General features: G+C 62.5%; 211 protein-coding genes and 1 pseudogene (1 of these 212 only partly in view). 127 read left to right on the top strand and 85 right to left on the bottom strand.

Going from position 1 to position 224,355, the window contains the following annotated elements; all coding sequences use genetic code 11:
• The 3 genes in view from C5J24_RS18720 to C5J24_RS18710 are tightly spaced (each overlapping or abutting the next) and all read right to left on the bottom strand, a layout consistent with a single transcriptional unit that may run on beyond the window.
• Window positions 1–424: the 5' portion of a flavin reductase family protein gene (locus C5J24_RS18720; protein ID WP_046666537.1), read on the bottom strand. Its footprint begins 110 nt before the window's first position; the window shows 424 of its 534 coding nt (coding positions 1–424); its start codon is at window positions 422–424; its stop codon lies off the left edge, out of view.
• Complete coding sequence (locus tag C5J24_RS18715; protein WP_105419950.1) at window positions 424–1,332, bottom strand: aldo/keto reductase family oxidoreductase; 909 nt, start codon at window positions 1,330–1,332, stop codon at window positions 424–426. The genes C5J24_RS18720 and C5J24_RS18715 overlap by 1 nt, the downstream gene beginning before the upstream one ends.
• Window positions 1,332–2,489 carry an LLM class flavin-dependent oxidoreductase gene (locus C5J24_RS18710; RefSeq protein ID WP_105419948.1) on the bottom strand — a complete coding sequence of 386 codons (1,158 nt, stop codon included), beginning with the start codon at window positions 2,487–2,489 and terminating at the stop codon, window positions 1,332–1,334. Before C5J24_RS18710 ends, C5J24_RS18715 begins: the two co-directional genes overlap by 1 nt.
• 104 nt (window positions 2,490–2,593) lie before the next feature.
• On the opposite strand from C5J24_RS18710, the gene C5J24_RS18705 reads away from it, so the two are divergent.
• Together C5J24_RS18705 and C5J24_RS18700 are read left to right on the top strand one after the other, a co-directional pair.
• Complete coding sequence (locus C5J24_RS18705) at window positions 2,594–3,298, top strand: GntR family transcriptional regulator (protein ID WP_038545893.1); 705 nt, start codon at window positions 2,594–2,596, stop codon at window positions 3,296–3,298.
• Between the two features lie 21 nt (window positions 3,299–3,319).
• Window positions 3,320–5,311 (top strand): alpha-glucosidase, encoded by a 1,992-nt coding sequence (locus tag C5J24_RS18700; protein ID WP_105419946.1) that lies wholly within the window; start codon window positions 3,320–3,322, stop codon window positions 5,309–5,311.
• Between the two features lie 176 nt (window positions 5,312–5,487).
• Here the strand turns inward: C5J24_RS18700 and C5J24_RS18695 are convergent, their stop codons facing one another.
• The 3 genes from C5J24_RS18695 to C5J24_RS18685 are packed head-to-tail and all read right to left on the bottom strand — an operon-like array spanning window position 5,488 to window position 8,485.
• Window positions 5,488–6,129 carry a ThuA domain-containing protein gene (locus tag C5J24_RS18695; protein WP_037077850.1) on the bottom strand — a complete coding sequence of 214 codons (642 nt, stop codon included), beginning with the start codon at window positions 6,127–6,129 and terminating at the stop codon, window positions 5,488–5,490.
• A gap of 18 nt (window positions 6,130–6,147) precedes the next feature.
• Window positions 6,148–7,251, bottom strand: coding sequence for a Gfo/Idh/MocA family protein (locus C5J24_RS18690; protein ID WP_105419944.1), 1,104 nt, complete (start codon window positions 7,249–7,251; stop codon window positions 6,148–6,150).
• A gap of 34 nt (window positions 7,252–7,285) precedes the next feature.
• Complete coding sequence (locus tag C5J24_RS18685) at window positions 7,286–8,485, bottom strand: ROK family transcriptional regulator (protein WP_105419943.1); 1,200 nt, start codon at window positions 8,483–8,485, stop codon at window positions 7,286–7,288.
• A 253-nt stretch (window positions 8,486–8,738) separates the two neighbouring features.
• Here C5J24_RS18685 and C5J24_RS18680 point away from each other — a divergent pair, with 253 nt between their 5' ends.
• From C5J24_RS18680 to C5J24_RS18665, 4 genes are all read left to right on the top strand, one after another.
• A complete protein-coding gene (locus C5J24_RS18680; RefSeq protein ID WP_245437370.1) occupies window positions 8,739–10,013 on the top strand; it encodes an ABC transporter substrate-binding protein in 1,275 nt (424 codons plus the stop codon).
• Between the two features lie 120 nt (window positions 10,014–10,133).
• On the top strand, window positions 10,134–11,060 hold the full coding sequence (locus C5J24_RS18675; protein ID WP_172724052.1) for a carbohydrate ABC transporter permease: 927 nt from the start codon (window positions 10,134–10,136) through the stop codon (window positions 11,058–11,060).
• Window positions 11,053–11,937 carry a carbohydrate ABC transporter permease gene (locus C5J24_RS18670; RefSeq protein ID WP_172724039.1) on the top strand — a complete coding sequence of 295 codons (885 nt, stop codon included), beginning with the start codon at window positions 11,053–11,055 and terminating at the stop codon, window positions 11,935–11,937. The genes C5J24_RS18675 and C5J24_RS18670 overlap by 8 nt, the downstream gene beginning before the upstream one ends.
• Before the next feature lie 22 nt (window positions 11,938–11,959).
• Window positions 11,960–13,030: an ABC transporter ATP-binding protein gene (locus tag C5J24_RS18665; RefSeq protein ID WP_105419941.1), complete on the top strand. Its 1,071-nt coding sequence runs from the start codon at window positions 11,960–11,962 to the stop codon at window positions 13,028–13,030.
• Between the two features lie 22 nt (window positions 13,031–13,052).
• On the opposite strand, the gene C5J24_RS18660 is transcribed toward C5J24_RS18665, so the two are convergent.
• The 4 genes from C5J24_RS18660 to C5J24_RS18645 all read right to left on the bottom strand — a co-directional run bounded on the left by C5J24_RS18660 (window position 13,053) and on the right by C5J24_RS18645 (window position 17,968).
• The gene (locus C5J24_RS18660) at window positions 13,053–13,673 is read right to left on the bottom strand and encodes a nucleoside triphosphate hydrolase (RefSeq protein ID WP_105419939.1); all 621 of its coding nucleotides are present in this window, start codon (window positions 13,671–13,673) and stop codon (window positions 13,053–13,055) included.
• A gap of 103 nt (window positions 13,674–13,776) precedes the next feature.
• Window positions 13,777–16,089 (bottom strand): xanthine dehydrogenase family protein molybdopterin-binding subunit, encoded by a 2,313-nt coding sequence (locus C5J24_RS18655; RefSeq protein ID WP_172724038.1) that lies wholly within the window; start codon window positions 16,087–16,089, stop codon window positions 13,777–13,779.
• Window positions 16,090–16,180: 91 nt separating this feature from the next.
• Window positions 16,181–17,176 (bottom strand): MDR family oxidoreductase, encoded by a 996-nt coding sequence (locus tag C5J24_RS18650; RefSeq protein WP_105419935.1) that lies wholly within the window; start codon window positions 17,174–17,176, stop codon window positions 16,181–16,183.
• 33 nt (window positions 17,177–17,209) lie between these two features.
• Window positions 17,210–17,968: a FadR/GntR family transcriptional regulator gene (locus tag C5J24_RS18645; RefSeq protein ID WP_105419933.1), complete on the bottom strand. Its 759-nt coding sequence runs from the start codon at window positions 17,966–17,968 to the stop codon at window positions 17,210–17,212.
• Window positions 17,969–18,170: 202 nt separating this feature from the next.
• Here C5J24_RS18645 and C5J24_RS18640 point away from each other — a divergent pair, with 202 nt between their 5' ends.
• From C5J24_RS18640 to C5J24_RS18630, 3 genes are read left to right on the top strand one after another with little or no spacing between them, the layout of a single operon-like run.
• The gene (locus C5J24_RS18640; RefSeq protein ID WP_105419931.1) at window positions 18,171–19,583 is read left to right on the top strand and encodes an FAD-binding oxidoreductase; all 1,413 of its coding nucleotides are present in this window, start codon (window positions 18,171–18,173) and stop codon (window positions 19,581–19,583) included.
• A complete protein-coding gene (locus C5J24_RS18635; protein ID WP_105419929.1) occupies window positions 19,584–23,060 on the top strand; it encodes an indolepyruvate ferredoxin oxidoreductase family protein in 3,477 nt (1,158 codons plus the stop codon).
• 27 nt (window positions 23,061–23,087) lie between these two features.
• A complete protein-coding gene (locus tag C5J24_RS18630) occupies window positions 23,088–24,065 on the top strand; it encodes a nucleoside hydrolase (protein WP_105419927.1) in 978 nt (325 codons plus the stop codon).
• Here the strand turns inward: C5J24_RS18630 and C5J24_RS18625 are convergent.
• Genes C5J24_RS18625 through C5J24_RS18610 form a run of 4 tightly spaced genes read right to left on the bottom strand, consistent with a single transcriptional unit; the run spans window position 24,012 to window position 29,107 of the window.
• Window positions 24,012–26,171: an acetate--CoA ligase family protein gene (locus C5J24_RS18625; protein ID WP_245446696.1), complete on the bottom strand. Its 2,160-nt coding sequence runs from the start codon at window positions 26,169–26,171 to the stop codon at window positions 24,012–24,014. The two genes, C5J24_RS18630 and C5J24_RS18625, sit on opposite strands and share 54 nt — an antisense overlap.
• A 10-nt stretch (window positions 26,172–26,181) precedes the next feature.
• A complete protein-coding gene (locus C5J24_RS18620; protein WP_105403069.1) occupies window positions 26,182–27,006 on the bottom strand; it encodes an enoyl-CoA hydratase/isomerase family protein in 825 nt (274 codons plus the stop codon).
• 23 nt (window positions 27,007–27,029) lie between these two features.
• Window positions 27,030–27,959 (bottom strand): pseudouridine-5'-phosphate glycosidase, encoded by a 930-nt coding sequence (locus tag C5J24_RS18615; protein WP_105419925.1) that lies wholly within the window; start codon window positions 27,957–27,959, stop codon window positions 27,030–27,032.
• A 38-nt stretch (window positions 27,960–27,997) separates the two neighbouring features.
• Complete coding sequence (locus C5J24_RS18610; RefSeq protein ID WP_105403067.1) at window positions 27,998–29,107, bottom strand: carbohydrate kinase; 1,110 nt, start codon at window positions 29,105–29,107, stop codon at window positions 27,998–28,000.
• A gap of 115 nt (window positions 29,108–29,222) precedes the next feature.
• Between C5J24_RS18610 and C5J24_RS18605 the strand changes: the two genes are divergently transcribed.
• The 5 genes from C5J24_RS18605 to C5J24_RS18585 all read left to right on the top strand — a co-directional run bounded on the left by C5J24_RS18605 (window position 29,223) and on the right by C5J24_RS18585 (window position 34,092).
• On the top strand, window positions 29,223–30,197 hold the full coding sequence (locus C5J24_RS18605) for an isopenicillin N synthase family oxygenase (protein WP_105419923.1): 975 nt from the start codon (window positions 29,223–29,225) through the stop codon (window positions 30,195–30,197).
• A gap of 81 nt (window positions 30,198–30,278) precedes the next feature.
• Window positions 30,279–31,316 (top strand): ABC transporter substrate-binding protein, encoded by a 1,038-nt coding sequence (locus C5J24_RS18600; protein WP_105419921.1) that lies wholly within the window; start codon window positions 30,279–30,281, stop codon window positions 31,314–31,316.
• A 91-nt stretch (window positions 31,317–31,407) separates the two neighbouring features.
• Entirely contained in the window at window positions 31,408–32,451 is a 1,044-nt protein-coding gene (locus C5J24_RS18595) for an ABC transporter ATP-binding protein (RefSeq protein ID WP_105419919.1), read from the top strand.
• The gene (locus tag C5J24_RS18590; RefSeq protein WP_038545833.1) at window positions 32,448–33,305 is read left to right on the top strand and encodes an ABC transporter permease; all 858 of its coding nucleotides are present in this window, start codon (window positions 32,448–32,450) and stop codon (window positions 33,303–33,305) included. The genes C5J24_RS18595 and C5J24_RS18590 overlap by 4 nt, the downstream gene beginning before the upstream one ends.
• 4 nt (window positions 33,306–33,309) lie before the next feature.
• A complete protein-coding gene (locus tag C5J24_RS18585; RefSeq protein WP_105403062.1) occupies window positions 33,310–34,092 on the top strand; it encodes an ABC transporter permease in 783 nt (260 codons plus the stop codon).
• On the opposite strand, the gene C5J24_RS18580 is transcribed toward C5J24_RS18585, so the two are convergent.
• On the bottom strand, window positions 34,089–35,234 hold the full coding sequence (locus C5J24_RS18580) for a DSD1 family PLP-dependent enzyme (RefSeq protein WP_205836956.1): 1,146 nt from the start codon (window positions 35,232–35,234) through the stop codon (window positions 34,089–34,091). The two genes, C5J24_RS18585 and C5J24_RS18580, sit on opposite strands and share 4 nt — an antisense overlap.
• Window positions 35,235–35,369: 135 nt before the next feature.
• Here C5J24_RS18580 and C5J24_RS18575 point away from each other — a divergent pair, with 135 nt between their 5' ends.
• The 3 genes and pseudogenes from C5J24_RS18575 to C5J24_RS18565 form a co-directional block, all read left to right on the top strand.
• Window positions 35,370–35,981, top strand: coding sequence for a LysE family translocator (locus C5J24_RS18575; protein WP_105419916.1), 612 nt, complete (start codon window positions 35,370–35,372; stop codon window positions 35,979–35,981).
• 90 nt (window positions 35,982–36,071) lie between these two features.
• Window positions 36,072–36,458, top strand: a complete 387-nt coding sequence (locus C5J24_RS18570; RefSeq protein WP_105419914.1) for a nuclear transport factor 2 family protein — start codon at window positions 36,072–36,074, stop codon at window positions 36,456–36,458.
• Window positions 36,428–36,979 (top strand): annotated as a pseudogene (locus C5J24_RS18565) (transcriptional regulator); the annotation flags it as partial. The gene C5J24_RS18570 and the pseudogene C5J24_RS18565, both read left to right, overlap by 31 nt.
• Before the next feature lie 21 nt (window positions 36,980–37,000).
• Here the strand turns inward: C5J24_RS18565 and C5J24_RS18560 are convergent.
• The gene (locus tag C5J24_RS18560) at window positions 37,001–38,959 is read right to left on the bottom strand and encodes a methyl-accepting chemotaxis protein (protein ID WP_105420134.1); all 1,959 of its coding nucleotides are present in this window, start codon (window positions 38,957–38,959) and stop codon (window positions 37,001–37,003) included.
• Window positions 38,960–39,343: 384 nt separating this feature from the next.
• Window positions 39,344–39,937 (bottom strand): TetR/AcrR family transcriptional regulator, encoded by a 594-nt coding sequence (locus C5J24_RS18555; RefSeq protein WP_046666423.1) that lies wholly within the window; start codon window positions 39,935–39,937, stop codon window positions 39,344–39,346.
• A gap of 237 nt (window positions 39,938–40,174) precedes the next feature.
• Between C5J24_RS18555 and C5J24_RS18550 the strand changes: the two genes are divergently transcribed.
• From C5J24_RS18550 to C5J24_RS18540, 3 genes are read left to right on the top strand one after another with little or no spacing between them, the layout of a single operon-like run.
• Complete coding sequence (locus tag C5J24_RS18550) at window positions 40,175–40,648, top strand: (2Fe-2S)-binding protein (protein WP_105419912.1); 474 nt, start codon at window positions 40,175–40,177, stop codon at window positions 40,646–40,648.
• Window positions 40,648–41,631, top strand: a complete 984-nt coding sequence (locus C5J24_RS18545) for a xanthine dehydrogenase family protein subunit M (RefSeq protein WP_105419910.1) — start codon at window positions 40,648–40,650, stop codon at window positions 41,629–41,631. Before C5J24_RS18550 ends, C5J24_RS18545 begins: the two co-directional genes overlap by 1 nt.
• A complete protein-coding gene (locus C5J24_RS18540; protein WP_105419908.1) occupies window positions 41,628–43,916 on the top strand; it encodes a xanthine dehydrogenase family protein molybdopterin-binding subunit in 2,289 nt (762 codons plus the stop codon). Before C5J24_RS18545 ends, C5J24_RS18540 begins: the two co-directional genes overlap by 4 nt.
• Before the next feature lie 34 nt (window positions 43,917–43,950).
• Here C5J24_RS18540 and C5J24_RS18535 read toward each other — a convergent pair whose 3' ends face one another.
• The gene (locus C5J24_RS18535) at window positions 43,951–44,904 is read right to left on the bottom strand and encodes a LysR family transcriptional regulator (RefSeq protein ID WP_105419906.1); all 954 of its coding nucleotides are present in this window, start codon (window positions 44,902–44,904) and stop codon (window positions 43,951–43,953) included.
• A 102-nt stretch (window positions 44,905–45,006) separates the two neighbouring features.
• Here C5J24_RS18535 and C5J24_RS18530 point away from each other — a divergent pair, with 102 nt between their 5' ends.
• A complete protein-coding gene (locus C5J24_RS18530) occupies window positions 45,007–45,615 on the top strand; it encodes an NADPH-dependent F420 reductase (protein ID WP_256427176.1) in 609 nt (202 codons plus the stop codon).
• 1 nt (window position 45,616) lies between these two features.
• Here the strand turns inward: C5J24_RS18530 and C5J24_RS18525 are convergent, their stop codons facing one another.
• Window positions 45,617–46,279: a sulfite oxidase-like oxidoreductase gene (locus C5J24_RS18525; RefSeq protein WP_105419902.1), complete on the bottom strand. Its 663-nt coding sequence runs from the start codon at window positions 46,277–46,279 to the stop codon at window positions 45,617–45,619.
• A 103-nt stretch (window positions 46,280–46,382) separates the two neighbouring features.
• On the opposite strand from C5J24_RS18525, the gene C5J24_RS18520 reads away from it, so the two are divergent.
• Complete coding sequence (locus C5J24_RS18520) at window positions 46,383–47,555, top strand: aminotransferase (RefSeq protein ID WP_105419900.1); 1,173 nt, start codon at window positions 46,383–46,385, stop codon at window positions 47,553–47,555.
• A gap of 27 nt (window positions 47,556–47,582) precedes the next feature.
• Window positions 47,583–48,863: a DUF763 domain-containing protein gene (locus C5J24_RS18515; protein WP_105419898.1), complete on the top strand. Its 1,281-nt coding sequence runs from the start codon at window positions 47,583–47,585 to the stop codon at window positions 48,861–48,863.
• Here the strand turns inward: C5J24_RS18515 and C5J24_RS18510 are convergent.
• The 3 genes from C5J24_RS18510 to C5J24_RS18500 form a co-directional block, all read right to left on the bottom strand.
• Window positions 48,845–49,078, bottom strand: coding sequence for a tautomerase family protein (locus tag C5J24_RS18510; RefSeq protein ID WP_038590168.1), 234 nt, complete (start codon window positions 49,076–49,078; stop codon window positions 48,845–48,847). The genes C5J24_RS18515 and C5J24_RS18510 overlap by 19 nt on opposite strands.
• Window positions 49,079–49,164: 86 nt before the next feature.
• On the bottom strand, window positions 49,165–50,373 hold the full coding sequence (locus C5J24_RS18505; protein WP_105419896.1) for a pyridoxal phosphate-dependent aminotransferase: 1,209 nt from the start codon (window positions 50,371–50,373) through the stop codon (window positions 49,165–49,167).
• Window positions 50,374–50,388: 15 nt separating this feature from the next.
• Window positions 50,389–51,030 carry a TetR family transcriptional regulator C-terminal domain-containing protein gene (locus C5J24_RS18500; RefSeq protein ID WP_038545783.1) on the bottom strand — a complete coding sequence of 214 codons (642 nt, stop codon included), beginning with the start codon at window positions 51,028–51,030 and terminating at the stop codon, window positions 50,389–50,391.
• A gap of 257 nt (window positions 51,031–51,287) precedes the next feature.
• Here C5J24_RS18500 and C5J24_RS18495 point away from each other — a divergent pair, with 257 nt between their 5' ends.
• On the top strand, window positions 51,288–52,811 hold the full coding sequence (locus C5J24_RS18495) for a globin-coupled sensor protein (protein ID WP_105419894.1): 1,524 nt from the start codon (window positions 51,288–51,290) through the stop codon (window positions 52,809–52,811).
• On the opposite strand, the gene C5J24_RS18490 is transcribed toward C5J24_RS18495, so the two are convergent.
• Both C5J24_RS18490 and C5J24_RS18485 read right to left on the bottom strand, forming a co-directional pair.
• A complete protein-coding gene (locus C5J24_RS18490; RefSeq protein WP_105419892.1) occupies window positions 52,812–54,047 on the bottom strand; it encodes a nitrate/nitrite transporter in 1,236 nt (411 codons plus the stop codon).
• A gap of 4 nt (window positions 54,048–54,051) precedes the next feature.
• A complete protein-coding gene (locus tag C5J24_RS18485) occupies window positions 54,052–55,413 on the bottom strand; it encodes an LLM class flavin-dependent oxidoreductase (RefSeq protein WP_105419890.1) in 1,362 nt (453 codons plus the stop codon).
• Between the two features lie 94 nt (window positions 55,414–55,507).
• Between C5J24_RS18485 and C5J24_RS18480 the strand changes: the two genes are divergently transcribed.
• Window positions 55,508–56,071 (top strand): XRE family transcriptional regulator, encoded by a 564-nt coding sequence (locus tag C5J24_RS18480; RefSeq protein ID WP_105419888.1) that lies wholly within the window; start codon window positions 55,508–55,510, stop codon window positions 56,069–56,071.
• Between the two features lie 109 nt (window positions 56,072–56,180).
• On the opposite strand, the gene cydB is transcribed toward C5J24_RS18480, so the two are convergent.
• Together cydB and C5J24_RS18470 are read right to left on the bottom strand one after the other, a co-directional pair.
• Window positions 56,181–57,185: a cytochrome d ubiquinol oxidase subunit II gene (cydB, locus tag C5J24_RS18475; RefSeq protein WP_105419887.1), complete on the bottom strand. Its 1,005-nt coding sequence runs from the start codon at window positions 57,183–57,185 to the stop codon at window positions 56,181–56,183.
• Window positions 57,175–58,593: a cytochrome ubiquinol oxidase subunit I gene (locus tag C5J24_RS18470; protein ID WP_105419885.1), complete on the bottom strand. Its 1,419-nt coding sequence runs from the start codon at window positions 58,591–58,593 to the stop codon at window positions 57,175–57,177. Before C5J24_RS18470 ends, cydB begins: the two co-directional genes overlap by 11 nt.
• Before the next feature lie 335 nt (window positions 58,594–58,928).
• Between C5J24_RS18470 and C5J24_RS18465 the strand changes: the two genes are divergently transcribed.
• The 4 genes from C5J24_RS18465 (at window position 58,929) to C5J24_RS18450 (ending at window position 60,528) form a co-directional block, all read left to right on the top strand.
• A complete protein-coding gene (locus tag C5J24_RS18465; RefSeq protein WP_046634288.1) occupies window positions 58,929–59,198 on the top strand; it encodes a hypothetical protein in 270 nt (89 codons plus the stop codon).
• 42 nt (window positions 59,199–59,240) lie between these two features.
• Window positions 59,241–59,447, top strand: coding sequence for a hypothetical protein (locus C5J24_RS18460; RefSeq protein ID WP_105403040.1), 207 nt, complete (start codon window positions 59,241–59,243; stop codon window positions 59,445–59,447).
• Between the two features lie 20 nt (window positions 59,448–59,467).
• Window positions 59,468–59,710, top strand: coding sequence for a hypothetical protein (locus C5J24_RS18455; protein ID WP_105419883.1), 243 nt, complete (start codon window positions 59,468–59,470; stop codon window positions 59,708–59,710).
• A gap of 134 nt (window positions 59,711–59,844) precedes the next feature.
• Window positions 59,845–60,528: a phosphoribosyltransferase gene (locus tag C5J24_RS18450; RefSeq protein WP_105403038.1), complete on the top strand. Its 684-nt coding sequence runs from the start codon at window positions 59,845–59,847 to the stop codon at window positions 60,526–60,528.
• A gap of 3 nt (window positions 60,529–60,531) precedes the next feature.
• Here the strand turns inward: C5J24_RS18450 and C5J24_RS18445 are convergent, their stop codons facing one another.
• Window positions 60,532–61,311 carry an endonuclease/exonuclease/phosphatase family protein gene (locus C5J24_RS18445; protein ID WP_105419881.1) on the bottom strand — a complete coding sequence of 260 codons (780 nt, stop codon included), beginning with the start codon at window positions 61,309–61,311 and terminating at the stop codon, window positions 60,532–60,534.
• Between the two features lie 65 nt (window positions 61,312–61,376).
• Between C5J24_RS18445 and C5J24_RS18440 the strand changes: the two genes are divergently transcribed.
• Window positions 61,377–62,318, top strand: coding sequence for a lysylphosphatidylglycerol synthase domain-containing protein (locus C5J24_RS18440; protein WP_105419879.1), 942 nt, complete (start codon window positions 61,377–61,379; stop codon window positions 62,316–62,318).
• Here the strand turns inward: C5J24_RS18440 and C5J24_RS18435 are convergent.
• The 3 genes from C5J24_RS18435 to C5J24_RS32395 form a co-directional block, all read right to left on the bottom strand.
• Complete coding sequence (locus C5J24_RS18435; protein WP_105419878.1) at window positions 62,298–63,803, bottom strand: phospholipase D-like domain-containing protein; 1,506 nt, start codon at window positions 63,801–63,803, stop codon at window positions 62,298–62,300. The two genes, C5J24_RS18440 and C5J24_RS18435, sit on opposite strands and share 21 nt — an antisense overlap.
• Before the next feature lie 115 nt (window positions 63,804–63,918).
• Window positions 63,919–64,122 (bottom strand): hypothetical protein, encoded by a 204-nt coding sequence (locus C5J24_RS18430; protein WP_105419876.1) that lies wholly within the window; start codon window positions 64,120–64,122, stop codon window positions 63,919–63,921.
• A gap of 35 nt (window positions 64,123–64,157) precedes the next feature.
• Window positions 64,158–64,340 (bottom strand): hypothetical protein, encoded by a 183-nt coding sequence (locus tag C5J24_RS32395; RefSeq protein ID WP_046608292.1) that lies wholly within the window; start codon window positions 64,338–64,340, stop codon window positions 64,158–64,160.
• Window positions 64,341–64,769: 429 nt separating this feature from the next.
• Between C5J24_RS32395 and C5J24_RS18420 the strand changes: the two genes are divergently transcribed.
• Window positions 64,770–65,282 carry a ferritin-like domain-containing protein gene (locus C5J24_RS18420; RefSeq protein ID WP_105403033.1) on the top strand — a complete coding sequence of 171 codons (513 nt, stop codon included), beginning with the start codon at window positions 64,770–64,772 and terminating at the stop codon, window positions 65,280–65,282.
• Window positions 65,283–65,337: 55 nt separating this feature from the next.
• Here the strand turns inward: C5J24_RS18420 and C5J24_RS18415 are convergent, their stop codons facing one another.
• Both C5J24_RS18415 and C5J24_RS18410 read right to left on the bottom strand, forming a co-directional pair.
• Window positions 65,338–65,553, bottom strand: a complete 216-nt coding sequence (locus C5J24_RS18415) for a hypothetical protein (RefSeq protein WP_046628810.1) — start codon at window positions 65,551–65,553, stop codon at window positions 65,338–65,340.
• Window positions 65,554–65,741: 188 nt separating this feature from the next.
• On the bottom strand, window positions 65,742–65,957 hold the full coding sequence (locus tag C5J24_RS18410) for a hypothetical protein (RefSeq protein ID WP_105420132.1): 216 nt from the start codon (window positions 65,955–65,957) through the stop codon (window positions 65,742–65,744).
• 242 nt (window positions 65,958–66,199) lie between these two features.
• Between C5J24_RS18410 and C5J24_RS18405 the strand changes: the two genes are divergently transcribed.
• Window positions 66,200–67,216, top strand: a complete 1,017-nt coding sequence (locus tag C5J24_RS18405) for a glycosyltransferase family 4 protein (protein ID WP_172724036.1) — start codon at window positions 66,200–66,202, stop codon at window positions 67,214–67,216.
• Here C5J24_RS18405 and C5J24_RS18400 read toward each other — a convergent pair.
• Entirely contained in the window at window positions 67,213–68,637 is a 1,425-nt protein-coding gene (locus C5J24_RS18400; RefSeq protein WP_172724035.1) for a lipopolysaccharide biosynthesis protein, read from the bottom strand. The genes C5J24_RS18405 and C5J24_RS18400 overlap by 4 nt on opposite strands.
• 131 nt (window positions 68,638–68,768) lie before the next feature.
• On the opposite strand from C5J24_RS18400, the gene C5J24_RS18395 reads away from it, so the two are divergent.
• Window positions 68,769–69,956: a glycosyltransferase gene (locus tag C5J24_RS18395; protein WP_172724034.1), complete on the top strand. Its 1,188-nt coding sequence runs from the start codon at window positions 68,769–68,771 to the stop codon at window positions 69,954–69,956.
• A gap of 49 nt (window positions 69,957–70,005) precedes the next feature.
• The gene (locus C5J24_RS18390; RefSeq protein ID WP_046634313.1) at window positions 70,006–70,779 is read left to right on the top strand and encodes a polysaccharide deacetylase family protein; all 774 of its coding nucleotides are present in this window, start codon (window positions 70,006–70,008) and stop codon (window positions 70,777–70,779) included.
• Here C5J24_RS18390 and C5J24_RS18385 read toward each other — a convergent pair.
• Both C5J24_RS18385 and C5J24_RS18380 read right to left on the bottom strand, forming a co-directional pair.
• Complete coding sequence (locus C5J24_RS18385) at window positions 70,776–71,594, bottom strand: WecB/TagA/CpsF family glycosyltransferase (protein WP_105419867.1); 819 nt, start codon at window positions 71,592–71,594, stop codon at window positions 70,776–70,778. The genes C5J24_RS18390 and C5J24_RS18385 overlap by 4 nt on opposite strands.
• Complete coding sequence (locus C5J24_RS18380) at window positions 71,575–72,882, bottom strand: O-antigen ligase (protein WP_172724033.1); 1,308 nt, start codon at window positions 72,880–72,882, stop codon at window positions 71,575–71,577. Before C5J24_RS18380 ends, C5J24_RS18385 begins: the two co-directional genes overlap by 20 nt.
• Before the next feature lie 270 nt (window positions 72,883–73,152).
• Between C5J24_RS18380 and C5J24_RS18375 the strand changes: the two genes are divergently transcribed.
• Window positions 73,153–74,250 (top strand): glycoside hydrolase family 5 protein, encoded by a 1,098-nt coding sequence (locus C5J24_RS18375; protein ID WP_105419863.1) that lies wholly within the window; start codon window positions 73,153–73,155, stop codon window positions 74,248–74,250.
• Window positions 74,251–74,255: 5 nt separating this feature from the next.
• On the opposite strand, the gene C5J24_RS18370 is transcribed toward C5J24_RS18375, so the two are convergent.
• The 4 genes from C5J24_RS18370 to C5J24_RS18355 all read right to left on the bottom strand — a co-directional run bounded on the left by C5J24_RS18370 (window position 74,256) and on the right by C5J24_RS18355 (window position 79,916).
• Window positions 74,256–75,896 carry a GumC family protein gene (locus tag C5J24_RS18370; RefSeq protein ID WP_245446694.1) on the bottom strand — a complete coding sequence of 547 codons (1,641 nt, stop codon included), beginning with the start codon at window positions 75,894–75,896 and terminating at the stop codon, window positions 74,256–74,258.
• A gap of 107 nt (window positions 75,897–76,003) precedes the next feature.
• Entirely contained in the window at window positions 76,004–77,962 is a 1,959-nt protein-coding gene (asnB, locus tag C5J24_RS18365; RefSeq protein WP_105419860.1) for an asparagine synthase (glutamine-hydrolyzing), read from the bottom strand.
• A gap of 107 nt (window positions 77,963–78,069) precedes the next feature.
• Window positions 78,070–79,443, bottom strand: coding sequence for an FAD-containing oxidoreductase (locus C5J24_RS18360; protein ID WP_105419858.1), 1,374 nt, complete (start codon window positions 79,441–79,443; stop codon window positions 78,070–78,072).
• On the bottom strand, window positions 79,440–79,916 hold the full coding sequence (locus tag C5J24_RS18355) for a DUF4126 family protein (RefSeq protein ID WP_105419856.1): 477 nt from the start codon (window positions 79,914–79,916) through the stop codon (window positions 79,440–79,442). The genes C5J24_RS18360 and C5J24_RS18355 overlap by 4 nt, the downstream gene beginning before the upstream one ends.
• Before the next feature lie 237 nt (window positions 79,917–80,153).
• Here C5J24_RS18355 and C5J24_RS18350 point away from each other — a divergent pair, with 237 nt between their 5' ends.
• The 5 genes from C5J24_RS18350 to C5J24_RS18330 all read left to right on the top strand — a co-directional run bounded on the left by C5J24_RS18350 (window position 80,154) and on the right by C5J24_RS18330 (window position 86,636).
• A complete protein-coding gene (locus tag C5J24_RS18350) occupies window positions 80,154–81,980 on the top strand; it encodes a sensor histidine kinase (protein ID WP_245446692.1) in 1,827 nt (608 codons plus the stop codon).
• Entirely contained in the window at window positions 81,977–83,347 is a 1,371-nt protein-coding gene (locus C5J24_RS18345) for a sigma-54 dependent transcriptional regulator (protein ID WP_046634323.1), read from the top strand. Before C5J24_RS18350 ends, C5J24_RS18345 begins: the two co-directional genes overlap by 4 nt.
• A gap of 209 nt (window positions 83,348–83,556) precedes the next feature.
• A complete protein-coding gene (locus C5J24_RS18340) occupies window positions 83,557–84,540 on the top strand; it encodes a tripartite tricarboxylate transporter substrate-binding protein (RefSeq protein WP_105399993.1) in 984 nt (327 codons plus the stop codon).
• Between the two features lie 118 nt (window positions 84,541–84,658).
• Window positions 84,659–85,120, top strand: a complete 462-nt coding sequence (locus C5J24_RS18335) for a tripartite tricarboxylate transporter TctB family protein (protein ID WP_105399994.1) — start codon at window positions 84,659–84,661, stop codon at window positions 85,118–85,120.
• Between the two features lie 10 nt (window positions 85,121–85,130).
• Window positions 85,131–86,636 carry a tripartite tricarboxylate transporter permease gene (locus C5J24_RS18330; protein WP_046666458.1) on the top strand — a complete coding sequence of 502 codons (1,506 nt, stop codon included), beginning with the start codon at window positions 85,131–85,133 and terminating at the stop codon, window positions 86,634–86,636.
• A gap of 26 nt (window positions 86,637–86,662) precedes the next feature.
• Here C5J24_RS18330 and C5J24_RS18325 read toward each other — a convergent pair whose 3' ends face one another.
• Window positions 86,663–87,715, bottom strand: a complete 1,053-nt coding sequence (locus C5J24_RS18325; protein ID WP_105419851.1) for a LacI family transcriptional regulator — start codon at window positions 87,713–87,715, stop codon at window positions 86,663–86,665.
• Between the two features lie 266 nt (window positions 87,716–87,981).
• On the opposite strand from C5J24_RS18325, the gene C5J24_RS18320 reads away from it, so the two are divergent.
• From C5J24_RS18320 to C5J24_RS18285, 8 genes are all read left to right on the top strand, one after another.
• Window positions 87,982–89,232, top strand: a complete 1,251-nt coding sequence (locus C5J24_RS18320) for an ABC transporter substrate-binding protein (protein WP_174479299.1) — start codon at window positions 87,982–87,984, stop codon at window positions 89,230–89,232.
• 107 nt (window positions 89,233–89,339) lie between these two features.
• On the top strand, window positions 89,340–90,269 hold the full coding sequence (locus C5J24_RS18315) for a carbohydrate ABC transporter permease (RefSeq protein ID WP_371674585.1): 930 nt from the start codon (window positions 89,340–89,342) through the stop codon (window positions 90,267–90,269).
• Window positions 90,266–91,147, top strand: a complete 882-nt coding sequence (locus tag C5J24_RS18310; protein WP_105419849.1) for a carbohydrate ABC transporter permease — start codon at window positions 90,266–90,268, stop codon at window positions 91,145–91,147. Before C5J24_RS18315 ends, C5J24_RS18310 begins: the two co-directional genes overlap by 4 nt.
• A gap of 6 nt (window positions 91,148–91,153) precedes the next feature.
• The gene (locus C5J24_RS18305; protein ID WP_105419847.1) at window positions 91,154–92,260 is read left to right on the top strand and encodes an ABC transporter ATP-binding protein; all 1,107 of its coding nucleotides are present in this window, start codon (window positions 91,154–91,156) and stop codon (window positions 92,258–92,260) included.
• Between the two features lie 115 nt (window positions 92,261–92,375).
• Window positions 92,376–93,176 carry a BON domain-containing protein gene (locus C5J24_RS18300; protein WP_245446690.1) on the top strand — a complete coding sequence of 267 codons (801 nt, stop codon included), beginning with the start codon at window positions 92,376–92,378 and terminating at the stop codon, window positions 93,174–93,176.
• Window positions 93,177–93,239: 63 nt separating this feature from the next.
• A complete protein-coding gene (locus C5J24_RS18295; RefSeq protein ID WP_105419843.1) occupies window positions 93,240–93,461 on the top strand; it encodes a hypothetical protein in 222 nt (73 codons plus the stop codon).
• Window positions 93,462–93,631: 170 nt separating this feature from the next.
• Window positions 93,632–95,332, top strand: a complete 1,701-nt coding sequence (locus C5J24_RS18290) for a sensor histidine kinase (protein WP_105419841.1) — start codon at window positions 93,632–93,634, stop codon at window positions 95,330–95,332.
• Window positions 95,333–95,413: 81 nt separating this feature from the next.
• Window positions 95,414–96,430, top strand: a complete 1,017-nt coding sequence (locus tag C5J24_RS18285; RefSeq protein WP_172724050.1) for a DNA topoisomerase IB — start codon at window positions 95,414–95,416, stop codon at window positions 96,428–96,430.
• A 58-nt stretch (window positions 96,431–96,488) separates the two neighbouring features.
• Here the strand turns inward: C5J24_RS18285 and C5J24_RS18280 are convergent, their stop codons facing one another.
• Both C5J24_RS18280 and C5J24_RS18275 read right to left on the bottom strand, forming a co-directional pair.
• A complete protein-coding gene (locus C5J24_RS18280; RefSeq protein ID WP_105419839.1) occupies window positions 96,489–97,049 on the bottom strand; it encodes a type 1 glutamine amidotransferase domain-containing protein in 561 nt (186 codons plus the stop codon).
• A gap of 52 nt (window positions 97,050–97,101) precedes the next feature.
• Window positions 97,102–97,299 (bottom strand): hypothetical protein, encoded by a 198-nt coding sequence (locus tag C5J24_RS18275; RefSeq protein WP_105419837.1) that lies wholly within the window; start codon window positions 97,297–97,299, stop codon window positions 97,102–97,104.
• Between the two features lie 339 nt (window positions 97,300–97,638).
• Here C5J24_RS18275 and C5J24_RS18270 point away from each other — a divergent pair, with 339 nt between their 5' ends.
• The gene (locus tag C5J24_RS18270) at window positions 97,639–98,703 is read left to right on the top strand and encodes a c-type cytochrome (protein WP_105419835.1); all 1,065 of its coding nucleotides are present in this window, start codon (window positions 97,639–97,641) and stop codon (window positions 98,701–98,703) included.
• A gap of 34 nt (window positions 98,704–98,737) precedes the next feature.
• On the opposite strand, the gene C5J24_RS32575 is transcribed toward C5J24_RS18270, so the two are convergent.
• Together C5J24_RS32575 and C5J24_RS18265 are read right to left on the bottom strand one after the other, a co-directional pair.
• On the bottom strand, window positions 98,738–98,860 hold the full coding sequence (locus C5J24_RS32575; protein WP_007751416.1) for a hypothetical protein: 123 nt from the start codon (window positions 98,858–98,860) through the stop codon (window positions 98,738–98,740).
• 71 nt (window positions 98,861–98,931) lie between these two features.
• On the bottom strand, window positions 98,932–99,198 hold the full coding sequence (locus C5J24_RS18265) for a hypothetical protein (protein ID WP_105400003.1): 267 nt from the start codon (window positions 99,196–99,198) through the stop codon (window positions 98,932–98,934).
• 114 nt (window positions 99,199–99,312) lie between these two features.
• On the opposite strand from C5J24_RS18265, the gene C5J24_RS18260 reads away from it, so the two are divergent.
• From C5J24_RS18260 to glgX, 3 genes are all read left to right on the top strand, one after another.
• The gene (locus tag C5J24_RS18260; RefSeq protein WP_105419833.1) at window positions 99,313–99,600 is read left to right on the top strand and encodes a hypothetical protein; all 288 of its coding nucleotides are present in this window, start codon (window positions 99,313–99,315) and stop codon (window positions 99,598–99,600) included.
• The gene (locus C5J24_RS18255; protein ID WP_105419831.1) at window positions 99,597–99,839 is read left to right on the top strand and encodes a hypothetical protein; all 243 of its coding nucleotides are present in this window, start codon (window positions 99,597–99,599) and stop codon (window positions 99,837–99,839) included. The genes C5J24_RS18260 and C5J24_RS18255 overlap by 4 nt, the downstream gene beginning before the upstream one ends.
• 72 nt (window positions 99,840–99,911) lie before the next feature.
• Complete coding sequence (gene glgX, locus C5J24_RS18250) at window positions 99,912–101,990, top strand: glycogen debranching protein GlgX (protein ID WP_105419829.1); 2,079 nt, start codon at window positions 99,912–99,914, stop codon at window positions 101,988–101,990.
• 75 nt (window positions 101,991–102,065) lie between these two features.
• Here the strand turns inward: glgX and glgA are convergent, their stop codons facing one another.
• Window positions 102,066–103,550: a glycogen synthase GlgA gene (glgA, locus tag C5J24_RS18245; protein WP_172724032.1), complete on the bottom strand. Its 1,485-nt coding sequence runs from the start codon at window positions 103,548–103,550 to the stop codon at window positions 102,066–102,068.
• 299 nt (window positions 103,551–103,849) lie between these two features.
• Window positions 103,850–104,200: a DUF2934 domain-containing protein gene (locus C5J24_RS18240; protein ID WP_105400007.1), complete on the bottom strand. Its 351-nt coding sequence runs from the start codon at window positions 104,198–104,200 to the stop codon at window positions 103,850–103,852.
• Window positions 104,201–104,376: 176 nt separating this feature from the next.
• Here C5J24_RS18240 and C5J24_RS18235 point away from each other — a divergent pair, with 176 nt between their 5' ends.
• Window positions 104,377–104,625: a hypothetical protein gene (locus C5J24_RS18235; protein WP_105419827.1), complete on the top strand. Its 249-nt coding sequence runs from the start codon at window positions 104,377–104,379 to the stop codon at window positions 104,623–104,625.
• 108 nt (window positions 104,626–104,733) lie between these two features.
• On the opposite strand, the gene C5J24_RS18230 is transcribed toward C5J24_RS18235, so the two are convergent.
• On the bottom strand, window positions 104,734–105,231 hold the full coding sequence (locus C5J24_RS18230; RefSeq protein WP_046666475.1) for a ferritin-like domain-containing protein: 498 nt from the start codon (window positions 105,229–105,231) through the stop codon (window positions 104,734–104,736).
• Window positions 105,232–105,316: 85 nt separating this feature from the next.
• Window positions 105,317–105,709, bottom strand: a complete 393-nt coding sequence (locus C5J24_RS18225; protein ID WP_052754694.1) for a BON domain-containing protein — start codon at window positions 105,707–105,709, stop codon at window positions 105,317–105,319.
• A 144-nt stretch (window positions 105,710–105,853) separates the two neighbouring features.
• On the opposite strand from C5J24_RS18225, the gene C5J24_RS18220 reads away from it, so the two are divergent.
• Entirely contained in the window at window positions 105,854–106,183 is a 330-nt protein-coding gene (locus C5J24_RS18220; RefSeq protein WP_046666476.1) for a hypothetical protein, read from the top strand.
• 34 nt (window positions 106,184–106,217) lie between these two features.
• On the opposite strand, the gene C5J24_RS18215 is transcribed toward C5J24_RS18220, so the two are convergent.
• Together C5J24_RS18215 and C5J24_RS18210 are read right to left on the bottom strand one after the other, a co-directional pair.
• Entirely contained in the window at window positions 106,218–106,397 is a 180-nt protein-coding gene (locus C5J24_RS18215) for a hypothetical protein (protein WP_172724027.1), read from the bottom strand.
• A gap of 192 nt (window positions 106,398–106,589) precedes the next feature.
• Window positions 106,590–106,790, bottom strand: a complete 201-nt coding sequence (locus tag C5J24_RS18210) for a hypothetical protein (RefSeq protein ID WP_105400012.1) — start codon at window positions 106,788–106,790, stop codon at window positions 106,590–106,592.
• A 106-nt stretch (window positions 106,791–106,896) separates the two neighbouring features.
• Here C5J24_RS18210 and C5J24_RS18205 point away from each other — a divergent pair, with 106 nt between their 5' ends.
• Window positions 106,897–107,703 (top strand): Ku protein, encoded by an 807-nt coding sequence (locus C5J24_RS18205; protein ID WP_105420124.1) that lies wholly within the window; start codon window positions 106,897–106,899, stop codon window positions 107,701–107,703.
• A gap of 16 nt (window positions 107,704–107,719) precedes the next feature.
• Here C5J24_RS18205 and ligD read toward each other — a convergent pair whose 3' ends face one another.
• Both ligD and C5J24_RS18195 read right to left on the bottom strand, forming a co-directional pair.
• The gene (gene ligD / locus C5J24_RS18200; RefSeq protein WP_105419823.1) at window positions 107,720–110,254 is read right to left on the bottom strand and encodes a DNA ligase D; all 2,535 of its coding nucleotides are present in this window, start codon (window positions 110,252–110,254) and stop codon (window positions 107,720–107,722) included.
• Window positions 110,255–110,256: 2 nt separating this feature from the next.
• A complete protein-coding gene (locus C5J24_RS18195) occupies window positions 110,257–111,108 on the bottom strand; it encodes a Ku protein (protein WP_105419821.1) in 852 nt (283 codons plus the stop codon).
• Between the two features lie 203 nt (window positions 111,109–111,311).
• On the opposite strand from C5J24_RS18195, the gene C5J24_RS18190 reads away from it, so the two are divergent.
• Window positions 111,312–111,803 (top strand): sigma-70 family RNA polymerase sigma factor, encoded by a 492-nt coding sequence (locus tag C5J24_RS18190; protein ID WP_245446710.1) that lies wholly within the window; start codon window positions 111,312–111,314, stop codon window positions 111,801–111,803.
• Window positions 111,804–111,914: 111 nt separating this feature from the next.
• Here the strand turns inward: C5J24_RS18190 and C5J24_RS18185 are convergent, their stop codons facing one another.
• Both C5J24_RS18185 and C5J24_RS18180 read right to left on the bottom strand, forming a co-directional pair.
• On the bottom strand, window positions 111,915–112,640 hold the full coding sequence (locus tag C5J24_RS18185) for a glutathione S-transferase (protein WP_105420122.1): 726 nt from the start codon (window positions 112,638–112,640) through the stop codon (window positions 111,915–111,917).
• Window positions 112,641–112,642: 2 nt separating this feature from the next.
• On the bottom strand, window positions 112,643–113,278 hold the full coding sequence (locus C5J24_RS18180) for a UdgX family uracil-DNA binding protein (protein ID WP_105400016.1): 636 nt from the start codon (window positions 113,276–113,278) through the stop codon (window positions 112,643–112,645).
• A 172-nt stretch (window positions 113,279–113,450) separates the two neighbouring features.
• On the opposite strand from C5J24_RS18180, the gene C5J24_RS18175 reads away from it, so the two are divergent.
• Window positions 113,451–115,793 carry a glucose/quinate/shikimate family membrane-bound PQQ-dependent dehydrogenase gene (locus C5J24_RS18175; RefSeq protein ID WP_105419816.1) on the top strand — a complete coding sequence of 781 codons (2,343 nt, stop codon included), beginning with the start codon at window positions 113,451–113,453 and terminating at the stop codon, window positions 115,791–115,793.
• Window positions 115,794–115,858: 65 nt separating this feature from the next.
• On the opposite strand, the gene C5J24_RS18170 is transcribed toward C5J24_RS18175, so the two are convergent.
• Window positions 115,859–116,134, bottom strand: coding sequence for a BON domain-containing protein (locus tag C5J24_RS18170; protein ID WP_105419814.1), 276 nt, complete (start codon window positions 116,132–116,134; stop codon window positions 115,859–115,861).
• A 52-nt stretch (window positions 116,135–116,186) separates the two neighbouring features.
• Complete coding sequence (locus tag C5J24_RS18165; protein ID WP_105419812.1) at window positions 116,187–118,130, bottom strand: PAS domain-containing sensor histidine kinase; 1,944 nt, start codon at window positions 118,128–118,130, stop codon at window positions 116,187–116,189.
• Between the two features lie 274 nt (window positions 118,131–118,404).
• On the opposite strand from C5J24_RS18165, the gene C5J24_RS18160 reads away from it, so the two are divergent.
• From C5J24_RS18160 to C5J24_RS18150, 3 genes are all read left to right on the top strand, one after another.
• Window positions 118,405–119,007: a TetR family transcriptional regulator gene (locus C5J24_RS18160; protein WP_105419810.1), complete on the top strand. Its 603-nt coding sequence runs from the start codon at window positions 118,405–118,407 to the stop codon at window positions 119,005–119,007.
• A 71-nt stretch (window positions 119,008–119,078) separates the two neighbouring features.
• Window positions 119,079–120,236 (top strand): efflux RND transporter periplasmic adaptor subunit, encoded by a 1,158-nt coding sequence (locus C5J24_RS18155; RefSeq protein WP_105419808.1) that lies wholly within the window; start codon window positions 119,079–119,081, stop codon window positions 120,234–120,236.
• A 26-nt stretch (window positions 120,237–120,262) separates the two neighbouring features.
• The gene (locus C5J24_RS18150; RefSeq protein ID WP_105419806.1) at window positions 120,263–123,418 is read left to right on the top strand and encodes an efflux RND transporter permease subunit; all 3,156 of its coding nucleotides are present in this window, start codon (window positions 120,263–120,265) and stop codon (window positions 123,416–123,418) included.
• Here C5J24_RS18150 and C5J24_RS18145 read toward each other — a convergent pair.
• On the bottom strand, window positions 123,367–124,353 hold the full coding sequence (locus C5J24_RS18145) for a LysR family transcriptional regulator (protein WP_105400023.1): 987 nt from the start codon (window positions 124,351–124,353) through the stop codon (window positions 123,367–123,369). The two genes, C5J24_RS18150 and C5J24_RS18145, sit on opposite strands and share 52 nt — an antisense overlap.
• Before the next feature lie 196 nt (window positions 124,354–124,549).
• Between C5J24_RS18145 and C5J24_RS18140 the strand changes: the two genes are divergently transcribed.
• From C5J24_RS18140 to C5J24_RS18080, 13 genes are all read left to right on the top strand, one after another.
• Complete coding sequence (locus C5J24_RS18140; protein ID WP_371674641.1) at window positions 124,550–125,749, top strand: ABC transporter substrate-binding protein; 1,200 nt, start codon at window positions 124,550–124,552, stop codon at window positions 125,747–125,749.
• Entirely contained in the window at window positions 125,749–126,531 is a 783-nt protein-coding gene (locus tag C5J24_RS18135) for an ABC transporter ATP-binding protein (protein WP_105419802.1), read from the top strand. Before C5J24_RS18140 ends, C5J24_RS18135 begins: the two co-directional genes overlap by 1 nt.
• Window positions 126,531–127,232: an ABC transporter ATP-binding protein gene (locus C5J24_RS18130; protein ID WP_046666491.1), complete on the top strand. Its 702-nt coding sequence runs from the start codon at window positions 126,531–126,533 to the stop codon at window positions 127,230–127,232. The genes C5J24_RS18135 and C5J24_RS18130 overlap by 1 nt, the downstream gene beginning before the upstream one ends.
• Window positions 127,233–127,236: 4 nt before the next feature.
• Window positions 127,237–128,124 carry a branched-chain amino acid ABC transporter permease gene (locus C5J24_RS18125; RefSeq protein ID WP_105419800.1) on the top strand — a complete coding sequence of 296 codons (888 nt, stop codon included), beginning with the start codon at window positions 127,237–127,239 and terminating at the stop codon, window positions 128,122–128,124.
• A 1-nt stretch (window position 128,125) separates the two neighbouring features.
• Window positions 128,126–129,124, top strand: coding sequence for a branched-chain amino acid ABC transporter permease (locus C5J24_RS18120; RefSeq protein ID WP_046666493.1), 999 nt, complete (start codon window positions 128,126–128,128; stop codon window positions 129,122–129,124).
• 69 nt (window positions 129,125–129,193) lie between these two features.
• Window positions 129,194–130,789 (top strand): GMC family oxidoreductase, encoded by a 1,596-nt coding sequence (locus C5J24_RS18115; RefSeq protein ID WP_105419798.1) that lies wholly within the window; start codon window positions 129,194–129,196, stop codon window positions 130,787–130,789.
• Window positions 130,790–130,802: 13 nt separating this feature from the next.
• A complete protein-coding gene (locus tag C5J24_RS18110; protein ID WP_105419796.1) occupies window positions 130,803–131,882 on the top strand; it encodes an enoyl-CoA hydratase/isomerase family protein in 1,080 nt (359 codons plus the stop codon).
• Window positions 131,883–131,908: 26 nt separating this feature from the next.
• Window positions 131,909–132,802, top strand: coding sequence for a 3-hydroxyisobutyrate dehydrogenase (mmsB, locus tag C5J24_RS18105; RefSeq protein WP_105419794.1), 894 nt, complete (start codon window positions 131,909–131,911; stop codon window positions 132,800–132,802).
• Between the two features lie 98 nt (window positions 132,803–132,900).
• Entirely contained in the window at window positions 132,901–133,104 is a 204-nt protein-coding gene (locus tag C5J24_RS18100; RefSeq protein WP_105419792.1) for a DUF1059 domain-containing protein, read from the top strand.
• Between the two features lie 209 nt (window positions 133,105–133,313).
• A complete protein-coding gene (gene cysP / locus C5J24_RS18095; protein WP_105419790.1) occupies window positions 133,314–134,312 on the top strand; it encodes a thiosulfate ABC transporter substrate-binding protein CysP in 999 nt (332 codons plus the stop codon).
• An 80-nt stretch (window positions 134,313–134,392) separates the two neighbouring features.
• Entirely contained in the window at window positions 134,393–135,214 is an 822-nt protein-coding gene (gene cysT / locus C5J24_RS18090) for a sulfate ABC transporter permease subunit CysT (protein ID WP_046666499.1), read from the top strand.
• Between the two features lie 2 nt (window positions 135,215–135,216).
• Window positions 135,217–136,104, top strand: coding sequence for a sulfate ABC transporter permease subunit CysW (cysW, locus tag C5J24_RS18085; protein WP_105419788.1), 888 nt, complete (start codon window positions 135,217–135,219; stop codon window positions 136,102–136,104).
• On the top strand, window positions 136,101–137,120 hold the full coding sequence (locus C5J24_RS18080) for a sulfate/molybdate ABC transporter ATP-binding protein (RefSeq protein WP_105419786.1): 1,020 nt from the start codon (window positions 136,101–136,103) through the stop codon (window positions 137,118–137,120). Before cysW ends, C5J24_RS18080 begins: the two co-directional genes overlap by 4 nt.
• Here the strand turns inward: C5J24_RS18080 and C5J24_RS18075 are convergent.
• The 3 genes from C5J24_RS18075 to C5J24_RS18065 all read right to left on the bottom strand — a co-directional run bounded on the left by C5J24_RS18075 (window position 137,117) and on the right by C5J24_RS18065 (window position 140,480).
• Complete coding sequence (locus C5J24_RS18075; RefSeq protein WP_105419784.1) at window positions 137,117–138,217, bottom strand: DNA alkylation repair protein; 1,101 nt, start codon at window positions 138,215–138,217, stop codon at window positions 137,117–137,119. The two genes, C5J24_RS18080 and C5J24_RS18075, sit on opposite strands and share 4 nt — an antisense overlap.
• A gap of 130 nt (window positions 138,218–138,347) precedes the next feature.
• Complete coding sequence (locus tag C5J24_RS18070) at window positions 138,348–139,784, bottom strand: NAD-dependent succinate-semialdehyde dehydrogenase (protein WP_105419782.1); 1,437 nt, start codon at window positions 139,782–139,784, stop codon at window positions 138,348–138,350.
• A 114-nt stretch (window positions 139,785–139,898) separates the two neighbouring features.
• Window positions 139,899–140,480 carry a cupin domain-containing protein gene (locus C5J24_RS18065; RefSeq protein ID WP_105400036.1) on the bottom strand — a complete coding sequence of 194 codons (582 nt, stop codon included), beginning with the start codon at window positions 140,478–140,480 and terminating at the stop codon, window positions 139,899–139,901.
• Window positions 140,481–140,698: 218 nt separating this feature from the next.
• Here C5J24_RS18065 and C5J24_RS18060 point away from each other — a divergent pair, with 218 nt between their 5' ends.
• Together C5J24_RS18060 and C5J24_RS18055 are read left to right on the top strand one after the other, a co-directional pair.
• Entirely contained in the window at window positions 140,699–141,172 is a 474-nt protein-coding gene (locus C5J24_RS18060) for a VOC family protein (RefSeq protein WP_105419780.1), read from the top strand.
• An 11-nt stretch (window positions 141,173–141,183) separates the two neighbouring features.
• The gene (locus tag C5J24_RS18055) at window positions 141,184–141,678 is read left to right on the top strand and encodes an SRPBCC family protein (RefSeq protein WP_105419778.1); all 495 of its coding nucleotides are present in this window, start codon (window positions 141,184–141,186) and stop codon (window positions 141,676–141,678) included.
• Between the two features lie 95 nt (window positions 141,679–141,773).
• Here C5J24_RS18055 and C5J24_RS18050 read toward each other — a convergent pair whose 3' ends face one another.
• A complete protein-coding gene (locus C5J24_RS18050; protein WP_046600012.1) occupies window positions 141,774–142,949 on the bottom strand; it encodes an acyl-CoA dehydrogenase in 1,176 nt (391 codons plus the stop codon).
• A 116-nt stretch (window positions 142,950–143,065) separates the two neighbouring features.
• Between C5J24_RS18050 and C5J24_RS18045 the strand changes: the two genes are divergently transcribed.
• A complete protein-coding gene (locus C5J24_RS18045; protein ID WP_105419776.1) occupies window positions 143,066–143,998 on the top strand; it encodes a LysR family transcriptional regulator in 933 nt (310 codons plus the stop codon).
• Between the two features lie 174 nt (window positions 143,999–144,172).
• Here the strand turns inward: C5J24_RS18045 and C5J24_RS18040 are convergent, their stop codons facing one another.
• Entirely contained in the window at window positions 144,173–145,600 is a 1,428-nt protein-coding gene (locus C5J24_RS18040; RefSeq protein ID WP_105419774.1) for an amidase, read from the bottom strand.
• A 151-nt stretch (window positions 145,601–145,751) separates the two neighbouring features.
• On the opposite strand from C5J24_RS18040, the gene C5J24_RS18035 reads away from it, so the two are divergent.
• The 22 genes from C5J24_RS18035 to C5J24_RS17930 all read left to right on the top strand — a co-directional run bounded on the left by C5J24_RS18035 (window position 145,752) and on the right by C5J24_RS17930 (window position 168,178).
• Window positions 145,752–146,849 (top strand): LacI family DNA-binding transcriptional regulator, encoded by a 1,098-nt coding sequence (locus C5J24_RS18035; RefSeq protein ID WP_105419772.1) that lies wholly within the window; start codon window positions 145,752–145,754, stop codon window positions 146,847–146,849.
• Window positions 146,846–147,880, top strand: coding sequence for a PotD/PotF family extracellular solute-binding protein (locus C5J24_RS18030; protein WP_105400044.1), 1,035 nt, complete (start codon window positions 146,846–146,848; stop codon window positions 147,878–147,880). Before C5J24_RS18035 ends, C5J24_RS18030 begins: the two co-directional genes overlap by 4 nt.
• A gap of 100 nt (window positions 147,881–147,980) precedes the next feature.
• Window positions 147,981–148,823, top strand: a complete 843-nt coding sequence (locus C5J24_RS18025) for an ABC transporter permease (RefSeq protein WP_105400045.1) — start codon at window positions 147,981–147,983, stop codon at window positions 148,821–148,823.
• On the top strand, window positions 148,820–149,602 hold the full coding sequence (locus C5J24_RS18020) for an ABC transporter permease (protein ID WP_105400046.1): 783 nt from the start codon (window positions 148,820–148,822) through the stop codon (window positions 149,600–149,602). The genes C5J24_RS18025 and C5J24_RS18020 overlap by 4 nt, the downstream gene beginning before the upstream one ends.
• On the top strand, window positions 149,595–150,632 hold the full coding sequence (locus tag C5J24_RS18015) for an ABC transporter ATP-binding protein (protein ID WP_105419770.1): 1,038 nt from the start codon (window positions 149,595–149,597) through the stop codon (window positions 150,630–150,632). Before C5J24_RS18020 ends, C5J24_RS18015 begins: the two co-directional genes overlap by 8 nt.
• A gap of 11 nt (window positions 150,633–150,643) precedes the next feature.
• A complete protein-coding gene (locus C5J24_RS18010) occupies window positions 150,644–151,585 on the top strand; it encodes a nucleoside hydrolase (RefSeq protein ID WP_105419768.1) in 942 nt (313 codons plus the stop codon).
• A complete protein-coding gene (locus tag C5J24_RS18005) occupies window positions 151,582–153,369 on the top strand; it encodes an adenine deaminase (RefSeq protein WP_245446688.1) in 1,788 nt (595 codons plus the stop codon). Before C5J24_RS18010 ends, C5J24_RS18005 begins: the two co-directional genes overlap by 4 nt.
• Before the next feature lie 9 nt (window positions 153,370–153,378).
• Window positions 153,379–154,056, top strand: a complete 678-nt coding sequence (locus C5J24_RS18000) for a phosphoribosyltransferase (RefSeq protein WP_105419766.1) — start codon at window positions 153,379–153,381, stop codon at window positions 154,054–154,056.
• Between the two features lie 92 nt (window positions 154,057–154,148).
• The gene (locus C5J24_RS17995; RefSeq protein ID WP_105420118.1) at window positions 154,149–155,198 is read left to right on the top strand and encodes a dipeptidase; all 1,050 of its coding nucleotides are present in this window, start codon (window positions 154,149–154,151) and stop codon (window positions 155,196–155,198) included.
• Window positions 155,199–155,244: 46 nt separating this feature from the next.
• Window positions 155,245–156,888 (top strand): ABC transporter substrate-binding protein, encoded by a 1,644-nt coding sequence (locus tag C5J24_RS17990; RefSeq protein WP_105419764.1) that lies wholly within the window; start codon window positions 155,245–155,247, stop codon window positions 156,886–156,888.
• Window positions 156,889–156,968: 80 nt separating this feature from the next.
• A complete protein-coding gene (locus C5J24_RS17985) occupies window positions 156,969–157,973 on the top strand; it encodes an ABC transporter permease (protein ID WP_371674639.1) in 1,005 nt (334 codons plus the stop codon).
• Entirely contained in the window at window positions 157,970–158,914 is a 945-nt protein-coding gene (locus C5J24_RS17980; protein ID WP_046634445.1) for an ABC transporter permease, read from the top strand. Before C5J24_RS17985 ends, C5J24_RS17980 begins: the two co-directional genes overlap by 4 nt.
• Complete coding sequence (locus C5J24_RS17975) at window positions 158,911–159,750, top strand: ABC transporter ATP-binding protein (RefSeq protein ID WP_105419760.1); 840 nt, start codon at window positions 158,911–158,913, stop codon at window positions 159,748–159,750. The genes C5J24_RS17980 and C5J24_RS17975 overlap by 4 nt, the downstream gene beginning before the upstream one ends.
• Window positions 159,747–160,496 (top strand): ABC transporter ATP-binding protein, encoded by a 750-nt coding sequence (locus C5J24_RS17970; RefSeq protein WP_105419758.1) that lies wholly within the window; start codon window positions 159,747–159,749, stop codon window positions 160,494–160,496. Before C5J24_RS17975 ends, C5J24_RS17970 begins: the two co-directional genes overlap by 4 nt.
• A gap of 81 nt (window positions 160,497–160,577) precedes the next feature.
• On the top strand, window positions 160,578–161,507 hold the full coding sequence (locus C5J24_RS17965) for a LysR family transcriptional regulator (RefSeq protein WP_105419756.1): 930 nt from the start codon (window positions 160,578–160,580) through the stop codon (window positions 161,505–161,507).
• Window positions 161,508–161,651: 144 nt separating this feature from the next.
• Window positions 161,652–163,181 (top strand): ABC transporter substrate-binding protein, encoded by a 1,530-nt coding sequence (locus C5J24_RS17960; protein ID WP_105419754.1) that lies wholly within the window; start codon window positions 161,652–161,654, stop codon window positions 163,179–163,181.
• Between the two features lie 232 nt (window positions 163,182–163,413).
• A complete protein-coding gene (locus C5J24_RS17955) occupies window positions 163,414–164,364 on the top strand; it encodes an ABC transporter permease (protein WP_105419752.1) in 951 nt (316 codons plus the stop codon).
• Window positions 164,361–165,179, top strand: coding sequence for an ABC transporter permease (locus C5J24_RS17950; RefSeq protein WP_105400056.1), 819 nt, complete (start codon window positions 164,361–164,363; stop codon window positions 165,177–165,179). The genes C5J24_RS17955 and C5J24_RS17950 overlap by 4 nt, the downstream gene beginning before the upstream one ends.
• 23 nt (window positions 165,180–165,202) lie before the next feature.
• Window positions 165,203–166,597, top strand: a complete 1,395-nt coding sequence (locus C5J24_RS17945; RefSeq protein WP_105419750.1) for an amidase — start codon at window positions 165,203–165,205, stop codon at window positions 166,595–166,597.
• A 222-nt stretch (window positions 166,598–166,819) separates the two neighbouring features.
• Window positions 166,820–167,167 (top strand): YqjD family protein, encoded by a 348-nt coding sequence (locus C5J24_RS17940; RefSeq protein ID WP_105400059.1) that lies wholly within the window; start codon window positions 166,820–166,822, stop codon window positions 167,165–167,167.
• Window positions 167,167–167,622 carry a hypothetical protein gene (locus C5J24_RS17935; RefSeq protein WP_172724030.1) on the top strand — a complete coding sequence of 152 codons (456 nt, stop codon included), beginning with the start codon at window positions 167,167–167,169 and terminating at the stop codon, window positions 167,620–167,622. The genes C5J24_RS17940 and C5J24_RS17935 overlap by 1 nt, the downstream gene beginning before the upstream one ends.
• A 244-nt stretch (window positions 167,623–167,866) precedes the next feature.
• Window positions 167,867–168,178, top strand: a complete 312-nt coding sequence (locus tag C5J24_RS17930) for a hypothetical protein (protein ID WP_172724029.1) — start codon at window positions 167,867–167,869, stop codon at window positions 168,176–168,178.
• A 25-nt stretch (window positions 168,179–168,203) separates the two neighbouring features.
• Here the strand turns inward: C5J24_RS17930 and C5J24_RS17925 are convergent, their stop codons facing one another.
• Window positions 168,204–168,770 (bottom strand): RNA polymerase sigma factor, encoded by a 567-nt coding sequence (locus C5J24_RS17925; protein ID WP_037077490.1) that lies wholly within the window; start codon window positions 168,768–168,770, stop codon window positions 168,204–168,206.
• On the bottom strand, window positions 168,767–168,949 hold the full coding sequence (locus C5J24_RS17920; protein WP_105400872.1) for a NepR family anti-sigma factor: 183 nt from the start codon (window positions 168,947–168,949) through the stop codon (window positions 168,767–168,769). Before C5J24_RS17920 ends, C5J24_RS17925 begins: the two co-directional genes overlap by 4 nt.
• A 171-nt stretch (window positions 168,950–169,120) precedes the next feature.
• Between C5J24_RS17920 and C5J24_RS17915 the strand changes: the two genes are divergently transcribed.
• The 3 genes from C5J24_RS17915 to C5J24_RS17905 all read left to right on the top strand — a co-directional run bounded on the left by C5J24_RS17915 (window position 169,121) and on the right by C5J24_RS17905 (window position 171,266).
• Window positions 169,121–169,915 carry a response regulator gene (locus C5J24_RS17915; protein WP_105400062.1) on the top strand — a complete coding sequence of 265 codons (795 nt, stop codon included), beginning with the start codon at window positions 169,121–169,123 and terminating at the stop codon, window positions 169,913–169,915.
• A gap of 81 nt (window positions 169,916–169,996) precedes the next feature.
• Window positions 169,997–170,161 (top strand): DUF1328 domain-containing protein, encoded by a 165-nt coding sequence (locus C5J24_RS17910; protein WP_105400063.1) that lies wholly within the window; start codon window positions 169,997–169,999, stop codon window positions 170,159–170,161.
• Between the two features lie 163 nt (window positions 170,162–170,324).
• On the top strand, window positions 170,325–171,266 hold the full coding sequence (locus C5J24_RS17905) for a sensor histidine kinase (RefSeq protein ID WP_245446686.1): 942 nt from the start codon (window positions 170,325–170,327) through the stop codon (window positions 171,264–171,266).
• A gap of 379 nt (window positions 171,267–171,645) precedes the next feature.
• Here C5J24_RS17905 and C5J24_RS17900 read toward each other — a convergent pair whose 3' ends face one another.
• From C5J24_RS17900 to C5J24_RS17890, 3 genes are all read right to left on the bottom strand, one after another.
• Window positions 171,646–172,572, bottom strand: a complete 927-nt coding sequence (locus C5J24_RS17900; RefSeq protein WP_046668344.1) for an ABC transporter permease — start codon at window positions 172,570–172,572, stop codon at window positions 171,646–171,648.
• The gene (locus C5J24_RS17895) at window positions 172,565–173,575 is read right to left on the bottom strand and encodes an ABC transporter permease (protein WP_046604447.1); all 1,011 of its coding nucleotides are present in this window, start codon (window positions 173,573–173,575) and stop codon (window positions 172,565–172,567) included. Before C5J24_RS17895 ends, C5J24_RS17900 begins: the two co-directional genes overlap by 8 nt.
• A 77-nt stretch (window positions 173,576–173,652) precedes the next feature.
• A complete protein-coding gene (locus C5J24_RS17890) occupies window positions 173,653–175,362 on the bottom strand; it encodes a peptide ABC transporter substrate-binding protein (RefSeq protein WP_105419742.1) in 1,710 nt (569 codons plus the stop codon).
• A gap of 325 nt (window positions 175,363–175,687) precedes the next feature.
• Here C5J24_RS17890 and C5J24_RS17885 point away from each other — a divergent pair, with 325 nt between their 5' ends.
• Entirely contained in the window at window positions 175,688–176,851 is a 1,164-nt protein-coding gene (locus tag C5J24_RS17885; RefSeq protein WP_105419740.1) for a M20 aminoacylase family protein, read from the top strand.
• Between the two features lie 16 nt (window positions 176,852–176,867).
• Complete coding sequence (locus C5J24_RS17880) at window positions 176,868–178,715, top strand: ABC transporter ATP-binding protein (protein ID WP_105400067.1); 1,848 nt, start codon at window positions 176,868–176,870, stop codon at window positions 178,713–178,715.
• Window positions 178,716–178,779: 64 nt separating this feature from the next.
• Here the strand turns inward: C5J24_RS17880 and C5J24_RS17875 are convergent, their stop codons facing one another.
• Complete coding sequence (locus C5J24_RS17875; RefSeq protein WP_245446684.1) at window positions 178,780–179,304, bottom strand: hypothetical protein; 525 nt, start codon at window positions 179,302–179,304, stop codon at window positions 178,780–178,782.
• A complete protein-coding gene (locus C5J24_RS17870; protein WP_105419738.1) occupies window positions 179,291–179,611 on the bottom strand; it encodes a nucleotidyltransferase domain-containing protein in 321 nt (106 codons plus the stop codon). The genes C5J24_RS17875 and C5J24_RS17870 overlap by 14 nt, the downstream gene beginning before the upstream one ends.
• Window positions 179,612–179,795: 184 nt before the next feature.
• Here C5J24_RS17870 and C5J24_RS17865 point away from each other — a divergent pair, with 184 nt between their 5' ends.
• The 8 genes from C5J24_RS17865 (at window position 179,796) to C5J24_RS17830 (ending at window position 189,029) form a co-directional block, all read left to right on the top strand.
• Window positions 179,796–180,749, top strand: a complete 954-nt coding sequence (locus tag C5J24_RS17865) for a sugar-binding transcriptional regulator (RefSeq protein WP_105419736.1) — start codon at window positions 179,796–179,798, stop codon at window positions 180,747–180,749.
• Window positions 180,750–180,895: 146 nt separating this feature from the next.
• Window positions 180,896–182,221 carry a sugar ABC transporter substrate-binding protein gene (locus tag C5J24_RS17860; RefSeq protein ID WP_046634479.1) on the top strand — a complete coding sequence of 442 codons (1,326 nt, stop codon included), beginning with the start codon at window positions 180,896–180,898 and terminating at the stop codon, window positions 182,219–182,221.
• A 216-nt stretch (window positions 182,222–182,437) separates the two neighbouring features.
• Window positions 182,438–183,310, top strand: a complete 873-nt coding sequence (locus tag C5J24_RS17855; protein ID WP_105400071.1) for a carbohydrate ABC transporter permease — start codon at window positions 182,438–182,440, stop codon at window positions 183,308–183,310.
• Between the two features lie 9 nt (window positions 183,311–183,319).
• A complete protein-coding gene (locus C5J24_RS17850; protein ID WP_105400072.1) occupies window positions 183,320–184,144 on the top strand; it encodes a carbohydrate ABC transporter permease in 825 nt (274 codons plus the stop codon).
• An 11-nt stretch (window positions 184,145–184,155) separates the two neighbouring features.
• Entirely contained in the window at window positions 184,156–185,160 is a 1,005-nt protein-coding gene (locus C5J24_RS17845) for an ABC transporter ATP-binding protein (RefSeq protein WP_046634483.1), read from the top strand.
• 23 nt (window positions 185,161–185,183) lie between these two features.
• A complete protein-coding gene (locus C5J24_RS17840) occupies window positions 185,184–186,665 on the top strand; it encodes a mannitol dehydrogenase family protein (RefSeq protein ID WP_105419734.1) in 1,482 nt (493 codons plus the stop codon).
• Between the two features lie 6 nt (window positions 186,666–186,671).
• The gene (locus C5J24_RS17835; RefSeq protein ID WP_105419732.1) at window positions 186,672–187,388 is read left to right on the top strand and encodes an HAD family phosphatase; all 717 of its coding nucleotides are present in this window, start codon (window positions 186,672–186,674) and stop codon (window positions 187,386–187,388) included.
• A 48-nt stretch (window positions 187,389–187,436) separates the two neighbouring features.
• Window positions 187,437–189,029, top strand: a complete 1,593-nt coding sequence (locus C5J24_RS17830) for an FGGY-family carbohydrate kinase (RefSeq protein WP_105419730.1) — start codon at window positions 187,437–187,439, stop codon at window positions 189,027–189,029.
• Window positions 189,030–189,103: 74 nt separating this feature from the next.
• On the opposite strand, the gene C5J24_RS17825 is transcribed toward C5J24_RS17830, so the two are convergent.
• The 3 genes from C5J24_RS17825 to C5J24_RS17815 all read right to left on the bottom strand — a co-directional run bounded on the left by C5J24_RS17825 (window position 189,104) and on the right by C5J24_RS17815 (window position 192,526).
• A complete protein-coding gene (locus tag C5J24_RS17825) occupies window positions 189,104–190,858 on the bottom strand; it encodes a penicillin-binding protein 2 (protein WP_105419728.1) in 1,755 nt (584 codons plus the stop codon).
• 343 nt (window positions 190,859–191,201) lie between these two features.
• Window positions 191,202–192,059, bottom strand: a complete 858-nt coding sequence (locus C5J24_RS17820) for a sigma-70 family RNA polymerase sigma factor (RefSeq protein WP_105419726.1) — start codon at window positions 192,057–192,059, stop codon at window positions 191,202–191,204.
• Window positions 192,059–192,526, bottom strand: a complete 468-nt coding sequence (locus C5J24_RS17815; RefSeq protein ID WP_105419724.1) for a carboxymuconolactone decarboxylase family protein — start codon at window positions 192,524–192,526, stop codon at window positions 192,059–192,061. The genes C5J24_RS17820 and C5J24_RS17815 overlap by 1 nt, the downstream gene beginning before the upstream one ends.
• 192 nt (window positions 192,527–192,718) lie before the next feature.
• Between C5J24_RS17815 and C5J24_RS17810 the strand changes: the two genes are divergently transcribed.
• Entirely contained in the window at window positions 192,719–193,432 is a 714-nt protein-coding gene (locus tag C5J24_RS17810; RefSeq protein WP_105419722.1) for a sulfate transporter family protein, read from the top strand.
• Window positions 193,433–193,466: 34 nt separating this feature from the next.
• On the opposite strand, the gene nth is transcribed toward C5J24_RS17810, so the two are convergent.
• Window positions 193,467–194,282, bottom strand: coding sequence for an endonuclease III (nth, locus tag C5J24_RS17805; protein ID WP_105419720.1), 816 nt, complete (start codon window positions 194,280–194,282; stop codon window positions 193,467–193,469).
• Between the two features lie 36 nt (window positions 194,283–194,318).
• Between nth and C5J24_RS17800 the strand changes: the two genes are divergently transcribed.
• The 3 genes from C5J24_RS17800 (at window position 194,319) to C5J24_RS17790 (ending at window position 196,240) form a co-directional block, all read left to right on the top strand.
• The gene (locus C5J24_RS17800) at window positions 194,319–194,801 is read left to right on the top strand and encodes a DUF2244 domain-containing protein (RefSeq protein ID WP_105419718.1); all 483 of its coding nucleotides are present in this window, start codon (window positions 194,319–194,321) and stop codon (window positions 194,799–194,801) included.
• 147 nt (window positions 194,802–194,948) lie between these two features.
• Window positions 194,949–195,830 carry a bifunctional helix-turn-helix domain-containing protein/methylated-DNA--[protein]-cysteine S-methyltransferase gene (locus C5J24_RS17795; protein ID WP_105419716.1) on the top strand — a complete coding sequence of 294 codons (882 nt, stop codon included), beginning with the start codon at window positions 194,949–194,951 and terminating at the stop codon, window positions 195,828–195,830.
• A gap of 161 nt (window positions 195,831–195,991) precedes the next feature.
• Entirely contained in the window at window positions 195,992–196,240 is a 249-nt protein-coding gene (locus tag C5J24_RS17790) for a PilZ domain-containing protein (RefSeq protein ID WP_105400081.1), read from the top strand.
• A 41-nt stretch (window positions 196,241–196,281) separates the two neighbouring features.
• Here C5J24_RS17790 and C5J24_RS17785 read toward each other — a convergent pair whose 3' ends face one another.
• On the bottom strand, window positions 196,282–197,235 hold the full coding sequence (locus C5J24_RS17785) for a sugar-binding transcriptional regulator (RefSeq protein ID WP_371674637.1): 954 nt from the start codon (window positions 197,233–197,235) through the stop codon (window positions 196,282–196,284).
• A 234-nt stretch (window positions 197,236–197,469) separates the two neighbouring features.
• Here C5J24_RS17785 and tal point away from each other — a divergent pair, with 234 nt between their 5' ends.
• A complete protein-coding gene (tal, locus tag C5J24_RS17780; protein ID WP_105419712.1) occupies window positions 197,470–198,435 on the top strand; it encodes a transaldolase in 966 nt (321 codons plus the stop codon).
• 86 nt (window positions 198,436–198,521) lie between these two features.
• On the opposite strand, the gene C5J24_RS17775 is transcribed toward tal, so the two are convergent.
• From C5J24_RS17775 to C5J24_RS17765, 3 genes are all read right to left on the bottom strand, one after another.
• Window positions 198,522–199,319, bottom strand: coding sequence for a class I SAM-dependent methyltransferase (locus C5J24_RS17775; RefSeq protein ID WP_105419710.1), 798 nt, complete (start codon window positions 199,317–199,319; stop codon window positions 198,522–198,524).
• A 124-nt stretch (window positions 199,320–199,443) separates the two neighbouring features.
• Window positions 199,444–200,739, bottom strand: a complete 1,296-nt coding sequence (locus tag C5J24_RS17770; RefSeq protein WP_105419708.1) for an MFS transporter — start codon at window positions 200,737–200,739, stop codon at window positions 199,444–199,446.
• 76 nt (window positions 200,740–200,815) lie between these two features.
• Window positions 200,816–201,217 (bottom strand): MarR family winged helix-turn-helix transcriptional regulator, encoded by a 402-nt coding sequence (locus C5J24_RS17765; protein ID WP_105419706.1) that lies wholly within the window; start codon window positions 201,215–201,217, stop codon window positions 200,816–200,818.
• Window positions 201,218–201,435: 218 nt separating this feature from the next.
• Between C5J24_RS17765 and C5J24_RS17760 the strand changes: the two genes are divergently transcribed.
• The gene (locus tag C5J24_RS17760) at window positions 201,436–202,815 is read left to right on the top strand and encodes a hypothetical protein (RefSeq protein ID WP_105419704.1); all 1,380 of its coding nucleotides are present in this window, start codon (window positions 201,436–201,438) and stop codon (window positions 202,813–202,815) included.
• Between the two features lie 131 nt (window positions 202,816–202,946).
• Here the strand turns inward: C5J24_RS17760 and lysS are convergent, their stop codons facing one another.
• The 3 genes from lysS to C5J24_RS17745 all read right to left on the bottom strand — a co-directional run bounded on the left by lysS (window position 202,947) and on the right by C5J24_RS17745 (window position 207,986).
• Window positions 202,947–204,446 carry a lysine--tRNA ligase gene (gene lysS / locus C5J24_RS17755; protein WP_105400087.1) on the bottom strand — a complete coding sequence of 500 codons (1,500 nt, stop codon included), beginning with the start codon at window positions 204,444–204,446 and terminating at the stop codon, window positions 202,947–202,949.
• Between the two features lie 180 nt (window positions 204,447–204,626).
• Window positions 204,627–206,084: a glutamate--tRNA ligase gene (gltX, locus tag C5J24_RS17750; RefSeq protein WP_105419702.1), complete on the bottom strand. Its 1,458-nt coding sequence runs from the start codon at window positions 206,082–206,084 to the stop codon at window positions 204,627–204,629.
• Window positions 206,085–206,213: 129 nt separating this feature from the next.
• Window positions 206,214–207,986, bottom strand: coding sequence for an SLC13 family permease (locus C5J24_RS17745; RefSeq protein WP_105419700.1), 1,773 nt, complete (start codon window positions 207,984–207,986; stop codon window positions 206,214–206,216).
• A gap of 206 nt (window positions 207,987–208,192) precedes the next feature.
• Here C5J24_RS17745 and C5J24_RS17740 point away from each other — a divergent pair, with 206 nt between their 5' ends.
• Window positions 208,193–208,735: a glutathione peroxidase gene (locus C5J24_RS17740; RefSeq protein WP_105419698.1), complete on the top strand. Its 543-nt coding sequence runs from the start codon at window positions 208,193–208,195 to the stop codon at window positions 208,733–208,735.
• A 38-nt stretch (window positions 208,736–208,773) separates the two neighbouring features.
• Here the strand turns inward: C5J24_RS17740 and C5J24_RS17735 are convergent, their stop codons facing one another.
• The 4 genes from C5J24_RS17735 to C5J24_RS17720 form a co-directional block, all read right to left on the bottom strand.
• Complete coding sequence (locus tag C5J24_RS17735; protein ID WP_172724028.1) at window positions 208,774–209,136, bottom strand: hypothetical protein; 363 nt, start codon at window positions 209,134–209,136, stop codon at window positions 208,774–208,776.
• Window positions 209,133–209,399 carry a DUF6516 family protein gene (locus C5J24_RS17730; protein WP_245446682.1) on the bottom strand — a complete coding sequence of 89 codons (267 nt, stop codon included), beginning with the start codon at window positions 209,397–209,399 and terminating at the stop codon, window positions 209,133–209,135. The genes C5J24_RS17735 and C5J24_RS17730 overlap by 4 nt, the downstream gene beginning before the upstream one ends.
• Before the next feature lie 95 nt (window positions 209,400–209,494).
• Window positions 209,495–210,259, bottom strand: coding sequence for a TerC family protein (locus tag C5J24_RS17725; protein ID WP_105420114.1), 765 nt, complete (start codon window positions 210,257–210,259; stop codon window positions 209,495–209,497).
• 98 nt (window positions 210,260–210,357) lie between these two features.
• The gene (locus C5J24_RS17720; RefSeq protein WP_105400092.1) at window positions 210,358–211,059 is read right to left on the bottom strand and encodes a TetR/AcrR family transcriptional regulator; all 702 of its coding nucleotides are present in this window, start codon (window positions 211,057–211,059) and stop codon (window positions 210,358–210,360) included.
• Window positions 211,060–211,194: 135 nt separating this feature from the next.
• Between C5J24_RS17720 and C5J24_RS17715 the strand changes: the two genes are divergently transcribed.
• From C5J24_RS17715 to C5J24_RS17675, 9 genes are all read left to right on the top strand, one after another.
• Window positions 211,195–212,409 carry an HlyD family secretion protein gene (locus C5J24_RS17715; RefSeq protein ID WP_105419692.1) on the top strand — a complete coding sequence of 405 codons (1,215 nt, stop codon included), beginning with the start codon at window positions 211,195–211,197 and terminating at the stop codon, window positions 212,407–212,409.
• 21 nt (window positions 212,410–212,430) lie between these two features.
• Complete coding sequence (locus tag C5J24_RS17710; protein WP_105419690.1) at window positions 212,431–214,023, top strand: DHA2 family efflux MFS transporter permease subunit; 1,593 nt, start codon at window positions 212,431–212,433, stop codon at window positions 214,021–214,023.
• 144 nt (window positions 214,024–214,167) lie between these two features.
• A complete protein-coding gene (locus C5J24_RS17705) occupies window positions 214,168–215,208 on the top strand; it encodes a LacI family DNA-binding transcriptional regulator (protein WP_105419688.1) in 1,041 nt (346 codons plus the stop codon).
• Between the two features lie 25 nt (window positions 215,209–215,233).
• A complete protein-coding gene (gene xylB, locus C5J24_RS17700) occupies window positions 215,234–216,688 on the top strand; it encodes a xylulokinase (RefSeq protein WP_105419686.1) in 1,455 nt (484 codons plus the stop codon).
• A gap of 170 nt (window positions 216,689–216,858) precedes the next feature.
• Entirely contained in the window at window positions 216,859–218,169 is a 1,311-nt protein-coding gene (gene xylA, locus C5J24_RS17695; protein ID WP_105419684.1) for a xylose isomerase, read from the top strand.
• Window positions 218,170–218,440: 271 nt separating this feature from the next.
• Window positions 218,441–219,964: a sugar ABC transporter ATP-binding protein gene (locus C5J24_RS17690; RefSeq protein ID WP_105419682.1), complete on the top strand. Its 1,524-nt coding sequence runs from the start codon at window positions 218,441–218,443 to the stop codon at window positions 219,962–219,964.
• Window positions 219,964–220,965: an ABC transporter permease gene (locus C5J24_RS17685; RefSeq protein ID WP_105419680.1), complete on the top strand. Its 1,002-nt coding sequence runs from the start codon at window positions 219,964–219,966 to the stop codon at window positions 220,963–220,965. The genes C5J24_RS17690 and C5J24_RS17685 overlap by 1 nt, the downstream gene beginning before the upstream one ends.
• 112 nt (window positions 220,966–221,077) lie before the next feature.
• The gene (locus C5J24_RS17680; RefSeq protein WP_046668310.1) at window positions 221,078–222,028 is read left to right on the top strand and encodes a substrate-binding domain-containing protein; all 951 of its coding nucleotides are present in this window, start codon (window positions 221,078–221,080) and stop codon (window positions 222,026–222,028) included.
• Window positions 222,029–222,167: 139 nt separating this feature from the next.
• Entirely contained in the window at window positions 222,168–223,220 is a 1,053-nt protein-coding gene (locus tag C5J24_RS17675; RefSeq protein WP_105419678.1) for a sugar phosphate isomerase/epimerase, read from the top strand.
• A gap of 238 nt (window positions 223,221–223,458) precedes the next feature.
• On the opposite strand, the gene C5J24_RS17670 is transcribed toward C5J24_RS17675, so the two are convergent.
• The gene (locus C5J24_RS17670; RefSeq protein WP_105419676.1) at window positions 223,459–224,091 is read right to left on the bottom strand and encodes a CatB-related O-acetyltransferase; all 633 of its coding nucleotides are present in this window, start codon (window positions 224,089–224,091) and stop codon (window positions 223,459–223,461) included.
• Window positions 224,092–224,355 lie beyond the last annotated feature (264 nt).

Genomic DNA, 224,355 nt, shown 5'->3' with positions numbered 1-224,355 from the left:
CGCCGGCATCGTGCATCGAGGAAAGTTCGCATTCGAAGCGAGCCAGCGTGCCGGGTATGACCGGCACGCCTTCGTGGTTGTGGTTCCAGAAAAGCTCCTCGAACCCGAGACCGCCGCGCGTGAAGCGGGCGCTCAACAGGTCCTGGTCGGCGCTCAGCACATGGATGGCGAAGTGGCCTGCCGCCGTGAAGGCGGCATGGCGTGACGAGCTCTTGGCCGGCGACCAGAGGACCAGCGGCGGATCGAGCGACACCGAGGTGAAGCTGTTGACCGTCATCCCGATCGGGCCATCCGGGGTTGTTGCCGTCACCACAGTCACACCGGTCGTGAACGCCCCTAGCGCATTGCGATAATGCCGCGCGGTCGATGCATCCGGAACGAAAATCTGTTCGCTGGTTATGCTTGCGGTGTCGGCAGTGATCATCATGGCACCTGCTTTCCGATTGCGGCCGTGTAGAGTTCGAACCAGGTCTGGCGATCGATCGTCACCTTGGCGGCGTCCGCGCTGGTGGCGATACGGGCGATATTGTTGGTGCCGATGATCGGAAGGATGTTCGCCGGGTGGTGCAGCAGCCAGGCCAGCGCCACGGCCGACGCGTCGACGCCTTGTTCTGCCGCGACCCGTTCAAGCACAGCCATCAGAGGCTGGTGTTCGGGTTTGAAAATGCCGCCGCGGGCGAGCGGTGACCAGGCCATCGGCGCGATGTTGCGTTCCTGCAGATAGGCGAGATCGCCATTGGTGAATGCCTCGGAGGCGAGGAGGCTGATCTCGATCTGGTTGGTGACGAGTTCGGCCTCCATGGAGGATTGCAGCAGCGAGAAATCCCAGGGGCGGAAATTCGAGACGCCGACGGCACCGACCTTGCCGGATGCGATCAGGGCGTCGAGCGCCGGGCCTGTTTCGTCCGGATCCATCAACGGATCGGGCCGGTGGATCAACAGCAGATCGATGTGGTCCGTCGCCATGTCGCGCAGCGAGGCCTCGACCGACGCGGTGACATGGGCCGCACTGGTATCGTAGTGCTTGCCACGGACAGCGGAATGGCGGCCGGCCTGCGCGACGATGCCGCATTTGGTGACGATCTCGATCTTGTCACGCAGCGAAGGCGAGGCCTTCAGCGCCGCTCCGAAGATCGCTTCCGCCGTATAGCCGCCATAGATGTCGGCCTGGTCCATGGTGGTGATGCCCTGCGCCAGGCAGGCTTCGATCTTCGCCTGCACATGTTTCGGCGAGGTATCGGCATCGTCGCCGATCCGCCACATGCCATAAACGAGGCGGCTGAGCTGGAGATCGGGCGAAAGTTGAATGCGATCTAGGTGATGAGGGGCCATCAGTGTCGTCTCCCGTTGCCGAGCGGCGTTGCGGGTGTCTCGGCCGGCACGCGGCCATAGGCATGCGGCAGCGAACAGGTCTTGAGCTCGGGCAGCACCTTCTGGCCGAAATGTTCCGCTTCGTCGAGATGCGGGTAACCCGAAAAGATGAAAGCCCGGATGCCCATCTTCTTGTAGGCCTCGATTTCCGAAAGCACCTGATCGGCGGAGCCGACAAGTGCCGCGCCGCAGCCGGAGCGAGCCCGGCCGATGCCGGTCCAGAGGTGAGGTTCGACGTAGCCGAACTTGTCGGCGAGTTCGCGGGCCTTCGCCTGGTGCGAGACACCGAGCGAGGTGCTGTCATGGGCGCGGCTGCGGATCAGCTGGCCGTATTCATCGTCCAGCTTGGAGACGAGATGCTCCGCATATTCGCGGGCCTCATTTTCGGTGTCGCGGACGATCATGTGGACACGCAGGCCGTAATCCAGTGTCCGGCCATGGGCTGCGGCGCGGGCATGGGCCGCCTTCATGCGCTCGGCCAGCTGGTCCCTGGTTTCCGGCCACATCAGGTAGACGTCGCATTGGGCGCCGCAGAGCTCCAGCGCATCCGGCGAATAACCGCCGAAATAGAGAAGCGGGCCGCCGTTCTGCTGGTAGGGCCTCGCCGGTTCGGTGGTGACGCCCTTGAAATTGTAGACTTCGCCCTCGTGGTCGATCGTGTCGCGAGTCCAGGCCTGGCGGAGGATCTGCACGACCTCATGGCTGCGGCGATACCGGAAGGCGCTGTCGGCGACTTCGCCAGGGAAATCGGAACTGATGACGTTGAGCGTCAGCCGGCCCTTCAGCATGTGGTCGAGGGTGGCGACCGTGCGGGCGAGCATGATCGGCTGCATCTCGCCGCAGCGGATCGCCGCCAATAGATTGATCCTGTTCGTAATTTGCGAGGCGGCCGCGGCGAAGCTCAGCGTGTCCTGGCCGACCTGGTAGGACGAAGGGCAGAGGATGTTGCGGAAGCCGAGCGTCTCGGCGCGCCTGACGATGTCGGAGCAATGTTCCCAACTCGATTTCAGCGCATCGTCGGGAACGCCGAGATAGGCGTAGTCGTCCGAACACAGGGCGGCGAACCAGGATACCTCGGCGGCATCGAGATCCGGTGATGTTATGGGCACGACGGTCATCAAAATTCTCCTCGACTCCTGGGACTTGAATATCATCCGCGTTCGTGTAAATCAATAGTGTATCAATTTGAGTGGGTCATTCCCTGGGGAGGGGGAAACGGCTTATGGACAGTTATCCCGGCAGTCTGCCGATCTACCTGCAAATCGCCGAACTGTTGGTTCGCGACATCGCGGCCGGCCGGCTCGTCGACGGCGAGAAGCTGGCGCCGGAGCGCGACATGGCGGTGCAGCTCGGCATTGCCGTCGGCACGCTGCGCAAGGCGCTGGCGGAACTGCAGAACCGCGGGCTGCTGGAACGGGTGCAGGGGTCCGGCAACTACGTCCGGGCGATCAGCGATCCGAAGAGCGTCTATGCGATGTTCCGGCTGGAACTGATCCAGGGCGGCGGCCTGCCGACCGCGGAATTGCTCGACGTGATGCGGCTCGACAAACCCAAGGACCTGCCGAGGTTCGGCTTTTCGCCGGAAGGGCATCGCATTCGCCGCATCCGTCGGCTGTCGGGCAAGGTCGCGGCACTCGAGGAGATCTGGCTCGACGGTTCCTATGTGGCGGCGATCACGCCGGAAGACCTGTCGGAATCGCTTTATCTCTACTACCGCACCCGGCTGGGTCTTTGGATCGTCCGGGCGGAAGACAAGATCGACCTCGACACCGTGCCCGACTGGGCACCGCCGGCATTCGGCCAGAAGCCGGGTGCGCCGATCCCCCATGTGCTGCGCATGAGCCAGGCGCAGGACGGCGCCCTGGCCGAGGTTTCCCGCACATGGTTCGACCATTCCGTGGCGCGATACGTATCGCGGCTGCGGTAGAAACAATCGAGTACCGACAAGATGAAATTCGAGACGACACAAGACGGTTTTTCCATTTCGCTGAACGGCCGCAGCATCCTGCGGCACAGCGCTGCCTCGCCCTGCATATTCGTCGGCCAGGGGCAGGAGCGGATGGACATGTACCGCGGCAATTTCGAGATCGAGGATTACATCGTCGAGCGCAGCGCGCTGCGCCATGCGGACGTCGACGGCAATGTGGTCAGCCTGTCGGAGGCGGAGGGCCGGGCGCCGCGGCTGGAGCTGACGGTCTCGGAAACCGCCGTGCATTTCCGCTCACTGGACGAGACGATCAACCGCTTCTGGATCCGAATTCACGCGGACAATGACGAGCATGTCTGGGGCGGCGGCGAGCAGATGTCCTATTTCGACATGCGCGGCCGCCGCTTTCCGCTCTGGACCTCGGAGCCCGGCGTCGGCCGCGACAAGACGAGTGAGATCACCTTCAAGTCCGACCTGAAGGACAAGGCGGGCGGCGACTATTACAACACAAACTACCCGCAGCCGACCTATATCTCCTCGGCGCGTTATGCCCTGCATGTGGAAACGACCGCCTATTCCGTTTTCGATTTCCGCCGCAAGACGTTTCACGAGATCGAAGCCTGGGCGGTGCCGGAGCGGATCGAGCTGTTTGCTGCCCCGAGTTTTGTCGAGCTGGTCGAGGCGCTGTCGCTGCGGTTCGGGCGGCAGCCGGAACTGCCGGACTGGGTCTACAGGGGTGCGATCATCGGCCTCAAGGACGGCGTCAATTCCTTCGAGCGGCTGGAAAAGATGCGCAATGCCGGGGTGCAGGTCTCCGGTCTCTGGTGCGAGGATTGGGTCGGCCTTCGCCAGACCTCGTTCGGCTCCCGCCTGTTCTGGGACTGGCAGGCGAATGACGACCGTTATCCGGACCTGCGCCAGCGTATCGCCGAGCTGAACGAGGAGGGCATCCGCTTCCTCGGTTACGTCAATCCCTATCTCTGTGTCGATGGCTCGCTTTTCCCCGAAGCGGAAGCGGCCGGTTATTTCGCCAAGGACCCGCTCGGCCGCACGGCGATCGTCGATTTCGGCGAGTTCGATTGCGGCGTCGTCGATTTTACCAATCGGCAAGCGGCCGATTGGTTTGCCGAGGAAGTCATCGGCCGCCGCATGCTCGATTTCGGGCTGACCGGCTGGATGGCCGATTTCGGCGAATACCTGCCGATCGATGTGGAACTTGCGAACGGCATCGATGCCAAGCTGATGCACAATGCCTGGCCAACCCTCTGGGCCGAAGTTAACGCCAAGGCGATTGCCAGCCGCGGCAAGACGGGCGAGGCGCTGTTCTTCATGCGAGCCGGCTTCACCGGCGTTCAGAAACATTGCCCGCTGCTGTGGGGCGGCGACCAGTCGGTGGACTTCTCGCGCCATGACGGGCTGGTCACGGTGATGTGCGCCGCGCTTTCGTCAGGCCTGCTGGGCAACGCCTATCACCATTCCGATATCGGCGGGTATACGAGCCTGTTCGGCAACGTCCGCACGCCGGAACTCTTGATGCGCTGGGCCGAGATGGCAGCCTTCACGCCAGTCATGCGCAGCCACGAGGGCAACCGGCCGCGCGACAATATCCAGATCGACCAGGACCCCGAGGTGCTGGAGCATTTCGCCCGGATGACGCGGATCTACGTGCATCTGGCGCCGTACCTGAAGACTCTCTCCAGCGAAGCCGCCGCCCGTGGCTTGCCGGTGCAGCGGCCGCTGTTCCTGCATCACGAGCATGACCCGAAGACCTATGCCATCCAGGATGCCTATCTTTACGGCTCGGAATTGCTGGTGGCACCGGTCTGGCATGCAGCGCAGGATGTGCGCAGCGTCTATCTGCCTGGTGGGGCGGACTGGGTGCATGTGTGGAGCGGGGTCGAATATACAGGTGGGGAAGAGGTGACGGTTGCGTCGCCGATCTGTTGTCCGCCGGTGTTTTATCGGACGGATGCGGCGTTTGCGGAGATGTTTGCGGCGTTGAGGGATATGTGAGGGTGCGACGCACTCCCAATCTCCCCCCTTGTGGGGGAGATGTCACCAGAGGTGACAGAGGGGGGTGGCGCCGCGAACTCAACTGGCGAAGAGTATGCCGCAGCACCCCCCTCTGCCCTGCCGGACATCTCCCCCTCAAGGGGGGAGATTGAAGGAGGCGCCGTCTCAGTCCAATCTCATCGTGCCGCCCAGTTGGCACCGCGGCGGAAGATCGTCTTCATTTGCGGCACGTCGAATTCCTTCGCCTGGTGGCCGAGCGAGGAATAGAAGACGCGACCCTCTCCGTATTTCCGCTTCCAGACCACCGGCATGACGACGCCGTCGATCCAGTAGGCGTGGTCGCCGGTAAACGTCGTCGTCGCCAGAACCTCGTTCGAGGGGTCGACGTGCATGTAATATTGCTCGGACGTGTAGGGGAAATCGGTGATCCCCTCCATCAGCGGGTCGTCCGGCCTCGTGATATTCACCGTGTAGTCGATGATATTGCCGGGATGGGCGACCCACTGGCCGCCGATGATGAACTGGTAGTCGACCGACTCTCGAAAGGCATCGCCCGCGCCGCCGTGATAACCGGCAATGCCGACACCGCTCTGAACGGCTGCCGCGAGGTTCTTCACCTCTTCCTTCTCGATTTTCGACATGGTCATGATCGGCACGATGAGGCTCAGATCATGGATCGAAGGATCGGCGAAGGCCTCGGTCGAATGCTCGAGATAGACCTTGAAACCATCTTCCTCCAGCATGTCCTTGATGATCTCGGCGCATTCCTGCGGTTCGTGGCCGCTCCAGCCGCCCCATACGATGAGTGCTTCACGCATTTTAGTCTTCCTCCAGAATTATTTCGCCAGCTGGCCGTCAACAAGCGATTCCGACAGCGGAGCGGGCCGCTCCGTCGCCGTGGTGATCTTGATCGTGCGCCCTTCGGCTGAGGCCGTGTGAAAGGCTTCCATGACCTCCAGCACATGCAGTGCCAGATCGCCGTTCGCCCGGTGCGGGCGGTTGGAACGGATCGCGTGGGCCAGGTCCGCGACGCCGATCGAGCGGTAGTTGCCGTCCGCATAGGGCAAGGTGGTGGGCTGGTCCTCGAATTGGCCGCCCTTCTTCAGATAACCGACAGGCCCCTCGAAACGGTTCGGGTCAGGCACGATCAGAGTGCCCTCGGTGCCGTAGACTTCGAGCGGCACATGCTTGTGACCGGCCACGTCGAAGCTCATGCCGATCTGCACGACAGCGCCGTTGGCAAAGGCCATGACGCCCGCCACATGGGTCGGAACGTGCACCGGAATGCGCTCGCCGTTGCGCGGCTCGCTGGTGATGATGCGCTCCTCGCGGGGGGTGATTGCAAAGCCCGCCACCTGCGACACCGGGCCGAGCAGGTTGACGAGATCGGTGATGTAATACGGACCCATGTCGAGCATCGGGCCGCCGCCGACCTCGTAATAGAAGGCGGGGTTCGGGTGCCAGCGCTCGTGGCCAGGGCACATGAAGGTGGCGGTGCCGCCGACCGGAATCCCGATGACGCCCCGGTCGATCAGTTCGCGGGCGGTCTGGTGGCCGCCGCCGAGGAAGGTGTCGGGGGCAGCGCCGATACGCAGGCCCTTGGCCTTTGCAGCCTCCGCCAATTTTTTCCCTTCCGCGAAATTAATCCCGAGAGGTTTTTCCGAATAGGTATGCTTGCCCGCATCGAGCGCCTGCAACCCGACGGCGGCATGCGCCTTGGGGATCGTCAGGTTGACGATGATCTCGATCTTCGGATCGGCGAGCAGCTCATCGACGGTACGGGCCTGGAGATTGAATTCGGAAGCTTTCGCCTCGGCCAGATCGCGGTTGAGATCGCCCAGCCCGCGGATATCGAGAATCGGAAAAGCGGATGTCATCGCCTTCAGGTAGGCGCCCGAAATATTGCCGCATCCGATGATGCCGATACCGACTTTGTCCATTGTTTCCTCCCGATGAATGCTGATGTTTGGCGCGTCAGAGCGCCGGCCCGGTGGTGCTCCAGGGCGATTCGTAAAGTTCGTAAAGTGCTACGGCCGCCGCTCCCTGCGCCCAGAAATCATCCGTCGAATCGTCGAAGACGAGCTCGCTGACACCCTTCAGAGACGGCGGAATGGCGAGTGCATAGGCATCGCGCAGGCTGTTCAGGAACGGTTCGCCGAGTGCCAGCGAGGAGCCGACGAGGATGACGCGCGGCGGCGCGAAAAGCGTGACGATGTTGGCGATCGTCAGCCCGACAGCCTCGCCGGCGCGAACGGCTGCGCCGATCAGCCGGTCGTCGTCGGCCTGGATGAGCGCCTGGACATGGGTCATGCCGCGGCCGAGCCGCACCGCTTCGGCAAAACGCCCGTCCGCCTGCTGTTCGCCGAGGATGGCGCTCTCACCCGCCTGGCTCGAAAGTCGCACGATGCCCTGCGGACCGGTGCCGAGCACGAGATCGCCGAGATTGTGGCTGAGGCCGCCGGCACCGCGGAAAAGCCGGTTGCCATGCAGCACGCCGAGGCCGAGCGTCTGTTCGAGCGAGATCAGGACCATATCCTGCAGATCGCGGGCCTTGCCGAACCAGTGATGGCCGAGCGTGATGGCATGAGCGTCGCTCTCGACGATGGTCGGCGTCGACAGGCGCGTCGACATTTCCGAAGCAAAATCAATGTTGATCTCGCGAAAGATCGGGCTCGAGCGGATGTGTCCGGTGCGGTGTTCGATGACGCCCGGAAGTCCGAGGCAGACGCTGTCGACATCCTCCAGCGACAGGCCGGCGTCGACGACACAGCGGCGCACGCCATCCTCGACGAGATCGGCGATCACCGCGATCGGCTGGCGATCGATCCGGATCGGCAGGGTGAGCTGGGAGAGCACGTCGCCGCGGAAATTGGTGACGACGAAGACCATGCGGCTTGCGGCGATCTTGGCGCCGACGACGCGGGCGGCATCCGGATTGACCTCGAGCATGACGCGCGGCCGGCCGCGCACCGCTTCGTTGCGGATATCGCCCTCATGGCGGGTCAGGATCAGCCCGTCGTCGAGCAGCGAACCGGTGATGGCCGAAACGGTGGTCGTCGAGAGCTCGGTGCGCTCGGAAATCTCCACGCGGGAGATAGGGCCGCGCCGCCGGATCGTGTCCAGCACGCTGAGACGATTCATCGCACGCATGAGTTCTGGATCGGCGGTTTTCATCTCTTGTGCGCACTCGTCGGCTTCTGCACCAAACCGCTATTTAATACGAGGTGCAAATTAAATTCGGTTTGTTCTAGATCTGAATTTATGCGGCATGCAATAGATAAAAGCAGCAAATGCCGCAAATTTTGCCAAAATCAGGCAATGTCGCACAGGGCTATTGACAGATGCGTTGGCCTTGCCGATTATTTAATTCGGATACAGGAATAAAGCTTTGGGAGGAGCGCCTTCAATGTCCAATAGATACTACAGGATGCGTTTGATTTCAGCGACCGCTGTTGCCCTCGCGGGTGGCATGTTCACGGCCGGCGCTGCTGCAGCGGACAGCGTTATTCGCTGGATGCATGTCGAGCAGGTGCCGGGGAACGTCGCGGTCTGGAACCAGATCGCCAGGGATTTCGAGGCCAAGCGCCCGGGCGTCAAGGTCGAGATGCAATTTCTGGAAAACCAGGCCTTCAAGGCTAAGCTGCCGACGCTTCTGCAATCGAAAGACGCGCCAAGCATCTTTTATACCTGGGGCGGCGGCGTCCTCAAGGCGCAGTCCGAGACCGGCACGTTGCGGCCGATCAATGCTGCGATCGACGCGAACGGAGGGGAATGGCGCAAGTCGATCAACGCCTCTGCCGTCGACGGCCTAACCTTCGACGGCAAGGTCTGGGCGTCGGCCGTCAGGACCGGCCTCGTTTCCTTTTATTACAACAAGGAAATGTTCAAGAAGGCGGGGGTCGATGCCTCGAAGATCGCGACTTGGGATGATTTCCTCGGTGCCGTCAAAACGCTGAAGCAGGCCGGCGTCACGCCGATTGCCGGCGGCGGGCGGGACAAGTGGCCCCTGCATTTCTACTGGAGCTATCTTTCGATGCGCGAGGCGGGGCAAAAGGGCTTTGCCGATGCCAAGGCCGGCAAGAACGACGGCTTTGCCGGCAAGCCTTTCGTCAAGGCCGGCGAGCGCCTGGCCGAGCTCGGTAAGCTTGAGCCGTTCCAGAATGGCTATCTGGGTGCGACCTGGAACGATGCGCTTGCCACGTTCGGCGATGGCCGTGCTGCGATCATCCTGAGTTTCGAGAATACACCCTCGACCCAGGCGTCGAATTCGACCAGCCGCAAAGGCCTTGCCGACGACAATATCGGCCGCTTCCCGTTCCCCGTCGTCAGCGGAGGGGCCGGTGTGACCACCGACAGTTTCGGCGGTCTCAACGGATGGGCGGTCACCAAGAACGCGCCGCCTGAAACCGAGGAATTCCTCCGCTACATGGCAAGCGCCGACGTGCAGAAGCTTCTCGCCAGGGATACGCAGATCATGCCCGTCGCCAAGGGTGCGAGCGAAGCGATCTCCAAGCCACTGCTGAAGGAAGTTGCCGAAGCTCTTGCCAAGGAAACCTGGCACCAGAACTTCCTCGACCAGGACCTCGGTCCCAATGTCGGTGCGATCGTCAACGACATCAGCGTAGAAGTGGTCTCCGGCAGCATGAAACCGGCTGCCGCGGCGCAGCAAATCGAGGACGCCTATTCCCTCGAGCGAAAGTAAGCGCAGCGCCGGCGCTCCCGCTCCCCTAAGGTTCCAGCAACCCTGGGAGCGCCGGTTCCCGTCCTCGCCTGACGGCGTCTCGCAGCCTGAAAGGCTCGAAAATCGATGAGCGATATGCTGATGTCTGCCAATGCCGTCCCGTCCGGGAATACACTTGCGGTATCGCGGCGCCGCAAGCGGTCCCTTGCCAACAGCAAGTGGCCGGTACTGATCCTGTTCCTGCCGCCGGCGCTTCTTCTGTTCACGGTGCTGGTCATTCTGCCCATGGGCGAGGCCGCCTGGTATTCCTTCTACAACTGGAACGGCTATGGCAGTCCGACGCAATGGGTCGGCTGGCGCAACTACCAGCTCATTTTCCGCAACAGCGCCTTCACCCAGGCATTGATCAACAACGGTCTGATCGTGCTTGCCTCGCTTTGCGTGCAGGTTCCGCTGGCGCTCTGGCTGGCGACGATGATCTCCAGCCGGATCAAGGGCGCGCTGTTCTTCCGGCTGATCTTCTTCCTGCCCTACGTGCTCGCGGATGTCGCGGCCGGCATGATCTGGCGTTTCGTCTACGATGGGGATTTCGGTCTCGTTGCCGGTATCTCGCAGATGCTCGGCGTCGAGCCGCCGTTCTGGCTGGCCGATCGGGACCTGGCGATCTACGCGATATTGGGCGTCGTGGTCTGGAAGTATTTCGGCTTTCACATGATGCTCTTCATCGCCGGCCTGCAGGCGATCGACAAGAGCGTGCTGGAAGCGGCTGACATCGACGGTGCGACCGGTTTCCAAAAATTCCGGCTTGTGACGTTGCCGCTGCTCGGTTCCACCGTGCGTCTTTCCGTCTTCTTTGCGGTCGTGGGCTCGCTGCAGCTTTTCGACATGATCATGCCGCTCACCGGCGGGGGGCCGTCGAACTCGACGCAGACGATGGTGACGTTCCTGTACAATTTCGGGGTGACCCGCATGCAGGTCGGGTTCGGCAGCGCCGTCGGCGTGGTGCTGTTCGTGATCTGCGTGACGCTCGCCTTCAGCTACAAGCGGGTGTTCATGCGCAATGACTGATATTTCGACAGCACAGCCCATCGATGCCGCCAGCGCGCCGACGTCCGGCCAGCGGATCCGCGCCGGCACGCAGGTCTATATGTACGTGTCGCTGATCATCGTGGCGGCAATCGTGGTGGTCCCGCTCATCAGCACAGCGCTCGGCGGCTTCAAGACCCTTGGCGAACTGCGCGGCAACCCCTTCGGCCTGCCGACGGAATGGCAGTGGTCGAACTACACGGATATCATCGTCAGCAAGCGCTACTGGCTGCAGATGAGCAATTCGCTGATCATCGCCCTGCTGACGGTGTTCCTGACGTTGACCTTCGGCGCCATGGCCGCCTTCTGCTTCGCGCATATCCGCTTCTTCGGCGCCGATTACCTGGTCAACTATTTCCTGATCGGGCTGATGTTCCCGGCAGCGACGGCCATCCTGCCGCTCTACATCCGCATCCGTGATCTGGGGCTCATCGATACATACTGGGGCGTGGTGCTGCCGCAGGTGGCGTTCGGCATGGGTATGAGCATCATGCTGTTCCGCAACTACTTCCGCAATTTGCCGTCCGAGCTCTTCGACGCGGCCTTCGTGGATGGCTGCGGCTACATGCGCTTCTTCTGGCACATCACGCTGCCGCTATCGCGGCCGATCATCGCCACCGTCGGCATCATCTCCTTCGTCGGCAGCTGGAACAGTTACATCGTGCCGCTGATCATGCTGAATTCCGAGAGCCGTTATCCCTGGCCGCTCGGCATCATGATCTATCGGGGCGAATTCAGCACCGAATGGCAGCTGGTGCTGGCCTTCATCACACTCACCATCCTGCCAACCATCATCGCCTTCTTCCTGGCCCAGAAGCACATCATCGCCGGTCTGACCGCCGGTGCGGTGAAGTCCTGAGCCCCGACCCGGAGTAATTCGCATGGCATCCGTCGAACTCAGACAAGTCCGCAAGGCCTATGGGGCGCTCTCGGTCATCCACGGCGTGTCGCTGGCGATCGAAGACGGCGAGTTCGTCGCGCTGGTTGGTCCGTCCGGCTGCGGAAAATCGACGCTGCTGCGGATGATTGCCGGGCTTGAGGAAATCACCGCCGGCGAGGTCATCATCGACAACGCTGTCGTCAACGAGCTTACGCCGCGCGAGCGCAACATCGCCATGGTGTTCCAGTCCTATGCGCTTTATCCGCACATGACGGTCGCCGAGAACATGGGCTTCAACCTGCGCCTTTCCGGAACCCCGAAGCCGGTGATTGCCGAACGCGTCGCCGAGGCGGCCCGCATGCTCGACCTGATGCCGCTTCTCGACCGCAAGCCGGCGCAGCTTTCCGGCGGCCAGCGCCAGCGCGTCGCCATGGGCCGGGCGATCGTCCGCAACCCGGCCGTCTTCCTGTTCGACGAACCGCTTTCAAACCTCGACGCGAAACTCCGCGTGCAGATGCGCTCGGAGATCAAGCAGCTGCATCAGAAGGTCGGGACGACCTCGATCTACGTCACCCACGACCAGATCGAGGCGATGACGCTGGCCGACCGGATCGTCGTCCTCAACCAGGGAAGGGTGGAGCAGGAGGGCACGCCGATGGAGCTTTATCGCAAGCCGGCCAACCTCTTTGTTGCCGCCTTCATCGGTTCTCCGGCGATGAACCTTCTCGATGGCACCGTCGATGGCGATGGCGGCGAGGCTGCCGCGCGTCTCGGCGACGGTACCTCGATCCGCATCGCGCCGGAGCGCAAGGTGAAGCGTGGACAGGCGATCAAGGTGGGCCTGCGTCCGGAACACCTCAGCCCTGGTGCGGGCGGGACGGCGCTTGCCGGCCAGACACTGCTGGTCGAGCCGACCGGCGCGCAGACCCACATCGTCTTCGATCTCGCCGGCCATCCGGTGGTCGCGATCGTCGACGGCGAATACCCGGCCCGCTACGGCGCACGGTTCGAAGCCAATATCCCGGCCGAACAGGTACATGTGTTCGACCGCGAAACAGGCGTGGCCCTCTAGTCCGGCATTGCCGCAACAGGCCTCAGAAGCTTTCGAGCCTGATGTCGGCCGGCCGCGAGTGGGTGAGGATGTAGCGGCCGTTCGGCAGGTCGTTGCCGTCGAGTTTCCGCGCGATCTGCGCCTCGTCGAGCCCGTAATGCACCCAGCGCGCCTTGAGCCGCTCGCGCAGCACCTCTTCCGAAGGGCCGACGAAGATCGTGAAGTCGAACATTTCGGCGAGCCGCGACCACGGCGCTTCGTCGATCAGCAGGTAGTTGCCTTCCGCCAGAACGATATGGGTATCGGGGGAGATGGGGCGGGCCGAGGCGATGGCAATCTCGCGCGATCGATCGAAGACCGGCACCAGCACTTCCTCGCCTCCCTGCCGCACCGCTTTGAGGATGTCGGCAAAACCGCGCACGTCGAAAGTCTGCGGCGCGCCCTTGCGGGGCAACAGGCCGCGGGCTTCGAGGAGGCCATTGTCGAGGTGGAAGCCGTCCATCGGTAGAACTTCGGCCAATTCCCCTCGCGCCAGCAAGGCTTCGTGCAGGGCATCGGCGAGCGTGGATTTTCCGCCGCCCGGCGGGCCGGCGACCGCAACGATGAAACGTCGCCTGTCGCTCGCCCGCTCGATGACGGTGTTGGTGATGTCGTCCAGTGTCATTGCGCCGACGCCTTGCGTTTCATTTTATCGAAATGAACTTCTAGCGTCCCGCAATACGTTCAGGCAATCCACGAAGGGATGGATGCGGCGCGGGGATGAGGTCCTATCGAGCGTTCTCCCTGGCCGCCTTCAGGGCGTCCCAAACCCTGTAAGGCGTCGCGGGCATGTCGAAATCCTCGACGCCGGCCGAGCGAAGCGCATCCAGGACGGCGTTCATCAGCGTCGGCAGCGCCCCGGTCGTGCCGGCCTCGCCGCCGCCCTTGACGCCGAGCACATTGGTGGGCGAGGGCGTCGGCAGGTCGAAGAAGCGCGGCGTTGGCATGAAGTCGGCGCGGGGCATGAAATAATCCATGAAGCTGGCAGTCAGCATCTGGCCGCTATCGCGATCATAAACGATATGCTCGCCGAAGACCTGGCCCGCGCCCTGGGCGAGGCCGCCGTGCATCTGGCCTTCGAGAAGGGTGTGATTGATGACGTGCCCGGCATCGTCGACGCCGATATAGGAGGTGACCTTGGTCTCGCCGGTATTCGGGTCGATCTCCACTTCGGCTACATGCACGCCGCCGGGGAAATTTCGCTCCGGCTGGATCGAGGCGAGCGTATCCAGTGCGTTGCCCTCCGGCGTGACGTTGCGGGCGGCGAGCTCCAGAAGCGAGACCGACATGTTGGTGCCGGCCACCTTGTAGTGGCCGTCATCGAATTCGATGTCGGTTTCCGAGGCTTCCAGCGCCTCGGCGGCGAGCTTCAGGCCCTTCTTCACCACCTCGCGGGAGGTGATGGTCAGGGAGGCGCCGTGCGAGGCCATGGTCCGCGACCCCATCGTGCCGGCACCCTTGAGCTTGCGAGGCGCATGAACGCTGTTGGCGCGCAGGTTGATCAGGTTCTCGTCGATGCCGAGTTCCTTTGCAACCAGCCGCGGCAGCACCGTCTCGTGGCCCTGACCGGCGGATCCGGACAGCGTGTAGAGCGTCAGCGTGCCGTCCGCCTCGAAGCGGATCTCGGTTTCTTCCGGCATATGGCCGCCGCCGGACGGCTCGATGAAGACGCCCATGCCGATGCCGCGCAGATGGCCGCGTTCCTCGGAGGCTTTCCGGCGGGCTTCGAAACCTCTCCAATCGGAGATCGATACCGCCTCTTCCAGCATCGCGACATAGCCGCCGCTGTCGTAGACCGTGGTCGGTGTCGTGTAGGGATAGGCGTCGTCGGGGATCAGGTTCTTCCGGCGGATTTCGATCCGGTCCATGCCGAGATCGGTGGCGGCCTGATCCACCAGCCGCTCGACGAAATAATTGATGTCCGGACGGCCTGCGCCGCGATAGGCGGCGATCGGCGAAGTATTGGTGAAGGCGAGGCGGTTGAGGCCGAATACCGCTGGGATGCGGTAACAGCCGGTGCCCGTCAGCATCGGGTTGAGCACATTGATCAGCGCGCCGGGCGGCGAATGATAAGCGCCGAGATCGCAAACGATATTCATCCGGATGGCGAGGAAGTCGCCGGTTTCGCTGAGAGCAAGCTCGCCGGTGAACCTGACAGCGCGGCCGTGATAATCGGCGAGGAAGCTTTCCGTGCGGCTGGCCGTCCAGCGCACCGGCCGACAGAGTTTCCTGGCTGCGAGCATGATCGCCGCATATTCCGGATAGGCCGCGCCACGGATGCCGAAGCTGCCGCCGACATCGCCCATGTGATGCCGCACCTTTTCCGGCGGATGGCCGGTGAAACGGGCAAGGCCATCGGCAAGGCCTGTGCCCTGACTGGCGGAATAGACGTCGAAGACCTCCGTCCCGGCGTCGTATGCCGCCATGAAGGATTTAAGTTCGAGCGGGTTGGCGGCGACGCGCTGCGACTCGACCGTCAGCGTCGAGATATGCGCGGCCTTGGCGAAGGCTTCATTGGCCGTCGCCCTGTCGCCGAAACTGTGCAGGAAAACCAGGTTGCCCGGCACCTCGTCGAAAAGCTGCGGCGCGCCGTCTTCCAGCGCGGTCTCCGGATCGATGATAGCCGGCAGGTCCTCGTAATCGACCGCGATCAGCTCGACCGCATCGGCAGCCGCCTCGGCGCTGTCGGCCACGACCATGGCAACCGGTTCGCCGACGAAACGGACGCGGTCGGTCGACAGCGCATAGCGGTGCGGTGCCTTGATCTTCATCCCATCGACGCCGGGGAAAGAGACCAGCGGGCCGGGAGCGATCAGGTTTGCTTCGAGCGCATCCTTGCCGGTCAGCACGATATGGACGCCCGGTGCGGCGAGCGCCGCCTCGACATCGATCGAAACGATGCGCGCATGCGGCTGGTCGGCTCTCAAGAATGCGGCGTGGAGCTGGTTATCCAGCACCTTGTCTGCGGTATATGCGCCCTGGCCGGTAACAAGTCTTATGTCTTCCCGGCGACCGGTGAAGACCTCGTGATCACTGCTCAAAACCACTCTCCCACGCCATGCAATTTTCTGCCGGAGATATCTCTACCGCCTCTGAGCCGCGAATGGAAAGCCGCCTCTGGTCTACCTTTTTCTACTTCGTCACATCGATCACCACACGCCCGCGAATTTTCCCCGCAATAATATCCTCGGCGAGTTGCGGCAGGTTGGACATCGGCTCCGTCGTGGTGATTTCCGAAAGCTTGGCGGGATCGAGATCGCGGGCCAGCCGCGCCCATGCCGACAGCCGCTGTTCTCGGGTGGCGATGACGCTGTCGACCCCGATCAGCGTCACGGCGCGCAGGATATGCGGCAGCACGGTGCCCGGAAGGTCGGCACCGCCGGCGAGGCCGCAGGCGGCGATGGCACAGCCGCGCATCGTCTGGGAAAGCGCGTTGACGAGCGTCGTCGAGCCGACGCTATCGACGCCGCCGGTCCAGCGTTCCTTTTGCAGCGGACCGCCCTTTTCGGCAAGCACGGCGCGATCGATGAAATTGGTGGCGCCGAGCGAGGCAAGGTAGTCGTGCGTTTCCGGACGACCGGTTGAGGCGGTGACGTTGTAGCCGCGGGCTGCCAGCAGCGCGATGGCGACCGAACCGACGCCGCCGGCAGCACCGGTGACCAGCACTTCGCCCTCACCGGGCTTGATCGAACCCCATTTCTCCAGCGCATCGACGCAGAGTGCCGCGGTATAACCCGCGGTGCCGATTGCCATCGCCTGTTCCATCGAAAAAGCGTCGGGCAGGCGGATCAGCCATTCCGGCTTGACGCGCTGGTAGCGGCCGAAGGCGCCCCATTCGGTTTCGGAAAGGCCCCAGCCGTTCAGCACGACCTTGTCGCCGGCCTTCCATTCCGGCGAGCGGGATTCGACGACGGTGCCGGAGAGGTCGATGCCGCCGATCATCGGCATCCGCCTGGCGATGCGGCCCTTGCCAGTGATCGCCAAGCCGTCCTTGTAGTTCAGCGTCGAATAGGCGATCTCGACCAGCACGTCATTGTCGGGAAGATCGGCAATCGAGATCTCCCTGAAGGCGCCTTTCGGCTTGCCGTCGACGGCGTCGATCACCATGGCGGTGAAGGTCTCGGTCATGTCTCTCTCCCGATGTCGTGGCGATGTTGGTTTTTAAGCGGAGGCCTGTGTGGCGGCATCGCGCCTGGCGCGCGCGTCGAGCACGGCGGAATAACTTTCGCGCACATAGGCCAGCAGCCGGGCCAGCGCATCGGCGGCCTTGGCATCCTCGCGGCTGCGCACCGCGTCGACGATTTCCTGGTGCAGCGAGGCGACGTGGCGCCGTTCGCGAACCCGGAAGACGATCATGTTGGTGATCGGAATGAAGGCCTCGATGACGGTGTACATCATCAGCTTCAACGGGCCGTTGCCGGTCGATTCCACCAGCGCCCTGTGGAAACGCACGTCCGAAGCGCAGAAATCCTCGTCGCTAACAGCCTCGTCGAGCTGCACCGCGATTTCCGCTTCCATCGCAGCGAGGTCGGTTTCGCTGCGATTTGCGGCGGCCAGCCGGCAGCAGACGGCTTCCGTCTCCAGCCTGGCGGTGATGATCTCTTCGATGTCGAAGGCGCCGATACCGACCAGCAGGGTGGCGGCGCCGGTGATTGCCTTGGAAAGACCTTCCGGATCCGGCCGCTTGACGAAATTGCCGCCGGTCGGGCCGCGTTTGGAATGGATGAGGTTCTGGGCGGCGAGGCGCTTCAGGGCCTCGCGCACCGTCGGGCGGGAAATGCCGAAGCTTCGGGCAAGTTCCTCCTCGGTCGGCAGGCGCTCGTCGATCTTCAGCCGGCCGTCCATGATCGCGGAACGGATATTGTCCGATACCTGTTTGGCGATGCCCGTGCGGACGACCTCGTCGTATTTGAGGATCATGTCACCCTTCCCATGGTTCCTGCCATACTGATGCCATGGGAGGGGCAAAAAGGCTACTGCTTTTTAAATATAGGTTTGACAAATAGGGGAATGGGAATAACTTCACCCCCAAGAAAAAAGGGGAACGAGAGAATGGGCGCAATCGCATTCGGCCGAGCCGGAGCGCAGGGCTGGGACGCAGGTTTTGCGGGGGAGGCGGGCTTTGTCCTCTGACCGCGTGAACCGTCTTGTCTCCAGTCTCCAAAACAGGCTGGATGCCGCTGCGATCCTCACCGGCGATGCGATTTCGGATGGTTATGCTGCGGATGCGACCGCTCGAGGCAGCCGGCCAGCCGCTGTCCTGCGTCCGCGCAATACCGAAGACGTTTCCGCCGTTCTTTCCACCGCCAACGAACTTCGCCAGCCGATCGTGGTGCAGGGGGGCCGCACCGGGCTTTCCGGTTCTTCCCGGCCCGTCGAGGGCGAAGTTTCCATCTCGCTCGAACGGATGAACGGCATCGAGTCGATCGACGTCGCGGCGCAGACGATGATCGTCAAGGCGGGCACCCCGCTGCAGATCGTCCAGCAGGCGGCGAGCGACGTCGGCCTCTTTTTCGGCGTCGATATCGGTGCGCGCGGCACGGCGACGATCGGCGGCAATATCGGCACCAATGCCGGCGGCATCCGGGTTCTGCGTTACGGCATGTACCGGGCGCAGGTCATGGGGCTGGAAGCGGTGCTGCCGGACGGCACGGTCCTCTCCTCGCTGAAGGGCCTGCCCAAGGACAATTCCGGCTACGACCTCAATCCGTTGTTCATCGGCACCGAAGGCACGATCGGGGTCGTGACACGCGCCTGCCTGAAACTGCATCCGAAACCGCAGATCGAGCGCAACGCCTTCATCGCCCTGCCATCGCTGAAGGCGGCGCAGGATCTGCTGGCGCGGCTGCGGGTGGAACTCTCCGGCCTCATCTCCGCGTTCGAGGCGATCTTTCCGAATGTCTACGAAGGCACCGTCGACCATATGGGAATCCGCCCGCCGGTCGAAAAAGGGGCCGGCATGTATGCGATGGTCGAGATCCAGGGGCAGGCGCCGGATCAGGACAACGAGCGTTTCGAGGCGGCCCTTGCTGCCGCGCTGGAGGATGGGCTTGCCATCGACGTGGTGCTCTCCAATTCGCTGCGCGAGTTCAACGGGCTCTGGGGCATTCGCGACGGCATCAACGACTACCTGTTCGGCAATGGAGTGACGATCGGCTTCGATATTTCCGTGCCGCTGTCCCGCATGCAGGAATTCCTCGACAGGGCAGCGCTCGCCGTCGACGAGATCGATCCGGAGGCGCGGACCTATATCTTCGGCCACCTGGGTGACGGCAACCTGCATTACTGCATGTTCAGCCATCACGAGAAAAAGGTCGCCGAGGCGATATTCTCGGGCATCGAGGCGGTCGGCGGCGGTGTTTCCGCCGAACACGGGATCGGCACCGACAAGGTGAAATACCTGAAATATGCCCGCAGCGAAGCCGAGATCGCCACGATGCGCCGGCTGAAAGCCGCGTTCGATCCGAACTACATTCTCAATCGTGGCCGGGTCTTCGAACCGCCGGTTGCGGTGCTGCAGGCGGAGCGCGCGTAGATGTCGATCCATACCGCACCGGATACGAGCCTCTCGAACAGCAAGGTCAGCCTCGACGACCGCTACACGCTGGAAAAAGGCCGCATCCTGGTGTCGGGCACGCAGGCATTGGTGCGCCTGCCGATAATCCAGCGCCAGCGAGACCTGGCGCGAGGCCTGAATACGGCCGGTTACGTGTCCGGCTATCGGGGCTCGCCGCTCGCCGGTTTCGACCGTGAGATGGCGCGCGCGAAAAAGTTTCTCGATGCCGCGCATGTGAAATTTCATCCGGGCCTCAACGAGGACATGGCGGCGACTGCCGTCTGGGGCACCCAGCAGACCGGCATGTTCCAGGGCTCGCGTTACGACGGCGTGTTCGGCATGTGGTACGGCAAGGGGCCGGGCGTCGACCGCAGCATGGATGTGATCCGCCACGCCAACGCGATCGGCACCAACCCGAACGGCGGGGTGCTGCTGCTGGTCGGCGACGACCACGGCGCCGTCTCCTCCACCCTGCCGCATCAGAGCGAGCACAACCTGATCTCGGCTATGGTGCCGCTGCTGTCGCCGGCCGGCGTCGGCGAATATATCGAATACGGCCTGCTCGGCATTGCGATGAGCCGCTATTCCGGCGCGTGGATCGGCTTCAAGTGCCAGACCGAGATTGTCGAATGCTCGGCGACGGTCGATCTCGATCCGGACAGACCGCAGATCGTCATTCCCGACGAGACCTTCGCGCTGGACGGCCTGTCGCTGCGCTGGCCGGACGGGCCGCATGCGATGGAACTTCGGCTGGAGCGCAAGATGCTGGCCGTTCAGGCCTTTGCCCGCGCCAACAGGCTGGACCGCGCTGTTTGGGGAAGTACCGACCGCGCCCGGCTCGGCATCGTCTCGACCGGCAAATCCTGGCTCGATCTTCTGGGCGCTCTGGCGCTGCTCGGCATCGACGAGACGCGCGCGGCGGAACTTGGCATCGCGCTCTACAAGGTCGGTTTGGTCTGGCCGCTGGAGCCGCAGGGGATCGCGGAGTTCGCTTCCCGCGTCGACGAACTGCTCGTGGTCGAGGAAAAACGCTCGATCCTCGAAGACCAAATCAAGACACAGCTCTTCAATCTTCCCACGGAACGGCGCCCGCGGGTTTTCGGCAAGGCCGGCGAGAACGGCGCGGCGCTGCTGCAGGCGATCGGCGAGATCGGCACGCTGTCGGTGGCGAAAGCCATCCTCTCCCGGCTCGATCATCTCGATGAGGCGCTGCAGGCCAAGGCGCGTTTCGTGGAGGAAATGTCGATCGCCATGGGCGTCGAGGCGACCGCGCTGAAACGCGAGGCCTATTTCTGCTCCGGCTGTCCGCACAGCGTCTCGACCCGCTTGCCGGAGGGAAGCCGTGCTTCCACCGGCATCGGCTGCCACATGATGATCATCGGCAACGAGGACCGCAATACCTCGACCTTTACCCAGATGGGCGGCGAGGGTGGCTCCTGGATCGGCCTGTCGCCCTTCACCGACGAGAAGCATATCTTCGTCAACATGGGCGACGGCACCTACTTCCATTCCGGCCTGCTCGCCATCCGCGCCGGGATCGCGGCCAAGGTCAACGCCACTTATAAGATCCTCTATAACGACGCGGTCGCCATGACTGGCGGTCAGAAACATGACGGCGATGTCACCGTGCCGGGCATTGTCGGGCAGATGCTGGCGGAAGGTGCTGCGCGCGTCGTGGTGGTCGCCGAGCGGCCGGAAGTCTGGCAAGGCAATCTTCCGCGCGAAGTCTCCATCCATCACCGCGACGAGCTCGATGCCGTGCAGCGCGAGCTGCGCGACATCCCCGGCGTCACGGTGCTGGTCTACGATCAGGTCTGCGCAGCCGAAAAACGCCGCCGCCGCAAGCGTGGCGCCTACCCGGTCTCGGACAAGCGCGCCTTCGTCAACGAACTGGTCTGCGAAGGCTGCGGCGACTGTTCCGCCGTTTCCAACTGCATCTCGATCGAGCCGCAGGAAACCGAATTCGGCCGCAAGCGCCGCATCAACCAGTCGAGCTGCAATACCGATCTCTCCTGCATCAAGGGCTTCTGTCCGAGCTTCGTCACCGTCGAAGGCGGCAGCATCCGCAAGCCGGCGGCGAAGTCGAAGGTGGTGAAGACCGACGACTTGCCGCTGCCCGCGTTCACCGCGACTTTCGAGACGCCCTACAGCATGCTGCTCGCCGGCATCGGCGGCACCGGCGTCATCACGGTCAGTGCCATTCTGGCTCAAGCGGCGCTTCTCGACGGGCTGGCCCTGGTGACGCTCGACCAGACCGGCCTTGCCCAGAAGAACGGCTCCGTCGTTTCGCATATCCGGCTGGCGAAGGACCCGGCGCAGATCAACGCCGTGCGCGTCGGCCCCGGCGAAAGCGACCTCGTGCTCGGCTTCGATATCGTCGTCGCCGCACAGAAGAATTCGCTGACTTCGTTTGCCAAAAACAAGACGCGCGCCGTCATCGACGACCATTTCGCGCCGACCGCGTCCTTCGTGAAGGACACGACGATCGATTTCCGGCAAGAGGCGACGCTGAAGTCTCTGCGCCGTGCCGCCGGAGACGAAGCTGTCGAGACGGTTGCCGCGACCGACATGGCAACCGCGCTGCTGGGGGATGCGATCGCCGCCAACATGTTCCTGCTCGGCCATGCCTGGCAGCGCGGGCTGGTGCCGATCAGCCTCGCGGCCATCGACAAGGCGATCGAGCTCAACGGCGCCGGCATCGCCATGAACCGCGCCGCCTTTGGCTGGGGCCGCCGCGCCGCCGTCGATCCGGAAGCCGTCGCCCGCGAGGCTGGCCTCGTGAAGCCGGAACTGACGGCCGAGACGCTGGAGGAGACGGTTGCCAAGCGTGTCACCTTCCTGATCGATTACCAGAATGCCGCCTATGCCGAGCGCTACAAGGGTTTGGTGGATGTCGCGAAATCGGCCGAGGCGCAGCTGCGCAGCGTGACCGGTTTTGCCGAGGCGGTGGCCAAAAACGCTTTCAAGCTGATGGCCTACAAGGACGAATACGAGGTCGCCCGGCTGCATCGGGACCGGAGCTTTGAGAAGAAGCTTGCCGAGCAGTTCGAAGGCGATTTCAAGATCAAGCATCACCTGGCACCGCCGATGATCTCGAAGATCGATCAGCGCACCGGCCATCCCGCCAAGATCGCATTTGGCGCATGGATCCGGCCGGCTTTCGGGGTGCTGGAAAAGCTGAAATTCCTGCGCGGCACGTCCTTCGACCCCTTTGGCCACACGGCCGAGCGGCGCATGGAGCGGCAGCTGATCGAGGACTATTTCAACCTCGTGGCAGAGCTTTCGGCCGGGCTCGATGCCGGCAATCATGCGCTTGCCGTCGAGCTCGCCGGCCTGCCGGACATGGTTCGTGGCTTCGGCCATGTGAAGCTCGCCTCCGTCGCGCGTTTCGAAAAGCGTAAAACCGATCTCGTTGCGAAATGGCGGGCGAGGGAGCCGCTCACCCATGTCGCGTAACCGTTCCCGTATCCGAGAGTGACCCGCATGGCAGAGAAGATCATCATCGATACCGACCCCGGCCAGGACGACGCGCTGGCCATCCTGCTGGCGCTAGCCAGCCCGGAAATCGAAGTGCTGGGGATCGTCGCTGCCGCAGGCAACGTCCCGTTGTCGCTGACGACGAAGAACATCCGCAAGATCTGCGAACTCGCCGGCCGTTCGGACATCAAGGTATTCGCCGGCTGCAGCCAGCCGATGACCGGGCCGCTCGTCACCGCCGAACATGTCCACGGCGCGACGGGTCTCGACGGCGCCGATCTGCCCGAGCCGACCATGCCTCTTCAGGAACAGCAGGGTATCGATTTCATCGTCGAGACGCTCGCAAGCGAACCGGCCGGTACCGTCACCGTCTGCACGCTCGGGCCGCTCACCAATCTCGGCAAGGCTTTGACCCGGGCGCCCGAAATCGCCGCTCGTATCAAACAGATCGTGCTGATGGGCGGCGGACTGTTCGAGGGCGGCAATATCACGCCGGCGGCGGAATTCAACATCTATGTCGACCCGCAGGCCGCGGCCGTCGTGTTCGGTTCGGGCGTGCCGATCGTGATGATGCCGCTCGACGTCACCCACAAGACGCTGACGACCCGCGCTCGCGTTGCCGCCATCCAGGCGATCGGCACGCCGCTTTCCGACGCCGTCGTCGGCTGGCTCGATTATTTCGAGCGCTTCGACGTGGCGAAATACGGCAGCGACGGCGGGCCGCTGCACGATCCGAACGTGATCGCCTATCTGGTAAAGCCGGAGCTTTATTCCGGCCGGCTCTGCAATGTGGAAATCGAGACGGAGTCGGAACTCACCAAGGGCATGACGGTCGCCGACTGGTGGGGCGTTTCCGGTCGGCCGAAGAACGCGATGTTCATGCGCGACGTCGATGCCGACGGTTTTTATACGCTGCTGACTGAGCGGCTCTCATGGTTCGGACGCGCGGAGAATGCGGCTCCGCCGAAGCTGCGGCTGGTCTGATCGGTCGCGCTTCCGCGGGATGATCAGCGCGTCGAGGATGCGCACGCCTTTGCCCTCGGGCAAGACCGCGACCGGATTGAGATCAACCGCCTCGATATCGTCGCCGTATTGCGCGGCGAACTCCGATATCTTGACCAGCAGCTCGGCGAGTGCCCTGCGATCCGCCTTCGGCGCGCCGCGATAACCTTCCAGCAGCGATGCCAGTTTCGTCTCGCCGATCATAGCCTCGGCGCGGGCAAGGTCGATCGGCAGGAGGTCGAAGGCGCTGTCCTTCACCAGTTCCACCAGCACTCCGCCGATGCCGACCACGAGGCCGAAGCCGAAGGGTTCGTGGCGCACGAGGCCGACCAGTGCCTCGACACCGCCCGTCACCATTTCCTGCACCGAAACGCCGCGCAGATCCGCATTCGGGGCGTAGGCACGGGCGCCCGCCATGATGGCGTCGAAGGCGGCGCGGGCTTCCGTTTCCGAAGCGACGCCGAGTTTCACGCCGCCCGCTTCCGTCTTGTGCAGGATATCCGGCGACTCGATCTTCATGACCACCGGGAAGCCGAGTTGTCTGGCTGCTTCGGTAGCGGCGTCCGCGCTGCTGACGAGTTGTTCCCTGGGGACCGGCAGTCCTTCGGCGGCGAGCAGTTGCTTGGCCTCGCGCTCGGTCAAAGCTCCGGCGGGGAGGTATTTCTTTGTCGTCGTTGTCTTGTCAGGCCAGGAGACGTGGCGGCTTTGAGTGATGAGGCTGCGGGCGGCTGTCAGCGCGCTTTTCGTGCCGCGCAGCACCGGCACATTCGAAAGCTTGGCCTCGACATCCGGGTGATGGCCGGAGGAGAGGTTGCTCATGAACACGACCGGCACCTTGCCCGTCCCTGCATAATCGGAAACCGCCTCGGCGATGCCGAGATATTCGGAGGCGCAGAAATCGTCGAGACCAGCGGGTGTATCCTGCGTTGCCACGATCAGGCCGATCGACGGATCGTCCGCGAGCGCGTGCAGGACATCGCGATAGATCCCGCTATCGGCAAAGACGACGCCCGTCGTGTCGAGCGGGTTCTGGGGTGTGGCAAAGGGCGGTAGCCGCGCCTTTACCCGGGCGACCGTTTCAGGCTGCAGGTCGGGTAGCGATAGGCCGATCTCATCGGCGATATCGGAGACATGTGCCACACCGCCGCCGGAAACGCCGACGATCGCGACGCCCGGCTTGGCGGGACGGTCCTTCAGGTCCAGGCAGAGCGTCGCCGTTTCCATGAAGCCGTCCATGTCCGAGACCTCGATAATGCCGGTCCGGCGGAAGAAGGCGCGATAGGCGTCGTTGCTGCCGGCGAGCGAACCGGTATGGGCGGCGGTCGCCTGGGCTCCGCGTTCGGAGCGGCCGGCGCGAAGGGCGATCACCGGCTTGTTGGCGGCGTGCATCTTCTCCATCGCGGCCGCCAGTCTTTCCGGCTCGCGGATAGCCTCGAGGACGATGCCGACGGCGCTGGTCTGATCATCCGCCGCGAGGAATTCGAGATAGTCGGGAATATCGGTCGCGGCGCTGTTGCCGGAGGAGACGATGTGACTCAGCCCGAATCTTCCCGTATTGCCGAGCGCAATGGCACTGGCGCCGGAGTGAGAAAGGATCGCGAAGCGGCCCTTTTCGAGATTGGTCGAGAGGCTGGAGGAATAGAGTGCGGCACCGGAGCTCAGGTTGAAGAGGCCGAGGCAGTTCGGGCCGCAGATCGCCATGCCATAGCGCTCAGCGATCTCGATCAGTTGCCGCTGGCGTTCACGACCGGCCTCGTCCAACTCGGCGAAACCGGAGGCCAGCACGACCGCCGCCTTGACGCCGGTGCTGCCGGCCTCTTCGAGGGCCGCGATCACCTTGTCGGCGGCGATGCCGATCACGGCCACATCGGGTGCATTGGTCAGTGCGGAGAGGGAGGGCGAGGCGGGAAGCCCGAAGATTGTCCCGCGCCTCGGATGCACCGGAATGATCTGTCCCTGATAGCCGAAGCGCATCAGGTTCTTCATCACATAGCTGGAGGAGGCGTCGGCGCGCTCGGTGGCGCCGACGACCGCGACGGAGCGCGGTGCCATCAGGGCTCGCATCGCTTCCGCGGTATTGGCCGCCATGGCCAAAACCTCAGTCGAGGCCCTTGAAGGGGTCGTCCCGGAAGGCGAGATATTCCTTCAGCGACATCTTGGCGAGGTTTGCCATCCACTCGCGGCCCTGGCGGGTGACGTGGAGGGCGGCAATCGCTTCGATATTGTACTGGAACGACGGCATCAGGCCGGCAACCATCTGCTGGTTGTTGATCGAAGCCTTGGTATATCTCAGCGCCGGCACCGGCATGCGGGCCAGCTTGCGGGCGAGGTTCTCGGTCTTTTCCTTGAGTTGGTCGGCCGGCACCACCTTGTTGATCAGGTGCATCCGCAGCGCCTCCTGGGCATCCACCATGTCTCCGGTGAACATCAGCCAGCGCACGTCGCGGGTGGCAAGCAGCCAGGGCATCATCAGCGCCGGCGGGCCGGAATTGTGGCGGACTTCCGGTTCGCCGAACTTGGCGTTGTCGGCAGCGATCGCCAGATCGCAGCACATCATCAGCTCGAGTGCGCCGGCGAGAGCGTAACCGTTGACCGAGGCGATGACGGGGATCGGCGCGCGCCAGATGTTGAGCAGGGCCTCGGCATTTTCCGACATATCCTCGCGCCAGAAATCGATGTCGACATCGAAATCGCCGCCCTGGAGGTCGTAGCCGGAAGAGAAGGCGCGACCGGTGCCGGTGATGACGAGCGCGTTGATGTCCGGATCGGCGACGGCTGCGGCAACCGCCGCGTCGATCTCGCGGATCACCGTCTTGTTCATCGCGTTCATCTTGTCGGGGCGATTGATGGTGATCGTCGCGAACTTGTCGGTCAAATCCTTCTCGTAAAGGATCGTCTCGTAGCTGTTCATTTGCGGGTTCATGGGCAGTTCCCCTTGTTCTTGAACTATTTGCCGACCTTCTTCAGCGCCGCGTAGGCGACGGCCATCTTCGCGGCGAGACGCGCGTTGTTCTTCACCAGCTCGATATTGGCCTTGAGGCTCTCGCCCTTGGAAAGCTCGTTGATGCGGGCGAGCAGGAAAGGCGTCAGTTCCTTGCGGCCGATGCCGCGCTCTTCCGCCTCGCGCACGGCGTCCGAGATCGTTCCGTCGATGAATTCCGGCGTCAGGGCTGCCGCTTCCGGGATCGGATTGGCGATCAAGAGACCGGTGCCGGTGCCGAGCTGGTGGTGCAGATACATGGCCTTGGCGATCTCTTCGGCCGTATCGAGCCGGTGGTCGGCCTTGAAACCGCTCTTGCGGGTGAAGAAGGCCGGGAAATCGTCGGTGCCGTAAGCAATGACCGGAACGCGCTGGGTTTCGAGATATTCCAGCGTCTTGGCGATATCGAGGATCGATTTAACGCCGGCGCAGACGACGGCGGTCCTGGTGCGGCCGAGTTCGGTCAGGTCGGCGGAAATGTCGAACGTCTGCTCGGCGCCGCGATGCACGCCGCCGACGCCGCCGGTCGCGAAAATCTCGATGCCGGCAAGATCGGCCATCAGCATGGTGGCTGAAACGGTAGTGCCGGCCGACTGGCCGCGGACCATGGCGACTGCGAGGTCGCGGCCGGATGCCTTCACGACGCCCTTGGCCTGGGCCAGTTCTTCCAGTTCGCTGTGTTCGAGGCCGACGCGCAGCTCGCCGTTGACGACGGCGATGGTCGCCGGGATCGCGCCGTTCTCGCGGATTACGGCCTCGACGCCGAGTGCGGTTTCGAGATTGGCGGGGTAGGGCATGCCATGGGTAATGATCGTCGATTCCAGCGCCACGACCGGGCCGCCGGCTGCGATCGTTTCGGCCACTTCGCGGCTCAGCTTCGGTTTGATGAGGGCCATTTCGGTATTCCTTAAATCGTTTTCGACCAGCCGATGGGTCAGCCGGCCAATCGGTGCATATTGGCTTCCAGGAAGCGTTCGGACAGGTCCGTATGGACGCTTGCGGTGCTTTCGGTGGTCAGCGTGCCGAGCAACGCGCCGGTGCGGGCCGCATTATAGGTGTCCTCGCCGTGCAGGATCCGGTGCAGCGTGCCCGCGATCATCGCATCACCTGCGCCAGTGATATCGACGGGCCGGGCATGGACTGCCGGGAAGGTGCGGGCGCCCTCGGTGCCGGCAACCGCAATGCCGCGCGGACCCATGGTGACGACCGCCTCGCGCGCGCCTGCAGCCTGCAGGGCAAGCGCCGCCTCCTTGGCGTCGTCGATCGTCTCGTGCGCGTTGCGTCCGAGGATCGCGTTCGCCTCATCGATGTTCATGAACAGCAGATCGACGCCGGTGAGATCTTTCGGCAGGCGGGCTGCCTTGGGTGTCGAGACCGCGTCGATCGCCAGCCGGAAACGGGCGCCCTGACGTTTGGCGATCAGAGCCGAAAGCGTCTCAGCCGGCAGGTTGCAGTCGGAAAACACCCAGCTTGCGGCGGCGAGATGCGGCCAGATGCGCTCGATATGGCTCGGCAGCAGCAGGTCGAAAATGCTCATGTCCGCAATGCCGAGCACGAGGTCGCCCTTGGTGTCGAGGATGGCGGCATATTCCGCCGTCGGGCGCTCGGTCGTGGTGATGATCTGGCTGACATCGATGCCGCGGTCGCGCATGTGCTTCACGACGGCGCGGCCGCCTTCGTCGTCACCGACGATCGAGACGAAACTGGTCGTGGTGCCGAGAAGGGCGAGGTTTTCAGCGACGTTGCGGGCAACGCCACCGAGGCTGCGCACGCCGTCGACCGGGTTCGAAGTCTCGAAGACGAATTCCTGCTTGGCGCGATATTTGCGGTCGAGCACGGCGCCGCCGATGCAGACGGCGCGGGTCTCGGCGGGCATTACATAGCCGCGGCCGAGGATATAACCTTTCTGCATCAGCTGCACGATATGGGCGGCGACCGTCGAGCGCGCCAGCCCGAGCATGGTGGCGATCTCCTGCTGGCCCGCGAACGGGTTGTCCTTGATGATTGCCAGGACGGCCGCTTCCTGTGGCGCAAGGTCATCCATGTTTCGTCGATCGTCCTTGGGTCGAAAACCGCATTGCAACTTCGTTCATTTTGATATGGACAACAACAGATGTTTTTGTCAACATCTGTTTGTCAGATGTGAATTGGAGGTAGGCATGTCCTTAACGAGCGCCAATCCTGCGTCATCCAATGATGCCGCTCCCGGCATTCCGGTGGTGGATGTCGGCCCCTTCATCCGCAACGAGGCAGGCGCCGCCGCCGTCGTGAAAACGATCGAAACCGCTTGCCGCGATACCGGTTTCTTCCTCGTCACCGGCCACGGTGTTTCGCCCGAGGTGACGTCGAGGCTCTACAATCTTGCCCGCGCCTTCTTCGATTATCCGCAGGACTGGAAGAAGACCCAGGGCCGCGGCACCGGCGTTTTGGGCGGCGTCGCGTTTTCGCCGATCGCCGAAGAGGCGCTCGCCGCCACGCTCGGGATCAAGACGCCCGGGGACTACAAGGAAAGCCTGAATTTCGGCGAGAACCTTCCCGGCGACACCTGGCCGGACAGGCCGGATGGCCTGGAACAGGCGTTCCGCGATTATTTCAAGGAGATGGAGACGCTCGCCAAGCACATGCGCCGCATCTTCTGCCAGGCAATCGGGCTCGATCAGGACTATTTCGAAGCTTCCTTCGAAAACCATCTCTCGGCGCTGCGCGTCATCAACTATCCGGAGCAGGAAGAATCGCCGCTGCCGGGCCAGATGCGTGCCGGCGTGCATACCGACTACGGGTTCATGACGATCCTGCGCTCGGAGGCCTCTGCCGGTGGGCTGCAGGTGCGCAACCGCAACGGCGACTGGCTGGACGCCCCGTCGATCGAGGGCGCCTATGTGATCAACATAGCCGACGCCTTCATGCGCTGGACGAATGACGAATGGGTCTCGACGCCGCACCGCGTCGCCAATCCACCGACCGGTTTCAAGGGCACGGCCCGCCGTCAGTCGATCCCGTTCTTCCTCAATCCGTCGAAGGATACGGTAATCGAGTGCCTGGCCCCGTTCGTAAAGGGCGGTGCCAAATATGAGCCGATCACCTACGGCGACTATATCGACCTGAAGACGAAGCAGGCCTTTTCGAAAGGCTGATCACCGACCAATTTCGTGCGCAGAAGCGGAGAACCGCCGGCACAGCAAGGTCTCGAAAGACCGCAACAAGGGGAACTGAACATGATGGATTTGACAAAGCGGCAAACGCTTGCCGGAATGGGTGCACTCGCCGCGGCCGGCCTTTTCGGCCTTCCGGCGCGGGCTCAAGGGAAGGCGCTGGTCGTGCCGACGCTCGGCGGGGTGTGGGAACAATACTGGCGTTCGACCATCGGGCCCGCCTTCACCAAGCAGACCGGCGCCGCCGTGACGCTCGACGTCGGCAACGGCCGCGTCTGGGGCGCCAACCTGCGTGCGGCGGGCGCCGCCAAGCCTCCCTATTCGATCGTGATGACCAATGAGGTTTTCGCGTCCGGCCTGCGCAAGGAGGGCTTTTTCGAAAAGCTGGATCTCACCAAGCTCTCGAACTACAACGATCTCTATCCGCTTGCCAAGAAGACCGATGGCTGGGGTGCGATCGGCGCCGTTTCGCCGATCGGCATCGGCTACCGCACGGACCTCGTGAAGACCAAGCCGAAGTCCTGGAAGGATCTCTGGAACAACCCGGAATTCAAGGGCAAGATCGGCCTCTACAACTTCGCCAACAGCGCCGGCAAGATGGAGCTGCTGCTGTTTTCGAAGATCTTCGGCAAGGACCAGTATGACGTCGATGCCGGTTTCGCGGCGCTTCAGAAGCTGGGCTCGGTGATCCAGGTGGACTTCAACATGTCGACCGGCCTTGCCTCTGGCGAAATTGTCGTCGCGCCTTTCGATTTCGGCGAGATCGCTCGCTTGCGCCGCCAGGGCCTGCCGGTCGACTGTATCATCCCGGAGGAAGGGATGTTCATGTTCGACCAGACCATCAACATCCTCGCCAACGCGCCGGAAAAGGAACTGGCCTACCAGTACGCCAACTTCCTGCTGTCGCCGGAAGTGCAGGGGATGATGATGAAGGAGTTCTTCATCTCGCCGACCAATTCCAAGGTGGTCGTGCCGGCCGAGCTCAAGGTCGACGTGCCGGTTTCCGGCGCCGACATGGACAAGATCCTCACCTGGGACTGGAACTTCGTCAACGAAAAGCAGGGCGAGCTCGCCGAACGCTGGGCGAAGACGATCAAGTGATTTCCCCCGCTGCGATCATGGTCTGCCTTCGAAAGCAGGCCATGATCGGCTTTTTTTCGGGTCAGGCTCTTCAATTGGAAAGTGAAATTTCATGACAGAGGTGAGCATCGAAAAGCTGACCAAGGACTACGGGCAGGGTCCTGCGGTCAACAGCATTTCGATACGGATCGCCGAGGGCGAGTTCATCTCGCTGCTCGGGCCGTCCGGTTGCGGCAAGACGACGACGCTGAAGATGATCGCCGGTTTCGAGGATGCGACCGCAGGGGCGATCCGCTTCGACGGCCGCGACGTGGTGCATGTGCCGGTCGAAAAGCGCGATATCGGCATGGTCTTCCAGAACTATGCGCTGTTTCCGCATATGACGGTCGAAAAGAACCTCGCCTTCGGGCTCGAGATGCGGAAGCTTCCAAAGGACGAGATCCGCACCCGCATCGCCAAGGTGCTGGATATGGTGCAGCTCGCCGGTTATTCGGAGCGTTATCCGCGCCAGCTTTCGGGCGGCCAGCAGCAGCGCGTGGCGCTTGCCCGCGCTCTGGTCATCGAGCCGAAGATCCTGCTGCTCGACGAACCGCTCGCCAATCTCGACGCCAAGCTGCGCGAGGAGATGCGTGTCTTCATCCGCGACCTGCAGCGTCGTGTCGGCATTACCACGGTCTACGTCACCCACGACCAGGCCGAGGCGATGACCATGTCCGACCGGGTGGTGGTGATGTTCGGCGGCCGTATCGCCCAGATCGGCACGCCCTCCGACATTTACGAGCGTCCCGCCAATCTGGAAGTCGCCGAGTTCGTCGGACAGGTGAACATCATCCGCGGCAAGGTCGGCAATAGGGTCGTTTCGACTGCCTTCGGCGACGTGCCGGTCAGCGGAGATTTCGCCGATGGTGCCGAACTGATGCTGGCTCTGCGTCCGGAAGCGGTCGAGCTGCTGCCGATCAGCTCAGGTTCTGCAGGGGCGCCGGCCAAGGTTCTGTCGAGCTATTATTCCGGCAGTCTCGTCGATTACCGGCTGGAGCTGGCGACCGGCGCCGTCGTCAACGTGCAGACGTTTCCACGCACGCGGTTTGCCGATGGCGACCAGGTGCTGGTGCATGCGCCGTCCGATCGCTTCTGGCCGCTAGGGACCGTGGCATGATTGTCCCGCCCAGAAAAAGGTTCGGACCGCTGCTGCTGATCGCGCCTGCCGCGATCCTGCTCGGCGTGTTCCTCGTGCTGCCCTATCTCAATATCGTCGTCATGAGCTTCCGTATGCCGGGGCAGGGCACGCCCTATGGGCCGGGCTTCACGCTTGGCAATTACGGCAAGTTCTTCTCGGACTTCTTCTATGTCCAACAGGTGATCAACACGCTGTGGATCGGCTTCCTGACGACCTTCATCTGCCTGGTTCTCGGTTATCCCGTCGCCTGGCAGCTGGCGCGCGGGGCCTCGACCTTCCGCGCGCTGGGTTATGCGCTGGTGCTCTCGCCTCTGCTCGTCGGCATCGTCATCCGCAGCTACGGCTGGACGATCCTGCTCGGCAATAACGGCATCATCAACCGCACCCTGACCGGCTGGGGGCTGATCGATGGGCCGCTGCCGCTGATGTACAACGCGCTCGGCATCATCATTGCGCTGGTGCATGTCTTCCTTCCTTTCATGATCCTGCCGATCATGAGCGCCATCCAGGGCATCGATCCGTCGCTCGAAGCGGCGGCCCGGTCGCTGGGCGCGTCTAAGGTCACCTCCTTCCGGCGCATCACCCTGCCGCTGTCGCTGCCGGGCATCCAGGCCGGCTGCATCCTCGTATTCGTCCTGTCGCTCAGCGCCTATGTGACGCCGTCGCTGATCGGCGGCTTGCGCGTGAAAACCATGGCGGTGACGGTGGTGGATGCGCTGATCGATACGTTCCAGTGGCCGTTCGGTTCGGCGCTGGCGCTGATGCTGTCGGTCACCGGTGCGATCTTCGTCGTCATCTTCGGACGGCTGACCGTCATGAAATGGAAGGCATAGAGACATGTCGAAACCGTTCTTCACCGTCTATTGCCTGCTCATCTACGCTTTCCTGCTGGCGCCGATCGCGGTCGTGGTAATCGCTTCCTTCAATGCCGGGGCCTTCCTTACCTTCCCGCCGCAGGGGCTTTCCTTCCGCTGGTATCTCGTCTTCTTCAACAACGAGGTGTTCATGCGGGCGATCCGCACCTCGCTGTGGATCGCGGCGCTGACCACGGTGATCTCCGGGATCATCGGCACGATGGCGGCGATGTTCTATGTGACCCATGCCGGCAAGCTCAAGGAGACGGTGCGGGTCGCCATGCTGGCGCCGCTCTTGCTGCCGGAAGTGCTGACGGCGATCTCGCTGCTGTTCTTCGTCTATTCGGCCGGCCTCGGCACGCAGAACCTGGTCGGCATGATCGTCGGGCATGTGCTGATCACGCTGCCCTTCGTGTTCATCAACGTGTCGGCCTCGATGGAAAGCTATGATCCGGCCTGGAGCCTTGCGGCGCAGAGCCTCGGGGCAGGTCGGTTCACCCGTTTCCGGCGGATCATGCTGCCGCTGATCAAGCCGGGCGTCATCGGCGGCTGCCTGTTCGCCTTCATCATCTCGTTCGACGTCTTCACCATCTCCTTCATGCTGAAGGGTGTGGGCATGTCGACGCTGCCGATCCAGCTGTTCGACTACCTGCGCACCAATTTCACGCCGGAAGCGGCGGCCGTCTCGACCTGCTCGATCGTGCTGACGATGGCGGTGGTGGTCATCTCGGAAAAGGTGCTGGGCCTGCGCATCCACCGTTTCTAATAGAGCTTGCCTCGGGCGGTGACAGGCCAGAGCGCCTCGACGCGGCCATTCCGGACGCAGACATACCAGTCGTAGAGATTGCAGGTCGGGTCGCAATGGCCGGGCACGAGGCGCAGCCGGTCGTTGAGTTTCAGCGTATCCTGCGGGTCCTCGATCTTGCCGTGCTCGTCCGAGGCGCTGACGAACTTGAGGTCCGGGCGTTCGAACACCGTCGGCAGGCCGCTGTCGATCGAGTGTGCCTTGAGGCCCGCATCGCAGATGGCGCGGCCGGAGGCAGGCTTGCTCATGATCGAGGTCAGCACGAACAGCGCATGTTCGAAACCGCCGACCGTGCCGTTGCCTTCAGTCGAGCGGACACGGGCGTAATCCGCATCCATGAAGATGTAGGAGCCGGGCTGGATCTCGTTGTAGACGCCGGAGGCGCCTTCGAGATTGTGTGTGCCGGTGCCCGCACCGGTAATGATTTCCGGATCCAGCCCCGCGTCGCGCAGCAGTTCCGCCGTCTCCCGCGCCATGCCGATCGCCTTGTCGATCGCGGCGCGGCGCTCCGCCGGATCGTAGATATGCTGGGCGCTGCCGTGATAGGCCTGGATGCCGGCGAAGGCGAGGTTCGGCGCGGCGGCGACCGTCTTTGCGAGTTCGACGGCCGGTGCGCCGGGTAGTACGCCGCAGCGGCGGGCCCCGCAATCGATCTCCACAAGCACGTCGAGCGTGACACCATGCCGGATGGCGGCATCCGAAAGTGCCGCAACGACAGCGGGATCGTCGACGCAGACGGAGACATGGGCGCTCTTTGCGAGCCTCGCAAGCCGGTCGATCTTCTTCGGATCGGCCACCTCGTTGGCGACGAGCACGTCGGTGACGCCGCCACGCACCAGCGCTTCCGCCTCGGATATTTTCTGGCAGCAGATGCCGACTGCGCCGCCGTTCTCGATCTGGTAGAGCGCGACATCCGCCGACTTGTGGGTCTTTGCATGCGGGCGAAGCCGCACGCCCATCGCCCCGGCGTGATCCTTCATCCGCGCGACATTCCGCTCGAAGGCATCGAGATCGATGATCAGCGCCGGCGTCTGGATGTCGGCGATCTTATCGCCGATGGCGGCCGGCACGTCGTAGCCGATGTCGATGTCGTCGTAGGTCATGAGGTCGGGTCCGCAATCAGATTGCGCGACGATAGGTTCGCCGCCGCATCCAGGCAATCGTCCGCCTGCAATTTCGTTCAAGATCGATGTGGCGCTCTCCGATAGCTGTGGGAAAACATCTCGAAAGGATCGCCCATGAGCCCGGAATTCCTGATCACCTCCTTCATCGTCGTCGCCTCGCCCGGTACCGGCGTGCTGATCACGCTCGCCGCCGGCCTGTCGCGCGGCGCGCGAGCAAGCCTCGTTGCCGCGCTCGGCTGCACGCTCGGCATCCTGCCGCACATGATCGCGGCGGTGTCGGGCCTTGCAGCGCTGCTGCATGCCAGCACCTTGGCCTTCGAGATCATCAAATATCTCGGCGTCGCCTATCTGCTGTTCATGGCCTGGCAGGTCCTGAAAGAAAGGGGGGCGCTGACCGTGGAGGCGGACAAGACGCCGAAATCCGTTGGCCAAGTCATCGTCTCGGCTATCCTTGCCAATCTGCTCAACCCGAAACTGTCGATCTTCTTCTTCGCCTTCCTGCCGCAATTCGTCCGCCAGGACGAGGTGGCGCCGGTTCTGCGAATGACGGAGCTCAGCCTCGTCTTCATGCTGATGACGTTCGGCGTCTTCGTTCTCTACGGCCTGTTTGCCGCCTCGGTGCGGAGCCACGTGATCTCGCGGCCGAATATCCTTGCCTGGATGCGCCGTATCTTCGCCGGCGCCTTCGTGATGCTCGGCGCGAGACTTGCGCTTTCGGCGCGATAGTTATTACCTGCCGCGTAATTGAGACGATGCAGCCGCTCCGGCATGTTCGCCCTGCCTGCAACGAGCAGGGCGATCTCAAGGAGAAAAGACATGACCGATGCGAACACCAATGCCGAACGTTATCTCGCCATCTGGAACGAAACGGATGCCGTTCGCCGCAAGGCGATGATCGCCGAGACCTGGGCGGAAGACGGGCTTTACGTCGATCCGCTGATGCGCGGCGAGGGCCATGAGGGCGTCGATCGCCTGGTTGAAGGCGTCCAGGCGCGGTTTCCGGGTTTCCGCTTCACGCTGATCGGCGCGGCCGACGGTTATGACGACAATCTGCGCTTTTCCTGGGAGCTCGGCCCCGTGGATGGCGAGGCGCTGATCAAGGGCACGGATTTCGCCGTCCTGGAAAACGGCCGGCTGAAGTGCCGGATCGTCGAGTTTGCGCTCGGCAAAGACCGGCGCGCCGCGCGATCGATATGGTGCTGAAGGGCCACGAGCCCTTCCCTGCACTCGCGGTCGACCGGCACTGGACCCTGGTGGCCGCCAATGCCGCGGTGGCGCCGCTGCTTGCGGATGTCGCCGACCCATCGCTGATCGAGGGGCAGGTGAACGTGCTACGGCTCAGCCTGCATCCGCAGGGCCTTGCGCCTCACATCGCCAATCTTTTCGAATGGCGCAATCACCTGCTCGAACGGCTGCACCAGCAGATCGCCGCGACCGGCGACCGTATTCTTCAGAAACTGCTGGAAGAGCTCTCGGGCTATCCGATCCCGGACGGGGCGTCGAAATCCGCGCCAAAGCACGATTATGCGGGCATCGCCGTGCCGATGGAACTGCGGACGGAGGCGGGGCTTTTGTCCTTCATCTCGACGACGACGGTCTTCGGAACCCCGGTGGATGTGACGCTGTCGGAACTGGCGGTCGAATCCTTCTTTCCCGCCAATGACGAAACGGCCCGGCTTCTGCGCCAGATGGCAGAGGCCGGGCCGTCGAAGAGCGACGGTTAGAGAGTTAGGATCGCGGGCGGATCAGAATTCGGTCCACTGCGATTCCGCGGTTGCAGCAGCCGAGGCACCGCCGAAGGACTTGCTGACGCGCTGCGCAAGGCGACGGGCCGGCGATTCCTGCGGAGCCGCATTGCGGCCGGCGGGCGCCGGGCCGGAGCCGTAGGCCGGCCGCTGCTGCATGCCGGGACGCTGGCCGCCGTCGGAAAGCTTGAAGCGGGTGAGGAGATCACGCAGCTTCGTGCTTTCCGATGCGAGATTGGCGCCGGCGGCATTGGTCTCCTCGACCATCGCGGCGTTCTGCTGGGTCACCTGGTCCATTTGGTTGACGGCAGTATTGACTTCGGCGAGACCGAGCGACTGTTCGCGGGCTGCGATAGCGATCGCATTGATATGCTCGTTGATGGTGACGACGTGGCTCTCGATCGTCTTCAGCGCATCGCCGGTCTCGCGGACGAGCTTCACGCCGTTCTGGACCTCGGCACCCGACTTGCGGATGAGATCCTTGATCTCCTTGGCCGCATTCGCGGAACGCTGGGCGAGTTCGCGGACTTCCTGTGCGACGACCGCAAAACCCTTGCCAGCTTCACCGGCGCGGGCCGCTTCAACGCCGGCATTCAGCGCCAGCAGGTTGGTCTGGAAGGCGATCTCATCAATGACGCCGATGATGTTGGAGATCTGGCTGGACGACTGTTCGATGCGCTGCATCGCATCGACGGCGTTGGCGACGACGGCGCCCGACTGGGCGGCGCTCGAATTTGCCTGCAGGGCGATGGACTTCGCCTCGTCCGCACGCTTGGAAGAGTTCGAGACGTTGGCGGTGATTTCGTCGAGGGCCGCGGCGGTCTCTTCGAGCGAAGCGGCCTGCTGTTCGGTCCGCTTGGAAAGGTCGTCGGCGCTCTGGCTGACTTCACGCGAACCGCTGTCGATCGAATGGGCCGAGCCGGCGACTTCCGAGAGTGCCGCGCCGAGGCCGGACACGGCCGAGTTCAGGTCTTCGCGCAGTGCTTCGAAGTCCGGAGCGAAGGGCTCGTTGAGCTGGAAAGCGAGATCGCCGGAGGCAAGACGGCGCAGGCCGGCGGCGAGGCCGGAGGTCGCCTGCTGAAGGCGGGCCTGAGCGGAGGCTTCCGCCTCTTCCTGCACGCGGATACGGTCGGCTTCGGCTTGGGCGCGGGCTTCTTCGGCCTGTTCCTGAAGCTGCCTGTTGGAGATCGCGGCCTGACGGAAGACTTCCACGGCACCGGCCATCGCCCCGATTTCGTCCTTGCGTCCTGCAAAGGGGATCTCGGTAGCTGTGTCGCCTGCGGCAAGGCCGCTCATCGAGGCGGTGATGCGTTGGATGGGTCGGGCAATGCCGGACAGCACGTAGACGGCAGCACCGACGATCAGCAGGAAGACGACGCCGAGGATGATTTCCATCGTGGTGAGCGCGGTGGAATAGGTCGTCTCCGCCTTGGCGGTTTCGAGGGCCGCCTCGTCCGTGTTCGACTTGACCAGCTTGGTCACGGCTTCCATGACCGGCTGGATGGTGATCCGCATCTTTTCCATCTCGACGCGGGCGCGGGCGTCGGAGGCCTTGCGGGAGAAGTCCAGCATCTTCTGCCCGCTGAGGACGTATTTGTCGATGCCGGTCTGGATCTGGTCGATGATCTGCTTTTCCTGATCGCTGGAGATCAGCGGCCTGTAGGTCTGGAGAGCAGCCTTGAGCGCGTCGGACTGCTGGGCGATCAGCTTTTCCGCAGTCTCCATGCCGAAGTCCGACGTCGTCGTCAGATGGCCCATATAGGCGACCGTCATTCCGAGGATGGCCGTCTCTATATTCTTCGAGGCCTGAACGCTCGGCATCGAGTTTTGCGAAATCGTGGTGAGATTTCCAGCAACATTGGAGAGCGAGGAAATGGCCGCCCAGGCGAGAACGGCGACGAGCGCCGCAATCGCGCCGAAGACGGCGATAAGCGAACTGCGAATGGAGAGACGGGACATGAGGTTCGGCTCCGGATTGGTGAAGCCTCGAAAGAGGCAACGCGTTTTCACGCGCAGATCTGATATCTGGCGGTGTGGGAAAAGAACCGGTCTCATACCAGCTCTTGCGCTACACCTGACGGCGGTCGCGCGGTAGCCGGGAGCTTAGGGTCAAACTCTTTAACGACAGATTGAATTTTGATAATGTACAACGTTTTTTGACGGATTTCGGAGCGAAAAATTCGAAATTGCGTCCAGGCTATCCGTTTATTTTATAACAATAATATTGAAACCGGATCTTCTGAGTAACAGGTTGCCTGTCAATCTGAGATTGCTTGATTTTCCGTTCAAGCGGGATGCGAAATCTAGCCTATCCGGCCGGTCGATACGGGCCGGATACGAGGGTTATCTGCGGGTTCGCAGGCCGTCCATCAGCAGGCCGATCAGGCGATGCGACCGCTCGCGCCATTCCGGCGATTCCGGCATGGAATAGATGCTTGACAGCGCGTGCAGGAGATCGGTCGTTTCGATGTCGCGACGGATATATCCTCCATCGCCGGCAGTCTTCAAAAGACTTTCCAGCGCGCCACGGATGAGGCCGGAGCCTTCGGAAAAAAGGGAGGAGTTGGAGGTCATGAGGATACGCAGGCTGTTGGCCATGCCGCGCTTGGTGGCGATATAACCGACGAAGCGCCGCATCCATTCCTCGAGCGCCATGTCCGGCGAATGGAGCCGGGCAAGCTCGGTGGCGGCGCTCGCCAGGCCTTCGAGCTCGCGGCGATAGACCACCTCGACGAGATGCTCACGGCTTGGGAAATGGCGGTAAAGCGTGCCGATGCCGACGCCGGCCTGCCGTGCTATATCTTCGAGCGAAGTCTCGACGCCCTTTTCCGCAAAGGCTGCGGCCGCCACCTCGACCAGCTTTTCGCGGTTGCGGCGGGCATCGGCGCGAAGCCTGGTCTGTGCGGGCGATGTCGTCTTCGGCTCGGCCGAGGCCAAAATACTGCTCCAGGCAAATGGGGGCTTGACGAAAATCCGTAAGCCACTAGTTTAAACGGAGGCGCCTCCGATTATCCGGAGTGCCTTCCACTTCTTATTCCAGAGGGGGACGGATGTCATGCCGAAATGTGCCGGTGCTTGTCTCGCCGAACATCATCTAGGGCATCACAGCCAGTTGGCCAGTCCGCCCCGGGCTTTAAAGTTCTCATTATCGTGACAATGGCAGGAGCTTGATCCATGACACGAACCATCCATCTTTCGCTCGATATCAACGGGAGGCGGTACGACCTCGACGTCGAACCGCGCGTCACCTTGCTCGATGCCCTGCGCGAACATCTGGCGCTGACCGGCACCAAGAAGGGTTGCGACCAGGGCCAGTGCGGCGCCTGCACCTGTCATATCGACGGCAGCCGTGTGCTTTCCTGTCTGACGCTCGCAGCCCAGGTCGAAGGCCGGCAGATCACCACGATCGAAGGGATCGCCACTGAGAACGGCGAACTGCACCCCGTCCAGGCAGCTTTCGTCGAGCATGACGCGTTCCAATGCGGCTATTGCACGCCGGGCCAGATCATGTCGGCAGTCGCTTGCATCCGTGAGGGCCATGCAGGATCCGACGAGGAAATCCGCGAATACATGTCCGGCAATCTCTGTCGCTGCGGAGCCTATAACAGCATCGTCGCGGCGGTGCGCGAAGCGGCGGAGATGGCGTGATGAGAGACTTTTCCTATCTCCGCGCCACGTCTGCCGATGAAGCCCGGCAGGCGGCGCTCCAGGCCGGTTCAGTGCTGCTTGCCGGCGGCACGACGCTGCTCGATCTCGCAAAATGCGGCGTGATGGAGCCGGAAACGGTCATCGACATCACCCACCTCTCAGGCCTCGGCGAAATCATCGTCGATGCCGGCGGCGCCACGATCGGTGCGCTTGCCAAGATGGGGGAGGTTGCCGACCACGCAGGCATCCGTGCCGCTTTCCCGGCTATTTCGGAATCGCTGTCGCTGGCGGCCTCCGCCCAGCTGCGCAACATGGCGACGATCGGCGGCAACCTCATGCAGCGGACGCGCTGTTCGTATTTCCGCGAGCCGGACGTGTTTCCAGCCTGCCACAAGCGCAATCCCGGCTCCGGCTGTTCGGCGCTCGGCGGCGTTACCCGCAACCATGCCGTCCTCGGCACGAGCGATGCTTGCATCGCCAGTTATCCGGGTGACCTCGCGGTTGCCCTCGTCGCCTTCGACGCCCTGGTCGATCTCGGAGGCCGGACGGTGTCGGTCGACGACTTTTTCCTGACGCCGGGCAATACGCCGGAGCGGGAAACCGTGCTGGAACGCGGCGAGATGATCACCGCGATCACCGTCCCGGCCTCGGCGGCTGCAAAGAACTCGACCTATCTCAAAGTCCGCGACCGTCAGTCCTATGAATTCGCGGCAGCGAGTGCCGCAGTCGGGCTGGAATTCGAAGCGGACGGCAAGACGGTGCGCGATATCCGCGTCGCTCTCGGCGGCGTCGCCACCAAGCCGTGGCGGGCTCGCAACGTTGAACAGGCGCTGGTCGGCAAGGTGCTCAGCCCCGAAACCGTCGAGGCGGCGAGCCGTCTCGCCATGGAAGGTGCCGTTTCGCATGGCGCCAATCACTACAAGATCGAACTTGCGCCGCGCGTCGTCGCCCGCGCCATCCTGAAAGTTGGAGGTCTCGCATGACCATCATGGAACCCCGCAAACACGGCGATGCCTCCGACGGGACCGTCGGCGGCCGTCAAACGCGTTTCGAAGGCAATCTGAAGGTTACCGGTGGCGCGACCTACGCGCTGGAATATCCGCTCGACGGCCTTGCCTACGCCATTCTCGTCCAGAGCACGATTCCGGCCGGCCGCGTCGTTAAGGTCGATGCGGAAAAGGCGCTTGCGGCCCCCGGCGTGCTGATGGTGCTGACGCCGGATGACGATATGGGTCTCCTGGTCGCCTCCGACTGGGGTGGCAATCGCCCGGAAAACCAGCCGTATTATCCGCTGCCGCGGCAGGTACAGTACAATGGCCAGTCGATCGCCGCCGTCGTCGCGGAAAGCCGCGAACAGGCGGTCGAGGCGGCAAGGCTGATCTGCATCACCTATGAGAAGGCACCGCATGTCGCAAGCTTCGACGATGCGGCTGCCGGCGAAGGCAAGGTGATGGACAATCTCACCGCCGGATGGGGCGATGCCGAGGCCGCTCTTGCGGCCGCGCCGGTTCAGATCGAAGGCGAATATTCGACGCCGCGCGAATATCACGTGGCCATGGAGCCGCATGGGCTGACCGTGAAGTGGGATGGCGACCGGATCACTGTCTGGGAGCCGAGCCAGTGGTCGCATGGCATGGCGCGCAGCTATTCCGAATGGTTCGGCATTCCTTACGAAGATGTCCGCCTGGTCTCGCCGTTCATCGGCGGCGGGTTCGGTTCGAAAGGGGCGGCCCTTGCCCACGGCGCGGTGGCCGCTTTCGCGTCCAGGAAGCTCGGCCGGCCGGTCAAGCTTGCGCTCACGCGACCGCAGAATTTCACCAACTATGGCGGTCGCGCCGCGACACGCCAGCGGATCAAGATTGGCGCGACGGAAGACGGCATCCTGCAGGCGATCGTTCATCGTGGCGCCAGCGAGACCTCCACCTATGCGGACTGGCCCGAACAGACGGGTGCTGCAACGCCGATCCTCTACAGGATAGAGAATTTCTCGTCGCAGCATCGGGTCGTGCCGGTCAACGCCGTCACACCGGGTGCGTTGCGCGGACCGGGCAAGAACCCCAGTGCCTTCGGCATCGAAAGCGCGATGGAGGAACTCGCCTACAAGCTCGGCATCGACCCGCTCGAACTGCGGCTGAAGAACTACGCCGACCACGACTACCAGTCGGGCAAACCCTGGTCGACCCGCCGGCTGCGCGAAGCGCTGACCGAAGGTGCCGAGGCCTTCGGCTGGTCGAAACGCAGCCATGAGCCACGTTCGATGCGCGATGGCAAAACCCTGATCGGCTGGGGCATCGGCTGCGGCACGTTCCCGGTCATCCAGGCGCCGAGCGAGGCGATGATCCGCATCCTGCGCAATGGCCGTGTCGAGGTCGTCAGCGGTGCGATCGACATGGGGCAGGGGACCTATACGATCCTTGCCCAGACGGCAGCCGAAGTGTTCGGCATTCCCGTCGACCAGGTCGAGGTCCATCTCGGCGATTCCCGGCTGCCGGGCTCGGCGATCGCCGGCGGCTCGATGCTGGCGGGATCGATCCTCGGTGCCGTGCACAAGGCGGCGACGGCGGCCCGCGACGAACTGATCGGACTGGCGCTCAACGACGAGAAATCGCCGCTGCGCGATACCGGCGCCAATACGCTGACCTTCGGCGGCGGCCGCATTGCCGTTCCCCGCGACCAGGGTCCGTCGCTCACGCTTTCGGAACTGATGGCGGCGCTCGGTCGCGACGAGATCGAGATCCTGAGGAATACGCTGCCGGAAGGTGCTACTGCCCAGGAGCAACATCAGGCCTGGACGAGCATGGCAAAGGTCCAAGGGCCGACCATGGGAGAATATTCCATGCATAGCTGGTGCGCCCATTTCGCCGAAGTGCGGGTGGACGAGGATTTTGGGACGGTTCGGGTGTCCCGCATGGTCTCGGCCTTCGATTGCGGCCGGCTCTACAATCCGCGGCTGGTGGAAAGCCAGTGGCGGGGCGGCATCATCATGGGCATCGGCCAGGCTCTCCTGGAAGAAGGTCTCGTCGACCAGCGCAACGGCCGCACCGTCAACAGCAACATGGGCGACTATCTGGTGCCGACCAATGCGGACGTGCCACATATCGAGGTGATCTCGGTCGGCATTCCCGACTACGGCGCCTCGGCGCTGGGCGGCAAGGGCGTCGGCGAAGTCGGCATCGTCGGCGTCGCGCCGGCAATCGCCAACGCGGTCTTCCACGCGACCGGCAAACGCGTCCGCGACCTGCCGATCACGCTCGAAAAGCTGATCTGATCGATCCCGCGCATCCGGCGTCAGTCGGGTGCGCCTATCTTCGCTTCGGCATGTTCGATGCCCCGAGGCTGCCGGCAAAACGTTCGGCCAGACGTTCCCTCCGGAAATGCTCTATCACGAAGTCGATAAAGACGCGGGTCTTTGCGGGCAGCAGCGTCTTGCTCGCGTAGTAGATCGAGATCGGCCCGATATCCGCATACCAGTCGGGCAGCAGGCGGACGAGCGTACCGTTCTCCATATACGATAAGGCATCGGGCATCGCGATCATCGCGACGCCGAGGCCGAGGCTTGCGGCGTGGGCAATGGCGGCCGGGTCGTTGAGCACCATCTTTTCCCTCAGTGCCACCGGTACTTCGTCGCCGCCGGCATTTCGCATCACCCATTGGCGGATACGGCCGGTATTGGAAGAACGCATATGGATGCCGTCGAGGTTCGCAAGGTCCGCGGGGTGAGCCGGCATGGGCCTGTCCCTCATGTAGGCGGGTGAGACGACCAGTACGATATGGGCCGGCGCCAGCACCCGGGCGACTGCGCCGGGCGTCAACTCGAACCCGCCGCCGATCGCTGCGTCATATCCCTCGCCGATCAGATCGACCTGCCGGTTTTCGAACGCCCAGTCCGGACGGATCAGCGGGTAACGCGCCATGAACTCGGGCAGCAGCGGCAGGATATAGCCCGTTCCGAAATGCGGGCTCATGCTGACCTTGAGCACGCCGGCCGGTTCCGCGCCTTCCGAAGAGACATCGGCGATCGCGGTCTGCAGTGCCTCGACGTGGTCGCGGATCTCCGACAGGAAACGTTCGCCCGCTTCCGTCAGCGTCAGCCTGCGCGTGCTGCGCTGGAAGAGGCGGGTGCCGAGGTTCCTCTCAAGCATCGCGACATTGCGGCTGACGGCCGCGGGTGTCAGTGCCAACCGCCTGGCCGCAGCCGAGAAACCACCGAGTTCGGCGCTGCGCACGAAGGATTCGAGATTGGCGAGACTTTCCACGGCGGGTCATTCTCAATGGTTGCTTGAAGATGATTGGCATTATTACCGGCTAATCAAGCGCCAATCCAGAGGCGATATTCCTGTCATCGAAACCACTGGAGTATCGCAATCATGACCATCGGTATCATTGGCGCCGGCAATATCGGCGCAGCCTTCGCCCGTACTCTTGCAAGAAACGGCGTGCGCGCCACCATCGCCAATAGCCGCGGTCCGGCCTCGCTCGAAACACTGGCTGCCGAGCTGTCGCCCTGGATTTCCGCCGGCACGATCGAAGAGGCAGCAAGTGCGGACATGGTGCTGATCGCGGTTCCATGGACGAAGCTGCCGGCTGCCCTTGCCGGCCTGCCGGCCTGGAACGGCCGGATCGTCATCGATGCGAACAATCCGATCGAATCCCCGCTCTACAAACCGGCCGAGCTCAACGGCCGTCTTTCCAGCGAGATCGTCGCCGACCTCGTGCCGGGCGCCCGGGTGGTGAAGGCCTTCAATCATCTATTCGCGAAGCTGCTCGAGGCCGATCCTTCTTCCGAGGGCGGCAAGCGGGTGCTGTTCTACTCGGGCGACGATGCGGCGGCAAAGACGGAAGTCGCCGCCTTGACGGAGAAGCTCGGCTTTTTCGGCATAGACCTCGGGCCGCTTGCTGTCGGGGCCAAGCTGGCGCAGTTTCCGGGAGGCCCGCTGCCGGGACTGAACCTCGTCAATTTCGGCTGACTCAGTCGTCCGAATAACGCTCCTCTGACCAGGGATCGCCGCGCATGTGGTAGCCGTTCTTCTCCCAGAAGCCGGCCTGGTCCCGGTCGAGGAACTCGATGCGGTTGAGCCATTTGGCGCTCTTCCAGAAATAAAGGTGCGGCACCACCAGCCGCACCGGCCCGCCATGCTCCTCGGTGAGCGGCTTGCCTTCCCACTCGGTGACGATGATCGCGTCCGGCGAGGCGAAATCCGAAAGCAGCAGGTTGGTGGTATAGCCGTCATAGCTGGTCAGCATGACGGCGACGGCCTCTTCCTGCGGATCGACGAGATCGAGGAAATCGTGGGTCGAAACACCTTTCCAGTTGTTGTCATAGCGCGACCAGGTGGTCACGCAATGGATGTCGGATCGCATCTCTGTCTGCGGCAGGGCCTGGAAGGCCGCCCAGTCCAAGGTCCTGCGGTTGTTGACGAGGCCGCGCACGTCGAGTTTCCAGCGCTCGGCCGAGACCTGCGGCTGCTGGCCGAGATCGAGTACCGGCCAGTTCTTGACCAGGTGCTGGCCGGGCGGCAGGCGGTCGGTTTCCGGCCTGGTGATCCTGCCTGTCAGGAACTTGCCCTGTTCCGCCCATTTCCGCTTGGTGATGGTGAGCTTCGAATCCTCGGGCTCAATCTCGTCGGCCATATCCGGTTCTCCTTGCGTCGCCCGATAATCTGATAAACAAGAAAGGCAATCAATTGCCCATCTTGGCAATCGCCTGTTCGGAAAATCCTGTTCTCGGAAGATCATGCCTGCCTTCAATCCGCTTATCGAAAAGCTCAGCCCTCCGCCCGTTCCCTCCGTCGCCGCCTGGGGGCGTGCCTATGATGGGTCCAAAGGCCCGCTGATCGACCTCTCTCAGGCCGTGCCCGGTTATCCGGCCCATCCGGACATGCTGAAGCTGCTCGGCGAGACCGGCTCCTCGAAAGCCTTTACCGGATATGGACCGATCGAGGGCGAGGCGGAGCTCAGGACCGCCTATGCGGCGCATGTCTCGGACGTTTATGGCGCGGGCATCGGGCTCAGGAACATCCACATCACGTCGGGCTGCAACCAGGCCTTTGTCTGCGCGGCAATGACCGTCGCCGGTCCCGGCAATACGGTGCTGATGACCGAGCCCTTCTATTTCAACCACGAAACGACGCTGGCGATGATGGGCGTCAAGACCGCCTTTGTCGCCTGCGATGCGGCGAACGGTTTCCTGCCGGACCTTATCGGGCTCGAAGCGGCGATTACCGGCGAGGTGCGGGCGCTGGCGCTCGTTTCCCCCAACAATCCGACCGGGGCGATCTATCCGCCGTCGCTGCTCGAAGCGATCTTCAAGCTCTGCCGGACCAAGGGCATCTGGCTGATCCTCGACGAGACCTATCGCGACTTTCTGCCGGCCGCGGACCAGGCGCCGCATACGCTGTTCAGCCTCGACGGCTGGGAAGACACGCTGATCAGCCTTTACAGCTTTTCGAAATCCTTCTGCATCCCCGGCCACCGGCTCGGCGCGATCGCCGCCGGTCCGCTCGCGGTCGAACAGATCGCCAAGATCATGGACAATCTGCAGATCTGCGCGCCGAGGGCGGCCCAGGCTGCCGTCGCCAAGGCGCTGCCGCTGCTTGCCGATTGGCGCGAGGAGAACCGCCAGGAGATCGGCCGCCGTGCCGATGCGCTGAAGGCGGTGATGCGCTCCGTCAACGACTGGAAGCTCGATGCGATCGGCGCCTATTTCGCCTTCGTGCGGCATCCCTTTCCAGGCAGGAGTTCAGCGGAAGTGGCGGAGAAGTTGGCCAGGCAGGCTGGCGTGATCTGCATTCCGGGCGCCTATTTCGGCGAGAGCCAGCAGGATTATCTGCGCTTCGCCTTCGCCAATGCGGACGTGCCGACGATCGGACTGTTGCGAGAACGTTTGCAGAACTTTTCGCTATCGTGAGCCTGAGCCTCCGTATATAAGCGGGGCATGGTTCAAAGAGCAGGCAGCGCCGATCTCCCGCTTCACGGCGGCCGGGTTCCCCGGTGGCTCGGCGAGCGCATGACCAGGCTCGGTGCCGTCATCACCCAGGCGATCGTCATCGAATACGGCCGCGACGAACTTCTGCGGCGGCTGGCGCATCCCTTCTGGTTCCAGTCCTTCGGCTGCGTCATGGGCATGGACTGGCATTCTTCCGGCATCACCACCAGCGTCCTCGGCGCACTCAAGCGCGGGCTGACGCCGATGGCCGGCGAGCTCGGCATCCATGTCTGCGGCGGCCGCGGCCAGAGCTCCCGCAAGACGCCGGACGAATTGATCGCCGTCGGCAACCGTGTCGGCATCGACGGCGGCGGCCTTGCGACGACCAGCCGTCTGGTCGCCAAGGTGGACAGCGCCGCGGTGCAGGACGGGTTCGATCTTTACCTGCATGGCTTCATCGTCACCGACGACGGCAAATGGGTGGTGGTGCAGCAGGGCATGAACGGCGACAAGCGCCAGGCGCGGCGTTACCACTGGATCTCGGAGGGCTTGAAGAGCTTCGTCGATTCCCCGCATGCGGCGATCGAAGGCCGCGGGCAGGGCGAGATCGTCAATCTCGCCGACCACCGCGCCGAAGCCTCCCGCAAGGGCCAGCTCGATCTGCTCGCGACGCTCGGGCCGGACCGCATCGTCCGCGAGGTGATCGCCATCGAGCCGGCCCGAAAAACGAAGGAACTGGCGCAGCCGATGCTGCCGCATCTGATCATGCCGGCGCATCACGATGTCCGCGAGGAGGACGTCAACATGAGGCGGCTGCATGGCACGCTGGCGGCCGCTGCAGATCGCGGCCCGGAGGATTTCGAGAACCTGCTGCTGATGCCGGGTGTTGGAGCGCGGACGGTCAAGGCACTCGCCATGGTCGCCGAGGTGGTGCATGGCGCGCCCTGCCGTTTTTCCGATCCAGCGCGTTTCTCGCTCGCCCACGGCGGCAAGGATCGGCATCCGTTTCCGGTGCCGCTGAAGGTTTATGACGAGACGATCAAGGTGATGAAATCTGCCGTCGGCAAGGCCCGGCTCGGCCGCGAGGAAGAGCTGCAGGCGCTGAAGCGGCTCGACGACCAGGCCCGCCAGATGGAACGGTATGTAACAGGCCCGGACCTCAAGGAGATCGTCGCCGGCGAATTCCGCCGCTCGCACGAATGGGGCGGCCGCAGCGTCTTCGGCTGGGAGCCGCCGGCGGAGGAGACCGCCAATTTTCCGGGATCAGCCGATTACTTGAAGGGATCGTAACCGGGCTTTTTGTAGACAAGCTCCGGCTGCCCCTGGATATCCGGCACGTACACCTTGTCGGTCCAGGCGTCCCTCGGAAAGTCCTGGATTGCGACCGACACGGAACTCTCGGCGGAGCCGAGGGCGGTCATGACCGCCTTCGTCACCTCAGCCGTCAGCGCCTGCTTCTGCTCTTCGGAGCGGCCCTCGATCATTTTGACGATAACGTGGGGCATGTTGCGCTCCTCCGATAGGCAGTTTTCAAATCAACCGTGAGTTAGGATAGACCGTCTTGCTCCGGGAGATCAATTGGGAACTTCGCTCACGCCATCGGCGTCGTCGCGCGGTCACGTCCAGTGGATGCGATGCGGCCAGCGAGATCGGCGATACGGTCCATGGCGGTTGCAACCACATCGTCCGGGACCGTCAGCGAGATGCGCAGGAAACCTGCGGCCTGGTCGCCGAAGGAGGTGCCGGGCATGACGGCGACTTTTTCCTCGCGCAGCAGTTCCCAGGCGAATTCCTCGCCGTTGAGGCCGGTGGCGGTCACGTCGAGCAGGACAAACATGCCCCCTTCCGGCGGCATCGGCTTGACGAGATTGCTGCCGGCAAACGCCTTCTCGACGATCGTGGCACGGCGGCGGTAATTTTCCCGCATCACGTCGGCGGTGTCGAAATGCTGCGACAGTGCCATGGCGGTCATGTCGGAGATGAAGGGCTGCACGCCGAACAGCATGGTCTCGGACACCGGCAGCAGTCTTTCACAGAACTCCTCCGGGCCGGCGGCCCAGCCGCTGCGGAAGCCGGGGGCAGCGTGGGATTTCGAGATCGACGAGACCGCGATGGTGCGTTCGGCCAGTGCCGGAATATCGAAGGGCGAGGCGAAGGGCGTGCCTTCGAAGATCAGTTGCTCATAGACCTCGTCCGAAACGATCCAGAGGTCATGCTTGCGGCAGACCTCACCGATCGCGGCGATCTCGGCGGCGGTCAGCACAGCGCCGGTCGGGTTGTGCGGCGTGTTGAGAAGGAGCACGCGGGCTTCCGGCGTGATCGCCCGTTCGAGGTCCTCGGCCTGCAGGTGGAATTTCTTTTCCGGACGCAGCGGCACGGGGATCATGTGTGCGCCGGTGGACTGGATGACGCCTTCATAGGTGGCATAGAGCGGATCGCCGACCAGCACGCCGTCGCCGGCTTCGACGAGACCGGTCATGACGCCGTAGAGCGCGGTCTGGGTGCCGGGGAAACAGAGGAAATTGCGCTCCGTGACACCTGGCCGGCGTTTCGAATACTTTTCCACCAGCGCCTTCAGCACCGGCGGTTCGCCGCGGCCGTTGGAATAACGGGTGCGGCCGGCATACATGGCGCGCGCCGCCTCGTCGAGCAGGGCCTTGTCCGGCTTGACGTCCGGCTCGCCGATGGTGAGTTCGATGATGTCCTCGCCAGATGCCTGCATACGGCGGGCGGTCAGGTGGAGTGCCCAGCGGCCGGAGCCGAGATGGGCGAGGCGGTCGGTGATCGAGGCATAACGCATCGGTGGTTCCTTTTCTTATCGTTGTTCGGCCGAAAGCTCGCCAGGCTGCAGGCGCAGCAGCGCTTCCACGGAAATCAGGGCATTTTCTGCGAGTTCGTGTTCCGCAAACGTATCGGCCGCAAGCGTTCCCTCCAGCCAGAGGCCGTCGACGAGCGCGTTGACCCCGATCGCATAGGTACGGCATTGGGCAGGGCTCAGTGCTCGCTTCTCCTCGACGAAAAAGGCGGACAGCAGCGTCTCCAGAGCTTCCAGGAAGGAGAGATAGTTTTCGCGATGGATGGCGGCGAAGCTCTGGTCGATCTGGATATGGCTGATGAAGGCGGCCCAGAGCGACAGCGTGCGTGGGTCGGTCACCGGCGGCGTCACATTGGCGACGATGAAGCGGCGCAGGCGCGAGCGGGCCGTCTCGCCCTCGATTGCGGCAGCAACTGCCGCCTCGGTCATGCCCGCCATCACCTTTCGGTAGGCCGCCTGCAGCATCTGGTCCTTGCTGCTGAAATAGTGCCGGATCAGCCCGCCGGTGACGCCGGCGCGCATGGCGATCTGGCGGACCGTCGCGCCCTGGATGCCGAACTCGGCAATGCAATCGAGCGTCGCGGCAATCAGGTCCTCGCGCCGCTCGGCCTCGCTTGCCCTATGGTAGGTGCGGCGGTTCACGGGTCATCTCCTGAGGAACGGGCAGGCCGTTCTTGGCACGGCGTTACGGCTTATTATACGCTCGAATAATTCGCGCAAGAGAATTCCTCGAACTTCCGCCGCATCAGCATCGTTCGGGCGGCGAAAATTCATCGCAAAATGTAACTTCCTATCAGTTTTTAGGGGTACGCATTAAGGGATCCTACACCTTAACCTTCACAATATGGAACCGATACACCTCCCAAAGGGCGGTGACCGCGGCGGATTGGGGGATCATAATGTCGTCGGCTGAAGAAAAACGCGAACTGCAAAAGCGTCTGGATTTTATCGGTCTGGACCAGGAGGCACGCTGGACGCTTCGTCGTCTCGCGCCGACCATCAATGCCGGCCTTTCGACGGCTCTCGGCGCGCTTTACAAGAAGATCCAGTCGACACCCGACACCGCCAAGTTCTTCACCAACCAGGCTCACGTCGAGGGTGCCAAGAAGCGCCAGATGAGCCATTGGAACGTTGTCGGCGAGGCCAAATACGACGAGCGTTATGTGGAAAGCGTGCAGGCCGTCGGCGCCGCGCATGCCCATTCTGGCCTCGATCCGCGCTGGCACATCGGCGGCCAGGCGCTGGTCGTGGAAAGCCTCATCCATAAAGTGATGGCCGAGAACTGGCCCTCCCGTTTCGGTCGCGGCAAATCCGAAAAGCTTGCCAAGGACGTTGCGACGCTGGTCAAGGCGGCGATGCTCGACCTGGACTATTCGATCTCCGCCTATCTGGAGATACAGGCAGAACAGCGCCGCCACGCCGAGGAGGCGAAGCTCGCCGCCGATGAGGAGCAGGAAGTTGCGCTCGAGGCTCTGGACGACGTGCTTCAGGGGCTTGCCGCGGGCGATCTGGAGAGCCGGCTTTCAACGACTCTTCCTGAAAACTTCGTCAGGATGGCGGAAGGCTACAACGGCAGTGCCGAAAGGCTGCGCGGCACATTGGCGACAGTGCGCCATGCCGGAGAGGAAATCCTCGTCAGCACCAACGGTATCTCCCAGGCCTCGAAGGATCTTGCCCGGCGGACGGAGGAACAGGCCCAGGGCCTGGAGGAGAGCTCGGCGACGCTGCACCAGCTCACCCACAGCGTTTCCGGCACCGCCGAAGGCGCCAGCAAGGCGGCCGGCGCAGTCGACGTGGCGCTTTCGGAGGCGCGTGCCTCGGGGCCGGTCGTCAAGCAGGCCGTTGCGGCCATGGGCGAGATCGAGCGCTCGTCCGACGAGATTTCAAAGATCATCGGCGTTATCGACGAGATCGCTTTCCAGACCAATCTTCTGGCGCTCAATGCGGGCGTCGAGGCGGCGCGTGCCGGCGAGGCCGGTCGCGGTTTTGCCGTCGTGGCCCAGGAAGTGCGGGCGCTGGCGCAGCGTTGCGCCGATGCCGCCAAGGAGATCAAGGATCTGATCTCCGACAGTTCACGGCAGGTGCAGGCGGGTGTCGATCTCGTCAACAATGCCGGTGCGGCGCTCAGCCAGATCACTACACGCATCGACGACATCAACACGATCGTCAGGACGATCGCGACCGAGGCGGCACATCAGTCGACCGGCCTGCACGAGGTCAACGGGGCCCTGAGTCGGATGGATTCGCTCACCCAGGAAAATTCGGCCATGGTGCTGGAGACGTCGAAACAGACGTCGGACCTGCGCGATGCTGTTGAACGATTGGTCACGGCGTTGCGCGGCTTCAAGACCCGCAGCGCGGAACGGCTCGCCCGCGACCGCCAGAAGCGGGAAGAGATGCCCGGCCGTCGCCTCGTCGCCTGATCAGCGCCTACCGCCGGCCAGCCGAACGGCTTCCGGTCTACGGCGCAGGATCAGCATCGACGCGGCGCCGAAGATTGGCCCGACCGCCAGCAACACGAATGTCCAACGCCAGCCGCCAAGCAGTGCGGCCAGATGCGGCATCAGCCAGATCATGAAGATGGTCAGCGCGAAACCCATGCCCATCTGAAGCGATAGCGCCGTGCCGATGTAATTGCGGTCGGCAAGTTCGGTCACCGCGGCGGAGAACTGCGCCGAATCTCCGATGATCGAAATCCCCCAGACGATCACCACCAGCGCCAGCAGCCAGAAGGGGCCGTCGAATACGAAGCCGATGGTCAGGGCACAAAGGCCGGAGACGATCATCAGGCCGGCGGTGGTGGCGGTGCGGCCAAAACGGTCCGAGAGCACGCCGCCGGCGAAACAGCCGAACACGCCTGAGGCGACCGCGATGAAGGTGAGCAGCGAGGCTTCGCTGCTGATGCCGGTTCCACCCTTGTCGAGGGCTGCGGTCAGATAGGCGAGCAGCCAGGCCCACATGGCATAAAGCTCCCACATATGGCCGAGATAACCGCCGTTGACGAGCAGCAGGTTGCGGTCCTTCAGCACCCGACCGATCTGGCGCGGATCGAACAGCGCCTTTCCGAACGGATAGGGGCCCTCACGGGTGAAGACGAGGAAAACGACGGCACCGACCAGCGTCGCACCGCTCGATGAGAGGACGACATTGTGCCAGTCGACCGCTGACGACATGCCGCGAAAGAGATGCGGCAGCGACGAACCGGCGGTGATCGCGCCGATGACGCCGGCCAGCGCCAGGCCGCGGCCGGAAATGAACCAGGTGGAGACGAGTTTCAGCGCCGGCGGATAGACGCCGGCAAGCGCGAAGCCGGTGACCATGCGGCACAGGATGGCGCCGGCCGCGCCGGGCTCCAGAGCCAAGGCGGCATTGGAGAGCGCGGCAAGCAGGGCGGAGGCCGCCATCAGCCGGTTCATGCGGATGAGGTCCGGCAGGTTGAAGAGGCTTGCGGCCAGAGCGCCGATCACGAAGCCGATCTGCACGCCGTTGGTGAGCCAGGCGGCGGCACTTTCGGACAGCGACCAGACGCGTTTCAGCTCCGGCGCGATGGCGTTTGCCGAAAACCAGCAGGAGAAGGAGAGCACGACGGCGAGGCACAGCAGCGCCAGCATCGACCAGCGGCCTGCGGCTGGCGTTTCCAGGGTCGTCGCGGTGCTCATCAATCTATCCCGTTACGCGGTATCTGGCGGCGATATGCCTGTCGGGCAGGCGCGGCGCCCCGAACAGCTTTTCACGGAACGGGCCTTCGCGATAGCTGGTCTTGTAGAGGCCGCGTTCCTGCAGGATCGGGATGACCAGTTCGATGATATCGTCAAAACACTCCGGAACGATGGTGCGCGACAGGTTGAAACCGTCGACGCCGGCCTCATCCATCCAGGCGACGAGGTTGTCGGCGATCTGTTCTGCAGAACCCACCATCGGCGCCTGGCGGCTGCCGAGCACCATCTGTTCGAGCAGCTTGCGCTTGGTCCATTGCGGCCCGGCGGTGCGGGTCATCGCCTCGACATTCGAGACGATCGCAGAACTCTTGCCGGTCTCGATCGGCTCGTCGAGATCGTATTTTGCAAAGTCGATGCCGAGCGAACCGGCGGCATGCACGAGAGCACCTTCGGAACTTGCATAGGCGCGATAATCCTCGAATTTTTCGCGCGCTTCCTTTTCGGTGCGGCCGGTGACGATCGTGGCGCCGACGAAGACTTTGACGTCCTCCGCGTTGCGGCCGTATTTGACGGCGCGAGCCCTGATGTCGTCGACGATGCCCTTGACGCCTTCGATCTTCTGGCCGTTGACGAAGACGCATTCTGCATGGGTGGCGGCGAATTGGCGTCCGCGGGTCGAGGAGCCCGCCTGGTAGAGAACCGGGGTGCGCTGCGGCGAGGGTTCGCAGAGATGGATCGCCTCGATGCCATATTGCTTGCCGCGGTGATGGACCTTGTGGACCTTGGCCGGGTCGGCGTAGACGTGGTTCGCCTGGTCGAAGACGATAGCGTCATCCTCCCAGCTTCCTTCCCAGAGCCGGTACATGATCTCCATATACTCGTCGGCGAGGTCGTAGCGGTCATCATGGGCCGCCATCCCATCAAGGCCGATCGCCTTCGCGGCGCTGTCGAGGTAACCGGTGACGATGTTCCAGCCGATCCGGCCGCCAGTCAGGTGATCGAGCGTCGACATGCGGCGGGCGAAGACGAAAGGCGGTTCGTGGGTCAGGTTGGCGGTAACGCCAAATGAGAGATGTTCGGTGACGGCGGCCATGGCCGGCACCAGCAGCAGCGGATCGTTGACCGGCACCTGCACCGCACCCCTCAGCGCTGCCGCGTTGCTGCCGCCGAAGACGTCGTTGACGCCGAGCACATCGGCGAGGAATATGCCGTCGAACAGGCCCGCTTCCAGCCTTTTCGCATAGTCCGTCCAGTAGCGGAGCTGCCCATAGCGGTGCGACTGGTCGCGCGGATGTGCCCAGAGCCCCTGCTGGATATGGCCGACGCAGTTCATGTCGAAGGCGTTGAAACGGATTTCGCGCGTCACGATCTTCCCCTTGAATTCCTCATTGCCGGCAAGGCTTGTCTCTTATAGGATGCCATTGTCCACTATAGAAGACGACTGTTGAAAGGCAAGCCGCTTGCAACAGGCTGAAAATGACCCGGTCCAGGCGATCGCCACGCGGCTGAAGATCGAGCGAGAGGCGCGGGGCTGGTCGCTCGCCGAGCTTGCCGAACGCTCTGGCGTCTCCAAGGCGATGATCAGCAAGATCGAGCGCAGCGAGGCGAGCCCGACGGCGACCGTGCTCGGCCGGCTTTCGGGCGCCTTCGGGCTGCCGCTTTCGGTGCTGCTGGCGCTTGCCGAGCGGGCGCAGGAGCGTGTTGCGCTGCAGGCGGAACAGCCGGTCTGGACCGATCCGGAAACGGGTTACACCCGCCGCGCCGTCTCTCCGGCGAATTCCCCGTTGGAGCTTCTGGATGTTTCGCTGCCATCAGGCGTGCGCGTGCCCTATCCGGCATCCGCCTTCGCCTTCCAGCACCAGCAGATCTGGGTGCTTGCGGGCCGGCTCGATTTCCAGGAAGGGCCGGTGATGCACCATCTCACCGAAGGCGATTGCCTTCTGCTCGGCCCGCCTGCCGATTGCGTCTTCTTCAATCCAGGCAAGGAACCGGCGCGTTATGTGGTGGCGCTGGCCCGGCGCTAGGCGCCGAGCCAGAATTTGATGATCAGGCCGACAGTGCCGACCGTTACCACTCCGGCCACCCAGAGGCCGACGAACCAGGCGAGCCGCCTGAAGGTTTCGCCGCCGGCCATCAGTGATAACCCTCTTCCGGATCGACCTTGCCGCGGAAGACCCAATAGGCATAGCTCGTATAGGCAAGGATCAGCGGCACCAGGATTAGCGCGCCGACCAGCAGGAAACCGAGGCTTTCATCGGGCGCCGCCGCATCCCAGATCGTCACGGATGTCGGCACGATATAGGGGTAGAAGCTGATGCCGATGCCGGCGTAACCGAGTACGAAAAGCCCAAGCGCCGCAAAGAACGGCCGGCTGTCGCGGTTGTTTTTCAGGCCCGTGAGCAGAAGCCAGAAACAGCCGAGGACCAGCAGGGGCACGATGACGCTGAAGATCGCGGTCGGCCAGGAGAACCAGCGGTTCAGATAGAGGGGCTCGAGAAAGGGCGTCCAGAGGCTGAAGATCGCCATGGCGGCGAGCGTCGCGAGCGCTGCGATATAGGAAAGGCTGCGGGCCTTGTCGCGAAGATCGCCCGTCGTTTTCATCACCAGCCAGGTCGAGCCGAGCAGTGCGTAGCCAATCACGACTGCAAGGCCGGTGGCGATCGAAAACGGGGTCAACCAGTCCCACCAGCCGCCGGAATAGGCCCGATTTGCAACCGGAATGCCCTGTACCAGCGCGCCGAGTGCGATCCCTTGAGCCAGTGCCGCCATGAACGAGCCGCCGGCAAAGGCCCAGTTCCAGAGATATTGCGCCCGGCCGGTGCGCCAGCGGTATTCGAAGGCGACGCCTCGAAAGATCAGCCCGAGCAGCATGGCGACGATAGGCGCGTAGAGTGCCGGCAGGATCGTCGCATAGGCGAGCGGAAAGACCGCCATCAGCCCGCCGCCGCCGAGTACCAGCCAAGTCTCGTTGCCGTCCCAGACGGGGGCGACGCTGTTCATCATCACGTCGCGATGGCGCTTTTCCGGAAACAGGGGGAAGAGGATGCCGACACCGAGGTCGAACCCGTCGAGGATGACATAGGCAAGCACCGCAAAGGCGATGATGGCCGCCCAGATGAAGGGAAGGTCAATGACCATGACGGCCTCCTGCAGGGAGCGTTGCGGTATGCGGAGCCGGCGTTATGCCGGCGGTTCGGATCGGGCCTTCGCCGAGATCGCCACTCGGATCGCGCGGCAGGCGGGACATCAGCCGCAGGATATAGAAGGTGCCGGCGCCGAAGACGAGGAAATAGACGATGATGAAGGCGACCAGCGAGGAGCCTACTGCCGCTGCCGCGATCGGCGAGACGGAATTTGCGGTCAACAGGTGGCCGTAGACGGTATAGGGCTGGCGGCCGGCCTCGGTCGTCACCCAGCCGGCGAGGACGGCGACGAAGCCGGCAGGCCCCATGACCATTGCGGCCCGGTGCAGCCATTCGGAGGTGTAGAGGCGGCCTCGCCATCGACAGTACAGGCTCCAGAGGCCGAGGCTCAGCATCGCGAACCCGAGGCCGACCATGATGCGGAAGGACCAGAACACGATTGGCACCGGCGGCTGCAATTCGCGCGGCACGGTGTCGAGGCCCTTGAGCGGCGCATCGAGGCTGTGTTTCAGGATGAGGCTCGAAAGCTTCGGGATCTCGATTGCGTAGTCAATCCGTTGTTCGGCGTGGTTCGGCAGGCCGAAGAGGATCAGCGGCGCGCCGTCCGGATGGCTCTGGTAGTGGCCTTCCATCGCCATGACCTTGACCGGTTGGTGCTCCAGCGTGTTGAGGCCGTGCTGGTCGCCGGCAAAGATCTGGATCGGGGCGACAATCGTCAGCATCCACATCGCCATCGAGAACATCGTGCCAGCGCGCAAGGGGGCGGTGCGGCGCAGAAGATGCAGGCCGCCGACCGCGCCGACCACAAGGGCGGTGGTCAGGTAGGCGGCGAGCACCATGTGGACGAGGCGATAGGGGAAGGACGGGTTGAAGATGACAGCCCACCAGTCGGCGGGTATGAACTGGCCCTTGTCGTTCATCGTAAAACCCTGCGGCGTCTGCATCCAGGAGTTTGCGGAAAGGATCCAGGTTGCCGAGATCAAAGTGCCGACCGCGACCATCAGGGTCGCGAAGAAATGCAGGCCGGGGCCGACGCGGTTGCGGCCGAACAGCATGATGCCGAGGAAGCCTGCCTCCAGGAAAAATGCCGAGAGCACTTCGTAACCCATCAGCGGGCCGATGATCGGGCCGACCTTGTCGGAGAACACACTCCAGTTGGTGCCGAACTGGTAGGACATGACGATACCGGAGACGACGCCCATGCCGAAGGCGAGCGCAAAAATCGTCTTCCAGAAGTCGAACAGCTCCAGATAGACGACCTGTTTCTTCCACAGCCAAAGACCTTCCAGCACCGCGAGATAACTCGCCAACCCGATCGAAAACGCAGGAAAAATGATGTGGAACGAGACCGTGAAGGCGAACTGCATGCGCGCCAGCAGCGTCGCGTCGAAGGTCTCGAACATGGCGTCATCCCTTTTCTGGCGGGGGCCAGAAGCCCATCCATCTCATCGGATGACAATCGGCGGGGGGCGTCAAGAGATCAATGCGCATCAATGCCGCGCGCCCGGATGCCGCGGCCCTGCGTTGAACCGCCGCAGTCAATGAAAAGGCGCTTCCCTGTGAGGGGAAGCGCCAAGTTGGGGAGGGTACTATGACAATGTCGGCCGCGTGGAGGTCATGCGACCGACCCGCGTTGAACCCATGATCATCAGTTTTGTTCCCCTTTCGCCTGTTTTGGCACGGAACCTTCGGTGGCGGTCCCGGTTCGGCAAGCAGGTACGGAAAGGAGAAACGCACCATGAGCAAAGCCGTAGAAACCACCGATCACAAGGAAATCCGGCAATGGATCGAGGAACGCGGCGGCCATCCGGCCCGGGTGAAGGGCGCCAGGGAAGGCGGCATTCTGCGCGTCGATTTCGGGAAGCCGGAAGAATCCCTGGAAGAAATCGAATGGGATGACTTCTTCTCGATCTTCGATGAGAACAAGCTCGTGTTCCTTTTCCAGGAAGAAACGGAAGCCGGCAAAACCAGCCGGTTCAACAAATTCGTGTCCAGCACGAAACACTGAGGCCGCGGCCAGACCGCGGTCCCTGAGCCAAGGAGGACGGTCATGTCCACATCCAAACATTTCAAGACCCGCAAGCCCAGCGATGCCGATCTCAAGGAGGATCCCGGTATCGGCCAGTCGAAAGGGTTGAACCGCTTCACCGGCGCCGACGAGATCGCCGGCGACAATACCGAGGAAGGCGATGTCGGCAACGACACGACCCGTTTCGGCGGCGTCGACCCCAACCAACGCGGCCGCTCGAACAAATGACCTCTCAAGGAGGATAGATCATGCAAGGCAATAAAACCCACCAGCAACAGCGCAACGTCATCGAAAAGCGGGAAAATACCGCCAATGCGCCCAAGGATTTCGATCCCGGCCCCGACCTGCGACGGAGCGAAGCGGCCAAGGAGGCATTCCGTCGCGGCGATAACCTGGACATGCGGGCCGCGGAAGTTTCGCTCCATGACGACCCATCGATCATTCGTGGCCGCAACCAGGAAAGCGAACACCACAAGGGCAAGGGCTCCTGACTCTTTTGGAGAACACGGAACCCAAACCCCATCCTCACGGTTGTCGGACGCCTGCCCGGTGATATGTTACGGTCGGGCTGGCAGAAGAACCAAGTGCGGTGGCAGATGTCACCGCACCATCCTGGGAGGATGACATGTTCGGTCTAAGCCCAACCTTTGTCGATCGAGAGGATGCCGGAAGGCAATTGGCGGAAGCCATGCAGGCGACGCTGCCGCCCGATCCGATCCTGATGGCGCTGCCGCGTGGCGGCGTGCCCGTGGCCTTCGAAGTCGCCCAGCGGCTCGGCCTGCCGCTCGATCTCCTTATCGTCCGCAAGATCGGCGCGCCCGGTCATCCCGAATATGGCATCGGCGCTGTCGTCGATGGGCGGGAGCCGCACGTGATCGTCGACGAGGACGCCGCCCGCCGGTTCCACGTGCCGCCAGGTTATCTCGCGGCCGAGCGCGAGCATCAGCTCGCCGAAATCGAACGGCGCCATCGAATGTATTTCGGCGAGGACGAGCCGAGCGAGCATGATCACACGGGACGCGACGTCATTCTTGTCGATGACGGGATTGCGAACGGCGTTTCGATCCGCGCCGGCATCCATGCGCTGAAGGACATGGGTGTCGCGTCGATCCGGATCGCAGTGCCGGTCGCGCCGCGTCAATTGCTGGAATCCTTGCAGGAAGAGGTGGACGACATCGTCTGCCTGTCGGCTCCCGACCGTCTGGAAGCGGTCAGCCTGCACTACGGCGACTTCAGGGAGACGACCGACCAGGACGTAGTGCGCCTTCTGAAGGAGGCTCACCGGCTCAGCCGCACCCTGAGCCATTGAGGATCAGAGTTCGACAGTAACCAGAAGCGGCAGATGATCCGAGGCCCGGCGGGAAAGCGGGGTCGACACCACCTGCGTCGCGACCGGTGTGATTTCGCTGGAGGCGAACACGTGGTCGATCCTCAGAAGCGGCAGACGCGACGGAAAAGTGGCTTTGGGCCTCCTGCCGCTCAAAAGCGGTACGTCCGCCATCTGGCGGGCGACGGCCTTGTAGGTCGCGGTCACGGGTGTGGCGTTGAAATCGCCGATCAGGATCTTCGGCTTGCCCCGGCAATCCGGCGCCCCCATCCAGGACGGCCCGAGGATTTCGGCGATCTGGCGCATCCGGTCGCCGCCCAGCAGGCCGAGATGGGTATTGAAGACCTGCAGCTTGTGCTCGCCGACCTCTATTTCCACCCAGACGGCGCCGCGCTGTTCGCCATGCGAGAACAGGCCGGCACCCTTTACCATTCTTGCCGGCAGGGCCGTCAGGATCGCATCGCCGTAACGCTCTTCGGCAACGTTGAGTGCTGCGTGGAAATGGAATTCCATCTGCAGAAGAGAGGCGATCACATGCGCCTGGTCTATCCCGCCGGTGCGGCTGCGGCCGACATCCAATTCCTGCAATCCGATGATATCCGGCTCCAAGGCCGCGATGACCTCGGCTACCCGGGCGGGGTCGAGCCGGCGATCGGTACCGATGCAGCTATGCACATTATAACTCAGGATTTTCAGGCGATGCCTTGTCTTCGAAGGCTGGGCCGGGGCGGTGCCGGCCTTGGCTGGCGATGTCTGATCAGTCATGGAGCTGGGAACACCTTGGTCCCGGTTTCGTTCCCATTGTTATACAGTCGTTTACGAGAGGGACCATGATCGCCAGACGCCATCTGCTCAAGTTTCTGATCGGCGTCGCGATCTGCCTGGCGGCCTTCCTCGTCTATCGCAGCCTCGGCCGCTACACGGTCGACGAGATCGAGGAATCGGTCCGGTCGATCGCCGCTTTCCGGCTCGCGACCGCATTTTTCTTCGTCATCCTTTCCTATCTCTGCCTCGGCGGCTTCGATGCGCTTGCCGTGCGGTATGTAGGCAAGCCGCTTCTTTTGCGGCAGACCTCGCTCGCGTCCTTCACTGCGCTGTCGATCGGCCACAATGTCGGGCTTTCTGCGCTGAGCAGCGGTGCCGTGCGCTACCGGTTCTACACGCGCTGGGGTTTGACCGGCGAGGACATCGCCAAGGTCATCGTCTTCTGCGGGGTGACCGTCGGCCTCGGTCTCGGAACGCTGGCCGGGCTGGCGCTGCTGCTCCAGCCCCGTGACGCGGCGGACCTGCTGGGCCTCGACCGCACGGCACGGCTGGCGGCCGGGCTTCTCTGCCTGGCCGGCCCTGCCGCCTATCTGCTGATCTGCGCCTTCGTGCGCCGTCCTCTTGTCGTGCGCAACTGGCGTTTCGAACCGCCGGCGATACAGCTGGCGCTCAGCCAGATCGTCATCGGCACGCTGAACTTCGCTTGCGTCACGGCTTCCATCCAGCAGCTTCTGGCGAGCTTTACCGATGCCGGTTACCTGGCTGTGGCCAGCGCCTATGTGACCGCCAACATAGCCGCGCTGCTCAGCCATGTGCCGGGCGGGCTCGGCGTACTGGAGGCGACCATGATCGGAATCCTGCCGACATCCGCGTCGATCGGCGCGCTGATCGCCTTCCGGGTCCTCTATTTTTTCGTGCCGCTCACGATCGGCGTGCCGACATTTCTCGTCACCGAGGCTTATTATCGTCATCGGGGCGGCAAGTTCCTAGAGCAGACGGTGATGTGACAGGCGGGCGAAAAGCCGCCTGAGACCAGCCTTGATTTCCGGAATCGGCCAGAAGGGCTGTTTCGGGTCGATGATCCCCGTGCCGACCAAAGATTCCGTTTCGCCTTTGTCCGTATCTACGTCGTAGCTCCGCAGGCCGCGCGGCTTGACGTTCAGCCGGTCGACGGCCGCCAGAACGGAGCCGGTTTCCGCGATGATCCGCGCAACTTCTGCCGGCTGGGCGTCGAGATGTTCGGCGATCAGCGCGTTGCGGAGCGCGGCGATTGCCTGCCTGCCTGCCGGGTCCGACGTTTCGATCGCAAGGTCCGCCTCGGTGTCCAGCCCTTCGGAGCGGTTGTTGAGATTGGAAGAGCCGACCCGCACGAACTGGTCGTCGACGATGATCAGCTTGGAATGAACGATGATCTCCTGCTCGCCACCGTTGCCGTCGGAAACGGCGGCAAAGAAAACCCGCAGACGTCCATAACGATCTGCGCGCTTGAGGCGACGAATCAGCCGGTTGCGGTTGTGGCCCATCATCAGCTTTTCCAGGAAGCCATGGGATTCGCGCGTGACGATCACGAGGATTTCCGGGCCGTCGGCTTTCCTCAACCGCCTGGCGAGAGTTCGCGCCACGCCGAAGGAGGCGAGATACTGCGTTTCGATATAGAGATGGCGTCTGGCCGCCTTCAGCGCGTCGTGGGTCAGCCTGATCGCCTCGCGGTGGCCGCGATGGCCTTTCCATTTCCACGCCTCGGTGAGTGCCAAGCCGGTGTTGCAGTCGGTCAGCGCCGGTTCCAGGTCTGCTGGCCAGGCATTTATGCCCGGCACATCGAGCGGTGAAAGGACCTGGCGTGTCGCCTTTTTCCACCGGCGGCGTGCGACGTCGCCGATCAGCTTTGCCGTATCGCCGGTCACGATCGTCTGTATGTCGTGGACGGGGCCGTAGGTGGTTCCGTCCGGCGCCCGGCGCAGCGGGTTGTCGATCGCATGGCTGCGGTCGTCCCAGCGGCGGGCGGTCAGGTCGATGCCGCCGAGGAAGGCGGTCCGGTCGTCGATCGCGACGATTTTCTGATGATGGCTGGCGCGCAGCGGATGGTCGAAATCGAAATGCAGGGAGATGCGCGGATGGTCTTTCCAATCCATCTTGCCGAACATCTTGAGGCTCTTGCCGGAATAAACAGGCCCCATGCCCCAGACCAGGATGCGGATTTCAAGCGAGGGCTTCTCCTCGACCATCTTATGCAGCAGAGCACCGAGTGTTTCGCCGTCCGGGTCGCGCGGACGAAGGACGATGTCCGGATCGAAATCCCAGCCGATAATGAAGATCGAACGTTCCGCCAGCCTCAAGACCTGATCCAGCCGGCGAAAATAGTCGTCGCCATCGATCAGGAAGGCGAGCTTTTCCGCCTTCGCTCTGCGCCAGGCGTTCCGGCCGGGCCGGATGATGGGTTCGAATGAGAATCCTGTATCCCGCGTAAGGATCGATTGCGTCGCTACATCCACCTGGCCACCTCATCATGGAATGGCAGATGAACGCGCGGATTTTGTCCTTTGTTCCAAGGCTGTATTCCCGCACATAGCTGGATGGAGTGGCCGGATGGAGTGGAAGGTGAGGGCGTTACTCGATAACCGTTTGCTGAGCCGGGTTGGGCGCAATGAAATTGCTGTTGCCGTCTCTGAAGGCTTCCATTGCAACAATGAGCCCGAGAAGGATGAGAGCTGCCGCACCCATCAGCTTCCACAGCCCGCGGGTCATCGGTTTTTGCGGCCTCTCGTCCTGCGCTTGCCTGTGCTCTGCACGTGTATGGCCATGGATATTCATGATCGATCTACCGGCGCTTTCGCGCCGGTACCTCTTCAACTGGAGGCCAGATTGCCGGGCGGCATATAGACTGGCGGATTGGGATTTTCGTCGGGATTAGGCAACGGCGTCTCATCCGGCAGCCGATCCGGTTCCGGTTCGTCGATCGGTGGGTCCGGCTTCCAGATGGGCGCCGGCATGGGCGGGCGTTCACTTGGTTCGCGAGGATCGGGTATCATGGAAAACTCCCTGTTACTCATCTCACAACCGCCCGGCATGGCGATTGTTCCTCGCAAATTGACCCTAAGGGTTCGTGGAGCCGGTGCTGGTCGGGTCTGTTCCCGGAGTCGGAGTCTGCGCCCTATCGGTTGCCGCAGGAGGTGCCGGAGCCTGCGCCGTATCATCCGACCCGCCGGTGAAATAATAACCAACGGCCATCAGGAGGAGCACTATGGTGATCCCTCCGATGATGGAATTTGCCCTCATCTCGCGTGACATGATCTTCGCCTTTATGGCTCGTGAATTTACTACTGGACAATTCGCAAAGGGCGGCAATGTTCCAAGCATCGAGGTGAAGAGGAACTTCGCATGCTTTCAGGGGTTGAATCCGGTTGCCTTACGTTCCCAAAAGCAATCGATCTGGGCGACCAATTTGCGAGGAGAAGCGAATGACCCATGCCCGAGACAATTTCCTCGCGTGGCTACGTGCCGCCCATGCCATGGAGGAACAGGCGATCACTACGCTTACCGCGCAATCCCGGCGAATCGAGAGTTATCCCGACCTCAAGGCCCGTATCGTACAGCACCTGCATGAGACCGAGGAACACGCCCAGGCGCTGAAGACGCTCCTCGATCATTTTTCGGCAACCGGCAGCGCTTTGGCGCTCAAGGACATGGCGGCGAAACTGGCGGCCAAGGCGCAGGGTGTCGGCGGCATGTTGACCAGTGACGAGGTCGTCAAGGGAGCGATGGCAAGCTATGCCTTTGAGCACATGGAAATCGCCAGCTACCGGGTCCTGATTGCAGCGGCCGACGAGCTGGATGAAATGGAGGCGAAGACGGTTTTCGAACGCATCCTTGGCGAGGAGATCGCTATGGCCAACTGGCTGGAAGCCAATCTCGACGCCATCACCCGCATATTCCTGATGCGTGACGAACGTGACCTGATGGCAAAGAGATAAGTGGCGAGCGCTAAGGAGGGTGGCCAGCCGCTGCGATGGCGGCTGGCGCGGGAGGTCAGGTTCTCAAGGGTGCGTCCGGATCCAGATGGATCTGCATATCTCGTGGATCGCGTACGCCCTGTTGATAAAGCTGGATGATCTGTGCTGCGAGATTGTTCGCGGCGAGGCTGCCGCCGGCAAGTCCACGCTCTGCGCAGATCTCGTCGAACAGGCGTTGAAGAAATGCCAGTTCCGTCGGTTCGAAAGTGTTGGTCAGGACTGCTGCATTCATCTTTTCAGCCTCCCAAATGGTGGCGAAAGCGCTTCCTGTCTTCCAGTCGCCAGCGCGCTCTTGTCATCAGCCGGCGATAGCCAAAGACTACTACTTCTCTTCCACTTTGCAAGGGAGGAAAGCGGGGTGGACGCAGCAGTGGATTGCTCGAAATCCTTTCTCAAGCAGTCGCGAATGTAAGTGATTTTTCAGTCGTTAAGATGGTTCGCCTCGTGATCGTGAAACTGTTCGGTCTGCACCGTTTTGCCATCCAGTCCGCGTTCCCTCGAATGCTGTGCCTTGTCCCGGTTCGACAGCACTTTGTTTTCGGGAAGGATCGCCTTATCGACATCTGTCATGGCCCCGTTTCCGCTGTTTTTCCCCTGCGCTCCCGCGCCAATCCGCTTCGAACTCGCCTTGGCCATCATGTCTGTCTCCTGGCTCTTGTTTTCACTCAAAGGGTAGAACCGCGCAGGCGAGTTTTTGATCCGCGAAAAGTCGGATAGGAGAAATCTGAACGATCTCCCTGCACAGATTTTAAGATTTCAGCCCTAGGGTCCGGCGCATGAGGCACGAATTCAGCTCAGCTTTTCCAAAAGCTGCCGATACCCTAATTCCTTCGGGGAAGCGGATTCTCCAACTCGTAACCCATGACAAGATGGGGGGCGTGCGTACCCTTGTGCAGATGGTGGAGACCGGCTTGCACGCCCGCGGTTTCGAGGTGCAGACGCTGCCTCTCGACACCGGTCATGGAACGGTCGCCACGCTTCGCAATCTCGCACGCCTTGGCTGGACCATCCTGTCGGGTAAATACGACGCGATCTTCACCTACCAGGCTGCGGCCTCCGTCTTCGGCGGCTTTTTCGGCTTTCTGGGCCGCGTGCCGGTGCGCGCCGCCCATCACACCGCGGCGCCGGAAGGTATTCGCCGGCATTGGAAGGCACTTGACTGGCTGTTCGGTTCGGCCGGGATATTCACTCATTTTGTATCGAATTCCGTTTCCACCAGCGCGTCGTTCGGCAAATGGCCTGCTGCCTACCGGCGGCGGTTCATCCTGATCCCGCATGGTGTCGATCCCATTCCGCCGGCTCGCGCAGCGGTCGATTGGCGGCAGCGCCTTTCCATTCCACCAGATGCTTTCGTGCTGGTCGCGACCGGGAGGCTGGTGGATCAGAAGGATCACGCAGTCCTGGTGGATGCGCTCGGGATGCTGCCGGGCATGCATCTGATCATCGCCGGCGACGGCCCGAACCGGTTGGCGCTGGAGGAAAAAGCGCGCGCTCTGGGTGTCGCGGAGCGCTTCCATCTGGTCGGCTCTATCGAGCGGGATGCTCTCGGCGACATCCTGACGGCCGGAAATATCTATGTGTTCCCGTCGATCTGGGAAACTTTCGGCCTTGCCGGGGTGGAGGCATCGATGGCCGGGCTGCCGGTCGTCGCGTCCGATCTCCCGGTTCTGCGGGAGGTGCTGTGCATCGGCGACGCGCACGAGAACGCAGCCATGACGCGGTTCCATCCGCCCTGCGATGCGGCCAGCCTTGCCGATGCGGTCAAAGATCTCGCCGCGAATTATCCGGATGCGCAGCTTCGGAACGATTTCGCGCGATTGCATCGAGAGCATCACAGCCGGGAGCTCATGCTGGAGCGCTATACGAATTTCCTGCAGTCCGAGAGCGGCGTCTAACCGCGTCGCGGATAAAAGCGTTGAAGCAGCGAGCGGGCGTCGAACAGGTTCCAGCGCAGCGCGATATAGGCGCTGGCGATGCCGATCAGGACGAAGTTGATGGCGCTTGCAGCCGGCTCTTCCGCCAGGAGCTGGACACCTTTGCCGACGGCGACCACAGCTATGCCGAGAGCCAGCAGCAGGCCCCCCCGGGGCAGGTCGAGAGGCATGCGCAGGTTTCCCGACGCGTAGACCAGGCAGATCAACAGCGCCGCCGCCTGCCCGAGCGTAAAGGCGATGGCGGCGCCCATCGCCGCGTATGAAGGGATCAGCAGGTAGCTCAGCGTTCCGGTGACCGCCAACATAGCGACGGATGCGACCAGTTCCAGGTTTGTTGTCCCGCTGAAATAAATGATCTGGCCGAAATAGTGGGCGCGCATGACGAGAATGGCATTTGCGACGAGCAGGATCGGCATGATCTGGGTGACGACCGGCAGATAGCTCGGGGCGAGCAGGATCCCGAAGATGACGTCGCCGAGCAGGATAAAGGACGCGGTGCCAAAAATGACGATATAGCAATGCGTTATGAAGGCGCGCTTGAGGGTATGCCGCGCTTCGGTCCCTTTCCCCTCCGTATGGAAGTTCTTGGCGCTCGAAATATATCCTGCGCTGATCGCCTCGGCCAAGACCAGGAACGTCTGCTTCATGAGGTCGAGTACGGTCCCGTAAGGGGCGACGGTGCTGGTATTGTAGAGGCCCGCCAGCAGCAGCCGGTCGACGTTCATGGCGGCAGCCGAGGCGCCGAAGGCGATGGCAAGCGGCCAGCCGTAGCGCCACATCCGCCGCACGTCGCTGCCCCTAGGCCAGACGAAGCCGGACGCCCATATGGTGCGGCTGAAATGCCGGAAAACCGGCACGGAGCCCAGCGCATAACCGAGCCCCACGCCTGCCAGCAATGCGCCGGGCGTGTCGAATTCGAGGACGGCGATGTAACCGAACAACAGCGAGAAGACGGCGCGGGCGATGGTCGCGATTGCAACAAGCCGGACAAGAAGGTGGGCGCGGCTGATTTCGATTGCGACGAAATACAAGGTGAAGCACACCACCAGCAGGCTGCTGCTGACCGCAACATCGGCATGCAATGTTCCCAACAGGTAGAACAGGTATATGAAGCCGATCGCCGGCAACATCACCACCCCTGAAACCAGCAGCAGCGCGCCTGCGAGTCGGTCGGCTTCCTTGGGGTCGTATCGCCCGAAATGGGCGAATACGATCCACTGGACGCCCAGGCTGTAGACCATCATGCATATCGAAAACCCGACAATATACTGGCCGTACACTTCGGCGCTGGTCATGCGCGTGAAGATGGAAACCGACACGAGATTGATGATGGCCGAGGTCGCCCGCGAGGCTAAATACACCGAGGCATGTCTATCGCTCAATTTTGTCGCCCAATAATATGCATTTGGTCAGAATTAACCGCTAACCCTCTAGGGTAGGCCCGATCGCCGGGAGTGACGTAGATCCTTCCTTAGCAGGAACAAACTCAATAATCATAGGGCATGTGATGATTATGAAAAGCTCTCGGATTGTTGATCCGGTCGCAGCCCGAATCTGCTTTCTCGTGCGTGGTTTCGATGGCGGCGGTGCCCAACGCGACGCCATCCTGCTGGCAAACGAACTGCAGGGCCAGGGATTTCCAAGCGCAATCGTTACACTTCAGAGTTCGGGGCCGTTGCGGGACCTGATCCGCGCCGACGTGCCCGTTATCGATCTCGGCAACGGCCGCAAACTGCGCCTCGCCTTTGCGCCCGCCGCATTGCGAAGGTTGCTGGTCACGGGGCGTCCGAGGGCGCTGGTGTCTTCCGAGGCGGCGGCGAATGTCCTGGTGGTCCTGGCCTCGCGAGGGCTAGCGAGGGAAACGCGGCCGTCGATCGTCCTGCGCGAGGTGGCAAGCCCCCTGCAGGCGCGAACCGGCGATCCCTACTGGCAGAACCGGCTGGCCTACAGGCTGATCCGGTTTGCCTATCCGCGCGCCGATCTCGTCCTGACGTTGACGGCCGGTGCGCGAAACGACCTCATCGACCGTTTCGGGGTGCCGGCCGCGAAAGTCGCCAATCTAGGGACCAATGCCGTGCTGACACCGCAGATGCGGCGGCGGATAGAGCAACTGGGCCGCGCCCCGGAGCCGGGCCACATCGTCTCGGTCGGCAGGCTCTCCCCGGAAAAGGGGTATGCGACGCTGATCGAGGCCTTCGCGCAACTCAGGCAGATGCGCGAGGCCCGGCTGACGATCGTCGGGGAAGGCGATGAACGCGGCAACCTGGAGGCCTTTGTCGAAGCGCTAAATCTATCGCAGGACGTCAGCTTGCCGGGACACAATCCAGACCCGTTGTCGATCGTGTCGCAGGCTTCGCTTTTCGTATCGTCCTCCTCGCATGAGGGGCTGGGGAACGCACTGATCGAGGCCATGGCCTGCGGCGTGCCCGTCGTCGCGACGGATGCGCCTTACGGTCCGCGCGAGATCCTGCAGGGCGGCAGGCTTGGGCAGCTGGTGCCGGTCGGTGACGCGACCGCGCTTGCGCAGGCCATGGCGACGACGCTCGAACAGCCGCCCGAAAGCGCGGTTCTCCAAGCCCGGGCCGCGGAGTTCAGCGTCGAGAAATCGGCCGAAAGGTTCATCCATCTTCTTCAGGCAGCAGGGATCGCGGGAAATGCCGTTTCTGCGGCGCCGGAGATTGAGACAACCGTAAGTATTTGACATTATGTTCTGAAGCTCTGGGAGATCCGACTGCAATGGATGGGGGTAGATGAAAAAGCCGAAACTCTGGGAGATGTCCGGTTCCGAGATACTGGCGGGAGTATCCCGCAAGATCGGGCGGCACGTATATTTTCGACCGCACCTGTTGAAGCTGGATGCGCCTGTGGTTGCTTTCACGTTCGACGACTTTCCTGTCTCGGTCTTCGAAAATGCGGCGCCCGCTCTTGAAGACGCCGGCATGCTCGGCACGTTCTATCTTGCAAGCGGCCTGATGCAGCGCGTCGAAAACGGCCAGCTGATCGTCGATGAGGAGATGGTCGCGACACTTTCGGACAGGGGACACGAGATCGGCGGTCACACCCATGGCCATATCAATGTCCAGAAAACGCCCCGTCGCGACCTCATGGCCGATGTCAGGCGAAACGACGAGGAAATCGCCCGGATCGTCGGCTCCGCAAAGCCGGTTTCCTTCGCGTATCCCTTCGGAATGATTTCGGTCCCGTCCAAGCTGGCGCTGATGCATCACTATCCGGGCCTGCGCGGCATCAAGGTCGGCACCAATTCCGGCCTCATCGACCTTGCCCATCTGAAGGCGCAGGAGCTCTATGATTGCAGCAACGATTCCGCTTCGATCGACAGGATGCTGGACGATGTCGAGCGGCGCTGCGGCTGGCTGATCTTCTATACCCACGACGTGCGCGAGGACCCGACGAATATCGGCTGTTCGCCGGCTTTCTTCTCGCAGGTGGTCGACAAGGTGCGCCGGCGCGGCATCAAGGTCGAGACGGTGATCGATACGCTGAAGCGGATCGGGGTCGCCTAACGGGTCTTGTCCGTGCCCGGTCGGTCGGCCGTCAGATCCTTATAGACGGCCCAGCAGAATGCCCAGGACGTGACGAAATATCGCCGTGCCAGGCGGCGCGGCTCGGTCGCGACGCGCCAGAGGAATTCCAACCCGGCTTTCCGCAGGAAGACCGGAGCACGCGATTTGACGCCGGCATAGAAATCAAGCCCGGCGCCGAAACCGAAGCCGTAGCAATCGGGAAGGTCGGCGCGGTGCTTGTCCATCCAGATTTCGGATTTGGGCGCGCCGATGCCGAAGAAGATATGGGTCACCCGGTTTTCCCGAAGCTTGGACACCAGTTCCCGGCCAAACACCTCGTTCTGCTCGAAAGCCGGAGGGGCGGTGACGATGACGTGCTCGGAAAAACCGAGCGTCTTCAGCTTGTCGTCGAGGATCGCTGCCGTGGTTTCGCTCGAGCATAGGAGCAGGGGCCGATGGGTGCCCGGCTTCAGGCGCTCGATGATCTCGGGAAACAGATCGGCGCCGGTGATGCGGCCGGGGACGGCCAGTCCGCGCAGCCGCGCATAGAGGAGCACGGGGGCTCCGTCGACGGTGGTCAGCCAGGCCTTGTCGTAGGCGGCCCTGAAGGCGGGGTTCCTGTTCAGCTGCACGATGTGATCGAGATTGGCGGTCACCAGCAGCCGCAGGCCTTCACCGAGCGGCACCGGTTCGTTAACGATCGTGTCGACGATCCTGCGGGCGTCCCAGGTGGAGAACTCTATACCGAAGGCAGACGTTCGCTGCCGCTGTTTTACCGGTGCTTGCTCGGACATTTCAGGCGTACGCTGGTCCATAGGCGGGCTCGGCCTTCCTCGAGGCTATGATGCGGTAGCGGGCCTGGTAACCAAGGCCGAACATGGCAACCATCATCGTGAACCAGATTGGCCCCGACCGGGCAAGGAATACGCTTTCGAGGCAGGCGAGGAAGATCGAGAAAAGCCAGATCCTCAAGAAAAGCCTCGTCAGCGGCGTGAAGTTCTTTGCGGCGTCGATTGCCGCCAGATTTTTAAGGGGAGTAGCCAAGACCCATATCACCATCAATATCAATCCCGGTATGCCGGCGTTCATCGCGGCATCGACATAGGCATTGTGGGCATCCACCGCGCGCACGGCCCAGTTCAAGGTGCGCATGTCGCTGTTGACGAGGCTCTCCGCGCCCCAGAAAGAGCCGAAGCCATAACCGGTGATCGGACTCTGTGCAATAGCATCGAGTGCCAGCCGCCAGATGTCGGCGCGTGCCGTATAGGTGGTATCGATGCCGGTTGCCGCGACGATCTCCCTCAGCGGCGCGATCGTCGAAACGCCGACGGTCGCCAGGTTGAGCAGGCCGACCCCGCCGAAGACGACGGGAACGCGAATCCAGCGCCAGCGCTCGAAGAAAATGCTGAGGATGAAGATGCCGGGCAGCATGGCGGTCGAGGTCTTGGCGCCGGTTTTCAGCAGGAACAGGCTGCTCGCAGCAATGACCAGCAGTCCGATGATCCGGGACCATGCCGACATCAGGTAGATGCCGACGAAGCAGGAGAGCGCCATGACGACGCCGGTCTCGTTCTTCTGGACGTAAATTCCCTTCCAGAGCCCGGCATGCTGCGGCTCGAGAAAGTCGGTCAGCTGATGGACGGCAAGCCTCGGAAGAAACAGCACGCCGAAATAACAAAGGCCGACGATCAGCATCACACCGCCGCCGGCAAGCCTTGCAAACTGGCTCTCGCCTTTCGGCAGCATCAGAAACGCGCTGGCGCTGATGCAGACGGTGAGGGCAATCAGGACGCGCCTGACGGCACCGAGCGGGTCGACTGAAAGTGCCGCCGTCAGAAACAGCCACCCGAATACGAACGCAAGCAGCAGGCGGGGCTGGAAGATGACGCTCCGCACCCTGGGGGTCATCGCATAGACAACCACGATCAGGAACAGCATATAGGCGAGCAGCTGGCTCCAGAGAGCAGGTTTCGCCAGGGCAGGATTGAGGCTTGTGTCGACGAAAGGCGTCAGGGTGATCCAGTAGAAGCACCCGACACAGCAGAACAGCAGCTTTGCGCCGAAATTTCCAGAAGACGCAACTTCGTCCGTGTCTCTCGCCATCCACCCGCCGCCGCGTTCTTTTCGCGGGCGAATCGTAACAGAAACCGCCGAATCTCGCCAGCATCCATATCCGGCGGCCATTGCTGCGACGTTCGTCGGAGTGGCCGAAGCCCGGCTTCGAAGCCCGTGACTGCGACGTTGCGAGATTTCGGCCATTCATCATAACTGCATAAATTTAGGTGGGTCGCTTGACCTTGACGGTATCGAACCAGAACTTGGCGCTCATCCTGCAATCCTTGGCAGGCTTGCAGGCGCCAGTGGAGATTTCGAATGCTGGGAATATTTTGTCGGCTTGCCGGATCTCTCATGCTGATGGCGATCGGAATTGCCGGTGCGCAGGCGCAGAATTTCGTGCTGAAGCCGTTTTCCGAAGCCCGCGCCCCTGAACTTGCCGGGTTGACGGCGGCCGAGCAGAGCAAGGCGCTGGGGCGAGGGGTCAATTTCGGGGGGACGCTGGAGGCGCCGAGCGAAGGTGCCTGGGGAGGCCGGCTTTCCACCGAGCTGTTCGAGGCCGTCAGGCAAGGCGGGTTCCAGACCATCCGGCTGCCGGTCCGTTTCAGCAGCCATGCGGCCCTTTCGGAACCCTACAAGCTCGACGAGGCTTTCATGAAGCGGGTCGACTTTGCGGTCAACAACGCGTTGTCCCGGGGCCTCAACATCATCATCGACTTCCACCATTATCACGAGATGGATGGCGATCCCCTGGAGGCGGAGGAGGTCGCGATCGGCGTGGAGAAGAGCCGCGAGCGTTTCCTGGCGATCTGGGAACAGCTCGCACGGCGATATCAGAGCCTGCCCAACGACAAGGTGCTGTTCGAGATCTACAACGAACCGCATGGCAAGACGGAGGAGGTCTGGAACGATCTGCTCGCCAAGGCGCTTGGGGTGATCCGCAAGACTAATCCTCACCGCTTCCTGATTGTCGACCCGGCGGAATGGAGCACGGCCTGGGGGCTCGAGAAGCTGGCGCTGCCTCCAGACGACCGCCGCTTGATCGTTACCATACACAATTATGCGCCGTTCAAATTCACGATGCAGGGCGCCAGCTGGATCGAAGGATCCAGGCCTTGGCTTGGAACTTCCTGCTGCGAGAAGGCGCAGATCGAGGAGATCAGGACGCCGCTCGACATGGCGGTCGAATGGGGGGAAAAGAACGACCGGCCGATCTTCGTCGGGGAATTCGGCTCCAATTCGCTCGCCTATTATCCCGACCGGGTGACCTATACGCGGATCATGCGGGAAGAGATCGAGAGACGCGGCATGAGCTGGGCCTATTGGGATTTCGCATCCCACGAATTCGGCCCCTGGGACCCAACCTCCAAGTCATGGCTGCCGGAATTGTACGAGGCGCTGGTTCCGAAGAAGTAGAAGCTTCAGGCGAACTCGCGGCCGGCTTCGCGCATATGGCCGAACAGGCCGAGTGTGAGTGCCATCAGCACGCCGAAAATGGCGCCGGCGAAAGCCCCTCCGATCAGCAGCAGCACCGAGCTCGGCGGCCAGCTCTTCGACTGCGGCGGCACCGGCGGCGAGATCACCCGGACATTGCTGGTGTCGATCTGCTGGCGCTCGCTGATCTGGTGCGTCCGCGACAGATAGGTTTCGTAAACGGCGGCCTTGGATCGGGCGTCCCGCTCCAGTTCGCGCAGGCGCACCTGCGCATCGTTTTCGGTAAACACGGTCGATCTTGAAGCGTCGGACTTGCGGCGCAGTTCCTGAAGAGCGCTGTTTGCCTGGTCGACATCGGTCTTGGCGGACTGGAGAAGACGGGCGGCTTCCTCGGAGATAGCACGGTCGACGGAAGCGAGCTCCGACTGCAGAGCGACGAGGCGCGGGTGCCGGCTGCCGTAGACGAGCGTCATCGAACTGATCTGCTGCTGCAACGCGCTATAGCTGGCGCGCAGGGTGACCATGCTGGCAGAATCGAACACCGCCGAATTCGCAACCCGCCTGTCGGCATAGGCCGCCTGGAGCTGCTTATAGCGGGTATCGGCCTGGATCAGCCGCTGCTGGGCGTCGAGAACCTGGGTATCGAGAGCGCCGGAAATGCGGGTGCTGGTGAGTTCGCCGGCGGTCGATTGCAGGTCGTTCTGGCGCTTGAACTGCTCGACCTTCTCCTCGGCTTGCGTCACAGAGCGGCGCAGTTCGTCAAGCCGGCTGTTGAGCCCGATCGCAAGCTGACCGACGCTATTCGATGAGGATTTGAACAATTCGCCTTCGAAGGCCGAGACGATCGCGTTCGACAGCTTGATCGACTTGTCGGCGTCGCCCGTCCAGACCGAAAGGACGACGACGAACGAGCCGTCGTCGCGGGTCGCGGTAATCTGCTTTTCGAGCTGGCGCAGGACGCTCAACTGCCTGTTTTCGGGCGCGGTCGGCAACGAGATGAGGCGGCGCAATCCGTCGAGCCGTCCGGGACGGTTGAATTCCGGGTCTTCGGTGAGGTTGAGATCGTCGATGACCTTGGTCAGCACGTTGCGCGACGTCAGCACCCGCAACTTGCTCTCGACTTCCAGAAGCTGGGAATCCCGTTGCGGGTTGGCGGAGAAGACGTCGTCGGAAACGAGGTTCAGGTTGGAGGGATCGATGATGATCTCCGTACTGACGGTATAGCGCGGCGAGGCAATGGCGGCGTAGAGCAGCGCGAGCACGGCGCCAAGGATCGCGGCGGCGATGATCCGCAGAAAGCCCTTGCGCAGCCAGCGGATGATATCGGTGAAATGGATATCGGTCAGGCTGTGTAGCTGTGCCTCGATCCGTTTTTCAAACGGAATGTCCTCGTATCGCATCCGGTCGTCATCTTCCCGTTCGTGGGCGGGCGGCTCACGATAATAGTCCGAACGGGTTCGATAGTCAGGTACCGAAGAAGGACGAGGCCGGTTGCGCGGCGAGGGGCGTTCTTCCGGTTCTTCTTCAACGACTGGATGATCCAGGAGGGAGCTCTGGTATTCGCTGCGACGACGCAACGCCCGGACCGATGCCGACCGCCGAGTATGTGGCTCCTTCGGCTCGTACATGGACTACCTCCGCCCTTCCGCCACAGCGAAAGAACCTACAATTGGACACACTCTGGCGATCATGCCGAATTGACGTGAATTTTAAGTTAATTGAAGATTTTCAACAGCTAATAAGCAGCCTTGCGAACGGGATGCGCCTCGTCCGCGGCGGATCGGGTAAAACCCTTCAGCCAAAGCTGGGTGGACAATATGCCGACGAAAGCGGCGTTGTCGCGGAACCCGGAGACCGGAGCCAGGCGGCATTTCTGATGGAGTTTTGCAACGGCCTTCGGATTGAAGAGGCCTGAGGCAGCGATTGCCTGTTCGCCCAGCATCTCGCCGACATAAGCCTGCGCGTCGTTGCCGGTGAAGGAACGGCTGTCCGGTGCGCGATAGGGCTGTTTCGGACGCTTGCGGATGACATCCGGCAGCAGGTCCCTGGCGACACGGCGCAGGATGTGCTTTTCGTCGAGGCCCTTGAGCTTCATGCCCGGCGTCAGGCGACTGGCGAATTCCACAAGCCTGTGGTCGAGGAAGGGGAAACGGCCTTCGATACCGTGCGCCATCGCCATGCGGTCGCCCTGGCTCGACAGGATGTAGCCGGGTAGCAGGAAACGGCTTTCGAGATATTGAGCCTGATGCAGCGGGTGCCAGCGGGAGAAATTCGCCGGCAGTCGGGAGGCAAGTTCTTCGGCCGCATCATAGCTGCCGAGCGTGGCGCGGAGTTCGTCGGAATAGAAGATCTTGGCGGCGGCCGTCGAGCGGAAGCGCGGGCGATGGGAGAACAGCGGATCGCCCGCCGGATCGTTGCCGGCGCCGAAGAAAGCGGCAAGATATTCCGCCGACTGCTGCTTCAGCCCCGGCAAATAGGGATAGAGCTTGCGGAAAAGATGTGGCCGCATCTTCGATCCCGGCTGGCGGGCACAGAAACGGCGCACGCGTGCCTCGCGAAAAATGTCGTAGCCGGCGAATACCTCGTCGGCGCCTTCGCCGGTCAGCACCACCTTCATTCCGGCATCGCGGACAAGGCCCGAGAGGCGGTAGAGCGGCGCAGGCGCGGTGCGCAGGACCGGCCGTTCGGTGAAACGGATCACATCCGGGAAACTTGCGGCGATATCGGCCGAGCCGCTGGCGACGGCGTGGTGACGGGTGCCGAGCGCTTCTGCGACTTGCCGCTGGAAGGCGCTTTCGTCGTGTTCGGCATCGTCGAAGGTCACCGAGAACGTGTTGAGGCCATTCGGAGCCATCGGTGCGGCGAGCGCCGCGATCAGCGAGGAGTCCAGTCCGCCGGAGAGGTAGGCGCCGACGGGCACGTCGGCGCGCATGCGCAGCCGCGTCGCATCGGTCAGCAGCGCCCGCAACTCCTCTTCTCGGACCGACTGGTCGATCTCGGAATAATCGCCCGCGTCCGGAAAATCGAGTACCCAATAGGGCCGGGTCTCGGTTCGGCTATTTTGGGCGATCATCAGGTGGCCGGGTTCGAGTTCGAGAACGCCCTTGAAAGCGGTGCGCGGCGCGATCGGCGTCCAGAGCGTGAAAATCTGGTCGAGCGCCACGGGATCGAGTTCGGCCTCGATGCCGGGCACTTGCAGCAGCGCCTTGATCTCCGAGGCGAAATACAGCGAACCCTTGTGCTCCGTATAAAAGAGTGGCCTGACCCCCATCCGGTCGCGGGCGAGCATCAGCCGGCGCTCGCGGTGATCCCAGATCGCGAAGGCATAATCGCCGTTGAGGCGCGAGAGGCAGGCCTCGCCATAGGTCGCGTAAAGCTGCAGCAGGACTTCCGTATCGCTGCCGGTGCGGAAGGTGACGCCGCGCGCCTTCAGCTCGTCGCGCAGTTCGACATAGTTGAAGATCTCGCCGTTGAAGACGATGGTAAAGCGGCCGTCGGCATCCGTCATCGGCTGCTGGCCGTCGGAAAGCCCGACGATCGACAACCGGACATGGGCAAGGCCGATGCCGAGCGAGGCGAACGCGCCTTGTCCGTCCGGCCCGCGATGGACGATCGCCTGTGCCATGGAAGACAGCAGAGCCTCCGGATTTCCGGAGCCGAATGCCTCACCGACGAAGCCCGCAAAACCGCACATCTGTTTCCATCATCAACAGGGACACCGATGCTCACGGTCATAGTCGGAAATGCTTGCCGGCCGCTTCAGGCGATCGATAAAATTGTAGTCGTGTCCCAAATAGGGTTTCAGGCAGGCTTCATTCCGAGCACCACGGTCGGCCAGAATTCCGAGACCGTGGGATGGATCGGCACCGCCCAGCGCAGCGTATCGTAGGTGGCGCGGGCATTCATCATGTCGAGCACGCCGTGGATCGATTCGTCGCCGCCGGTGCCGAGGATGGCGGCGCCGAGGATCTCGTGCGTGTCCGCATCGGCCACGAATTTCATCAGGCCCTGCGTTTCGCCCTTTTCGACCGCGCGGCCGACCCTTGCCATGGACTGGCGGCCAACCAGAACCTTGCGGCCGGATTTGCGCGCCTCTGCCTCGGTCATGCCGATCCGGCCGAGCGGCGGGTCGATATAAAGGGCGTAACCGACCAGCCGGTCGGAGACCTTGCGGCTCTCTCCGTCGAAGAGGTTGGCGGCGATGATCTCGAAGTCGTTATAGGCGGTGTGGGTGAAGGCGCCGCGACCGTTGCAATCGCCCATCGCCCAGATGCCCTCGACATTGGTCGAGAGATCGTCGCCGACCTTGATGTAGCCCTTGGCGTCCAGTTCGACGCCGGCCTTGTCGAGGCCGAGATCGTCGGTGTTCGGACGGCGGCCGACCGCGAGCAGAACGTCGGAGCCGATCACTTCCGGAGCGCCTTGGGTGCAATCGACGCCGACGGCGACGCCATCTTCATGCTTGCTGAAACGGATGCATTCGGCGCCGGTGCGGATATGGATGCCTTCGGCTTCGAGGATTTCGCGGATCGCTTGCGAGATTTCCTCGTCTTCGCGCCCGACGAGACGCGGGCCTTTTTCGACGACAGTCACTTCGGCTCCGAAACGGCGGTAGATCTGCGCGAATTCCAGCCCGATATAGCTGCCGCCGACGATGACCAGATGTTTCGGCACCCGGTCGAGCAGAACGATGTCGCTGTTGGTCATGTAGGGCACGTCGCCGACGCCCGGGAAATCCGGGACTGCGGCACGGCCGCCGACATTCAGGAAGATCTGCGGCGCGGTCAGAAGCTCGTCGCCGACGCGGATCGTATTCTTATCCTCGAACCGCGCATGGCCGCGGATCAGAGTGCAGTTCGGCATGCCCTCGAGCCAGCTCTCGTTGCCCTGACGCGAGTCGAGCGTCACCTTGTGCGAACGCCGCATGACGGCCGGCATGTCGATCTTCACGGGGCTGTCGAGAACCACGCCGTAGTCACTGCCGCGGCGGGCGACATGGGCGGCATAGGCGCTGGCGACGAGCGTCTTGGTTGGCTTGCAGCCGGTATTGACGCAGGTGCCGCCGACATGTTTGCGCTCGATGATCGCAACCGTCTTGCCGGCGTCGTTGAAGCGCCCTGCGAGTGAGGGGCCGGCCTGGCCCGCCCCTATGATGATTGCGTCGAAGGTCTTCATACCGCGGCCGCGACAGGCAGGGACGCGATGATGAGGTAGGCCGCGACGATCGCCACAGCGTCCTCGATGAAGGCGGCCGGCGGATCCTTGCCGAAGCTGGCCGCGAGCTTGGCGCGGACGGCGGCGCCACCATAGGTGCCGATTGCGGCGCCGATGATGCCGGCGACGAGGCCGACGATCCAACCGCCGTAGGGCGTGCCGATCGCGGCGCCCGTGAGTGCCCCCATGATCAGGCGGGCGCCGAACTGCTGCGGCACCTTGCGGCTCGGCGTCGAGGGGAGCTGATCGGTGACCAGTTCGACGACGGCAAGGATGGTGAAGATGCCGACGGCCCAGATCGTGCCCATGAAGGAGAGCCAGGAACCGGAGAGATTGAGCCAGCCGAGATAGGCAGCCCAGGCAATTGCTGCAGGTGCGGTCATGGCGCGCAGGCCGGCGACGACACCGATCAAAAGTGCGAGTATATAGATCATTGAATTCCCCCTTAATGCTGCCCTGGCGTTGGCTTGACCCCGAGCCCGCAAGACTGTTCCGCAGGAAACTTCGGGTCAAGTAAAACTTGTATAACGCCCACATGCTCGCCTTTTATTGCGTATCTCTGCTGCGGCTTGACGATTCATGCGGCGGTGCTGATGGAAATCCGCGGCCCAACGGTTAGAATAGGCCCGTCCGTCGGAAATCGGCGGAAAGATGGGAGGAACCCGGGCCTGTTGAGATATCGTATTCTTCTGCCTTTGGCCCTGCTTGCGGCGGTCGGTCTTGCGCTGGTCTTCAAGGGCAGCGATATCCTCGCGCGGGGCTATATCGAGGAGGCCGAGGTCCAGGCGGGCACGACGCTGCGCCTGGCGGTGTCGGCGCTCGACGGCCATCTGAAGCGTTACGAGGCGCTGCCGGCTCTGATCGCCGATCAGCAGAATATCGAGGCGGTGATCCTCGATCCGAAGAACGAGACGCTGCGGGCGACGACCAACACCTATCTCAAGGAGATCAACGGGCTTCTGAAATCCTCCGACATTTATGTGATGACCATGGACGGCGAGACCATCGCTGCCAGCAATTATGACAGCCCGGTCAGCTTCGTCGGCGAGAATTTCACCTATCGGCCCTATTTCCAGGATGCGGCGGAGGGTCGCCAGTCCCGCTTCTACGCGCTCGGCACGACGTCTTTGAAGCGCGGCTACTATTTCGGCTCCCCGATCGAGATCGGCGGCGCCATCCGCGGCGTGATCGTCTTCAAGGTGGATATCGACAGCCTCGAAGGCTCCTGGGGCGGCGGTGACGACCGGATTTTCGTGTCGGATCCCGAAGGCATCATCTTCATGACCGGCAGCCCGGAATGGCTTTATGCGAGCATCCTGCCGCTGACGCCCGACCGGATCGCCCGCACCGAGGCGTCGCGGCGATATGCGGACGCCAAGCTCCGCGAATTGCCGGTCGAGCGCGGCAGCTTCGCAGGGCGCGATGTCATGACCATCCGGGACGGCGGGATCGAGAAGGAATATCTCGTCGTATCACAACCGATGCCGGATGCGGGCTGGACCGTCAACGTGCTGATGGATACCGGCTCGGTGCATACCCAGGCGAAGACCGCGGCGGTTGCAGCACTTTTGACGCTCTGCCTTGCCGGCCTCGGGCTCGCCATCGTCCTTCAGCGTCGTGCGCGGCTCAACGAACGCCTGATACTGCAGGCCGAGGCGCGCAACGAGCTCGAGCACCGCGTCGCCGAGCGCACCGCAGATCTCGCCCGCGTCAACAGCCGCATCGAGGAGGAGATCGCCGAGCGGCGGCTCACCGAACAGCGGTTGCGCCAGACCCAGGCGGACCTCATCCAGGCGGGCAAGCTCGCAGGCCTCGGACAGATGTCGGCCGCCCTGTCACACGAACTCAACCAGCCTCTCGCCGCTGCCAAGACCTATGCGGAAACGGCCGGCGTGCTGATCGATCTCGGACGCACCGACGATGCGCGGGACAATGTCCGGCGCATTTCGGCGCTGATCGACCGCATGGCGTCGATCAGCAGGCACTTGCGCAACTTCGCCCGCAAGCCGAACGAGAAGCTCGGGCCCGTCGCGCTCGACGACGTGATGCGCGACACGCTGGAGATCGTCGCGGCGCGCCTGAAGGCGGCGGATGCGGAACTGGACATCGAGATCGATCCCGCCATTCCCGCGGTCAAGGCAGGCGCGGTGCGGCTTCAACAGGTGCTGGTCAATATCATCACCAATGCCGCCGATGCCGTCGAAGGCCTCGAAGACCGGCGGATCACGGTTTCCGCGGAGCAGGCGGGCAACAGGGTCATGGTGTCGGTGCGCGATCGCGGGCCCGGCGTCGCGGCGGCCATCCACGAACGCATCTTCGATCCTTTCTTCACGACCAAGGGCGTCGGCAGGGGTCTGGGTCTGGGTCTGTCGATCTCCTACAACATCATCAAGGATTTCGGCGGCAGCCTGAGCGTTGCCGATCATCCGGACGGCGGCGCGGTCTTCCGGATCGAACTCGAAGTTGCCGACGGCAATCTTCTGGAGGCAGCCGAGTGAGCGAGCAAAGGGTTCTGCTGGTCGACGACGAGGAGGAACTGCGCCGTTCGACGGCGCAGGCGCTGGAGCTCTTCGGCCTGGCGGTCCTGACCTTTTCCAATGCCGATCATGTGCTGGAACTGACGGGCTTCGGGTTCGACGGCGTCGTCGTCAGCGATATCCGCATGCCGGGAACCGACGGGATGACGCTGCTCCAGAAGATCCGCGAACTCGATGCGGAAATCCCGGTTATCCTAGTCACCGGTCATGGCGACGTGCAGCTCGCGGTCAAGGCCATGCGGGAAGGCGCCTACGATTTTCTGGAAAAGCCGTTCACGCCGCAGCATCTCGCCGGCATCATCCGGCGTGCGCTCGACCGGCGCAGCCTGGTGCTGGAAAACCGCCGCCTGAGGGCCGTTGCCGGCAAGCGCGACGATGTCGAAGCCCGGCTCCCCGGCCGCACCCAGGTCATGGTCGATCTGCGCTATCGGATCCGCGCCATCGGCGCCACGGATGCAGATACGCTGATTATCGGCGAAACCGGCGCCGGCAAGGAAGTGGTGGCGCGGGGCCTCCACGACATCAGTTCGCGCGCCAACCGGCCCTTCATCGCCATCAATTGCGCAGCTCTTCCCGACAACCTGATCGAGAGCGAGCTTTTCGGCCATGAGGCCGGCGCCTTTCCAGGCGCGCTGAGGCCCCGTTACGGCAAGTTCGAACATGGCCGCGGCGGCACGATCCTGCTCGACGAGATCGGTTCGATGCCGGTCGACCTGCAGGCGAAGTTCCTGCGCGTACTGCAGGAGCGGGTCATCACCCGGCTCGGCTCCAACGAAACCGTGCCGCTCGACGTGCGCTTCATCGCCACCAGCAAGGTGGATCTGGAAGCGGAAGTGGCGGCGGGCCGGTTCCGCGCCGATCTTCTTTACCGGCTCAATGTTGCCACCATCCATGTGCCGTCGCTGGCGCAGAGACGATCGGATATTCCGCTTCTCTTCCTCCAGTTGGTGCGGGAGGCAGCGGCGCGCTATGGCCGCGATGACATGGAAGTGCCGGCCGACGTGATTTCGGCGATTGCCCAGCGCGACTGGCCGGGCAATGTCCGGGAACTGCGCAACGCCGCCGACCGGCTGGTGCTCGGTCTCGATCCCAAGCCGGGCGAAACCGGCGGCGCAAAGGATGGGGCAGGGCGGCTTGCCGACAAGGTTGCAGCCTTCGAGCGCAACCTGATCGCCGGCGAGATCGCAGCGCATGGCGGCGCGCTGAGACCAGTCTACGAATCCCTCGGCATCTCCCGCAAGACACTGTACGAAAAGATGCAGAAATACGGGCTCGACAAGAAACTGCTCGGTCCGGAGCACATGCTGCAGGATGACCGGGACGGCTGATAACGGTGGCATGTGTGGATTTCCACCCATGCTTTTTGCCGATTGTTCCCGAATCCACCCATGTTGCGCCGCGGTATTTACGGAAATGCTGTTTTAAGGCCTCCGCAACGATTGCGCGTGCTGCGCGCCCTGCCGCAGATGGTCCTCAGGTTGGCGCGGGAGGAAATTTGCGCGCCGGCTGTGCCACATTTCATCCTGGAGGAGCCCCGATGAAAATTCTGAACGCCCTTATCGGCGCGACCGCTCTTGCGGCGCTTTCCCTTTTCTCCGCTTCGGCGAATGCGCAGGGATATCCCGAGCGCCAGATCACCATGATCGTGCCGTTTTCGGCCGGCGGCCCGACCGACACCGTCGCGCGCCTCGTCGCTGAATCGATGTCGAAGGATCTCGGCAAGCAGATCGTCGTTGAAAACGTCGGCGGCGCCGGCGGCACGCTCGGCGCTGCCCGCGTCGCGAATGCCGAAGCGGACGGCTACACCGTTCTCCTGCACCATATCGGCATGGCGACCAGCGCTTCGCTCTATCGCAAGCTGCCCTACGACACCTTGAACGCCTTCGACTATGTCGGCCTCGTTACCGACGTCCCGATGACGCTTCTCGCCCGCAAGGACATGCCGGCGACCGACCTCAAGGGTCTCATCGAATATGCCAAGGCCAACAGCGACAAGGTGACCGTTGCAAACGCCGGCATCGGCGCCGCTTCGCATCTGTGCGGCATGCTGTTCATGAGCTCGATCAAGACGTCGCTCGTCACCGTTCCCTACAAGGGGACCGGTCCTGCGATGACCGATCTTCTCGGCGGCCAGGTCGACATCATGTGCGACCAGACCACCAACACCACCAAGCAGATCCAGGGCGGCACGGTAAAGGCCTATGCGGTCACGTCCCCGGCACGTCTCGGCGTCCTGAAGGACATCCCGACCGTCAAGGAAGCCGGTCTGCCGGACATGCAGGTCGGCATCTGGCATGGTCTTTACACGCCGAAAGGCACCCCGAAGGACGCGATCGACAAGCTCAACAAGGCCCTCAAGTCTGCCTTGAAGAACCCGAACGTGACCGCTCGCTTCGCCGAACTCGGTACCGAGCCGTCGTCGGACAGCGACGCCACCCCGGCAGCCCTGAAGGCCAAGCTCGAAGGCGAAATCGCCCGCTGGAAGCCGGTCATCAATGCCGCCGGCCAGTACGCGGACTAAGGTTTCCGCGGTCAGTCTGCCCTAACTCCGATCCTCTCCCCGCCCTGCGGGGAGGGGATGCCTGGCAAGCGGATGAAGGGCACCTCCGGCAAAGCATCTCCCACTTCACGGAGACACCATGAATTCGCTGAAATTCGACACTGCCAATCTGATCTGCGGGCTGCTGCTGATCGCGACAGGCCTGTTCTTTGCCTACCAGTCGTTCGAACTGGAGCTCGGTACGGCGTTTCGCATGGGACCTGGCTATTTTCCGTTCATCCTCGCCTGCGCGCTCATCCTGTTCGGCGCGATCATCCTCATCCAGTCGATGCGGGTGGACGGAGGGCCGATCGGGGCGCTCGCATTGCGGGGCATGGTCTTCATCCTGCCGGCGCCGATCTTCTTCGGCCTTACCGTTCGCGGGCTGGGCTTCGTGCCGTCGATCTTCGTCACCGCACTGATAGCCTCCTTCGCCTCGGGCCGCATGAAACCGCTCACCGCACTCGTCCTGTCGGCGGCGCTGACGGTCTTCTCGGTCGCCGTCTTCAGCTATGGCCTCGGCCTTCCGTTCCGCCGTTTCGGGCCCTGGCTCGGTTATTGAGGTTTGAGTGATGGATCTTTTCAATAATCTCGCGCTTGGTTTTGCGACGGCGACATCGCTGGAAAACCTGTTCTTCTGCCTGATCGGGGTGCTGCTCGGCACGCTGATCGGCGTGCTGCCCGGCATCGGGGCCACGGCGACGATCGCCATGCTTCTGCCGATCACCTTCCAGCTTGAACCGGTCTCGTCGCTGATCATGCTCGCCGGCATCTATTATGGTGCACAATATGGCGGTTCAACCACGGCGATCCTGATCAACATGCCGGGCGAGTCCTCGTCTGCCGTCACCGCCATCGACGGTTACCAGATGGCCCGCAAGGGCCGGGCGGGAGCAGCTCTAGCGATCGCCGCGATCGGCTCGTTCTTTGCAGGCACCGTGTCGACCTTCCTCGTCGCGATCTTTGCGCCGCCGCTTACCCAGATCGCGCTGCAGTTCGGCGCGGCCGAATATTTCTCACTGATGGTGGTCGGTCTCGTCTCCTCGATCGCGCTCGCCCACGGTTCGATCGTCAAGGCGCTCGCGATGGTGGCGCTCGGCCTGCTGCTCGGTCTCGTCGGCACCGATATCTACACCGGCACACCACGCTTCACGCTCGGGATCCGCGAATATGCAGACGGGCTGAACTTCGTGGCGGTGGCGGTCGGCGTCTTCGGCATTGCGGAAATCCTGCGCAATCTCGAGAACGAAAAAACCCGCTCCGTGCTGATGGCGAAGGTCAGCGAACTGATGCCGTCGCGGGAGGATTTCAAGGCGATGGTCGGCCCGGTCCTGCGCGGCACGGCCATCGGCTCGATCCTCGGCATCCTGCCGGGCGGCGGCGCCATCCTTGCGGCGTTTGCGTCCTACACGGTCGAGAAGAAGGTTTCGAAACATCCGGAAGAATTCGGCCACGGCGCGGTTGCCGGGGTTGCCGGTCCGGAATCGGCCAACAATGCCGGTGCGCAGACCTCGTTCATCCCGCTGCTCACCCTCGGCATTCCGGCCAACCCGGTCATGGCGCTGATGATCGGCGCGATGATCATCCAGGGCATCGTTCCAGGCCCGAACGTGGCGACCGAACAGCCGGCCCTCTTCTGGGGCATCATCGCCTCGATGTGGATCGGCAACCTGATGCTCGTCATCCTCAACCTGCCGCTCATCGGGCTGTGGGTGAAGCTGCTCACCATTCCCTACTACGTGCTGTTCCCGATCATCATGGCTTTCTGCTCGATCGGGGTCTACAGCGTCAACTCGAACGTCTACGACCTCTATGCCGTCGCCTTCTTCGGCCTCATCGGCTACGCGCTGTTGAAGCTGCGCTGCGAACCGGCGCCACTGCTGCTCGGCTTCGTGCTGGGTCCGCTGCTGGAAGAGAATCTCAGACGGGCGATGATCCTTTCGCGGGGCGACCCTGCGACATTCGTCACGCGTCCGATCAGCGCGGCCCTTCTCTTCCTCGCGGCCCTCGTCCTCGTCATCGTCTTCTTGCCGAGTGTGAAGAAGAAACGCGAGCAGGTCTTCGTCGAAGAGGACTGAGAAGCCGCGGACGGCGCTCCGGGCGGTCAAACCGTCTGGAGCGCCTGCAATTCCTGGATGGGGGCGGGGCCGGCGATCCGCTTCAACAGCAGCTTGCCCATCAGGAAACCTGCTTCCGTCAGGTCTTCGTAGATCGTCTCCACGCGGGGGCGGATCTGGTCGAACAGGCCCGACGTCTGCTTGGCCACCAGTCTTATATCCCTGCCGAGTTCGAGACGATGGTCGTAGGCGGATGCCATGACCGCGAGCGCCGACACCTCGCCGCCGCAGATATATCCGTCCGGGCGCTCCGGCTCGGCCATTCTCTGGAACAGATAGTCGCGGATGTCGTCCGACTTGCTGTCGAGCGTGACGCCCTTGGCGATTTCGAAGCCGATGCCTTCCTCGCGCACTGCCGTCATGAAACCGTGCCTGAGGTGATGGGCGAAGGTGAAGCGCTCCGGCGGCAGGATGATCGAGAGCTTGCTGGCACCGGCGGCGATCAGCTTTTTGGCGGCCTGATACGCAAAACTGTAATTGTCGTAGTCGACATAAGGGTGAGCGGTGGCAAGCTCGGTCCGGCCGTGACAGATGAACGGAAAATTGTTCTCCATCAACAGCTTGACGCGCTCATCCGCCGGTTCGGTGCGGGTGAAGACAATGCCGTCGGCCATGCGGTTGCGCATGATATGGCGCACCGGCTCGATCTGCGGCGTATCGGAAAAATGCGGCGTTATGACCAGATGATAGGCCGTACCTCGTAAGGCTTCGGTCAGGCCGTTGATCATCGAGGTGGCATAGCCGAGGATTTCCTCGTGCGGATCGAGAACGAGGCTGATGACGTTGGTGCGGCCGGTGCGTAGGCGCTGCGCTGCGCGGTCCGGCAGGTAGCCGATATCGGCTGCGACCTTGCGGACGCGCTGACGTGTTTCGAGCGCGATCTGCGGCGCATCGGCAAGCGCGTGCGACACGGTCGTGACCGCAAGTCCTGTGAGTTCGGCGATCGTCTTAAGGGTGGGCTTCGCGCCAATGCCGGATTTTGCGGCAGCCCGCTCCGACTTCGCCCGCCGACCCTTGTCCCCCAGGTCTTCCAGCGACATATCCTCTTCTCCTCCGCTCCCGCTCCGGAACCGGAGCGAGCCTCATCTATATCGTTACAAATTTTTCGAAAGTCGCCAGGAATTTTTCTCGATTCCTGAGTAAAAATTCGTCGATTGCCAATTTTGCCAATTTTTTCCTCACGTTAACCGGGTTGCTCCCTGATCTAAAAAATCCTTTCAGCGGGTTGACACTGACTGTAATTATATCGTTATAAATCGCCATATCCGGAGAGGAGCCCGGATACAAAGGGAGATTCTCAATGAATATTCGAATGATTGCCAAACTCGCCGCCGGTGCGGCACTTATCGCCATGACCGCCGGTGCCGCCAAGGCCGCAGAACAGGTCGAAGTCCTGCATTGGTGGACTTCGGGTGGTGAAGCCGCAGCGCTCAACGTGCTGAAGGAAAACCTCCAGAAGCAGGGCGTCGCCTGGAAGGACATGCCGGTTGCCGGTGGTGCAGGCTCTGCAGCCATGACCGCGCTGCGCGCCCGCGTCACGGCCGGCGACCCGCCGACCGCCGTCCAGCTTCTCGGCTTCGACCTGAAGGACTGGGCCGAAATGGGCGTTGCCGCAAACCTCGACGACCTCGCCAAGAAGGAAGGCTGGGACAAGGTTATCCCCGCCGCTCTGCAGAACTTCTCGAAGTATGACGGCCACTGGATCGCTGCGCCGGTGAACATCCACTCCACCAACTGGCTGTGGATCAACAAGGCGGCGCTCGACAAGGCCGGCGGCAAGGTTCCGACCAATATCGCCGAACTCATCACGCTGCTCGACGCCTTCAAGGGCCAGGGCCTCACCGCTCTCGCTCATGGCGGCGTTCCGTGGCAGGACGGCACGCTCTGGGAAGCCGTCGTGCTTTCGACCGGCGGTCCGGACTTCTACAAGAAGGCCGTTCTCGATCTCGATCCGGCGGCACTTTCCGGTGACACGATGAAGAAGGTCTTCGACACCATGTCGAAGCTGCGCACCTATTTCGACCCGAACTTCTCGGGCCGCGAATGGAACCTGTCGACGGCCCTCGTCATCGAAGGCAAGGCCGGCGCTCAGGAAATGGGCGATTGGTCCAAGGGCGAGTGGCTGCGCGCCAACAAGAAGCCGGGCACGGACTTCGTCTGCATCCGCTTCCCCGGCACGCAGGGCTCGGTCCTCTTCAACGCCGACCAGTTCATGATGTTCAACGTTGGCGGCGACGCCGAAAAGGCTCAGTTCAAGATGGCGTCGGCCGTCGAAGATCCGGCCTTCCAGATCGCCTTCAACACCGTCAAGGGTTCCGTTCCTGCCCGTACCGATGTCTCGAACGAAAAGTTCGACGATTGCGGCAAGAAGGGCATGGCGGATCTCACGGAAGCCTCCTCCAAGGGCACGCTGATGGGCTCGCTCGCCCACGGTTACGCTCAGCCGGCTGCCATCAAGGAAGCCATGCTGGACGTCATCACCCAGCACCTCAACGGCCAGCTCACCACCGAAGCAGCGCTGAAGCGCCTGCCGGAAGCGGTGAAGGCTGCCAAGTGATCGCGGTTCCGCGAAAATTCTGACATCGAGTGGCCGGGATAGTCTCCCGGCCACTTTTCAAATTCCGGCTCGCCGGTATCTCCTAGTTCTGGTGTCTGCCGGAGGTCATGATGACGACAATCGAACCGGTTCCCGTGCTTGAGCCGCAGCGAGAGCGCCGCTCGTTTGCGGACGGATTGCGCAACGCGCTGCCGAAGATCGTGCTGGCGCCGTCGTTCGCCGTGATCCTCGTCTTCGTCTACGGCTTCATCCTCTGGACGGTCTACCTTTCCTTCACGACCTCACGTATCCTGCCGGTCTACAAATGGGGCGGTTTCGACGCCTATTTCCGCCTCTGGTCGCAGCCGAACTGGTATGTGGCGATGCAGAACCTGGCGATCTTTGGGGTCCTCTATATCGGCATCTGCGTTATCCTCGGCCTCGGGATCGCGATCCTCATGGACCAGCGGATCCGCGCCGAAGGCCTGCTCAGGCCGATCTTCCTCTACCCGATGGCGCTTTCCTTCGTCGTCACGGGGACCGCGTGGAAATGGTTCCTCAATCCGGGTCTCGGACTTGAGAACACGATGCACAATCTCGGCTGGACGAGCTTCAAGTTCGACTGGCTGGTCAATCCCAAGATGGCGATCTACACCGTCGTCATTGCCGGCGTCTGGCAGGCGTCAGGCTTCGTCATGGCGATGTTCCTGGCCGGGCTTCGCGGCATCGACGGCGAGATCATCAAGGCGGCCCAGATCGACGGTGCCTCGACGGTGTCCATCTATCGACGCATCATCATTCCGTTGCTGCGGCCCGTCTTCCTTTCCGCCTTCATCGTGCTCGCGCATATGGCGATCAAGTCCTACGACCTGGTCATCGCGCTGACCGGCGGCGGACCGGGCAATGCGACCGAGCTGCCGTCGACCTTCATGTATTCCTACACGTTCACCCGTAACCAGATGAATGTCGGATCGGCGAGCGCCGTGATGATGCTGATGGGCATTACCGCGATCATCGTGCCCTATCTCTATTCGGAACTGCGGGAGAGAAAGCAATGAGCGCGACACAAGAAACCGTCAGCGCTGGCGGAGCCCGCACCGCCCGCTATTTCATCTATGCCGCGCTGGTCGTCCTGGCCCTCGTTTATCTTCTGCCGCTCTACGTCATGCTGTCGACGTCGCTGAAGTCGCTCGACGAAATCCGCGGCGGCGACATGCTGGCGTTGCCGCGCGATCCGTCGATCGCCGCCTGGGTTCGCGCCTGGGGCGAGGCCTGCATCGGGGTCAGCTGCGTCGGCATCAAGGGCTACTTCTGGAATTCCATCAAGATGGTGGTTCCCGCGGTCCTGATCTCGACCCTGCTCGGTGCGCTCAACGGTTATGTGCTGACCAAGTGGCGTTTCCCGGGCCACAGGCTGGTCTTCGGCATGATGCTGTTTGCCTGCTTCATTCCGTTCCAGGCGGTCCTCATCCCGATGGCACGCGTGCTCGGCACGTTTGGCCTGTCGAACTCCACCGCCGGCCTCGTCATCGTCCACGTGATCTACGGCCTCGGCTTCACCACACTGTTCTTCCGCAACTACTACGAAGCCTTTCCGGATGAGCTCGTGAAGGCCGCGATGATCGACGGCGCCGGGTTCTTCCGGATCTTCTGGCGCATCCTGCTGCCGAGTTCCGGACCGATCATCGTCGTGACGATCATCTACCAGTTCACCAACATCTGGAATGACTTCCTGTTCGGCGTGTCCTTCTCGTCCGGCACGTCCTCGCCGATGACGGTGGCGCTCAACAACCTCGTTGCCTCCTCCACCGGCGTCAAGGAATACAATGTCGATATGGCGGCTGCGGTGTTCGCAGCGCTTCCGACGCTGTTCGTCTATGTCGTCGCCGGACGCTATTTCGTGCGTGGCCTGATGGCCGGCGCAGTCAAGGGATAACCGCACATGAGCTTTCTTGAAATCAAGGATATTCGCAAGAAGATCGGCAATAACGAGATCTTGAAGGGCATCAATATCGAGCTCGAAAAGGGCGGCTTCCTGGTTCTCGTCGGCCCGTCGGGCTGCGGCAAGTCTACTCTGCTCAACGCGATCGCCGGCCTGCTGCCACCGTCCTCGGGCGACATCGTCATCGACGGCCAGGTGGTCAACGACCTGCATCCGTCGCGGCGCGATATCGCCATGGTCTTCCAGTCCTATGCGCTCTATCCGAACATGACGGTGGAACAGAACATCGCGTTCGCGCTTGAAATGCGGGGCGTCGAGAAGGCGCAGCGCGAGGCGGCGGTCAAGCAGGTCGCCAAGACCCTGCAGATCGAGCATCTCCTGAAGCGCCGTCCGAGCCAGCTTTCCGGCGGCCAGCGCCAGCGTGTCGCCATGGGCCGGGCGCTGGTGCGCCAGCCGCGTGTCTTCCTGTTCGACGAGCCGCTCTCCAACCTCGACGCCAAGCTGCGCGTCGAGGTGCGCGCCGAAATCAAGGCGCTGCACCAGAATACCCACGCCACGATCGTCTACGTCACCCATGACCAGATCGAGGCGATGACGCTTGCCACCAAGATCGTCGTGCTGAAAGAAGGCATGGTGCAGCAGGTCGGCACGCCGGCGGAAATCTACGGCCGTCCGGCCAACCTCTTCGTCGCCGATTTTATGGGCTCGCCGGCGATGAACATGCTGAAGGGCAAGGTATCCGGCGCCGATGGCCAGCAGGGCATCGCACTGTTCGGAAATGACGGCGTCAGGGTCGCCATGCCGCCTTCCGTGACCACCAGCCTTCCGGATGGCAAGGACGTCATCCTGGGCCTGCGTCCCGAAACGATCACCGATGCAGGTCTCGTCGATCCGCAGGCCCGCGCCACCGCCCGGATCGAGGCGGAAGTGACGATGATCGAGCCGACCGGCTCCGATACCTTCGTCACCGGCAAGCTGGACGGCGCGACCTTCACCGCCCGTACCCGTTCCGACGTGCATGTCGAACTCGGCCAGAAGTTCCCGTTCGCCTTCAATCTCGACAAGGCCGTGGTCTTCGATCCGCAGACGACCAGCCGTATCGAATAAGCGGGCAGAGGCGATTGACCTCCAGCATTCCTCCCGAAGGGGAACAATCCCGGGGAGGCGGGGTTGAGTCTGTGTCCCATGCGAACGGGACCAAACCAGACCGAGGAGACAGACAATGGCTAGTGGAAATCACTCCCAATCGGGTGGGTATCGAAACGACCGGATGCGCGACGAGCGTGATTTCGCGCGCGAGTCGTCCAGCGAATACCGCCCGGGCGATACGGGTTATGTGCGCGGTTCCAGCGACGATCCGCGCAGCCGTGATGCAAATCGGGAGGACGGCGATCCTTCACGGTTTCCCCGCTACGGCCGCAGCGAGCAATGGGCATCGGACGATGGCGGGTTCGAGGCCGGTTATGGCGATTCGGAGCGGTCGCAGGCTTGGGCCCGCGAGTCCTATCGCGGCCGACCTTCCTCGTTCAGCTACGAGCCGGGCCGCAACCGCGTCAACCAGGCCTATGGCGATCGATACGGCTCGGACTACCGTTTTGGTGGTGAAGGCCGTTTCGGTTCTGACAGCCGCTTCCGCGGCTCTGACGACTATGACCGCAGGCGCGGCTTCATGGAGCGCGCCGGTGATGAAGTCGCCTCCTGGTTCGGTGACGAAGGTGCCGAACATCGCCGGAAGATGGACGAGCATCGCGGCAAGGGTCCGAAGGGTTATCAGCGCTCCGACGCCCGTATCGAGGAGGACGTCAATGATCGCCTCAGCGACGATCCGGTGCTCGACGCATCGAACATCACCGTGACGGTCCAGGGATCGGAAGTGACGCTCGACGGTTTCGTGTCGAGCCGCTGGGACAAACGGCGGGCCGAGGATCTGGTGGACGAGGTTTCCGGCGTCCGGCACGTCCAGAACAACCTGCGCGTCAACAATAGTTCGACCGATACGCTGGCGGGCTCGACCACGGTCTGAGCCGGCATGTACTACGCGTCAGGCCGCTGTTGGTGGCCTGACTTCATTCGGGAAGGAGACATCATGACCGAAAAGAGCGATAGCGCCAAAATTCACAAGGACGCCGAGGGGCAGTACGCCAAGTCCCGCGCGGACGGCAAGGCAAACGGCGTCGCAAGCGCCAAACCGACCGTGATCACCGGTTCCGACGACGCGACCAAACATCGTAACCCGCCCGGCGAAAAAGAGCCGGAAAAGGACTGGGACGTAAATTTCGACGTGTCGGAGCGGCCTCGGCACACCTGAGCCGCCCGTTTGGAAAACCATATCGCCGGCAATCAATCCTTGGCCCGGCCTTTAAAACCGGTTAGATAAGACCCGCTGGAATATTAGCGGATGGCGGGACACGGAAAATGAATAATGCCGGCAGGTGGCACAGGCACCTGCAGCTTTTTTCCATAGGGTAAAGACGCGGAATGTTTAGAGTTTCGCGGTTTTTTCCCACGGCGCCGATCGGTGCCTATCTGGTCGCTCTGGCGGCTGGCGTGGCGTTGCCTTTGCTGATTTTCGTCGGTTACCTGATGATAGAGCTGGAGGCGAACGAGCGGGAGATTCTTGCCGCCGAGACAGCCGAAGACGCCCAGCTGATCGCTCGCTCGATCGACCGCGAGCTGCAGGACATGGCGACGACGCTTCGGCTGCTTGTCACCTCGCCGGAGCTTGAGGCCGGCGACTTGCGCGCCTTCCACAACCGAACCCAGAACAGCCTGCGGTCCAATTCGCTCTATGTTCTCGTCGTCAATGCGGATGGGCAGCAGCGGCTCAACACCCGCGTGCCGTTCGACGCGCCGCTTGGCAAGATTTCCAGCATGCCGGCGCTCCAATCGGTTCTGAACAACGGCGTGACCGAAGTCTCCAACGTGTTTTTCGGCGCCACCAGCGGCAAGCATGTCTTCAACGTCACGATGCCGCTGCCCAAGGAGATTTCGCATTCCGGCGCCGCGATGATCATGACGCAGAATGCCGAGGATCTGCAGACGCTGATCTCGACGGAGGGGCTTCCTGCCGGCTGGTCGGTCGCGGTCGTCGATGGCGCCGGAAAGATAGTGACCTCCCTCGGCGCCCATGCGCTCGGTTCCGGTGCGGCGTTTCCCTCCGACATGCTCAAGCTGATGACTGGCTTCAAAGGCACGATCGAGGATGTCGACGGCAGCCGCCGGCAGATGTATGGCTACGCCCAGATCACCGGCTGGACGTGGAAGGCCGTCGTCTGGGGGCCGATCGATGCGGCGCAGGCGAGCATCCTGACCACATGGCGGCAGTTGATCGCCGGCGGCGCGATCTTCCTCGCTCTCGGCATGCTGATCGCTTGGCTCGTCGGTCGTCAGCTTCGCATCCCGATCCGGCAGATCGCCGAAATGGCCGAGCGGATCGGCAAGGGCGAGATCGTCTCTCCCGTGGAGACGAAGATCCGCGAGGCCAACCAGGTCGCGATCGCCCTTTCGAACGCCTCCTTCGACCGCAGCGAGGCGGAAGACCGCATTCACCTCATCCTGCATGAGTTGGTTCACCGGACCAAGAACATCCTGACGCTGATCCAGGCGATGATGCGCCAGCTGGCACGCCAGGACACCACGATGGAGGAGTTCCAGAAGGCGATCAGCACCCGCCTGCAGGGCCTCGGCAAATCCATCGAGGCGCTGGCGAAGGAGCAGTGGGCCGGGGTCTCGATCCGCCGCGTCATTGAAATCCACATGAGCACGTTCGCGGACGCGGCCGACCGGGTTGAGCTCCAGGGCACGGATTTTATCCTCAAGGCCGAAGCGGTCCAGAATCTTGGCCTCATCCTCCACGAGCTTGCGACCAACTCGGTGAAATACGGCGCACTCTCCGTGCCGCAGGGCAGAGTGCGGATCGCCTGGAAGGATAGGGTCGACGAAGATGACGGCGAAAGCCGGCTTGAGCTCGTCTGGGAAGAGAGGGGCGGGCCGGCGGTCCACGAGCCTTCCCGCACCGGGTTCGGCACGACGATCATCAGGCGCCATGCGGCGGCGGCTTTCGCCGGCCAGGTCGAGGTAGACTTCCGCACCGAAGGGCTTCGCTGGTCCTTGAATGCGCCGCGCCTGGCCTTCGAGCGAGGCGAGGGCGCCGAAACTCTCAAGGACATAGCCATCTAGCGGTTTTTCCGTGGGTGCCGGAACGAAGGTGCGGTCCTCGCCGTTTGGTCGGCCATGGACGCCATGCTCACCACGATCGACATCGATCAGGATTCCCTCGATACCATCGGCCTTACCTATGTCAGCGATACGGAGCCCGGCATCCGTCGGCTCAGGCGCGGCAAGGGTTTTACCTACCGCCTTCCGGACGGCACCTTGCTCTCCGATCCGGAGCATCGCCTGCGGATCACGTCGCTCGGCCTGCCGCCTGCCTATGAGAATGTCTGGATCTGCCTCGATCCGCGCGGGCATCTGCAGGCGACCGGTTACGATTCACGCGGCCGCAAGCAGTATCGTTATCATCCCGACTGGCAGAACTTTCGCAGCGAACGCAAGTTCGATCAGCTCGTCCGGTTCGGTGAGGCTCTGCCGCGGATCCGCCGCAAGGCGAAACGCGACCTGGAGCTTGGCCTCGACACGTCCGATGCGGTGATCGCCGCATTGGTGGTCCTGATGGACGCGACCCATCTGCGGGTCGGCAACCGTCTTTACGCCAAGGAGAACAAGACCTACGGCGCGACGACGCTGCTGAAGCGCCACATGACGCTGTCCGGGGAAGCGGTCACGTTGCGCTTCGTCGCCAAGGGCGGCCGGCGCGTGCAGCACACGCTGAAACATCCCCGTCTGCAGCGCATCCTGGAAGAAATCGCCGACCTGCCGGGCCGGCAGCTGTTTTCCTGGCCGGACGAGCAGGGTGTGCCGCGTCCGATCGATTCGGGCCGGCTCAACGCTTATCTTGCCAACGCCGCGGGTTTCGCCGTCTCGGCCAAGACGTTCCGCACCTGGGGCGGCAGTCTCGCCGCGCTGATGGCGGCCTGGGATGTGGTGGAGGAGGAGGGCCGGCGCCCGAAGATCAAGGCGATGTGCAAGGCGGCGGCGGAAGCCCTGCACAACACGCCGGCGGTCTGCCGCTCGAGCTACATCCACCCGAGCATCCTGGCGCTTTCGGAGGATGTCTCGCCGCTGGAAAAGGTGATGCAGGACAAGGTGGCGCTGACGCGGCCGAAGGAGTTGCGCGCCAACGAACGGCGGCTTCTGGCTTTTCTGAAGCAGGTCTAGACTTCCGTGTCGGCCGCCCGCGAGGAGGTTGCGGACGGCCGAGCCGAGCTACGTCAAGTTACGCTGCCCGGCGGTTGTGGCGCCCTTCCTGGACTTCCTCGACGATCTTCGCCACGAATTGGGGCAGATCCTCGGGCGAGCGCGAGGTGATGATGCCGTTGTCGACCACTACGGCTTCATCCTTCCAGGATGCGCCGGCATTGCGGATGTCGGTGCAGATCGAATGATAGGAGGTCGCCTTGCGACCGCGAAGCGCATCGGCCTCCACCAGCAACCATGGGCCATGGCAGATCGCGGCGACCGGCTTGCCGCTTTTCACGAAGTCTCGCACGACTTTCATGGCATCTTCGTTGTCACGCAGGATGTCGGGGTTGATCTGGCCACCCGGCAACACGAGGGCATCGAAGTCCTCCGCGTTGACGTTCCTGGCCTCCAGGTCCACCGGGACGGTATCGCCCCAGTTCTTCTTGTCCCAGCTTTTGATCTCGCCTGGCTTGATGGACGCGATCTTGACGCCGGCTCCACGATTTTTCAGTTCCTCCAGCGGGGCGCGCAGTTCCGATCGCTCATAGCCGTCGGCAGCAAGGATCAGGATGTTGGCGGACTCGATGGTGGTCATGCTGGTCTCCTTTTTATGGAAAGCTCTGTTGTTCGCAAAGTCTCGGCCGGCCTCAAAGCCGGCCGGTGGAGAGGTCCCGGCCGTTGATGGAGGCGGGGACGCTGATTTCCTCACGGGGTGACTTGGGCAATGGAAGGACCACGGCATCAGGTACGACGACCTGCAGTTCTTCCGGATGGGCCACGGCGAAAGTCTTCTTTTGGTGAGTGCCGGTGAGCCTGTTTCTGAGCATTGTTAAAAAGTGTCTCATGATTTTCTCCCGTCGCGAATGCCGGGCGATTGCCCGTTCACAGGGGAGCAAACCCATCGTCGGGGGATTCGTTCCATCTTTTTCACAGTCGGTTACACAAAGTTATCGGTCGTCTGGAACAAAATTCCCGATGGTACGTTCGGTGTCGAATTTTCCCGGCTCTCTTGCTGAAGCCCCGACCTTCGGCCTTTGGCGTGCTGCTTTCCCTTTCTCTCCATCCGCTTTACGGTGAAAGGCCGAGACACCTGCCGTCGCAGCGACGCTCCGCCGTTGGGGACTGCGGGCAGGGGGCGTTGCTTGCACAGCGCGCTAGGCCGGGGCTTTGGGAGGAGTAGCCGGATGACGATCCGCTGGAAATATCTCGCGATCCTGGTGATCGTAGCGCCGCTGCTGGGGCTCGGGTTCGCCTGGTCCGGACTGATGAGCGTCAAGGCGAGCACCGGTCATTGGGGGATCACGGATTGGTTCCTGCACTGGGTGATGCGCAATTCGATCCGTACCGCGGCCCTTTCCCTCGAAGTGCCGCCGCTCGACAACCCGGCGCTGCTGCCGCTGGCAGCCGGGCATTTCGAGACCGGCTGCGCCATCTGTCATGGCTCGCCGGCGCAAAAGGCTTCAGGCGCCGCGCTCGCCATGCTGCCGCCGCCGCCGGATCTGAAGACGGTGGTTCCGAGCTGGAGCGATGCGGAACTCTTCGAGATCGTCAAGCACGGGGTGCGTTTCACCGGCATGCCGGCCTGGCCGACGCAGGTGCGCGACGACGAGATCTGGGACATGGTGGCGTTCCTGCGAAAGCTGCCGGACATGGACGGCAATGCCTATCTGCAGGCGTCCGGGCTGCATGGTATCGGCACCGCGGGCGAAGTGTCGCCGCTGCCGATCACCTGCGAAAGCTGCCATGCGGAAAAGCGACTCAACGGCAACAGCGTCATCCCGCGGCTCGCCGGGCAGTCGGAAGCCTACCTGCTCAACAGCCTGCGTGCCTATGCGCATGGTGAGCGGGCGAGCGGCGTCATGAAAGTCGCGGTCGGGACTTTGGCGGAGGAAAGTCTGCCGGAACTTGCAGCCTATTATGCCAAGCAGGCGAGACCGCAAAGGCCTTCGGCGCCGGTTGATCTACAGCTCGTGGAAAGGGGCCGCGAGATCGCGGAAAGGGGAAGAGCGGCAGACAAAATTCCCGCCTGCCTCAGTTGCCACGAAAAGCCCGGCGGCAATCCTGCCTATCCGCGCATTTCGGGTCAAAACGCCCCTTATCTGGAGCGCCAGCTCCGCCTCCTCCATGCAGGTGTGCGAGGTGGGTCTTCCTTCAGCCACCTGATGACCGAGGTGGCAAAAAAATTGAATGAAGAAGATTTTGCCGCTCTCGCGGCCTTCTTTGCCAGCCGCGAGAGCAGTGGGCCTTAGCTCAAGGCCTCTCTCCTCCCCAGGAGCTTGAAACTCAGACGGGGATGACCATCATGTAGCAGGCGGCGATCACCAGAACAAAGCCTGCTGCTTCTACCCATTCTCTGACCATCGTCGCCTCCATCGCTTCGGTCGTGAATGAACGAGAAAGTCGCATTGTAGTTCCACGAAATGGCCATAAACGTGGCGGGATCGCCTTAAATGTGACTTGGCACGGTTAACGGCACCTCAATTCTCGTCGGCCGCAGCCCTGGCACGTGCCGCATCAAGGATCGACCGCACCTCGCGCGCTGCGGAATTCTCGATTGCGAATGCACCCTCCGGCAACACACCCGGATCCTCCTCGTTGTCCTTGAACGTCGCGTCGTCGCGCAGGCGTCTGAGGAGTGACGTGATGGTCACTTCACCCCCGATCATCGCGGACAAGAGCTCGATCAGCAGTTCTCGGTGGGCATTCAGGCGTCCCTCCAGTTCATGTGATGTCAGCGTCGACATGGTTTCCTCCTTGTCCCGTGCTTCGCCTCTTCAAGGAGATAGCGGAAGTTCCGGCGGAGGGAACAATCGCCGGGACCGAAAGTTGACCCTTCAGCAGGAACATGGAGGAAGACCATGGCAGAATTCGCCAGATCGAAAGGCCGTCAGGGTCAGCGCGATGCGCGCGACCGGCTGATTCTTGCCCTTTACGCCCAGTTGAAGGCCGAACGGCAGACCCGCGAGGCGCTGGAATACGTCATTCGCAACGGCGCGCTGGCGCCTGAAGTGCTGGAAGCCATCGCCAGCGACCCGATCCCGGTGGCCACCGCCGAGGATGTCGCCGCGGTCGAGAAGGTGATCGCGCTCGACGCGCATCGCCGGCAGGCCGCGTTTCGCAAGTCCCATGGAGAAGATGAGACATGAAGAGTTTCGTTGTTGCGCTGTCGACCGTCGTGCTTCTGAGCGCCTGTAGCGACAGCGGCGAAAAACAGAGCGATCCGATCAACAACACGCCGCAGCAGTCCGGCAATACGGCGCCTGCGGATCGCAACCCGTCGCCGCAGACGGGAACGGGTGGCCAGAGCCCCGCGACATCGCCATCTGGAACCACCAATACGACGCCGGGCAATCCGCCGCCGGCGACCGGATCGGGCAATCCGTAGTTTTCCTCGAGGCGCAGGGAACGAAATGTTGTGCCGCACCATTATGACGCCAGTCTTTTAATTGGGTGCCGCATGGATACGAAATCAAACCACTTTGTCATCGAGCCCGGCTCCTGGCTTCAGCTTGGAGCCAATTTTGACGGCGAGGGTGTCAACTTCGCGATTTTCTCGGCCCATGCGGAACGGATGGAGCTTTGTCTCTACGACCCAAGCGGCAAGATAGAGATCGCCAGGCTCGAGCTTCCGGAATACACCCATGAAATCTGGCATGGCTATGTGCCGGGATTGAAGCCGGGCGCCCTCTACGGCTATCGGGTACACGGTCCCTACGATCCGGAAAACGGTCATCGCTTCAACCCGAACAAGCTGCTGATCGACCCATACGCCCGGGAATTTTTCGGCGAAGTCGACTGGAACGAGGCACACTTCGCCTACGACCTTCTGCACGAGGACAAGGATCTGACCTTCGACGAGCGCGACAGCGCGCCGTTCATGCCGAAATGCAGGGTCATCGATCCGAACGAATTCGACTGGCAGGACCAGAACCGGCCGAACATCCCCTGGCCGGCGACGATCGTCTACGAGACCCATGTGAAGGGTTTTACCCAGCTCAATCCGGGCATTCCGAAGGACCTGCGCGGCACATTCGACGGCATGGGCCACAAGGCGTCGGTGGAATACATCAAGAGCCTTGGCATCACCTCCGTCGAGCTGATGCCGGTCCATTATTTCCCAGACGATCAGCACCTGCTCGACAAGGGCCTGCATAATTTCTGGGGTTACAACACGCTCGGTTTCTTCGCGCCTGCCTCCCGCTACTATGGACCGCGAGGGATCCAAGGCTTTCGCGACATGGTGCGGTCGTTCCACGATGCCGGGATCGAGGTCATTCTCGACGTGGTCTACAACCACACGGCGGAGGGCAACGAGCTCGGGCCGACGCTGTCGTTCAAGGGCATCGACAACTTTTCCTATTATCGGACCATGCCCGACCAGCACCGCTATTACATCAACGACACGGGTACCGGGAACACCGTCAACACGTCGCATCCGCGCGTGCTGCAGCTGATCATGGATTCGCTGCGCTACTGGACCGAGAGCATGCATGTCGACGGGTTCCGTTTCGACCTCGGCACCATCCTCGGCCGCGAGCCGGAGGGTTTCGACCAGCGCGGCGGGTTCTTCGACGCAATCAGCCAGGATCCGGTGCTTTCGAGGGTAAAGCTGATCGGCGAGCCGTGGGACATCGGTCCCGGCGGTTATCAGGTCGGCGGTTTCCCGCCCGGTTGGGCGGAGTGGAACGACAAATATCGCGACACGGTGCGCGAATACTGGAAGGGCACCAATGTCTCCACGGACTTCGCCGCCCGCCTGCTCGGGTCCGGCGATCTCTACGATCAGCGCGGCCGCCGCCCGTGGGCGAGCGTCAACTTCATCGCCGCCCATGACGGCTTCACCCTGAACGATCTCGTTTCCTACAACGAGAAACACAACGAGGCGAATGGCGAGGACAATAACGACGGCCATAACGACAATCGCAGCTACAATTACGGCGCGGAAGGGCCAACCGAGGACGAGGGCATCAATGCGGTGCGCGATCGCCAGAAGCGCAATTTCCTCGCCACCCTGTTCTTCTCGCACGGCACGCCGATGCTGCTTGCCGGCGACGAGTTCGGCCGCAGTCAGATGGGCAACAACAACGGCTATTGCCAGGACAGCGACATTTCCTGGGTTCATTGGGAGAACCTGCCCGAGGGCTGCGAGGAGCTGCGCGAGTTCACCCGCCAGATCATCAAGCTGCGACGCGAACAGCCGCTGCTGCGTCGTGAGAACTGGCGCGACGGCCTGGAGATCAAATGGTTCAACGCCGGCGGCGGTTTTCAGACGCCGGAGCAGTGGGACGAAGGATCCACGCTCGGCCTCCATATCGGTCGGACCGATCTTCGGGAAGAGGAGGGCATCTGGCACGACGTCCTGCTGCTCTTCAACCCGTTCGAGGGCAATGTACCGTTCCGCATCCCGCAGTTCGGCGAGGGCGGCTGGGTGCTTGAACTCACCACCTCCGACCTTTCCAAGCGCGGCCTTGTGATCACCAAGGAAAAGGATTTCGAGCTTGAAGGGCGCAGTCTGGCACTCTTCCGGAGGCCGTAAGGCCTTCGAATTTCCTGCCTTTGCCCCATAAAAACCGGCCTCGAGCCGGTCTTTTTCTCTGGGCTGATGGGAAGGCTATAGCGTCGCGCGGCGGATATCCGAGCTTGTCGAGACAACATGACCGGACTTCAGCACCAGATTGGCATAAACGGCGGCATATTGCTGGGCGCTGCGTTCCCAGGAGAATTTCGCCTTCATGCCCTGGTTCTGCAGCCGCGCCCACATTTTCGGGTCGGCATAGGCGTGCAGTGCGCGGCGAAGTGCGAGCCTCAGTCCGTCCGTGGTCACGGGATGGAACTGAAAACCGGTTGCGACGCGCGCCGACATGGCTGCGTCATTGGCATCGATGATCGTTTCCGAAAGTCCGCCGGTGCGGGAGACGACGGGGACGCAGCCGTAGCGCAACGCATAGAGCTGGGTCAGCCCGCAGGGTTCGAAGCGGGAGGGCTGCACGATGGCGTCAGACCCGCCATGAACCAGATGCGCCGTCGGTTCGTCGTAACCGAAATGCACCGCCATCCGGCCCGGAAAACGCGCGGCGGTATCCGACAGAGCCCGCTCGATCTCGCGGTCGCCCTGCCCGAAGACGATGACCTGGCCGCCGTGGCGAATGATCTCGTCCGCCGTATCGGCGAACATGTCGAAACCTTTCTGCCAGGTCAGCCGGCTGACGGCGGAAAACACCGGACCTTCGTTTGCCGGGTTCAGTCCGAATTTTCGAAGCAGCACGGCGCGGTTCTCGCGCTTGCGGCGCAGCGTGCCGACATCGTAATTGCGGGGCAGGTGCGGATCCGTCGACGGGTCCCAGATATCGAGATCGATGCCGTTGACGATGCCGCGCAGGACGGAGACGCGAGCATTCAGAACCCCGTCCATGCCCATGCCGAAGCGCGGGGTGAGGATTTCGCGAGCATAGGTCGGGCTGACGGTGGTGATCGCATCGACCGTCTGCAGGCCGCCCTTCAGAAAACTGATATCGCCGAAATATTCCATGCGGTTCATGGAATAGGCCTCTGGCGGCAGGCCGATGCTCATCAGCACGCCGGCAGGGTATTGGCCCTGGAAGGCGAGGTTGTGGATGGTTAGAACCACGGGCGTTTTGCAGCCGCGTTCGCGCATGTAGACCGAGGTCAGTGCAGACTGCCAGTCATGGGTGTGAACCAGGTCCGGAACCCAGCCCGGCAGCAATCCATCGGCGATTTCCGCCGCAGCGAGGGAAAGTGCGGCGAACCGCCTCCAGTTGTCGGGATGATCGATGCCCTCTTCGTCGACATAAGGGCCGCCGGGCCGGTCGTAGAGGGCGGGCGCGTCGAGGATGAAAAGGCTGAGGCCTTCGACGCGGGTATGGAGGAGTGCTGCTTTTTCGCCGAGCAGGTTTTCGAAAGTGACCAGCGGCATGGCGCTCTTCAGCTGCTGCATGACCTGGGGATAACCGGGGATCAGGGAGGTGGTCTCGATGCCGAGGGGGCTGAGCGCCTTGGGCAGAGACCCGGTCACGTCTGCAAGGCCACCCGTCTTCACAAGGGGGAAGATTTCGGAGGTGACCGAAAGAATTCTCATGCCGGGAAGCCCCCGCTTTCCATAACCAGTATTGATCCCCTGTCCGCCCGCGCTCCGCTCATCTCGACGGGGTTCGCCGATCGGGACGTAAGCGTTCATCATGCGTGCCTCCGCCATCTGCCAGTCTCACCCTCCAGAACGTTTTCGCCCTGGCCAACGTTCCTCCGTCAAGGCGGAAACGAGACCAAGTTCAGACGCAAAAGCCATTTCGATTTTCCAGGATAGACGAACCCGCGGCCGCAATGATGTCAGTCGCCGCGACCAGTAACGATGGTGATGAAGATGGGTGGCAGGCGGCGTCAGGCGCCAGCTGGAACCTTCTTGGAACGCTTCTTGGCCGGCTGGACGGCTTCCGGCATGGCAGCGGCCGGTGCCTTGGAAGTTGTCTTTGCCGGAGAAGCCTTGGCTGCAGCGGTTTTCGCTGCCGGTTTGGGAGTTGCAGCCTTCGACGCCGCCTTTGGCGGCTTCACGGCGGTCGCGGACTTGCCGCCCGATCCTGCCGCAGGCTTTTTCGAAGCGGTCGGCCCAAGCGTCGCATATTCGAGCTTGGCTCTTTCCCAATGCTCCCTATCCTTGCCCGAGGGATAGCCTTCTTCTTCCCACAACGTGTAGGCCCGCTTTCTGATCCAGATTTCTTCGGATTCCGCCATTCTTGTCTCCATTCGCCCAAGCGCCCCAAACGTGTGCGGCGCGGAAAAGTTCCCTGGTCAAAACGAAAAATCGCAACCCGGCCGAGACGCGGCCAACACTCGAAAAAAAACTTCCCCGGAGGCGGAACTTTTGGCTGTCGAATGTACTTATGGCCGCCGGGAAGGAGACACATCCAATGGGAAAGTACTGCGATATCGTTCCACACGCAACCGGCTGGGTCTATGTCATAGACGGCGTGCAGTCTGCGTCTTATTACCACACCTATGAACTCGCCATGGAGGCCGCCAAGGCCCATGTGGCGCGCGACCGAAGCGGTCGGGTGGAGATTTTCCGGCGACAGGCGCCGAACGGCGAGATGTTGCCGATTCCGACCATGCACGGACACCCCGATGCTTCGGTTCTGAGGCGATCTTTCCCGGCTTGAGGAGGCCGGAAGGGAGGAAAAACCCGGCGGAAGCCGGGTTTTTTTGTATGTACGGGTCGCGAAAAAGGCGCGGCCGAGGCCGCGCCTTTCTTCCGATCGCTCGAAATGTCACGCAGCCTTCTGGGCCGCTGTGTTGACGGCAGTCTTGGCAAGGGCCGTCAGAGCCTCGTCGGTCTTGCTTTCCTCGGCGAGCGTCTGTTCGAGAAGCGTTACCGCATCCCGGTGGCCGAGCTGCTGAGCCCAGGCGCGCAGGGTGCCATAACGGCTGATCTCGTAGTGTTCGACCGCCTGCGCCGCGGCGAGCAGGCCGGCGTCGAGAGCCGGAGTGCCCTTGAACTCGTCGAGGATTTCCTCGCCTTCCTCGATGATGCCGTCGATGGCCGGGCAAGTCTTGCCCTGGGCCCGTTTGCCGATGATCTCGAAGACCTGCTTCAGGCGATCGATCTGGCCTTCGGTTTCTTCCCTGTGCTTTTCGAATGCCGCCTTCAGCTTCGGATCCTGGGCGCCCCGCGCCATCTTCGGCAGCGCCTTCACGATCTGGCGTTCCGCGTAATAGATGTCCTTCAGGGTTTCATGGAAAAGGTCGTCGAGGGTCTTATTGGCCATGGGTGTCTCTCCTTGTTGATGAGTATTCTTGAGGCAGGGATTGCGAGGCATCTAACGAGTGACCGCCTCACAGGTTCCACGCAGATCAGTGCCTTTCGGGGGCTATTCGAAGATTGTTGCGACAGGCGGTGACACCCTGGATGTCGAGGATGACGTCCTGGGCGCGTGCCTTGTCCGCAAGGTGGGCCACGTATCCCTCCAGCGTCACTTCGCCTTTCTCCACCGAGACCGTCATGTTGGTCGGGTCGAGAAAGGCGTCCTGCGTCAGTTGCTCATTCACGTCCTGTGCGATCAGATCGTCGGGGCGTTCGTAACCGTCCGGTCCCTTGCCGATCTGCTTTTCCTGCTCCGGTCCCTCGGCAAAGATATTGGCTTCGCCCTGAAGATAACCGCTTGGGCGGCTTTCCGCCGGGCCCTCCCATCGAGGCCATTGCGAGGTCTCGCCGGGACGGCCAGCTTTCGGCTGCTCATTCTTCATCGGCTTTCTCCTTCTCAGGGGCATGATCGCCCGCAGCGGAGGAACCCATGGTTGCCGGAAAAGTTCCATGCGACTTGATGGAACCGGAACGCCCGGACGGCGTTTGATCGTCAACTAGAAAAATGCTTACGACGGGAGAGAGACATGCAGGACAGGCTGAAGATCTATCGGCTGGTGCCGACAGCTGCGCCAAAGGATCCGAACTGGCAGAACTCGCCACCGCATGGCGAAGTGGTGGTCCGGGCAAAGACCGCCGGCGATGCGCGGCTCGTGGCGAGCCAGGCGGAACTGGATTTCATGGAAATCGATGCTTCGCCCTGCGAGGGCAATTCGACCGAGATGGCGAGCGCCTTCCGCAGCGACAAGCTCTATACGGTGATCGAGGACAGTAGCGGCCGGTTCGCCCCGAACGGGCCGCGGTGCGTGATCGGCGGGCGTGTGCGCGTCGACAACCTGATTTCGACCCAGCTCTGATGGCTTGAGGCGGGCCTATCCAGGACGGACAGCCTCAATCGGTGCGGCCGTCGCTCTTTTCGTTGAGTGCCCTCTGCAGCTCGCGCGCCAGGTCGAGCAGCCGATCAGGAACCTCTTCCTTCTCGATTTCGGTCAGAAGGACCGAGACCTTGCGGTTAACCCGCCGTCCCATTCTGACGTCCTGTTCCGCAACCGGAGTGTCTTGTTTCGTCATCCCGACCTCTGACGTAATCACCGCCGGCACATCCGTCGCCGAACAATGTCCGCCCGCCATAACCCTACATTAGCTTTCCATACATCATTACGGCTAACTTCGGATATCCCGAAAAAGTCACAGAGGACAAATGAAATAAAGCGACTCCCTATCCGGGAGCCGCTGCATTTGTTCCAGAGGTTTTTGGGAAACTCAGTGCCTGGGCGGTTTCGGCGTGCCCGATGGGATGGATGTCACCGTGCTCGAGACGGGATCGCTCGCCGGAAAGGTATCTTCCAGCCCCTCGTTGAGCTGCTCGTCCAGCTCCTTCTTTTCGCCGCGCTCGCGAGCCGACTGCTCGGCTTTTTTGGGCGAACCCTTCTGCACGGAGTTGGGAGTGCTGTTGGTGCTCATCTGATTTCTCCTGGCCTGTTTCATCACGAAAACGGTTTGGATCGAACGTTTGTTCCGGAACCAAGCGGAGGCGGCGCGGGTTATCGGGCAAACGAAGGAGTTTTCCGTGGCGCCGCGCGTATTCTGGAAAGGTTATCTCAAGCTCTCGCTGGTCACCTGCCGCGTGACGATGACGCCGGCCATCTCCGAAGGTGCCAAGGTGCGGTTCCACAATATCAACCGCAAGACCAACAATCGCGTCCTCAGCCAGTATGTCGATGCCGAAACAGGTGAGGCGGTCGAGGACGACGATCAGGTCAAGGGTTATCCCAAGGGCGAGGACGATTATGTTCTTCTCGAAGACGAAGAGATCGAGGATGTCGGGCTCGAAAGCACGCGTACGATCGATATCGAGACTTTCGTGCCGGCGGACTCGATCGGCTGGATCTGGTACGACCGACCGCACTACCTGGCGCCGGACGACGAGGTGAGCGCCGAGGCGTTTGCGGTGATCCGCGAGGCCATGGCAAAGACCGGGACCGGCGGCATTGCCCGGCTCGTCATGTATCGTCGAGAGCGCGCGGTTCTGCTGCTGCCCAAGGACAAGGGGATCGTGGTCTGGACCTTGCGTTACGGGGACGAAGTCCGCGACGCCGACGAATACGCCGTCGAAAAACCGAAGGAGAAGGCGGATGTCGAGCATCTGTCGATGATGAAGAAGATCATCGACGAGCGCACCGAAGCCTGGAAGCCTTCGATGGCCGACGATCCGGTCCAGGACCGGCTGCTCGAAATCATCGCCGAGCGCAAGAAGAGCCGGAAGACCAGGAAGAAGGTCGAGGAGAAGGCGCCCGAGCGCAGCAGCAACGTGATCGATATCACGGCGGCGCTGAAGAAGAGCCTGGAGGCGGAACGAAAGGCGCCGAGGAAGTGAGCCTTCCCCCTGGCTTCTACCGTTTCTTCTTTCCCTTGAACTCGATCGGGGCTTCCGCCTTGCGGAAATCTCCCCACGGATCGTTCGTCTGCTGGGCGATGCGGGCTGGGGCGTTGTTGACGGTGAAGTAGTTGGGGCCGATCGCGCCCCCGAGTTCGTCCCACGTGATCGGCATGGAGACCGGCGCGCCGGCGCGGGCACGGGTGGAGTAGGGCGCCACGGCGGTATTGCCGCGCCCGTTGCGCAGGTAGTCGATGAGGATCTTGCCGCTTCGCTTCGACTTGGTGATCGTCGAGACATATTTGTCGGGATCGTCGCCGGCCATGCCGTCGGCCAGCGCCTTCATCGCCGCCTTCACCTCCGGCCATTCCGCCTTCTGCTTGACGGGGGCGACGACATGCAGGCCCTTGCCGCCCGAGGTCTTGACGAAGGCCACCAGTCCCATGTCCTCGAAACGACGCTTCACCTCGTGTGCCGCGGCGATGATCTCGGTCCACGACACACCTTCGCCGGGGTCGAGGTCGATATTGACCATGTCCGGCTTTTCCCAGTCGTCGAGGGTCGAGCCCCAGGGGTGGATTTCCAGCGTCGCCCCTTGGACGAGGCCGAGCAATCCATCAAGGTCACGGATGGTGATATCCTCTTCCGCCGGATCGGCGGGGTCCTTCACGAGCACGGCGTTCTTGGTCATGCCCTTCCAGCCGTGTTTCTGAAAGAAAAGCTGTTTACCGATCCCATCCGGCCCACGCACCAGCGCCAGCGGGCGGTTGACGACGAACGGCGCCATCAGCCGCCAGACTTCGGTGTAGTAATCCGCAAGCCCGGCCTTGGTCACCCCCGCATCCGGCCAGTAGACCCGGTCGGGATGAGTGAGATTGACCGTCCGTTTCGGCGGCTTCGGTTCTTCCGCTGCATTCACAGGCCCGCCCTCCCGGACGATATCCTTCGGGTCCTTGTCTTCGCGCAAGCCCCGGAAGGCCGCGTGGCGGATATGCGCATCCGCCGTCCAGCCGCGGAACTCCACTTCCGCCACCAACTCGGGCCGCACGAAAACGACATCCTTCTTTTCCACCCCGGCAAGCTTTTCGTCAAACGGGCTTTCGCTCGTCTGAATCTCCTGGAGGCTCTTGAATAGCGATTGCGCCACGGCGTTCGAATAACCCGTGCCGACGCGGCCGGCATGCCGCAGCTTGCCCTTGTCATAATATCCCATGACCAGCGATCCGATCGCCGTCCTCGAAACGGAGGAGGGAACAAATCCGGCGACCACGAATTCCTGCCGTGCCGAACATTTCGACTTCACCCAATCGCGGCCGCGGCCGGGGCGATAGGGCGCATCCGATATCTTGGAGATGACACCTTCGAGGCTCAGCCGGCAGGCGTGTTTCAGGACCAGACCGCCTTCCTCCCCGAAATGCTCGCTGTAACGCAGGGCCGGGCCGCTGCCGGTCAGCAGGGTTTCCAGCGCCTCCTTGCGCTTCAGCAGCGTCGCGCCGGTCAGGTCGTAACCGTCCAAGTGAAGAATGTCGAAAGCGTAGAAGGTGAAGCGGTCGTCCCGGCCTTCGCTGAGGTCCTGCTGAAGCAGTGAGAAATCCGTGGCGCCGGAACCGGCCTCGACCGCCACTTCCCCGTCGATGATCGCATCGGTCGCGCTAAGCTTTCCGAATTCCGCGAGGATCTCGTCTCCGAACTTGTGCGTCCAATCGAGCCCGGTGCGCGTCAACAGCTTTACCTTGCCATTTTCGACCCGGGCCTGCAGGCGATAGCCGTCGAGCTTGATTTCGTGGACCCAGCGTTTGCCGGAGGGCGCGCTCTTCACCAGTGTCGCAAGCTGCGGCTCGACGAAAGCCGGGAGTTCGGCTTTCCGGGCGCCCTTGATCTTCGACGCTGCGATGTCGGATTTTTCCGGTTCGGAATCGGATTTCGCCTTCGACTTCGCTTTCGATTTAGCCGTACTCTTTGCCGCCGGTGCCTTGCGGCCCCAGATTTCGTCCAGCGTCTTGCCCGACTTCACCGAAAGCGGCATCTCGTCGAGAACGTCCTTGTCGCCCTCGGCGCGGGCGAATTCGTCCTCGCCCTTGACCAGCAGCCAGTTCTCTCGCTTTTCTCCCTCTCTGGGGGCCATGCGGATCAGGTGCCAGCGGCCTTCCAGCTTCTCGCCCTTCAGCTCGAATTCCAGATGGCCTTTCCTGTAGGCCTTGTGGGGATCGCCGATCGGTTCCCAGGTGCCGCGATCCCAGAGCAGCACGGCGCCGGCGCCGTAATTACCTTTCGGGATCATGCCTTCGAAACCGCCATAGTCGAGCGGGTGGTCTTCCACATGCACCGCAAGCCGTTTTTCGCCGGGCACGAAACTCGGGCCGCGGGTGACGGCCCAGCTTTTCAGCACGCCGTCCATTTCCAGCCGGAAATCGTAGTGCAGCCGGGTGGCATCGTGTTTCTGGATCACGAAACTGTTGCCGGATACCTTGGCCTTGCGGCCGGAAACTTTCCCCTGGGGCTCCGGGGAAGCCTTGAAGTTTCGCTTCTGATTGTAGGTTTCGAGCGCCATGATCAGCTCGCCTTTCTCTGCGGGGCGGCAGTCTTGCGAGATACGGTTTTCTTGGCGGATTTCTTCGGCGCGGTCTTCTTGCTGCCGCCGGCGCTCTGACGCAGTGCGTCGAGCAGGCCGGAGACCTTCTTCGGTTCCGGCTTCGGCTGCTTCCTGAGCTTGCGGCCTTCGATCTTCGCCTTGATCAGCTCGGCAAGGGCTGCCTCGTAACGGTCGTCGAACTCGCTCGGGTCGAATTCGCCGCGTTTGGTGTCGATGATGTGCTCTGCGAGATCGAGCATCTCGCCCTCGATCTTGAAGCTCTTGATGTCGGAGAAGATCTCCTTCGCCGACCGGACCTCGTAGTCGTAGTTCAGCGTGTTGGCGATCAGCCCTTTCTCGCTCGGTCGGATCAGCAGCGTGCGCAGCCGCCGGAAGAGCACGGTGCGGGCGAGTGCGACGACATTCTTCTCCTTCAGCCCTTTTCGGATCAGGTCGAAGACCTCTGCGGAGGGTTTGTCGGCAGGCGCGAGATAATAGGGCCGGTCAATAAAGATGGTATCGACGCCGTTACATGGGATGAAGATCTCGAGCTCCAGCGTCTTGTCGCTCTCAGGTACCGCGGCCTTCACCTCGTCAGGTTCGAGGAAGACGTATTGACCGCTCGAAACTTCGTAACCCTTGACGATGTCCTCGCTTTCGACCGGCTTGCCGGTGTCGGCGTCGGCCATCTGGCGGTGGACGCGGTTGCCGGTCTCGCGATTGATGATGTGAAAGCTGACGCGGTCGGATGTCGATGCAGCCGTATAAAGCGCAACCGGACAGCTCAGCTCTCCGACCTTCAGATATCCTTTCCAGTTTGCACGCGGTGCCATATCCGAACTCCCGGCCGAACTCTGTGAAAGTCCTATCAACAGGCCTGCCGACCTGTTTGTTCCCTCGAGCGGCGCGCGGTTTCCGTCACGAAGATGAACAGGGCATTCATCTTGGGGGAACCAAATACGCAAGGCGTGCGTTTGCCCCCGTCATTCCAGCCATGAAGACTTCGGAGAGGTAGGCAACGGTGTCTGAATCACAGTTGAATGGTGATCCTGCACGTGCAGACATAGTGAGGCTTATTCCGGCTCTCCGCGCATTTGCCCGTACTTTCTGCCGCAATCCCAGCGATGCAGACGACTTGGTGCAGGAGACGCTGATGAAGGCGCTCGCCAATCTCGACAAGTTCGAGCCGGGCACCAAGCTGAAAAGCTGGCTTTTCACCATCATGCGCAACACCTTTTATACGCGGGCCAAGGTGCTTGGCCGCGAGGCGCCGGGGATCGAGGAGAACGTCTCCGGGGATACGCCGGTAGCGGCGAGCCAGGAGATCGCGGCAAGAGCCCAGGAGGTCCAGCGTGCGCTCCAGAAACTGCCGCCGCATTATCGTGAAGTGCTGACGCTGGTCGCGATCCTCGGGGAAAGTTACGAGGCGACGGCGGAGATCTGCGATTGCGCGGTGGGCACGGTGAAAAGCCGCCTCAACCGGGCGCGGCATCAAATTCTGCAGGAACTGGGAGAAGAAACCAACTGAGCTGCCGCATCGCGACAGCTTTTTCTTTGGAGGTCGTCATGAAGTTCACATTGATCGCGGTGGCGATCGTCCTGGTGACGATTGCCCCGGTTTTCGCGTTTATCTAGGCGGTCAGACCGGATCCCGGTCGAGGTCCGGGTAATGCCGGAAAATGCCCGACTCGTTGAAGGCGAGGCGGCGCTTCGACTTGAGATAGGCGTCGATATTCGGACGTCCGGCGACCGCGTCGCGCAGCTTGGCGATGTTTGGATAATCGCGGTCGAAGTTTTTCATGGCGCGCGGGAAGGCGTAGTGGAGGCCCTTGGCGAGCTGGAAGAGCGACAGGTCGACATAACTCAGGGCGTCACCCACCGCATGGCCGCTCTTTGTGGGGTTTGCGGTGATGACGCGATCGAAATAGCCGATAAATTTCGGCACGCGGTGCTTCAGAAAGGCCCTGGAACGAGCCTTGGCCTCCTGCCGCTGGTCCTCGTAATAATCGGCGGTGCTGATCGGGTGGTGCGTGTCGTGCACTTCCGTGATGAAATCGGTGATCGTCAGCTGCAGCCCGTGGGCGAAGAGGCGGGATTTTTCGTCCTCCGGCACCAGATCCAGCTTCGGCCCGAGATAGTTGAGGATGTTGGCGACATGCGAGACGATCAGGTCGCCATCTTTCAGGAAGGGTGGTGCGAAGGGCATGTCGTAGCCGTGCTTGCCGTGGATATAGTCCATCATCTTTCCTGTGCCGCGATCGGTACGGGCGACATCCACATAGTCAGCTCCGGCCTCTTCCAGCGCCAGCCGCACAAATTCGCCGCGACCCTGAAGGCCGTCCCAATAATAAAGTTCGTAGGTCATCATCACTCCAGAAATTCTGCGATCTTTTTCAAATCTTCGACGAAACGGGCCCGGTTGAGCTCCGCATCCGGCTGATCCAGCGTCCTCAGCAGTGCCGAAGGGTGGATGGTCACCAGCACCGGCAGGCCATCCGGCGATCTCAGGACCGTACCGCGGTCGCGTGTCACTTTCGCCTGCTTTCCCAGCAAGGCATAAAGCGCCGTCGCGCCGAGCGCTACGGCGAGTTTCGGATGGACAAGGCGCAGCTCAGCCGCCAGCCACCAGGCACAGGCCCGGACTTCGCCGGCATTGGGCTTGGCGTGGATGCGGCGCTTGCCGCGCGGGGTGAACTTGAAATGTTTCACTGCATTGGTGACGTAGCAGATGTCGCGCTCGATACCGGCCTCCTCCAGACAGCGGTCGAGGAGCTTTCCCGCCGGCCCGACGAATGGCTTGCCCGCCTGATCCTCCTTGTCTCCCGGCTGCTCGCCGACAAACAGCACTTTCGCCTTCGGCGGTCCCTCGCCGAACACAAGATGCGTGGCGTTCTTGTAGAGGTCGCAACGGGTGCAGTTTTCCGCATCCTGCCTGACGTCCGGCACCCTGCCGCCATCCGCGCCCGGCGTCTCGAAGGCTGGTCCCTTGGCCGATGTCAGCATCCTTCCAACTCCTTGTAGCGATGTCAGAACCTGCTTGGTCGCGGGAGAGTTCCTTTAAATTTGCATCGCGGGAACACGAGCTGGAACTTTTGCACAGAGCTTGTGTTGATGGCTCGGGGTACCGCGAGGTTTTCGCGCCCGGGGATTTTCCAGTTCGGATAGGGTTTTGATTATGGCTATCAGGATTACGGCGGTCGTTTTCATTTTGATCGGCTTGGCTCTGGCCGTCGGCGGCGGGCAACTGCTGCTGCTTGGAGGCAGCGCCTATTACATCATCTGCGGTCTCGGCTTCGTGCTGACCGGCATCCTGCTTTTCCTGAGGAGCGCCATGGCACTCAGGGTCTATGCCGTTATCGTGCTGGCCTCGCTCGCCTGGGCGATCTGGGAAGTCGGGCTCGACTGGTGGCAGCTCGGCCCGCGCGGCGGCTTGATCATCGTGCTGGGCCTCTGGCTTCTGACCCCGTGGGTCCGCACCCCGCTCGGCTTTTCAAGCCCGACCGGCATGCGCTACGGCGCCAGTGCCCTGCCGCTCGGAATTGCGCTGATGATCGCGATCGTCGTCGCCGTCGTCTCGATGTTCCTCGATCCGCTGGACCAGAGCGGCGAGCTTCCCGAACAGTCCGTCGCCGCGGCTCCGCCAATGGGCGGCAACGTGCCGCCGGGCGAATGGCACCAGTATGGACGAACTCCTTATGGGCAGCGTTATTCGCCGCTTGACCAGATCAAGGTCGACAACGTCGCCAATCTCACGGAAGTGTGGCGCTACCAGACCGGGGATGTGAAGCGGCCTGACGACGTGGGCGAGACGACCTATCAGGTGACGCCGCTCAAGGTGGGCAGTTCCCTCTATCTCTGCACACCGCACAACCTTGCGATCGCGCTCGATGCGACGACCGGCAAGGAAAAATGGAAATACGACCCGAACTCCGGCATGAACCCGGATCGCCAGCACCAGACCTGCCGCGGCGTCAGCTATTACAAGGACGCCGCCGCCGCTGCCGGCAGTCCGTGTGCGGAGCGGGTCTATCTGCCGACGTCGGATGCGCGGTTGATTGCACTCGATGCCGCGAACGGTCAGGTCTGCACCTCCTTTGCCGACAACGGAACGCTGCAGCTCACCAGCGGCATGCGGTACAATCCGGCCGGTTACTACTACTCGACCTCGCCACCGGCGATCGCCGGCAACAAGATCGTCATCGGCGGGGCGGTCAACGACAACTATTCCACCCAGTCGCAGTCCGGCGTCATCCGCGCCTTCGACGTCAATACCGGGCAGCTGATCTGGAACTGGGATTCGGGGAACCCGTCTCAGACGCAGCCGCTGCAGCCCGGCCAGACGTACACGACGAACTCCCCGAACAGCTGGTCGGTGTTCAGCGTCGACGAGGAACTTGGCCTCGTCTATATCCCGCTCGGCAACCAGGTGCCGGACCAGCTCGGCATGGGCCGCAGCGAGAATGTCGAGAAATATTCCTCCTCGATTGTCGCGCTCGATCTCAATACCGGCGCCGATCGATGGGTGCGCCAGACGGTGCATCACGATCTATGGGACATGGACGTCCCCGCCCAGCCGGTTCTCCTCAACATCACCAAGGCGGATAATACGGTGGCGCCGGCTCTGGTCGGCCCGACCAAGCAGGGCGACATCTACGTGCTCGACCGGCGCAGCGGAGAACCGATCATCCCGATCACCGAGGAACCGGCGCCCGGAGGTGCCATCCCGGAAGATCGTACCGCGCCGACGCAGCCGACCTCGGCCTTGTCGTTCAAGCCGAGGCCGCTCGAGGAACGGGACATGTGGGGCATCACGATGTTCGACCAGATGGTTTGCCGCATCTGGTACCACCAGTACAACTATCTCGGCCGATACACCCCGCCGTCGCTGAAAGGCTCGATCATCTATCCGGGCAATTTCGGCACGTTCAACTGGGGCAGCGTCGCGGTCGATCCGGAACGGCAGGTGATGTTCGGCATGCCCACCTACCTCGCCTTCACCTCAAGGCTGGTGCCGCGCGCGGATATCCCGCCCAAAGGCCAGGACGAAAAAGGCAGCGAGCAGGGCCTCAACCGCAACGAGGGCGCGCCCTACGGCGTCTTCATGGGTCCGTTCCTCGGACCGCTGCAGATCCCCTGCCAGGCGCCGCCATGGGGCTACGTCTCGGGCGTCGACCTCAGGACCGGCCAGATCGCCTACAAGCATCGCAACGGCACGGTCTACGACATGACGCCGCTGCCGCTGCCCTTCAAGGTCGGGGTGCCCGGCATAGGTGGGCCGATGATCACCAAGGGTGGCGTGGCGTTCCTCGGCGCTGCGGTCGACAACTACCTGCGCGCCTATAACCTCACCAACGGCCGCGAACTCTGGAAGGCGCGGCTGCCGGCCGGCGGGCAGGCGACGCCGATGACCTATGCGGTCGACGACGGGCGCCAGTTCGTGGTGATGGTGGCCGGCGGACACGGCTCGGTCGGCACCAAGCCCGGCGACTACGTGATCGCCTATGCGCTACCGCGATAGGCGGAGCCAAACGAAAGGCCCGGCCGTCCGACGCCCGAGCCTTTCCGTTCACCATTTATCGGGGGTTACATCGGGCGGGTAAAACGGAGTTCGTTGCGCACGGTGGCCACTCCGCCGACGCCGAGCGCCACCTCCTCGGCTCGTGCAATCTCGCTTTCCAGCTGGACCGTGCCGCTCAACGTGACCTCGGAGCCGCGGGCGATGACGGCGACGTCGCTTGCATCGATACCGCCGGCAGACGCCAGCGCATCGGAGACCGCCCCTTCGAGCGTCGCGCCTGGCGGAAACTCCGCCTCGACCTCAGGAGTCGTCTCGTGAAAATGCTGATGCTTGAAGACCATTGTCGTACTCCGTTCTGACACGGCACGACAACGCATGGCGAGGGCGATTGGTTCAGCGCCCGCCGGCGAGAACCGTGGCGATGATCTCCTCAAGCTGGTTCTGCGAGAAGGGCTTCGGCAGTCGCGGCAGGCGATCGTCGCCACCGGTGGGCAGTTCGGCGTAGCCGGTTGCCAGCACCACCGGAAGGCCCGGTCTTTCTTCGCGGATGACGGCGGCAAGTTCCGAGCCGGTCATGCGCGGCATCGAGTGATCGGTGATGACGAGATCGATGTCATGGGCGCCGCTTCTCAGCTCCTTCAGGGCATCGGTGCCGCTATAGGCTTCGATCACGGTGTGGCCGAGATCCTCCAGCATCAGCGTGGTGTTCATCAGGACCAGCGCGTCGTCATCGACGGCGAGAATGGTCAGGCGTCCTCGGGGAGTTGCAATTGGTGAAGGCATGTTTTTCTCCGAAGACTGCGGACAATCGTTTGCATCTACCGCAGGCAGGTAGAGCGAAACAGTGGTGCCCTTGCCCTTTTGGCTTTCAATATCGAGTTTGCCGCCCGACTGCTCGGTCAGGCCCTGCACCATGGAAAGTCCGAGCCCCGTTCCCTTGCCGACACCCTTGGTCGTGAAGAAAGGCGTCGTCGCGCGGATCAGGGTCTCCTCGTCCATGCCTTCGCCGCTATCGGCGACCGAGAGCCGGACATATCGGCCGGGCTTCAGCCTACCGGTCGTCTCGTCGGCCGAATATTCCTCGGCGCTGATGACGATCGTGCCGCCGCCGGCCATCGCGTCGCGGGCGTTGACGACAAGGTTCAGAAGCGCGGTCTCGAGCTGAACCGGGTCGCTCGCGACATGAGGCAGGTTCTCGGCAAAGCGGGTTTCCACGGAGGCGGAGGCGCTGAGCGAGCGCTGAACGAAATCCATCATGCCGCCGACAAGTGCCGCCACGTCGATGGCCTGCATGTTCAATTCCTGTCGCCGGGAGAATGCCAGCATGCGCTGGGTGAGGGCAGCACCCCGCTCGGCACCCTGAATGGCATTATCCAGCAGCGGCATCAGCGCCGGATCGTCGGGCAGGCGTTTCTTCAGGATTTCCAGGCTGCCCAGCACGGCCATCAGCAGATTGTTGAAATCGTGGGCGACGCCCCCTGTCAGCTGGCCGATCGCCTCCATCTTCTGGGATTGGAAAAGTTCCTCGCGCGCCTGGGTGAGGGCCTTCTGCGCCTCGACTTTTTCAGTGATGTCGCGCGTGATCTTGGCGAAGCCGAGAAGCGTGCCTTCCTCGTTGCGGATCACGTCGATGATCACATGCGCCCAGAAGCGCGTGCCATCCTTGCGCTGCCGCCAGGCCTCCCTCTCGAATCGCCCCTCGCGCCGTGCGGTCTCCAGGCTACGGGTGGGTTCGCCGCGCTCGCGATCCTCCGGCGTGTAGAATTTTGAAAAATGCTGGCCGACGATTTCGTCCGCAGTATAGCCCTTGATGCGCGCGGCACCCGCGTTCCAGTTGCTGACGCAACCGTCCGGGTCGAGCATGTAGAGAGCATAGTCGGTGACTCCCTGGACGAGGAGCTGGAATTTCTCCTCGCTCAATCGGAGTTCCGTTTCGGCTTTTTTCCGTTCGGTCAGGTCACGGGTCACCTTGGCGAAGCCGAGAAGCTCGCCGGAACGGCCCCAGATCGGGTCGATGATGACATGGGCCCAGAAGCGGCCGCCGTCCTTGCGGACCCGCCAGCCTTCCTTTTCGAAGCGGCCTTCTGTCGCAGCGGTCCGCAAAGCGTGCTCGGGCGCCCGCGCCAACCGGTCTTCCGGGGTATAGAAGCGGGAAAAGTGCTCGCCGAGGATTTCCCATGCCTCGTATCCCTTGAAACGCTGGGCGCCGGGATTCCAGCTGACGATCTTGCCCTCAGGGTCAATCATGTAGATCGCATAGTCGGTGATGGCGTCTACGAGAAGACGATAGCGTTCCTCGTCAAGCAACGAAACGTCGTAACTTTGCGGCACACTCATCAATAGTCCCCGGCCCACGACGTTAGTGCTCTAACGCTCTGCAACAACGAAAAGTTGTGACTATGCAACAGGATCATTACTCTTCCCCGGCCCACGAAGCCCGTGGTCTAACGCGACATAATGTCCAAGTCCCATTTTGGTTCCCTGTTTCCCAAACTTTTTATCTTGCGCCCCCAACGACGACGAGCCGACACGGGTTGACGGATGACGGATTTTTCTTTACGACTGACGAAAGATGAAAATCGTCACACGTAAAACGAAAGACTTCAGCGGTATGGATACCAGCGAAAATACCCTGGACACCTCGCGGCAGGAAAATGTCAGCCGCATCCTTGATGCGGCGGAGCGGCTGTTCAAGCATTACGGCTACACGAAGACGAACGTGGCGGATATCGCGCGCGATCTCGGCATGTCCCCCGCCAATATCTACCGTTTCTTCTCGTCCAAGGCCGACATCCATCAGGCCCTGGCGCACCGCATGCTGGATGGCAGCTATCAGGCGGCACTCGCCAACGCGAAGCGGCCGGTGAGCGCCGCCGAACGGCTGCGTAATCACGTCCTGCAGCAGCACCGCTTCACGCTCGAGACCATGCTCGACGAGAAGAAGGTGCATGAAATGGTGGTGATCGCCATCGAGCAGCAATGGCCGGTCATCGAGCAGCATCTCGAACGCATCCGTCTCGTCATTGCTGACCTTATCAAGGACGGCATCGAAGCCGGTGAGTTCCGCAAGCAGGATCACCAACTCGCAGCCGAATGCTTCATGTCGTCCGTGGTCATCCTCTGTCATCCGCAGCTTATTGCGGATTGCCTTCTGGAGACTCGGATCGGCAAGCCCGAGGATCTCGTGGAATTCGGCCTCAGGGCCCTCAGATAATTCGCCTGAAATAATTCCGGGGCGCCAAGGGGGCGTCTTGATCGAAAACCCGCCACCAGGAGTGCGGAACCATGTTTTTCGTAAAGACCAGACATAGTGTCTCGTTTCTCATCAAAGGCCTTTTAGTCGCGACCGCGTTCGGCGCACTGACGGCCTGCTCGGAAGAGAAAAAAGCCGAAGCCCCGGAAGTCGTCCGCCCGGTCAAGGTGACCGAGGTTGCCGCTGCCGATCACGGCCGCAGGCTTCAATATTCCGGCTCCGTCAAGGCACGGACCGAAATGAACCTCGGCTTCCGCGTCGCCGGCAAGATCACCGAACGGCTCGTCGATGTCGGCCAGCGCGTTCGCCCCGGCGACGTGCTCGCAAAGCTCGACGCCGTCGATTACCAGCTCGCGGTGCGCCGCGCCGAGGCCGATCTCGCCTCCGCCCAGAAGCAGGTGGAAATCTCCGGCCTCGCCCGCCGCCGGGCCGAGACGCTTGCCGAAAAGAGCATTTCCTCCCAATCGCAGTTCGAACAGGCGCAACTTGCCAACGACCAGGCCATCTCGCAGAGGGAATCGGCCCAATCGGCGCTTGACCAGGCCCGCAACCAGGTCGCCTATACGGAATTGAAGTCGGACCAGAACGGCATAGTCACGACGGTCAGCGCCGATATCGGCCAGGTGGTCGCGTCCGGCACCCCGGTCCTCTCCGTTGCCGTCGAGGGCAGCAAGGAAGTGCAGATCGCCGTTCCGGAAATGGACGTCGCTCAGTTCAAGCCGGGCAAGACGGTGAAGGCTCGCTTCTGGTCGGCTACCGATCTCGTCCTTGACGGCAAGGTCCGCGAAGTGGCCGGCAGCGCCGATGCGCAATCGCGCACTTTTGCAGTTCGCGTCAGCTTGCCGGACGACCCGCGGGTCCTGCTCGGCATGACCGCGACGATCGAAGCGGGTGAAGACAATGCCGTCGCCACCTATGCCGTTCCGCTTGCAGCGCTTTCCAAGAAGGACGGCCAGTCCGTCGTCTGGATCGTCGACCGTGGCAAGGGCACCGTCAGTTCGCGTGCCGTCAAGGTCGCCGACTTCTCCGACGACGGCGTTCGCGTCGCCGAGGGCATTGCCAAGGGCGACCTCGTCGTCTCGGCCGGCACACAGTTCATGAAAGAAGACATGAAGGTCAAGCTGCCGGAAGCCATCGCCTCCCGCTTCGGCAGCGTCAGCAGCCTTACCACCGCATCGCTCGCGCCCTGATCGCCAGGCTTAAAGGACCCAAGACCATGAGCTCCTCTCATCAGGCCAATCCCCCGGAAAAGGGCGGGTTCAACCTGTCCCGCTGGGCGATCGCCCATCCGAGCATCGCCCGCTTCCTCTTCGGCCTCATCATCGTCATGGGCGCGCTTGGCGTCATGAACATGGGCCAGAAGGAAGATCCCGACTTCACCTTCCGCGTCATGGTCGTGCAGACCGTCTGGCCCGGCGCCTCCATCCAGGAGATGCAGGACCAGGTGGTCAACAAGGTCGAGCGCAAGCTGCAGGAAACCCCGCATCTCGACTGGGTCAAGTCCTATACCCGCGCCGGCGTGGCGATCACCACGGTGCAGATCAAGGGCGACACCAATACCGCCGAGGTCAACGACGCCTTCTACCAGGTCCGCAAGAAGATCGGGGACATCACCCAGGATCTGCCGGCCGGCCTGCTCGGTCCCTATTTCAACGACGAGTTCGGCGATACCTACATCACCCTCAATTCGATCAGCGGCGAAGGCTACAGCTATCCTGAACTGAAGCAGTTCGCGATCCAGGCCCGCGACATGCTGCTGGCCACGCCCGGCGTCGAAAAGGCGGTCATTCTCGGCGACCAGCCGCAGAAGATCTTCATCGACGTATCGTCCAAGGCGCTCGCCGAGCGCGGCCTCACCGTCCTCAACATCCGCGACGCGCTCTCCGGCCAAAACAATATCGATCCCGCCGGGAATATTGAGACCGCCGAGCGCTCGGTACGAATTGCGGTCGAAGGCGGCGTCACGACGCCTGAAGATATCCGCGAGCTGCGCCTTCGCGCCGGCGACCAGGTGATCCGGCTCGGCGATATCGCCACCGTCACCAACGGTCTCGAAAACCCCTATCAGCGCAAGTTCCGCTTTAATGGACACGACAGTGTCCAGCTTGGCGTCGTCATGGCGAAGGGCTTCAAGGTAACCGACGTCGGGCACGAGGTCGAAGCCACCTATGAGCGCTTCGAACAAACGCTGCCGGTCGGCGTTTCCGTCGAGCAGGTCTCCAACCAGCCGGAAGTCGTCACCGAAGCCGTGGGCGAGTTCACCCAGGCCCTGCTGGAGGCTCTCGTCATTGTCCTCATCGTCTCGCTGATCTCGATCGGCTGGCGTTCGGGCATCGTCATCGCCATCACCATCCCGCTGGTGCTGTCTGCGACCTTCGCCATCATGTTCTACATGGGCATCGAACTGCAGCGCATCTCGCTTGGCGCGTTGATCATCGCGCTCGGCCTGCTCGTCGACGATGCGATGATCGTCGTCGAGATGATGGAACGGAAGCTGGAGGAGGGGCTCGCACGCCTCGATGCCGCCACCTTCGCCTATTCATCCACCGCCTTTCCGATGCTGACCGGCACGTTGATCACTACTGCCGGCTTCATCCCTGTCGGTTTCGCCGATTCCACCGCCGGCGAATACGTGCGCTCGCTGTTTTACGTGGTGGGCATCGCGCTCGTCGTGTCGTGGTTCGTGGCCGTCTACTTTACTCCCTGGCTCGGCTACATGATCCTGAAGCAGCGGGCGCACGCAGGCACCCATCACGATGCCTATGACACCCGGATGTATCGCGGCGTCCGGCATGCGGTCGGCTGGTCCGTGCGTCACAAGGCTATCGTGCTGCTTCTCACCCTCGGCGCCTTCGTCGGCAGCCTGTGGTCGTTCCAGTTCATCCCGCAGAGCTTCTTCCCGCAGTCCTCGCGGCCGGAAATCCTGGTCGACATGTGGCTGCCGGAAGGCACGGCGATCGAGGAAGTCGAACGCCAGGCGAAAGCCCTGGAAGACAAGATCCTGCCCGACGCAGACAAGACCTTCGTCGCTACCTATATCGGCGAGGGCGCGCCGCGCTTCTTCCTGCCGCTCGACCAGCAGCTCCGCAACCCCAACTATGCGCAGCTCCTGATCATGTCGAAGGACGTCGACGCCCGCGAGCGTCTGATCGTCAAGCTGCGCGCCATCCTTGCGCAGGACTTCCCGACCGTGCGCGGCAAGGTCGACCGCCTGTTCCTCGGCCCGCCGGTCGGCTGGCCCGTCCAGATGCGCGTCACCGGCCCGGACCCGACGGAAGTGCGTCGCATCGCCGACCAGGTCAAGGAACGTTACCAGCAGCAGCCGCTGTTCGGCGCGATCCATGACGACTGGATGGAACCGGTGACAGCCATGAAACTGGTGATCGACCAGGATCGTGCCCGGGCTCTCGGCGTCACCTCGCAGCGTGTCCGCCAGATGCTGCAGACAGCAGTCTCCGGCGCTCCGGTCAGCGACTTCCGCGATGGCGAAGAAACCGTCTCGATCGTCGTCCGCGAGCCGGATGCAACCCGCAACCTGCTCTCGGCGGTCCAGTCGGTCTATGTGCCGACGGATTTCGGCGGCTTCGTCCCGGTCTCGCAGATTGCCAAGGTCGTGCCGGTCCTCGAACAGGGCATCGAATGGCGCCGCGACCGCCTGCCGACTATCACCGTCAAGGCAACGCTGCCGGATGGCATCGAACCGACCCAGGTGTCGATGAACCTCTACAGCAGCATGGCCGACCTGCGCGCCAGCCTGCCCGCCGGTTATCATGTCGAGATCCAGGGCGGTGCGGAAGATGCAGCCGAAAGCCAGAACTCGATCGCTGCCAAGGCGCCGATCATGCTCCTGGTCATCCTCGTGCTGCTGATGATCCAGCTGCAGCATTTCGGCAAGGCGATGCTGGTGCTGGCGACCGGCCCGCTCGGCATCATCGGCGCTGCCATGGCGCTGCTTCTGACCGGCGCGCCGTTCGGCTTCGTGGCGATCCTCGGCGTCATCGCGTTGCTCGGCATCATCATCCGCAACTCGATCATCCTGGTCGACCAGATCGACCAGGACATCGCGGCGGGGATGGAGCGGATGGAGGCGATCGTCGGTGCAGCCGTACGCCGTTTCCGGCCGATCATGCTGACGGCGCTGACAGCCGTGCTGGCGCTCTACCCGATCTCGCGCGGCGTGTTCTGGGGGCCGCTCGCCTATGCGATGATGGGCGGTATCCTGGTCGCGACGGTGCTGACAATCCTCGTCCTGCCAGCCGCCTACGCCCTCTTCTTCGGCCGCGAACCCAAGAAGAACAAGGACGACCGGTCGCCCGCCAATCAGGGCGACCTCTTCGAAAGCCGTGACGACCTGCCGATGGCAGCGGAGTAACGGCGAGCGCCTTCCTCGGGAGCCTGGTAACTCCTGAGGAAGGCGTCCTGATTGGCCTTGACGGACTGGAAGATATAATCCCTGACCATCCGCACCCGGGGGATCTGGCTCAGGTCACGATGGCACATCAGCCAATAGCCGCGCCTCAGTTCCACCTCTTCCGGCAGCACGATTTCGAGATCCGGCCGCGTCCGGGTGATGAAGTTCGGCAGCACGCAAAGACCGAGACCGTTCAGCGTCGCGGTCAGCTGCGCAAAGATGCTGGAGCTCTGGAAGCGCGCCTTGATGCCCGGATGGACGTCGCCAAGATAGTCGAGCCCGGGCGCGAAGATCATGTCCTCGATATAGCCGATGAAGGGATGCGACAGCAGATCCTGCCGGCAGCGGATCGGACCGGCCTTGGCGAGGTACGATTTCGCGCCGTAGACGTTGAGACTGTAGTCGGTGAGCTTTTCCGTCAGGTAAGGCCCGTCCTTCGGCGGATCGAGCGAGACGGCGATATCCGCTTCCTTGCGCGACAGCGACATGATCTGCTGGATCGTCACCAATTCCAGCGAGATGTTCGGGTGGCTGTCGCAGAAGCTGCGAATCTTGTCGGCGAAGAAGAAATTCGCAAACCCTTCCGGGGTGCTTAAGCGAACCACGCCGCGCTGCGCCGTGGTGCCGGAGGCGACATCCGCCTGCAGCCGGTCGGCCTCAGTCTCGATGCGCTCTGCCGTCTCGATGAAGCGCTGGCCCATGCCGGTCAGGACATATCCACGTGGATTGCGCTCGAACAGTTTGACCTTGAGGGCGAATTCCAGCCGGTCGATGCGGCGGGACACGGTGGCATGGCTGGTGCGCAATTGACGAGCCGCGGTGGACAGCTGTCCACTGCGCGCCACGGCCAGGAAATATTGCAGATCGTCCCAGGTGAAGTTCTGATTGTTGCTCAATGCGTTCCCGTCTGTTCAAAAATGCACAGATGCTGTTTGCAATTAATTACAGCGGCCTGCTTGCGTCAACGGCCGTTTTCCTGAACCATGCAATCCGGAGCAGCCGCTTTGAGGAGAACGGCTCACCAATTTTGAACAGACCCTTCAAATTTTCTGGGCCTATTCTCTGGGAGGAGAAATTATGCGCAAGACAATCATGACGTCACTTGTAACGTCCCTGGCCGTCGTTCTCGCAAGCAGCGCGGCATTCGCGCAGAGTGCGTCCGACAACAAGGTCAAGATCGGCATCCTGAACGACCAGTCGGGCGTCTATTCCGAGTTCGGCGGCAAGTCGTCGGTCGAGGCGGCCAAGATGGCGGTCGAGGATTTCGGCGGCAAGGTTCTCGGGGCTTCGATCGAGATCGTCGATGCCGACCACCAGAACAAGGCGGACATCGCCTCCAACATCGCCCGCCAGTGGTACGATACCCAGCAGGTCGATGCGATCATGGAGCTGACGACCTCGTCTGTGGCGCTCGCCGTGCAGGCGATCGGCAAGGAAAAGAAGAAGATCGACATCGTCACGGGCGCGGCGACCACCGATCTGACCGGCAAGGCCTGTAGCCCCTACGGCTTCCATTGGGCATATGATACGCATGCGCTCGCGGTCGGTACCGGCGGCGCGCTCGTCAAGCAGGGCGGCGACAGCTGGTTCTTCCTCACCGCCGACTATGCCTTCGGTTATTCGCTCGAGCAGCAGACCGGCGACTTCGTGAAGTCCTCCGGCGGCAAGATTGTCGGCGCGGTCCGTCATCCGCTCGCCACCACCGATTTCTCGTCCTTCCTGCTGCAGGCACAGTCCTCCGGTGCCAAGGTCGTCGGCCTTGCCAATGCCGGCCTCGACACGGCGAACGCCATCAAGCAGGCCGCGGAGTTCGGTATTACCGCCGGCGGTCAGCGCCTCGCAGCACTGCTCTTCACGCTCGCCGAAGTGCACGGCCTCGGCCTGCAGGCAGCCCAGGGCCTGACCCTGACCGAGGGGTATTACTGGAACCTCGACGACAAGAGCCGCGAATTCGCGAAAAAGTTCTTCGCCCGCACCAAAAAGATGCCGAACATGGTCCATAGCGGCACCTATTCCGCCGTTACCCAGTATCTGAAGGCAATCCAGAAGGCCGGCAGCGACGATGCGGATGCCGTCTCGAAGGCACTGCACGAAATGCCGGTCGACGATTTCTTCGCCCGCGGCGGCAAGGTCGCCAAGAACGGCCGGATGATCCACGACATGTATCTGCTGCAGGTCAAGAAGCCGGGCGAAAGCAAGGAGCCCTGGGATTATTTCACTGTACTCGCCACCATCCCGGGCAAGGACGCTTACATGGATCCCGCCAAGAGCGGCTGCGAACTGGTGAAGTAATGGCGGTTTCCGCGACAGCAAAACAAGAAGAGCCGCGGGTGGTATTATCCGCCCGCGGCCTCTCGAAAAGCTTCGGCGCCTTCATGGCGGTGAAAAACGTCGATCTCGACGTCCATCATGCGCGCGTCCATGCGCTGATCGGCCCGAACGGCGCAGGCAAGACGACCGTCTTCAACCTGCTGACAAAATTCCTGCAGCCGACGGCGGGTTCGATCACGCTTCTGGGCACGGACATCACCAAAACGCCGCCGGACAGGATCGCCCGCATGGGGCTGGTCCGCTCCTTCCAGATTTCGGCGGTCTTTCCGCATCTGACGGTGCTCGACAACGTGCGCGTCGCGCTGCAGCGGACGAACGGGCTTTCGACGCAGTTCTGGCTGCCGGTCTCCTCGCTCGATCGGCTGAATGCGCGGGCCGACGAATTGATCGAGTCGGTCGGCCTGAAGCGCGAGCGCAATGCGCTCGCCGCCGACCTTTCCTATGGCCGAAAGCGCGTGCTGGAGATCGCCACGACGCTGGCGCTCGATCCCAAGGTGCTGCTGCTCGACGAGCCGATGGCCGGCATGGGCCAGGAGGATATCGGCACCGTTTCCAACATCATTCGCGAGGTGGCAAAGACCCGTGCGGTGCTGATGGTCGAGCACAATCTCTCCGTCGTCGCCGACATCTGCCACCATGTGACGGTGCTCCAGCGCGGCGAAATCCTCGCCGAGGGCGACTATGCCACGGTCAGCCAGGACCCGCGCGTTCGCACCGCCTACATGGGCACGGAGGAGGCTTGATGGCACCCTTGTTGCAAGTTTCCAACCTCAATGCCTGGTATGGCGAAAGCCACGTCCTGCACGGCGTCGACATGACGGTCGGCGAGGGTGAGACGATCACCATTCTTGGCCGCAACGGTGTCGGTAAGACGACGACGCTCCGCACCATCGTCGGCATCATCCGCGAGCGGAAGGGCGAAATCCGCTTCGCGGGCAAGGATATGCTCGGCGTGCCGCTGCATCGCACGGCGCATAACGGCATCGGCTTCGTGCCGGAGGAGCGCGGCATCTTTTCGACGCTGACCGTCGAGGAAAACCTGATGCTGCCGCCGGTGGTGGCCGAAGGCGGCATGTCGCTCGCGGAGATCTACGAACTCTTCCCCAACCTTGAGGAGCGCCGCTCCAGCCCCGGCACGAAACTCTCCGGCGGCGAGCAGCAGATGCTGGCGATCGCCCGCATCCTGCGCACCGGCGTCAAGCTTTTGATATTGGACGAGCCGACCGAAGGCCTGGCGCCGGTCATCGTCCAGCGGATCGGCGAGGTGCTGAAGACGCTGAAGGAACGTGGCATGACGGTGCTCCTGGTGGAGCAGAATTTCCGCTTCGCGAGCCGCGTCGCCGACCGGTTCTACCTGATGGACCATGGGCGGATGGTCGCGAATTTCCCGGTGGCTGAACTGCCGGGCAAGATGGACATGCTGCATAAAGTGCTGGGAGTGTGACGCTGTGACGATGATCTTCGGCATACCGCTTCAGGCCTTTCTCGGGCAGCTCCTGATCGGCCTGATCAACGGGTCCTTCTACGCGCTTCTGAGCCTCGGCCTTGCGGTGATCTTCGGCCTTTTGCGTGTCATCAACTTCGCCCATGGCGCGCAATACATGCTCGGCGCCTTTGCGGCCATGCTGATGCTGGAGTATTTCGGCATCAACTATTGGGCCGCGCTGATCCTCGGGCCGATCGTCGTCGGCCTGTTCGGAGCCATCATCGAACGGACGATGCTGTCGCGGCTCTACGATCTCGATCCGCTCTACGGCCTGCTCTTCACGTTCGGCCTGGCGCTGACCATAGAGGGCACGTTCCGCTATCTCTACGGCGCGGCCGGCCAGCCCTATTCAGTGCCGGCGCAGCTGGCCGGCGGTACCAATCTCGGTTTCATGTTCCTGCCGATCTATCGCGGCTGGGTGGTCGTCGTGTCGCTGGTTGCCTGCATTGGTACATGGCTGCTGATCGAGAAGACCAAGCTCGGCGCCTATCTTCGCGCCGCGACCGAAAATCCGGTGCTCGTGCAGGCCTTCGGCGTCAACGTGCCGGTGCTCCTGACGCTCACCTACGGGCTCGGTGCGGCGCTCGCCGCCTTTGCGGGCGTGCTGGCCGCGCCGATCTACCAGGTCTCGCCGCTGATGGGTTCGAACATCATCATCGTCGTTTTCGCGGTGGTCGTGGTCGGCGGCATGGGCTCGATCATGGGCGCCATCGTCACCGGCTACATGCTCGGTATTGCAGAGGGCCTCACCAAGGTGTTCTATCCGGAAGCATCCAACATCGTGATCTTCGTGATCATGGCAATCGTGCTTCTACTCCGGCCAGCCGGCCTTTTCGGACGGGATGCGTGAGATGAGCGAGATGACCCAAACCGCTGCCAAGCCGCGTATCGAGCGCTCGGCCACCGCTTCCAGGACCTACACGATCTTCGTGATCATCGGCCTGGCGGCTCTGATCCTCGCGCCGATGTTCTTCTACCCGATCTTCCTGATGAAGCTCCTGTGCTTCGCGCTGTTTGCATGCGCCTTCAACCTGCTGCTCGGTTATACCGGGCTCCTGTCCTTCGGCCACGCGACCTTCTTCGGCGGCGCGGCCTATTTCACCGCCCATGTGGTCAAGGAATGGGGCTTTCCGCCGGAACTCGGTATCCTGACAGGCGTCGTCGGCGCAGCATTGCTCGGCCTGGTCATGGGGTTCTTCGCGATCCGCCGGCAGGGCATCTATTTCGCGATGATCACGCTCGCGCTGTCGCAGATGTTCTTCTTCTTCTGCCTGCAGGCGGAGTTCACCCAAGGCGAGGACGGCATCCAGTCGGTGCCGCGCGGCCATCTGTTCGGTTTCATCGATCTCAACAGCTCGACCAACATGTATTATTTCGTGCTGGCCGTGTTCCTGATCGGCATGGTGATCATCTGGCGGTTCATCAACTCGCCCTTCGGCATGATCCTCCGGTCGATCCGCGAGAACGAGCCGCGGGCGATTTCGCTCGGCTACTCCGTCGCCCGCTACAAGCTCGGCGCCTTCGTGATGTCGGCGGCCCTGGCAGGCCTTGCGGGCGGGCTGAAGTCGCTGGTCTTCCAGTTCGCGACGCTGACGGATGTCGCCTGGCAGATGTCCGGCGAAGTGATCCTGATGACGCTGCTCGGCGGCATAGGCACGCTGATCGGGCCGATCTTCGGCGCTGGCCTGGTGGTCACGCTGCAGAACTATCTGGCGACCTCGCAATTCCCGGTGACGATCGTCACCGGCGTGATCTTCATGGTCTGCGTCCTCGTTTTCCGGCGGGGCATTATCGGGGAATTCTACGCCTCCCGGCTCGGCCGGAAGCTCGGTTTCGAGCATAGACGATAAGATAGAGGGAGGGCGCAGGGATGCGGCTTGCGGGCATGGCTCGCGGGCGCTTCTCCCTGGAGCATAAGCATGGAAAATTACGACTACATCGTCATCGGGGCGGGCAGCGCCGGCTGCGTATTGGCCAATCGGCTATCGAAGGACCCGGGCAACCGGGTGCTGATCCTCGAAGCGGGCGGCAATGACAACTATCATTGGGTGCATATTCCTGTCGGTTACCTCTACTGCATCAACAATCCGCGCACGGACTGGTGTTTTACGACCGAGAAGGAAGAGGGGCTGAACGGCCGTTCGCTCTCCTATCCGCGTGGAAAGATCCTCGGCGGCTGCTCGTCGATCAACGGCATGATCTACATGCGCGGCCAGGCTTACGACTACGACATGTGGCGCCAGATGGGCTGCACCGGCTGGGGCTGGGACGATGTCTTGCCTATCTTCAAGAGATCCCAGGATTTCTACAAGGGCGCTGACGACATGCACGGCGCGGGCGGCGAATGGCGCATCGAAAAGCAGCGTCTTCGCTGGGCCGTGCTCGACAGTTTCCAGAAGGCGGCGGAAGAGGCCGGAATCCCGATCGTCGACGACTTCAATCGCGGCAGCAACGAGGGCTCCAGCTATTTCGACGTCAACCAGCGCTCCGGGATCCGCTGGAACACGTCCAAGGCCTTCCTGCGCCCGGCGATGAAGCGGCCGAACCTCACCGTGCTCACCAAGGCGCATGTTCGGAAGCTGATCATCGAAAACGGCGAGGTGAAGGGCGTCGAGTTCCAGCACGATGGGGTGGCGAAGAAGGCCTATGCGAAACGCGAAACCGTGCTCAGCGCCGGCGCGATCGGCACACCGCATATCCTCGAACTCTCCGGCATCGGCCGTGGCGACGTCCTGCAAGACGCGGGTGTCGAAGTGGTCAAGGAGGTCAAGGCTATCGGTGAGAACCTGCAGGATCACCTGCAACTCCGCCTCGTCTACAAGGTGACCGGCGTTCCGACCCTCAACGAAAAGGCGTCGAGCCTGATCGGCAAGGCCTCGATCGGACTGGAATATGCGCTGAAGCGCTCCGGGCCGATGTCGATGGCGCCAAGCCAGCTTGGTATCTTCACCAAATCCGGCCCCGACAAGGAGACGCCGGATCTCGAATATCACGTCCAGCCGGTGTCGCTCGACAAGTTCGGTGAGCCGGTCCACTCGTTCCCGGCAATGACCGCGAGCGTGTGCAATCTTCGTCCCGAGAGCCGCGGGTCCGTGCATCTGAAAAGCCCGGATTTTGCCGCGGCACCGGGCATCCATCCGAATTACCTGTCGACCGCCGCCGACCGCGACGTCGCCGTCAAGTCGATCCGGATCACCCGCGAGATCGTCAAAAAACCGGCATTTGCGCGCTATCATCCTGAAGAATACAGGCCCGGCCCCTCCTACGAGACCGATGCGGACCTCGAAAGGGCGGCCGGCGACATAGGCACGACGATCTTCCATCCGGTCGGCACCGCGCGTATGGGATCCGATCCGGACAGCGTCGTCGATCCCCGCCTGAAAATGCGCGCAGTCGGAAGGCTGCGTATCGCCGATGCCTCGATCATGCCCAATATAGTCTCCGGCAACACCAACTCGCCGACGATCATGATCGCCGAAAAGGCGGCCGAGATGATCCTGGCGGACAATCGGTAGACCGGAGAAACGTATGTCCGACACATCTGCCCAGAGCGACGAAGTCCTCATCGACCGTATCGGTTCGGCCGCCATCATCGGGCTCAACCGGCCGAGGGCGCTGAACAGCCTGAACTTCGCGATGGTGCAGGCGATGAAGCAGGCGCTGGAGCAGTTTGCGCGCGATCCGGAAATCTCCTGTGTCATCCTGAAAGGCGAGGGAGAGCGCGGTCTTTGCGCCGGAGGAGATATCCGGGTCATCTACGAGAGCGGCAAGTCGGACGATCCTGACGTCACGCGGTTCTGGCGCGAGGAATTCCCGGTCAACTACATGATCTCCCGCTACGAAAAGCCGTATGTGGTGCTGATGGACGGCATCGTCATGGGTGGCGGCGTCGGCGTCGCCTCGCACGGAAAACACCGGATCGTCACGGAACGCACCCGTCTTGCCATGCCCGAGACCGGCATCGGCTACGTCCCGGATGTCGGCGCCACCTGGCTGCTTCCCCGCGCGCCCGGCGAAACCGGCACCTGGATAGGGCTGACAGGGGAGGTGATCGCCGCGGCGGACGCGATCTATACCAATCTTGCCGATGTGAACGTGCCCTCGGAACGGCTCGGCCTGCTTGTCGAGGCGCTGGGGGAATTAAAAGGCGGCGCGTCCGACGAGCAGGTGCGGGCGGTCATCGATCGTTTCGCCGTTACGCCGGGCGAAAGCCCACTCGAAGCCCATCGCGACCTGATCGACCGGGTTTTCCGCTTCGATACGGTCGAGGAGGTTGTGGAAGCCCTGAATAGAGAGGATGATGAATTCTCCATCAGGACGCGCGACATCATCGCCAAGCGCTCGCCGACCAGCCTCAAGCTCGCGCTTCGGCTCATCAGGCTAGGCCGCGAAAGTTCGAGCCTTGTCGAATGCCTGGAGCGGGAATTCACCGCCGGCGCCGAAATCCTGCGCAACCACGATTTCTACGAGGGCGTGCGCGCCGCGATCATCGACAAGGACCGCAATCCGAAATGGTCTCCGGCAACGCTGGAGGAGGTCGGGGATGCGGATCTCGACCGCTACTTCGTTGCGCGGCATCCGGTTCTGTTTCCGGATCACAGGCTTTAAAACAACAACGACGACGGGAGGAAGACATGACCAAGATCGCTTTCGTGGGCCTTGGCAATATGGGCGGGCCGATGGCCGCCAATCTTGTCAAAGCCGGTCATGAGGTGCGCGGTTTCGACCTGTCGGAAGCGTCGGTGAAGGCGGCCGCCGAGACGGGCGTGAAGGCTGCCGGCGCACTGGCGGAGGCGGTGCGCGATGCGGAATGCGTCATCACCATGTTGCCGAAGGGGCAGCACGTCACGGCCGTGTGGACCGATCTCACCACGCTCATCCCCGAGGGCACTCTCGTCATCGACTGCTCGACCATCGACGTGGAAAGCGCCCGCAAGGCACATGAACTGGCGGATGTCATGAACTGCATCTCGCTCGATGCACCCGTCTCCGGCGGCACCGGCGGGGCGGCGGCCGGCACGCTCACCTTCATGGTCGGCGGTTCGGAAAAGGCGTTCGCCCTGGGCAAGCCGATCCTCGAGGCGATGGGAAAGAAGATCGTCCATTGCGGCGACGCCGGCGCCGGCCAAGCGGCAAAAATCTGCAACAACATGATATTGGGCATCTCGATGATTGGCGTCTGCGAAGCATTTGGCCTGGCGGAAAAGCTCGGCCTTTCGCATCAGGCGCTGTTCGACGTCGCCTCCACCTCGTCAGGCCAGTGCTGGTCTCTCACCACCTATTGCCCGGTGCCGGGTCCGGTGCCCACCTCGCCGGCGAATAACGACTACAGGCCGGGCTTTGCCGCAGCGCTGATGCTGAAGGACCTGGCGCTGTCGCAGGAGGCCGCAAGACAGTCTGGCGCCGCCACGCCGCTCGGTGCCCATGCGGCCGAGCTTTATGCCGAGTTTGAAAGGACGGGGCACGGCGCGGACGATTTCTCCGCCATCATCCAGATGCTGCGAGAGAAGGCGGGCAGGACGAGCTAGGCCGATTGATCAGGCCGGCGGCGTTTGTTTCCTCTGCGCAAAGGGAGTAAATTCCTGTCCTCTGAGCAATCGGTTCAGGGCTTGTGATGGAGGCAGACATGGGACGCCAATACATCGATTGCCGCGAATTTCCGAGCGAGATGAAATGCACCGTTGCGATCTCGGCGGACAGCGCGGATGAACTCGTCAATGCAGCCGTGCAGCATGCCATTTCCGTGCATGGTCACCACGATACTCCGGAATTCCGCACGGAGATCAGGAAGGCCATCCACGAGATGGATGTCCCGCACGTCACCGCCTGACGATGCCGCGACAGGGCTTTGCCGAGACTTCCGGTGCTGCCTCTTCCAATGAAGCAGCGCCGGCCCGGATGACGCGCGAAAAGCTCCGCCGTTTACGGCGAATAATGGACAAAAATTCTAACCCCGTAACAAAGGAAAGTCCGCGGTTCCTCGCCGTTTGCTGGGCGTACCGGTAGTTTCACCGGCACAATCCAACACCGGAGACTTGCATGAACCGCTTCCTGATCCTCGGCACCGCGCTTATTGCGCCCTTGGCCGCGCTTTTTGTTACCCCCGCGCTGGCCCAGTCTCCGACAAAGCTGCTCAACGCCTCCTACGACGTTTCGCGCGAGCTGTTCGTCGCCGAGAATGAAGCCTTCATCAAGAGCCATCCGGGCGTCGCCATCGACCAGTCGCATGCCGGCACCTCGAAGCAGGCCCGTTCGATCGCCGAAGGCCTTGAAGCCGACGTCGTGACCTTCAACCAGTCGACCGACATCGATTTCCTCGCCAAACAAGGTTTCGTTGCTAAGGACTGGACCAAGGCATTCCCGAACAATGCCTCGCCCTTCTATTCCTTCCCGTCGTTCCTGGTGCGAGCCGGCAACCCGAAGAACATCAAGGATTGGGCCGACCTCGCTCGCGCTGACGTGCACGCCGTTTTCCCGAACCCGAAGACCTCGGGCAACGCCCGCTACACCTATCTCGCCGCCTACGCCTGGGCCAAGGAAGCCTATAAGGGCGACGAAGAGAAGATCGATGCCTATATCAGCAAGATCTTCGACAACGTGCCGGTCTTCGATACCGGCGGCCGCGCCTCCACCACCACCTTCGTCGAGCGCGAAACCGGCGACGTGCTGATCACCTTCGAGGCCGAGACCCGCGGCATCGTCAAGCAGTACGGCGCCGACAAGGTGCAGAGCGTCATCCCGTCGGTCAGCCTGCTCGCCGAATTCCCGGTCGCGGTGGTCGACAAGGTTGCCAAGAAGCACGGCACCGAAGCCCTCGCAAAGTCCTATCTCGACTTCCTCTATACGGAAGAAGGCCAGCGGATCGCTGCCCAGTTCGGCCATCGCGTTCAGAACGAAAAGGTCGCTGGCGAATTCAAGGACCAGTTCCCGGCAATCCGCCTCGTCAAGGTCGATGACGTCTTCGGCGGCTGGGACAAGATCCAGAAGGACCACTTCGCCTCCGGCGGCACTCTCGACAAGCTGTACGGCAGCCGCTAAGCGCAGATTGAACTTCAACCAAGCCTCGCCCGGCGAACGAAAGTTCGCCGGGCTTTGCCGTGCAAAGAGGAAACGACCGCTTGAGACGCAATGTCCTGCCCGGGTTACGCCTGTCGCTGGGGGTGACGCTGTTCTATGTCGGGCTGATCGTGGTCCTGCCTTTGGCAGCTCTGGTCTTCAAGGCCGCGAGCCTCGGCCCCGAGGACTATTGGCGGATCGTCTCCTCGTCCCGGGCGCTCGCGAGCTACCGCGTCACCGTGCTCTCCGCGCTCGGTGCCACCGTCTTCAACCTGTTCTTCGGCCTGGCGCTCGCCTGGGTGCTGACGCGCTATCGGTTCCCGGGCTGGCGGATCGTCGATGCCATGGTCGATCTGCCCTTCGCGCTGCCGACGGCGGTGGCCGGCATTGCCCTGACGGCGCTTTTCACCACCAACGGCTGGTTCGGTTCCATCCTTGCCGACCTCGGCATCAAGGTCGCCTATACGCCGCTCGGCATCATGATCGCGATGTGCTTCACCTCGCTGCCGTTCATCGTGCGCACGGTGCAGCCGGTGCTGGAAGATCTCGATCCGGCTCTGGAAGAGGCGGCGCAGTCGCTTGGCGGCTCGGACTGGCAAATCTTCCGCAAGGTCATCCTGCCGCTTCTGACCCCGGCGCTGCTTGCCGGCGTGTCGCTGTCCTTCGCCCGCTCGCTCGGTGAGTTCGGTGCGATCATCTTCATCGCCGGCAACCAGCCGATGTCGACGGAGATCACCGCACTTCTCGTCTTCATCCGGCTGGAGGAATACGATTACCAGGCCGCAGCCGCCATCGCCTCGGTGCTGCTGATTGCGGCCTTCGTCATGCTCGCGCTCACCAACTGGATGCAGTCGCGGGCGCTTCGCTACACGGTGAGGGGGTGACCATGGACGCGATCCGTACCGGCAGAAAGCCGCCGCGCGTCGGCGACCAGCCGCTCTTCCGCCGGATGCTGATCGGCATCGTTCTGGTGATCGTCGCCCTGCTGATCGTCGCGCCGCTGGTGGTCATCGGCGTCGAGGCCTTTTCCAAGGGGTGGGCTGTCTATCGCGACACGATCATTCACCCGGATACGCTGCATGCGATCGGGCTGACGGTATTTGCGGCGATCGTCGCCGTGCCGGTCAACACCGCTTTCGGTATCGCAGCCGCCTGGTCGATCACCAAGTTCGACTTCTGGGGCAGGCGCTTCCTGCTGGTCGTCATCGAGATCCCGTTTTCGGTCTCACCGATCGTTGCGGGTGTTGCCTATCTCTTCGTCTACGGCCTGCAGGGCGTCTTCGGTCCGACGCTGGACGAATACGGGGTCAAGATCCTGTTTGCGATCCCCGGCATCATTCTCGCCTCGATGTTCGTCACAGCCCCCTTCGTTGCCCGCGAGTTGATCCCGCTGATGCAGGCGCAGGGCCGCGATCTTGAGGAAGCAGCCACCTCGCTTGGCGCGTCCGGCTGGCGGACCTTCTTCTCGGTGACGCTGCCGAACATCAAATGGGCGCTGCTTTACGGCGTCGTGCTCTGCAACGCCCGCGTCATGGGCGAGTTCGGCGCGGTCTCGGTCGTCTCGGGCAATATTCGCGGGCAGACCAATACGCTGCCGCTGCATATCGAGCTGCTCTATCACGACTACCAGGCGGCCGGCGCCTTTGCCGCGGTCTCCATCCTGGCGCTCATCGCCGTCTTCACCATCATCGCCAAGGTGGCGCTGGAGCGCCAGGGAGCCGGCCGCGTCCGTCGCCCGGCTCTGGTCGCCAATCCCGCGGAGAAAACCCAATGAAAATCCGCCTCGAAAACGTCGTCAAAACCTTCGAGACCTTTCGCGCCGTGCGGGATGTCTCGCTCACGATCGAAAGCGGCGAACTCGTCGCGCTGCTAGGCCCCTCCGGTTCCGGCAAGACGACCATCCTGCGCATGGTCGCCGGCCTCGAATATGCCGATGGCGGCCACATCTATTTCGGCGATCAGGACGCCACCGACATCCCGGTGCGAGACCGCGGCGTCGGTTTCGTCTTCCAGCATTACGCGCTGTTTCCGCATATGACGGTGGCGGAAAACATCGCCTTCGGCATGAAGGTCTCGAAAGTGAAGCGCGAGAAGGCGGCGATCGACGCGCGCGTCGTAGAACTGCTGAGATTGGTGCGCCTGGACGGTCTCGGCGACCGGTTCCCGGCGCAGATTTCCGGCGGCCAGCGGCAGCGGGTGGCGCTGGCCCGGGCGCTGTCGGTCGATCCCAAGGTTCTGCTGCTCGACGAGCCGTTCGGCGCACTCGACGCCAATGTGCGCCATGACCTGCGCCGCTGGCTGCGCGAGATCCACCGCGAGCTCGGCATCACCACGATCTTCGTCACGCACGATCAGGAGGAGGCGCTGGATCTCGCAGATCGCGTCGTCATCCTGAAAGACGGCCACATCATCCAGCAGGGCACGGCGGAAGAGGTCTGCCGCAATCCGCAGTCCGCCTTCGTGATGAAGTTCCTGGGCGACGCCAACGTGCTCGCCGCGGAAGTGCGCGACGGCAAGGCCTATGCAAGCGGTGCTGCAATCGACGTTTCCGGCATTGCGGACGGCAAGGCGGAACTCTACGCCCGCCCCGCCGATCTCGACTGGTCCGCGCAGGGGCCGGGCATTCCGGCCAGCATCACCCGCGTGCTCGACCGCCCGGACGGACGGCGGGTGCTGGCGACCACCGAGACCGGCGAACAGCTGGAATTCGACGTCGAGCCGGAGCGGGCTGTGAAGGCGGGCGAGGGCGGTTTTGTGACGCTGCGGCGGGCGAAGGTGTTTGCGGTCTAAGTCGTCAGTTCAAACGCACCCTCGGCCAGCACCTCGCCGTTGATCATCAGCTGGACCGGATGCCGGCCGGCATAATGGACGCGGGTGGTGAAGTCGCGGATGGCGCGGATGATCGTGAGTTCGCAGCTCTCGCCGGCACCCAGCCTGATCTCCTTCCACTTGAAGACCTTCTTCGACGTGCCGCCGGCCTTCTTCACGTAGTGGACGGCATAATCGACGACCAGCTTCTGCGGCGCCGAGGCGGTCGACACCATCCTGGCCGATATCTTCACCGCGCCGCCGAGTTTCAGCGACGACGGCGTCACCGCGAAACTGTCGACCTTTACCTCCGCCTTTTCGCCGGCGCCGAGATGGTGGAGCGCTTTTGCATCGCCCTTCTTGATCAGCGTGCGCAGCGCCTGTTTGATAATCCAAACGGTGCGCGGGTCGTCCTTTGGCCAGTCAGTGATCCTGTCGAACACCCAGGCAGGGTGGTCCTTGGTGATGTCGTTCAGATGGTTGGCGACGGATTTGCGCACGTAAAGGCTCGGGTCGCTTCTCAGGTTTTCGAGGATCGGCGCGACAGGCGAGGGGTCGGCAATCAGTTCTTTCAGCTGGAACGACCAGGGCAGGCGCGGGCGGCAGCCTTCGCTCGAAAGCCGGCGCACGTGCTCATTGTCGTCCCGCGACCAGCGCTCCATCACCTTCAGCGTCCGGCCGAGGTCCTTCAGGAGGAAATGCCGGACGGCGAATTCCGACGAGCCGAAGCGGGTGAAGAAGGCGAGCGCCTCCATCGACAAGTCGAAATGGTCATGGCCATGGAGCGCCACATATTCCGGCAGCACGATGGAGGCGAAGCCGTGGTTGATGCGCGGTGCGAGAGCCCGCAGGATGTCGATATTCTTTTCGAACCCGCCCGGCAGGACCGCATGGTAGGCAATGGCGATCTGACGCAGGCGCTGCATGATGCTCAGATCATCGAGACCGGCGGAAGTGAGCGTCTGAAAGCGTTCGCCATCGAAGCCGGGATGGATGGCCTTGGTCTCCGCCGCAAAATGCCGGAGGCGATCGCGGTTGAAGATTTCCTTCAGGAGCGGTGCTGCTTCAGTCTCGGCCATGGTGCCTCATCCGGTGTTCACTGTTTGTTTTGGTATTTGACTCGAGTGACACCGGCAAGGGCAAAAGAAAACGCCGGCCGGTGCATGGGCACCGACCGGCGTCGAGAGTTCGGTTTGAAAAACCGTCAGATCAGCTCATCTGGCTGACGAAGCGGGTTTCGAGATAGGCTTCGGTGGCTTCCGAGCCGCCTTCCGTGCCGTAGCCAGAGTCCTTGATGCCGCCGAACGGTACTTCCGGCAGGGCCAGACCGTTGTGGTTGATGGTCAGCATGCCGGCTTCCACCTGGCGGCTGAGCGCATGGGCGGTCTTGACCGAGCCGGTGAAGGCGTAGGAGGCGAGGCCGAAGGGCAGGCGGTTGGCTTCCGCGATCGCATCGTCGTAATGCGAGAAGCGGTTGATGATCGCGATCGGGCCAAAGGGCTCGTCGTTCATGATCTTCGCCGAGGTCGGCACTTCGGAGAGCACCGTCGGTTCGAAGAAGTGGCCCTTGTTGCCGATGCGGTGGCCGCCGGTCTTCAACTCGCCGCCATGGGTGATGGCGTCCTGAATCAAAGCCTCCATGGCCGGGATGCGGCGCTCGTTGGCGAGCGGACCCATGGTCACGCCGTCTTCCAGGCCGTTGCCGACCTTGATCGCCTGTGCCGCCTTGACGAAACCGGCGGTGAACCTGTCGGCGATACCGTCCTGCACGAGGAAGCGAGTCGGGGCGACGCAGACCTGGCCGGCGTTGCGGAATTTCGACATGGCAGTGACTTCGATCGCCTTTTCGAGGTCGGCGTCGTCGAAGATCATCACCGGCGCATGGCCGCCGAGTTCCATGGTGGCGCGCTTCATGTGCTTGCCGGCAAGGGCGGCCAGATGTTTGCCGATCGGGGTGGAGCCGGTGAACGAAATCTTGCGGATGACCGGATGCGGGATCAGGTATTCGGAAATCTCGGCCGGAATGCCGTAGACGAGGTTGACGACGCCTGCGGGCACGCCGGCATCGATGAAGGCGCGGATCAGTTCGGCCGGCGAAGCGGGCGTTTCTTCAGGCGCCTTGACGATGATCGAGCAACCGGTCGCAAGAGCTGCGGAGAGCTTGCGGACCACCTGGTTGAGCGGGAAATTCCAGGGCGTGAAGGCGGCAACAGGGCCGACCGGCAGCTTGATCGCCATCTGCGAGACGCCGCTCATGCGGGCCGGGATGATCTGGCCATAGGTGCGGCGGGCTTCTTCTGCGAACCAGTCGATCGTGTCGGCTGCGCCCATGACTTCCATCTTCGATTGGGCGAGCGGCTTGCCCTGTTCGCGGGTCATGTAATAGGCGATCTGGTCGACGCGCTGGCGCAGCAGGTCGGCGGCCTTGCGCATCAGCTTTGAGCGGTCGAACGGCGAGGTGTCGCGCCAGATCCTGAAGCCCTTTTCGGCGGCTTCCAGCGCCAGATCCAGGTCCGCCTTGCGGGCATGGGCTATTTTCCCGATCACCTCTTCCGTCGCGGGATCGGAAACATCGATGGTTTCGCCGCCGATGGCATCGCGCCATTCGCCGTTGATGAAAAGCTTGACGTCGGGATAGCTGTGCATGGTGTCCACTTTCATTTCAAGGCTGGATACGCCGTTTTAAGGCGTTGGGAGAGGGTCCGGGAATATCGGGTTCTGACCTAAAATAATTGACAGCAACAATCAACGTTGCTCTTCTTAAAGATAGGGTGGCGTGCAGGCACTTACCACCTCGCAGCGCTCGGTTCCGACGTTGCGATATCGGTGCGGCTGACGGCTGTCGAAGAGGAAAGCGTCACCCTTTTTGAGGATACGCGTCTGGCTGCCGACGGTCAGTTCCAGTTCGCCGGCGACGACCACCCCACCTTCTTCCGCCTCATGCTGCAGCATGGTCTCGCCGGTATCGGCGCCGGGCTCATAGAACTCGTGGAAAATCTGGATGCTGTGGGATTTGGCGTCGCCGACCTGCAGCAGGGTCAAAGCGCCGGTCGAAAGCGGCGTCAGTTCATCGGCGCGGTAGAACACCTGGTCGACCGGCGGCAGCGTCAGCGCGAAAAAGTCGGTCAGCGGATAGTTGATTGCTTCGAGGATCTTCTTCAGCGAGGCGACCGAAGGGCTCACCTTGTTTTTCTCGATCAATGAGACGAGGGAATGGGTGACGCCCGCCTTGACCGCCAGCGCCCGCTGCGACAGGCCGTGCTGCTTGCGCACCAGACAAAGACGCTCGCCGACATTGAAACCGCCACCGGCTCCTTCCGCCGAATTCTCCATGGCGTGCATTCTTCACAACGACCTTTGTTTCATTTCCTCGCCGCCGATCACGGCAGCATTTCACTGATACACCGAAGGCGGGAATTTCTCCAATGACGAAAAACGGCGCGGTTGGTGAGTGGATGCAAATTTTTTCGGCGGGATGTCGGATTAGCGAAAGCCCGTGCGTCTTTAAGATATGGTAGCCATCGGCGACCGCGCAACCAGATTGAAAAGGGAGAAATGCAATGGCGAAGAACACGATCTGCTTATGGTTCGACAAGGACGCCGAGGAGGCTGCCCGCTTCTATGCTGAGACTTTTCCGGATAGCGCGGTCGGCGCCGTAATGCGCGCGCCCGGCGATTACCCGGACGGCAAGCAAGGAGACGTACTTGTCGTGGAATTCACCGTTGCCGGAGTGGCATGCATCGGCCTGAACGGCGGCCCGACCTTCAAGCACAACGAAGCGTTTTCCTTCCAGATCTCGACCGAAGACCAGGAAGAGACCGATCGCTACTGGAACGCCATCGTCGGTAACGGCGGTCAGGAAAGCGAATGCAGCTGGTGCAAGGATAGATGGGGTATCTCCTGGCAGATCACGCCACGTGTCCTCATTGAAGCCCTGGCTGTCGGTGGCGGCGAGGCGAAACGTGCCTTCGAGGCGATGATGACCATGAAGAAGATCGACGTCGCGGCAATCAAAGCTGCCCGGCGGGGCTAGGGGGACAACCAATGGACAAAGACGTGAGCAATGGCCGCACGGCGGTCGAACGGCGGTCCGAGCGGGAACTCGTCGTGACGCGCAGCTTCGACGCCCCGGTTCGCCTCGTGTTCGATGCATGGACCAAGCCCGAATTGTTCAAGCTGTGGTGGGCGCCCAAATCCAGCGGGGTCCCGCTTCTCGCCTGCGAGATGGATGCCCGTGTCGGAAGGGGCTATAGCGTCACGTTCGGACATGACGCCGCAAGCTCCATGACTTTCTTCGGAAAATATCTCGAAGTATCGCCGCCCTCGCGCCTCGTCTGGACCAATGACGAAAGTGAAAACGGCTCCGTCACCACGGTCACCTTCGAGGAGGAGGAAGGCGGCAGGACGCTGCTGGTCCTGCATGAACTTTATCCTTCCAAGGAGGCGGCCGACGAATCCTGCGCCGGCATGGAAGGTGCGATGCCCGAACAGCTCGGGCAGCTGGATGAACTTCTCGTCACCCTGGGCGCGCGCGTGTGAACCCGCGACCGCCATTCGGCTGAAACACCAAGATATAAAAGCCCGGCGCGCTGGAAGCGGCCGGGCTTTTATCCGATAGGGCCATTCGCCTGGGCTCAGAAGAACGCCTGGATGCCCGTCTGGGCGCGGCCCAGGATCAGCGCGTGGACGTCATGCGTGCCTTCATAGGTGTTGACCGTCTCCAGGTTCTGCGAATGGCGCATGACGTGGTACTCGATCTGGATGCCGTTGCCGCCGTGCATGTCGCGGGCTTGCCTCGCGATATCCAGCGCCTTGCCGCAATTGTTGCGCTTGACGATGGAGATCATTTCAGGGGCCATCTTGTGTTGGTCCATCAGTTGGCCGACGCGGAGCGAAGCCTGCAGGCCAAGCGTGATTTCGGTCTGCATGTCGGCGAGCTTCTTCTGGTAGAGCTGCATGCCGGCGAGCGGCTTGCCGAATTGCTTGCGGTCAAGACCGTATTGGCGAGCACGGAACCAGCAGTCTTCCGCCGCACCCATGACGCCCCAGGAGATGCCGTAGCGGGCGCGGTTGAGGCAGCCGAAGGGACCCTTGAGGCCCGAAACGTTCGGCAGGATCGCATCTTCGCCGACTTCGACGCTGTCCATGACGATCTCGCCGGTGATCGAGGCACGCAGCGACAGCTTACCGCCGATCTTCGGCGCCGAGAGACCTTTCATGCCCTTTTCGAGCACGAAGCCGCGGATCTCGTTGTTGTGGGCTTCCGATTTTGCCCAGACGACGAAGACGTCTGCGATCGGTGCGTTGGAAATCCACATTTTCGAACCGCGTAGGCGGTAACCGCCTTCGATCTTTTCGGCGCGGGTCTTCATGCCGCCCGGATCTGAGCCGGCATCCGGCTCGGTCAGGCCGAAACAGCCGATCAGTTCGCCGGAGACGAGGCCGGGCAGATACTTCTTTTTCTGCTCGTCGGAGCCGTAGGCGAAGATCGGGTAGATGACCAGCGAGGACTGCACGCTCATCATCGAGCGGTAGCCGCTGTCGATACGCTCGATCTCGCGGGCGACGAGGCCGTAGGCGACGTAGGAGGCATTGGCGGCGCCGTATTCTTCCGGCAGGGTCACACCGAGCAGGCCGGTCTGGCCCATCAGCTTGAACAGGCCCTTGTCGGTCGTCTCGTCGAGATAAGCTTCCTGGACGCGCGGCAGGAGTTCGGCCTTGGCGAAGGCGGCAGCCGCGTCACGGATCATCCGCTCCTCGTCGGTCAGCTGCTCTTCGAGAAGAAAGGGATCGTTCCAGGAAAAAGCCAAGGGTCTGCCTCCGGTTTGAAAAATCTGGCAAATTGAAGTTTAAAGAATTATCGCCAGCACGGCGCCCGAGAGCAAGCACCGTTTACTCATCAAGCCATGATCTATAGTAATAGGCAATGGTCAGCCTCTCGCGAAAATTGCTCCCCTCCACCTCCGCGCTCGCGGCCTTCGATTCCGTTGCCCGGCTCGGCAGTTTCTCAGGCGCGGCGGAAGAGCTGTCGTTGACGCAAGGGGCGATCAGCCGGCAGGTTTCCGGCCTGGAGGAGCAGTTGGGGATCCAGCTTTTCGACCGTACCAGCCGCGGCGTCAGCCTCACTTCGGTGGGGGCGGAATACGCCAAGGTGGTTGCGAACGCACTGTCGCAGATCCGTTCCGCGTCATTGCAGGTCATGACCAAACGGCATAGCGATCAGCTGAACCTCGCGATCCTGCCGACCTTCGGTACCCGTTGGCTGATGCCGCGCATCCCGCAATTCGTCGCAAGGCATCCGGAGATCACGCTCAATTTCGCCACCCGCATCGGGGTCTTCGATTTCGATCGCGACGGCATCGACATGGCGATCCACATAGGGCCCAGGGGTGAAAAGGGGCCGGACTGGCCGGGCGCGGAATGCACCTTCCTGATGGAGGAAATGGTGGCGCCGGTCTCGTCGCCGGCATTCCTCGCTTTGCACCCCATCAAAAAGGCCGAGGACCTGATGCGCATGCCGCTGCTGCACATGGCCTCGCGGCCGGGCGCCTGGAACCACTGGTTCGAAAGCCTTGGCATCAGCGGAACGCCGTCGCAGGGCATGCGTTTTGAACAGTTCGGCAACGTCGCCCAAGCCTGTATCGCAGGCCTCGGCGTTGCGCTGATGCCGCTTTTGCTGATCGACTCGGAGCTGGCGAGCGGCCAGCTTGTCGAAGCGTACCCGCACCAGGTGACGAGCCCCAGCGCCTATTATGCGGTGGCGCCGCTCAGCAAGGTGGATTTTCGGCCGGTCGCCGCGTTTCGGGCGTGGCTGATCGAGGAGGTCGGGCGGTATCGGGAAGAAGTTGTGGGCTGGTAGAGTGGGTGCGGCATGTGATCTCCCCCCTTGTGGGGGAGATGCCCGGCAGGGCAGAGGGGGGTGTCGCGGCATACTCTTCGACAGTTGAATTCGCGGCGCCACCCCCTCTGTCACCTCTAGTGACATCTCCCCCACAAGGGGGGAGATTCTTGGGAGTTTGCCGCACCGTCTCGCCTACAGCCTCGGCCGCATGTCCAACCAATCGGTTGCAGCCTCATAGCCAAGCGCAATCTCCAGCACCGCCTTGTCGGCGCGCGGCCGGCCGATGATCTGGATGCCGGCGGGCAGGCCGTTTGCGCCAAAGCCGGCGGGCATGGCGGCGACCGGCAGGCCGGCCATCGAGGCGGGGACCACCACTTCCATCCAGCGGTGATAGGTGTCCATCGTCCGGCCGCCGATCGCCTTCGGCCAATGGGTTTCCGCATCGAAGGGGAAGACCTGGGCGGACGGCAGGATCAGGTAGTCGTACCGGTCGAACACCGTCAGCAGGTATTGATACCAGGCGCTTCGGCGTTTCGAGGCGAAGTGCACCTCGCGCGCCGTCATGTCGAGCCCGCGCTCGATTTCCCAGATGATCTCGGGCTTCATCTTGGCGCGCTTTTCCGGATCGTCGTAGTTGTCGCGCATGCCGCTCGCGGTCAGCCAGCTGCGCAGCGTCGTCCAGGAGCGCCAGAGGTCGTCCATGTCGAAGTCCGGAGCAAACTCGTCCACCGTGCAGCCGATCCCTTCGAAGACAGGAAGCGTCGCGCGGCAGAGTTCCAGCACGCCGGGTTCGAACGGCAGGTAACCGCCGAGATCGCCGAGCCAGGCGATGCGGGCGCCTGAAAAGTCGCGGCCATCCTGCGGCGTCAGGTCCTCGGTCGGCAGGGATAGCGGATCGCGCGGATCGTAGCCGGCCTGGATCGAAAGCAGGGCGGCAACATCGCTCACCGTGCGGCCCATGGGTCCGAGGACGGAGAGCTGGCCCATGAAGTTCTCGGGCTTCAGGGAGGAGGGGACGCGGCCGAAACTGGGGCGGAAGCCGACGACGTTGTTGAAGGCCGCGGGGTTGCGCAGCGAGCCCATCATGTCTCCGCCGTCAGCGACCGGCAGGAGATGTGCCGAAAGGGCCGCCGCCGCGCCGCCGCTCGAGCCGCCGACCGTCTTGGTCAGGTCGTAGGGGTTCCTGGTGACACCGTGCACCGGATTGTAGCTCTGCGAGCCGAGCCCTTGTTCCGGTGTGTTGGTCTTGCCGATGATGATCGCGCCGGCCGCGCGAATGCGCTCGACCATCACCTCGTCCTTCTCAGGCACGAAATCGGCAAAGATCGGCGAGCCATAGATGCAGCGGATGCCCTTCACTTCGCAGAGATCCTTGATGGCGATCGGCATGCCATGCATCCAGCCGCGCGATTTGCCTGAGGCAAGCTCTGCGTCGCGTACCATAGCCTCGGCCAGAAGCTCGTCCCGGCTGCGCAGGCTGACGATCGCGTTGATTGCGGGATTGAGCCTGTCGATTCGTCCCAGATAGGCCGTCATCACTTCGGCGCAGGAGGCCCGGCCATCATGGATCGCTTCTGAAAGTGCCGTGGCGGAAAGGCCGGTTATCTCGTCGTCCTGCATCGCTGTTTCCTCATGAATACTTGAGGATTTCCACAGGTCGGGGCGGGGAAGTCAAGGCCGCATGTGGGGATATCCGGACTGCATTTACAAACGACTCGACAAAGGCCGTTGATCAAAGTATTCGTGCTTAAACGTTTAATCAGAGCATGATATGGCTTCACCCCGTCCCGGACCGAACATGAGCGCCATCGCCGCCGCCCTCGGCGTGTCGGCGGCGACCGTGTCGAATGCGCTTTCCGGCAAGGGACGCGTGTCTCCGGAGCTTATCGAGAAGGTGCGCGCCAAGGCAAGCGAGCTCGGTTATGTGCCGAGCCTGACCGCCCGGGCGCTGCGCACCGGCCGCACCGGCGTACTCGGGCTTGTCCTGCCGGATATCGCCAACCCGCTCTTCCCGCAGATTGCCCAGGCGATCGAGAACGCCGCCTCGAATGCCGGCTACGGCGTGCTCATCGCCGACTCCCGCGGCGATATCGCGGCGCAGACCGAGGCGATCGGCCGGCTTCTGGAACGTGGCGTCGACGGCATGGTCATCGTTCCCCGGCGCGGCACGCGGATCGCCGATGTCGGCTGTCCCGTTGCCATCATCGATACGCCCTCGACGCCCGGCAATACCGTTTCGGCCGACCATTGGGACGGCGGCAGCCAGATGGGCCGCCATCTTGCGGAGCTTGGCCACCGCAAGGTGCTGCTGGTCGGCACCAGCGCTTCCTCGAACGTGCAGAACGACCGTATCGGCGGGCTGAAAGCCGGCCTCGGCGCGCAGGTCGAATGCGATACGATGTGGATCGAGAAAGTCGAGGCGGTTTCGGGCGAAGGCTGCCCGCTCGGTCTGGCGGACAAGGCCAGGGCGGGTTTCACGGCCTTTGCGGCTGTCTCCGATCTTTCGGCGCTTCGGGCGCTGACGGAGCTGCAGCGCGCCGGCATCGGCGTGCCGGAAACGGTCAGCGTCACCGGTTTCGACGATCTCATCTGGTCGGCGGTGGTCACGCCGGCGCTCACCACGGTACGCATGGACATGGCCACGATCGCCGATCTGGCGATTGCCGCGCTGATCCGCGCGATCGAGCCCGAGGGAGAGACCGAGAACGGAGCCGAGGAGGTTTCGACCGGCAACGTTACCTCCGAGACGGATCGCGTCCCGATGCAGCTCATCGTGCGCCAGTCGACGGCCGCCCCGCAGACCGGTCGCACTCCGAATTTGCATGCCCCAACCCCCAACAAGCCGACAGCAGGAGAAATCACATCATGAACAAGGTCATTCTTGCGTCGGGCACCGCCCTGATGCTCACCATGGGTGCCGCGCAGACCCCGGCCTTCGCCCAGGAAAAGACGCTGACGATTTCCGTCTATGCGTTGGCCCAGGACGAATACAAGCAGATCGTCTACGATCCCTTCCAGAAGATCTGCGGCTGCAAGCTGGTCGTCGAGACCGGCAACAGCGTCGAGCGCCTCGCCAAGATGGAGGCCAACAAGGCTAACCCGGTCGTCGACATGGCCGTCATCTCGATGGCGGATGCGCTCGCCGCCTCGCGCGCCGGCCTGACCGACAAGATCGATACCTCCAAGCTCTCGAACTTCAGCAAGCTCTATGACGTTGCCAAAAATCCGAACGGCGACGGCATGAGCGTCGGCTACACGTTCTATGCAACCTCGATCGCCTACCGTTCGGACAAGATGAAGATCGACAGCTGGGCCGATCTGCTGAAGCCGGAATATGCAAGCCACGTCGCATGGCCGAACGTCACCACCAACCAGGGCCCGCCGGCGCTCTACATGCTGGGTCTGGCGCTTGCCAAGGACACGCCGGACCTGAAGGCCCCGATCGAAGCGGTCGGTGCCAAGAAGGGCGAGATCGTTACCTTCTACGAAAAGTCGTCGCAGCTGGTGCAGCTGATGCAGCAGGAAGAAATCTGGGCAGCGCCGATCGGCCGCTTCACCTGGGCGCCCTTCACCAAGCTCGGCTTCCCGATCGCCTGGGCCACGCCGAAGGAAGGCCAGACGGGCGGCATGAACGTCATGACCGTCACCAAGGGCTCCAAGAACCGCGACCTCGCGCTGCAGTTCATGGATTTCTGGCTCTCGACCGAAGTCCAGACCAAGCTCGCCGAAAAGCTGATCGACAGCCCGTCCAACAAGGACGTCAAGCTTCCCGAAGCGATTGCCAATAACCTCACCTATGGCGAGGAAACGGCAAAGAGCCTGAAGCTGATCCCGTCCGCCGTCGCACTCGACAACCGTGCCGGCTGGATCAAGACCTGGAACGAGAAGGTCGGCCAGTAAGGGCCGACGCAACCACGGAATAGCCTCCCAAGGCTGAGGGATGCGGGCAGCGCGCGAATGCCTGCCCGCATCCTGACTCATTGAACAGGATCGAACCACCATGTTCCAGAACAGGGCCGAAGCGCTGGCACTTGCGTTGCCGGCCGCGATCTTCGCGGCGGCGGTGTTTCTCGTGCCTGTCGTGATCCTGCTATCGGATGGATTTCGCGTGCCGACCGGCGGCTGGACGATTTCCGCCTATACGGATTTCTTCTCCAACTCGCTGAACCAGACGGTCTTCCTGCGCACGCTCCGGCTCGGCGCCCTCGTTACCATCGCCTCGGCGGTGATCGGTTATGCGGCGGCGTTCGCGATCGTCAGCCTGGAACCCGGCGCCAAGGGCAAGGTCACAGGCCTCGTAGTGCTGCCGCTGATGATCTCGCCGGTCGCCCGCACCTATGCCTGGATCGTCATCCTCGGCCGCACCGGCATCGTCAACCAGGCTTTCCAGGCGCTCGGCATCACCGAAGCGCCATTGCGCATCCTGTTCTCGGAGACGGCTATTTTCATCGGCCTCTTACAGCTCTTCCTGCCGCTGATGATCATCTCGCTGATCTCGGCGCTCGAAAACATGCCCAAGGATGCCATTCCGGCGGCGCGCGTACTCGGCGCCAACTGGTTCCAGGTGTTCTGGAAGGTCGTGCTGCCGCTCACCAAGGAAGGCCTGGTCGTCGGCGGCACGCTGGTCTTCACCGGCTCGCTGACCGCCTATATCACTCCCGCGATCCTTGGCGGCTCAAAGGTGCTGATGCTCGAAACGCTGCTCTACCAGCAGGTTGCGGTCTCCAACAATTTCGTCGCTGCGAGCGTCATCGCCTTCATCCTGATCGTCATGAGCTTTGCCGCCAACATCCTTCTCAAGCGGGTCGCCACGGCGCGCAACAAGCAGAGGAGCCAGGCATGACGCTGCGCAGCCTCTTCATTCCGATCACGCTCCTCCTGGTGATCGCCTTCCTGATCGGCCCGTTCCTGATCATCGTCGCGGCATCCTTCTCGGCGGGCGAGACGCTTGCCTTCCCGCCGCAGGGGTTTTCGCTGCGCTGGATCGCCAAGGTCTTCACGGTCGAAAGTTTCCGCGCCTCGTTCGGCATGTCGCTGTTTTTGGCGATCGGCGGCACGGCGGCGGCGCTTGTCCTCGGCATTCCGGCCTCCTATGCACTGTCGCGCTACAAGCTGCCGGGAGCGGAGATCGTCCGCACCGTCGTCTCGGCGCCGATCATCGTGCCGGGCATCATCGTCGGCCTGGCGCTGCTGCGCTACATCGTCGTGCCGTTCCAGGTCGGCATCACGCTGGCGCTGTTCCTCGCCCATACGGCGCTGGTCTTGCCCTATGCGGTCCGGGTCGTCTCCGCCAGCCTCGACAACCTGCGCTCCGATATCGAGGAAGCGGCGGTGCTGCTCGGTTCCTCGCGGCTCGGTGCCTTCTTCCGGGTGGTGATGCCGAACATCCGCGGCGGCATCATGTCGGCCTTCATCCTCGGCTTCGTCACCAGCTTCAACCAGGTGCCGGTATCGCTGTTCCTCTCGGGGCCAGGCGTGCGCACCCTGCCGGTCGACATGATCGCCTATATGGAAATCGTCTTCGATCCCTCCGTCGCAGCGCTCTCGTCGCTGCTCGCCTTCCTCTCCATCGGCATCGTTTTCATCGCCGAACGTTTCCTGGGGTTCTCCCGCTATGTCTGATGCGTCCTATCTCTCGCTCGAAAAGCTGACGCTCGCCTATGGCGATTCCGTCGCGGTCGCCAACCTCGATCTCGATATCCGCAAGGGCGAGTTGATCGCGCTGCTCGGCCCTTCCGGCTGCGGCAAGACCACGACGATGCGGGCGATCGCCGGCCTGCTGGCGGTGAAGAGCGGCCATGTGCGCCTCGACGGCGCCGACATTACCCGGGTACCGGCGAACAAACGCGCAGTCGGCCTGATGTTCCAATCCTATGCGCTGTTCCCGCATCTCTCCGTCTACGAGAACGTCGCCTTCGGGCTGAAGCTCAAGGGCATGCGCGGCACCGAACTCGAGACCAAGGTCCAGTCCGGCCTGAAGTCCGTCGGCCTTTCGACCTTCGCCAACCGCAAGCCGGCCGAACTTTCCGGCGGCCAGCAGCAGCGCGTGGCGCTCGCCCGTTCGATGGTGATGGAACCGAAGGTGCTGCTGCTCGACGAGCCGCTGTCGAACCTCGACGCCCGCCTTCGCCTCGAAATGCGCACCGAGTTGCAGCGGGTGCAGAAGGAAACCGGGGTGACGATGATCTTCGTCACCCACGACCAGGCCGAAGCTTTGGCGCTCGCCGACCGCATTGTGGTCATGAAGAACGGTAAGATAGAGCAGATCGGTTCGCCGGAAGACATCTACAACCGCCCCACATCGTCCTTCGTCGCGGACTTCGTCGGGTTCGAAAACATTTTCCCGCTCGAAAACGGAAAGATGAAGACCAGCGCCGGTCTCATCGACCTTTCAGGCGACGTTTCCAGCGGGGCCCCTTCAGCGGCGGGCCTTGCCTGGCGGCCGCGTATGGTGACCCTGGGGACAGGTCCTTTCCAGGGCACCGTGCGCGGTACATCCTTTGCCGGCGATGCACGGGAATACCTGCTCGACAGCTCCTTCGGTCCGATCAAGGCCGAGGTGGAGGCGAGCCAGCCGGCGCATGCGCTGGGCGATGCTCTTGCCTTCGACCTGCCGGCCGAAAAGGCCGCGCCGCTGTCGCGATTCGTGTAGGATCCGCCGACATGGGTATCTGGATCGACACGGACATGGGTTTCGACGACATCGCTGCGATCATGGTCGCGGCGCATGCGGGGCTTGGCGTCGACGGCGTTTCGCTGGTCTTCGGCAACGCGCCTATCGAGCATGTCCGCCGCAATGCAGCCGGCGCAGCCTCCGCTTTTGTCTGGCCCTTCCCGGTCCATGCGGGACGCGCCGCACCGGTGCTTGCAAAAATGGAGACCGCGACCGGTATCCTGGGCCAGACCGGCATCCCGACCGCCGGCCGGGCTCTGCCCGAAGCACCGGATGCGTTTCATGCCGATGCCTTCGAAGCGCTCTGTTCCTGGCTCGAAAAGGGCAAAGGTGATGGTGAAGAGGGGGGTGAGCGCCGCATCATGGCGCTTGGACCGCTCACCAATATCGCGGCAGTGGCGCTCGCCCGGCCGGATCTTGCAGCCAGGATCACCGGTCTCACCTGGATGGGCGGCGGGGTCACCACCGGCAATCATACCGCATCCGCGGAGTTCAACGCCTTTGCCGATCCGGAAGCGTTGGCGATCGTGCTCGCTCACAAGATCCCGTTGCGGATGGTCGATCTCGATCTCTGCCGCAAGGTGCTCTGCGCGCCGGACGACGTCGCGCCGATCCGGGCTGCCGGCGGGCGCAATGCGGAACTGGTTGCCGATCTTCTCGCCGGGTTCGTGGCGATCGCCACCAGCCGCGGCCGTCCGGCCATGGCGCTCTACGATGCGGTCGCGGCCGTCGCCTTAGCCTTTCCGGAACATGTCACCTGGTGCGAAGCGCGCATCGATGTCGAACTGTCCGGCACGCTGACGCGCGGCCGCACCGTGGTCGAGACCCGCACCGGCCGGGGCGAATTCAATGCGGCCTATGGCGTCGATATCGACGTCGAAAAGGCGAGAGCCATCATTCTTGAAACACTGCGGGCAGAGGCAAGCTGGTGAAGAGTATCATCTCGAGCGTACAGGAGTTTACCGAGCCGGGCTTGCGTGACCGCGCCGTGACGGCGGCCCGCGGCGATGCGCCGTTCGATATTCTGATATCGGGCGGCACGCTGGTCGATATGGTGACGGGCGAGCTGCGCCCGGCCGATATAGGTCTCGTTGGCCCTGTAATCGCCAGCGTCCATGAGACCGGCTCCCGCTCGGATGCCGCGGAGATCATCGACGCTGCGGGCACATTCATCTCGCCCGGCCTCATCGACACGCATATGCATATCGAAAGTTCGATGGTGACGCCGGCGACCTATGCGGGCGCCGTGCTGCCGCGCGGGGTGACGACCGTCGTCTGGGACCCGCATGAATTCGGCAATGTCCACGGGACCGAAGGTGTGGCCTGGGCGCTCGAAGCGGTGAAGCCGCTGCCGCTGCGTGCCGTCGTTCTGGCGCCGTCCTGCGTGCCGTCGGCGCCCGGCCTCGAAATGGCCGGCGCCGATTTCGACGCGGCGACGATCGAGGAAATGCTGTTCTGGCCGAAGATCGGCGGGCTTGCCGAAGTCATGAACATGCGCGGCGTCATCGACCGCGATCCGCGCATGAGCGGCATCGTGCAGGCGGCGCTGGTGTCCGAAAAGCCGGTCTGCGGCCATGCCCGCAGCCTCGTCGGGCCGGATCTCGCAGCCTTCATGGCGTCGGGTATCACCTCCGACCACGAGCTCGTCTCCGGCGCCGACCTGATGGCCAAGCTGCGGGCGGGCCTGACGATCGAGATGCGCGGATCCCACGATCATCTGCTGCCGGAATTCGTCGAGGCACTCAACGCGCTCGGACGTTTGCCACAGACGGTGACGCTCTGCACCGACGACGTCTTCCCGGACGATCTCGTTCAGGGCGGCGGCCTCGACGACGTGGTGCGCCGGCTGGTGCGTTACGGCATGAAACCGGAATGGGCGCTGCAGGCGGCTACGCTCAATGCTTCCGTCCGCATCGGCCGCGCCGATCTCGGCCTGATCGCTGCTGGTCGCCGGGCTGATATCGTCCTCTTCGAGAATCTCACGGATTTCCGCGCCCGCCATGTCTTTGCCAGCGGCACGCTGATCGCGCGTGACGGCGTCATGACGGTGGAACTCGATGCGACCGACCCCTGCGTTCTGCAGGATTCGGTCAAGCTCAAGCCGCTTCAGGCGGACGATTTCAAACTGCCCGCAAAGGGCCGCAAAGTCAGGCTCGCGACGATCGATCGTCCGCGCTTCACAAACTGGGGGCAGACGGATGCGGATGTCGTCGATGGTTACGTGGTACCCCCGGAGGGCACGACACTGATCGCCGTGACCCACCGCCACGGCCGGGCCGACAGCCGCACCCGTCTTGGGTTCCTGACCGGCTGGGGCACGTGGAAGGGCGCATTCGCCACCACGCTTGCCCATGACAGCCACAACCTCACCGTCTTCGGGTCCGACCCGGCCGACATGGCGGCTGCCGCAAATGCGGTGATCGAGGCCGGCGGCGGCATGGCGGTGGCAACCGGCGGCAAGGTCGAAGCCCTGTTGCCGCTGCCGCTTTCCGGCCTCGTCTCGGAGGCGCCGATGGCGGAGGTGGCCGAAGGTTTCAGACAAATCCGCGCTGCCATGGACGGTCTCGTCGACTGGCAGCCGCCCTATCTCGTGTTCAAGGCCTGTTTCGGCGCGACGCTTGCCTGCAATCCCGGCCCGCACCAGACGGATCGCGGCATTGCCGACGTCGCCACCGGCACGCTATTGGAATCGCCGATCCTCGAAATTCTCGAATAGGAAAAGCGAATGCAGCCGCATGATTTCTGGCAGGACGTCCATCCGGCAGGTTCGTTCGATCGGGCGGGACCGTTTTCCGGTTTCTTCCCCGCGACACTGGACGACGGCAGCCAGATCAGGCTGCCGATCCGGCCGCTTGCGGACGGGGAGCACGCGCTCGCCTCCCTCATCATCAACCAGGCGAGCTTCGATGTGCAGGACGCGCTGGCCGCCGACCTTGCGCCGAAGATCGCGGCCTTTCGCCCGGAAGTCATCGTCGGCCTGCCGACTTTGGGTCTGACGCTTGCGGCTGCGGTCGCCCGCGCGCTCGGCCATCTGCGTTATGTGCCGCTCGGGACCTCGCGAAAATTCTGGTACGACGAAAACCTGTCGGTGCCGCTCTCCTCGATCACCACACCCGAACAGCAGAAGCGCCTCTATGCCGATCCGCGGATGCTGCCGCTGATAAAGGGCAGGCGCGTGGCGCTGATCGACGACGTGATTTCCAGCGGCACCTCGATTGTTTCAGGCCTCACGCTGATGGCCTCGCTCGGTGTCGAGCCGGTGGTCATCGGTGCGGCCATGCTGCAATCGGAGCGCTGGCACGACAAGCTCGATGCGTTCGGCACCGAATGGCGGCCGCGTGTGACGAGCGTTTTCAGGACCCCGATGCTGAAGAAGGCGGGCGAGGGGAGCTGGATGGCCTGACGCGTTTTCCGGCTTGCGAAAGAGGAGCGGCGGGCTAGGATCGCCGCATTGCTCACCTTGGAACTTTCACACGACAATCGGGAATGAACTTCATGGAACTGGTGTTCGACGGCCATAACGACGTGCTCCTGCGGCTCTGGCGGAACATGAAGGCGGGCGGCGATCCGGTTGCGGAATTTGCCAAGGGCACACCAGGCGGCCATATCGACGGGCCGCGCGCCAAGGCTGGCGGTCTCGCAGGCGGGCTCTGCGCCATCTATATCCCGTCCGGCGAACTGGTTCTGAAGGAACCCGATCAGAACGGTCACTACGTCACGCCGCTCTCCGTCCCGCTCGATCATCTGCCGTCGCTGACGACCGCGCTCGAAATGGCGTCGATTGCGCTCCGCCTCGACCGCGCTGGCGCCTGGCAGCTCTGCCGTTCGACCGCCGACATCGCCAAGGCGATTGACGATGGCCGTTTCGCCGCGGTCATGCATATGGAAGGCTGTGAGGCGATCGATCCGGATCTCGACAATCTCGAAGTCTTCCACGCTGCCGGCCTGCGTTCGCTTGGGCCCGTCTGGAGCCGCCACAACATCTTCGGCCACGGCGTGCCCTTCGCCTATCCGATGTCGCCCGACACCGGACCGGGCCTCACAGACCATGGCTTCGAGCTGGTCAGGGCCTGCAACACGCTCGGCATCCTGATCGATCTCGCCCACATCACCGAGAAGGGGTTCTGGGATGTGGCCAGGACTTCCGACCAGCCGCTGATCGCCAGCCATTCGAACGCGCATGCGCTGACGCCGGTCGCCCGCAACCTCACCGACAAACAGCTCGATGCGGTCAAGGAAAGCGGCGGCCTCGTCGGTCTCAACTATGCGGTGACCATGCTGCGCCCCGACGGGCGCGACAATGTCGCCACGCCGCTTTCAGACATGGTGCGTCATATCGACCACATGGTGCAACGCATGGGCATCGACCACGTGGCGCTCGGATCGGACTTCGACGGCGCCTCGATTCCCGAAGAAATACATGATGCTGCGGGCAATCAAAATCTGGTTGCGGCGCTCAAGGGAGCGGGCTACGCTGACGCAGAGCTGAAAAAGCTATGCCGGGAAAACTGGCTCAGAGTTTTGGGGAAGGCCTGGCACGAATAGGCTTCTTTCCAAAGGTCCAACGAACAAAAACAGGGGTACGCAGACCATGATCCATTCGCTCAACAAGAGCCTTCGAGTGCTGTCCACCAGCGCCGCACTCGGGCTGCTGCTGTCGGCGGCACCGCAGGCATTTGCCGCGACGCCGGCCGATACGCTCGTCGAAGGCTTCGCGATCGACGACATCATCACGATCGACCCGGGCGAAGCGTTCGAGTTGTCGACTGCCGAGATCACCGCCAATTGCTACAGCAAGCTCGTCATGCTGGACCCGGCCGATACATCCAAGGTGATCGGCGACCTGGCCGATAGCTGGACGACCTCCGGCGACGGCCTCACCTACACGTTCAAGCTGAAATCCGGCCTGAAATTCGCGTCCGGCAACCCGATCACTGCCGCCGATGTTGCCTATTCCTTCGAGCGCGCGGTCAAGCTCGACAAGTCGCCAGCCTTCCTGCTCACCCAGTTCGGCCTGACGGGCGACAATGTCACAGAAAAGGCGAAGGCCGCCGACGATACGACCTTCGTATTCACGGTGGACAAGCCTTATGCCCCGAGCTTCGTGCTGAACGTGCTGACCGCCACGGTGGCTTCCGTCGTCGACAAGAAGGTCGTGACGGAACATGCCAAGAAGGTAACGCCGAACGCCGACTACAAATACGACACGGATTTCGGCAATGAATGGATGAAGACCGGCTATGCCGGCTCCGGCCCCTACAAGACGATGGCCTGGCGCGCAAACGAAGCCGTCATCATGGAAGCCAACCCCAACTACTACGGCGAAAAGCCGAAGCTGAAGCGGGTTATCTACCGTCACATGAAGGAAAGCTCGGGCCAGCGCCTGGCGCTTGAAAACGGCGATATCGACGTTGCCCGCAACCTGGAGCCGGGCGATCTCGATGCGGTTCAGAAGAAGAACGGCATCCGGCTCACGTCGGCACCCAAGGGCACGGTCTATTACTTCAGCCTCAACCAGAAGAACAAGAACCTCGCCAAGCCGGAAGTGGTTGAAGCCTTCAAGTACCTTGTCGACTACGAGGCGATCGGCGCGACGCTGATCAAGGGCATCGGCGAGATCCACCAGACTTTCCTTCCCAAGGGCCAGCTCGGCGCGCTCAACGAAAATCCCTACAAGCTGGACGTGGCCAAGGCCAAGGAGTTGCTGGCAAAGGCAGGCTTCAAGGACGGCTTCACAGTGAGCATGGATGTGCGCAATACGCAGCCGGTGACCGGTATTGCCGAAAGCGTGCAGCAGACGCTGGCGCAAGCCGGCATCAAGCTCGAGATCATCCCTGGCGACGGTAAGCAGACGCTGACCAAGTTCCGTGCCCGCACGCATGACATCTATATCGGCCAGTGGGGCTCGGATTATTTCGATCCGAACTCGAACGCCGAGACCTTCACGATCAACCCCGACAATTCGGACGGGGGCAAGACCAAGACGCTTGCCTGGCGCAATGCGTGGGAGGTTCCGAAGGAACTCTCGGACGCCGCCAAGGGTGCGTTGCTCGAAAAGGATGCCGGCAAGCGCGCCGCCATCTACGAAGACCTGCAGCGGAAGGTGCTGGCGCAGAGCCCGTTCGTCCTCATCTTCCAGCAGACGGAAGTGGCCGGTTATTCGCCCAAGCTCAAGAACTTCAAGCTTGGCCCGAGCTTCGATACGAACTTCGTCTATACGGTGTCGAAGGAATAGCCTGAAAGGCCGCTTCCTTGACCTTGATCGATACGACAGTAGCGACACGGCGCAGACGGCGCCGTGCATCGTCTTCCACAATGGCAGTGCTGCGGTTCATCGTGACCGCGGCCACCACATTCCTCGGCCTGCTTGCCGTCACCTTCTTTATCGGCCGCGTCGTGCCGATCGATCCGGCGCTCGCTATCGTGGGCGACCGGGCGCCGGCGCATGTCGTAGAGAGGGTGCGCGAAGAGCTGGGCCTCAACCTGCCGCTCTACCAGCAGTTCTGGATCTATCTCAAGCAGGCCGTGACCGGTGATTTCGGTACCTCGGTGCTGACGACCAATCCTGTGATGACCGATATTGCCCGGGTGTTCCCGGCGACGATCGAGCTTGCCACGATTGGCACGCTCATCGGGGCGCTGATCGGCGTGCCGCTTGGGGTGCTGGCGGCGGTCAAACGGGGCAGCATCGCCGACCAGATCGTTCGCGTGATCGGCCTGATCGGTTATTCCGTGCCGATCTTCTGGCTGGGCCTTCTGTCGCTCGTGCTCTTTTATGCGCGCCTCAACTGGGTTGCCTATCCGGGCCGCATCGACATCGTCTACGAATACACGTTCACGCCGATTACCGGCTTTTATCTTCTGGACGCCATCTGGCAGGGCCAGTGGGACGTGGCCTGGGACCTGTTCCGTCACATCATCCTGCCGGGGTCGCTGCTCGGTTATTTCTCGCTCGCCTATATCAGCCGCATGACTCGTTCCTTCATGCTGAACGAACTGGCGCAGGAATATGTGGTCGCCGGGCGGGCCAAAGGGCTGTCGGAGACGCGGATCATCTGGTTCCACGCATTGCGCAATGCGGCGGTGCCGCTGGTGACGGTCATCGCGCTGTCCTATGCGGGCCTGCTCGAGGGGTCGGTGCTGACGGAAACCATCTTCTCCTGGCCCGGGCTCGGTCTCTATATCACCAATTCGCTGCAGAATGCCGATATGAATGCCGTGCTCGGCGGAACGATCGCCATCGGCGTCGTTTTCGTCAGCATCAATCTCTTCTCCGATCTTCTGTATCGGACGCTTGATCCCAGGACACGAAACCGATGAGCCGGCCCTCAATAGCCCTGGACGAGACCCCAAAGCCCTATAGCCGCGAATGGCTGCTGTCCGACCGACCCGCCTCGCGCCGCCAGGCCCAACTTGGTCGCGCCTACGTGATCTGGCGCCGGTTCGCCGAGAACCGGCTTGCGCTCCTGGGCCTCGCCATCATCGTGCTGCTGCTGGTGGTGGCTGCGTTCGCCGACGTCCTGGCGCCGCATAACCCGGTGCAGGGCGACCTGCGAAATTCCCGCCTGTTGCCGCTCGGCTCGCCGGGCTATCTGCTCGGCACCGACGATCAGGGCCGCGATATTCTCTCGCGGCTGCTCTACGGTTCGCGGCTGACGCTGCTGGTGGTGGTGCTGGTGGCGATCATCGCGGCCCCGATCGGGCTGATCGTCGGCACGGTCTCCGGTTATGCCGGCGGCTGGGTCGATGCGGTGCTGATGCGGATCACCGACATTTTCCTCGCCTTCCCGAAACTCGTGCTGGCGCTGGCGCTGGTCGCGGCCCTGGGTCCCGGCATCGAGAACGCGATCCTCGCCATCGCCGTCACCTCCTGGCCGCCCTATGCGCGTATCGCACGGGCCGAGACGATGACCTTCCGCAATTCGGAATTCATCTCGGCGGTGAAGCTGATGGGCGCTTCGCCCTTCCGCATCGTGCTGCGCCACGTCATGCCGCTCTGCCTCTCGTCGCTGATCGTGCGCGTCACGCTCGACATGGCCGGCATCATCCTCACCGCCGCCGGCCTCGGTTTCCTCGGCCTCGGCGCCCAGCCGCCGCTTCCCGAATGGGGCGCGATGATCGCCTCGGGCCGCCGCTTCATCCTCGATCAATGGTGGGTCGCCGCCATGCCGGGTTTTGCGATCCTGATCGTCAGCCTCGGCTTCAACCTGCTCGGCGACGGCCTGCGCGATGCGCTCGATCCGAAGGAGGCTGGCCAATGACGGTCAAGCCGCTCCTGACGGTCGAGGATCTGCAAGTCACCTTCCCGACCCGCACCGGCGACGTGCAGGCGGTGCGCGGCGTGTCCTTCGCGCTCGGCCGCGAACGGCTCGGCATCGTCGGCGAATCCGGCTCCGGCAAGTCGCAGACCGGGCGCGCGATCATGGGCCTGACCCCCGGCCACGCCAAGATCAGCGCACGGAAGCTGGCTTTCGGCGACCGGGATCTCCTGGCCATGCCGGCCCGCGAGCGGCGCGACCTGCGCGGCAAGAAGGTGGCGATGATCCTGCAGGACCCGAAATATTCGCTGAACCCGGTGATGACCATCGGTCGGCAGATCGTCGAGACGCTGAAGACGCACGAGAAGATTTCGACCTCGGCGGCCAAGGCGCGGGCGCTCGCCATGCTGGAAGCGGTGCAGATCAGCGATCCGGAACGGGTCTTCTCGCTCTATCCGCACGAGGTTTCCGGCGGCATGGGCCAGCGGGCGATGATCGCCATGATGCTGATCTGCGGCCCGGAACTGCTGATCGCCGACGAGCCGACCTCGGCGCTCGACGTCACAGTGCAGCTCGAAGTGCTGGACATCCTGGACAAGCTGGTGGCCGACCGGGGCATGGGGCTGATCTTCATCTCCCACGATCTCAGGCTCGTCTCTTCCTTCTGCGACCGCGTCATCGTCATGTATGCCGGTCGGATCGTCGAGGAACTGCCGGCCGCCAATCTCGCCGATGCGCAGCATCCCTATACGCGCGGGCTCTTGAACTGCCTGCCGACCATTGGTTCCGACCGGCATCCGCTGCCCGTGCTCGACCGCAAGCCGGAGTGGGCGTTATGACATCGGCTCTCTCCATCCGCGACATGGTCGTCACATACGATGAGTTTGCGGCACTCGATCATGTGAACTTCGATATCGGCACGGGCGAATCCTTCGGCATCGTCGGCGAATCCGGGTCCGGCAAATCGACGCTCCTGCGCGCCGTCTCGGGCCTTGCCTCCTTCGACCAGGGCACGCTCAGCGTCAACGGCCGCCCCTATTCCGGCCGCAAGCGCGACAAGGATTTCTACCGCACCGTGCAGATGGTCTTCCAGGACCCCTATGGCTCGCTGCATCCGCGCCAGACGGTCGACCGCTTGCTGCTGGAACCGCTCGTCATCCACCGTTTCACCGATATCGAGAAGCGCATCAACCGGGCGCTCGACGAGGTGGGTCTCGGGTCGGGCTTCCGGTTCCGCTATTCGCATCAGCTTTCGGGCGGCCAGCGGCAGCGTATCGCGATTGCCCGGGCGCTGATCCTGGAGCCGAAGATCCTGCTGCTCGACGAGCCGACCTCGGCGCTGGATGCCTCGATCCAGGCGGAAATCCTCAATCTGCTCGAACAGGCGCGCCGCGACCGTAACCTCACATTCGTGATGGTCAGCCACGATCTCGGCGTCATCAGCCATATGTGCGAGCGGCTGGCCGTGATGAAAAACGGCAAGGTGGTCGAGACGGTGCCGCGGAAAGCGCTGGAAAACCGCGAGTTTTCAGCCGATTATACCCGCCAGCTGCTCGTCGCCAGCGAAGGTTTTCGCCGCGGCTGACGAGCGTCTCGATTTTATCAACGTCACTATCCCGAAACCGGTCCGCGTTTTCGGGCGACATGTTTCAGCCGGCAGGATCGCATGCAGCTTCGGGCGCTTATGTATTTCGACGAACTGGTCCGCACCAATTCGATGCGGGCGGCGGCCGAGAATCTCAACGTTGCAGCGACCGCCGTCTCGCGCCAGATCGAGAACCTCGAACACTATTTCGGCACGCCGCTCGTCGAGCGCAGCAACCGCGGCATCAAGCTGACTGCCGCTGGCGAACTACTGGCGGCGCGGGCAGGGCGGACGCTGCGCGAACTCGAACATGTCCACCAGCTGATTGACGACCTGCAGGGCCTGCAGCGCGGCAAGGTGGTGATCTATGCGAACGGTGCGACGGTCGCCAACCTGATCGCCCCGGTGCTTGCTGAATTCAGCCTGCGCTACCCGAAGCTGCGGTTCGAGGTGGCGATCACCAGTGCGCGCGAGGCGGTCGAGGCGCTCGCCGCCGCCGAGGCCGATCTGGTCGTGACGCTGTTTGCACCAAAGATATCCGGGGTGAAGGTGCGGCTGCGCTCCGAGATCACCTATGATGTCATCATGGCCGCCGACCATCCGTCCGCCGGTGCCAGGGAACTGACACTGCGCGATCTCGTCCACATGCCGCTCGCTCTTCCCGACAAGAATTTCGGCGCGCGACAGGCCTTCGAGGAACTGTTCGCCAAGGACGGGCTGGAGCTCGATCCGGTCTTCGTCACCGGCTCGCTGGAGATGCTGAAGGAACTGGTTCTGCGCCGCGCAGCGGTCACGCTGCTGCCGGCGCTTGCGGTGCAGCGCGAAATCGATTCCGGCCAGCTTGCGGCGGTGCCGATCACCGCCGGCAAGGCGGTGCGCACGCCGATCGATCTGTGTGTCGCGCCGGACCGCCAGTTATCGTTCGCGGCGGGCAAGCTCGTCGATTTCATCGAGCGCTTCATGCGCGGCGCCGATGCGCGCAAATCGGCGCCTAAAAGGGCAAACGCTTAATTACATTCGGTGTAGCGTTTTCGGCTACACAGAGGACACAAAATTCTGCATTGTGTGTGCACCTGCGAAATGACACACTTTTGGCAATCGACGATCCCGCAGGTGCCGATCAGGCGGGTCTCGTTCCAAAAAAGGGGATGACGGATGGGCAGGATGACGCTTTTGGGCTCTGCGACCATATTGAAGAGTGCAGCTTTTGGCCTTGCGATCAGCGCGGGCCTGCTTTTAGGGCAAACCGGCGCGGAGGCGGCAGCAAAAACCGCGATCACCGTCGGCATGGCGATCGAGCCGGCCGGTCTCGATCCGACGGTCGCCGCACCGGTCGCGATCGGCCAGGTGACCTGGCAGAACATCTTCGAAGGCCTGACGACCATCGACAAGGACGGCAAGATCAAGCCGCAGCTTGCCGAAAGCTGGCAGATTTCGCCGGATGGGCTGACCTACACGTTCAAGCTCCGCCAGGGCGTCAAGTTCCATAACGGCGTCGCCTTCGACAGCGCGGTTGCCAAATTCTCGATCGACCGCGCCCGCGGCGCGGATTCGGTCAATCCGCAGAAGCGCTATTTCGCCTCGATCGACACGGTCGAAACACCGGATGCGGCGACGCTGGTGCTGAAGCTCAAGCAGCCGGCCGGCAGCCTGCTTTACTGGCTCGGCTGGCCGTCCTCGAGCATCGTCGAGCCGAAATCGGCCGCCGACAACAAGACGACCCCGATCGGCACCGGCCCGTTCAAGTTCGTCAGCTGGTCGAAGGGTTCCAAGGTCGATCTCGCCAGGAATGCCGACTACTGGAACAAGGCCGTCTCCCTGAAGCTCGAGACCGCGGCCTTCCGTTTCATCAGCGATCCGCAGGCACAGGCCGCGGCGCTGAAGGCCGGCGACGTCGATGCCTTCCCGGAATTCGGGGCGCCGGAACTCATCAAGTCCTTCGAGGGCGACAAGCGGCTGACGACGGTCATCGGCAACACCGAGCTCAAGGTCGTCGCCGGCATGAACAACACCCGCAAGCCGTTCAGCGACAAGAAGGTGCGTCAGGCGCTGATGATGGCCGTCGACCGCACCACCGTTGTCGAAGGCGCCTGGTCCGGTTTCGGCACGCCGATCGGCAGCCATTACACGCCGAACGACCGCGGCTACAAGGACCTGACCGGCGTCTATCCCTATGACGCCGCCAAGGCGAAGGCGCTGCTTGCCGAGGCCGGCTTCCCGAACGGCTTCACCTTCACCATCAAGGCGCCGCAGATGGCCTATGCGCAGCGCACCTCACAGGTGCTGCAGGCGATGTTTGCGGAAATCGGCGTGACGATGAACATCGAGACCACCGAATTCCCGGCGAAATGGGTGGCCGACGTGCTGAAGGCCGCCGATTACGACATGACCATCGTCGCCCATGCGGAGCCGATGGACATCGACATCTATTCCCGCGATCCCTACTACTTCAACTACAAGAACCCGGCCTTCAACGACGTGCTGAAAAAGGTCGAGATGACCTCCGACGCCGCCGGTCAGGAAAAGCTCTACGGCGAGGCTCAGACCATCCTCGCCAACGACGTGCCGGCGCTCTTCCTGTTCGTCATGCCGAAGCTCGGTGTATGGGACGGCAAGGTAAAGGGCCTGTGGGAAAACGAACCGATCCCTTCGAACGTCCTGACGGATGTTCATTGGGTAGAGTGAAGCAGGCTTATGAGCTGGAATACAGTGGTAACCGCGAGCTCCCTCTTCTCCCCAGCGGGGAGAAGGTGGCCCGAAGGGTCGGATGAGGGGGGCGCAGCCAACACTTCGCCTTCCACTTTAGCTGCTGCAATCGATCCGCTGGATCGATTGGCCCGGCTCCGCCGGCCCCCTCATCGCCTCGCGTCCGCTCGGCACTTCTCCCCGTGGGGGAGAAGAGGGAGGTGATGAACCGATGATCTCCATCGTCATCCGCCGAACCTTGAGCCTTGCCGTGACGCTGCTCATCGTCTCGTTGCTGATCTTCACCGTCATGGACCTGCTGCCCGGCGATCCGGCGGCGATCATGCTCGGCACCTCGGCGAGCCCGGAAACGCTCGCGGCGCTGCAGAAACAGCTGGGTCTCGACCAGCCGCTCCCCGTGCGCTATCTCGCCTGGCTCGCCGGGGTCTTTCGGGGCGATCTCGGGCAGTCCTATACCTATGGCGTGCCGGTTGCGGGGCTGATCGGCGAACGGCTTGCCGTCACCCTGCCGCTGGCGCTGATCGCCATCGTGCTCTCGGTGGCGATCGCCATCCCGCTCGGCGTTCAGGCGGCGCGCAAGCACAACGGGCCTTTTGATTTCATCGCCGGATTGTTCTCCTATATCAGCATCGCGGTGCCGGCCTTCTGGGTCGGGCTGCTGCTGATCATCCTGTTCTCCACCATGCTCGGCTGGATGCCGGCCGGCGGGTTTCCCGGCTGGGATGCCGGGTTTCTTGCTGGCCTCAAGGCGCTCCTCCTGCCGGCCGTGGCGCTCGCCCTGCCGCAGGCCGGCGTGCTGACGCGCGTGGCGCGGGCCGCGGTTCTGGAGGTGATGAACGAGGATTTCGTGCGCACCGCCCGCGCCAAGGGCCTGAGCGAGGGCATCGCCATCTGGCGGCACGCCGTCCCGAACGCACTGGTGCCGGTGTTCACCATGCTCGGCCTGCAATTCACCTTCCTTATCGCCGGCGCGGTGCTGGTCGAGAACGTCTTCAACCTGCCGGGCCTCGGGCGGCTTGCCTATCAGGCGCTCTCCCAGCGCGACATCATCGTCATGCAGGATGTCGTGCTGTTCTTCTCGGCCCTGGTGATCCTGATGAATTTCCTGGTGGATCTCGCCTACCTGGTCGTCGATCCGCGCCTCAGGGCCGGTGCGCAATGAGGAAACTGCTTCGCCGCCCTGTCTTCCTCATCGGGCTCGTCATCACGCTGGTGCTGTTTGCCGTGGCGCTGCTGTCGCTTGTCTGGACGCCGTTCCCGCCGACGAAAATGAACATCGTCCACAAACTCAAGGCTCCCCTCGATTTCGGCCTCCTCGGCACCGACCAGTTCGGCCGCGACGTCGCCTCGATGCTGATGGTCGGAGCCTGGAATTCGCTGTCGACCTCCATTCTCGCGGTGCTTCTCGGCGCAAGCGTCGGCACGGCCATCGGCGTCGTCGTCGCCATGCGGCGGGGCTGGCTGGAACTCGTCGTCATGCGTGGCTGCGACATCATCTTCGCCGTTCCGCCAATCCTCTCGGCGATGATGCTCGGCGCCTTCATCGGCTCGGGCCGGTTCACGGCGATCATCGCCATCGGCGTGTTCATGGTGCCGGTCTTTGCGCGGCTTGCGCTCGGCGCTGCCCTGCAGATCTGGACGCGGGATTATGTCACCGCCGCCGTCAGCATGGGCCGCCCGAAAGCCAAGATCACGCTCGTGCACGTGCTGCCGAACATCTCCAACCAGATCATCGTGCAGGTGACGATCCAGCTCGGCCTCGCGATCCTCACCGAAGCCGGCCTCTCCTTTCTCGGTCTCGGCATGCCGCCGCCGACGCCCACCTGGGGGCGGATGCTGGCCGACGCGCAGACTTTCCTCGGCCAGGCACCGTGGCTGGCGCTGATGCCGGGGCTTGCCATCGCGCTCGCCGTGCTCGGCCTCAACATGCTCGGCGACGGCCTGCGCGACCTCCTCGATCCCCGCGACAATTCCTGATTTCGAAAAACGAAGATATTGCGATGAATGACCTCTTGAAATTGACGATCCGTGAGTTGCTCGATCTCTATTCGGCCAGGAAGCTCTCGCCCTCGGAATACTGGCTGGCGGTCGAGGACCGCATCGCCGCCTTCGAGCCACATGTGCAGGCGCTCTATCTCTACGATCCGGACAGCGCCAGGGCGCAGGCCGCAGCCTCCACCGGTCGCTGGATGAAGGGTGCGAGGCTTGGGGCGCTCGATGGCATTCCGGTGACGCTGAAGGAACTGATCGCCACCAAGGGGCAGCCGGTGCCGCTCGGGACCGCTGCGGTCGAACTGGTGCCGGCCATGGAAGACGCGCCCATCGCCGCGCGCATGAGGGAGGACGGCGCGGTGATCTTTGCCAAGACCACCTGCCCGGACTACGGCATGCTCTCCTCCGGCCTGTCGAGCTTCCACCGCCTCAGCCGCAATCCTTGGGATCTCACCCAGAACCCGGGCGGATCGAGCGCCGGCGCGTCGGCTGCGGGGGCGGCCGGTTTCGGCCCTCTGCATATCGGCACGGATATCGGCGGCTCGGTGCGCCTGCCGGCCGGCTGGACAGGGCTGTTCGGCTTCAAGCCGAGCCAGGGCCGTATTCCGCTTGATCCCTATTATGTGGGCCGCTGCGCGGGACCGATGACCCGCACCGTGGAAGATGCCGCCTTCTCGATGGCGACTCTGTCGCGTCCCGACTGGCGCGACGGCACCTCGCTGCCGCCCAACGATTTCGACTGGCTGGATTTCGACGTCGACGTCAGGGGTCTGAAGATCGGCCTGATGCTCGACGCCGGCATCGGCCTTGCCGTCGAGGACGAGGTTCGAGATGCGGTCGTGGCCGCTGCCAAACGCCTCGAGGAGGCGGGGGCGGTCATCATCCCCGTCGAACCGGTCATGAACCGCATCATGCTCGACGGGCTAGACAGTTTCTGGCGCTCGCGCTTCTGGGGCGATATCGAGAAAATGCCGGAGGAGCGCCGGGCGCTGATCCTTCCCTATATCTACCAGTGGGCGGAGGGCGGCACTTACATTTCCGGCGTCGAGGCGGTGCGCGGCTTCAACCAGACGATCGAGATGCGCAAGGCCTGCGGAAGGCTGTTCACCACAGTCGATGCGGTGATCTCGCCGACCAATCCGATCGTTTCCTATCCGGCGGAATGGGCCTCGCCGACCAACGATCCTTCGAAACCTTTCGAGCATATCGGCTTCACCGTGCCGTGGAACATGTCGGAACAGCCGGCCTCGTCGATCAACTGCGGTTTTTCGAAATCCGGCATGCCGATCGGCCTGCAGATCGTTGGCCCGCGCTACGACGACCTGCTCGTGCTGAAACTCTCCAGGGCCTTCGAACAATGGACCGGGGGCGTTTCCGCCTGGCCCGAGCCGCCGGCCCCTTAAGTTTTCCAAATCTTCCGGGTGATTTCCGCTTCGGTGCAACCGTGCCGGGGAACAATCGTGCCTTTGCAGCGTTCAACGGCGGCGACAAGAACCGTGAAGTGAGTGGCGTGCGCCGCTCGCTTGGGGGGACCGATCCCGTTCCACGTTTCCGACGCCGTTTGATTCTGCGCAAAGCCTTCCGCGGCGCGCATCCTCTAAGGTCCGCAAAACAGGAGATCCGATATGCCCGCAGCCAACCCCACGACCGACTTCGCCCGCAACGGCACCGGCCAGAATTCGTCAGCCAGCAAGGATGTCGAAGCCCAGATTCAGCAGCTCCGTGACGATATCGCAGCGCTTACCCGCAGCGTTGCCGCGGTTGGCACCGAGAAGGCCAGCGAATACAAGGGCAAGGCTCGCCGCGTCGCCGGCGATGCCGCCGACGCCTCGATGCACATGGTGGAAGCTGCGCGCGATCAGGCACTGTCTATGGAAAGGGACCTGGAGCGTCAGATCCGCTCCAACCCTATCCAGGCCGTCGCTATCGCCGCCGGCGTCGGCTTCCTGTTCGCGCTGCTGACGCGCCGCTGATGATGGCAGGACTTGGTCCCCTGTTGGCTTCGCTCGCCGCGATGGATGTCGCGGCGTTCACGCGCAGGCTCAAAAGAAACGCGGCCCTTTACGCGCTGGTGCTGCTTTTCCTGCTGACCGCTTATGGGCTGCTGGTGGCGGCGCTCGCCGTCTATCTCGCCGGCATATGGGGGGCGCCGATGGCGTTGCTGGCAGTCGCCGGCGGCGCGCTTGTGCTGGCACTCGCCGTCTATCTGTGGGTCGTGATCGCCAACGGTGCCGAACAGCGTCGCAAACGGGAAGCCGCAACCTCCAACAGTTCCAAGGCGCTGATGATGACGGCGGCTCTGACGGCATTGCCGTTGCTCGTCAAATCCCGCCCGCTGCTGCTCGTCGCGGTGGTCGGCGGTCTAGGCTTCCTCGCAGCGAAAACCATGGGCGCTTCGAGCCGCCGAGATTCCGAGCCGGCCGAGTAGCGGATTTTTCGGCCGCCCGATCGTCTACGGCTGCCTGCCTCGCGCAGGCGGCCATATTTCGCGTTGTGCTGGGGAGCTGCTCTCGACGAAAGAGGGCCTCCCAGAACAATAGCAGGCGGTTTGTGACCGCCCTGTGTCTTTTGTAAATGACTGGGCGTTCTTTCGGTGGTCTAGCCGATTTTCGTTGTCGAATCTCGGGCGGACTTAATTGTTGCGAATCCTCGTTGTCGATCGGGAGTTTCTGGTGGCCATGGAAGTGGAAACCGTTCTCACCGAAGCACTTGCCTGCGAGGTCAGGATCGCTACGCCGCGCACATACGCAATGGATCTGGAGCAAGGTCTGTTCGACGTCGTCGTCATCGACTCCGCCCTGATCCGTGGGGAGAGCGAGGATGCCGCGCTTCGGTTGAGAGCCTGCGGGGCCGGACTGGTTTTTACCACGCTCAGTGTCGACGACATGGACGGTCTGAAGGGTTGGGACGGAATAGCCGTCGTCGCAAAACCGTTCGATGACCACCACCTCGTCGACGCCGTCAAAAACGCCGCCCGGATGTGAGCGGCGTCTTCGCAAGTCTGGAAGATTAGCTGCCGAAGGCGCGGGAGGTGATCGCCGCGTCGCCTGCGTCCGGGCCGTAATCGCCCTCGCCGGATACGCCAAGCAGCTCCTGGAGGCGGGTGCGGGCGCGGCTGACGCGGCTCTTGATCGTGCCGACGGCGCAGCCGCAGATGGCAGCCGCTTCCTCATAGGCAAAACCGGCAGCGCCCACGAGGATGATCGCTTCGCGCTGATCGTCGGGCAGCTTGTCGAGGGCCTTGCGGAAATCCTGAAGGTCGAGCCTGCCGTACTGTTCCGGATGGACCGAAAACCGCTCGCTGAACAGGCCATCGCTATCCTGCACCTCGCGCCCGCGCTTGCGCATCTGGCTGTAGAATTCGTTGCGCAGGATGGTGAACAGCCACGCCCGCATGTTGGTGCCGGCGGTGAAGCTGGTCTGGTTCGCCCAGGCCTTCATGATCGTATCCTGCACGAGGTCGTCCGCCTTGTCGTGCCGGCCGGTCAGGGATACAGCGAAAGCGCGCAGATTGGGCAGCGACGCGAGGAGGTCGCGTTTGAAGCCGCGATCGTCGATCTCGTCTTCCTTACTCATTTTGCGTTCACCGGCTTAGCGTTCTTCTCTGCCTGTTCCAGGCGTTCGAGAAGATCGAGGAAACGATCCGGAATACCTTCTTCCTGTACTGCGTCGTAGAAGTCCCGTAACTTGCGGGATATGGATGCATTCGGCGGCACCGCTCCGGGTCGGACTTCATGGGGCTGGATTGCTGTCATCTCTTCTTTTTTTCTATTGTCGTCGTCACTCATCACGCGGGCAGCCTGTTGCGATATCGTCGGGCAGAAGAATTCCTGGCGGCAAAAAAAGTTCCACTCTTGCGGAACTTTTTTTCCAGGCCCACGTTCATAACAGGTCAATTGCCCACTGGGCACCGAGGGAGATTTTGTATGTCACTCACCACACGCGTTGCGTCTCACCTTCCATATTTGCGTCGGTATGCTCGCGCCGTCACCGGATCACAGACCTCGGGAGACGCCTATGTTGCCGCGGTCCTGGAAGCGTTGATCGCAGACGTTTCGATATTCCCCGAAACGTCCAAGGACCGTGTCTCGCTCTATAAACTCTTTGTTACAATTTTTGGTTCCACGAACATTGAGATTCGCCCCATCGAATCGCCGTTCGCCTGGGAGCAACGCGCGGCAGCCAATCTCTCGATGCTTCCCTCTCAGTCGCGGCATGCCTTTCTGCTGGTCTCGGTCGAAGGTTTCAGCATCGAGGAAGCCGCCGAAGTCCTGGAAGTCAGCACTGCCGAGGTGAACCGCCTGCTCGAAGACGCGACCCGCGAAATCTCACGGCAGGTGGCAACCGACATCATGATCATCGAGGACGAGCCGCTGATCGCCCTCGACATAGAGCAGATGGTGCAGGATCTCGGCCACCGCGTCACGGGCATCGCCCGTACCCACAAGGAAGCGGTATCGCTGTTCCAGTCCTCGCACCCGAAAATGGTGCTGGCCGACATCCAGCTTGCCGACGGCAGCTCCGGGATCGACGCGGTCAACGAAATCCTGAAGTCTTCGAGCGTGCCGGTGATCTTCATCACCGCCTTTCCGGAACGGCTTCTCACCGGCGAACGCCCGGAACCGGCCTTCCTGGTCACCAAGCCGTTCAATCCGGACATGGTGAAGGCCTTGATCAGCCAGGCGCTGTTCTTCAACGAAGCCGTCAGGGCCGCCGCTTGATCCCATCGGCGGCAGTCGGGCCGGCAGGCCGGAACAATATACAACAGGTGGGCGTTCTGGCGCATCCGAAGAGGAAAACCCATGTTGTATTATGCTCTTGTCTGCCTGCTCGTGGCGATCGTCACCGGTGCGCTCGGCTTCAGCGGCATAGCGGGAACGGCAACGGGTCTCGCCCAGCTCCTGTTTTTCCTCTTTCTCGCACTGCTGCTGATATCGCTGGTCGTCGGGTTGTTCCGGCGCGTTTGACGTCCTATAAAAGGCGGATAATCATGCTCATAAATGCGGGTATCCATGCGTTCGGCAGGCGCCCAGTTTTCCCAGCTAGCCCGCGGACGGAGTGAGGAATTTGGTGCATCCCCTGACATGGCAGCAGGCTGGTCAGAGTGATGACAAGTTACGTGAATTTTTCATGCCGGCGCTCGTGGATCTCGGCGCCAGCATCATGATCCAGGACGCCGGCGGGAACTACCTCTTCGTCACGCATCTTCCGGAGGTCTGGGCTGTCGAGCATGTCAGGACACCCACCGACGTCAGCCTGTTTGGCGAGGAGGTCGGGGCAAAGCTCGCGACCCTCAAGGACGGCATGACGGAAGCCGGGCGCAAGGGCCATATCGAGATTACCATCGGCACCGAGCAGATCTACGAGTTCCGGGTCCAGACGGTGGAATTCTCCAATGGCGGCCTGCATTTCGTCACCACGATCATCGACCGTTCCGAGGAGCGCCATCGCGAGCGGCTGCTACGTGCGCTGCTGCGGGAAGTCAGCCACCGCTCCAAGAACCTGCTCGCCATCATCCAGAGCATCGCGCTGCAGACGGCCCGTTATTCGGGCTCGCTGGAACTGTTTCTGCACAAGTTCCGGGGGCGGCTCTATTCCCTTTCGCAGAGCCAGGACCTGATCACCGATTCCAGCTGGCGCGGCGCCTACTTTTTCGAGCTGGTGCAGCAGCAGACGGAAAAATACCTGCCAGAGAACAAGCATCTGGTGCGCGTCCACGGCGACAATATTCTTCTGACGCCGAACGCCTCGCTGCATATCGGACTGGCGCTGCATGAGCTGATCGTCAACGCTGTCAGCCACGGCTCGCTTTTGCGCAGCGGCAGGGTGATCAACGTCACCTGCACCCGCATGCATCTCAACGGCCATGACTCGCTCGAAATGATCTGGGACGAGGTGCTGGACGCCAGCCGCAGTCCCGAAGATACCGAGGACTCGCTGAAAGCGCATTTCGGCAGCACCGTGCTGGAACGTGTCGTTCCGGCCTCCGTCAACGGCAAGGCGCAATACGTCATCTCCAGCGACCGCATCAGCTATCGGCTGGTCTTCCCGCTGGAGAGTGGCGGGGACTGAAAGAGAGTCGGTAGTAATTGGTCGTAGTGAGTAGTTTTCGAGGTCGGCCTGACGTCTCGCGACGAAGGTATTTACTGAAATCCCGCGCTCTGTCGTAGCGATCATCACCCACTACCCACAAAACTGAGCTGGCTCGGTTCCGATTGACGGAGCCGAGCCAGTTCGTCTCTTCGAGGGGGATTGAAGAGTATGTCCGAAGGCTTTGTAGGGCGGGGGACGGGGGGTCGCCTTCGAACATTCATATAACGAGCGCCCCGGAAATAGGTTCCGGCAGTTCGAAACTTTTTTCAAAATTTTTTCAGGGCTGTTTTTGGGGCTGGGCCGAATGAAAAATGGCGGCTTTGCAGCCGCCATTCGGATCGAGCCGGTGTCCGTAAGATCAGTGCTTGAGTGCCCTTGGGTCGAGCGCGTCGCGGATAGCGTCTCCCATGTAGTTGACGCTGAGCACCGTGGCGGAGATTGCCAGTCCCGGCCACAAAACGCGCGAAGGCGTGAGCTGCAGGAAGTTTGCCCCATCGAACAACAGCCGTCCCCAGGTCGGGAAATCCGAGGGAAAGCCGAGGCCGAGGAAGCTGAGCGCTGATTCCGTGATGATCGCCGAGGCGATGCCCAATGTCGCGGAAACCATGATCGAGCTCAGCACGTTCGGCAGGATGTGCTTGAGGATGATCCGATATTCCCGCATGCCGCTCGATTTCGCTGCCAGGATGAATTCCTGGCTTTTGACGGCCAGCACGTCGCCGCGCACGATGCGGGCGGTGTGCATCCAGCTGGTGATCCCGATCACGAAGACGATCAGGATGAAGATGCCGGTTTCGGGCCCGAATGCAGCCCGCAGGGTATCGCGGAACAGCATCAGGATGACGAGCAGCAGCGGCAGCAGCGGCAAGGCCAGGAACAGGTCGGTGATGCGCATCAGCGGCCCGTCGAGCCTGCGTATATATCCGGAAACCACTCCGACCAGCGTTCCGAGGAAGAGCGCCAGCAGCATGGCCGTGATGCCGACCGCAAGCGAGATGCGGCCGCCGGCAAGCACCTGGGCAAGCATGTCCTTGCCCAGGTTGTCGGTACCGAACGGATGAGCCAGAGACGGCCATTGGTTCTTGTCGCGGATGTTGATGGCGTTCGGGGCCACGCGGTGGATATACGGGCCGACGAAGACCGCCAGGACTATGAAGGTAAAGACGATAAGCCCGACGACGCCGCCTCTATGGGCACGGAACTGGCGCCAGATGTCTGCAAGGGCCGATCGGGTGGGAGTTGCCGCCTTGGCGGGCGGCGCGGTTGCGATGGTCGCATCAGTCATAACGGATCCTCGGGTCAAGAATGCCGTAGAGCACATCGGCGATAAGGTTGAAGAGCACGATCAGCACCGCGAAGATGAAGGTCAGGGTCTGGACGAGCGGGATATCGGCCCCCTGGACTGCGATGATCAGAAGTTGGCCTAGGCCATTCACGCGAAAGATCTGCTCGGTAATGATGGCGCCCGAGAAGATCGTCGGCACGCCGAGCGCGATCACGGTGACGACCGGGATCAGGCTGTTGCGCAAGACGTGGATGAGCAGAACCGATTTTTCCTTGACGCCCTTGGCTCGCGCCGTGCGCACGTAGTCCTGGTGCAGGTTGTCCAGCATCGAGGCCCGCACGAAACGGGTGATCTGCGACGCGTTGAAGAGCGACAGCACCGCCACCGGCAAGGCCATCTGCTTGATCTGCTGGACGAAGCTCGAGAAGTCGGTGACGACAAGGTTGGTGTCATAGACCGACGGGAACCATTGCAGGTAGGAGGAGAAGATCACCACCAGCAGCACGCCGGTGAAGAAGGTCGGTACCGAATAACCGACCATCGACACGAATGTGCCGATCTGGTCGAAGATCGAATACTGCTTGTAGGCGGAGATGACGCCGATCGGAACGGCGATCAGCACTCCGAACACATAGGCGAGACCGACGACCCACAGCGTCTGGGGCAGGCGCTGGACGATCAGGTCGACCACCGGGCTTCTGGTCGCCCAGGAAAGCACCCGCATGCGGTTCCCGTCGCCGAACTGCCAACCGGTCATGCGTTCGAGGATGTTGAGGGGTTCGTTGATGAAGAATTGCTGCAGCCAATAGAGGTAGCGGAAGAAGAACGGCTGATCGAGGCCGAGCGATGCGCGGATCTGTTCGCGGACCTCCGGCGGGATCGTCAACGGCAGGTCGCCGGTGGGATCGTTGGGTGCAAGATCAAGCAGCGCGAAAATGACGAAGCTGATAATCAGCAACGTCGGGATTGCGAAGAGCAATCGCCGCAAAGTGTATGTGAACATGCATAAGTCTCCAGACTAGCACGGAGAAGAAAATGCGGGCGCCGGGCCTGCCCCTGGGGCAGGCCCGGCGATCGGCATTACTTCGCGCGCGACCAGTCGGCGACGTTCCACAGTTCGCTGTCCCACGCATTCATCTTCACGCCGGCGAGCTTGAGAGAATGCGAGGAGACGCTGCCGCGGTGGACGAGCGGGATATGCGCGCCTTCCTCGGTCAGCATGTCGTTGAGCTGCTTGGCAAGCGTTGAGCGCTTGTCGAGTTCGGCGGTCTTCGAAAGCTCGCCGAGCAACTTGTCATAGGCCGGGTTGCAGTAACGCGGAATGTTCTGACCCTGCCAGCCGTTCGCCGGGCTAGGCACCTTGTCGCACAGCCATTCTGCGAGATACTTTTCCGGGTCGGTGCCGTCGAAGTTGTTGGTGTACATTTCGACGTCGGCATAGAACTTCTGGAAGGTGTCCGGGCTTGCCGGATCGCCGCCGAAGAAGACCGAGGCGCTGGCATTGCGCAATTCGGCACCAACGCCGATCTGTGACCACATGTCCTTCACCAGTTCCTGGGTCGCCTGGCGAACCGAATTGGTGGAGGTCGCGTAGAGGTAGGAGAGCTTCACGCCGTTCTTGGCGCGGATGCCATCCGGACCCTTCTTCCAGCCGGCATCGTCAAGCAGCTTGTTGGCTGCCACGAGATCCTGCTTCAGGCACCAGCTGTCGTTCTTGGTGGAAGCGACTGCTGCCGGTGCGGGCACGATGTTGCAGGTCGCCTTGCCGGCTGCGCCGTAACCGGCCTCGACGATGATGTCGCGGTCGATGGCGAGCGAAAGCGCGCGGCGGACTGCCGGGTCGGAGAGCGACGGATGCGGGCCAGCGTCCTTGGTGGAACGCTTTGCGCCAAGCGACGGATCGGCATTGTAGTGGTTGAGGTTGATACGTTCGACCTGCGTGCCGAAGGACGTCACCAACTTGCCCTTGCCGGCGGCAACCATCTTGGCGAGGATTTCCGGCTCTACCTGCATGTTCCAGGCATAGTCGTATTCGCCGGTTTCGAGAACGGCGCGCGCGGCCGACGCTGCATCACCGCCACCCTTGAGGGTGACCGACGCGAAGGCCGGCTTTGCCGTATCGCGGTAGTTCGTGTTGGCGGTCAGCGTGATGACGTCGTTCGGCTTGAATTCCTTGACGACGAAAGGACCGGTGCCGATCGGGCCGAAATTGGCGGAGGTGCAGCCCGGGGCCTTGGCGCCGACGCAGTTTTCGAACTGCTTCTTCTGGATGACCGGCGACTGCGCGCCGACGAAGGCGCTGTAGGGATAGGGCTTCGGTTCGGTGAATGTGATCTTGACCGTCTGCGGATCGGGCGCCTCGACGCTCTTGACGCCCTCGTACTGGGCGGCCTGGGCGCAACCGCCGTCCGGCGCGATGCAGTATTTCCAGGTGAAGATGACGTCGTCAGCGGTAAAAGGCGTGCCGTCCGACCACTTGACCCCTGGCTTGATCTTCCAGGTCATGCTCATCAGGTCCTTGGCGACGCCGCCGTTTTCGACGGTCGGAATCTCGGTGACCAGCGTCGGCACGAGCCCGCCCTTTTCGTCGTAGCGGGCGAGCGGTTCGATCACCATCGAGGACGCGTAGACTTCCTTGGTGCCGCCGGAGAGGTAGGGGTTCATCGTTGAAACGGCCTGCCAGAACAGGATCTTCAGATCCCCGTCAGTGCCGGGGGCCGCGTAGGCGGCCGAGCCTGCGAAGGCCAGGGCGGCTACGGTGCCGGCCAGAAGAAGTTTGAGGTTTTTCATGCTGCTATTCCCCTTATCGTTCTCTTATGAGTTGTGGTTGGGCATGCCGGTCAAGCCGGCTTTTTATGCCTCGGGACTGCGAAGTCGCCTTCCTCAACTTATTGACTTCGCAGCGTATTTCTTGTCCGTTCCTCCTCCGAAACTACTTCAAGAACAAGTTTCATCCTGCCGCTTTTGGCGAGCATGATCAAATTTTGAGCCATCTAAGCATAGGCCTATTTTCCGTTCAAGCCGGAAAATTGAAGCTTGCAAAATCGTGTCTTCGCGTCGCAATATCCGCTCCGACCAGAGTGGGAAACAGCAAGAAAACAATGAGGTCTGCGTAATGCCAGTCATCAATCGCGTCGCGGAAATGCAGGATCAGGTCGCCGAATGGCGGCGCCATCTTCACGAGAATCCGGAGCTGCTCTACGACGTTCACGAGACCTCGAAATTCGTCGCCGAGAAGCTGAAGGCATTCGGTTGCGACGTCGTCGAGACCGGCATCGGCCGCACCGGCGTCGTCGGCATCATCAAGGGCAGCCAGGGCGATGGGCCGGTGATCGGTTTCCGCGCCGACATGGACGCGCTGCCGATCCTCGAAACCTCCGGCAAGCCCTGGGCTTCCAAGACGCCCGGCAAGGCGCATTCCTGCGGCCATGACGGCCACACCGCCATGCTGCTCGGCGCGGCTCAATACCTTGCCGAGACCCGCAATTTCAAAGGCTCGGTCGCGGTGATCTTCCAGCCGGCGGAAGAGGGCGGCGCGGGCGCGCTGGCGATGATCAACGACGGCATGATGGAGAAGTTCGACATCAAGGAAGTCTACGGCATGCATAACGAGCCGAAGCTTCCGGTCGGCAGTTTCGCCACCCGCAAGGGCGGCATCATGGCGGCCGCCGACACGTTCGAGATCACCGTCCACGGCCGCGGCAGCCATGCCGCACAGCCGCACAATTCGATCGATCCGATCCTGATCTCCTCGCATATCGTGCTGGCGCTGCAGTCGATCGTCTCGCGCGAGACCGATCCCCTGAAGTCGCTCGTCGTCACCGTCGCCTCGATCCACGGCGGCGAGGCGAGCAACGTCATCCCCGCCTATGTCAAGATGGCCGGAACGGTGCGCACGCTGCTGCCGGAAACCCGCGATTTTGCCGAGAAGCGCCTGAGCGAAGTGGCGCAATCGACCGCGATCGCCCATGGCGCGACGGCCGATATCATGTATCGCCGCGGTTATCCGGTCACCTTCAACCACGATAACGAGACGGATTTCGCCGTCGAGGTCGCGGCCAAGGTTGCCGGCCCCAAGGCGGTTCAGACGGGCATGGCGCCGCATATGGGCGCCGAAGATTTTTCATACATGCTGGAGAAGCGCCCCGGCGCCTTCATTTTCATCGGCAATGGCGAGACCGCCAGCCTTCACAACGCTGCATACGATTTCAACGACGAGGCAATTCCCTTTGGCGTCAGCTACTGGGTCACGCTCGCCGAAACCGCGCTCGCCGCCTGATCCGAAGGAGATTTCCATGCTGCTTTCCGGCACTTCCATGGAACAGGGCGGTGGTTCGGTGACCCCGGTCCTGTCTGTCCGCAATCTTTCCACCTCGTTCCGGGTGAACGATGAATGGCGCACCGTGGTGCGCAACATCTCGTTTGACGTGGCACCGCGCGAGACGGTGGCGATCGTCGGCGAATCGGGCTCGGGCAAGAGCGTCACTTCGCTGTCGATCATGCGGCTGCTGCCGAAGAATTCGAGCAGGATCGAAGGCCAGGTCTTCCTCAACGGCCGCGAATTGCTGTCGCTGCAGGAAGAGCAGATGCGCCGCGTGCGCGGCAAAGACATCTCGATGATCTTCCAGGAGCCGATGACCTCGCTTAACCCGATCTTCCCAATCGGCAAACAGATCGCCGAGGCGCTGACGGTCCATACCGACATCAGCAATGCCGATGCGAAGAAGGAAGTCATCCGCCTGCTCGAAAAGGTGCGTATCCCCAACGCCTCGTCGCGTTTCGACGAATATCCCCACCAGTTTTCCGGTGGCATGCGCCAGCGCGTTATGATCGCCATGGCACTGGCGGCGAGACCTAAGTTGCTGATCGCCGACGAGCCGACCACCGCGCTCGACGTCACCATCCAGGGCCAGATCCTCGACCTCATCAAGGTGCTGCAGGAAGAGGAGGGCATGTCGGTCCTCTTCATCACGCACGACATGGGCGTGGTGGCCGAGGTTGCCGACCGGACGATCGTCATGTATCGCGGCGATGCGGTGGAGACGGGCGAGACCGGCGACATCTTCCACCGCGGCCAGCATCCCTATACCCGCGCACTTCTGTCCGCCGTGCCGCGTCTCGGCTCGATGGGCGAGCGCAAGCTGCCGTTGCGTTTCCCGATCGTCGATATCAAGACCGGCGAACAGATGCTGCTTGCCGACGTCACCGACACGGTCGGCAAGGGCAAGACGCCGATCCTGGACGTCAAGGACCTGACCACCCGGTTCGACATCCATTCCGGCCTGTTCGGCCGCAAGTCCGGCGCGGTCCATGCGGTCGAAAAGGTCTCCTTCGATCTGTTCCCGGGCGAGACGCTGTCGCTCGTCGGCGAATCAGGCTGCGGCAAGTCGACCACCGGCCGCTCCGTCACCCGCCTGATCACGCCGACCAGCGGCGAGGTCACCCTCGACGGCTATGAGGTCATGAAGCTCGATCAACCGACGCTGCGCCAGATGCGCCGGTCGATCCAGATGGTCTTCCAGGATCCGTTCGCCTCGCTGAACCCGCGCATGAGCGTCGGTTCGGCGGTCATGGAGCCCTATATCGAGCACGGCCTCGGGACCAAACAGCAGGCCCGCGACAAGGCGGCGAGCCTGATGGAGAAGGTCGGCCTTTCTGCCGACATGATGAAGCGCTTCCCGCACGAGTTTTCCGGCGGCCAGCGCCAGCGCGTAGCGATCGCCCGCGCCCTGATGCTCGACCCGAAGATCATCGTCGCCGACGAAGCGGTCTCGGCGCTCGACGTGTCGATCAAGGCGCAGGTCTGCAACCTGCTCCTCGACCTGCAGCAGAGCCTGAACCTCGCCTTCCTGTTCATCAGCCACGACATGGCGGTGGTCGAACGGGTCAGCCACCGGGTGGCGGTCATGTATCTCGGCGAGATCGTCGAGATCGGCCCTCGTGCGGCAGTGTTCGAAAACCCGCAGCATCCTTATACGAGGAAGCTGATGTCCGCCGTGCCGATTCCGGACCCGTCCCGCCGGCGGATCAAGCGCAACATGTCGACCGACGAGATCAAGAGCCCGATCCGCCCGGTCAACTACGTGCCGCCGAAGCGGGAGTACCGCGAGGTGAGTGCGGGGCATGTGGTGCAGGTGGCGTAGCACATTGAGGTGGTTGAGAGCCTATGCTCGTGACATCAACCCCGCACGATCCGGATCGTGCGGGTTACCGACCGGGGGCGCCGGCTGATCCATCGCCGTCGTCATCCGTATCTTCAGCGGCCATCGTCTTTTCCAGCCGGACAATGGCATCCACAAATGATGGAAATGCTTCGCGAATTCGATCCAGGTTCTCGATCACCTTGTCGGCTTTCAGGTCGAAACCGTATCGGTGCCGAACGAGATGGCGGAAGGCTTTCAGTTCCGTCAGAGATTCGTATAGCTCCGTGTCGATAACGGACGGACGCATGCCGTCGATTTCGGCCGACATCTGGTCCAGAACATCCTGATGCATTGTCGGTCCGCTGGGAACGAGACCGTCCACGTCCCGTGCCAGGCTCAGAAGACTGTCCTCAATGCCGTTATAGACGTTATGGATACCCAGCGAGATGGCTGACAGTGCGCCCCATTCTCCATCGGAAACCTCCTGGGAATGTCGCGCGACAAAGCTTTCGAGCTGTTCCAGCTCCCGTTCCGCGCGCGCGATCTTCGGTGACAAGCGTGAAAAAGCCGGAAGGCTAAACGCAGCCATCTAAAAGCTCCTGTACCCTGTCGGCGGTCATATCGGCCTCGAAGATCAGATCGTAGGGAATATCCGTCCCTCTCATGTGATCCGCGACGAGTCGTTCGATAAAAAGTCTGCGCGCAGGGTCGACCGGGCCGCTCACCAGGAGGTCGACATCAGAATGTAAATGAAAACTGCGTTTCGCCAAGGAGCCGATGATGCGCATCTCGACGCCATGCTTGCGGGCGTCTTCCAGTATGCGTTCGGCGCGAACCGACGCGGTTTTTTGTCGCGTTTCCGCTCGGCGTTCGATCAGCGCTTCCATCCGGTTCATGCACGGGTTCCCGGCTATTACCATTCTTCTTCAGCTTATATCATTTCTCAGCGGGCTCAAAGGCAGCGCAACGGTCACACGAGGGTATGCGCGGCGACGACGCAGGTGCAATGTGGCCGCGACGGCAACCGTTTGACAGACCATCCGAAACCATGGCAGCAACAGGTGGAGGAGAATTTCTGCCATGGCAAAACGGTCTGATACGCAAGGGCGGCTCGACGATGCGGCGCGGGCCGGCTGGCTCTACTATGTCGCGGGGCGAACCCAGGACGAGATCGCCGCGGCCATGAGCATTTCGCGGCAGTCGGCCCAGCGGCTGGTGTCGCTCGCGGTTGCCGAACGGCTGATCAAGGTGCGCCTCGACCATCCGATTGCAGCCTGCCTGGAACTCGCCGAGGCCTTGCGCAAGAAATATGACCTCAAGCATGTCGAAGTGGTGCCGAGCGATCCGGTGGGGGGCTCCAGCACCGTCGGGATCGCTGAAGCCGGTGCCGCCGAGATCGAACGCTGGCTGAAGCGCCCGGACCCGATCGTCATCGCCGTCGGCACGGGCCGGACGCTGAAGGCTGCCGTCGACCAGCTGCCGCCGATGGAGTGCCCGCAGCACCGTATCGTGTCGCTGACCGGCAATATCGGGCCCGACGGATCGGCCGCCTTCTACAACGTCATCTTCTCGATGGCGGACGCCATCAAGGCGCGGCATTTTCCTATGCCGCTGCCGGTTCTCTGTTCCTCCGCCGAGGAGCGCGTGACCCTGCACGACCAGGCGCTGGTGCGCTCGACGCTCGAACTCGGGGCGCAGGCGGACGTTACCTTCGTCGGCATCGGCGAACTTGGGCCGGACGGGCCACTTTGCGTCGACGGCTTCCTCGGCAAGGAGGAAATGCAAAAACTCGTCCGGGAAGGTGCTGCCGGCGAGATCTGCGGCTGGGTCTATGACAGCCAGGGCCGGCTTCTCGCCAATTCCATCAACGATCGCGTCGCCAGTGTGCCGATCCCCTCGCGGGAGACCTCCTCCGTCATCGGACTGGCGCAGGGACGCAGGAAGTTCCAGGCGATTTCCGCCGCGCTCAAGGGCAATATCATCAACGGCGTGATCACCGACGAGGCGACTGCGGAGCAATTGCTCGGTCGTTGAGCAAAAATTACATATAATGAAATCAATCAGATAACCGATTTCTGCTGCATTGCAGCGACGATTGATGATTGACTTCCTTCGCCATTATGTGGGTAATTGCCCATGAGCAAAGCGAATGCTCGTTACTCATCTTCTGGGAGGAAGATATGACATTGAAGACGATTTTGCTGGGCGCCTGCTCGGCGCTGGCGCTTGCCGGCCTTTTCTCCACCGCGGCTTCGGCTGAAACCCTCACCATCGCGACGGTCAACAACGGCGACATGGTCCGCATGCAGGGCCTGACTTCCGAGTTCACCAAGGCGAACCCGGATATCCAGATCAACTGGGTCACGCTCGAAGAAAACGTGCTGCGCGAGCGCGTCACCACCGACATCGCCACCAAGGGCGGCCAGTACGACATCCTGACGATCGGCAATTACGAAGTTCCGATCTGGGCCAAGCAGGGCTGGCTGCTCGAGCTGAACAAGCTCGGCGACAAGTACGACACCAACGACATCCTGCCGGCGATCAAGGGCGGTCTGACCGTTAACGGCAAGCTCTATGCCGCGCCGTTCTACGGCGAGTCGGCGATGATCATGTATCGCAAGGACCTGTTCGAGAAGGCCGGCCTCAAGATGCCGGAAAACCCGACCTGGGAATTCATCGGCGATGCGGCTCGCAAGATCACTGACCGCAAGACCGACGTGAACGGCATCTGCCTGCGCGGCAAGGCCGGCTGGGGCGAGAACATGGCGTTCATCACGGCGCTCACCAACTCGTTTGGCGGCCGCTGGTTCGACGAAAAGTGGACGCCGCAGTTCGACCAGCCGGAATGGAAGGCAGCGCTGCAGTTCTATGTGGACCTGATGAAGGATGCCGGCCCGTCCGGCGCATCCTCGAACGGCTTCAACGAAAACCTGACGCTGTTCCAGCAGGGCAAATGCGGCATGTGGATGGACGCCACCGTGGCTGCCTCCTTCGTTTCCAACCCGAAGGATTCCAAGGTTGCCGACAAGGTGGGTTATGCGCTCTTCCCGGTGAAGGGCGAGATGAAGAACCATGGCAACTGGCTGTGGTCGTGGAACCTCGCGGTTCCGAACTCTTCGAAGAAGGCTGACTCGGCGCAGAAGTTCATCTCCTGGGCAACCAGCAAGGAATATACCCAGCTCGTCGCCGCCAAGGAAGGCTGGGCCAACGTTCCTCCGGGCACCCGCACCTCGCTCTACAACAACGCGGACTATCAGAAGGCCGCCGCCTTCGCAGCCCCGACCCTTGCTGCGATGGGCGCTGCCGATATCACCAAGCCGACCGTCAAGCCGGTGCCCTATACCGGCGGCCAGTTCGTGGCGATCCCTGAATTCCAGGCGATCGGCACCAATGTCGGCCAGCTGTTCTCGGCGGTCGTCGCCGGCCAGTCCACGGTCGCCGATGCGCTTGCCCAGGCCCAGACGGCTACGACGCGCGAAATGAAGCGCGCCGGTTATCCGAAGTAAGCTCCAGAGCCACGGCTGTCCGGCAATCCTGCGCCGGACAGCCGGATCTTGGCCGAGATCATCCGCCTTGAGGATTTGAGGCGGGCCGGTGATCAGGCGAGGCAATCCGGCAACAACCAGACAACAACAAAAACCTGCATCCTGCGTCGGTCTCCTTCCCCAAAAGAAAAAGGCGCGGATAACTGGAACGACCACGTTCCATGGGAGGGCGTCGATATGGCAACGCAAAACACCAAGACGTTGGCGCGCCTGATGATGGCGCCCTCCGTTCTGCTTCTTCTCGTCTGGATGATCGTACCGCTGGCGATGACGCTGTGGTTCTCGTTCCAGAACTACAATCTGCTCGATCCGTCCAATGTCAGCTTCACGGGTCTGTTCAACTACGAGTTCTTCTATACCGACCCCGCCTTCTTCCAGTCGATCTGGAACACGCTGGTCATCGTGGGCGGGGTGCTGCTGATCACCGTCATCGGCGGTATCGCCATCGCACTCCTCCTCGACCAGCCGATCTTCGGGCAGGGTATCGTCCGTATCCTGATCATATCGCCTTTCTTCGTGATGCCGCCGGTTGCGGCGCTCGTCTGGAAGAACATGATCATGAATCCGAGCTACGGGGTATTTGCCGATATCTCGAGGTTCTTCGGGCTCCGGCCGGTCGACTGGTTCGCGCAATATCCGCTGTTTTCGATCGTCGTCATCGTCGCCTGGCAGTGGCTGCCGTTCGCAACGCTCATCCTGCTCACCGCGCTGCAGTCGCTCGACGGCGAGCAGAAGGAAGCGGCGGAGATGGACGGCGCCAATTTCCTCAACCGGTTCGTCTATCTCGTGCTGCCGCATCTCGCCCGGTCGATCACCGTCGTCATCCTCATCCAGACGATCTTCCTGCTCGGCGTCTATGCGGAAATCCTGGTCACCACCAATGGCGGCCCCGGTTACGCCTCCACCAACCTCGCCTTCCTGATCTACCGCACGGCGCTCCTCGGCTACGATGTCGGCGGCGCCTCGGCAGGCGGCATTATCGCAGTCGTGCTCGCCAATATCGTCGCCTTCTTCCTGATGCGCGCCGTCGGCAAGAACCTGGACCGGTAGGAGAAGATCATGGCACGCAACGTTACGACAAGACACAAGGTCACCGCCACCGCCGCCGCCTGGATCGTCGCGCTGATCATCTTCTTCCCGATCCTCTATACGATCATCACCAGCATCAAGACCGAGCCGGAAGCGATCGCGGGCTTCAGCCTGTGGCCGTCCGGCACGTTCGAGAACTACATCACCGTGCAGACCCAGCGCGATTACCTGAAGCCGTTCATGAATTCGGTGATCCTGTCTGTCGGCTCCACCATCCTGGCGCTGATCATCGCGATCCCGTCGGCCTGGGCTATGGCGTTCTCGCCGACCAAGCGCACCAAGGACATTCTGATGTGGATGCTTTCCACCAAGATGATGCCGGCGGTCGCGGTTCTGGTGCCGATCTACCTTCTGTTCCGCGATTTCGGCCTGCTCGACAGCCGCATCGGCCTGACCGTTATGCTGACGCTGATCAACCTGCCGATCGTGGTGTGGATGCTCTACACCTACTTCCGCGAAATCCCGGGCGAAATCCTGGAAGCGGCGCGGATGGACGGAGCGGGGCTCTGGCAGGAGATCGTCTACGTGCTGACGCCGATGGCGGTGCCGGGCATTGCTTCGACGCTGCTCCTCAACATCATCCTCGCCTGGAACGAGTCGTTCTGGACGATCCGGCTGTCGACCACCAATGCGGCGCCGCTGACGGCCTTCATCGCCTCGTTCTCCAGCCCGCAAGGCCTGTTCTGGGCGAAGCTTTCGGCCGCGTCCACCATGGCGATCGCGCCGATCCTCATCCTCGGATGGTTCTCACAGAAACAACTCGTTCGCGGCCTCACGTTTGGCGCGGTTAAGTAAGGAAAACGGACATGGGCAGCATCACGCTCCAAAAAGTGTCGAAAGTGTTCGGCGAGGCCAAGGTCATTCCGTCGATCGATCTCGAAATCACTGACGGCGAATTCGTCGTCTTCGTCGGCCCATCCGGTTGCGGCAAGTCCACGCTGCTGCGCCTGATTGCAGGGCTGGAAGATGTCAGCGGCGGACATATCCTGATCGACGGCAAGGACGTCACCCAGTCTGCCCCCGCTGAACGCGGCCTGGCGATGGTGTTCCAGTCCTACGCGCTCTATCCGCATATGAGCGTGCGCAACAACATCGCCTTCCCGTTGAAGATGGCGAAGATGGAGAAATCCGCGATCGACAAGAAGGTGACGGATGCGGCCCGCGTGCTGAACCTCACCGACTATCTCGAACGGCGCCCCTCGCAGCTCTCCGGCGGTCAGCGCCAGCGCGTCGCGATCGGCCGGGCGATCGTCCGCGAGCCTTCGGCCTTCCTGTTCGACGAGCCGCTTTCCAACCTCGATGCCGCATTGCGCGGAACGATGCGGCTGGAGATCAGCGACCTGCACCATCAGCTCAAGACGACGATGGTCTACGTCACCCACGACCAGGTCGAAGCGATGACCATGGCCGACAAGATCGTGGTGCTGAACCGAGGCAATATCGAGCAGGTCGGTTCGCCGCTCGATCTTTACAGGAGCCCGCGCAACCTGTTCGTTGCCGGCTTCATCGGCTCCCCGCACATGAACTTCGTCGACGGTGCCTATGCGCAGTCGAAAAATGCCAAGACCGCCGGCATCCGGCCGGAACACTTGAACCTTTCCAAGGACAGCGGCATCTGGCGCGGCACGGTGAAGGTCGCCGAACATCTCGGCGCCGACACGTTCCTGCATCTCGATGTCGAGGGCATCGGCCAGATCACCGCGCGATGCGACGGGGAGTTCGGCGCCTATCACGGTGACACGGTCTACATGACGCCCGATGAGGCCAAGCTGCATCGGTTCGACGACAAGGGCCTCGCCCTGAAGGCCTGACCGGCCATATCGGAGTAAAGACAATGACTGTGAAGCTTTCGCTGGCGAGCTTGAAGGACGCTGCGGCCACCGCCGCGGTGCCGGCCTATGATCCCAAGGGCCTGACTGCCGGCATCGTGCATTTCGGCGTCGGCAATTTCCACCGCGCCCACCAGGCGATTTATCTCGACGACCTGTTCAACACCGGCAGGGCGCATGACTGGGCAATCATCGGCGCCGGCGTCATGCCGTCCGACGGTGCCATGCGCGACAAGCTGAAGGCGCAGGATTTCCTGACCACCGTCGTCGAGCAGGACAACAACAGAACCGCCGCCCGGATCACCGCGCCGATGATCGACATCATCGCTCCCGGCGATGTCGCGATCCTGATCGAGACGCTGGCAGACCCGAAGATCCGTATCGTTTCGATGACGATCACCGAAGGCGGGTATTTCATCGACGCTTCCGGCCGGTTCAATCCCGCCCACCCGGCAATCGCCGAGGACGGCCGGAACCCTTCGAGCCCGAAGACCGTCTTCGGTCTGATCCTCGCCGGCCTCAAGGAGCGCAAGGCACGCGGCGTCACCCCCTTTACCATCATGTCCTGCGACAACATTCCCGGAAACGGCGAGGTGACGGAGAACGCCATCATCGGGCTTGCCCGGCTTTCCGATCCGGACTTCGCCCATTGGATTCATGAGAATGTCGCCTTCCCCAGCTCGATGGTCGACCGCATCACGCCGGCAACCGGCCAGCGCGAGATCGACATCCTCAAGAACGATTTCGGCATCGACGACAACTGGCCGGTGTTCTGCGAGGAATTCAAGCAGTGGGTCATGGAGGACAAGTTCCCCGCCGGCCGGCCGCGGCTGGAGGAGGTCGGCGTCCAGTTCGTGCCGGACGTGGCGCCCTACGAGCTGATGAAGATACGCATCCTCAACGGCGGTCATGCGGCGATTGCCTATCCGGCCGCCCTTCTCGACATCCATTTCGTGCACGAGGCGATGGAGCATAGGTTGATCCGCGGCTTTCTCGAAAAGCTGGAGAAGGACGAGATCATTCCGGTCATCCCGCCGGTGCCGGATACCAACCTCGTCGACTACTACAAGCTGATCGAGCGGCGATTTTCCAACCCGAAGATCGGCGATACCATCCCCAGGTTGGCGCAGGACGGCTCCAATCGCCAGCCGAAATTCATCCTGCCCTCGACGGCCGACCGGCTCGCCAAGGGGCAGGACATCATTGGCCTGTCGCTGGTCTCGGCGCTGTGGTGCCGCTATTTCGCCGGCATTTCCGACAGCGGCAAGGAGATCGTCTTCAACGACGCCAGCGCCGACCGGCTGAACGCCGCGGCGCTGAAAGCCAAGGATAACCCGGACGCCTTCCTTGCGCTTGGCGATATCTTCGGCGACGTTGCGAAATCCGAGCTGTTCCGCACCCGCTTTGCGCATGCGCTGAAGACGCTCTGGGAGCAGGGGACGGCAAACACGCTCGAGCTCTATCTCGACGGCAAGCTCGTCAAATAGCGGGTGATGGACGTGCAACAGTCGGCGGGACCACTGGTGATCTTCGATTGCGACGGGGTTCTCGTCGACAGCGAGCCTGTTTCCGTGCGGGTGCTGGTCGATGCGCTGCGCCGCAAGGGGGTCGAGATGGACGCCGCGGAGGCCTATCGCCGCTTTCTCGGCCGCAGCCTCGGCACCGTCACCAAGACGATGCGGGAGGAATTCGGCGTCGAGGCCGACGATACGTTTCTCGAAGACATGCGCCACGATCTTTATGCCCGCTTCCGCGCCGAACTGCAGCCGATGCCGGGCATAACCGAGGCGCTGGATGCCTTGAATTTCCGCCGTTGTGTCGCCTCGTCCAGCCAGCCGGAACGCATCCGCCTGTCGCTGACGCTGACCGGGCTGATCGACAAGCTGGAGCCGAACATCTTTTCCGCCACGATGGTGGAAAAGGGCAAGCCGGCGCCGGATCTCTTCCTGCATGCGGCCAGCGAAATGAGCGCCGATCCCAAAAATTGCATCGTCATCGAGGACAGTCCCGCCGGCATCGAGGCGGGCCACAGCGCCGGCATGTCGGTCTTTGCCTTCGTCGGCGGTTCGCATGCCAGCGTTCCCGGCTACCGGGAGCAGATCGACGCGCTTTCGCCGGAAGTCGTGTTTGACGCCATGCCGGATTTGATCCACCTTGTCCAAAAACATATAGAGGGTCGTAGCGGCTCCGTTTCTTCGGCCGTGCTTTAGTGCGATCCTTGGAACTGCCGGGCGACAAGGGACAGGAAACGAATCCGGATGCGTGATCACCTCGTTGCGGTCGATATCGGCACGGGCAGCGCCCGCGCCGGCGTCTTTGATCGCAGCGGGCGCCTGCTTGCCAAGGCCAAGCACCCGATCGCGATGTTCCGCCCCAGGCAAAACCACGCAGAGCACGATTCCGAGGATATCTGGGCCGCCACCTGCCGCGCCGTCAGGGAGGCGATGGCGGAGGCAGGCATCGCTGCCGACCGTATCGCCGCGATCGGCTTCGATGCCACCTGCTCGCTCGTCGCCCGCGACCGGGAGGGCAGGCCGCTCACGGTTTCCACGACCGGCAAGGCCAACCAGGACACCATCGTCTGGCTCGACCATCGGGCGATCAAACAAGCCGACCAGCTTTCCGCCACCGGCCACAAGGTGCTCGAATTTTCCGGCGGCTCGCTGTCGCCGGAGATGGAAATGCCGAAGCTGATGTGGCTGAAACAGCATCTGCCGCAAAGCTGGGCGAAGGCAGGCTATCTCTTCGATCTCGCCGATTTCCTCACCTGGAAGGCGACCGGCTCGCCCGCACGTTCCCGCTGCACGCTGACTGCCAAGTGGAACTATCTCGCCCACGAAAACCCCGGCTGGAGTGCCGATTACCTGTCGCTTGCCGGCCTCGAAGACCTGCTCGAAAAGGGCGGTCTGCCGGACGAAACGATCGGCGTCGGGACAAGTCTGGGAAGCCTGAGCCGGCAGGCGGCCGATGGGCTCGGCCTCGACACGAAGGTGCAGGTGGCCCCCGGCATGATCGACGCCTATGCCGGCGCCTTCGGCGTGCTCGGCGGGGTGTCGGGTGGTGCCTCGGGTGGCTCGACGCTTGAGACCAGCGTGGCGTTGATCGGCGGCACGTCGAGCTGCATCGTCGCCTTCACGAAAGATTCCAAGCCCGGCCGCAGCCTCTGGGGTCCCTATTACGAGGCGATCCTGCCCGGCCACTGGCTGGTCGAGGGCGGACAATCGGCCGCGGGCGCGCTGCTCGATCATATCGTGATGATGCACGCGGCCGGTGGCGAACCGACGGCGGAACTGCATGGCCGCATCATCGCCCGCGTCGGAGAGTTGCGCAGCGAGACCGAGGGCGATATCGCCCCGAACCTCCACGTCCTGCCGGATTTCCACGGCAACCGTTCGCCGCTTGCCGACCCGCACGCGACCGGCGTCATCAGCGGCCTGACGCTCGACACCTCCTTCGACGGCCTCTGCCGGCTCTACTGGCGCACCTGCGTCTCGATCGCGCTCGGCATCAGGCACATTCTCGACGCGCTTTCGGGCTACGGCTACCGCTTCGAAACCCTCCACGTCACGGGCGGCCACGTCAACAACCCGCTGCTGGTGGAACTCTACGCCGACGTCACCGGCCGCAAGGTGGTGATCCCGGAGAACCGGGACGCAGTGCTGCTCGGCACGGCGATGGCGGCCGCGGTTGCCGGGGGCGTGTTCGGCTCGCTGTTCGAAGCAGGGCAGGCGATGGATGCGGGCGGGACCGAGCTGCTGCCGGACCCGACACGGGCCGAGCAGTACGGGCTGGATTACCGCCGGTTCCTGGCGATGGTGCGGCATCGGGAGGAGTTGCGGGGAATGGTGTAGCTAGGATGCCCGGCCCGGTAAGACCGGACGCTTCAGCGTATTTGCCGCCATTGCAACCGTCGGGACACCGCAGTCTAATAATTCATCAGCAGGTTTGGCGCGCCCGAAGATCCGAAACGGGGCTGCACGCCGAGCAGCGGCGCTGCTCGACCGATAATCTCCTTGATCATCGGGGCGGCGGTGGATGCCGCCGTGCGTCCGCCGTGTTCGCCTGTCTGCGGAGCATCGATGATCGAAAGCACGATGTATTTGGGCCTGTCCATCGGGAAGGCTGCGACGAAGGCATTGAAATTGATGTCCTTGGCATAACGTCCGTTGATCACCTTGTCGGCCGTGCCCGTCTTGCCGCCGACCTGGAAACCTTCGACCTGGGCACCGCGTCCGGAGCCTTTCACGCCGTTCCAGGTGAACAGGTAGCGCATATCGGCGCTGGTGCCCTGCTTAATCACCGGGCGGGAAACCTGTTCGGCCTCTTGCCGGGAGCGGGGAAGAAACGTGGGAGGAACAAGAGTACCTCCATTGATCAGAGCGGCGGCGGCAACCGCGGTCTGCAGCGGCGTGGTTGCCACGCCGTGGCCGAACGAGATGGTGACCGAGTTGATCTTCTTCCATGTCCTCGGCTGGGTTGGTGTTGCCACGCCCGGCATTTCGGTTTCCATCCTGGAGAGGAGCCCGAGCTTGGTGAGGAATTGCTGGTGGCCTTCGATGCCGACCTTGTCCGCGACCGCCGCGGTGCCGATATTCGATGAATACTGGAAGACTTCGGAGATCGTCAGCGGCCGGTTCTTTCCGCGGAAGTCCTTGATGGTGAAACCGCCCATGCGGATCGGCCGGGACGCATCAACGACGGAATTCAGGGTGATCTTGCCTTCGTCAAGCCCCATCGCCAGCGTGAAGCTCTTGAACGTCGAGCCCATCTCGAACGTGGCATTGCTTATCCGGTTGAACCAGCCCTTTTCGTAGTCCCTGTCTACACTACCGTCATGCAGCATCCGGGACGGTTCGTTCGGGTCGTAGTCGGGCACCGATGCCATCGCCAGAACCTCGCCGGTATCGACATCAAGAACCACGGCGCCCGCAGCCTCGGCCTTATAGGCGGTCATCGCGTTGGCGACGATTTGGCGGACGATATTCTGGACGCGGAGATCGATGGAGAGCCTCACGGGTTCGAGCGGGACCCCGCCGGTGAGCCCGGCCAGGCGAAGGTCGCCAAGGCCCTGCTGATCCAGATATCGCTCTATCCCGGCGAGGCCCTGGTTGTCGACATTCACATGGCCGACGATGTGAGAGGCGGTCACGCCGCCTGGATAGAACCGACGTTTCTCCGGTCTGAATCCGATGCCGGGAATGCCGAGCGCCAGGATATCCGCCTGCTGTTTCGGGGTGAGTTGCCGCTTCAGCCACTGGAATGCGGTCTGCGATCTCAGCTTCTTGTGAGTTTCGCTCCAGTCGAGGTTGGGGATGACGAAGGCAAGCTTTTCGACGACCTCGTCCGCATCGACGATCCGGCGCGGGTCGGCGTAGAGCGAGGTCATGTTGAGGTCGGTGGCCAGGAGCGCTCCGTTGCGGTCGACGATGTCCGGCCTGGATGCGACGGGACTACTGGAAATTGCTCCCGTCGCGGCCGGTTCGGCAAGACCGTATTGGACGAGGCGCGCGCCGACGATGAAATAGACTGCAAGGAAGCCGGCGATCAGAATTCCGAGCCTCTGCCTTGCGTCTTTCTTCCGGCGCGCGCTTGCGCCCATGAAGGTCGCATTTTTCGCACCGACATTGCTCCTAACGATGAAATGTGCACGGCTTCTCAGCCGGACGACAAAAGAGATCATTCCGAACAAATCCAAAAAGCATATCAGCCGAAGGCAAAAATCAAGCGGTCGTCAGCCGCTGGATTGCAGCCTGCACGCGGTTGAACCGGAAGCCAACAGGAGAGTTCCTGGCGTGGCGGAGATGTTTAAAGTTGTATTAATATACAATTAAAGTTGTATTCGGCTGCGCGCGGAAGGTTAACCGACGCTTGTCGGGATTGGACGTGCCATCGCCATCTCTCTCTGCGCCGGTTGTGGTGGAGTACACGGCAACCTGTTCGAAGCAGGGAAGGCGATGGATGCCGCCGGGATGAGTTGCGTGGGATGGAGCCGGGCTCGGCGCCCGGGAACCTCCTCGCAAACGCTAATGCAGATGCCTCAGCTTGTCGGGGTTTCGCACGATATAGATGGCCGTGATCTTCCCGTCCTCGATATCGAGTGCGGTCGTCTGCAGCTCACCGTCGGCCTCCATCGTGACGAAGCCCGGCAATCCGTTGACGAACCCGGCGCGAACGAGTGTGGAGCCGTTCTTCTGAAATTGATCCGCGAGATAGGCGTGCACTTTCATCACCGCCTCGAAGCCGAGAACGGGCTCCGTGGCCGCAGGGCGCTTGCCGCCACCGTCGGCATGAACGCTGACGTCTGCCGCCAACATGGCACCCAGCGCTGTCATGTCGCCGCTGCGCGAGGCGGCGAAGAAGGCCTCGGCAAGCTCGACGCCCCGTTTTTTGTCGACCTGGAAACGAGTTCTCGCCTCGCGAACATGGGTGCGTGCGCGGGCAGCAAGCTGGCGGCAGGCGGCCATGTCACGCTCGATGGTGGTAGCGACTTCCTCGAATCCCAGCCCGAAAACGTCGTGCAGCAGGAAGGCCGCGCGTTCCAGCGGTGAAAGGCGTTCGAGCGCCAGCATCAGCGGCAAGGTGACGTCCTCTTCCTTCTCCTCTTCCATGACCGGATCGGGAAGCCAGGGGCCGATATAGGTCTCGCGCTGTCGCCGCGCGGATTTCAGCTGATCGAGGCAGAGCCGCGTTACGGTGCGGCGCAGGAATGCCTCCGGTTCGCGTATCCCTTGGCGATCGGCCTTCATCCAGCGGATGAAGGCCTCCTGCACCATGTCCTCGGCGTCGGACACGGATCCGAGCATGCGGTAGGCGACCCGCATGAGCTTCGGACGCAGCGGGTCGAAGCTGGCTGCTGCGTCCGAATGGTCGAGACCCTGCATCAGGCGGCTGCCTGGGCGGTCTTGGCACCCGCGGCGTTGTTCCACAGGCCAAAGCCAACCGCCAGGCGGTTCCAGCCGTTGATGACATTGATCATCAAAGTCAGTTTCACCTGTTCCTCCTCCGTGAACTCGGCCTTCAGGGCCTCATAGCCGCTTTGGGGCGAATGACCTTCGGACAGCCGGGTCAGGGCTTCGGTCCAACCTAGCGCAGCGCGCTCGCGATCGGAATAGCATGGAGCTTCACGCCAGGCGGACAGCAGGTAGATGCGCTGCTCGCTCTCGCCCCGCGCCCGCGCTTCGATCGTGTGCATATTGATGCAGTTGGCGCAGCCGTTGATCTGCGAGGAGCGGATTTTTACGAGTTCGATGAGGCTGGGCTCGAGGCTCGCATCAACATCGGTCGAGACGCCCATCCAGGCCTTCATCAGCGAGGGAGCGGCGGCGAAAGGGTTAAGTCTGGCACTCATGGTTCGTTTCCTTCTGTTGGTTACGACACCATGACGAGACAGGATCCGCCCATGTGACATGTCCGCAAGATTTTTCCTGAATATCTGAGCGGGGAGCCGGCTGCGGTCGCTTCTCCTATATCCGCCATCTCACTGCTCCTTGCTCCGCCGCTCCCTCCCACCTACATCTCTCCCGCCAACCTGGAGACGCCGATGATCCTCGACGCCGCACGCCTTTCGCTCGCCAACCTTTTCGCACCCGAAACCCGTTCCGTGTTCTGGAAGACGCTGGGTCTCACCGCCCTCGTGCTGATCGGCATCTGGTTCGCGCTTCGCGAGATATTCATCCTTTATGCCTGGCCATGGTTCGCGGCCTTTTTCCCGGACCAGCCCGATTGGGCGGGTTGGCTCACGCTGTTTGCGGCGATCGCTGCCGGCATCGGGCTGGCGCTGGCGCTCGCTCTGCTGATCGCGCCGATCACGGCGCTGATCGCCGGCCTGTTCCTCGACGACGTCGCCGAAGTCGTCGAGACGCGCGATTATCCGGACGATACGCCCGGCAAGGCGATGCCGCTCGCCCAGGCGATCATCGGCTCGATCCAGTTTCTGGGCGTCGTCATCGTCGGCAATATCATCGCGCTCTTCCTGCTGTTCATCCCCGGCATCAACCTGATCGCCTTCTTCATGGTGAACGGCTATCTGCTCGGCCGGGAATTTTTCGAGTTCGCGGCGATGCGGTTTCGCACGCCTGCGGAAGCACGCGCCTTCCGCTCGAAACATTCCTCCACCGTGTTCCTGGGCGGCCTTCTGATCGCGTGTTTCCTGGCGGTCCCGATCGTCAACCTGCTGACTCCGCTGTTTGCCGCGGGCCTGATGGTGCATCTCCACAAGGCGGTCTCAAAGCGCGATCCCGGTTTCAAGCTTTAGGCGGGCAGGGCTCAGGGAGGCCGCGATCGCCGCTTTACTCGACGGGCTCGCCAATGAGCTGCTGCGGCAATTCCACAAGCGGCGCCGGCACGTCGACGGTCTTTTCCGGTGAGCGACAGAGATCGGCAATCACGCAGCGCTCGCATTCCGGTTTTCGCGCCTTGCAGCAATAACGGCCGTGCAGGATCAGCCAGTGGTGGGCGTGGAAGAGATACTGGTCGGGGATCACCTTCAGGAGGTTTTCCTCGACCTCGTCGGGCGTCTTGCCCGGTGCCATCAGGAGCCGGTTGGCGATGCGGAAGACATGCGTATCGACTGCCAGCGTCGGCACGCCGAAGGCCATTGACATCACCACATTCGCCGTCTTGCGGCCGACGCCCGGCAGGCGGATCAGCTCTTCGCGCGTTTTCGGCACTTGAGAGCCGAACTCATCGATCAGCATGCGACAGAGCGCGATGACGTTCTTCGCCTTGTTGCGGTAGAGCCCGATCGTCTTGATATACTGGGTGACGCCTTCTTCACCCAGCGCCAGCATCTTTTCGGGCGTATCGGCGACCTTGAACAGCGCCCGCGTCGCCTTGTTGACGCCTGCATCGGTCGCCTGGGCGGACAGTGCCACCGCCACCACAAGCGTGAACGGGTTTACGTGCTCCAGCTCGCCCTTTGGCTCCGGCCGCTGCACCGAAAAGCGGCGGAAAATCTCCTCCATTTCCGCCTTCGTATAGGCGGACTTGAAGCGCTTCGGCTTGGTCGCCGCCCTGGGTGCGGCTTTGGGTGCGGCCTTGCGCTCGGGCGCGTGATTTGACTTTTGCGAGGTGCTGGTTTTGGATTTGATCTTTGGAGTCTCCATATGCCTGTATAGGCATCCCGCAGGAGGGAAATCAACGTGGACGTTTCCGAGGAACAGCCCGTTTTCGCAGCCGAACTGACGCCCTACCGTTCGCTTGGCAGAACGGGCTTTCGCGTCGTGCTGGTGCTGACGGGCGGCATCTGCCTTCTCTATGGCGGCTTTTTCCTGATTACCGGCGCCTATCCGATCGGCTTCTTCTTCGGGCTCGATTTCCTCGGCCTCTACATCGCCCTGAAGATGAGCTACCGCTCGGGCCGCGCGCGCGAGGAAGTGACTGTCTCGCGCAGCAACCTGTCGATCCGGAAATTCTCGCCGGTGGGGCGTGTGGTGGAGCACCGTTTCAATCCGTTATGGGCGCGCTTCAACGTCCGCCGTCACGAGGAGTTCGGCATCACGTCCATGTCTGTGACGGGCGAGGGACGCGGCACCGATATCGGCTCTTTCCTCAATCCGGACGATCGGGAAAGTTTCGCCAAGGCCTTCAGAGGAGCCCTGGCGACCGTCAAGCAGCGGGTCTAAGTGGGTTGGAAAACCTGCAATAGGGCAAGAAACGGGTGGTTTCGGTCAAGCCGAAGGCGCATCTAAGCAGCATACCAGTTGCACAGCGATTTTTGCGCGCCCAAGGTCCAGGTTGGCCGGTGCGCGGCGCTGCAGAGGAGATAGATCATGAACGCTCTCGCCCAGATCGATTCGCCGCCTATCGACGTGACGCCCGATGGTTCCGACTACGAAACCGTCAGCCGCGTCATCGAGATGATCACGCTCGATTACCGCGACCAGCCGTCGCTCGAGGCCATCGCTTCCGAGCTCGGCCAGTCGCCGACCCAGCTCCAGAAAGTATTCACCCGTTGGGCCGGGTTGTCGCCCAAGGCTTTCCTTCAGGCCGTGACCCTCGACCATGCCAAGCGCCTGCTCGGCAAGGAGGAACTGCCGCTGCTCGAAGCCTCCTACGAGCTCGGCCTGTCCGGTCCCGGCCGCCTTCACGACCTGTTCGTTACCCATGAGGCGATGTCGCCCGGCGAATGGAAGGCGCGCGGCGGCGGCCTGACGATCCGTTACGGTTTCCACCCGTCGCCCTTCGGCGAGGCACTGGTCATGGCGACGGATCGCGGCCTCTCGGGCCTTGCCTTTGCCGATCTCGGCCATGAACAGGCCGCGCTCGACGACATGATGCGCCGCTGGCCGAATGCCGAATACGTTCCCGACCAGGAGATGACGGCGCCTTATGTCGGCCGCGTCTTCGACCGTGCGAACTGGTCCTGCGACCGGCCGCTGAAGGTCGTGCTTATTGGTACCGATTTCCAGGTTCGCGTCTGGCAGAGCCTCCTGAAGATCCCGTTCGGCAAGGCCGTCACCTATTCCGACGTCGCCAACGATATCGGCCAGCCGACCGCCAGCCGCGCGGTGGGTGCGGCTGTTGGAGCCAACCCGATCTCGTTCGTGGTGCCCTGCCACCGGGCGCTCGGCAAGAGCGGCGCGCTGACCGGATATCACTGGGGGCTGACGCGCAAGCGGGCGATCCTGGGATGGGAAGCGGGAAATGCGTAAGGGGCCGAACGCTTGAGTTCAGCGTTCAGGTTCCATTGCCGGCCTGCGAGAGGCAGATACCAAGTCGCCTGCAAAAGTCATGGACGGCCTCTGAGGATTGCGGGATTGCCCATTGGGGCATATAAGCGATACCTGAAGTAATCGTCGAAGGACGCGGTCAGGTGCATGAGCGCAAATACCAGAGATCGAAAAGCTTTCTAGGCGCCAAGATCATCTTCAATGGCGATCATTCGGCCTTCGACTGCATCGTCAAGGAAATCTCGGCCGGCGGCGCGTTGATCAAGATCGAGAATGCCCTGTCCGTGCCGGAAAGCTTCGGTCTCGCCCTGTCGGATGGTCGACGTTTCGAATGCGAAGTCCGCTGGCGGCGGATCAATTCCCTCGGAGTAGAGTTCCTGACGGCTGCCTGATTGCCCGTTCGTTCACGCGCGGCCGGTAGTGCAGCCAGGGGTCAGGCCGCCCCCTGTGCGCTCTCGGAGGGTTCGTTCAGCCGCAACAATTCCTTGGCCGCAGTCTCATCGGTGATCAGCGTGTGGCACCCGATCCTGCGGATCGTGGCGCGGATCGCGACCGCCCGGTGCGCGCCACCCGATGACAGCACGATGTGCCGGGCCTTTTTCAGCGTATCGAGATCCACCGACATCACCCGCTCGTTCAGCTTCTGATCCACGGAGCGGCCTTCCTCGTCGAGAAAGTTGAACATCGTATCGCAGACGCAGCCGGCGGCGATCAGCCGGTCGAGTTCCGCCTTGGAGATGAACCCTTCCGACAGCGAGGTGGAATGCGGGCCGATGTCGCCGCAGCTTACCACTGCGAGATCGAGATTTTCGGCAAGGTCGTAGATCGTCTTCAGCCCGCATTCCTCGATCAGCGCCCTTTTGGTCTTGACCGAGTCGACCAGAAGCGGGGCGAGGAACATGTAACACTCGGCACCGAGCTGGCCCGCGAAACGCCAGGTGTAATCGATCGGATTGGTCTGGTGTACGGCGACGATGCCACCGAGCAGCGACACGACCTTGCAGTTCTTCCGCCGCGGTGGGCGAAAGCTGCCGAGCGAAGCGGTCATCGTGCGGCCCCAGCCGACGCCGATGGTCATGTCGTCCTGCACCACTTCGGAGAGGAATTGCCCCAGCGCCAGCCCGACCGAGCTGGCGAGCGCCGCAGCGCTGTTGTCGCGCGGGGCGGGCACGACCACGGCCTCGTCGAGGCCGTAAGCCTTTTCCAGCCGGATCGCCAGCTCGACGCAGGTATCGATGCCCTCGCTGATCCAAATCTGCACCTCGGAGCGCTTCATCGCCTCGTCGAGCAGGCGGATCACCGTCGAGCGGCTCAAGCCCAGCCGTTCGGCGACATCTTTCTGCGTCAATCCCTGGTTATAATAAAGCCACGCCGCCCGCAGCCTCATGGAGGCGGCTTCGGAATAGGCGGTGTGGGTCTCGCGTCTGAGCCTAGCCAACGGGCCTCCGGGACGATGATGGACAAGCGAGATGATACTTGTTCCAACTGACACATATGTCAATTCCGAAGGACAAATGTCTTGACTTTTTAACCGCGGGCGGGGGATAGTTCTTACCAACGCGCCGGAGGAGCTAAATCGCGCAACAGGCGTTTAGTTCTCCATATATCGAGGAATATTCGGATGACGTCTAAACTAGAGCAGCTTCGTTCCATGACCACGGTCGTTGCCGATACCGGCGACATCGAGGCGGTCGCCCGCTTGAAGCCCGTGGATTGCACCACCAACCCCACCATCGTCCTGAAGGCGCTCGGCACGCCCATCTTCGCCGACAAGGTCCAGGAAGCGATCGCCTGGGGCCGCAAGCAGTCCGGCACGCCGGATGCCGTCGTGTCCGCCGTGGCCGACCGCCTGGCGATCGCCGTCGGTGCCGCTCTGTCCGAGCTGGTCCCGGGCCGCGTTTCGACCGAAGTCGATGCCGACCTTTCCTTCGACACCGAAGCGTCGATCGCCAAGGCCCGCCAGATCATCGCCTCCTACAAGGAGCGCGGCATCGAGCGTGACCGCATCCTGATCAAGCTCGCCTCCACATGGGAAGGCATCCGCGCCGCGGAAGTGCTGCAGAAGGAAGGCATCGACTGCAATCTGACGCTTCTGTTCTCCCAGGCCCAGGCAATCGCCTGCGCCGAAGCCAAAGTGTTCCTGATCTCGCCCTTCGTCGGCCGTATTCTCGACTGGTACAAGAAGTCGACCGGCCAGGACTACACCGCCGAGACCGATCCGGGCGTCGTCTCCGTGCGTGCCATCTACAATTACTACAAGGCGAACGGCATCAAGACGATCGTCATGGGCGCCTCCTTCCGCAACGCGGGCGAAATCGAAGCGCTGGCCGGCTGCGACCGCCTGACGATCAGCCCGGCTCTGCTCGACGAGCTCGACAAGGACACCGGCAAGCTGGAGCGCAAGCTCGTGCCGGAAACCTTCAACGCGGAGCCGTTGCAGTCGCTCGACGAGAAGTCCTTCCGCTGGATGATGAACGAGGACGCCATGGCGACCGAAAAGCTGTCGGAAGGCATCCGTGCCTTCGCCAAGGACCTCGCGTCGCTGCGCCAGATGGTCAAGAAAGAACTGACCCTCGCGGCCGCCTGATACCCGCTTCCACCGCCGGCATGAAGAAAGGCCCGTCTCGCGACGGGCCTTTTTGTATTTGGCGAAGGCTCAGGTCCGCGCCGGGATCAGTCCGGCTTTCTGCTGACGAACAGGCCGGTTTCCTTCTCCACCTCGAGCACGCCGTTGCCGCGCTCGAATGCGGCGGCGATTGCTTGCCGGAACGCGTCCAATTGAGCCTCGTCCGCGCCGTCGCCGGGTGGGTAGGAAGTCAATGCCAGAAACACGTCCTCCGGATCTGTAATCCGCATTCTTGCCGGGTGCTGGGAGAAGGTCACATCGCCGAACCTCGCGCGCATCAACTCCTCGGCCTTGTCGTATCCGAAAACGGCCGCGCTCGGATCGAATGGCTCGCTGCCGAACACGGTGGTGAGTTCGTAGATCCCGCGCATGTTGCCGATGCCATTGGTGGTGACGGCGAGACAACCGCCTGGTCTCAGCACCCGGAACATTTCCGCGATTCCGGCTGCGGGATCGGGCAGATGGTAGAGCATGTGCATGGCAATGATGACATCGAAGCTATCGTCGTCAAAGGGCAGGGCGGCGGCCTCCGCCTGATGGCCCGTCACTGATCCGAACGCAAGCTGGGTGGAACGTGCAACGGCTTCTTCCACCATTCCGGCAGACTGATCGGCGAGCGTGAGGTCGAGATTTTCAGGTATATCGTTGATGACGGAGGCCCAGAACCAGGCCGGGCCGCAGCCGATATCCAGGACACGGTCACCCTCCCGCAGGGGCAGTTGCCGCGCAACCCACGGAAACCAACCGGTTTCGGCGATCGTATATTCCCTGTTGAGGCGTCCGCGAGCAGCGAGCTTGCTGCTGTCGGCATATTGAACGACATTGCCCGAGGTGATCGACGACATGATGCCTCCTGCGGCGATGGCGGGTCGCTTTGCGCACCGGATATCATATCCGGCGAGTTTGCAGTTTTGCAACGGCAGGTAATCTCCGGCGGCGAATGACGGCCGCCGGAGAGGTGTAGCGTGATCAGGCCGGCTGCGGTACCAGCTTGGCGGTACCTGGCTTGCGCAGCAGCAGGACGGAAACCGCGGCGATCATGCACATCACGCCGGCGATCTGCAGGGCCGGCATGTAGGTGTTGAAGTCGCTCTTCAGGAACCCGGCACCGAAGGCAGCCGTGGCCGCGCCGATCTGATGGCCGGCAAACACCCAGCCGAAGATCAGTCCGGCCCGTTCGCGGCCGAATTCGGCGGCGGCGAGCTTTACGGTCGGCGGTACGGTCGCCACCCAGTCGAGGCCGTAGAAGATCGCGAAGACCGACAGCTCGACGAAGCTGAAGCCGGAGAGGGAGAGGTAGACCAGCGACAGGCCGCGCAGTCCGTAGAACCAGAACAGCAGCCAGCGATTGTCATAGCGGTCCGACAGCCAGCCGGCGAAGATGGTGCCGAAGAAGTCGAAGATGCCGATCACCGCAAGCGTGCTGGCAGCGGTGACCGCTGCCATGCCGAAGTCGCCGCAGATCGAGATCCAGTGGGTCTGGATAAGCCCGTTTGTCGAGAGGCCGCAGACGAAGAACGTGCCGAACAGAACCCAGAAGGTGCCGCTCTTCGAGGCGTGGCCGAGCGCGCCGATAGGCGAATAGAGCGTCGCCAGGAACTTGTGGTCCTGCTTCGGCGCCGGCGTCACCGCAGTCTCGCCATAGGCCGGCAGGCCGACATCGGACGGATAGTCGCGCATCAGGAGCAGGACCAGCAGCATTGCGGCGGAGATGACGACGACCGTAAAGGTGAGCGCTGTGCGCCAGCCATAGGCTTCCGTCATGGCGGCGAGCAGCGGCAGGAAGACGAGCTGGCCAGTGGCGTTGCTGGCGGTCATGAGGCCGACGACAAGGCCGCGGCTCTTGGAAAACCAGCGGGTCGCGACCGTCGCACCGAGGACCAGAGCCGTCATGCCGGTGCCGACGCCGATGACTACGCCCCAGAGCGCCACGAGCTGCCAGACCTGGGTCATGAACAACGACAGGACAATACCGCCCATGATCAGAGCCAGGGCAAAGGTGACCACCTGGCGGACGCCGAAATGGTTCATGAAGGCGGCGGCGAACGGTCCGAGCAGGCCAAAAAGCACGAGGCGGACGGCCATGGCCGAGGAGATGTCGGCGATATCCCAGCCGAACTCCTGATGCAGCGGCTGGATCATCACACCGGCCGAGCCCATGGCGCCGGCGGTCGCGAGCATCGTCAGGAATGTGGTGATGGCGACCACCCATCCATAATGCAGATTTCTGGCCGCCATCCATTGGGCGGCGCGATTGGAGATCATGATCTGTCCCTTTCCTGGTCGATGCCGCACCGGCAGCGTGATAAAAATCGGGTATATACCCGCTTCTGGTTAAAAATCAGAGGGCCGCAAGCAGTTCCTGCAGTTGTCTGGTTTTCTCGGTCCCGAGCCGGGCCTCGATATCGTCCTGGACGCTGTCCCACAGCGGCGCGCCCTTTTTCAAGATCGCATGGCCCTGCGGCGCGACGGTCAACATCGCTTCCCGCTGATCCTCGCCATGGCCGATCGCCACCAGACCCATGCGCTCCAGCACCTTGGCATTGCGGCCGACCGTCGACCTATCCAGTTCCACCTGGACGGCGAGATCGGTCAGCGAGATCGGCGCCAGCCGGTTGATGTTGCGCAACAGGCTGAACTGCCCGATGTTGACGCCGAGCGGCGCCAAGGCCTCGTCGTAATAGGACGAGACCTTTCGGGAGGCTTTGCGCAGCAGAATGCAGTGGCAGGTATCGTTCGGCATGGAGCGGGTATATACCCGCGGTTCGATTTGCGCAAGAGGGATGCATCAAAAGCAGGTGCGTTCCGGATTGAAGCAGGCCACCTGCGAGAAACTCCCCCAGAGGGCGAAAAGAGCCCCCCGGCTTAAAGCTTCCTCAACAAGAATAGGCGAATATCCCGGCACTATTCCATCCTGTTGTTCTGCGTAAAAATGGAGTTGAGCATGCCGGAGTTCGGCAAGTGAAGGGTCTGAAGTTCCGGTTTTCCAAGAAGCTCGTCTTCATCCTCATGGGCAGTATCGTCGTGCTCGGCGGTGGCAGCGGCGCGGCGGCTGTGCTCATCGGCGCAGACAAGATCCTCGGCCCCTCCTATCTGGAGATCAACGGGCTGGAATGTACCGCGCTCGAAACGGTCAAGATCAAGCGGGACCAGCGTTACTGGATCCGCAAATATGTGGTGAGCGACGAGGCCGGTGACGGACTGGCGCGCATCCGCACGGCCTTGCGTGTCGCCAAGGCGGTCCAGGAGAAGGAAAAGGCCGATCTCGTCCAGGTGGCGATGATCGACAAGGCCGGCCCCCGCGATCGTGCCCAGATGCGCGGCCGCGCGATCGGCGCCCAGGTCGTCTATATTCCAGACCCGAAAAAGGCGCCCGAAGGCACCGATGCCCAGCCTTATTCGGCATACTACCTCGACGGTACCGCCAATTCGAACGGCGAATATTACGGCATGCGCATCGACCTGCCGCTCGAGGATGTCGAGGCGCTTACCGCCCGGCTGACCGATCACGCCGATTGCGTCGGCCCGGTCGTCGCCACGCCGGAAGGCGAGCACGGCCAGAAGCCGAAGGCTGACGGTCACGGCGCGCCGAGCGCACCCGCCGGCCACGGTGAACCGGTCGCGAACGGTCACGGCGCTCCGGCGGACGTTCACGGCGCTCCGGCCGAGGGGCATGGCGGCGAGGTCGCTGCCAAGGAGAGCGGCGGCTTCTTCAGTTCCGTCACCGGCATGATCTTCGGCTCTGGGCAGGAAGCCCCTGCGCAAGACCATGCACCCGCCGGCAATCCTGCCGCCGCTGAAACCCATGCCGCCGCCCCGGCTGCGGCCGCCCACGCTGCCCCAGCAGCCGCCGCGCACCTGGCACCCGCAGCACCGAACAAGTCCGTCGCCCATCAGGCCCCCAATCAGGGCCAGGGCAACCAGAAGCCGGCCGCGGCTGCCCAGGTCGCATCCGCCGAACCGAAAAAGGAAGAGGGCGGTTTTCTCGCCTCGATAATGGGCATGTTCTCCGGCGGCGGCGAGCAGGAGAAACCCGCTGCAGCCGCGGTTGCCGCCAAGGCATCAGAACCCGCGCCCGCGCCCCGCACGTCTGCGGAAGGCGGCAAGCGCTGGTCGAAGCAGACCGATGGCGACGCCGTTCGTTCCGACGCCAAGCCGCCGGAAACGGCGCATGCCGAAGCGGCTCCCGCCAAGACCGCCGGCGCCACGGACGCGGACGCCGCTGGCGCCGAATGGCTCGCAAAGCTCAGGGGCCAGCCGGCTCCGGCCGCACCCGCGAAACCCGCCCAGGCGGCGTCGACTTCGGATGCGAAGGGCTCGGCTGAGAAGGTCGTGCATTGAGAGGGGAGTAAACCGAGCTCTCCGTCGTCATCCTCGGGCTCGACCCGAGGATCCAGCATCCGCAGTGCCCAGCCGGTGGATCCTCGGGTCGAGCCCGAGGATGACGACTGGGGTGGCGGAGGCCAACCCTATCAATCCGCCTTGGCGCGTCTCGCCGGGAACAGGATCACGTCGCGGATCGACGGTGAGTCCGTCAGGAGCATGACCAAGCGGTCGACGCCAATGCCGAGGCCGCCGGCGGGCGGCATGCCCTGGTCGATCGCATCCAGGAACTCGTCGTCGAGCTGCTTGTCCTTCTCGCCGCGGGCATGGGCCTGTTCGAGCTGCTCGACCATGCGCTTGCGCTGCTCTTCCGGGTCGTTGAGCTCGGAGAAGGCGTTGCCCAATTCCCAGGCGTTGCAATAGGTCTCGAAGCGTTCGACGAGGCGCGGTTCGCCCGGGACTTCCTTGGCGAAGGGCGAGATGTCCTTCGGGAAATGCGTCACGTGGCTCGGCTGGATCAGCGTGCCCTCGACCTTTTCCTCGAAGATGAAGGCGAGGCATTCGCCCCAGGTCCAGTCCTTCTCGACCGCAAAGCCGGCGGCCTTGGCGGCGGCGCGGGCTTCCTCGTCGGTCTTCATGGCAAGGAAGTCGATACCGGTCGCTTCCTTGACCGCATCGGGCATGGGCACGCGCTTGAACGGGCCCTTGAAGGACAGTTCCTTGTCGCCGAACTTCACTTCGGTCGTGCCGTGGATGGTCATGGCCAATGTCGAGAACATGCGCTCGACGAGGTCCATCATGTCCTCGTAGTCGGCATAGGCCCAGTAGCACTCCATCATCGTGAATTCGGGATTGTGCCGGGTGGAGACGCCTTCGTTGCGGAAGTTACGGTTGATCTCGAACACCTTGTCGGTAAGGCCCGAAACCAGCGTGCGCTTCAGGAACAGTTCTGGCGCGATGCGCAGGTACATGTCGAGCTTCAGCGTGTTGTGGTGGGTCTTGAACGGTTCCGCGGTGGCGCCGCCGTAGATCGCCTGCAGCATCGGGGTCTCGACTTCCATGAAGCCGTCGTTTTCCATGAAGCGACGGATGCCCGAGACGATGCGGCTGCGCTGCTGGAAGCGGAGCTTGGACTCTTCGTTGGTCATGATGTCGAGATGGCGCTTGCGGTAGCGCAGCTCGATGTCCGACAGGCCGTGCCACTTTTCCGGCATCGGGAGCAGCGACTTGGTGAGCATGGTGATGTTCTGGGCGTTGATGGTCAGCTCGCCGCGCTTGGTGCGGCGCACGACGCCTGTCACGCCGATGATGTCGCCGATATCGACCATCGGCAAAAGGTCGCGCGCTTCCTGCGGCGTGGTGTCCTTGTGGGAGAAGATCTGAACCTTGCCGGATGCATCGTGGATGTCCATGAACATGCCGGAATTGCGCGAGGAATAGACCCGGCCGGCGACGGTGACGATATCCTGCGTCTCGACGTCCGCTTCCAGGTTCTTGTATTTCTCGGCCAGCTCCGCATTGGTCATCGTCCGGTGGAAATGCGCCGGATAGACGTCGCCGATCTTTTCGCGAAGCAAAGCGAGTTTCTGGGCGCGCACCTGGGTGGCGTCGGAGGAGAGGGCGGTTTCGGTCGTCGTGTTGTCGGTCATCGTGTTTCGCCTTCTTCGGGCAGGTTTATGTTGTTTCGCCGGTGCGGCTGGCTCGGCGTAACCCTCCCCCTTGTGGGGAGGGTCGGAGCAAAGCGACAGGGAGGGGTTTTCCTGAATTCAGGAGGAAAGGCCCCTCCCTAACCCTCCCCTCAAGGGGGAGGGGACCCGTCGCGTATGCTTTTACTTTCCGCCGCCTACCATCGAGGCCACCACCGTCGCCGCGACCTTCAGCCGCTGGCGAACCACCGAGCGGCCGAGCAGGGCCATTGAGTCGAACAGCGGCAGCGAACGGGACGAACCGGACATGGCGACGAACAGCGGCGGGGTGACGACGCGCAGTTTCTTGCCGAGACGGTCGGAAATGGCGCGCAGCTCGGCGTCGATCGTTTCGGTGTTGAACTCGAGCATCTTTTCGAAATCCGCCTGCACCGTATTGATGATCTCCAGCGTTTCCGCCGGGCTCGTCTTCAGGCCAGCAAACGAAGCAGGCGTCAGGCCGACATCGTTGGACAGGAGGAAGCCGGCAAGGTTCGGCAGCTCGCCGAGCCTGGAAATTCGGCTCTGCGACAGTTTCAACCCTTCGGTCAGGCGCTGGTTTTCCATCGCCCATTCGAGCGTCCGCGCGATGAACTCTTCCGGAGACAGCTTTTCACGCAGCCAGCGGCCGTTCAGCCAGTCGAGCTTCTGGATGTCGAAGATCGCGCCGGCCTTGGAGAGGTTGTCCGGGTCGAACTTTTCAATCAGTTCGTCCATGGTCAGCATCTCTTCGCCCTCGGCGATCTGGATGAAGAATAGGCCCAAAAAGTTCATCAGCGCTTCCGGCAGATAGCCGAGCGCGGAATAATAGGAGATCGAGGTCGGGTTCTTGCGCTTCGACAGCTTCGACTTGTCGGCATTCCGCATCAGGGAGAGGTGCATGAACACCGGCTGTTCCCACTCGAAATACCGGTAGAGCAGGATGTGCTTCGGCACCGAGGCCAGCCATTCCTCGCCACGCGCCACGTGGGTGATCTTCATCAGATGGTCGTCGATGACGTTGGCCATGTGATAGGTCGGCATGCCGTCGCCCTTGATCAGCACCTGCATGTCGACCGAATCCCACGGGATCGAGACGTCGCCGTAAACGCCGTCATGGAAGTCGCAGGAGCCCTCTGTCGGGATCTTCATGCGGATGACCGAGCCTTCGCCCGCCGCCATCTTGGAGGTCACTTCCTCGGCCGTCAGGTTCAAGCAAAGACCGTCATATTTCGGCGGCTTGCCGGCGGCGCGCTGCCCCTCGCGCATCTGCTCCAGGCGCTCCGGCGTGCAGAAGCAGCGGAAGGCGTGGCCCTTGTCGAGCAGCTGCTGGGCATAGGGCTGGTACATGTCCTTGCGATCGGACTGGCGGTAAGGGCCATAAGGTCCGCCGACATCCGGGCCTTCGGCCCAGGTCAGGCCCGTCCAGCGCAGCGCGTCCAGAACCTTCTGCTCGAATTCTTGCGTCGAGCGCGTCGCGTCGGTATCCTCGATGCGCAGGATGAATTCGCCGCCATGTTTCTTGGCGAAGAGATAGTTGAAGAGCGCGATATAGGCGGTGCCGACATGCGGCTCGCCGGTCGGCGAGGGGGCGATGCGGACGCGGGGCTTCGTGGCGATCATGAAGAATGCTCTATCTGTGGCGGCCGGGAAGGCGCCAAGCCTGTTTTTGAAATGCGGATTGGCGCAGGCTTAGGCCATATTCAGCCGCGAGCGTCAAGGTTTTTGGCGGCAAGGTACTTGGCCGCAGCCCTACCTCACCGGCCAGACATAGAGCAGCGCTGGCACGCTGACGAGGATGATCAGGAAAGAAAGCGGCAGGCCGAGCCTCGGATAGTCGGAGAACTTGTAGCCGCCGGGGCCGAAGACCAGCGTGTTGCATTGGTGGCCGACCGGGGTGAGGAAGTCGCAGCCGGCGCCGATCGCCACCGCCATCAGAAACGCCTCCGGCCGAAAGCCGAGACTGGTGGCAAAGCTCGCGGCGATCGGCCCCATGACGAGCACCGTCGCGGCATTGTTGAGGAACGGCGTCACCGCCATGGCAGTGACAAGGATCAGCCCCAGGGCACCCCAGGCCGGAAGCGTCGCGGCCACCTGGCCGAGCCAGCCCGCGATCAGCTCACTGCCACCGGTCGTCCTTAGCGAATCCGAAACGGGGATCAACGCCGCCAGCATGACGAGGATCGGGCCGTCGATCGACTTGTAGAAGTCGTTGAGCGGGATCGCCCGGAAAACGACCATGCCGAGGGCGGCGGTAAAGAAGGCGACGGGAACCGGGGCGATGCCAACTGCGGTCGCGGCCATGGCAAGCGCCAGGATGACCAACGGAATGAAGGCACGCCGCTGCGTCCCGAGCAGGATTTCACGCTGGGCGAGAGGCAGCAGGGAAAAATCCTGCAGCACCGCGGGCAGGTTCTTCCGGCTGCCCTGCAGCACCAGCACGTCGCCGGCCATCAGCGTCAGCTCGCCCAGCCGCTGCTTCAGCCGTTCGCCGCGCCGGCTGATCGCCAGAAGATTGATGCCGCGCGTGTAGGAGAGCGCCAGTTCCTTGGCAGACAGACCCTTGAGCGATGATTCCTGGGTAATGATTGCCTCGACCGAGATCACGTCCGTCTGCGCCTGGCCTTTTTCCTTCAGCGGTTTTCCGGACAGTTTCAGCCTGCCGCCGGAGACGATCCGGTCGAGCGCCTTCGAAGGGCCTTCCAGCATCACCACGTCGCCTTCGCGCAACGTCAGGTCCGGAAAGGGCGACATGCGGGACGTCCCGCGCAAAACGGCAGTGGCCAGCACTTCGCCGTCGGCATGCTTCAGAAGGTCGCTGAGCGGCTTTTCCAGCATCGTCGAGTCGGCGGTCAGGGAGACCTCGGACGTGTAATCGGTGATCTCCACCGCCTCTTCGATCGAGCTGTTCTCCCGGGTGCGGCTCGGCACCAGCCAATGAAAGAAGAGCAGGAAGGTGATGCCGACGACGGTCAGGATCGACCCCATCGGCGTGAAATCGAACATCGTGAAAGACGTACCGGTCAGCTCTTCGCGCAGCCGCGAGACGACGATATTGGGCGAAGTGCCGATCTGTGTCATCAGTCCGCCGAGCAGGGCGGCGAAAGCCATCGGCATCAGGTATTTCGACGGCGAGGCGCCCGATTTCCGGGCGAACTGGAAGGCGACCGGCATCATGATCGCCAGAGCGCCGATATTCTTGATGAAGGCGGAAAGCACCGCCACGACGATCATCAGCAGCGCGAGCTGCGTGTGCAGCGTGTTGAGGTTCGGGAAGAATTTCTTTATCGCGGTATCAACGATGCCCGACCGCGCCACGCCGGCGCTGACCACCAGCGCGCTGCCGACAATGATGACGATGTCGTCCGAGAAGCCGGAAAACGCCTTGCCGACCGGCACGACGCCGAGCGCGACGGCCAATACCAGCGCGCAGCAGGCGACCACATCATAGCGGAACCGATCCCAGATAAAGACTGCCATCATGATGGCGATGACGGAAAACGCGAGGATCTGCTGAGTGGTCATGCCGCCCTTGACGTCGAGAGGTCCAGCGGGAGAATCACCGCTGGCAGAAGGATGGAGATGGTGCGGTCGCGCAGCCGATCAATGTGGTGAGGCTTAAAGTTCCAGCGCAGTGGGCGCAAGAGGGACCCTATCCACTGGACAACGCAGGTCGCTTCGCTAGGGTATGGCCGTGGGGCTATTGAATTGTTTTGAATGGAGATTTGTCGATGACTGATGTTTTGAACGTGCCGGTGAAGCTGGCCGATGGCCGCGAGACCACGCTTGCCGAATACAAGGGCAAGGTGATGCTGGTCGTCAACGTCGCCTCGAAATGCGGCCTGACCAAGCAGTATGAAGGCCTCGAAAAACTCTACGAAGACAAGCGCGGCGATGGTTTCGTGATCACCGCCTTCCCGGCCAACAACTTCAAGGGCCAAGAGCCCGGCACCGACGCGGAGATCGTCGAATTCTGCCAGCTCACCTATGACGTCAAGTTCCCGATCTTCTCGAAGATCTCCGTGAAGGGCGAAGACAAGCATCCGCTCTACCAGGGCCTCACCGGCTCCGGCGTACCGACCACCGGGGACGGCCCGATGAAGGAAAAACTGCGGGGCTTTGGCATGGAAGTCGAAGATGGCGAGATCGTCTGGAACTTCGAAAAATTCCTGATTGGCCGCGACGGCGAGATCAAGGCCCGTTTCGCGCCCGATGTCGACGCGCAGGACAGCCGGCTGGTCGACGCGGTCGAGCGGGAACTGGCGAAGAACTGAGCGGCCCGGCAAAGCCGGAGCAATTCTTTGCCTTCCAACTAGGCCGCTTCAGTGATCGCCATTTCTGCCGTGATGCGATCCCAGGGAACCTTGACCAGACCCTCCGCGGTCTTTTCGATTAGACCGACCTCGGCCAGAGCGACCACGTCGGCATGGACCCCGCGATAATCCCGCTTCAGGGAATGAGCGAGCTGGCGGATCGAGGAGGTGCCAGCCGCTTTCAGGGCACGCAGAAGCCGCCAGCGATTGGCGGTCAGCACCTTTAAGAGAAGATCCATGCTTTCGAAGGCGATCTCGCCCGGCTGCAGGCTGAAATCGCCGGCGTCGATCCGTGCTCCGGCCCTTGTCGCGTTTTCGAAAAACGCGTCCATATTAGAAACGTGGATCCGAACTTCGCTCATACCTTCAACTCCCGGCGGACATCGTCTTCGAAATCCCCGATCATCCGTTCGAGGCTCTCGAAACGATAGGGTTCCTCATGATCGCGATAATGGCGATGATCGCCTTTGCCAGCTTCGTTGTCGTAGCCAATAATTCGCTCTCCCGGGCGTCCGAAGAAAAGCGAATATTTCAATCCATGTGGACGTTCCACGTTGGGATCGGGAAGCTGCCAGACCTTCATCTGGATGATCCTTCCATCATCCAGATGAAATTTCCGATCCATGATTAGGGTCGCTCGCGCCATTTGATGCTTTATCTAGCATATGCTGAATATGGCATCAAGGTGATGCTCGACTTGATGGAAGGGAAACGCCACCATCAATGCAGCGTCTGCCCGCCGCCCTTCTTCTTGCGGGCGTTCTTGGCGAACATGTTGAGCGCTTCCACCGCCGCGGAGAAGGCCATGGCGGCGTAGATGTAGCCCTTGGGCACGTGCACGCCAAAACCTTCGACGATCAGGGTGCCGCCGATCATCAGCAGGAAGGCGAGCGCCAGCATGACGATGGTCGGGTTTTTCTCGATGAAATTTGCAAGCGGGGTGGCGGCGATCAGCATGACGGTGACGGCGGCGAGGACGGCGACCACCATGATCGGCAGATGCGGGGTCATGCCGACGGCGGTGATGATGCTGTCGATCGAGAAGACGAGGTCGAGCAGCAGGATCTGGCCGATCGCAGACGCAAAGCTCATCTTCAGTACATCCTTGCCGGCGCCGACCAAGTCTTCCTTGTGGTCGTCGACATCGACGGAGTGGTGGATTTCCTTGGTCGCCTTCCAGACGAGGAATAGACCGCCGGCGATCAGGATCAGATCCTTCCACGAGAAGCCGTGGCCGAAGGCCTCGAAGAGGGGGTTGGTGAGCTGGACGATCCAGGCGACGGTGCCGAGCAGGGCGAGACGCATGACAAGCGCCAGGCCGATGCCGATCTTGCGGGCACGCTCACGATTTTCGGGCGGCAGCTTGTTGGTGAGGATGGAGATGAAGATGAGGTTGTCGATGCCGAGCACGACTTCCATGACGACGAGGGTGACAAGCGCCACCCAGGCGGCCGGATCCTGAACCAGCACGACGATATCCTGCATCAACATTCCCTTCTTTCAATCTCAAGGCGTAATTGCCTGACCGATTTAAGGGCTGATGAGCGGAAGACAAGAGGAGGTTGCGCTACAACCTCCTGAAATCAGGCATGTTCTTTCGTTTTTGCGGTCACGGAATTGTCATGGACGCCATACGCTGCCATGAAAACCCGGATCGCTCCGGTAACGACGTGGTCGATCTCGTTGAACGGCGGGACGTCGTCGAGATCGCCGAAAAGGCGAAGCTTGAAGAAGGTGCCGCTTACCATGTCGACGAATTGACGGGCTGCGAGATCGGTATCCTCTACCTTGAGATTGCCGAGCTCCACGTGGCGTCTGATGAAATCCTCAAGCACGGTGCGGACGTTCTGGGTCGGCGAATTGAAAAAATGCCGACAGAGGCTCGGCAGGCGATCGACGACGCCGATCACCGTACGCATCGCCTCGATCACCTGCGATGCGGTGATGTGCGTCGCAAAACCCATGCCGAAACGGTAGAGGCCGTCCTCGACCTCCTCGCTGCCTGCAAGGATGTCGCGCATGCGCAGGGTAATCCGTTCGCGCTCACGGGCGATAATCGCGCCGAACAGGTCTTCCTTATTCTGGAAGTAGACGTAGATCGTCCCTTTCGAAACACCTGCCTCGCGGGTGATGTCGTTCATGCTTGCCGCGTCGAAGCCGAGCTTCATGAAGACGCTTTTCGCCCCGTCGATAATCTGCTCCCGTTTCGCCGGGTCCTCGCCCGCTGCGAAACGTCCGGCGGGAACCGGATCACACCTTTCCAGTTTCCTTGTCTGCCTGGCCATTTCGATGCCCTTTTTTAACCTTTTCGAACCGAGCGGTTCGATTGCCCTTGATATGTGTCATCGATGGGTCTATGTCAAGCTCGCTGAACCGATCGGTTCGATGGAATACGACGCTCCCAAGACGGTAGATACAAGATGACGTCCTCTCAGAATTCCGGCGCACTGCGCGCCGTGACGACGGAAAACGCTGGCCTTGCCAAGGTTGAGGCCCTTAAGGACTCGCCGGCTGCGGAACAGCCCGCGACGGCCGAGGCGATTGCGGTTCCCGCGGTCGCCAAGGCGCCTGAAAAGAAGAAACGCCGCAGTCTGCTGTTGCCTGTCATCGCGCTTGCCCTCCTCGGTGGCGCTGGCTGGTATGGTTACAACTGGTGGATCGATGGTCGGTTCCTGGTTTCCACCGACGACGCGTATGTCGAAGGCGATATCGCGGTGATCTCGCCAAAGGTGTCCGGTTATGTCGCCAAGGTCAATGTCGTCGAGAACCAGGCCGTCAAGGCGGGCGAACCGCTCGTCACGCTCGACGACGGCGATTATCAGCTTGCACTTCGCAAGGCACAGACGGCTATCCAATCCGCCAATCTCGCCGTCTCCCGCATCGACGCGCAGATCGTCGGCGGCGAAGCGGCGCTGAAGCAGGCCCAGGCCCAGCAGGGCGCTCTCGAAGCCGCGGTTCGCGGTGCCGAAATCACCCAGAAGCGCGCGACGAGCCTGCAGGCAAGTGCGGTCGGCACCGCCGCGGCGCTCGACAATGCGGAGATCGCGCTTGAACAGGCCCGCGCCAATCTCGTTGCCGGCCAGGCGGCGGTCGCGTCGGCCCAGGCCAATATCGGCCTCCTGCGTGCCCAGCGCGACGAGGCGGTCAATACGATCCATACTCAGGAGCTCGCCCGGGACCAGGCCCAGCGTGATCTGAACTTCACGGTCCTGAAAGCGCCCTATGACGGCGTCATCGGCAACCTCTCGGTCCAGACGGGCGATCTCGTCTCGACCGGCAAGCGGCTCGCGTCGCTGGTGCCGCTGACCGAGCTCTATATCGAGGCGAATTTCAAGGAAACCCAGCTCGGCAACCTGCAGCCGGGTTCCAAAGTCCGCGTGCATGTGGATGCTTATGAGGATCACAACATCACAGGCACTGTGGTGTCGATCGCGCCGGCTTCCGGTGCCGTCTTCTCGATGCTGCCGCCGGAAAATGCCACCGGCAACTTCACCAAGGTCGTGCAGCGCGTTCCGGTTCGCATCTCGATCCCGAAGGAAGACCTCGAACGCCAGCGCCTTCGTGCCGGCTTGAGCGTCGTCGTCGACGTCGATACCCGGACCGCGCCCGGCATCAGCGCCGTCGCTGCCAAGTAAAGAGAACCAAGGAGAGCGGCCATGGCAGGAGCAACGGCCACGGCGGGTCCGCCCCCTATGGCGATGCCGGCCGACCAGCCGATGGACAGACGCAAGCTCATTGCCTTCTTCGCAATGGTCTTCGGCATGTTCATGTCGATCCTCGATATCCAGATCGTCTCGGCGTCGCTCGCGGAAATCCAGGCCGGCCTTTCCGCCGGCTCGGATGAAATCGCCTGGGTGCAGACCTCCTACCTGATCGCCGAAGTGATCATGATCCCGCTGTCGGGCACGCTTGCCCGCATCATGTCGACGCGCATCCTGTTTTCCATGTGCGCGGCGGGTTTCACGCTGGCCAGCATCCTTTGCGCCACTGCTACGAATATCGACGAGATGATCGTCTATCGCGCCATCCAGGGCTTCATCGGCGGCGGCATGATCCCGTCCGTCTTCGCGGCGGCCTTCACCATCTTCCCGCCGTCGAAGCGCAGCATCGTGTCGCCGATCATCGGCCTCGTTGCGACGCTTGCCCCGACGATCGGCCCGACGGTCGGCGGTTACCTTTCCAATTCCTTCTCCTGGCACTGGCTGTTCCTGGTCAACGTCATCCCCGGTATCATCGTCACCGTCGTCACCTTCACGCTGATCGACTTCGACAAGCCGCAGCTTAAGCTGATGAAGAAGTTCGACTGGTGGGGGCTCGCCTCCATGGCGGTCTTCCTCGGCGCGCTGGAATACGTTCTGGAAGAAGGCAACAACAAGGACTGGTTCAGCGACGAAAAGATCGTCATAGGCACAGTCTTCATCGTCATCGGCGCCGTGGTGTTCTTCTGGCGTGCCTTCAAGGTCGAATTCCCAATCGTCGATCTCAGGGCATTCGGCAACGCCAATTTCGCCTTCGGTTCGCTGTTCTCCTTCATCATGGGCGTCGGGCTTTATGGGCTCACCTATCTCTATCCGCTCTATCTCGGTCGCGTCCGTCACTACGATTCGCTGATGATCGGGGAGACGATGTTCGTTTCGGGCATCGCCATGTTCGTCTCGGCGCCGCTCGTCGGACGGCTGTCGAACAATGTCGACCTGCGCATCCTGATGGCCGTCGGTTTCGGCTCGTTTGCGGCTGGTACCTGGCTGATGACCGGTATCACCGCCGATTGGGATTTCTACGAACTGCTGCTGCCGCAGATCCTGCGCGGGTTCGGGATGATGATGTGCATGGTGCCGATCAGCAATATTGCGCTCGGGACGCTCGCGCCGCAGCGCATCCAGGGCGCGTCCGGCCTTTTCAACCTGACCCGCAACCTCGGCGGTGCGGTCGGCCTTGCCGTCATAAATACGGCGCTGACGCAGCGTTCAGACGAGCATTACGCCCGGCTTTCCGAGCACGTCAACTACGGCAATCCGGCAGCGCTGAACTGGCTGGACAGCGTCGGCGCCAACTACAATTCCTTCGGCCTCGACGGCAGCGCCGTCGCGCTCCAGAGGCTCTCCGGCATCATCACCCAGCAGGCGCTGCTGCTTTCCTTCATGGATGTCTTCTTCATCCTGACGGGGCTGTTCGGCAGCCTGATCTTCTTCGTCTTACTGATCGCCAAGCCAGCCCGCCCCGCGGGCGCCGGTGGCGGCGGGCATTGATTGCAGCATTCCACCGCCGGGAGAGGGGCCGCCACGCGAGTGACGGCCTTTTTCTTTGGGTGTTCGAGCTTGCGTGAAACACGTACCTCAAATTTTGATTTACGTACCTCAGAATTTCCGCTAACACGGTTGGCGGAGGAATTCATGAAGCCCACAGTCCACGACATCGCGAAGATCGCCGGCGTCAGCCTTGCGACTGTCGACCGGGTTCTCAACGGCCGGCCGGGCGTGCGTTCCGTCACCCGCGGCAAGGTCGAGGATGCGATCATTTCGCTCGGGTACGTGCGCGATCTCGCCGCCGCCAATCTTGCGAAAAGCCGGACCTATTCCTTCGTCTTCATTTTGCCGGCCAACGACAACTCCTTCATGATCGGTCTCACCGAGGAAGTCCGCGGCGCCGTTGCCCGCTCCAGCTCGGAGCGCACCGACATCCGCATCGTCGACGTGCCGCCCTTCGATCCGGGCGCGCTGGTCGCATCGCTCGAGGCGGTCCTTGCCGAAAAGCCGGCCGGGGTCGCCTTCGTCGCCATCGACGCGCCGGAAGTCCGTGCGGCCGCCCGACGCCTCAGCGAGGCCGGCATCCCGACGGTGACGCTCGTGTCGGACCTGCCGGAGTCCTCCCGCGATCATTATGCGGGCATCGACAATATCGCCGCCGGGCGCACCGCCGGCAGCCTGATGGGACGGTTCCTCAGCGGCCCGCTCATGGATGAACGGGGGGCGACCGTTGCGGTGCTTGCCGGCTCCATGCTGGTGCGCGACCATCGCGAGCGGCTCGAAGGGTTTTCGACCGTCATCGCGCACGCCTATCCGAACGTCCATATCCTGCCCGTCCTCGAAGGCCGCGACGATCCGGCGCTCTCCGAGACGATGGTCGCGGAGGCGCTGCGCCGCAATGCGGACATTGCCGGCATCTACAGTCTCGGTGCCGGCAACCGCGGCCTCATCCGCGCACTGCAGACGGCGCACGGCCCCCGCCGGCCTCTCGTCATCGCCCACGAACTCACCGCCTCGACCCGCGCAGCACTTTCAAACGGTGTCATCGACGCGGTTCTGAACCAGGATGCGGGCCACGAAGTCAGAAGCGCGATCCGCGTGCTGAAGGCCAAGGCGGACGGCCTGCCGGTGCTCGCCGCCCAGGAACGCATCCGTATCGACATATTCTTGAAAGACAATCTGCCCTGAAGGGCGGAGCATTAGGAGAAACACCATGTATCTCGGTCTCGATCTCGGCACCTCAGGCGTCAAGGCGATGCTGATCGACGGCGATCAGAAGATCATCGGTTCGGCGAGCGGTTCGCTCGACGTCTCGCGTCCGCATTCCGGCTGGTCGGAGCAGGATCCTGCCCACTGGATCCGCGCCACCGAAGAAGCGGTCGCCGGCCTCAAGGCAAAATTCCCGAAGGAGCTGGCGGCGGTGAAGGGCATCGGCCTTTCCGGCCAGATGCACGGCGCGACGCTGCTGGATAGCGAAGACAAGGTGCTGCGCCCCTGCATTCTCTGGAACGATACCCGTTCGCATCAGGAAGCCGCGGCCCTCGATGCCAACCCGATCTTCCGCAAACTCACCGGCAATATCGTCTTCCCCGGCTTCACTGCTCCGAAGCTCGTCTGGGTCGCCAAAAACGAACCCGAGATTTTCGCGAAGGTCGCCAAGGTTCTGCTGCCGAAAGATTACCTGCGCCTCTGGCTGACTGGCGAGCACATCTCCGAAATGTCGGATTCGGCCGGCACATCCTGGCTCGATACCGGCGCCCGCAAGTGGTCGTCCGAACTGCTTTCCGCCACGGGCCTTACCGAAAGCCAGATGCCGTCGCTGGTCGAAGGTACCGAGCAGGCAGGCAAGCTGCGTGGCGAGCTCTCCTACAAATGGGGCATGGGCGAGGGCGTCGTGATTGCCGGCGGGGCAGGGGACAATGCGGCGTCGGCCTGCGGCATGGGCACGGTGGCGGAAGGCCAGGCCTTCGTATCGCTCGGCACGTCCGGCGTGCTGTTTGCCGCCAACGCGTCCTATCTGCCGAAGCCGGAAAGTGCGGTGCATGCCTTCTGCCACGCACTGCCGAAAACCTGGCACCAGATGGGCGTCATCCTGTCGGCGACGGACGCGCTCAACTGGCATTCGCTCATCACCGGCAAGACCGCCGCCGAGCTCACCCAGGAACTCGGCGATGCGCTGAAGGCTCCCTCCAGCGTCACCTTCCTGCCCTATCTCTCCGGCGAGCGCACGCCGCATAACGATGCGGCCATCCGCGGCGCCTTCATCGGCCTCGAACACGAAAGCAGCCGGTCGGTGCTGACCCAGGCGGTGCTGGAAGGGGTGACCTTCGCGATCAGAGACAATCTCGAAGCCCTGAAATCCGCAGGCACCTCGATTTCCCGCGTTACCGCCATCGGCGGCGGTTCGCGCTCGCGCTACTGGCTGCAGTCGATCGCCACGTCTCTCGACGTGCCGGTGGACATTCCGGCCGACGGCGATTTCGGAGCTGCCTTCGGCGCCGCACGCCTCGGCCTCATCGCCGCCACCGGCGCCGACCCGCTTTCCGTCTGCTCGGCACCGAAGACGGACGAGACCATCGAGCCGGTCTCGGGGCTGTCGGAGGCATACGACACCGCATACGCCCGCTACCGGGCGCTCTATCCGGCGATCAGGTCGCTGGCGCATTGAATATGAGGCGCCCCCTCATCCGCCTGCCGGCACCTTCTCCCCGAGGGGAGAAGAGGTTCGCGGCGGTGCCTCAGTTCCCTTCTCCCCTCGGGGAGAAGGTGGCCCGAAGGGTCGGATGAGGGGGTAACCCACCCGCCAAACAACAATTCGAACCCAAGGAGAAACACACCATGAGCACAGGCTTTTTCGGAGACATCCAGAAGATCAAATACGAAGGCCCGGACAGCACCAATCCGCTCGCCTTCCGCCACTACAATCCGGACGAGATCGTTGCCGGCAAGCGCATGGAGGATCACCTTCGCTTTGCCGTCGCCTACTGGCACACCTTCACCTGGCCGGGCGGTGACCCCTTCGGCGGCCAGACCTTCCAGCGCCCGTGGTTCTCGGACACGATGGAAGCGGCGAAGATGAAGGCCGATGTCGCCTTCGAATTCTTCCAGCTGCTCGGTTCGCCCTTTTACTGCTTCCACGATGCCGACGTGCGTCCGGAAGGCAATAACTTCGCCGAGAACACGAAGAACCTCAACGAGATCGTCGATTATTTCGAGAAGAAGCAGGCCGAAACCGGCGTCAAGCTTCTCTGGGGCACGGCGAACCTCTTCTCCAACCGCCGCTACATGTCGGGTGCTGCCACCAATCCGGATCCGGACGTCTTTGCGTTTGCCGCAGCGACTGTAAAGACCTGCCTCGACGCCACCAAGCGCCTCGGCGGTTCCAACTACGTGCTCTGGGGCGGCCGCGAAGGTTACGAAACGCTGCTGAACACGGACCTGTCGCGCGAGCTCGACCAGATGGGCCGCTTCCTCAATCTGGTGGTCGAATACAAGTACAAGATCGGCTTTAAAGGCACGATCCTGATCGAGCCGAAGCCGCAGGAGCCGACCAAGCATCAGTACGACTACGACGTCGCGACCGTCTACGCGTTCCTGCAGAAGCATGGGCTGGACAAGGAAGTGAAGGTCAATATCGAGCAGGGTCATGCGATCCTTGCCGGGCATTCCTTCGAACACGAGATCGCCGTGGCCAACGCCTTCGGCATTTTCGGTTCGATCGACATGAACCGCAACGACATGCAGTCCGGCTGGGATACCGACCAGTTCCCGAACAACGTGCCGGAAATGGCGCTCGCCTATTACCATGTGCTCGCCGGCGGTGGCTTCCAGAACGGCGGCACCAATTTCGACGCGAAGCTACGCCGCCAGTCGCTCGACCCTGAGGACCTGCTGATCGGCCATATCGGCGGCATGGACTGCTGCGCTCGCGGCATCAAGGCAGCGGCGAAGATGCTCGACGATGGTGCGCTGAAGGCGCCGCTCGATGCCCGCTACGAGAAGTGGGATAGCCCCGAATACCAGAAAATGCTGCGCGGCGAATACAAGCTCGACGACATCGCCTCCTGGGTCGAGAAGCAGGACATCAACCCGGAACCGAAGTCCGGCCGCCAGGAATACCTGGAAAACGTCGTTAATCGTTACGTTTGATGGCGGAGGCGGGTGAGGCGAACGCCTCACCCTCACCAAGCTTGCGCCAGACGAGCTGGCGCCGCTGTCGCCAACCGCAAGATGATTTGCACGAAGCTTCCTACACGTTCCCGCTTGGTTTACGGCAAATCTGCTTTACGTACCTCAGAATCTGCGCTAGCGTTCTCATGGGAGGAGCTTGGGTGCAGATTATCATATACAGGCGTGCTGTCGGTAACGCAGCGGTTCGCTGTCGGGCCGTGCGTTGCCCTATGGTCATGGGTGCTGCGCGATGAGTTCTGTGGAGGCGAGCCCCGCCGTGACGCTCTTCGAAGCGACCGGCCTTTCCAAGACATTCGGCATCGTCGAGGTCCTCAAGGACATCAATCTCAACGTGCGGGCCGGCGAGGTTCACGCGATCATCGGCGAGAACGGCGCCGGCAAGTCCACCTTGATGAAGATCATTGCCGGTAATCAGCCGCCGACCCGCGGCGAGATGAGGATTGACGGCGAGGCCGTCACCTTTTCCGGCCCGGTCGATGCGGAACATCGCGGCATCGTTCTGGTGCACCAGGAAATCCTGCTGGCGCCGGATCTGACCGTCGCCCAAAACATCTATCTCGGCCGCGAGCTGCACAAGGGCGTCTTTATCGACGACCGCGCCATGAACGAGGGCGCCGCAAAAGCGGTCCGCGGGCTCGGCAGCGACATCGACCCGAACACGATCGTCAGCCGCCTGTCGATCGCCCAGCGCCAGCTGGTGCAGATCGCCCGCGTGCTGCTTGTGCCGCACCGGATCGTCATCTTCGACGAGCCGACCGCGTCGCTGACGCCGCACGAGACCGATGCGCTGCTGAAGGTCATCCGGCAGATCCGCGCCAAGGGCGTCGGCGTCCTCTACATTTCCCACCGCCTGCCGGAGGTGAAGGAGATTGCCGACCGGGTGACGGTGTTGCGCGACGGAAAGCTCGTCGCCAGCCATGACGTCAGCGAGTTGCAGCCCGCCGACATGGCGCGGCTGATGGTCGGTCGCGACGTCGCAAAACTCTATCCGGACCGCCACGCGGCCGAGGCGCGCGAGACGGTGCTCGAAGTCGAGCATCTCAACGTTCCCGGATATGCGCAGGATGCCTCGTTCCAGCTGAAAAAGGGCGAGATCCTCGGTTTTGCCGGCCTCGTCGGTGCCGGCCGCACCGAGCTGATGGAGGGCATGGTCGGCCTTCGCACCAGCCGTGGCACCGTCCGCCATCTCGGCAAGCCGGTCAATTTCAGGGACGTGCATGCGAGCCTCAAGGCCGGCATCGTCTATCTGTCCGAAGACCGCAAGGGCAAGGGCCTGCTGCTCACCAAGGACCTGATCGTCAACCTGACGCTCGCCTCGCTCGGCAAGTTCATCGGCGCACTGCAGATCGACCGCAAGCGCGAAAGCGACGCGCTGGACAAGGCGATCCGCGATTTCGACATTCGAACCGGCCGCAAGGACATCCTCGCCGGCCAGCTTTCCGGCGGCAATCAGCAGAAACTGCTGCTCGCCAAGATGATGCTGCTCGATCCGTCGATCGTCATCATCGACGAGCCGACGCGCGGCATCGATATCGGCAACAAGGAACAGATCTACAAATTTATCGCCAAACTGGCAGAGGAGGGGCGTTCGATCATCGTCGTCTCTTCCGAAATGCCGGAACTGATCGGTATCTGCGACCGCATCCTCGTCATGCGCTCCGGCCGGATCGTCGGCGAAGTGACGGGGGACCATATGAACGAAAACGAAATCGTCGTGCTGGCGACAGGCGTCAATAAAGAGGAGGCCGCGTGATGGCGAATGTCGCTACCGAACCGGCCAAGGCACCGAAGACCTCCAAGGACTGGGACATGGCGGCGATCGCGCCGTTCATCGCGCTCGCCCTTCTCCTGGTGCTCGGCTACTTCGCCAACCCGAACTTCATGACCTCCGCCAATCTTCTGAACGTGGTGACGCGCAGTTCCTTCATCGCCGTCATCGCTCTCGGCGCGACCTATGTGATCACTTCGGGCGGGCTCGATCTTTCGGTCGGCGCCATGCTCGCCTTCGTCGCCAGCCTGATGATCCTGTTCCTGAACTCGGGAACGGTCGCCGACCCGGCGCTGGCACTGGTTGCCGGGATGGCGCTGGCGATTGCGATCGGCGCCGTCTGCGGGCTCGCAAACGGCCTGATCACCACGGTCGGCCGGATCGAACCGTTCATCGCCACGCTCGGCACGATGGGCATCTATCGCGGCCTCACCACCTGGCTCAGCCAGGGCGGTGCCATCACCGTGCGCGATCGCGATATTCTGGCGCTCTACCGGCCGGTCTATTCCGGCTCGTTCGTCGGCGTGCCGATCCCGATCATCGTCATCTTCGTCACCGCCGCCATCGCCGCCTTCGTGCTTTACCGCACCCGTTACGGCCGGCATGTCACCGCGGTCGGCTCGAATGAGGACGTCGCGCGTTATTCCGGCATTTCGATCAACCGGGTGCGCACCGTCACCTATGTGATCCAGGGGCTCTGCGTCGCTGTCGCCGTGCTGCTCTACGTGCCGCGCCTCGGCTCGACGTCCGCCACGACCGGCAGCTTCTGGGAACTGCAGGCGATTACCGCCGTCGTCGTCGGCGGCACCGCGCTCCGCGGTGGGGTCGGCCGCATCTGGGGCACGATCTGCGGCGCCTTCATTCTGGAAATCGTCGGCAACATCATGCTGTTGTCCAACTTCGTCAGCGAATACCTGATCGGCGCCATTCAGGGAGCGATCATCATCATCGCCATGCTGGTCCAGAGGTCGCTGATGCGGAGGTAGGCCGCTGAAGCGGATTAGCCCGCAGAAGCGGGCCAACGAGAACTGACCGAGCTGATGGGTCGCGCCCGGTCCTGAAATATTAAAGACCCTGATATTGTGGGAGAGAGAAACAATGCGCAGACAAATTTTGGGACTGGCCGTGGCGTCGCTGGCGCTTCTCGCCGGCACCGCCTTCGCACAGGACAAGAAGGTGACGATCGGCGTTTCCATTCCGGCCGCCGACCATGGCTGGACTGCCGGCGTCGTGTTCCATGCCGAACGCGTCGCCAAGCTCCTGATGAAGGAGCATCCAGGCCTCAACGTCATCGTCAAGACCTCGCCGGACGCGGCAAGCCAGGCGAACGCCGTGCAGGATCTCGCGGTCCAGGGTCTCGACGCGCTGGTCATCCTGCCGTCCGATCCGGATCCGCTCGTCAACGCCATCCAGCAAGTCAAGGACAAGGGTACGTTCGTCGCGCTCGTCGACCGCGCGCCCTCCGTCAACGACAGCACCATCCGTGACCTCTACGTTGCCGGCAACAACCCGGCGCTCGGCCAGGTCGCCGGCGAATACATCAAGAAGACCACGCCGGACGCCCAGGTCGTCGTCATCCGCGGCCTGCCGATCCCGATCGACCAGCAGCGCCAGGACGGTTTCGACAAGGGCATTGCCGGTTCCAAGGTGAAGGTGCTCGATCGCCAGTTCGGCAACTGGAGCCGCGACGACGCGTTCAAGGTCATGCAGGACTTCCTGACAAAGCACCCGAAGATCGACGTGGTCTGGTGCCAGGACGACGACATGGCCGTCGGCGTTCTCGAAGCCATCGCTCAGTCCAAGCGCACGGACATCAAGTATGTGGTCGGCGGCGCGGGCTCCAAGGACATGGTGAAGAAGGTCATGGACGGCGACAAGATGATCCCGGTCGACGTGCTCTATCCGCCGGCAATGGTGGCTACCGCCATGGAACTCACCGCCGGCAATTTCTACGACAAGGTCCCGGTCAGCGGCACCTACATCCTCGATGCCACGCTGGTGACGAAGGACAATGCCAAGAACTTCTACTTCCCGGATTCGCCGTTCTGATAACGGCTTCCTGACGAAGATCGGCGGCGCCTGCTCGAGTGGGCGCCGCTCCTCCCAACCCCGATTCCTGTGAGCAGCACAGGAATCGGGGATTGAGGCTGCCATTTGCAGGCCATCCAATTTCGGAAGAGGAAACATCATGAAGACGATCAAGGGCCCGGCCATCTTTCTTGGCCAGTTCGCGGGCGATGCGGCACCGTTCAATAGCTGGGACGGGATCACCAAATGGGCGGCGGACAAGGGTTATGTCGGCGTACAGGTACCAACCTGGGCCGGCCAGCTCATCGACCTCAAAAAGGCTGCCTCCTCCAAGGATTATTGCGACGAATTTGCCGGCGTGGCGCGGGCGAACGGCGTCGAGGTGACGGAGCTTTCCACCCATCTCCAGGGCCAGCTCGTCGCTGTGCATCCGGCCTATGACGAGGGGTTCGACGGGTTTGCTGCGCCAGAAGTGCGCGGTAATCCGAAGGCACGCCAGGCCTGGGCCGTCGAGCAGGTGAAAATGGCGCTGACGGCGTCGAAACATCTCGGCATCAAGGCGCATGCGACCTTTTCCGGCGCGCTCGCCTGGCCCTATATGTATCCTTGGCCGCAACGCCCGGCCGGCCTGGTCGAGACTGCCTTCGACGAGCTCGCCAAGCGCTGGACGCCGATCCTCGACCATGCCGATTCCTGCGGCGTCGACGTGTGTTACGAGATCCATCCCGGCGAAGACCTGCATGACGGCGTCACTTTCGAGATGTTCCTGGAGCGGGTGAAGAACCATCCGCGCGCCAACATGCTCTACGACCCGTCGCATTACGTGCTGCAATGCCTCGATTATCTCGACAATATCGACATCTATAAGGACCGGATCAAGATGTTCCACGTCAAGGACGCGGAATTCAACCCGACCGGCCGGCAGGGTGTTTATGGCGGTTACCAGGGCTGGGTCGGCCGCGCCGGCCGCTTCCGCTCGCCCGGCGACGGCCAGGTCGATTTCGGTTCGATCTTCTCCAAAATGGCCGCCAACGATTTCGACGGCTGGGCCGTGGTCGAATGGGAATGCGCGCTGAAAAACTCCGAGGACGGAGCCCGCGAAGGCGCCGAATTCGTGAAGGCCCACATTATCCGCGTCACCGGAAAGGCGTTCGACGATTTTGCCAGCGGCGGCACGGACGAGGCGGCGAACCGGCGGATGCTGGGGCTTTAACAACCGAGCAAGAACACCCCTCTGCCCTGCCGGGCATCTCCCCCACAAGGAGGGAGATCGGATGGAGCACCGCCGAGCCCCAATAAAATGGATGAGGCAAAGCGTCCGCGGTCAATCTCCCCCTTGTGGGGAGATGTCACGGAGTGACAGAGGAGGCGCTCCGATCTCAGTTCCTGGAGAAATTCATGACAATCGAACACAGGCAGGAACAGGCTGCTGAGGCCACGTCATGATGTCGTCAAGCCCTTTTCAGAGCCGCAAGATCGCCGCTTTCGAGCGCGGGCAGATTGGCCTCGATCTTGTCGATTGGCCAGTCCCACCAGGCAAGCGCGAGAAGCTCGGCAATGATCTCCTCGGGAAAACGCATACGTATGAGGCCGGCCGGATTTCCGCCGACGACGGCATAGGGCGGCACGTCGCGCGCAACGACCGACGCGGCTGCGACGATCGCGCCGGGGCCGATAGTCACGCCCGGCATGATCGCGGCATTGTGGCCGATCCAGACATCGTGGCCAATGATCGTGTCCTTCACCGGCAGATCCTTGTAGCCGAACGTCTCCGGCTTGAAGATGCGGAACGGGTAGGCGGTAAAACCCGTCATCGGGTGGTTGGCGGAGCTAGTGATGAAATAGCTGCCCCTGGCGATCTGTACGAACTTGCCGATCACCAGCCGCTCTCGGCTGCCGCGGAAAAGGTAGGGCGCCAGGATGCCGGCCGTTTCTTCAGGTCCTCCGGAATGGGTGTAATAGCTGAAATCGCCGATCTCCATCCGCGGATGATCGATGACGTTCTTCAGGTAAACGGTATCGCGGTAAAGCCGGCCGTCGGGAAGGGTGATGGGATGCGTGGCTGTCGCGTCGAGAAGGGGCATGACCGGACCTTTTCCATGGATTTGCAAGAGGCGCGCCCATCGTCTGAAGGGCGGCTGTTTGAAATACGCGGAGCCTCAGCGGAGGCGGGTCTGGGTGTTCACGGTCGGGGCATCCTTTTGTCTCGCGGCGGAAATCTAGCTTGATCGCGGGGCGAAATCCACCACAGGGTTTGCAGAAATCGAATAAGGGAGAAACATCATGGCAATCGAAGGCAAGGACGAACAGGCGCGGGAGCCGCGCATCCGGCTCGGCATGGTCGGTGG

Origin of the sequence: Neorhizobium sp. T25_27, assembly GCF_002968565.1 — a bacterium.
In the GTDB taxonomy this organism is placed as follows: Bacteria; Pseudomonadota; Alphaproteobacteria; order Rhizobiales; family Rhizobiaceae; genus Neorhizobium; species Neorhizobium tomejilense.
Note: the sequence above shows the minus strand (reverse complement) of the source record. Positions and strands in the feature narration are given on the sequence as shown.

What these genes read in the sequence shown, in the direction of transcription:
- C5J24_RS17795 (WP_105419716.1), top strand. Translation starts at nt 194,949, where the DNA reads ATGAACGCTCTCGCCCAGATCGATTCGCCGCCTATCGACGTGACGCCC.
- C5J24_RS18195 (WP_105419821.1), bottom strand. Translation starts at nt 111,108, where the DNA reads ATGGCACCGCGTGCAAACTGGAAAGGATATCTGAAGGTCGGAGAGCTG.
- C5J24_RS18325 (WP_105419851.1), bottom strand. Translation starts at nt 87,715, where the DNA reads ATGTCGCTGGAAGACCTGGGGGACAAGGGTCGGCGGGCGAAGTCGGAG.
- C5J24_RS18390 (WP_046634313.1), top strand. Translation starts at nt 70,006, where the DNA reads ATGAAAAAGCCGAAACTCTGGGAGATGTCCGGTTCCGAGATACTGGCG.
- C5J24_RS17740 (WP_105419698.1), top strand. Translation starts at nt 208,193, where the DNA reads ATGACTGATGTTTTGAACGTGCCGGTGAAGCTGGCCGATGGCCGCGAG.
- C5J24_RS18595 (WP_105419919.1), top strand. Translation starts at nt 31,408, where the DNA reads ATGACAGAGGTGAGCATCGAAAAGCTGACCAAGGACTACGGGCAGGGT.
- C5J24_RS18140 (WP_371674641.1), top strand. Translation starts at nt 124,550, where the DNA reads ATGACGTCACTTGTAACGTCCCTGGCCGTCGTTCTCGCAAGCAGCGCG.
- C5J24_RS18650 (WP_105419935.1), bottom strand. Translation starts at nt 17,176, where the DNA reads ATGACCGAGACCTTCACCGCCATGGTGATCGACGCCGTCGACGGCAAG.
- C5J24_RS18335 (WP_105399994.1), top strand. Translation starts at nt 84,659, where the DNA reads ATGAATTCGCTGAAATTCGACACTGCCAATCTGATCTGCGGGCTGCTG.
- C5J24_RS17825 (WP_105419728.1), bottom strand. Translation starts at nt 190,858, where the DNA reads ATGATCTCTTTTGTCGTCCGGCTGAGAAGCCGTGCACATTTCATCGTT.
- C5J24_RS18610 (WP_105403067.1), bottom strand. Translation starts at nt 29,107, where the DNA reads ATGGATGACCTTGCGCCACAGGAAGCGGCCGTCCTGGCAATCATCAAG.
- C5J24_RS18175 (WP_105419816.1), top strand. Translation starts at nt 113,451, where the DNA reads ATGGCTATCAGGATTACGGCGGTCGTTTTCATTTTGATCGGCTTGGCT.
- asnB (WP_105419860.1), bottom strand. Translation starts at nt 77,962, where the DNA reads ATGTGCGGTTTTGCGGGCTTCGTCGGTGAGGCATTCGGCTCCGGAAAT.
- C5J24_RS17820 (WP_105419726.1), bottom strand. Translation starts at nt 192,059, where the DNA reads ATGCAGGGTCTCGACCATTCGGACGCAGCAGCCAGCTTCGACCCGCTG.
- C5J24_RS17950 (WP_105400056.1), top strand. Translation starts at nt 164,361, where the DNA reads ATGAGGAAACTGCTTCGCCGCCCTGTCTTCCTCATCGGGCTCGTCATC.
- C5J24_RS17775 (WP_105419710.1), bottom strand. Translation starts at nt 199,319, where the DNA reads ATGTCGTCGATCACCTCGGGCAATGTCGTTCAATATGCCGACAGCAGC.
- C5J24_RS18020 (WP_105400046.1), top strand. Translation starts at nt 148,820, where the DNA reads ATGACGCTGCGCAGCCTCTTCATTCCGATCACGCTCCTCCTGGTGATC.
- C5J24_RS17675 (WP_105419678.1), top strand. Translation starts at nt 222,168, where the DNA reads ATGAAGACGATCAAGGGCCCGGCCATCTTTCTTGGCCAGTTCGCGGGC.
- C5J24_RS17880 (WP_105400067.1), top strand. Translation starts at nt 176,868, where the DNA reads ATGCTGCTTTCCGGCACTTCCATGGAACAGGGCGGTGGTTCGGTGACC.
- C5J24_RS17895 (WP_046604447.1), bottom strand. Translation starts at nt 173,575, where the DNA reads ATGTTCACATACACTTTGCGGCGATTGCTCTTCGCAATCCCGACGTTG.
- C5J24_RS18515 (WP_105419898.1), top strand. Translation starts at nt 47,583, where the DNA reads ATGGTTCAAAGAGCAGGCAGCGCCGATCTCCCGCTTCACGGCGGCCGG.
- C5J24_RS17735 (WP_172724028.1), bottom strand. Translation starts at nt 209,136, where the DNA reads ATGAGCGAAGTTCGGATCCACGTTTCTAATATGGACGCGTTTTTCGAA.
- C5J24_RS17770 (WP_105419708.1), bottom strand. Translation starts at nt 200,739, where the DNA reads ATGATCTCCAATCGCGCCGCCCAATGGATGGCGGCCAGAAATCTGCAT.
- C5J24_RS18415 (WP_046628810.1), bottom strand. Translation starts at nt 65,553, where the DNA reads ATGAATGCAGCAGTCCTGACCAACACTTTCGAACCGACGGAACTGGCA.
- C5J24_RS17765 (WP_105419706.1), bottom strand. Translation starts at nt 201,217, where the DNA reads ATGCCGAACGATACCTGCCACTGCATTCTGCTGCGCAAAGCCTCCCGA.
- C5J24_RS17680 (WP_046668310.1), top strand. Translation starts at nt 221,078, where the DNA reads ATGCGCAGACAAATTTTGGGACTGGCCGTGGCGTCGCTGGCGCTTCTC.
- C5J24_RS18560 (WP_105420134.1), bottom strand. Translation starts at nt 38,959, where the DNA reads ATGTCCCGTCTCTCCATTCGCAGTTCGCTTATCGCCGTCTTCGGCGCG.
- C5J24_RS18315 (WP_371674585.1), top strand. Translation starts at nt 89,340, where the DNA reads ATGATGACGACAATCGAACCGGTTCCCGTGCTTGAGCCGCAGCGAGAG.
- C5J24_RS17935 (WP_172724030.1), top strand. Translation starts at nt 167,167, where the DNA reads ATGATGGCAGGACTTGGTCCCCTGTTGGCTTCGCTCGCCGCGATGGAT.
- C5J24_RS18420 (WP_105403033.1), top strand. Translation starts at nt 64,770, where the DNA reads ATGACCCATGCCCGAGACAATTTCCTCGCGTGGCTACGTGCCGCCCAT.
- C5J24_RS18340 (WP_105399993.1), top strand. Translation starts at nt 83,557, where the DNA reads ATGAAAATTCTGAACGCCCTTATCGGCGCGACCGCTCTTGCGGCGCTT.
- glgX (WP_105419829.1), top strand. Translation starts at nt 99,912, where the DNA reads ATGGATACGAAATCAAACCACTTTGTCATCGAGCCCGGCTCCTGGCTT.
- C5J24_RS18355 (WP_105419856.1), bottom strand. Translation starts at nt 79,916, where the DNA reads ATGATCTATATACTCGCACTTTTGATCGGTGTCGTCGCCGGCCTGCGC.
- C5J24_RS18280 (WP_105419839.1), bottom strand. Translation starts at nt 97,049, where the DNA reads ATGACCACCATCGAGTCCGCCAACATCCTGATCCTTGCTGCCGACGGC.
- C5J24_RS17940 (WP_105400059.1), top strand. Translation starts at nt 166,820, where the DNA reads ATGCCCGCAGCCAACCCCACGACCGACTTCGCCCGCAACGGCACCGGC.
- C5J24_RS18305 (WP_105419847.1), top strand. Translation starts at nt 91,154, where the DNA reads ATGAGCTTTCTTGAAATCAAGGATATTCGCAAGAAGATCGGCAATAAC.
- C5J24_RS18605 (WP_105419923.1), top strand. Translation starts at nt 29,223, where the DNA reads ATGTCCTTAACGAGCGCCAATCCTGCGTCATCCAATGATGCCGCTCCC.
- C5J24_RS17710 (WP_105419690.1), top strand. Translation starts at nt 212,431, where the DNA reads ATGGCAGGAGCAACGGCCACGGCGGGTCCGCCCCCTATGGCGATGCCG.
- C5J24_RS18165 (WP_105419812.1), bottom strand. Translation starts at nt 118,130, where the DNA reads ATGAGTGTGCCGCAAAGTTACGACGTTTCGTTGCTTGACGAGGAACGC.
- C5J24_RS18525 (WP_105419902.1), bottom strand. Translation starts at nt 46,279, where the DNA reads ATGGCCGACGAGATTGAGCCCGAGGATTCGAAGCTCACCATCACCAAG.
- C5J24_RS18490 (WP_105419892.1), bottom strand. Translation starts at nt 54,047, where the DNA reads ATGAGCACCGCGACGACCCTGGAAACGCCAGCCGCAGGCCGCTGGTCG.
- C5J24_RS17890 (WP_105419742.1), bottom strand. Translation starts at nt 175,362, where the DNA reads ATGAAAAACCTCAAACTTCTTCTGGCCGGCACCGTAGCCGCCCTGGCC.
- C5J24_RS17965 (WP_105419756.1), top strand. Translation starts at nt 160,578, where the DNA reads ATGCAGCTTCGGGCGCTTATGTATTTCGACGAACTGGTCCGCACCAAT.
- C5J24_RS17705 (WP_105419688.1), top strand. Translation starts at nt 214,168, where the DNA reads ATGAAGCCCACAGTCCACGACATCGCGAAGATCGCCGGCGTCAGCCTT.
- C5J24_RS18675 (WP_172724052.1), top strand. Translation starts at nt 10,134, where the DNA reads ATGTCTGCCAATGCCGTCCCGTCCGGGAATACACTTGCGGTATCGCGG.
- C5J24_RS18620 (WP_105403069.1), bottom strand. Translation starts at nt 27,006, where the DNA reads ATGAACCCGCAAATGAACAGCTACGAGACGATCCTTTACGAGAAGGAT.
- C5J24_RS18550 (WP_105419912.1), top strand. Translation starts at nt 40,175, where the DNA reads ATGACACGAACCATCCATCTTTCGCTCGATATCAACGGGAGGCGGTAC.
- C5J24_RS18660 (WP_105419939.1), bottom strand. Translation starts at nt 13,673, where the DNA reads ATGACACTGGACGACATCACCAACACCGTCATCGAGCGGGCGAGCGAC.
- C5J24_RS18695 (WP_037077850.1), bottom strand. Translation starts at nt 6,129, where the DNA reads ATGCGTGAAGCACTCATCGTATGGGGCGGCTGGAGCGGCCACGAACCG.
- C5J24_RS18625 (WP_245446696.1), bottom strand. Translation starts at nt 26,171, where the DNA reads ATGGCGGCCAATACCGCGGAAGCGATGCGAGCCCTGATGGCACCGCGC.
- C5J24_RS18075 (WP_105419784.1), bottom strand. Translation starts at nt 138,217, where the DNA reads ATGGCCGAGACTGAAGCAGCACCGCTCCTGAAGGAAATCTTCAACCGC.
- gltX (WP_105419702.1), bottom strand. Translation starts at nt 206,084, where the DNA reads ATGATCGCCACGAAGCCCCGCGTCCGCATCGCCCCCTCGCCGACCGGC.
- C5J24_RS18410 (WP_105420132.1), bottom strand. Translation starts at nt 65,957, where the DNA reads ATGGCCAAGGCGAGTTCGAAGCGGATTGGCGCGGGAGCGCAGGGGAAA.
- C5J24_RS18025 (WP_105400045.1), top strand. Translation starts at nt 147,981, where the DNA reads ATGTTCCAGAACAGGGCCGAAGCGCTGGCACTTGCGTTGCCGGCCGCG.
- C5J24_RS18170 (WP_105419814.1), bottom strand. Translation starts at nt 116,134, where the DNA reads ATGGTCTTCAAGCATCAGCATTTTCACGAGACGACTCCTGAGGTCGAG.
- C5J24_RS18220 (WP_046666476.1), top strand. Translation starts at nt 105,854, where the DNA reads ATGCAGGACAGGCTGAAGATCTATCGGCTGGTGCCGACAGCTGCGCCA.
- C5J24_RS17810 (WP_105419722.1), top strand. Translation starts at nt 192,719, where the DNA reads ATGATCCTCGACGCCGCACGCCTTTCGCTCGCCAACCTTTTCGCACCC.
- C5J24_RS18505 (WP_105419896.1), bottom strand. Translation starts at nt 50,373, where the DNA reads ATGCGTTATGCCTCGATCACCGACCGCCTCGCCCATCTCGGCTCCGGC.
- C5J24_RS18510 (WP_038590168.1), bottom strand. Translation starts at nt 49,078, where the DNA reads ATGCCCCACGTTATCGTCAAAATGATCGAGGGCCGCTCCGAAGAGCAG.
- C5J24_RS17990 (WP_105419764.1), top strand. Translation starts at nt 155,245, where the DNA reads ATGATCCATTCGCTCAACAAGAGCCTTCGAGTGCTGTCCACCAGCGCC.
- mmsB (WP_105419794.1), top strand. Translation starts at nt 131,909, where the DNA reads ATGACCAAGATCGCTTTCGTGGGCCTTGGCAATATGGGCGGGCCGATG.
- C5J24_RS18540 (WP_105419908.1), top strand. Translation starts at nt 41,628, where the DNA reads ATGACCATCATGGAACCCCGCAAACACGGCGATGCCTCCGACGGGACC.
- C5J24_RS17985 (WP_371674639.1), top strand. Translation starts at nt 156,969, where the DNA reads ATGGCAGTGCTGCGGTTCATCGTGACCGCGGCCACCACATTCCTCGGC.
- C5J24_RS18185 (WP_105420122.1), bottom strand. Translation starts at nt 112,640, where the DNA reads ATGACCTACGAACTTTATTATTGGGACGGCCTTCAGGGTCGCGGCGAA.
- C5J24_RS18590 (WP_038545833.1), top strand. Translation starts at nt 32,448, where the DNA reads ATGATTGTCCCGCCCAGAAAAAGGTTCGGACCGCTGCTGCTGATCGCG.
- C5J24_RS18130 (WP_046666491.1), top strand. Translation starts at nt 126,531, where the DNA reads ATGGCACCCTTGTTGCAAGTTTCCAACCTCAATGCCTGGTATGGCGAA.
- C5J24_RS18235 (WP_105419827.1), top strand. Translation starts at nt 104,377, where the DNA reads ATGGGAAAGTACTGCGATATCGTTCCACACGCAACCGGCTGGGTCTAT.
- C5J24_RS17845 (WP_046634483.1), top strand. Translation starts at nt 184,156, where the DNA reads ATGGGCAGCATCACGCTCCAAAAAGTGTCGAAAGTGTTCGGCGAGGCC.
- C5J24_RS18010 (WP_105419768.1), top strand. Translation starts at nt 150,644, where the DNA reads ATGGGTATCTGGATCGACACGGACATGGGTTTCGACGACATCGCTGCG.
- C5J24_RS18700 (WP_105419946.1), top strand. Translation starts at nt 3,320, where the DNA reads ATGAAATTCGAGACGACACAAGACGGTTTTTCCATTTCGCTGAACGGC.
- C5J24_RS18690 (WP_105419944.1), bottom strand. Translation starts at nt 7,251, where the DNA reads ATGGACAAAGTCGGTATCGGCATCATCGGATGCGGCAATATTTCGGGC.
- C5J24_RS18115 (WP_105419798.1), top strand. Translation starts at nt 129,194, where the DNA reads ATGGAAAATTACGACTACATCGTCATCGGGGCGGGCAGCGCCGGCTGC.
- C5J24_RS17785 (WP_371674637.1), bottom strand. Translation starts at nt 197,235, where the DNA reads ATGAGGCTGCGGGCGGCGTGGCTTTATTATAACCAGGGATTGACGCAG.
- C5J24_RS32395 (WP_046608292.1), bottom strand. Translation starts at nt 64,340, where the DNA reads ATGATACCCGATCCTCGCGAACCAAGTGAACGCCCGCCCATGCCGGCG.
- C5J24_RS17670 (WP_105419676.1), bottom strand. Translation starts at nt 224,091, where the DNA reads ATGCCCCTTCTCGACGCGACAGCCACGCATCCCATCACCCTTCCCGAC.
- C5J24_RS18215 (WP_172724027.1), bottom strand. Translation starts at nt 106,397, where the DNA reads ATGACGAAACAAGACACTCCGGTTGCGGAACAGGACGTCAGAATGGGA.
- C5J24_RS18310 (WP_105419849.1), top strand. Translation starts at nt 90,266, where the DNA reads ATGAGCGCGACACAAGAAACCGTCAGCGCTGGCGGAGCCCGCACCGCC.
- C5J24_RS17865 (WP_105419736.1), top strand. Translation starts at nt 179,796, where the DNA reads ATGGCAAAACGGTCTGATACGCAAGGGCGGCTCGACGATGCGGCGCGG.
- C5J24_RS17815 (WP_105419724.1), bottom strand. Translation starts at nt 192,526, where the DNA reads ATGAGTGCCAGACTTAACCCTTTCGCCGCCGCTCCCTCGCTGATGAAG.
- C5J24_RS17955 (WP_105419752.1), top strand. Translation starts at nt 163,414, where the DNA reads ATGATCTCCATCGTCATCCGCCGAACCTTGAGCCTTGCCGTGACGCTG.
- C5J24_RS17980 (WP_046634445.1), top strand. Translation starts at nt 157,970, where the DNA reads ATGAGCCGGCCCTCAATAGCCCTGGACGAGACCCCAAAGCCCTATAGC.
- C5J24_RS18080 (WP_105419786.1), top strand. Translation starts at nt 136,101, where the DNA reads ATGAAAATCCGCCTCGAAAACGTCGTCAAAACCTTCGAGACCTTTCGC.
- glgA (WP_172724032.1), bottom strand. Translation starts at nt 103,550, where the DNA reads ATGAGAATTCTTTCGGTCACCTCCGAAATCTTCCCCCTTGTGAAGACG.
- C5J24_RS18580 (WP_205836956.1), bottom strand. Translation starts at nt 35,234, where the DNA reads ATGACCTACGACGACATCGACATCGGCTACGACGTGCCGGCCGCCATC.
- C5J24_RS18135 (WP_105419802.1), top strand. Translation starts at nt 125,749, where the DNA reads ATGGCGGTTTCCGCGACAGCAAAACAAGAAGAGCCGCGGGTGGTATTA.
- C5J24_RS17925 (WP_037077490.1), bottom strand. Translation starts at nt 168,770, where the DNA reads ATGAGTAAGGAAGACGAGATCGACGATCGCGGCTTCAAACGCGACCTC.
- C5J24_RS18300 (WP_245446690.1), top strand. Translation starts at nt 92,376, where the DNA reads ATGGCTAGTGGAAATCACTCCCAATCGGGTGGGTATCGAAACGACCGG.
- C5J24_RS18630 (WP_105419927.1), top strand. Translation starts at nt 23,088, where the DNA reads ATGGCAGAGAAGATCATCATCGATACCGACCCCGGCCAGGACGACGCG.
- C5J24_RS18060 (WP_105419780.1), top strand. Translation starts at nt 140,699, where the DNA reads ATGGCGAAGAACACGATCTGCTTATGGTTCGACAAGGACGCCGAGGAG.
- C5J24_RS18155 (WP_105419808.1), top strand. Translation starts at nt 119,079, where the DNA reads ATGTTTTTCGTAAAGACCAGACATAGTGTCTCGTTTCTCATCAAAGGC.
- C5J24_RS18330 (WP_046666458.1), top strand. Translation starts at nt 85,131, where the DNA reads ATGGATCTTTTCAATAATCTCGCGCTTGGTTTTGCGACGGCGACATCG.
- C5J24_RS18295 (WP_105419843.1), top strand. Translation starts at nt 93,240, where the DNA reads ATGACCGAAAAGAGCGATAGCGCCAAAATTCACAAGGACGCCGAGGGG.
- C5J24_RS18495 (WP_105419894.1), top strand. Translation starts at nt 51,288, where the DNA reads ATGTCGTCGGCTGAAGAAAAACGCGAACTGCAAAAGCGTCTGGATTTT.
- lysS (WP_105400087.1), bottom strand. Translation starts at nt 204,446, where the DNA reads ATGACCGACAACACGACGACCGAAACCGCCCTCTCCTCCGACGCCACC.
- C5J24_RS17855 (WP_105400071.1), top strand. Translation starts at nt 182,438, where the DNA reads ATGGCAACGCAAAACACCAAGACGTTGGCGCGCCTGATGATGGCGCCC.
- C5J24_RS18570 (WP_105419914.1), top strand. Translation starts at nt 36,072, where the DNA reads ATGACCGATGCGAACACCAATGCCGAACGTTATCTCGCCATCTGGAAC.
- C5J24_RS18465 (WP_046634288.1), top strand. Translation starts at nt 58,929, where the DNA reads ATGAGCAAAGCCGTAGAAACCACCGATCACAAGGAAATCCGGCAATGG.
- C5J24_RS18225 (WP_052754694.1), bottom strand. Translation starts at nt 105,709, where the DNA reads ATGAAGAATGAGCAGCCGAAAGCTGGCCGTCCCGGCGAGACCTCGCAA.
- C5J24_RS17910 (WP_105400063.1), top strand. Translation starts at nt 169,997, where the DNA reads ATGTTGTATTATGCTCTTGTCTGCCTGCTCGTGGCGATCGTCACCGGT.
- C5J24_RS18210 (WP_105400012.1), bottom strand. Translation starts at nt 106,790, where the DNA reads ATGAGCACCAACAGCACTCCCAACTCCGTGCAGAAGGGTTCGCCCAAA.
- cysW (WP_105419788.1), top strand. Translation starts at nt 135,217, where the DNA reads ATGGACGCGATCCGTACCGGCAGAAAGCCGCCGCGCGTCGGCGACCAG.
- C5J24_RS18705 (WP_038545893.1), top strand. Translation starts at nt 2,594, where the DNA reads ATGGACAGTTATCCCGGCAGTCTGCCGATCTACCTGCAAATCGCCGAA.
- C5J24_RS17875 (WP_245446684.1), bottom strand. Translation starts at nt 179,304, where the DNA reads ATGGCTGCGTTTAGCCTTCCGGCTTTTTCACGCTTGTCACCGAAGATC.
- C5J24_RS18360 (WP_105419858.1), bottom strand. Translation starts at nt 79,443, where the DNA reads ATGAAGACCTTCGACGCAATCATCATAGGGGCGGGCCAGGCCGGCCCC.
- C5J24_RS18255 (WP_105419831.1), top strand. Translation starts at nt 99,597, where the DNA reads ATGAAGAGTTTCGTTGTTGCGCTGTCGACCGTCGTGCTTCTGAGCGCC.
- C5J24_RS18265 (WP_105400003.1), bottom strand. Translation starts at nt 99,198, where the DNA reads ATGTCGACGCTGACATCACATGAACTGGAGGGACGCCTGAATGCCCAC.
- C5J24_RS18385 (WP_105419867.1), bottom strand. Translation starts at nt 71,594, where the DNA reads ATGGACCAGCGTACGCCTGAAATGTCCGAGCAAGCACCGGTAAAACAG.
- ligD (WP_105419823.1), bottom strand. Translation starts at nt 110,254, where the DNA reads ATGGCGCTCGAAACCTACAATCAGAAGCGAAACTTCAAGGCTTCCCCG.
- C5J24_RS17860 (WP_046634479.1), top strand. Translation starts at nt 180,896, where the DNA reads ATGACATTGAAGACGATTTTGCTGGGCGCCTGCTCGGCGCTGGCGCTT.
- C5J24_RS17725 (WP_105420114.1), bottom strand. Translation starts at nt 210,259, where the DNA reads ATGCAGGATATCGTCGTGCTGGTTCAGGATCCGGCCGCCTGGGTGGCG.
- C5J24_RS17745 (WP_105419700.1), bottom strand. Translation starts at nt 207,986, where the DNA reads ATGACCACTCAGCAGATCCTCGCGTTTTCCGTCATCGCCATCATGATG.
- C5J24_RS18470 (WP_105419885.1), bottom strand. Translation starts at nt 58,593, where the DNA reads ATGTTCGAGACCTTCGACGCGACGCTGCTGGCGCGCATGCAGTTCGCC.
- C5J24_RS17970 (WP_105419758.1), top strand. Translation starts at nt 159,747, where the DNA reads ATGACATCGGCTCTCTCCATCCGCGACATGGTCGTCACATACGATGAG.
- C5J24_RS32575 (WP_007751416.1), bottom strand. Translation starts at nt 98,860, where the DNA reads ATGCGACTTTCTCGTTCATTCACGACCGAAGCGATGGAGGCGACGATG.
- C5J24_RS17920 (WP_105400872.1), bottom strand. Translation starts at nt 168,949, where the DNA reads ATGACAGCAATCCAGCCCCATGAAGTCCGACCCGGAGCGGTGCCGCCG.
- C5J24_RS18070 (WP_105419782.1), bottom strand. Translation starts at nt 139,784, where the DNA reads ATGCACAGCTATCCCGACGTCAAGCTTTTCATCAACGGCGAATGGCGC.
- C5J24_RS18065 (WP_105400036.1), bottom strand. Translation starts at nt 140,480, where the DNA reads ATGCACGCCATGGAGAATTCGGCGGAAGGAGCCGGTGGCGGTTTCAAT.
- C5J24_RS18110 (WP_105419796.1), top strand. Translation starts at nt 130,803, where the DNA reads ATGTCCGACACATCTGCCCAGAGCGACGAAGTCCTCATCGACCGTATC.
- C5J24_RS18180 (WP_105400016.1), bottom strand. Translation starts at nt 113,278, where the DNA reads ATGCTGACATCGGCCAAGGGACCAGCCTTCGAGACGCCGGGCGCGGAT.
- C5J24_RS18575 (WP_105419916.1), top strand. Translation starts at nt 35,370, where the DNA reads ATGAGCCCGGAATTCCTGATCACCTCCTTCATCGTCGTCGCCTCGCCC.
- C5J24_RS17915 (WP_105400062.1), top strand. Translation starts at nt 169,121, where the DNA reads ATGTCACTCACCACACGCGTTGCGTCTCACCTTCCATATTTGCGTCGG.
- C5J24_RS18445 (WP_105419881.1), bottom strand. Translation starts at nt 61,311, where the DNA reads ATGACTGATCAGACATCGCCAGCCAAGGCCGGCACCGCCCCGGCCCAG.
- C5J24_RS18710 (WP_105419948.1), bottom strand. Translation starts at nt 2,489, where the DNA reads ATGACCGTCGTGCCCATAACATCACCGGATCTCGATGCCGCCGAGGTA.
- C5J24_RS17830 (WP_105419730.1), top strand. Translation starts at nt 187,437, where the DNA reads ATGCGTGATCACCTCGTTGCGGTCGATATCGGCACGGGCAGCGCCCGC.
- C5J24_RS18275 (WP_105419837.1), bottom strand. Translation starts at nt 97,299, where the DNA reads ATGAGACACTTTTTAACAATGCTCAGAAACAGGCTCACCGGCACTCAC.
- xylB (WP_105419686.1), top strand. Translation starts at nt 215,234, where the DNA reads ATGTATCTCGGTCTCGATCTCGGCACCTCAGGCGTCAAGGCGATGCTG.
- C5J24_RS17730 (WP_245446682.1), bottom strand. Translation starts at nt 209,399, where the DNA reads ATGGATCGGAAATTTCATCTGGATGATGGAAGGATCATCCAGATGAAG.
- C5J24_RS17885 (WP_105419740.1), top strand. Translation starts at nt 175,688, where the DNA reads ATGCCAGTCATCAATCGCGTCGCGGAAATGCAGGATCAGGTCGCCGAA.
- C5J24_RS18440 (WP_105419879.1), top strand. Translation starts at nt 61,377, where the DNA reads ATGATCGCCAGACGCCATCTGCTCAAGTTTCTGATCGGCGTCGCGATC.
- C5J24_RS18370 (WP_245446694.1), bottom strand. Translation starts at nt 75,896, where the DNA reads ATGTACGAGCCGAAGGAGCCACATACTCGGCGGTCGGCATCGGTCCGG.
- C5J24_RS18635 (WP_105419929.1), top strand. Translation starts at nt 19,584, where the DNA reads ATGTCGATCCATACCGCACCGGATACGAGCCTCTCGAACAGCAAGGTC.
- C5J24_RS17690 (WP_105419682.1), top strand. Translation starts at nt 218,441, where the DNA reads ATGAGTTCTGTGGAGGCGAGCCCCGCCGTGACGCTCTTCGAAGCGACC.
- C5J24_RS18455 (WP_105419883.1), top strand. Translation starts at nt 59,468, where the DNA reads ATGCAAGGCAATAAAACCCACCAGCAACAGCGCAACGTCATCGAAAAG.
- C5J24_RS17905 (WP_245446686.1), top strand. Translation starts at nt 170,325, where the DNA reads ATGCCGGCGCTCGTGGATCTCGGCGCCAGCATCATGATCCAGGACGCC.
- C5J24_RS18160 (WP_105419810.1), top strand. Translation starts at nt 118,405, where the DNA reads ATGGATACCAGCGAAAATACCCTGGACACCTCGCGGCAGGAAAATGTC.
- C5J24_RS17835 (WP_105419732.1), top strand. Translation starts at nt 186,672, where the DNA reads ATGGACGTGCAACAGTCGGCGGGACCACTGGTGATCTTCGATTGCGAC.
- C5J24_RS17720 (WP_105400092.1), bottom strand. Translation starts at nt 211,059, where the DNA reads ATGGCCAGGCAGACAAGGAAACTGGAAAGGTGTGATCCGGTTCCCGCC.
- C5J24_RS17870 (WP_105419738.1), bottom strand. Translation starts at nt 179,611, where the DNA reads ATGAACCGGATGGAAGCGCTGATCGAACGCCGAGCGGAAACGCGACAA.
- C5J24_RS18230 (WP_046666475.1), bottom strand. Translation starts at nt 105,231, where the DNA reads ATGGCCAATAAGACCCTCGACGACCTTTTCCATGAAACCCTGAAGGAC.
- C5J24_RS18375 (WP_105419863.1), top strand. Translation starts at nt 73,153, where the DNA reads ATGCTGGGAATATTTTGTCGGCTTGCCGGATCTCTCATGCTGATGGCG.
- C5J24_RS18685 (WP_105419943.1), bottom strand. Translation starts at nt 8,485, where the DNA reads ATGAAAACCGCCGATCCAGAACTCATGCGTGCGATGAATCGTCTCAGC.
- nth (WP_105419720.1), bottom strand. Translation starts at nt 194,282, where the DNA reads ATGGAGACTCCAAAGATCAAATCCAAAACCAGCACCTCGCAAAAGTCA.
- C5J24_RS18260 (WP_105419833.1), top strand. Translation starts at nt 99,313, where the DNA reads ATGGCAGAATTCGCCAGATCGAAAGGCCGTCAGGGTCAGCGCGATGCG.
- C5J24_RS17995 (WP_105420118.1), top strand. Translation starts at nt 154,149, where the DNA reads ATGGAACTGGTGTTCGACGGCCATAACGACGTGCTCCTGCGGCTCTGG.
- C5J24_RS18645 (WP_105419933.1), bottom strand. Translation starts at nt 17,968, where the DNA reads ATGATCCTCAAATACGACGAGGTCGTCCGCACGGGCATCGCCAAACAG.
- C5J24_RS18270 (WP_105419835.1), top strand. Translation starts at nt 97,639, where the DNA reads ATGACGATCCGCTGGAAATATCTCGCGATCCTGGTGATCGTAGCGCCG.
- C5J24_RS18030 (WP_105400044.1), top strand. Translation starts at nt 146,846, where the DNA reads ATGAACAAGGTCATTCTTGCGTCGGGCACCGCCCTGATGCTCACCATG.
- C5J24_RS18290 (WP_105419841.1), top strand. Translation starts at nt 93,632, where the DNA reads ATGTTTAGAGTTTCGCGGTTTTTTCCCACGGCGCCGATCGGTGCCTAT.
- C5J24_RS17850 (WP_105400072.1), top strand. Translation starts at nt 183,320, where the DNA reads ATGGCACGCAACGTTACGACAAGACACAAGGTCACCGCCACCGCCGCC.
- C5J24_RS18120 (WP_046666493.1), top strand. Translation starts at nt 128,126, where the DNA reads ATGAGCGAGATGACCCAAACCGCTGCCAAGCCGCGTATCGAGCGCTCG.
- C5J24_RS18520 (WP_105419900.1), top strand. Translation starts at nt 46,383, where the DNA reads ATGCCTGCCTTCAATCCGCTTATCGAAAAGCTCAGCCCTCCGCCCGTT.
- C5J24_RS17945 (WP_105419750.1), top strand. Translation starts at nt 165,203, where the DNA reads ATGAATGACCTCTTGAAATTGACGATCCGTGAGTTGCTCGATCTCTAT.
- cysP (WP_105419790.1), top strand. Translation starts at nt 133,314, where the DNA reads ATGAACCGCTTCCTGATCCTCGGCACCGCGCTTATTGCGCCCTTGGCC.
- C5J24_RS18000 (WP_105419766.1), top strand. Translation starts at nt 153,379, where the DNA reads ATGCAGCCGCATGATTTCTGGCAGGACGTCCATCCGGCAGGTTCGTTC.
- C5J24_RS18460 (WP_105403040.1), top strand. Translation starts at nt 59,241, where the DNA reads ATGTCCACATCCAAACATTTCAAGACCCGCAAGCCCAGCGATGCCGAT.
- C5J24_RS18430 (WP_105419876.1), bottom strand. Translation starts at nt 64,122, where the DNA reads ATGAATATCCATGGCCATACACGTGCAGAGCACAGGCAAGCGCAGGAC.
- C5J24_RS18545 (WP_105419910.1), top strand. Translation starts at nt 40,648, where the DNA reads ATGAGAGACTTTTCCTATCTCCGCGCCACGTCTGCCGATGAAGCCCGG.
- C5J24_RS17960 (WP_105419754.1), top strand. Translation starts at nt 161,652, where the DNA reads ATGGGCAGGATGACGCTTTTGGGCTCTGCGACCATATTGAAGAGTGCA.
- C5J24_RS18585 (WP_105403062.1), top strand. Translation starts at nt 33,310, where the DNA reads ATGTCGAAACCGTTCTTCACCGTCTATTGCCTGCTCATCTACGCTTTC.
- C5J24_RS18670 (WP_172724039.1), top strand. Translation starts at nt 11,053, where the DNA reads ATGACTGATATTTCGACAGCACAGCCCATCGATGCCGCCAGCGCGCCG.
- C5J24_RS18395 (WP_172724034.1), top strand. Translation starts at nt 68,769, where the DNA reads ATGAAAAGCTCTCGGATTGTTGATCCGGTCGCAGCCCGAATCTGCTTT.
- C5J24_RS17900 (WP_046668344.1), bottom strand. Translation starts at nt 172,572, where the DNA reads ATGACTGATGCGACCATCGCAACCGCGCCGCCCGCCAAGGCGGCAACT.
- C5J24_RS18015 (WP_105419770.1), top strand. Translation starts at nt 149,595, where the DNA reads ATGTCTGATGCGTCCTATCTCTCGCTCGAAAAGCTGACGCTCGCCTAT.
- C5J24_RS18100 (WP_105419792.1), top strand. Translation starts at nt 132,901, where the DNA reads ATGGGACGCCAATACATCGATTGCCGCGAATTTCCGAGCGAGATGAAA.
- C5J24_RS18680 (WP_245437370.1), top strand. Translation starts at nt 8,739, where the DNA reads ATGCGTTTGATTTCAGCGACCGCTGTTGCCCTCGCGGGTGGCATGTTC.
- C5J24_RS18615 (WP_105419925.1), bottom strand. Translation starts at nt 27,959, where the DNA reads ATGGCCCTCATCAAACCGAAGCTGAGCCGCGAAGTGGCCGAAACGATC.
- C5J24_RS17975 (WP_105419760.1), top strand. Translation starts at nt 158,911, where the DNA reads ATGACGGTCAAGCCGCTCCTGACGGTCGAGGATCTGCAAGTCACCTTC.
- C5J24_RS18665 (WP_105419941.1), top strand. Translation starts at nt 11,960, where the DNA reads ATGGCATCCGTCGAACTCAGACAAGTCCGCAAGGCCTATGGGGCGCTC.
- C5J24_RS18450 (WP_105403038.1), top strand. Translation starts at nt 59,845, where the DNA reads ATGTTCGGTCTAAGCCCAACCTTTGTCGATCGAGAGGATGCCGGAAGG.
- xylA (WP_105419684.1), top strand. Translation starts at nt 216,859, where the DNA reads ATGAGCACAGGCTTTTTCGGAGACATCCAGAAGATCAAATACGAAGGC.
- C5J24_RS18715 (WP_105419950.1), bottom strand. Translation starts at nt 1,332, where the DNA reads ATGGCCCCTCATCACCTAGATCGCATTCAACTTTCGCCCGATCTCCAG.
- C5J24_RS18600 (WP_105419921.1), top strand. Translation starts at nt 30,279, where the DNA reads ATGATGGATTTGACAAAGCGGCAAACGCTTGCCGGAATGGGTGCACTC.
- C5J24_RS18040 (WP_105419774.1), bottom strand. Translation starts at nt 145,600, where the DNA reads ATGCAGGACGACGAGATAACCGGCCTTTCCGCCACGGCACTTTCAGAA.
- C5J24_RS18045 (WP_105419776.1), top strand. Translation starts at nt 143,066, where the DNA reads ATGGTCAGCCTCTCGCGAAAATTGCTCCCCTCCACCTCCGCGCTCGCG.
- C5J24_RS18150 (WP_105419806.1), top strand. Translation starts at nt 120,263, where the DNA reads ATGAGCTCCTCTCATCAGGCCAATCCCCCGGAAAAGGGCGGGTTCAAC.
- C5J24_RS18035 (WP_105419772.1), top strand. Translation starts at nt 145,752, where the DNA reads ATGGCTTCACCCCGTCCCGGACCGAACATGAGCGCCATCGCCGCCGCC.
- C5J24_RS18380 (WP_172724033.1), bottom strand. Translation starts at nt 72,882, where the DNA reads ATGGCGAGAGACACGGACGAAGTTGCGTCTTCTGGAAATTTCGGCGCA.
- C5J24_RS17840 (WP_105419734.1), top strand. Translation starts at nt 185,184, where the DNA reads ATGACTGTGAAGCTTTCGCTGGCGAGCTTGAAGGACGCTGCGGCCACC.
- C5J24_RS17715 (WP_105419692.1), top strand. Translation starts at nt 211,195, where the DNA reads ATGACGTCCTCTCAGAATTCCGGCGCACTGCGCGCCGTGACGACGGAA.
- C5J24_RS18055 (WP_105419778.1), top strand. Translation starts at nt 141,184, where the DNA reads ATGGACAAAGACGTGAGCAATGGCCGCACGGCGGTCGAACGGCGGTCC.
- cydB (WP_105419887.1), bottom strand. Translation starts at nt 57,185, where the DNA reads ATGGTCATTGACCTTCCCTTCATCTGGGCGGCCATCATCGCCTTTGCG.
- C5J24_RS18240 (WP_105400007.1), bottom strand. Translation starts at nt 104,200, where the DNA reads ATGGCGGAATCCGAAGAAATCTGGATCAGAAAGCGGGCCTACACGTTG.
- C5J24_RS17685 (WP_105419680.1), top strand. Translation starts at nt 219,964, where the DNA reads ATGGCGAATGTCGCTACCGAACCGGCCAAGGCACCGAAGACCTCCAAG.
- tal (WP_105419712.1), top strand. Translation starts at nt 197,470, where the DNA reads ATGACGTCTAAACTAGAGCAGCTTCGTTCCATGACCACGGTCGTTGCC.